We start from the raw sequence: 230686 nt of genomic DNA on the forward strand, positions 1-230686 counted from the left end.
GACGCCGCCGCGCCGCCGCTGCCGAAGTGCAAGGACCGCGACGACCAGAAGTTTCTCGAACTCGCCCGAGCCGCGCAGGCCGAGTGGCTCGTGTCGAAAGACCGTGCGCTGCTGAAGCTCGCGAAGCGCACCGCACGCGACTTCGGTTTCCGGATCGCGCAACCCGCGCCGTTTGCCGAAGCCTGCGCGCTCGACGCCGCATCGACCACTCCTGCCACGCCTGCCTGACGCACGCGGCGGCACCCGATTTCGACCGTATCGATGAACGCTCCTTCAGACATGCCAACGACTCCCATTTTCCCCTCGCGCCTGCCGAATGTCGGCACGACGATCTTCACGGTCATGAGCGCGCTTGCCGCCGAAAAAGGCGCCGTGAACCTCGGCCAGGGCTTCCCGGATTTCGATTGCGATCCGCGCATCGTCGATGCGGTCGCGGCCGCGATGCGCAACGGGCACAACCAGTATCCGCCGATGGCCGGTGTCGCACCGCTGCGCGACGCGATCGCCGACAAGATCGCGCACGTCTACGGCCGGCGCTACGATCCGGCCACCGAGATCACGGTGACGGCAGGCGCGACGCAAGCGCTGCTGACGGCAATCCTGTGCGCGGTGCATCCGGGCGACGAAGTGATCGTCGTCGAACCGACCTATGACAGCTATCTGCCGTCGATCGAACTCGCAGGAGGCAAGCCGGTATTCGTCACGCTGGAAGCGCCCGACTACGCGATCCCGTTCGACCGTCTCGCGGCCGCGATCACGCCGAAAACGCGCATGATCCTGATCAACACGCCGCATAACCCGACGGGCACCGTGTGGCGCGAGGCGGACATGCGCAAGCTCGAGGAGATCGTACGCGGCACCAACGTGCTGATCCTGTCGGACGAGGTCTACGAGCACATGGTCTACGACGGCGCGCGCCACGAGAGCGTCGCGCGCTATCCGGAACTCGCCGCACGCAGCTTCATCGTGTCGAGCTTCGGCAAGACCTATCACGTGACGGGCTGGAAGGTCGGCTATGTCGCGGCGCCTGCCGCGCTGACCGCGGAATTCCGCAAGGTCCACCAGTTCAACGTATTCACGGTGAATACGCCGATGCAGATCGGGCTCGCCGATTACCTGCGCGACCCGGCACCGTACCTGACACTCGCCGGCTTCTACCAGAAGAAACGCGACTTCTTCCGCGCAGGCCTCGAGCGCACGCGCTTCAAGCTGCTGCCATGCACGGGCACGTACTTCCAGTGCGTCGATTACTCGGCGATCAGCGACCTGCCCGAAGCGGAATTCTCGAAGTGGCTCACGTCGGAGATCGGCGTGGCCGCCATTCCGGTGTCGGCGTTCTATCACGAGCCGCACGAATCGGGTGTCGTGCGTTTCTGTTTCGCGAAGCAGGAAAGCACGCTCGCATCCGCACTCGAACGGCTCGCCCGACTGTAAGTCCCGCGCGGGCGGCCGCGCGCCGCCCTGCCGGGAAATCGCGCTTACGAACGCGCACCGCTCGTCGCGTCGACATACGCCTTGCGATCGGCTGCCACGCGCTGCGCGGCGGCACGCTCACCGACCTTCTTCGCATGAGCCTTCCAGTCGATGCCTGCATCGAGCAGGAAGTCGTGTCCGAACACGGCCTTCGTCGCCATCCCGATGACCGGCAGATGGATCGATGCGGCGATGTCCGCGAGGCTGAACGACTCGCCGAGCACGTACGGCGAAAACTGCGTCATCTGCTTGAACGCATCGATCGCGCGCGGCAGGCGCTTCTCGACGTGCGCCTTCATTCCGTCGCTGACCTTGCCGCCGAAAAACGCTTCCGTATAGACCTCGCGCGCCATCCATTCGAGATACAGCTCGAGTGTCTCGACCAGCTCGCGCACCTTCGCCGCCGCGAACGGCCCCGCAGGAAAAATGGCTTTCTCGGGATAGCGCGCCGCCAGGTACTCGATGATCACCTGCGACTCGAACAGCGCGCCCTCTTCGGTCTTCAGGAACGGGATCTTGCCGAGCGGCGAATCGGCGAGCTGGGCCGGATCGCAGATCGGCAAACTGCACACCGACTCCTCGAACGGAATGTCGTGCTCGAGCAGGACGAACTTCACCTTGTTGTAATAGTTGGACAACGGAATACCGCACAGCTGTAGCATCGGAGTCTCCTTCCTTGCGAGAGCGCGGCCGCAACGATGCCGGCCGCACCGGGATTCATCGCGCTGAAAAGCACGTTCGTGCTAGTCTAAAACAGTTTCACGTCCGTCACGACAACATTACATCCGCTGCGGCAGCAGCGCTGCCGGTCCGCGCGACGCGCGCAGCGCCGCAGCCTCGCCATCCGATGGAGACACGCTCGCATGAGTGCTGAACTGCTGGCCTCGCGGCCGCCCGAGAGCGATTCGACGCTCGTCCTCACGCTGTCCAATCCCGGCGCGCGCAACGCGCTGCATCCCGACATGTACGCGGCCGGCGTCGAAGCGCTCGCCACTGCCGAACGCGATCCCGGGGTTCGCGCGGTCGTGCTGACCGGTGCCGACCGCTTCTTCTGTGCAGGCGGCAACCTGAACCGGCTGCTCGACAACCGCTCGAAGGATCCGTCCTGCCAGGGCGACAGCATCGATCAGCTCGGCGCATGGGTGACGGCGATTCGCGAATCGACGAAGCCGGTGATCGCGGCGGTCGAAGGCGCCGCGGCCGGCGCGGGCTTCTCGCTCGCGCTTGCGTGCGATCTGATCGTCGCCGCGCACGACGCGAAGTTCGTGATGTCGTACGCGCGTGTGGGTCTGACGCCCGACGGCGGCGGCTCGTGGTTCCTCGCGCGTGCGCTGCCGCGTGCGATCGCGGCCGAGATCCTGTTCGAAGGCAAGCCGGTCGCGGCCGAACGCCTGCATGCGCTCGGTGTGGTCAACCGGCTCGCCGTGCCCGGCGCAGCGTTGGACGACGCGCTGACATGGGCCGACGCACTCGCCGGCATCTCGCCGAACGCACTCACGCGCATCAAGTCGCTGCTCGACGTTGCGACGACTCAGCCGCTAGAACCGCATCTCGGTACCGAGCGCGATCATTTCGTCGCCTCGCTGCATCACGCGGACGGGCTCGAAGGCATCACCGCCTTTCTCGAGAAACGCCAGCCGCACTACAAGCGCTGATCCGCGTCGGCCGACGACGGCCGTCCGACGACGATCGTGCATGGCGACTACCGGCTCGACAACCGGATCTTCCATCCGCACGAACCGTGCGCGCCCGCCGTGCTCGACCGGGAACTGTCGGCACGTCGGCGATCATCTCCCGTTTGCCTGCGCGTACGCATCGGCGGGCATGTTTCCGTCGCCAGCGGCCCGTGTCGAACCATGCTCTAATGACCGCCTGTCGCGGCGCGCTGCCGGCGCCGTTTTCGCGCATGCAACCAAGGAGTTGACGATGATCGACGTCTACAGCTGGGCGACCCCGAACGGCCACAAGGTACATATCATGCTCGAGGAAACGGGCCTCGCCTACCGTGCACTTCCGGTCGATATCGGCGCAGGCGACCAGTTCAAGCCCGAGTTCCTGAAGATCAGCCCGAACAACAAGATTCCGGCGATCGTCGATCCTGACGGCCCCGGCGGCAAGCCGATCTCTCTGTTCGAATCGGGTGCGATCCTGATCTACCTCGCGGAGAAGACCGGCAAATTCCTGCCGACCGATCCGGCCGCGCGCTATGCGACGCTCGAGTGGCTGATGTTCCAGATGGGCGGTATCGGCCCGATGCTCGGGCAGGCGCACCATTTCCGCCTGTACGCGCCGGAAAAGATCGAATACGCGGTCAACCGCTATACGAACGAAGCGAAGCGCCTGTACAACGTGATGGAAAAGCGCCTCGGCGAATCCGAATATCTCGCGGGCGACGCGTACACGATCGCGGACATTGCGACGTTCCCGTGGACGCGCTCGTGGCAGAACCAGGGCATCGTGCTCGACGAGTTGCCGAACGTGAAGCGCTGGCACGATGCAATCGCCGCGCGACCGGCCGTGCAGCGCGGCGTCGAAGTACTCGCGTCGATGCGCAAGGCGCTGCAGGACGACAAGGCACGCGAGGTGCTGTTCGGCGCGATGCAATACGCGAAGCACTGACCCGTGCGTGACGGGCGGAGCGGCATCCGTGCATGCCGCCCCGCGCGTCAGAAGTAATGCAGCGTGATGAATTCCGCCGCGCAAACAAGCAACGGCGCGTCGGGACGCTCGGCCTGGATCGACACCGACCATGTCACCTGCACGCCGCCCCGCGCGACCTCGGCGGTTTCCTTCACCGCGAACAACGCGCGCACGCGCACACCGACCGGCACCGGCTTCAGGAACCGCACGCGGTTCAGTCCGTAGTTCACGCCCATCTTCTGCTCGAAGCGCATCGCATCGGTCATCAACGCGGGAATCAGCGACAGCGTCAGGAACCCGTGCGCGATCGGCCCGCCGAACGGCGACTCGCGCCGCGCGCGTTCGGGATCGACGTGAATCCATTGATGATCGCCGGTCGCGTCGGCGAAGCCGTCGACGCGATGCTGGTCGATCGCGATCCAGCCGCTCGCGAGCGGCTCCTCGCCGATACGTGCCTGCAACGCCTGCGCCGACGCGATCAACGGCAATGTCACGTCGGTCATGCGTTCGTGCCTCGCGGATCGCGCAGCCCGAAAATCACCTTGGAATGCACGGTGATCACCGTCTCGCCGCTACCGTTGATGCCGATCCACTCCGTCGACACGATGCCGCGATCGGGCTTGCTCTCCGAGACGCGCTTGTCGTGGATCTTCTGGTGCATCGTGATCGTGTCGCCGGCGCGCACCGGCTTGAGCCAGCGGATCGAGTCGATGCCGGGCGAGCCCATGCTGGTCGAGTCCGGCCCGAGCTTCTTGATGAGCAGGCTCATGAACACCGAGCACGTGTGCCAGCCGCTCGCGACCAGTCCGCCGAACGGCGACGCCTTCGCGGCCTCCTCGTCGAGGTGGAACGGCTGCGGGTCGTAGCGCTGCGCGAACGCCTTGATGTCGTCGGGCTCGAACGTGTAGCTGCCCACTTCGATGGTGCTGCCGACCACCAGATCTTCGTAACTGATACCCACTTGTGTGTCCCCTTGTCTGACGCGCTCGCGCGTCGCCGTCATGCCGCGTCGGCCTGCGCGAAATCGGGCAGCGCCGCGATGCGGGCAAGATGATGATCGGTGTCGCCGAGCGTCGTCTCGATGATCGACAGCCGCTTGAACAGGTGCGCGGCGGCAACCTCGTTGGTCACGCCCATGCCGCCGTGCAACTGGACGGCCTGCTGACCGACGAAGCGCGCGGCCGCGCCGACGCGCGCCTTCGCGGCCGACACGGCCTTGCGTCGCGCATCGGCGTCGCCGCCCGCATAGCGCACCGCGGCCAGGTAGGTCAGCGAACGCGCCTGCTCGGCATGGATCAGCATGTCGACCATCCGGTGCTGCAGTGCCTGGAAACGCGCAATCGGCACGCCGAACTGCTCGCGCGTTTTCGTGTATTCGACCGTCGCGCGATTCAGTTCGTCAAGCGCGCCGACCGCTTCCGCGCACAGCAGGAACGTCGCGTAATCGGCAATCTGCTCGAGCGCCGCAGCGTCGCGCGCGCCGCCTGTCAGCAGTCGGGCCGGCGTTTCGTTGAACTCGATCGTCGCCGCACGCTGGCCGTCGATGGTCCGGTAGTCGACCACCTTCGCGTTCGCCGCATCGCGTTCGACGACAAAGAGGCCGATGCCGCCGTCGTCGACACGCGCAGGCACAATCCACGCGTGCGCCTGTGCGCCATGCTGAACGACCGACTTGGTGCCGGTCAGCCGATGCGTGCCGCCCTGCTCGCGTGCGTGCGTATCGAGCTCGAACAGGTCATAACGCGCATGCGGTTCGTGGAATGCGACCGCCAAGCGCTTCTGCCCCTGCGCGACTGCCCCCAGTAATGCGGCATCGTCGCCTGCGCCGGACCCGGCGATGCGCAATGCCTCGACGCCGACCGCCGTTGCCCAGTACGGCTCGATCACGAGCGCGCGGCCGAGCTCCTGCATCGCAACCAGCATGTCGACCGGGCTGCCGCCGAACCCGCCCTGCGTATCCGGCACGGGCAGCGCGGTCAGCCCCAGCTCGGCGAACGCGCTCCATTGCGTATCCGACACGCCCGTGTCGCTGCGCACGATCGCCTGGCGCACATCGAAACCGTATTGCTCGCCGAGATAACGGCGCAGCGCGTCGGCGAACTGCTGCTGCTCATCGGTAAAGCTGAAATCCATGGTTGTCTCCGCTTCCGTACCCTGTTCACAGGCCCAGAATCATCTGCGCGATGATGTTCTTCTGGATCTCGTTCGAACCGCCGTAGATCGACGTCTTCCGATAATTGAAGTAGTACGCGGCGAGCGGCGCCGCATCGTCGTCGCCCGCGATGCTGTGCTCGCGTTCGCCATTGAGGAACGGTACGTCGAACGGTGCGGCGAGCGGGCCGATCGCGTCGAACATCAGCTCGGTGAGCGCCTGCTGCACTTCGGTACCCTTGATCTTCAGCATCGACGCCTCGGGGCCCGGCCCCTTGCCGCTCGTCTCGCGGCTGACGACGCGCAGCACCGTCACCTCGAGCGCCATCAGCTCGACTTCGAGCGCCGCGACCTTCGCGGCGAACACGGGGTCGGCAAGCAACGGCTTGCCGTTCTTGCGCTGGTTCGACGCCACGCGCTTCAGGAACGCGAGTTCGCGCTTCGACGCGCCGACACGCGCGATGCCGGTGCGCTCATGGCCAAGCAGGTATTTCGCGTAGGTCCAGCCGCGGTTCTCGTCGCCGACGAGATTCTCGACCGGCACCTTCACGTCCTCGAAGAACACCTCGTTGACCTCGTGGTCTTCGTCGAGCGTGATGATCGGCCGCACCGTGATGCCGGGCGTCTTCATGTCGATCAGCAGGAACGAGATGCCCTCCTGCTTCTTCGCGGCCGGATCGGTGCGCACGAGGCAGAACATCATGTCCGCGTACTGGCCGAGCGTCGTCCAGGTCTTCTGGCCGTTGACGACGTAGTGGTCGCCCTGGCGCTCGGCGCGCGTGCGCAACGACGCGAGGTCGGACCCGGAACCCGGCTCCGAGTAACCCTGGCACCACCAGTCGGAGCCGTCGAGAATGCGCGGCAGATAGTGGCGTTTCTGCGCTTCGCTGCCGTATTTCATCAGCACCGGCGCAACCATCGACACGCCGAACGGCAGCACGGTCGGCGCGCCGATCCGCGCGCATTCCTCGTCCCAGATGTGCCGTTGCGTCGCGTTCCAGCCCGGGCCGCCGTATTCGGCCGGCCACGCAGGCGCGGACCAGCCGCGCTGGCCGAGAATCCGGTGCCAGCTCGCGAAATCCTCGCGGTCGAGTCGTTTGTGATCGAGTACTTTGGCGCGCAGTGCGTGAGGCAGGTTGGCCTCGAGCCAGGCGCGGACGTCGACGCGGAACGCGTCGTCGGCGGGGGAATAATCCAGATCCATGCGCAGTGTCTCCTGTCGACCAGAGTTAGTGCTTTAGCACTTACTCTGGTCCCATGCTTCGCGGTCGACCGGAGCTAGCGCTTCAGCACCTGCTCAGGTCCCATGCAAGGCTCGCCGCGGCCGTCCGGCCCGGCAAGGACCCACTGCGTACGTCATTGCAGCGGTTCTTTCAGCGCGGCAGGAATCGGCAGCGGCATCACGTCGATGCCTTCTTCGACCAAGGATTGCGCATCTTCCGGTGTCGTGACGCCACGGATGCTGCGTGCCGGCGCCTCGTTGTAATGGATGCGCCGCGCTTCCTCGGCGAAGCGCTCGCCCACGTTCTCGGTCTTCTCCAGCACCTCGCGCAGCGCGCGCAGCACCTGCGCCTGCAGCGCACGCGGATCAGCCGGCTGGGCCTGCGTCGCGCCTGACAGATTCAGGCGCGGCGCCGACGGCAGACGATTGACCTCGGTCGTCCCGCACACCGGACATTCGACCAGCTTGCGGGACAACTGCGCTTCGAATTCATCGGCGGAAGCGAACCAGCCTTCGAACCGATGACCGTGCGGGCACTGTAAATCGAGGACCTTCATGCTGAATCAGGGCGTGTGACGAGTGTAGCGCAAAAAGCGGTTTTGTGAACGATCGTGCTAAACCACGATCGCGCGACGCGAAAGCGCCGTGTCATCGGATTGTAACGCGGCGCCCCACCCACCGCTGACGCCGCGCTCAGGGCGTCAGGACCGGCCCGAGCGGCCAGGTGCCGGACAGCACCTTGTCGAGCCACATCGTGCCGATGATCGTCTTCACGTCGGTGATCTGCCCGGTGCGCACCCATTCCTGCAGGTCGGATTGCGTGGCGGTGAAGGTTTCGAGGAATTCGCCTTCGTCGAGCTTGCGCTCGCCGGCCGTCAGCCCGCGCGCGAGATACAGGTCGATGAATTCGGTCGAATAGGAAATGATCGGGTGAATGCGGGCCAGGAACACGTATTCGCGTGCCGTGTAACCCGTTTCCTCGCGCAATTCGCGCACCGCGCACGCAAGCGCGCCTTCGTCCGGATCGAGCTTGCCGGCCGGGAATTCGGCCATCACCTTGCCGATCGGGTAGCGATACTGGCTTTCCATCAGCACGCGGCCGTCCTCGAACAGCGGGATCACCATCACCGCGCCCGGGTGCTGGACGTATTCGCGCGTGGCCTTCTTGCCGTCCGGCAAACGGACGGTATCGCGCTTGAGCTTGAGGAACGAGCCGTCGAAGATCGCCTCGCTTTCGAGGCAGGTTTCGGTCAGTGCGGCGTCGTGATTGGGTAGTTCGGCCATCGGCGGCTCCAAGATTGAGCACGACTGACGGCCGAAGCCGTCAGCGTCGTTTGACGAGATACTGGAACGTGAAGCCGGGAAACGCGAACACGATGAAAAGACTGAACGTGATCGCGTAAAACTGCCAGCCCTGTTCGAAGCGGTTGCCGGCGCGCGACTCGAGCCAGAAGCCGAGCGCGCCGACCACGAAGTACAGCACGATCAGCTCGCCGATCCGCACCCACGCACTCTTCTTCGCCGCGCCGAACGGCACGACGGCGAAGAGGCGTTGGTTCAGGAACGGCAGGTTGGCGCACACGAGCGCCAACAGCACGATAAACCAGCCGGCTGCCGACATTACAGCGGCAGCGTGTGACGGATCGCCTGCAGGCACGCCGTCAGCAGCGGGCTCGGGATCAGGCCGAGCACGACGACCGCCAGGCCGTTCAGCACGAGGATCGTGCGCTTGCAGATATCGCCCGAGATCGGCGTCGAATCCTGCGGTGCATCGAAGTACATCAGCTTCACGATGCGCAGGTAGTAGAACGCGCCGAACAGCGACGTGATCACGGCCAGCACGGCCAGCCACGTGAGGCCCGCGTTGACGGTTGCCTCGAGCACGGCAAGCTTCGCGTAGAAGCCGACGGTCGGCGGGATGCCTGCCAGCGAGAACATCATGACCATCATCACGAACGCGAACACCGGGCTGCGCTTGTTGAGGCCCTTGAAGTCGTCGATCGTTTCGGCTTCGAAATCGCGGCGCGCGAGCAGCATCACCACGCCGAACGAGCCGAGCGTCGTGATCAGGTAGACGATCGCGTAGAACATCGCCGAGCTGTATGCGTTCGCCGGTGCCGCCGCGTCGCCCTTCACGATGCCCGCGAGCAGGCCGAGCAGCACGAAGCCCATGTTCGAGATCGCCGAGTAGGCGAGCATCCGCTTGATGTTGCGCTGGACGATACCCGTGATGTTGCCGACGATCAGCGACAGTGCGGCGAGGATCACGAGCGCGGTCTGCCAGTTCTGCGCGAGCGGCAGCAGGCCCATCACCAGGAACCGCAGGCCCCACGCGAACGCGGCAACCTTCGGGCCGCCGCCGACGAACAGCGTCATCGCGGTCGGTGCGCCCTGGTAGACGTCCGGCACCCACATGTGGAACGGCACGGCGCCGAGCTTGAACGCGATACCGGCGACGATGAAGACCACGCCGAACATCAGCACGGCTGCGTCGGTGTTGCCGCCGACCGCCTTGTACACCTCGCCCAGCTCGAGCGAGCCGGTCGCACCGTAGAGCATCGAGATGCCGTACAGCACGAAGCCCGACGCAAGCGCGCCCAGCACGTAGTACTTCATCGCGGCTTCGCTCGACTGCGGGGCATCGCGGCGCAGCGCGATGACCGCGTACAGCGACAGCGACATCAGTTCGAGACCGAGGTACAGCGTCAGGAAGTTGTTGCCCGACACCATGACCAGCTGGCCGAGCAGCGAGAACATGCCGAGCAGGAACACGTCGCCGCGGAACATGTCGCGATCTTCGAGGTACTTGCGCGAATAGACGAGCGAGACCGCGAAACCGAACGACACGACGGCCTTCATCGTGCTCGCGAACGAGTCGACGACGACCATCTTCGAGAAGAAGTAGTACTGCTGCGGGTCGAGCGCCTGCACCGCAAACCACACGCCGGCGACGACCGACGATACGACCGCGATCAGATAGGTCAGCCGGCGGCCGGAAGCACCGGTAAAGGTGTCGTTCAGCCATGCGACGACGATGGCGGCCATCACCAGCGCGTCAGGCAACAGGACATTCATAGGAGCGTTTTGCATGATCTTGATTTCCTCCGCTCGCGATTACTGGGCCAGCGGCAGCTTGGACTGCGCGACGTGGGAGAGGAGGTTTTCGACGGAAACGTGCATCACGTCGGTAAAGGGCTTCGGATACAGGCCCATCAGCATCGTGAACGCGGCCAGCACGGCCAGCATCAGGAATTCGCGACGGCCGATGTCCTTCAGCTTGGCGACGTGATCGTTCGCCACCGCGCCGAAGTACACGCGCTTGTACATCCACAGCGTGTATGCGGCACCGAGGATCAGCGTGAATGCCGCGCCGAATGCGATCCAGAAGTTGTACTGGACGGCCGCGAGAATCACCATGAACTCGCCGACGAAACCCGACGTACCCGGCAGGCCGCAGTTGGCCATCGAGAACAGCATCGCGAATGCCGCGAACTTCGGCATCACGTTGACGACGCCGCCGTAGTCGGCGATCTGGCGCGAGTGCAAGCGGTCGTACAGCACGCCGATGCAGAGGAACATCGCGCCCGACACGAAGCCGTGCGAGATCATCTGGACGATCGCGCCTTCGACGCCGAGCTGGTTGAAGATGAAGAAGCCGAGCGTGACGAAGCCCATGTGCGCAATCGACGAATACGCGACCAGCTTCTTCATGTCGGACTGCACCATCGCGACGAGGCCGATGTAGATCACCGCGATCAGCGACAGCGTGATCACGACGGGTGCCAGGAAGTGGCTCGCGTCAGGCGTGATCGGCAGCGAGAAGCGCAGGAAACCGTACGCGCCGAGCTTCAGCATGATCGCAGCCAGCACGACCGAACCGCCCGTCGGCGCTTCCACGTGCGCGTCCGGCAGCCAGGTGTGCACCGGCCACATCGGCACCTTCACCGCGAACGCAAGGAAGAACGCGATGAACAGCAGGATCTGTGGCGTCATCGCGATCTTCGCGTTCTGCCACGTCGCGAGGTCGAACGAGTGCGTTTCCGTGTACAGGTAGATCAGCGCGACCAGCATCAGCAGCGAGCCGGCCAGCGTGTACAGGAAGAACTTGAACGCCGCATACACGCGGTTCGGGCCGCCCCACACGCCGATGATGATGTACATCGGGATCAGGGTCGCCTCGAAGAACACGTAGAACAGCAGGCCGTCGGCCGCCGAGAACACGCCGATCATGATCCCGGACAGGATCAGGAAGGCCGCGAGGTACTGCGCGACGTTCTCGGTGATCACTTCCCACGCGGCGATCACGACGATCACCGTGATCAGCGCGGTCAGTACGACGAACCACATCGAGATACCGTCGACGCCGAGGTGATACGCGATGTCGAAGCGTTCGATCCAGGTCGACTTCTCGACGAACTGCAGCGCAGCCGTGCTCGAGTCGAAGCCCGTGATCAGCGGAATCGTGACCGCGAGGCCGAGCAGCGAGCCGATCAGCGCGACCCAGCGGGCCGTCCCCGGATTTTTGTCGTTACCCACCGCGAGCACGAGGAGGCCGAAAACGATCGGCAGCCAGATCGCGGTACTGAGAATCGGAAAAGCGTGCATTGTTCTTGTCCCCTCGCCTTATTTGCCGCCGAGCGTTACAAACAGGGTCAAGAGCCCCAGCATGCCGATGATCATGGCGAACGCGTAGTGATAGATGTAACCGGATTGGAGGAAGCGGATCACGCCGGCGAACCAGCCGATGAACCGGGCGCTGCCGTTGACGAGACCGTCGATCACGACGACATCGCCCTCTTTCCACAGACCGCGGCCGATCGCGACCGAGCCCTTGGCAAACACCACCTCGTTGATCTTGTCCATGTAGTACTTGTTGTCGAGCAGCGTGTAGATCGGGCCGAACGCGCGGCGGATCACGGCAGGCAGCTCAGGACGCTTCAGGTACAGGAACCACGCGACCACGACGCCGGCGATCGCGAGCCACAACGGCAGCGTCGTCAGCGAGTGCAGGCCCATCGCGGCCCAGCCATGGAATTCCTTGCCCAGCTCTTCGAGGCCCGGGTGGTTTTCGCCGATGAAGATCACCTTGTCGAATGCCACGCCATGTTCGAAGAAGCTGCCGTACAGCATCGGGCCGATCGCGATCGCACCGACGATCACCGACGGAATCGCGAGCAGCACGAGCGGCAGCCACACGACCCACGGGGTCTCGTGCGGTTCGTGTGCGTGGTCGTCGTGACCATGGCCGTGGCCGTGATCGTCGTGACCGTGCGCGGCCGCCATGCCCATCGGCGATTCAGGATGCTTCGGCTTGCGGAAGCGCTCTTCGCCGTGGAACACGAGGAAGTACATGCGGAACGAGTACAGCGCCGTCACGAACACGCTGGCGACCACCGCGAAGTACGCGAAGCCCGAACCCGCGAGATGCGATTCCTTCACGGCCTCGATGATCGAATCCTTCGAGTAGAAGCCGGAGAAGAACGGCGTGCCGATCAGTGCGAGCGAGCCGATCAGCGACGTGATCCACGTGATCGGCATGTACTTGCGCAGGCCGCCCATGTTGCGGATGTCCTGGTCGTGGTGCATGCCGATGATCACCGAGCCCGCGGCGAGGAACAGCAGCGCCTTGAAGAACGCGTGCGTCATCAGGTGGAACAATGCGACCGGGTACGCGGACACGCCGAGCGCGACCGTCATGTAGCCGAGCTGCGACAGCGTCGAATACGCGACCACGCGCTTGATGTCGTTCTGGATGATGCCGAGGAAGCCCATGAACAGCGCCGTGATCGCGCCGATCACCGTGACGAACGACAGCGCGGTGTCCGACAGCTCGAACAGCGGCGACATGCGCGACACCATGAAGATGCCGGCCGTCACCATCGTCGCCGCGTGAATCAGCGCCGAGATCGGGGTCGGGCCTTCCATCGAGTCCGGCAGCCACACGTGCAGCGGGAACTGTGCCGATTTACCCATCGCGCCGATGAACAGGCAGATACAGGCGACGGTCAGCAGGCCCCAGTCGGTGCCCGGGAAGTGCAGGCTCGCGAGCTCCGCGCGCTTCGCGAACACTTCGCCGTAGTTCATCGAGCCGGCGAACGCGAGCAGCAGGCCGATGCCGAGCAGGAAGCCGAAGTCGCCCACGCGGTTCACGAGGAACGCCTTCATGTTCGCGTAGATCGCGCTCTCACGCGTGAAGTAGAAGCCGATCAGCAGGTACGACACCAGACCCACCGCTTCCCAGCCGAAGAACAGCTGCAGGAAGTTGTTGCTCATCACGAGCATCAGCATCGAGAACGTGAACAGCGAGATGTACGAGAAGAAGCGCTGGTAGCCGTCTTCTTCCGACATGTAGCCGATCGTGTAGATGTGCACCATCAGCGACACGAAGGTCACGACGACCATCATCATCGCGGTCATCGAATCGACCAGGAAGCCGACTTCGAGCTTCAGCGAGCCGACCCGCATCCATTCGTAGATGGTCGCGTTGAAGCTCGCGCCGCCCATCACGTCGACGAAGACTTTCGCCGACAGGAGGAACGCGATCATCACGCCGAGGATCGTGATCCGGTGTGCGCCCTTGCGCCCGACTGCGTTCCCGAACAGCCCCGCAATCAGCGAGCCGGCCAGCGGAGCGAGCGGAATCGCCAGCAGCAGGTTTTCATTGAGTGTCGTTGACATAACAGCGTTGCCTGAAATTAACCTTTGAGCTGATCGAGATCCTCGACATTGATCGTGTCGAGCTTACGGAACAGGGTCACCAGAATCGCGAGGCCGATCGCGGCTTCCGCTGCGGCGACCGTCAGCACGAAGAACACGAAGATCTGGCCGTGCACATCGCCGAGGTAGTGCGAGAACGCGACGAAGTTGGTATTCACCGCCAGCAGCATCAGTTCGATCGCCATCAGGATGATGATGATGTTGCGGCGGTTCAGGAAGATCCCGACGATCGCGATCGCAAACAGGATCGCGCCGAGCACGAGGTAGTGAGCAAGAGTCAACATGGTTTTCTTTCCTCCGCTTAGCCGTTGGTGCTCGTACCGGCTTCGCTCTGCGCCGTTTCCGGCTCCGGCTTGTCCGCTTCCATCTTCACGAGGCGCACGCGATCGTTGCGGCGCACCTTGACCTGATCCGACACGCGCTGGCGCTTGCTGTCCTTGCCCTTGCGCTCGGTCAGCCCGATCGCGGCAATGATCGCGACCAGCAGCACGAGGCCGGCGATTTCAAACGCGAAGATGTAGTCGGTGTAGATCACCTTGCCGATCAGTCGCGTGTTCGACCAGTTGGCCATCTCGCCCGTCGCCATCGCGTGCACCGTGTGCGTGTCGCCGTAGCCGCGCCAAAGGATCAGCGCGGTCTCGATCACGATGATCGCGCCGACCACGGTCGCCATCGGTACGAAGCGCTTGAAGTCGCGGCGCAGGTAGTCGATGTTGATGTCCAGCATCATCACGACGAACAGGAACAGCACCATCACGGCGCCCACGTAGACCAGCACCAGCAGGATCGCGAGGAACTCCGCTTCCAGCAGCATCCAGATCGCGGCGGCGTTGAAGAACGCCAGCACAAGGAAAAGCGCAGACGCCACCGGGTTGCGCGAAGTGATCACCTTCAGCCCTGATACCACCAGGAGCAGCGCGAAGATGTAGAACAGTACGGTCGTGAATTCCATGATTACCGGTTCATCGTTAGGCCATAGTCAGGCGCGGCTTGCGGGACGCCCGCACCCGTCGCGGCGGCTCGGCCCATGTTGCGGGCCGGCACTGCAAACACAATCAACGATACGGCGCGTCGGCAGCCTTCGCCGCGGCGATGTCCTTCTCGTAGCGATCGCCCACCGCGAGCAGCATTTCCTTCGTGAAATACAGGTCGCCGCGCTTTTCGCCGTGGTACTCGAGAATCTGCGTCTCGACGATCGAATCGACCGGGCAGCTCTCTTCGCAGAAACCGCAGAAGATGCACTTCGTCAGGTCGATGTCGTAGCGCGTCGTGCGGCGCGTGTTGTCCGCGCGCGTTTCCGATTCGATCGTGATCGCCAATGCGGGACACACGGCCTCGCACAGCTTGCACGCGATGCAGCGCTCTTCGCCGTTCTCGTAGCGGCGCAGTGCGTGCAGCCCCCGAAAACGCGGCGAGATCGGGGTCTTCTCTTCCGGGAACTGCACGGTGAACTTGCGCTTGAACGTGTAACGACCGGTCAGCGCGAGCCCCTTCAGCAGCTCGGTCAGGAAGAAGGTCTTAAAGAAGTGTTGGATTGCCGTCATGATTTCGTCCGATTACTTCACCCAGATGTTGAGCGGCGACATCATCCAGAAGCCGACCACGACCACCCAGATCACCGTGACGGGCAGGAACACCTTCCAGCCCAGACGCATGATCTGGTCGTAACGGTAGCGCGGGAACGTCGCGCGAACCCAGATGAACACCGACAGCAGCGCAAAGACCTTCAGCACCAGCCAGAAGATGCCCGGAATGAACGACAGGAACTCGAACGGTGCATCCCAGCCGCCGAGGAACAGCGTCGCAGCCAGTGCCGAGATCACGATCATGTTGATGTACTCGGCGAGGAAGAACAGCGCGAACGCCATGCCCGAGTAGTCGATCATGTGACCGGCAACGATTTCCGACTCCCCTTCCACCACGTCGAACGGGTGACGGTTCGTTTCGGCGATGCCCGAGATGAAGTAGACGACGAACGCCGGCAGCAGCGGCAGCCAGTTCCACGACAGGAAGTTCACGCCGTGGCCCGCGAAGAAGCCGTGCTGCTGCGAACCGACGATTTCCGACATGTTCAGGCTGCCGGCCGTCATCAGCACCAGCACCAGCGCGAAGCCCATCGAGATTTCGTACGAGACCATCTGCGCCGCGGCGCGCATCGCGCCGAGGAACGCGTACTTCGAGTTCGACGCCCAGCCCGCAAGGATCACCGCGTACACGCCGATCGACGAGATCGCCATCGCGTACAGCAGGCCCGCGTTGATGTTCGCGAGCACGGCCTGAGCCTGGAACGGGATCACGGCCCACACGGCGAATGCCGGCACGACGGTCATGACCGGCGCGATCAGGTACAGCCAGCGGCTGGCGGCGCTCGGCTGAATGACTTCCTTCAGCAGCAGCTTCAGCACGTCGGCGATCGGCTGCAGCAGGCCGCCGGGGCCGACGCGGTTCGGACCGAGACGCACGTGCATCCAGCCGATCAGCTTGCGTTCCCACAGAATCAGGTACGCGACGCACAGCAGGATGACGACGGAGACGACGAGGATGCGCACGACTGCCCACACCGTCGGCCACGCGAAGCCGAGAAGCTGGGCTCCGCCCGCGTTGATCGTATCGAACAAGCTCATTTACGCCTTCTCCACCACCAGTTCACCGGACAGGCTGCCGAGCGCTGCGCCGGCAGGCGTCGCCGCCGACACGCGAACGACCGTCTCCGCAAGATTCGCGTCGCGCACGGCCGGCAACTGCACCGCACGCTCGCCCTGGCGCACGCGCACGGCGTCGCCTTCCTTCAAGCCCAGCTTGTCGAACAGCGCGGCCGGCAGGGCTGCGGCATTCGCCGCCTTCGCGGCGGCCGTCAGGTGCAGTGCACCTGCGCGGCGCACGAGCGCGTCGGCGTGATAGATCGGCACATCGGCCAGGCGCTCGAAGCCGCCGTTCGCGGCATTCGCCGCGACGCGCGCCGGCGCGACCGACGTCTGGTTCGACAGACGGCCCGCGACGCCTTCATCGCCGAGCGCCGCGAGACGCACTTCTTCCGCCGTCTCGTATTCGAAGTTCGGCAGGCCGAGCAGGCTGCCCAGCACGCGCAGCACCTTCCAGGCCGGACGCGTGTCGCCGAGCGGGCGCACGACGCCGTTGAAGCTCTGCACGGTGCCTTCCGCGTTGACGAACGTGCCGGCCGTTTCCGTGAACGGCGCAACCGGCAGCAGCACGTCGGCGTAGTCGAGGCCGTGCTTGAACGGCGACATCACGACGACCATCTCGGCCTGGTTCAGCGCGGCAAGCGCCTGCGCCGGATCGGCAGTGTCGAATTCCGGTTCGACGTTCAGCAGCACGTAGCCCTTGCGCGGCTGCGCGAACGCTTCGCGCGCATTCAGGCCGCCTTCGCCCGGCAGCGCGCCGACGACGTGCGCGCCGACCGTGTTAGCCGCTTCCGTCAGGAAGCCGAACGTGGCGCCGGTGTTGTCGGCGATCCACTGGGCGACCGCGTGCAGCTTCGCGAATTCCGGATGGCGGACCGCGACGTTGCCGAGCAGCACCGCGCGTCGCTCGCCGTTCGCGAGCGACTGCGCGACCGCCTGGGCGGCCGGCGATGCGGTGACGCCGGCGAGCGTGTCGGGCAGCGCGACGCCGCGCAGTTGCGCGACGGCCGCGGCGATGCCGGCCAGCTCGTCGAGCCATGCCGACGGCGCGGCGACGATGCGCTGCGCGGTCGGGATCAGTGCGTCGTCACCGGTCGCGTGCAGGAAGTGCAGCTTCGCGCCGTTCTTCGCGGCCTGACGCAGGCGCGCGGCGAACAGCGGATGGTCGCGGCGCAGGAACGAACCGACGACGAACGCGGCGTCCACGTTCGACAGGTCGGCGATCGGCATGCCGAGCCACGGCGCGCCCTGCACCGGCGCCGAGAAATCCTGCTGACGCAGACGGAAATCGACGTTCGGCGTCTTCAGTTCGTGTGCGAGCTGCTTCACGAGGAACAGCTCTTCAGCGGTGCTGTGCGCGCTCGCGAGCATCGCCAGCGCGTTCGCGCCGTGATCCGCGGCGATGCCCTTCAGGCCCTTCGCGACGTATTCGAGCGCGGTCTGCCAGTCGGTTTCGATCCACTGGCCGCCCTGCTTCAGCATCGGCTTCGTCAGGCGCTCTTCGCTGTTGAGGCCTTCATACGAGAAGCGGTCCTTGTCCGAGATCCAGCATTCGTTGATCGCTTCGTTCTCGAACGGCAGCACGCGCATCACGCGGTTGTTCTTCACCTGCACGACGAGGTTCGCGCCGACGGAATCGTGCGGGCTCACCGACTTGCGGCGCGACAGTTCCCAAGTACGGGCGCTGTAGCGGAACGGCTTGCTGGTCAGCGCGCCGACCGGGCACAGGTCGATCATGTTGCCCGACATCTCGGAATCGACCGTCTTGCCGACGAACGTCGTGATTTCCGAGTGCTCGCCGCGGCCCAGCATGCCGAACTCCATCACGCCGGCGATTTCCTGGCCGAAGCGGACGCAGCGCGTGCAGTGGATGCAGCGCGACATTTCTTCCATCGAGATCAGCGGGCCCACGTTCTTGTGGAACACCACGCGCTTTTCTTCCGAGTAGCGCGACGACGACTTGCCGTAGCCGACCGCCAGATCCTGCAGCTGGCATTCGCCGCCCTGATCGCAGATCGGGCAATCGAGCGGGTGATTGATGAGGAGGAATTCCATCACCGACTGCTGCGCCTTCACGGCCTTGTCGGACTGCGTGTGGACGATCATGCCGGCCGACACGGGAGTCGCGCAGGCAGGCACGGCCTTCGGCATCTTCTCGACTTCGACGAGACACATCCGGCAGTTGGCCGCAACCGACAGTTTCTTGTGATAGCAGAAGTGAGGAATGTACGTATCCGCCTTGTGCGCAGCCTGGATCACCATGCTGCCTTCGGGCACCTCGACCTTCTTGCCGTCTATTTCAAGTTCAACCATGATGGTGAATGGTCCTTAACCTATTTCCGCCCGTTCGCGCCTTCGCCCGACCGTGCGCTCAAATTCCGCAACCGGGTTCGCTTCAGGCCGCAGCCGCGTGCGCGTGGCCGCCGACCATGCAGTGCTTGTGCTCGACGTGGTACGCGAATTCGTCCCAGTAGTGCTTGAGCATCCCGCGTACCGGCATCGCCGCCGCATCGCCGAGCGCACAGATCGTGCGGCCCATGATGTTCTCGGCAACCGAGTTCAGCAGGTCCAGATCCTCCTGGCGGCCTTCGCCGTGCTCGATACGGTTCACGACGCGATACAGCCAGCCGGTGCCTTCGCGGCACGGCGTGCACTGGCCGCACGATTCCTCGTAGTAGAAGTACGACAGACGCAGCAGCGAGCGCACCATGCAGCGCGTCTCGTCCATCACGATCACCGCGCCGGAACCGAGCATCGAGCCCGCCTTCGCGATCGAATCGTAGTCGAGATCGGTCTGCATCATGATGTCGCCCGGGATCACCGGTGCCGACGAACCGCCCGGAATCACGGCCTTGATCTTCTTGCCGCCGCGCATCCCGCCGGCGAGCTCCATCAGCGTCGCGAACGGCGTGCCGAGCGGCACTTCGTAGTTGCCCGGACGCTCGACGTCGCCCGACACCGAGAAAATCTTCGTGCCGCCGTTGTTCGGCTTGCCGATCTCGAGATAATTCTGCGGCCCGATGGACAGCAGGAACGGCACCGCGGCGAACGTCTCGGTGTTGTTGATCGTGGTCGGCTTGCCGTACACGCCGAAGCTCGCCGGGAACGGCGGCTTGAAGCGCGGCTGGCCCTTCTTGCCTTCGAGCGACTCGAGCAGCGCCGTTTCCTCGCCGCAGATGTACGCGCCGTAACCGTGGTGCGCGTGCAGCTGGAACGAGAATTCGGAACCCATGATGTGGTCGCCGAGGAAGCCTGCGGCGCGCGCTTCATCGAGCGCGGCCTCGAAGCGCCGATACACTTCGAAGATTTCGCCGTGGATGTAGTTGTAGCCGACGGTGATGCCCATCGCGTATGCGCCGATGGCCATGCCTTCGATCAGCGCGTGCGGGTTCCAGCGCAGGATGTCGCGATCCTTGAACGTGCCCGGCTCGCCTTCGTCCGAGTTGCAGACGAGGTACTTCTGCCCCGGGAACTGGCGCGGCATGAAGCTCCACTTCAGGCCGGTCGGGAAGCCCGCACCGCCACGGCCGCGCAGGCCCGACGCCTTGACGTCGGCGATCACCTGCTCGGGCGGAATCTTTTCTTCGAGAATGCGGCGCAGCTGCTTGTAGCCGCCGCGCGCGACGTAGTCTTCGAGATGCCAGTTCTCGCCGTTCAGACCAGCGAGGATCAGCGGTTTGATGTGACGGTCGTGGAGGGACGTCATTTCGAGAGCTCCTCAAGCAGCTGGTCGATCTTCTCGCGGCTCATGAAGCTGCACATTCTGTGATTGTTCACCAGCAGCACCGGCGCATCGCCGCACGAGCCCATGCATTCGCCTTCCTTCAGCGTGAACTTGCCGTCGGGCGTGGTTTCGCCGAAGCCGATGCCCAGCTTCTGTTTCAGGTAGTCGGCAGTCGCTTCCGCGCCGCCGTGCGGGCCAAGCTGGCACGGCAGGTTCGTGCAGAGCGTGATCTTGTGCTTGCCGACCGGGTTGAGCTCGTACATCGTGTAGAACGTCGCGACTTCCTGCACGGCGACGGCCGGCATGCCGAGATAGTCCGCAACGAACTGCATCAGTTCGGGCGACAGCCAGCCGTGCTCTTCCTGAGCAACGGCCAACGCCGACATCACGGCGGACTGTTTCTGATCGGCGGGATACTTCGTCAACGCTCGATCGATTTCCTTCAGGCCTTCAGCTGAGATCATTTTCAGACACGACTCTTTCAATTCCTACCGAACGAAGAACCTGCCGCACACTTGGGGTGCATGGACGGCAGACCTGGCGCTCACTCTGTTGACAGCTTGCGAAGTCGCGCCGGTTCAGCGCGCATCGCGTGTGACTTACCGCTCGCCGCCCGGAGCAAACGGGCGGCGCAACCATTAGCGATCGATCTCGCCGAACACGATGTCCTGCGTACCGATGATCGTGACGGCGTCGGCGATCATGTGACCGCGCGCCATTTCGTCGAGCGACGCCAGGTGCGCGAAACCCGGCGCGCGAATCTTGAGGCGATACGGCTTGTTGGCACCGTCCGACACGAGGTAGATGCCGAACTCGCCCTTCGGATGCTCGACCGCCGCGTACGCTTCGCCTTCCGGCACATGGAAACCTTCGGTGAAGAGCTTGAAGTGGTGAATCAAGTCTTCCATGTTGGTCTTCATGCCGACGCGCGACGGCGGTGCAACCTTGTGATTGTCCGTCATCACCGGGCCCGGATTCTTGCGGAGCCACTCAATACACTGTTTCGCGATGCGGATCGACTGGCGCATTTCTTCGACGCGCACCAGATAGCGGTCGTAGCAATCGCCGTTCACGCCGACCGGCACGTCGAAATCCATGCGATCGTACACTTCGTACGGCTGCTTCTTGCGCAGGTCCCACGCGATGCCCGAGCCGCGCAGCATCGGGCCCGTCAGGCCCATCTGCAGCGCACGTTCGGGGCTGACCACGCCGATCCCGACCAGACGCTGCTTCCAGATCCGGTTGTCGGTGAGCAGCGTTTCGTATTCGTCGACGCACTTCGGGAAGCGCGTGAAGAAGTCGTCGATGAAGTCGAGCACCGAGCCGCTGCGCGCTTCGTTCATCTTCGCGAGCGCCTTCTCGTTGCGAATCTTCGACGCCTTGTATTGCGGCATTGCGTCAGGCAGGTCGCGGTAGACGCCGCCCGGACGATAGTACGCCGCGTGCATCCGGGCGCCGGACACCGCTTCGTACACGTCCATCAGGTCTTCGCGTTCGCGGAATGCGTACAGGAACACGGCCATCGCGCCGACGTCGAGTGCGTGCGCGCCGATCCACATCAGGTGGTTCAGCACGCGCGTGATCTCGTCGAACAGCACGCGGATGTACTGCGCGCGCTCCGGCACGTCGATGCCGAGCAGCTTTTCGATCGCGAGCACGTAGCCGTGCTCGTTGACCATCATCGACACGTAGTCGAGACGGTCCATGTACGGCACGGACTGGATGAAGGTCTTGGATTCCGCGAGCTTTTCGGTCGCGCGGTGCAGCAGGCCGATGTGCGGATCGGCACGCTGGATGACTTCGCCGTCGAGCTCGAGCACGAGGCGCAGCACGCCGTGCGCTGCCGGGTGCTGCGGGCCGAAGTTGAGCGTGTAGTTCTTGATTTCTGCCATGACGCCCCCTTAATGTTTCAGACCGCCATAGCGATCCTCGCGGATCACGCGCGGCGTGATTTCGCGCGGCTCGATCGTCACCGGCTGGTACACGACCCGCTTCTCTTCCGGGTCGTAACGCATTTCGACATAACCCGACACCGGGAAGTCCTTGCGGAACGGGTGGCCGATGAAGCCGTAGTCGGTGAGGATGCGGCGCAGGTCGGGGTGGCCCTCGAACACGATGCCGTACAGGTCGAACGCTTCGCGCTCGTACCAGTTCGCGGAGCTCCAGATGTCGACCAGCGATGCCACGATCGGCAGGTCGTCGTCCGGCGCGAACGCACGCAGGCGCAGGCGCCAGTTGTTCGTGACCGACAGCAGGTGCGACACGGCCGCGAAACGCGGGCCGTCGTAGGCGCCGTCGCCGAAGGTCTGGTAGTCGACGCCGCAGAGGTCGATCAGTTGCTCGAAACGCAGCTTCGGATCGTCGCGCAGCGTCTTTGCGACTTCGAGGTAATCGCTCGCCTTCACGACGAGCGTCAGTTCACCGATCGCTTCGGTGAGGCTCACCACGCGCGCGCCGAGCGCGGCTTCGAGGTTTGCCTTGAGGATCTCGATTTTGCTTGCCATATTGAGGGGACGCTCGGGGCTTTATTGACGGGCGATGGTATTGGTGCGGCGGATCTTCGCCTGAAGCTGGATCACGCCGTAGACCAGCGCCTCGGCCGTGGGCGGGCAGCCCGGCACGTAGACGTCGACCGGCACGATCCGGTCGCAGCCGCGGACCACCGAGTACGAGTAGTGGTAGTAACCACCGCCGTTCGCGCACGACCCCATCGAGATCACCCAGCGCGGCTCGGCCATCTGGTCGTACACGCGGCGCAGCGCAGGCGCCATCTTGTTGCAGAGCGTGCCGGCGACGATCATCACGTCCGATTGACGCGGGCTCGGACGAAACACGACGCCGAACCGGTCCAGATCGTAACGGGCCGCGCCCGCATGCATCATCTCGACGGCGCAACACGCGAGCCCGAACGTCATCGGCCACAGCGAGCCGGTACGCGTCCAGTTGATCAGCTTGTCAGCCGTCGTGGTGACAAACCCTTCCTTCAAGACCCCTTCGATACTCATTTGCTTTCCACTCCAGACGAGCGACCGAGCGTGGCCGCCCATGCAAACCGGCGATTAACCCATCACTCCCAGTCGAGCCCGCCTTTCTTCCAGATATAGGCAAAGCCCAGCAGGAATTCGAGCAGAAAAATCATCATTGCGATGAAACCCGGCCAGCCGATGTCCCGGAGCGCGACGCCCCACGGAAACAGGAATGCGGTTTCGAGATCGAAGATGATGAACAGGATGGCGACGAGGTAATACCGGACGTCGAATTTCATCCGGGCGTCTTCAAAGGCTTCGAAGCCGCACTCGTACGGTGCGTTCTTCTCGACGTCCGGCTTGTTGGGACCAAGGAGCTTGCCGATGCTGACCAGCGCTATACCTAAACCAGTGCCCACGAGGAGGAACAACAAAACGGGGTAATAGGCTGCGAGGTTCAAGGCAATCCTCTATCGGTTGGTTCTGAGCGTCCGGAGAATACCACTTCCGGCGGAAGGAATCATTTCGGAGTGCAGGCGATCGCAAGACAACCGCAAGGACACCCCAGAAATGAAAAATGCCAGCCACTGGAAGCGGCTGGCATTGAGTAACTTTGGTGCCGACGGCGAGACTCGAACTCGCACAGCTTTCGCCACTACCCCCTCAAGATAGCGTGTCTACCAATTTCACCACGTCGGCACTGCATGCAACTCGGGTTGTGCTGCTTGTTTCCCGCGAATCGCTTCAAGACTTAAATTCTAACCCGACTTCTAGAATTGTTCAACGCACAAACGCAAAAAATTTAACTTTTTATTTCGGGACGTCCTGGCCCGGCGCGCTTGCAGCCGAACCCGCGGCAGCGGATGCCGCAACGGCCGGCGCCGACGCTGCAGGCGCCGATGCCGGTGCGGTCGCAGCCGCGCCGAGCACGCCCGCCGACGGCGTCGACTTGTACGAACCGAGGTACGTCAGCGCGAGCGTCGCGATAAAAAAGATCGTCGCGAGAATGCCCGTCGTGCGCGACAGGAAGTTCGCCGAGCCCGTCGCACCGAACAGGCTGCCCGACGCGCCGCTGCCGAATGCAGCGCCCATGTCGGCACCCTTGCCGTGCTGCAGCAGCACGAGACCAATCACACCGAGTGCAGACAGTACCTGCACCACAATAATCAGCGTCTTGAATAACAGCATCACACCCACCCGATTGGATCGGGCGACCGGATCGACCGGCCGCCTTCATGGTTCAATTCGATCGCAGACCGCTCAACGCGCGGCCCGGCAGATCGCCAGGAAATCTTCCGCCTTCAGCGACGCGCCGCCGATCAGGCCGCCGTCGATGTCCGGCTGCGCAAACAGCTCTTCCGCGTTGTCCGGCTTCACGCTGCCGCCGTACAGCACGGACACGTCAGCCGCGCCCTTTGCCGCGAGACGCGCACGCAGGAACGCGTGCACGTCCTGTGCCTGCGCCGACGTCGCGCTCTTGCCCGTGCCGATCGCCCAGACCGGCTCGTACGCGACGACGATGCGTGCAGCCTCGTCGGCCGTCAGCACGGCCAGCACCGCGTCGAGCTGCGCACCGACGACCTGCTCGGTCGCGCCCGACTCGCGCTCGTCGAGCGTCTCGCCGACGCACACGACCGGCGTGAGGCCGGCCGCGAGCGCGCGCTGCGTCTTCGCCGCGACCGTCTCGTTGCGCTCGCCGTGATACGCGCGACGCTCCGAGTGGCCGACGATCGCATAGCGCGCGCCGAATTCCGCAACCATCGCGGCCGCCACTTCGCCGGTGAACGCGCCCTGCTCGTGCGCGGACACGTCCTGCGCGCCCCAGGCGACACGACCGCCGTCGAGCTGCGCCTGAACCTGCGCGAGATAGGGGAACGGCACGCACACGCCGACCGACGTTTCGGCCGCCACCGCGCCCGCGCCCTGCACCACTTCGTTCAGCAACGCCTGGTTGCCGGCCAGCCGGCCGTGCATCTTCCAGTTGCCGATCACCCGCTTAGTTCTCTGTTTCGACATCGTGTCTGTCTCGTCACCGCTGTGTCATTAACGCGCCGGAAACCGGCCGTCAGGTTTGATCTGGCGAAGCAAACCCGCGATTTTACTGCGCACGGCTTGAACCGGTCAAACCGCGCATGTCAAGGCCGGCCGCACGGGCCGTCAGGCGTTCGCACCCCAATCGAGCACGATCTTGCCGGTATGCTCGCTGCTTTCCATCAGCGCGTGCGCCTGCGCGGCTTCCGCGGCCGGCAGCACACGATAGATCACCGGCTTGATGCTGCCGTCGGCGATCAGCGGCCACACGCGCGCCTTCAGTTGCGCGGCGATGCGCGCCTTGAACTCGACCGGGCGCGGCCGCAGCGTGGAACCCGTGACCGTCAGCCTGCGCCGCAGGATCTCGCTCAGGTTGACGTCGGCCTTCGCGCCGCCGAGCAGCGCGATCAGCACGAGGCGGCCGCCGTCCGCGAGCGCGGACAGCTCGCGCGGCACGTACGAGCCCGCCACCATGTCAAGGATCACGTCGACGCCGCGATCGTGCGTCAGCGACTTCACGACCTCGACGAAGTCTTCGGTCTTGTAGTTGATTGCGCGCTCCGCGCCGAGCGCCTCGCACGCACGGCACTTGTCGGCGGTGCCGGCCGTCGCGAACACGCGAAAACCGAGCGCATGCGCGATCTGGATCGCCGTCACGCCGATGCCGCTCGAGCCGCCCTGCACGAGCAGCGTTTCCTGCTCGCCGCCCTCGCCCGCGCCGAGCTGCGCACGGTCGAACACGTTGCTCCACACGGTGAAAAACGTTTCTGGCAGCGACGCGGCCTCGATATCGGTGAGCCCGTCGGGCACCGGCAGGCATTGCGGCAGCGGTGCGACCGCATACTCGGCATAACCGCCGCCCGCGAGCAGCGCACACACGCGATCGCCGAGCTTCAGGCCGAACGGGTTCAGCGCGGCATCGGACAGGTCGCCGCCGACGATCTCGCCCGCGACCTCAAGGCCCGGCAGATCCGACGCGCCCGGCGGCGGCGCATAGGCGCCCTTGCGCTGGAATACGTCGGGCCGGTTCACGCCGGAAGCCGCCACCTTGATCAGCACCTCGCCGCGCTTCGGTTCGGGGCGCGGACGCTCCGCAAGCTTCAGCACGTCGGGGGCGCCGAATTCGGTGATTTCGATGGCTTTCATGGTGACGGTGGCTCCAGGATCGGAATCGGATGGCGCCCGTGCGCGCGGCACGGGCGCCTCGCCGGCGCTGCTGCGCCGCACAACGATGCTACAGAAAAAACGGCCGGCGCGCTTTCGCGCTGCCGGCCGTTGGTCCGCCTGCCCGCTTACTGCTGCGGCGGCGCGTCCGACTGCGACGCTGCCGCTGCTTCATTCAGCAGCGCCTTTGCCGACAGACGCACGCGACCCTTCTCGTCCGTCTGGATCACCTTGACCTTGACCTGCTGGCCTTCCTTCAGGTAGTCGTTGATGTCCTTCACACGCTCGTTGACGATTTCCGAGATGTGCAGCAGGCCGTCCTTGCCCGGCAGCAGGTTCACGATCGCGCCGAAATCGAGCAGCTTCAGCACCGTGCCTTCGTACACCTGGCCGACTTCGATCTCGGCCGTGATGTTCTCGATGCGCTTCTTCGCTTCGGCCATGCCGTCGCTGTTCGTGCTCGCGATCGTCACGACGCCGTCGTCCGAGATGTCGATGGTCGTGCCCGTTTCTTCCGTCAGCGCACGGATCACCGAACCGCCCTTGCCGATCACGTCGCGGATCTTTTCCGGGTTGATCTTGATCGTGATCATGCGCGGCGCGAATTCGGACAGCTGCGTGTTCGCACCCGAGACCGCCGACGTCATCTTGCCGAGGATGTGCATGCGGCCTTCCTTCGCCTGCGCGAGCGCGACCTGCATGATTTCCTTCGTGATGCCCTGGATCTTGATGTCCATCTGCAGCGCCGTCACGCCTTGCTCCGTGCCGGCCACCTTGAAGTCCATGTCGCCGAGGTGATCTTCGTCGCCGAGGATGTCGGTCAACACCGCGAACTTGTTGCCTTCGAGGATCAGGCCCATCGCGATGCCAGCAACGTGCGCCTTCATCGGCACGCCGGCGTCCATCAGCGCGAGGCAGCCGCCGCACACCGATGCCATCGACGACGAACCGTTCGACTCGGTGATTTCCGACACGACGCGGATCGAGTAGCCGAATTCGTCGGCGCTCGGCAGGCACTTGACCAGCGCACGCTTCGCGAGGCGGCCGTGACCGATTTCACGGCGCTTCGGCGAGCCGACGCGCCCCGTTTCGCCGGTCGCGAACGGAGGCATGTTGTAGTGGAGCATGAAGCGCTCGCGATACTCGCCTTCGAGCGCGTCGATGATCTGCTCGTCACCCTTCGTGCCGAGCGTCGCGACGACCAGCGCCTGCGTCTCGCCGCGCGTGAACAGCGCCGAGCCGTGGGTGCGCGGCAGCACGCCGGTGCGGATCTCGATCGGGCGCACGGTGCGCGTATCGCGGCCGTCGATGCGCGGCTCGCCGTTCAGGATCTGCGAACGGACGATCTTTGCCTCGATGTCGAACAGGACGTTGCCGACGGTGGCCTTGTCGGCAGCAACCGTGCCGGCCGCCAGCGCGTCTTCCTCGAGCTTCGCCGAAGTCGCCGAATAGACTTCCTTCAGCTTCGCCGAGCGAGCCTGCTTGTCGCGGAGCTGGTAAGCGGCGAGCAGGTCGTTCTGCGCCAGCTCGGTCACGCGTGCGATCAGCGCCTCGTTCTTCGGCGCCGGCTGCCAGTCCCACTCGGGCTTGCCGCCTTCGCGCACCAGTTCGTGGATCGCGTCGATCGCCACTTGCATCTGCTCGTGGCCGAACACCACGGCGCCCAGCATCACGTCTTCCGACAGCTGGTCGGCTTCCGATTCGACCATCAGCACCGCGCGTTCCGTACCCGCGACGACGAGGTCGAGGCTCGACGCCTTGATCTGGTCACGCGTCGGATTCAGCACGTAGGCGTTGTCGATGTACGCGACGCGCGCGGCACCGACCGGGCCGTTGAACGGCAGGCCCGACACGGCGAGCGCAGCCGATGCGCCGATCAGCGCGGGGATGTCCGCCGGGATTTCCGGGTTCACGGACAGCACGTGGATCACGACCTGGACTTCGTTGTAGAAGCCTTCCGGGAACAGCGGGCGCAGCGGACGGTCGATCAGGCGCGACGTCAGCGTCTCGTGCTCCGACGGACGGCCTTCGCGGCGGAAGAAGCCGCCCGGGATCTTGCCGGCCGAGTAGGTCTTTTCGAGGTAGTCGACGGTCAGCGGGAAGAAATCCTGACCCGGCTTCGCCGACTTCGCGCCGACGACGGTTGCCAGCACGACGGTGTCTTCGACGTCGACGATCACGGCGCCGCTTGCCTGGCGAGCGACTTCACCGGTTTCGAGGCGCACCTTGTGCTGGCCCCACTGGAATTCCTTCACGACCTTGTTGAACATGGACATGGTTGCTCCTTTGAATTCATGCATTTCATTCGCCGCACGGGCCATCCCGCACGGCGGCGTCCCGACCGAATCACCCGGAGCAAGGTGTGTTTTTTATGCCATTCCAGCGCGGCGCTCGGGCAGCGACGCGCTGGAATGACACAAATCCCGACCCCGGTATCAGCCGTTCCGGCAATCCGGCACCAACGTGCAGGACAGCCTGCGGTGCGTGTGACGCTACGCACCGCGCAAAAACAAAATGCCTGTATCAGCGGACTGACACAGGCATCTTGCTGGCGGCAATCGCCTCGATTACTTACGCAGACCCAGCTTCTCGATCAGTGCGCGGTAACGGTCGGCATCCTTGCCCTTGAGGTAGTCGAGCAGCTTGCGGCGGCGGCTAACCATGCGCAGCAGGCCGCGGCGGCTGTGGTGATCCTTCGCGTGGGTCTTGAAGTGACCCGTCAGTTCGACGATACGTGCGGTCAGCAGTGCGACCTGGACTTCGGGCGACCCCGTGTCGTTGGTACCGCGGGCGAACTGAGCAACGACTTCCGACTTCTTGATATCTGCAACAGACATGTGATTTCCTTAGTTTCCTACTTACTAACTGAACAGGCGGACACGGAAGAATGGCCGTGCCGTGACTTACAACCGGCGGGCATTGTAACACAACTCCACACCGTTCCTACCGCCCCTGTCACGGGCGCGTCATCGAACAGGCAGACGGATTTTCCGTGCGCTGCGCCGGCACCGCGAGCACCGTCCGGAAACCGTAGCCCGAACCCTCGTTGTCGAAGCGCACGCCCGGCTTGCCGGCCTTGTCCATCTCCATCACGTAAAGGGGCTGGATCAACTGGTGATCCTGCGCGCGCATCCGCGACGCGTGGAAGCCGTCGTCGAACGACAAGCCCTCGAGCGCACGCGCGACCGCGACGGGGTCGGCCGACCCCGCGCGGTTCATCGCGGCGGCCAGCATCTCGATCATCACGCTCATTCGCCGCACCGGATAGTCGTCCTGCGCGGCCGGAAAACGGGCCCGGAACGCGCGGTAGAACGCGTCGGATTTCGCGCCGCCCGCGTTCGGGTGCCAGTCCGCCACGGCGACGACCCGCCCGACGCCCGCATCGCCGAGCGCGGCCGGCGCGCCGAGGCTGTTGCCGTAGAACGTATAGAACTTCGCATTCAGCCCCTGCTCACGCGCCGCCTTCACGAGCAGCGTGAGGTCGTTGCCCCAGTTGCCGGTCACGACGGCGTCCGCGCCGCTCGTACGGATTTTTGCGATATACGGCGAGAAATCCTTGATCCGGCCGATCGGGTGGAATTCGTCGCCGGCGATCGTCACGTCCGGGCGCCGCGCGGCCAGCGCCTGCCGCGCGAGCGTGCTGACGTCGCGGCCGAAACTGTAGTCCTGGTTCAGCAGATAGACCTTGCGCAGCGCGCGGTCGTGCGCCATCACGTCCGCGAGCGCGGCCATCCGCATCCCCGCGTGCGCGTCGAAGCGGAAATGCCAGAAACTGCAGCGCGCGCCGGTCAGTGCCGGATCGTCGGCCGAATAGTTGAGGAACAGCATCCGGTTATCCGGGTCGCGTGCGTTCAGCTTGTCGAGCGCCGCGACGAGCGCGGCCGCGACGGCCGAACTGTTGCCCTGCGCGACGAAACCGATATGCCGGTCCGCAGCCGCGCGCAACTGCACGAGCGCCTCCTCCGGGCTGCCCTTGCTGTCGAGCACGACGAGCTCGAGCGGATGCGCGCCGTCGCGCAGCTTCACGCCGCCCGACGCGTTGACCTGCTCGACGCCGAAGCGCAGGTTGCGCTCGACCGCCGCACCGGCGTTCGCGAACGGGCCCGACATCCCTTCGATCAGCGCGATCCGCACCGGCTCGCCGCCGGCAAACGCGGACGACACCAGCATCCACCCCGCGCTCAACGCGAACGCGCACCGTTTCCACCCCTGCATCGGCTACCTGCCCTTCGATCTGCCCGAGAAGCGCGGATCATAGGCCGGCGCCCCTGCCGGCCGCAAGCGCGACAGCGCCGGCGATCCGTACCGATTTTTTCGATGCGATGTGCCGTCGCGCGCCGTCCGTGATAAAACGGATCCTGTTTCCGTATTCTGGAGAATCCCCATGCGCATACGCATTCCCGCGCGCCTGCCGGCGCTGCTCGCCTGTGCCGCCGCGCTGCTGGCCGGTTGCGCACAACCGTGGCAGCAATACCAGGCGGGCCAGGACGAGTCGGCGATCGTCGCGCGCATGGGCCCGCCGCGCGAGATCTACGACCTGCCCGGCGGCGGCAAGCGGCTGATGTGGCCGACCCAGCCGATGGGCGAGGTCACGGTCGCGGCCGACGTCGACGCGGCCCACAAGATCGTCAACGTACGCCAGGTGCTGCAGCCGAGCGAGTTCTATCGTGCGGAGATCGGCAAGTGGACGAAGACCGATGTCCTCGTCAATTTCGGACGCCCCGTCGAGACGTCCTACTTCCCGCTGATGAAGCGCGAGGTATGGACGTACCGGTATCTCGAGGACAACGTCTGGTACATGATGTACAGCTTCTACTTCGATCCGCAGGGCATCCTGCGCATCACGCAGAAAACGCCGGACCCGCTGCACGACCCCGATCGCCGCAACCTGTTCTGACCGATTACGCATTTACGCGCAATTTTCACAATGGCCATTCACGAATTATTGCGCGAATGGCCACTCCTTTTTTCCGCTATCCAATTAATCCAGGAAATCCGACGGAAATCTTTTCCGATCGATGACATTCCAATGGCAACACGCTGAAATCCCCGTCACGCGGGCCTTTTCGCGAAAACAGGCATGCGCAACGCATGTCATGCGTTGGGTTGGTGCACGCAATGCACTACACCAATCCAATTTGAAACAATTTGTTTCAATGCCCCCGGAATGCTAGGGCATACCCCTAATATCAGTCGAAATTCGAACCTTTCAATCCAGAAAGAATCCTATTACGCCATTTCGGCCGATATTTATTTGCCTTTGTCATAAAGGAGTCCTCATGAATCGCCCCAAGAGCATGCTGGTTGCCAACATCGCCTGGGCCCGCGAGACGCGCGAACACACGCCGGGCTTTTTCGACGCGCTCGCGCGCGGCCAGAATCCGCGCGTGCTGTGGATCGGCTGCTCGGACAGCCGCGTGCCCGCCGAAACCATCACGCACTGCGCACCCGGCGAGTTGTTCGTCCATCGCAACATCGCGAACCTGTTCCATCCCGACGACGATAATTCCGCCAGCGTGCTCGAGTACGCGGTGCGCGTGCTGCAGGTCGACCACGTGATCGTGTGCGGGCACTACGGGTGCGGCGGCGTGCGCGCGTCGTTGCTGCCGCCGCCGTCCGAGCTGCCGCACGTCGCGCGCCGCATCGCACCGCTCTGCGCGCTCGCACGGCGCCATCGCGACACGCTCGACGGGCTCGACGACACGGCCGCCGCCGACCGCCTCGCCGAGCTGAACGTGCTCGAACAGGTACGGTTGCTGCGCGCGTCGCCGATCGTGCGCGGCCGGGAACGACCGCCGCTCGTGCACGGCTGGATCTTTTCGCTCGCCGACGGTCGCCTGCAGGAACTCGATTCCGGCTACGCGACGCCGCCTGCCAATGTCGAGCCCGTGCAGGCCGCTGCGGCCGCCGCGCTCGGCTGATTCCCCCGCCCCCTACGCCAATGAAATCGCCCCAATCATGAAACTGAACGAGCGCCTGTCCACCCTGCCGCGCGACGTCGTCGCCGGCATCGTCGTTTTCCTCGTCGCGCTGCCGCTCTGTCTCGGCATCGCCAATGCGTCCGGCGTCGAGCCATTCGCCGGGCTCGTGTCCGGCATCGTCGGCGGCATCGTCGTCGCGCTGCTGAGCGGCTCGTCGTTGTCCGTCAGCGGGCCGGCCGCCGGCCTCGTCGTGATCGTCGTCGAAGGGATCGCGCAACTCGGCAGCTTCTCCGCATTCCTGCTCGCGGTGCTGCTGTCCGGCGTACTGCAGTTCGGGTTCGGCATGCTGCGCGCCGGCCGCTTCGCCGCCTACGTGCCGTCGCCCGTCATCAAGGGCATGCTTGCCGCAATCGGCCTGCTGCTGATCGTGAAGCAGATTCCGTTCGCATTCGGCATCGGCGGCTCGGGCGCGCAATCGTTTGCGAACTGGCCGGGCCTGCCGGTCGCGTGGGCTGCCACGGCCATCGCGCTCGCATCGCTCGCGCTGCTGGTCGCGTGGGACACGCCCGCGCTGCGCCGCTTCGCGCTGGTGCGTTCGGTGCCCGCACCGCTCGCGGTCGTCGTGCTGGGCATCGGCGCGACGCTCGTGTTGGGCTTCGTCGCGCCGTCGGTCGCGCCGGGCGCCGCCCATCGCGTGACGCTGCCCGAGCTCGGATCGTTCGCGGCTTTCGCGGCATCGCTCAAGCACGCGGAGCTCGGCCCGAATTTCGCGCAGCTCGTCAATCCTGACGTGTGGCGCGTCGCGATCACGCTCGCGGTCGTCGCGAGCCTCGAGACGCTGCTGAGCCTCGAAGCGGTCGAGCAGATCGACCCGAAGCGCCGGCCGACCCAGCCCGACCGCGAACTGAAGGCCCAGGGCGTCGGCAATCTCGTCGCGGGCGCGTTCGGCGGCCTGCCGATCACGTCGGTGATCGTGCGCAGTTCGGTCAACGTCAATGCAGGCGCGCAAAGCCGGATGTCGGCAATCGTCCACGGGATGCTGCTGCTCGCGAGCGTGTTTGCGCTCACCGGCCTGATCAACCTGATCCCGCTCGCGAGCCTCGCCGCGATCCTGATCCACACGGGCTTCAAGCTCGCGAAACCGGCGCTGTTCCGCTCGGTGATGAAGCAGGGGCCGGCCGCGTTCGTGCCGTTCGCCGCGACGATCGCCGGTGTGCTCGCGGTCGACCTGCTGTTCGGCATCGCGCTCGGCCTCGCATGCAGTGTGCTGGCGGTCGCCGTCGCGAACCTGAAGAGCCCCGTCACGCTCGCGCAGCACGACGATCACTACCTGCTGTCGTTCCGCAAGGACGTGTCGTTTCTCGGCAAGGTGCAGGTCAAGCACCACCTGCGGCACATTCCGGACCGGGCGGCGGTCATCATCGACGCAACGCGCGCCGACTACATCGATCACGACGTGCTCGAACTGCTCGACGCGTTCGTCGCCGATGCGCCGCGGCGCGGGATCGCGGTCGAGTTCCGCCGACGCAGCCCGGCGCCCCGCCCGGCCGCGCGCCGCTGGCTGTTCCGCGCACCGGCCGCCGAATAAGCGGCAGATGCAAAAACGCCCCGGCGGCGCAGGGCCGCACGGGGCGTTTCGGTGATGCGCAGCGCGCGGCGCTTACGAGCGCTGCGGGTTGAGCTTGTCGTCCTTCGAATGCAGCTTGTTCAGTGCGGAGATGTACGCCTTGGCGGACGCGGCGACGATGTCCGGATCGGTGCCGACGCCGTTGACGATCCGCCCGCTCTTCGAGAGCCGGACGGTCACTTCGCCCTGCGCCTGCGTGCCGGTCGTGATTGCGTTCACCGAGTACAGCAGCAGTTCGGAACCGCTGCCGACTTCGCCTTCGATCGCGTTGAACGTCGCGTCGACCGGACCGTTGCCGCGCGCCTCGCCGGTCACTTCCTTGCCTTCGACCGCGAACACGATCTTCGCCTGCGGCTGCTCGCCGGTTTCCGAACGCTGCGACAACGACACGAACTTGAAGTGTTCCTGCTCGTGCGCGAATGCCGATTCCTCGGACACGATCGCAATGATGTCCTCGTCGAAGATCTCGGCCTTGCGGTCGGCCAGATCCTTGAAACGCATGAACGCGGCGTTCAGTTCCGCTTCGCTGTCGAGCGACACGCCGAGCTCCTGCAGGCGCTGCTTGAATGCGTTGCGGCCCGACAGCTTGCCGAGCACGATCTTGTTCGCGGACCAGCCCACGTCTTCCGCGCGCATGATCTCGTAGGTGTCGCGCGCCTTCAGCACGCCGTCCTGGTGGATGCCCGACGCGTGCGCGAACGCGTTCGCGCCGACCACCGCCTTGTTCGGCTGCACGACGAAACCGGTGATCTGCGACACGAGCTTCGACGTCGGCACGATCTGCGTGGTGTCGATGCCGACGTCGAGGCCGAAGTAATCCTTGCGCGTCTTCACGGCCATCACGATCTCTTCGAGCGACGTGTTGCCCGCACGCTCGCCGAGACCGTTGATCGTGCACTCGACCTGACGCGCACCGCCGATCTTCACGCCCGCCAGCGAGTTCGCGACGGCCATCCCGAGGTCGTTATGGCAGTGCACCGAGAAAATCGCCTTGTCCGAGTTCGGGATGCGCTCGCGCAGCGTCTTCACGAGGTTGCCGTAGAGCTCCGGCACACCGTAGCCGACCGTGTCGGCGATATTGATCGTCGTCGCGCCTTCGGCGATCACGGCTTCCAGCACGCGGCACAGGAAATCCAGGTCGGAGCGGCTGCCGTCTTCCGGCGAGAATTCGATGTTGTCGGTGAACTTGCGTGCGAAACGCACCGCGAGGCGTGCCTGCTCGAACACCTGGTCGGGCGTCATCCGCAGTTTCTTCTCCATGTGCAGCGGCGACGTCGCGATGAACGTGTGGATCCGGAAGCTGTTGGCCGGCTTCAGCGCATCGGCCGCGCGCTGGATGTCCTTGTCGTTGGCCCGCGCCAGCGAACAGATCGTGCTGTCCTTCACGAGACCGGCGATCGTGTGGATCGCGTCGAAATCGCCGTTCGAGCTGGCCGCGAAGCCGGCCTCGATCACGTCGACCTTCATCCGCTCGAGGTTCTTCGCGATGCGGATTTTCTCTTCCTTCGTCATCGACGCGCCGGGCGATTGCTCGCCGTCACGCAACGTCGTATCGAAAATGATCAGCTTGTCTGTCATGGGGGGCTCCAGGGCTTTTTATACGGAAGTCAAACGTAATGAGATCGCGCCACCGCTGGCGACGCTCAACAACAGACGAGGCTTGACGGAGGGCGAGAACGGTCAGCGCGGCAGGCGCGCCAAAGCTAGCGCGCGTAGCGGCGCACCGGCTAGAAGGAGGGAGAGGCGGGAAAATGCAGTCATGCCGAAGACTATAGCGACATTCCGTTGGGCGCGCAATCGGACGACACCCCGGGAGTCCGGCGGTCCGGCTTGAAAAAGGGGCAAATGAAAACGGCGGCCTCGCGGCCGCCGTTTTCGGGCAGATCGCGCGTCAGTGATCGCGCTGCGACGAGCGCGCCGGATTCGCGCGCCCGCGGATCGCCATGTAGGCCCAGAACACGTAGCCGGACAACCCGTACAGCACGAACAGGCAGAACAGCATCAGCGGCGGGTCGGACGACACGAGCACGAACGCGACGACGACGAGCAGGATCGCCGCGAACGGCACGCGGTGCCGCACGTCGAGCGCCTTGCCGCTGTAGAACGGCGCGTTCGACACCATCGTCACGCCCGCGTAGATCGTCAGCACGAACGCGACCCACGGCAGCCAGCCGAGCTTCATCGGCACGCGGTTGTCGGTCGCGAGCCACACGAAGCCCGCGATCAGCGCGGCGGCGGCCGGGCTCGGCAACCCCTGGAAGAATCGTTTGTCGACGACGCCGATGTTCGTATTGAAGCGGGCAAGGCGCAGCGCGGCGCCCGAGCAGTAGACGAACGCGGCGAGCCAGCCCCAGCGGCCCAGATCCTTCAGCACCCACTCGTACATCACGAGCGCGGGCGCGACGCCGAACGACACCATGTCCGACAGGCTGTCGAACTGCTCGCCGAACGCGCTCTGCGTATGCGTCATGCGCGCGACGCGCCCGTCCATCCCGTCAAGCACCATCGCGACGAAAATCGCGATCGCGGCGATCTCGAAACGCACGTTCATCGCCTGCACGACCGCGAAGAAACCGCAGAACAGCGCGGCGGTCGTGAACGCGTTCGGCAGCAGGTAGATGCCGCGCGTCTTCAGGAACCGCTGGCGCGAAGCGCGGCGGCTCTCGATGGGCACCGGATCGGGCGCCATCCCCTTGTTGCGGCGGAACGGGCGTGGCGTCTGGCTGGTGCCGTTGCGCGACCGGCGCGGTTTGAATGCGGCCATCGTGCGCCCCGCCGCTTACTGTTCGAGCTCGGCGAGGATCGTCGACGACGCGTAGACCTTCTCGCCGATCGACACCTTCGCGCGGCTCCCGATCGGCAGGTACACGTCGACGCGCGAACCGAAGCGGATGAAACCGTAGCGCTGGCCGCGCGACAGCGGTTCGCCGGCACGCACGTAGCAGAGAATCCGGCGGGCGACGAGGCCCGCGATCTGCACGGCGGTGACGGTCTTGCCGCTCGCCGTCTGGATCACGACCGCGTTGCGCTCGTTTTCGGTCGATGCCTTGTCGATCGCCGCGTTCAGGAACGCACCCGGGAAGTACTCGACCTTGGTGATCGCGCCATCGACCGGCGAACGCTGCGAATGGACATTGAAGACATTCATGAACACGCTGATCTTCAGCGCTTCGCGGTTCGCGTACGGATCCTGCGAGGTCTCGACCGCGACGATGCGGCCGTCCGCCGGGCACAGCACCGCGTTCGGCTGCGCCGGGATCGGGCGCTGCGGATCGCGGAAGAACTGGACGACGAAGGCGAGCAGCAGCCAGAACGGCCACGCGAAGCCGAAGCCCCCGACGGCATGGATCAACAGCGCGATGACGGCAGCAATCGCGATGAACGGCCAGCCTTCGCGCGCGATGATCGGATGAGGATAGTTCATGGATTCGTTCTGTGTTCGGTGAATTGCAAAGCCCGTAGCATAACAAAAGCCGCCCGGGGCACTGCTGCCTTCGGACGGCTTTTTGATGCCGACCCTCCACTCGAAGGGCCGGAACAGCACGCGGTGCTTAGTTCTTCGACTGGTCGACGAGCTTGTTCTTCGCGATCCACGGCATCATCGCGCGCAGCTTCGCGCCGACCTGCTCGATCTGGTGCTCGGCCGTCAGGCGGCGGCGCGACTGCAGCGTCGGAGCGCCTGCCTTGTTCTCGAGAATGAAGCTCTTTGCGTACTCGCCCGTCTGGATGTCGGTCAGGCACTGCTTCATCGCCTTCTTCGTCTCTTCCGTGACGACGCGCGGGCCCGTCACGTACTCGCCGTACTCGGCGTTGTTCGAGATCGAGTAGTTCATGTTCGCGATGCCGCCTTCGTAGATCAGGTCGACGATCAGCTTCAGTTCGTGCAGGCACTCGAAGTACGCCATTTCCGGCGCGTAGCCTGCTTCGACCAGCGTCTCGAAGCCGGCCTTGATCAGCTCGACGGTACCGCCGCACAGCACGGCCTGCTCGCCGAACAGGTCGGTTTCGGTTTCTTCACGGAAGTTCGTCTCGATGATGCCCGCACGGCCGCCGCCGTTCGCTGCCGCGTACGACAGCGCGATGTCGCGTGCCGCGCCCGACTTGTTCTGCGCAACCGCGATCAGGTGCGGCACGCCGCCACCTTGCGAGTACGTGCCGCGCACGGTGTGGCCCGGTGCCTTCGGCGCGATCATGATCACGTCGAGGTCGGCGCGCGGGATCACCTGGCCGTAGTGGACGTTGAAGCCGTGTGCGAACGCGAGCGCCGCGCCCTGCTTGATGTTCGCGTGCACTTCCTTCGCGTACACGTCGGCGATCTGCTCGTCCGGCAGCAGCATCATCACGACGTCCGCGCCCTTCACCGCTTCCGCGACTTCCTTGACCGACAGGCCGGCGTTTTCGGCCTTGCTCCACGACGCGCCGCCCTTGCGCAGGCCGACCGTCACGTTCACGCCGCTTTCCTTCAGGTTCAGCGCGTGTGCATGGCCTTGCGAGCCGTAGCCGATGATCGTGACTTGCTTGCCCTTGATGAGGGAGAGGTCGGCGTCTTTGTCGTAGAAAACGTTCATGATGGGTTCCTTCGCTAATTCAAAAATTCAACAATTCGTTCGGATGGAGTACTGCGAGCCGGGACATGACGGCGCACCCGGCGTGCCTCTTCGGCAATTTCGGCATCAAACCTTCAGGATGCGCTCGCCGCGTCCGATGCCGGAGCTGCCGGTGCGCACGGTCTCGAGGATCGCGCTCGCGTCCAGCCCCTGGATGAATGCGTCGAGCTTGTCGCTCGCGCCCGTCAATTCGATCGTGTAGGTCTTTTCGGTCACGTCGATGATGCGGCCGCGGAAAATGTCCGACATCCGCTTCATTTCTTCGCGCTCCTTGCCCACTGCACGTACCTTGATCAGCATCAGCTCGCGTTCGATGTGTGCACCGTCGGTCAGGTCCACCACTTTCACCACCTCGATCAGGCGGTTCAGATGCTTCGTGATCTGTTCGATCACGTCGTCGGAGCCAATGGAAACGATGGTGAGCCGCGACAGCGATTGGTCTTCGGTCGGCGCCACCGTCAAGGTTTCGATGTTGTAGCCGCGTGCGGAAAACAGACCGACCACGCGCGACAGCGCGCCCGGTTCGTTCTCCAGCAGGACGGAAATGATGTGTCTCATGTTCGCTTCTTCCAGAATGTGTCCGTGTCGATTCACTCGCGCCGCGCGCCGCCGCGTGCCGCACCGCCCTTCGTGAAGGCGGCCGCATCGGGCTCAAGCGCGCGTCGCGCCGTTACAGATCTTCCGATCCAAGCAGCATCTCGGTGATGCCCTTGCCGGCCTGTACCATCGGCCAGACGTTTTCGGTCGGATCGGTCTGGAAGTCGAGAAACACGGTGCGATCCTTCAGGCGCAGCGCTTCCTTCAGCGCCGGCTCCACATCCGAGGTCTTTTCGATCCGCATGCCGACATGGCCGTACGCTTCGGCGAGCTTCACGAAATCGGGCAGCGCATCCATGTACGAATGCGAATAGCGCTTGCTGTATTCGATCTGCTGCCACTGGCGAACCATGCCGAGGTAGCGGTTGTTCAGCGAAATGATCTTCACGGGCGTGTCGTACTGCAGGCAGGTCGACAGTTCCTGGATGCACATCTGGATCGAGCCTTCGCCCGTGATGCACAGCACGTCGTCGTCCGGGTGCGCCATCTTGACGCCCATCGCCGCCGGCAGGCCGAAGCCCATCGTGCCGAGGCCGCCGGAGTTGATCCAGCGACGCGGCTTGTTGAAGCGGTAGAACTGCGCGGCCCACATCTGGTGCTGGCCGACGTCCGAGCACACGAACGCATTGCCGTCCGTCAGCTCCCACGCCTTCTCGACCACGTACTGCGGCTTGATGATCTCGCTTTCGCGGTCGAACTTCAGGCAGTCCTTCGAGCGCCAGCCCTCGATGTCCCTCCACCATTGCGCGAGCGCCTCGGTGTCGGGGCCATGCTCGGCCGTCTGCAGTTGCTCGATCAGCTCCTTCAGCACTTCCTTCACGTCGCCGACGATCGGGATATCGACCTTCACGCGCTTCGAGATCGACGACGGGTCGATGTCGATGTGGATGATCTTGCGCGGACGCGACGCGAAGTGCGCCGGATCGCCGATCACGCGGTCGTCGAAGCGGGCACCGATCGCGATCAGCACGTCGCAGTGCTGCATCGCCATGTTCGCTTCGTAGGTGCCGTGCATGCCGAGCATGCCGAGGAATTTCTTGTCCGACGCGCGATAGCCGCCGAGGCCCATCAGCGTGTTCGTGACCGGGTAGCCGAGCAGGTCCGCGAACTGGTTCAGTTCGCGCGACGCGTCGGCGAGGATGATGCCGCCACCCGTATAGATGTAGGGACGCTTCGCCGTCAGCAGCAGCGACACGGCCTTGCGGATCTGGCCCGAATGGCCTTTCGTGACGGGGTTGTACGAACGCAGCGACACGCTCTTGACGGGCTCGTACTGGCACGGCGTCTTCGAGATGTCCTTCGGGATGTCGATCAGCACCGGGCCCGGACGGCCCGTGCGGGCGATATAGAACGCCTTCTTGACGGTTTCCGCGAGGTCGCGCACGTCCTTCACGAGGAAGTTGTGCTTCACGCACGGACGCGTGATGCCGACGGTGTCGCACTCCTGGAATGCGTCCTGGCCGATCGCGGCAGTCGGCACCTGGCCGCTGATCACGACCATCGGGATCGAATCCATGTATGCCGTCGCGATGCCGGTCACCGCGTTGGTGACGCCGGGGCCCGACGTCACGAGGCAGACGCCGACGTTGCCGGTGGAACGCGCATACGCATCGGCTGCGTGCACGGCCGCCTGTTCGTGGCGCACCAGCACGTGCTGAATCTTGTCCTGCTTGTAAAGCTCGTCGTAGATATAGAGAACCGAGCCGCCGGGGTAGCCCCAGATGAATTCGACGTTCTCGTCGGCCAGTGCCTTCATGAGCACGGTGGCGCCGATGGAGTCGCTATCGGGAGGGGAAAGGGGTTCCGACGTGGAGAATTCCGCGCTGGGCATGTTCATTTTGACCTTTCGAATTTTCGGCAAAAAATTGATCGGGTGCTCTCTGCCGGGCTTGTGGCTCGGGTTCAAGCGGCGCGTCCAGTTTGAAGGGCGGGCTTCTTGGGCCAGCCTCAAATGAGACCATCACTTCATGTTGCGAATCGTTGACGATAGCGGGTCGTGATTGGGTCGTCAAGCAAAATATCCCGCACCGCATCATGCGCGCCGCCCGGCACCCCGCCGCCGCGGCTCGCGCGCAACGCGCGGCGCCCAATCCGGTGCCAAGCGGCGCGAAAATTTGTTAGCATCCGCGGGTTTTACGAAATTTTTCGACCTTTTACACCACGCAGCGGTCCGCAGCGCATACCTTCACGGAATGGCATCAGACAAGGAACTCGCCGACTTTCTGGCGGGCGTCGAAAGGCGCGCGTTCAAGCAGGCTGCGTACGCGGTGCGTGACGACGATGCGTCGCTCGACATCGTGCAGGACGCGATGATCAAGCTGGCCGAAAAATACGGCGACCGGCCGGCGGCCGAACTGCCGCTGCTTTTTCAGCGGATCCTGCAGAACGCGATCCACGACTGGTTCCGCCGGCAGAAGGTCCGCAACACCTGGGTCACGCTCTTCTCGTCGCTGAACAACACCGACGACGAAGACTTCGACCCGCTCGAAACGCTCGAATCCGCGGACAATAACGCGGGCGTCGAGAGCAGCGAGCACCGCCTCGAAAGAGAGCAGGTTCTGGCCCTGATCGACGAAGAAATCCAGAAACTTCCGGCGCGTCAACGGGAAGCGTTCCTGATGCGTTATTGGGAAGATATGGATGTCGCCGAGACTGCCGCCGCAATGGGGTGCTCCGAAGGCAGCGTCAAGACGCACTGCTCACGAGCCACCCACACCCTGGCGCAAGCGCTCAAGGCCAAAGGAATCACGCTATGAGCTCCGCTCCCGCAAACCGAGAACACGAATTCGCGCTGAAGGTGCGCCGCGCGCTGGACGAGCGCGCGGCCGCACTGCCTGCCGCGACCACCGATCGGCTGGCCGTCGCCCGCCGGGCTGCGCTCGCGCGCAAGAAGCCCGAGCCCGCGACCGCGCCGGTGTTCGTGCCGGCCTTCGCCGGCGCAGCCGGAGCCTACGGCACGGCGCCCACGAGCCGCCCGCAGACGTCGTTTGCGCGCCGCCTGCTGCGCGCGTGGCCGCTCGCGCTGCTGCTCGCGGGGCTCATCGGCATCGCCTACTGGGAAGACATGCAGCGCACCGCCGAACTCGCCGACATCGACGCGGCGATGCTCAGCGACGACCTGCCGCTCAACGCGTATCTCGATCACGGGTTCAACGCGTATCTTTCGCACGCTCACTAACAGACAATAACGAGGGGATCGCACGGGTGAGTCAGAAGCGCGGCCTGGCCGTATTTTTCGGATGCGTGATCGCGATCGCCGTTTCCTACGTCGCCACGTATTCGCGATTCCACCCGCCCCCCGCGACGACTACCGTCGCGGCCGCCAGCCCTGCCGCGCCCGCATCGGCCGCCGGGCTGACCGCCGACCTCCCGCCGCTGCCACTACCGCTGCCGGCCGCCACCGGCCCGCTGTCATGGGCGCGCCTCACGCCGGCGCAGCACGCGGCACTCGCGCCGTTCGCCGACCAGTGGGATGGCTTCAGCGACGCCCGCAAGCGCAAATGGCTGAAGATCGCATCACGTTTCGCGAAGTTGACGCCCGATGATCAAAAGCGCCTGCAGGACCGGATGTCCGAATGGGCGCGGATGACGCCCGAGCAGCGCCGCGTCGCGCGCGAAAACTACCAGAGCGCGAAGGAGCTTTCCGCGCAGGCGCGCGAGCGCGCGTGGAAGGCCTACCAGCAACTCCCCGAGGAGCAGAAGGAACGTCTCGCGGCCGCCGAGCGCCGCCGCCGGCCGAGCGTCGTCAGCGCGCCGCCGACCGTCGCCGACCGTGACGTCCGCCGCCTCGTCAATTCGCACGAGCACCCAGCAAGCGGGGCAGCCCCCGCACCGGCGCCCGCGTCGGCCAGCGCCTCCGTGCCGCCGGTGCCCGCGTCGTCGACGGCCGGCGCCGCGTCGGTGCCCGCTGCGGCGGCACCGGTGTCGCCCGCCGACGCGCCTTCGCTGTTCAAGGGCTCCTGAGCGGCCGTGGCGAACGCCCGCGCACCCGAGACTCCGGCCGCCGCGCCGTCGGTGCGGCGGCGCCTCGCCGCGCTGCTCTACGAAGGCGTGCTGCTGTTCGGCGTCGTGTTCTTCGCGGGGCTTGCGTTCAGCCTCGCGACGCAGCAGCGCAACGGCCTCGTCCATCACAACCTGCTCGCCGCGTGGATCGCGCTCGTCGTCGGCGCGTACTTCGTCTGGTTCTGGACCCACGGCGGCCAGACGCTGCCGATGAAGACCTGGCGGCTGCGGCTCGAATCGTCGAGCGGCCGGCCGCTGAGCGCCGGCCATGCGCTCGTGCGTTATGCGCTCGGCTGGCTGTGGTTCCTGCCGCCGCTCGCGCTGCATCCGCTCCTCGGCCTGTCGGTGCCCGTCACGCTGGCGCTCACCGCCGCGTGGATCGCCGCGTGGGCCGGCGCCGCCCGGCTGCATGCCGGCCGCCAGTTTCCGCACGACCGGATCGCGCGCACGCGCGTCGTCGCCATGCCGCGCTGACGCGCCGCATTCGCCAGACGAAATCAGTTCGCCCAAGCCTTTCCCGCGTCGCCTGACGCGCATGCCGGACAACCGCCGACCGTTCGGTGCGGCAGATTGCACAACGCCCTTCATTCACTGCTAAACACCCTGCATAGGTCGTAATAAGAACGTCTCGTGACTGTCACGGCACAGTCACGCCCGCATGGCGGAATGCCGGTAATGTCAACCGGCGCGAGTCATGCATGGGCCAGAAACCGTCCGCGACCTCCCTGTTCCGTCACCCGCTCGGCGCTCGCGCCGCCACCGCTTTCCTGTCCGGCTCGGGCGCAACCGATGGCCTGGCGTCGCAAGAACCGCCTGCCGCGCACGCCACGCGGCACGACGACCCCGACTCGTCCGCGCATCGCTACCGCACCATCTGGCTGTCCGACATCCACCTCGGCTCGAGCGGATGCCAGGCGCCGTACCTGCTCGATTTCCTGCGTCACAACGATTCGGAATACCTGTACCTCGTCGGCGACATCATCGACGGCTGGCAGTTGAAGAAAGGCTGGTACTGGCCGCAGGCGCACAACGACGTCGTGCAGAAGATCCTGCGCAAGGCGCGCAAGGGCACGCAGGTCGTCTACATCCCCGGCAACCACGACGAAGGCGCGCGGCAGTTCTGCGACCTCGCGTTCGGCGACATCCAGGTGCGCGGCGAGGCGTTCCACACGACGCTCGCAGGCAAACGTTTGTGGATCGTGCACGGCGACCTGTTCGACGGCGTGATCCAGCACGCGAAATGGCTCGCGTACCTCGGCGACACGCTCTACACGCTGATCCTCGTGCTGAACCGCTGGTTCAACCGGATCCGCAGCCGGCTCGGCTTCCAGTACTGGTCGCTGTCGCAGTACCTGAAGCACCAGGTCAAGAACGCGGTCAACTTCATCTCGCAGTTCGAGACCGTGATGACCGACGAGGCGCGCCGCCGCGGCTGCGACGGCGTCGTGTGCGGCCACATCCACAAGGCAGAGATCCGCGATATCGACGGCGTGCTGTACTGCAACGACGGCGACTGGGTCGAAAGCCTGTCCGCGCTCGTCGAAACGATGGAAGGCGAACTGAAGATCGTCTACTGGACGGTGATGCGCACCGCACCGTCGGAGACCACGTCGCGCAAGGCCAAGGCCACTGCCTGACACAACCCTACTTACAGGACAATGCCGCGATGAAGATCATGATCGTCACCGACGCGTGGGAACCGCAGGTCAACGGCGTCGTGCGCACGCTGAAGAGCACGTCGCGCGAACTCACGGCGCTCGGCCACCGCGTCGAACTGCTGACGCCGCTGGAATTCCGCACGGTGCCCTGCCCGACCTACCCCGAGATCCGCCTGTCGATCCTGCCGTATCGCAAGCTGCGCGCGCGGATCGACGCGTTCGCGCCCGACGCGCTGCACATCGCGACCGAAGGCCCGCTCGGCCTCGCCGCGCGACGCTATGCGCGTACCCACAAGCTGCCGTTCACGACCGCATACCACACGCGCTTTCCGGAATACGTGCAGGCGCGCTTCGGCATTCCGCTGGCCGCGACCTACCGCTTCCTGCACTGGTTCCACGGCCCGTCGCTCGCGGTGATGGCGCCGACGCCGGTCGTCAAGGAAGACCTCGAGAAGTTCGGCTTCACGAACGTCGTGCTGTGGACCCGCGGCGTCGATCTCGACATCTTCCGCCCGATGGAGTCGAAGGTGCTCAACACCGCGCGGCCGATCTTCCTGTACGTGGGCCGTGTTGCGATCGAAAAGAACGTCGAGGCGTTCCTGCGTCTCGACCTGCCCGGCTCGAAGTGGGTCGCGGGCGAAGGCCCCGCGCTCGCGGAGCTGAAGTCGCGCTATCCGGAGGCGAACTATCTCGGCGTGCTGTCACAGGCCGAACTCGCGAAGGTGTATGCTGCGGCCGACGTGTTCGTGTTCCCGAGTCGCACCGACACGTTCGGCCTCGTGCTGCTCGAGGCGCTCGCGTGCGGCACGCCGGTTGCCGCGTATCCCGTCACGGGCCCGATCGACGTGCTCAGCGGCGGCGACGCAGGCTCGATGCACGAGGACCTGCAGGAAGCCTGCCTCGAAGCGCTGAAGATCGAACGCACGACTGCGCGCGCGTGGGCGGAACGCTTCTCGTGGCGCGCGGCATCCGAGCAGTTCGCATCGCATCTGAAGCCGCTGCCGAAAACCGCGTACTCGCCAGCCGAAGGTGCCGCCGTTTGAAACGAGACCTGAACGACAAGACCCCTCCCCCCGCCGCGACACAGCAACGGCACCGCCCGTTCGACGAGGAAGAGCCGCATGGCGACACGGACGCGCACGCGTCCGAGCCGCTCGGCCCCGACGATCAACTGACGCCGCTGCCGCCGAATCCGTACAAGCGCCACCGCGGCATCACGCGCGCATGGTACGCACTCAAGCATTCGCTGAACGGCTTTCGTGTCGCGATCCGCGAGGAGAGCGCGTTTCGCCAGGAGCTCACGCTCGCCGCGCTGATGCTCCCGATCGGCGCGTTCGCGCCGGTGCCGGCCGCATCGCGCGCGCTGCTGATCGCGTCGGTGCTGCTGGTGCTGATCGTCGAACTGCTGAACTCGAGCGTCGAGGCCGCGATCGACCGCATCTCGCTCGAACGCCACGAACTTTCCAAACGCGCGAAGGATCTCGGCAGCGCGGCCGTGACGGTCGCGCTGTTCGCGTGCGTTACGACCTGGGGCTTCGTGCTCGGCCCGGTCGTCGCGCACTGGCTCGGCTTCTAGCCGGCGGCCCGCCGCGCGCGTCGCGCATCGCCCGCGTGCGGCGCTGCACCATCCGTCGCGCGGGGCCGCGATCACGAAATGCGCCCGATGTGGCGAAACCCCGGTTTATAATCGTCCGCCAGACATAGAACAGCAACCCGCGCCGGACGAATCTCGCAGCATCGATTGCAGCGCCCGCCAGTCCGGCACACACAGGGCCGGACGACATGGAAGCGAAACCTCCCCGCCGCACCCGCGAACGGATTCTCGAGTTGTCGTTGAAACTCTTCAACGAGATCGGCGAGCCGAACGTCACGACCACGACGATCGCCGAGGAAATGGAAATCAGTCCAGGCAACCTGTACTACCATTTCCGCAACAAGGACGACATCATCAACAGCATCTTCGCGCAGTTCGAGCAGCAGATCGAACGGCGGCTGCGCTTTCCCGAAGATCATCGTCCGACGATCGACGAAACCTGGTCGTACCTGCAGTACATGGCCGATTTCATGTGGACCTACCGGTTCCTGTATCGCGACCTCAACGACCTGCTCGCCCGCAACCGCACGCTCGAGACGCACTTCAAGCAGATCATCAGCCACAAGGTGCGCTTCGCGCGCGAGATGTGCGAGCTGCTCGTGTCCGACGCCGAGATGGTCGCGACGCCCGCCGAGATCGAAGTCATCGCCACCAACATGGCCGTCATTTCGACGTACTGGCTGTCGTATCAGTACGTGATGCATCCGCGCAAGTACAACGACCAGGACGCGATTCGCGAGGAACTGCACCAGGTCAGCATGCACGTGATCTCCGTGATGGCGCCGTACCTGCGCGGCCGTTCGCGCCAGCTGTTCGACGACCTGGTCTCCGGCAAGCTGCCGAAGCGCCAGTTCACCGACTACCTGCCGCCGCGCGACGGTTCGCCCCGCCCCGCTGACAGCCCGGTCGTCAGTGGGCAGGCCCCCGCCAAGGATTCCAAGCAATGAAGGCAGTCTGCGTTTACTGCGGCTCGTCGTCCGGCGTGCGGCCCGTCTATGCCGACGCCGCGCGCGCATTCGGCCGCGCGCTCGTCGGTGCCGGCCTGACGCTCGTATACGGCGGCGGCCGTGTCGGCCTGATGGGCGTGATCGCCGACGAAGTGATGGCGGCCGGCGGCCGTGCGGTCGGCGTGATCCCCGAACTGCTCGTCGACAAGGAAGTCGGCCATACGGGGCTGTCGGAACTGCACGTCGTGCCCGACATGCACCATCGCAAGAAAATGATGGCCGACCTCTCGGACGCGTTCGTCGCGATGCCCGGCGGCGCCGGCACGCTCGAGGAACTCTTCGAGGTCTACACGTGGGCGCAGCTCGGCTACCACCGCAAGCCCGTCGCGCTCTACAACATCGATTCGTTCTACGACCCGCTGATCGCGCTGCTGCGTCATACGGTCGACGAGGGTTTCATGCGTCCGGCCTATTTCGACGCGCTGTGCGTCGATTCGGAACCGGTCGAACTGATCGAGCGGCTGCGCCGCTATCAACCGCCCGCCCGCGACAAGTGGGCGCCCGACGCAGCGAAGTAACCGCCCCCGGGAGCCGCACGCGATGACCGCACCGTCCGGCCGCAAGGCCGTCCTCGTCACCGGCGCGAGCCGCGGCATCGGCCGCGCGACCGCCGTGCTCGCGGCCGAACGCGGCTGGGACGTCGGCATCAACTACGCGCGCGACGCGGCGGCAGCCGAACGCACCGCGCAGGCCGTCCGCGATGCAGGTGGCCGTGCGTGCGTCGTCGCAGGCGACGTCGCGAACGAAGCCGACGTCGTCGCGATGTTCGACACCGTCGCGGCCGCGTTCGGACGCCTCGACGCGCTCGTCAACAACGCGGGCATCGTCGCGCCGTCGATGCCGCTCGCCGACATGCCGGCCGACCGGCTGCGGCGGATGTTCGACACCAACGTGCTCGGCGCGTACCTGTGCGCGCGCGAAGCCGCGCGCCGGCTGTCCACCGACCGCGGCGGCCAGGGCGGCGCGATCGTCAACGTCTCGTCGATCGCCTCGCGGCTCGGCTCGCCGAACGAATACGTCGACTACGCGGGCTCGAAAGGCGCGGTCGATTCGCTGACGATCGGCCTTGCGAAGGAACTCGGCCCGCACGGCGTGCGCGTCAACGCGGTGCGCCCCGGCCTGATCGAGACCGAAATCCACGCGAGCGGCGGCCAGCCGGGCCGTGCTGCCCGCCTCGGCGCGCAGACGCCGCTCGGCCGCGCGGGCGAAGCGCACGAGATCGCCGAAGCGATCGTCTGGCTGCTCGGCGACGCGGCGTCCTACACGACGGGCGCCCTGCTCGACGTCGGCGGCGGCCGGTAGCCGCACGCGCGGCACGTCAAAACAGCTGCCTCGAACAAGCTGTCGTCACGGCGCCACAAATCTCCACAATTTCGTGACGGTTTCAGTAAACATTCGTAACAGTTCCGTGATTTACTAGCGGCCAGCCCGACAGGCGTCGTAAACGCCTGTTTCTTGCCGCCCTGATGCGGCCCTTATCGGTCCGGCCCATGTCGCCGAACCGGCTCGACTCGACCCGAGATCTTTTCCATGCCTGGAACCGCAGCGCCCGGCCGGCGACGCACGTCCGTGCCGGCTCCGGCCCCGCACACCCGCCCAACCGCCGACGCCGACCTCACCGCGACGCTTGACGCCGCCGGCACGCCTGTCATGGCCGTGACCGCCGCGACCAGCATCACGCGCGACCGCTCGCGCCTGCTCGGCTGGCGCGCGTGGCTGCTCGCCGCCGCGCTGGTCTGCGCGTATGTGCTGCCCGGCGTGCTCGGCCACGATCCGTGGAAACAGGACGAAACCTACACGTTCGGCATCATCCAGCACATGCTCGAGACCGGCGATTTCGTCGTGCCGACCAATGCCGGCCTGCCGTTCATGGAAAAACCGCCGCTTTACGCGTGGGTCGCGACCAGCCTCGCGTGGCTGCTGCAGCGCGTGATGCCGCTGCACGACGCGGCACGGCTCGCGAGCGCGCTGTTCGCCGCACTCGCGTTCGGCTTCATCGCGCGCGCGGCGCGCATCGCCAGCCGCGCGGACAGCTGGTTCGACCTGCGTGTGATCGGCCCCGTCGTGCTGAGCGCGGGCACACTCGTCGTCATCAAGCACATGCACGACATGATGACGGACGTCGCGCTGTTCGCCGGCACGGCAATAGGCTTCTGCGGCCTGCTCGAACTCGTGATGCGGCACGTCGCGCACGCGCAGCAGATGCGGCACGGGCTGCCGGTCCGGCCGTCGGGCCGCTGGGCGGCGCCGATCTTCGGCGCGGGCGTCGGCATCGCGCTGATGGCGAAGGGGCTGTTCGTGCCGCTCGTGTTCGCGGCCACGCTCGTCGGCGCGCTGGTGCTGTACCCGGCCTGCCGCACCCGCTCGTTCGCGCGCGCACTCGGCATCGCCGCGCTCGTGTTCGCGCCGTTCGCGCTGATCTGGCCGACTGCGCTGTTCCTGCGTTCCGAGACACTGTTCATGACGTGGTTCTGGGACAACAACGTCGGCCGCTTCTTCGGCTTCTCCGTCCCTGAACTCGGCGCGGAAAACGACAAGCCGTTCTTCATCCTGCGCGCGTTCCTGCTCGTCGGCTTCCCGGTCGCGCCGCTCGCGATCGTCGCGCTCGCGCGCGGTGCATGGCGCGACTGGCGCACGCCGCGCATCGCGCTGCCCGTGCTGTTCGCCGGCGTGGGGCTCGCGGTGCTGCAGGTGTCCGCAACGTCGCGCCAGCTCTACATCCTGCCGTTCTTCGCGCCGCTCGCGCTGGTCGCCGCGCAGGCGATCGAACGCATTCCGCGCACGCTGCATCTCGCGTGGGATTACTTCAGCCGCGTGCTGTTCGGTACGGCCGCCGCACTCGCCTGGGGCATCTGGGCAGTAATGGCCGATCCGGCCGCGTCGCGCGCGGATCTCGCGCTGCTCGGCCGCTGGCTGCCGCTCGACTGGACGATGCCGATCGAGCCCGCGCTCGTGGTCGGTGCGCTCGCGCTGACGGTCGGCTGGCTGACGCTGCTGCCGAAGCTGCGCACGACGGGCCTTTGGCGCGGCGCGCTGTCGTGGGGCGCCGGCGCGGTCGTCGCGTGGGGGCTCATCTATACGCTGCTGCTGCCGTGGCTCGACGTCGCGAAGAGCTACCGCTCGGTGTTCGACGACCTGAACGCGCATCTCGCGCTCGAATGGAACGACGGCGACTGCATGGCGAGCCTGCACGGGCTCGGCGAATCGGAAGCGCCGATGCTGTACTACTTCTCCGGCATCCAGCACACGCCGATCGACGACGCGAAGACGACGCGCTGCACGTGGATGATCGTCCAGGGTGTGCGGGCCGTCGATCCGGCGCCCGGCAGCGAATGGAAGCTGTTCTGGACGGGCGCGCGCCCGGGCGACAACGACGAACTGCTGCGCGTCTACGTGCGCACGCCCGAACAGCACCTGCAATGACGCGGGACGGCGCGGCGCGCCGTCTTGCCCGACTTCATCTCCGGCAAAAAGGTTGAGACCGGCCGCCTGAGCCGCGCGCAGGCTTCCCCATGCGATACGCCGCGCCGCCAGCCAGTTTCGCCGACCGCCAACGCAACCGCGCGAATCTGCGGGCTTGCCCCTCCCCCTCTTCAGTCACGCAACCGCCCTGAGCGTCAGAACGACGAACCGGGCTCGCGAAGAAACGCCGTCTCCTCATCGGTCGACGCACGGCCGAGAATCGCGTTCCGGTGCGGAAAGCGACCGAAGCGCTCGACGACGGCCGCATGCAGCAACGCGAAGCGGTGATAGCTCTCGCACCCTGCCTCGTCGCGAATGCCCGCGCACAGGCGCACGGCCTCGCGCTGGCTGTCGATCGACTCGTCGTGCTCGAACGGCAGATACGCGAACGCGCGGTGATGGCCGCTCGGCAGTTGCGCATTCCAGCCGGCCGCGACGATGCGGCGTGCGAGCGCGAGCGCCTTCGGATCGGCGGCAAACGCGCGCGGCGTGCCGCGATGAATGTTGCGCGAGAACTGGTCGAGCACGACGATCAACGCAAGCGCACCCGACGGCGAGCCGGCCCAGTGATCGCATGCGCCGTCGCACGCGGCGTCGAGCAGCGCGCCGTAGCGCGTGCGCAGCAAGTCGTCGAACGCCGCGCCGCCGTTGAACCAGACCTTGCGTTCCTGCCCGAATTCGGCCGAGCCCGGTTCGCCGAACCAGAAATCCAGAATCTCGCGCGCTTGCGGATCCAGCGCCGCCGCGCCCGCCACCCCGGTGTCGATCGTCATGCAAACTCCAGTACGAGGCGCCGCGTGCGCGCGCTCTTCTTTTCAAGTTTCGCGACGCGCAGGCTGCCGATTTCCGACGTGTTGCGCACATGCGTGCCGCCGCACGGCTGCAGGTCGACCTGCTCGATGCGCAGCAGCCGCACGCGGCCGAGGCCCATCGGCGGCTTCACGCTCATCGTGCGCACGAGTTCGGGCCGCTCGGCCATCTCGTCGTCGGTGATCCATTCGGTCGTGACCGGATGCGCGCCGGCGACCAGGCCGGCGAGGCGCCGCTCGACGTCGTCGCGGTCGATCGCTTCGGACGTCGCGAAATCGAGCCGCACATAGTCGGCCGTCACGCTGCAGCCGTCGACCGAGTACGGCAACACCGCGCACATCAGGTGCGCGGCCGTATGCAGACGCATATGCCGATAGCGGCGCGCCCAGTCGATCGCCGCGACCACGCGCGTGCCGGGCACGAGCATCGCGACGCGCGCCTCCTGCCCCGGTGCCGGCAGGTGCAACGCGTCGTCGGGCGTTGCGCCGTCGAACTTTGCCTTGCGCGTATCGGCGATTGCGATCGTGCTGCCGTCGGGCAGGGTCAGCGTGCCGGTGTCGCCGGCCTGGCCGCCGCCGAGCGGATAGAACACGGTGCGGTCGAGCCGGATGCCGTCGTCGCCGACGGCCTGAACGATCGCGTCGCACCGCGTGAGGTACGCGTCTTCGCGAAACAGCGCTTGTGTCGTCATCGGGCGAGCCTCGTATCGATTGCGGGAAACCGCCAGTGTCGCGCCGCGGGGCGCGCGCGCCCAGACGCAGATCGTCCCGCGCACGGGCAGCGGCGTACCGGTCGATCAACCGGGCCGGTTGCGCATCCAGTCGGCCGTGTCGTAGAACGAATGCATGAGCCGCTCGCGCAGCGGCTCGGGCAGCCCGACATCCTCCATCGCCCACGCCATGCAGCGCAGCCACTGGTCGCGCTCGACCGACGCGATCGGGAACGGCAGGTGCCGCGCGCGCAGCCGCGGATGGCCGAACCGGTCGATGTAGTGGTCGGGCCCGCCGAGCCAGCCGCACAGGAACCAGAACAGCTTGTCGCGCGAACCGTCGAGCGATGCCGGGTGCAACGCGCGAATCTGCGCGAACTCGGGCTCGAGGTCCATCAGGTCGTAGAAGCGGTCCACCATTTCGCGCACGCGGGCTTCGCCGCCCACGAGCTCGAACGCCGTCGGCTGCGACGGCGCATCGTCATTCACATCGGTCATACGGATAGTCGGAAAACGGGATCTTCGGGGCCGCCGGCGACGCTCATGCGTCGCGCAGCGACTGCAGCGCGGGGCGCCGCAACACATTATGCAGGCTCAGCCAGCCGGCCGCACCGGCGCACGCGACGCCGGCCGCGATACCGGCCGGCACGAGCCACGGATCGACGGCAAGCCGGAAATCGAACACGCGTGACGCGAGCACCCAGCCGACCGCGATCGCGCCCGCCGACGCCAGCGCGCCGGCCAGCGCGCCGACCACGACGAATTCCGCACGCTGCACCGCATTGACCTGCGCGCGCGACGCGCCGAGCGCGCGCAGCAGCGCGGCCTCGCGCACCCGCTCGTCGCGCGAGCCGGCGAGCGCCGTGTACAGCACGAGCACGCCGGCCGCGAGCGTGAACGCGAACAGGAACTGCACCGCGCCGACCACCTGCAGCATCATCCGCTGCAGCTGCGCGAGGATCGGCGCGACGTCGATCGCGGTCAGGTTCGGGTAGCGCGCGATCAGCGGATCGAGCAGCGCGGCGTCGGATGCGGGCAGATGGAAGCTCGTGAGGTAGACGGCCGGGAAATCCTTCAGCATCGGCGGCGGCATCAGCACGAAGAAGTTGACGCGGAACGTGCCCCAGTCGAGCTTGCGCACGCTCGTGATCGGCGCGTCGACCGTCAGCCCCGTCACGTCGAAGCGCAGCGTGTCGCCCGGCTTCACGTTCAGCGTCTTCGCGAGGCCGGCCTCGATCGAAATCTGCGGCGTGGCCGCGGTGCCGAACCAGTCGCCTGCGACGATCCGGTTGTCGGACGGCAGCTCGGTCGTATACGACAGGTTGAACTCGCGGTCGACGAGCCGGCGCGCCTCGTCGGACGGATAGGCGTCCGGATTCACCGGCTTGCCGTTGATCGCGACGAGGCGGCCGCGCACCATCGGCGCGGGCACCGCGTCGCGCACGCCGTGCGCGGCCAGATAGGCCGCGACGTCGTCGCGCTGGTCGGGCTGGATGTCGATCAGGAACTGGTTCGGCGCATCGGGCGGCGTCGATTGCCGCCAGCCCGCGACGAGGTCGTTGCGCGTGATCGCGATCAGCAGCAGGCACATCAGGCCGAGCGCGAGCGCGGTGATCTGCAGCGCGCTGGCCGTGCCGCGCCGATGCAGCGACGCGAGCGCATAGCGCCAGCCGACGCCCGCGGCCACGCGCGCGTTGCGCACCGCGTGCGCGGCCGCGAACAGCACGAGCCGCGCGATCAGCGCGAAACCGACCAGCGCGCCGGCGAAGCCGCCCGCGACGATCAGGCCGAGCTTCAGGTCGCCGGCGGCCGCGATCAGCAGCCCTGCGAACAGCACGACGCCGACCGCATACGCGGCCCACGCGGTGCGCGACGCATCGCCCCACTCGCGGCGCAGCACGCGCACCGGCGGCACGCGCGTGAGCGGCACGAGCGGCGGCAGCGCGAAGCCGAGCAGCAGCACGAGCGCGGCACCCACGCCGATGAGCGCCGGCCACAGCGTGGGCGGCGGCAGCACGACTTCGATCAGGCCGCCGAGCGCGGCCAGCAACGCCCAGTGGCCGCCGTAGCCGAGCACCGCGCCCGCGGCGCCCGACACGATCCCGATGCCGACGAATTCGAGCGCGAACAGCGCGCCGAGCGTGCGGCGGCTCACGCCGAGGCAGCGCATCGTCGCGCAGCCGTCGAGATGGCGCCGCATGTAGCGCTGCGCGGCCATCGCGATCGCGACCGCCGCGAGCAGCGCGGTCAGCAGCGCGACGAGCGTCAGGAAATGGCGCGCGCGATCCAGCGTCTGCCGCACCTGCGGCTGGCCTTCCTGCAACGACTCGAGCCCGACGCCGCGCAGCTTCCCGCCGTCGACGCGCTCGTGCGCATAGGTTTCGAAACGCGCGACGGCCTGCGCGTCGCCGGCGACCAGCAGCCGGTACGTGACGCGGCTGCCGTAGCCGGTGAGCCCCGTCGCGGCGAGTTCGTCCGCGCGCATCATCAGCCGCGGCGAAAAATTGACGAACGAAAAGCCGCGATCGAGTTCGCGGGATATCGATGCGGCGACCGTGAACGTGCGCAGCCCGACGCGCACCGTATCGCCTGCCTTCAGGTGCAGCGCATCGAGCAGCGCGGGATCGGCCCACACGGTGCCGGGCGCGGGAATCGCGGTCGCCTTGTGCGCGGCGGCGGCGCCGGCCGGCAGGATCTCGACCGCGCCGCGCAGCGGATATCCGGGCGACACGGCCTTCACGGCCGCGAGGCGCGCGGGCGCCGCGTCGCTCGCCTGCCCGCCCGCGGTGGACGCGATCATGCTCGGGAAAATCGCGGTCGTCGCGGTACGCAGGCCGAGTGCGCGGGCCTGACGGTCGAACGACGGATCGACGGGACGGTCGGCGCGCACGACGAAATCGGCGCCGAGCATCTGGCGCGCGTCGCGCTCGAGCCCCTGGCGCAGGCGGTCGGCGAGAAAGCCGACGCTCGTCAGTGCCGCGACCGCGAGCACCAGTGCGAGTACGAGCAGCGTCAACTCGCCCGCGCGCCAGTCGCGCGCAGTCATCCGCGCGGCCTGGCGGATCAGGTCGCGCAGACCGAAGCGGCCGGCATGCGCGAGCATGTCATGGCCGGGTTGCCCGGCCGGCGGCTGCGCCGCGTGTTGCCGCCCCTTCAATCGCGCTTACCCCCAATCGAGTTGAGCCGCGACACCATGTGGTTCGCCATCCCGCGAAAACCGCCCGACACGCCGCGCCACAGGCGCGGCAGCGCCCAGGCCGAAGCGGCGATGAAGGCCGCGAGCAGCACGAGGAACGCGAGCGGGACAAAGAATGCGAGCGCGAGCCCGCCGACCACGAGGCCGTCCTCGGTCGACGACGCAACCCAGTTCGAAATCGGTTCGGGAGACAGGTTGATCAGTGCGCGCGTACCGGCCTTCGCCACGTGCGCGGCGCCGGCGAGCGAACCGCCTGCAAGGCCCGCGACCGCGAGCACGGTCGGATCGGCATGGCCGAGCGCGCCGGCTGCGAGCACGGCGCCGGCCGGGATGCGGATGAAGGTATGCACGGCATCCCACAGCGAGTCGAACGCGGGGATCTTGTCGGCAAGGAATTCGGTGACGGTAAGCACGGCGGCGGCGCCGATGACCCACGGCGACATCAGGACGGCCAGCGTGTCGGGCAGATGGAGCCAGCCGACCCGCGCCAGCACGCCGGCGATCAGCACCGTCAGGTACAGGCGCAGCCCGCTCGCCCACGCGAGCCCCGCGCCGAGCGAAATGGCTTCGATCATGGCCCTCTCCTTGCACTTTCCGTGCGCTTTGCCGATCGATCGGGTCGGGTCGGTCAGACCGGCCGCGCGGCGCGTGGCGACCGGCGCCGCAGGCCGCGAACGGCACAACGACATTCAGGCCCGAATGCGTTCCATTATAGACAGGTTAGGACCTGTTCCCGCTAATAACGGGCTTGCGCTGGCCGCCAGAAGGGCCGAGCGCAAGAAATGCGACGAAGCGAATACTCGACGTATTCGCGAGGAGCATGACGCGGCGATCGGCCCTTCTGGGGGCCAGCCCCACGAATGATTTTCTCCAAACAGGGGAACGTGCCTTGCCGGTCGTATTGCGGCGTCGCGCGTCGCTTGTTTGGCTCGGCCAAACGGCGCTCCTTGCTTCTTGCACTCCGACCGGCAAGGCACGTTCGCAAGCCCGTTATTAGCGGGAACAGGTCCTAACGGGCAGCCGGCGCAATTCCGCAGTGCGGTGCCCGGGCGCGGCGGGCCCGGGACTCCGTCGTCCGGGACTCCGTCGTCCGGGACCCCGGCGTCAGGCGGCCGACGACAGCTTGAGGCCGATCAGCCCGGCGACGATCAGCGCAGCGCTCGCGACGCGCGCGACGGTCAGCGCCTCGCCCATCATCACGATGCCGAACACGAACGCGCCGACCGCGCCGATGCCCGTCCACACCGCGTACGCGGTGCCGAGCGGCAACTGGCGCATCGCGACCGCGAGCAGCCCGAAGCTGGCCAGCGCCGTCACGATCGTAAACACCGACGGGCCGAGCTTCGTGAAGCCGTCCGACGATTTCATGCCGGCCGCCCAGGCCACTTCCAGCAAACCGGCAATCAACAACAATACCCACGCCATCGCGACGTACTCCGTATCGGATGGGGCCGTCCCCGTTGAAGCGAATGACCCGGGGTCGTCCCCGGGCGGCGCCGAGTATAACAAGAGGCTTACGGACACGCCGGACGCGGCGCACGGCCGGCGGCCGATCCGGGGCAGGATCGGCCGGGCCCGGTCAGTTCGGCATCAATTCGACACGCGCTTCGGCGCGACGCCGCCGACGCAGCGGTCGTCGCGATACAGCGCCCACTCCTCGCACACGCGGCCATCCTTGAACATGCACATCCCGACCTGCCCGCTCGGCAGGCTGCGGATCACGTGGCGACCGCCGAGCTTCTCGCAGTTGACCGACGCGGGATTGGCGAGCGCGGCCTGCGCGGGCGGCTGTTGCCCCGGCGGCAGCGGTTGGGCGAACGCGCCGGGCGCAGTCAGCGCCAGCGCACAGATGACGACCAGACGGACGGACATTGCACGCTCCTCGTTTTTGTTCGCGGAACGGTCAGCATAACGGGGAATCCGCGGCCGGTGTGCAAGGCCGGCGCCGGCCGCGCGACTGTCGCGCCGGCGCAACCCTGCCCGCGCGCGGCGTCACGCCAGCCCGGGCGGCCGCCGCCGTGCGGTGCCCGTCACGCGGCGCCGACCAGCCGGTAGCCGACGCCCGTCTCGGTGACGATGTACTCGGGCTGTGTCGGGTCGCGCTCGAGCTTCTGGCGCAGGTGCGCCATGTAGATGCGCAGGTAGTGATGGCTCTCGACGTGCGACGGCCCCCACACGTCGCGCAGCAACTGGCGGTGCGTAAGCACGCGCCCCGCGTGCCGCACGAGCGTCGCAAGCAGCCGGTATTCGAGCGGCGTCAGATGCACGATCTCGCCGTCGCGCCACACCTGGCGCAGCGCGAGATCAACGGTCACGGTGCCGAAGCTCACCTTCGGCGTCTCGTTCGCGCCGCCCTGGTTGCGCCGGCGCAATTGCGCGCGGATCCGCGCGCGCAGTTCGGACACGCCGAACGGCTTGGTCAGGTAGTCGTCGGCGCCCGCGTCGAGCGCCGCGACCTTCTCGTCTTCCTGCGTGCGCGCGGACAGCACGATCACCGGCACCTCGGACCAGCCGCGCAGCTCGCGGATCACGTCGAGGCCATCGGTATCGGGCAGGCCGAGGTCGACGATCACGAGATCGGGCTTGCGCGTCGCCGCGTCGATCAGCCCCTGCTTGCCCGTCTCGGCCTCGAACACGGCGATGTCCTCCTCCTCGAGCGCGGCGCGCACGAAGCGGCGGATCTGCTTTTCGTCCTCGATCAGGACAACGGTCAGGCTGGGTTCACTCATGGTCTGGCAATGGCTCGGATGGGGACGATGCGCTCGGCACGTCGGATTCGTCGTCGGGCACGGCGGGCGCGGCCGGCGGCGTCTCGACCGGCAGCGTGAACCAGAAGCGCGCGCCCGTCACGCGGCCGTCGGGCGCGGTGCGGTTGAGCGCGCCGATTCTACCGCCGTGCGCCTCGACGATCGCGCGGCAGATCGCGAGGCCGAGCCCGATGCCCGGCGTCGCCGATTCCTTCTCGCCGCGCGTGAACTTGTCGAAGATCCGCGTTTCCATGCCGGCCGGCAGGCCCGGGCCGTAATCGTCGACGTGCACGCGCACGAACGGCAGCCCGTCGTCGGTCACGCGCTCCGCGCCGATCTCGAGCGGCGTGTCGGGCGGCGTGTACTTCGCCGCGTTCTCGAACAGGTTGGTGAACAGGCGTTCCATCAGCACCGCGTCCATCTGCAGCAGCGGCAGGTCGGCCGGCAGCGACACGCGCGCGGGATGGCGCGCGAGCACGCGCTTGCACGCGGCGAGCGCGGCGCCGACGGTTTCCTCGAGCAGCGACCACTGGCGCTTGAGCTGCAGGCTGCCGGCCTGCAGCCGCGCCATGTCGAGCAGGTTCGTGACGATGCCCGTCATCCGCAGCGCCTCGTCGTGGATCGCGTCGACGAGTTCGCCCTCGCGCTGCGCGAAGCGTTCGGCCGCCGCGGCGTCGCCGCCCTGCGCGGCCGCGCGCCCGTTCGCGAGCATCGACGAGAAGCCGACGATCGTCGTGAGCGGCGTGCGCAGGTCGTGCGAGATCGCCGACAGCAGCGAGTTGCGCAGCCGCTCGGATTCCATGTTCACGAGCGCGTCGCGCGCGATCTCGACGTAGTGCACGCGCTCCAGCGCAAGCGCGATCTGCGCGGCGAATGCGTCGAGCATCCGCTGCTGCTCGGGCACCTCGAGCTCGCGCGGCTCGCGCGACACGACCGCGAGCACGCCGCGCGTGCGCATCGGCGCCTTCAGCGGCAGGTACAGCGCGGCCGTTGCGGGCAGCGTGTCGGTGCCGCGGCCGGCCGGCTTCTGCTGGTCGTACACCCACTGGCCGACGTCGCTGTCGAGATCGGCGCCCGTCAGCGTGACGGCCGCGTCGGGCTCCTCGATCTTCTGGCGCACCTTGTCCGCGCTGTCGGGCAGCAGGAACGCGACACGCGCGCGAAACACCTCGCCCACGTGGCGGCTGCCGATCTCGACGATCTGCTCGGTCGTCAGCGCCGCGCCCAGCTCGCGCGCCATCGCATAGATCGCGCCGGTGCGGCGCTCGCGGCGCTGCGCGATGCTCGCCTGGCGCGTCAGCGTCGACGTCAGGTGACTGATCACGAGCGACGTCAGCAGCATTCCGAAGAAGGTCAGCAGGTATTGCGTGTCGCTGACCGAGAACGACATGCGCGGCGGCACGAAGAAGAAATCGAATGCGGCCACCGACAGGAACGACTGCAGCACGCCCGGGCCGCGCCCGAGCCGCACGGCCGAAAACACGACGCCGAGCAGGTACAGCATCACGAGGTTCGTGAGGTCGAGCCGCTCGGACACGACGTTTGCGACGACGGTGATCGCCGCGCAGATCGCGGCCGCGTACACGTAGTGCCGCGGCGGCGAACGATGCGTGCCGAACTTCGCGAACGCATCGCGCCAGTCGCGCGCACGCGGGTCGAGCGGCGCCGCGCGCGCCTCGTCGCTCGCGGACGCACGGATCAGCATCAGGTCGACGTCGCCCGCGCGTTCGGCAAGCTGCTCGCCGAACGGCCGCGCGAAGCGGCGCATGAGCCCGACCTTCGGCGAGCCGCCCGCGACGATCTTCGACACGTTGCGCACCTTCGCATAGCCGATCAGCGCGGCGACCGCGTCGCCGCCGGCGAGCGTGGCCGTTTCCGCGCCGAGTTCGGCCGCGAGCTTCAGCGCATCGAGCGTGCGCTGCCGCTGCGCGTCGGGCAGCCGCTGCAGGCGCGGCGTCTCGACATACACGGCGATCCAGTCGGCCTTCAGGCTCGCGGCGAGCCTCGCGGCCGCGCGCACGAGCGTCGGCGCTTCGGCGCCCGGACCGACGCACACGAGCAGCCGCTCGCGCGCCTGCCAGATGCGCTGGATCGAACGGTCGGCGCGGTATTCGCGCATCTGCGCATCGACGCGATCGGCCGTGCGCCGCAGCGCCAGCTCGCGCAGCGCGATCAGGTTGCCCTTGCGGAAGAAGTTGCGCACCGCGCGCTCGGCCTGCTGCGCGAGATAGACCTTGCCGTCGCGCATCCGCTCGAGCAGTTCCTCGGCCGGCAGGTCGACGAGCGTGACTTCGTCGGCCGCGTCGAACACGCGATCGGGCACGGTCTCCCACACGCGGATGCCGGTGATCGCACCGACCACGTCGTTCAGGCTTTCGAGGTGCTGGACATTGACGGTCGTATACACGTCGATGCCCGCGTCGAGCAGTTCGTAGACGTCCTGCCAGCGCTTCAGGTGCCGTGCGCCCTGCACGTTCGAATGCGCGAGTTCGTCGACGAGGATCAGTTGCGGCTGGCGCGCGAGCGCGCCATCGAGATCGAATTCGGCGAGCGTGCGGCCGCGATAGTCGATGCGCGCGAGCGGCAGCACGTCGAGGCCGTCGAGCAGCGCGGCGGTTTCGCCGCGGCCGTGGGTTTCGACGATGCCGACGACGACGTCGACGCCGTCCTGCAGGCGCTGGCGCGCGGCCTGCAGCATCGCGTAGGTCTTGCCGACGCCGGCCGATGCGCCGAAGAAGATCTTGAGCTGGCCGCGCCGCTGCTTTTCTTCGTCTCGCTGCAGCTTGTCGAGGAGTTGGTCTGGATCGGGACGGTTCATGCGTCAGGAAAGCGGAGCGCCCGGATGCGCGCGAGTACGAGCATTGTTGTTCCAAATCGCCGCAAAAGGCAAAGACGGCGCATGCGCCGTCGGGAAAATGTGCGTCCGGCGCGGCTCACGCCGCGCCGGGCACCGGTTGCCGGGCCTGGAGCCCGGATGCGCGATCAGTGCGCGGCCTGCGCCGCGTCGAGCGCGAGGTTCAGCTTCAGCACGTTCACGCGCGGCTCGCCGAGCACGCCGAACTGGCGGGCCGTCGTGTTCGCGGCGACGAGTTGCGCGACCGCGTCGGGCGCCAGGTTGCGCGCCTTCGCGACCCGCTCGACCTGGTATGCGGCGGCGGCCGGCGTGATCTCCGGATCGAGGCCGCTCGCCGACGCCGTCACGAGGTCGACCGGCACGGGCTTCGACATGTCGGTGCCGGCATCGCGCAGCGCGGCGATGCGCCCCTTCACCTGGTCGGCGAGCGACGGGTTCAGCGGGCCGAGGTTCGAGCCGCCGGAACCGGTCGCGTTGTACGGCATCGGCGCCGTGGCCGACAGCCGGCCCCAGAAGTACTTCGGCGCATCGAACGGCTGGCCGATCAGCGCGGAGCCGACCGCCTTGCCGTCCTTCTCGATCAGGCTGCCGTTCGCCTGCGACGGGAACACGGCCTGGCCGAACACGGTCATCACGGCCGGATACGCGAGCCCCGTCACCGCGGCAAGCACGACAAAGAGCACGACGAGCGGACGAATCAACGTTTTCATGATGTTTCCTTCAGGACCTCAGGCCCAGCCGAGTGCGGCGAGCGTCATGTCGATCAGCTTGATGAACGGGAACGGCAGCAGCAAGCCGCCGAGGCCGTACACGAGCAGGTTGCGGCGCAGCAGCGACGCGGCGCCGAGCGGCCGGTACGTGACGCCCTTCAGCGCGAGCGGGATCAGCGCGACGATGATCAGCGCGTTGAAGATCACCGCCGACAGGATCGCGGACGCCGGCGACGTCAGGTGCATGATGTCGAGCACGCGCAACTGCGGGTACGTCGTCACGAACGCGGCCGGGATGATCGCGAAGTACTTCGCGATGTCGTTCGCGATCGAGAACGTCGTCAGCGAACCGCGCGTCATCAGCATCTGCTTGCCGATCTCGACGATCTCGATCAGCTTCGTCGGGTTCGAATCGAGGTCGACCATGTTGCCCGCTTCCTTCGCGGCCTGCGTGCCCGTGTTCATCGCGACCGCCACGTCGGCCTGCGCGAGCGCCGGCGCGTCGTTGGTGCCGTCGCCCGTCATCGCGACGAGGCGCCCCGCCGCCTGGTGCTCGCGGATCGTCGCGAGCTTGGTTTCCGGCGTCGCTTCCGCGAGGAAATCGTCGACGCCCGCTTCCGCCGCGATCGCCGCGGCCGTCAGCCGGTTGTCGCCCGTCACCATCACGGTCTTGATGCCCATCTTGCGCAGTTCCGCGAAGCGCTCCTTGATGCCGCCCTTCACGATGTCCTTCAGCTCGATCACGCCGAGCACGCGCGCCGCCCCTTCATGCAGGTCGGCCACGACGAGCGGCGTGCTGCCGCGGCGCGCGACGTCGTCGACCGCGCGGCGCACTTCTTCCGGGAAGCGGCTGCCGTGCGTCTCGACGTAGCGGCGGATCGCGTCGGCCGCGCCCTTGCGGATCTCGCGGCCGGGCAGGTCGACGCCGCTCATCCGGGTCTGCGCGGAGAAGCCGAGGAACGTCGCGTGCAATTGCCCCATGTCGCGCTGGCGAATGTTGAAGCGCTCCTTCGCGAGCACGACGATGCTGCGGCCTTCCGGCGTTTCGTCGGCGAGCGACGACAGTTGCGCGGCGTCGGCCAGCGCTTCCTCGGTCACGCCCGGCGCGGGCACGAACATCGACGCCTGGCGGTTGCCGAGCGTGATCGTGCCGGTCTTGTCGAGCAGCAGCACGTCGACGTCGCCGGCCGCTTCCACCGCGCGGCCCGACGTCGCGATCACGTTCGCCTGCATCATCCGGCTCATCCCCGCCACGCCGATCGCGGACAGCAGGCCGCCGATCGTCGTCGGGATCAGGCACACGAGCAGCGCGACGAGCGCGGTGATCGTCACCACGTGGCCGGCCTTCATCGCGTCGACCGCGAACGTCGAGAACGGCAGCAGCGTCGCGGTCGCGAGCAGCATCACGATCGTCAGCGCGACGAGCAGGATCGTCAGCGCGATCTCGTTCGGCGTCTTCTTGCGCTTCGCGCCTTCGACCATCGCGATCATCCGGTCGAGGAACGCCTCGCCGGGGTTCGCGGTGACCCTGACGACGATCCAGTCGGACAGCACGCGCGTGCCGCCCGTCACCGACGAGAAGTCGCCGCCCGATTCGCGGATCACCGGCGCGGATTCGCCGGTGATCGCCGATTCGTCGACCGACGCAACGCCGTCGACGACCTCGCCGTCGGCCGGGATCACGTCGCCGGTCTCGACGAGCACGATGTCACCCTTGCGCAGGTCGGATGCGGTCGTGACGCGGATCGGCGACTTCGGATGCGGCTCGTTGAGCTTCTTCGCCATCACGTCCTTCTTCGCGCTGCGCAGCGATGCGGCCTGCGCCTTCGAGCGCCCTTCGGCGAGCGCTTCGGCGAAGTTCGCGAACAGCACCGTGAACCACAGCCACAGCGCGATCGCGAGGATGAAGCCCGCGGGCGCCTCGGCCTGGCCGGCAAGCGCCGCGATCCACAGGATTGTGGTCAGGATGCTGCCGACGTACACGCAGAACATCACCGGGTTGCGGAACTGCGTGCGCGGCGTGAGTTTCTTGAACGAATCCACGATCGCCGGGCGCAGCAGCGCCGGATCGAACATGGATCGTGTTGCGGAATGTTGAGTCATTGCGATCTCTTCAATCTCTTCAGTCTTTTCAATGTGTGACCATGCGGGCGCGCGTCACGCGCCCAGCCACATCATCAGGTGCTCGACGCCAGGGCCGAGCGCTAGCGCCGGCACGTAGGTCAGCGCGCCCACCAGCAGCACGGTGCCGAGCAGCAGCACGACGAACAGCGGACCGTGCGTCGGCAGCGTGCCGCTCGTCACCGCGATGCGCTTCTTCGCGGCGAGCGAGCCGGCGATCGCCAGCACCGGCACGATCGTGCCGAAGCGGCCGAACCACATCGCGATCGCGGTCATCCAGTTGTAGAACGGCGTGCCGACCGTCAGGCCCGCGAACGCGCTGCCGTTGTTGTTCGCGGCCGAACTGAACGCGTACAGGATTTCCGAGAAGCCGTGCGGGCCCGGGTTCGCGATGCCGGCCTTGCCCGCATCGGCGAGCACGGCGATCGACGTGCCGACCAGCACCAGCAGCGGCGTGAGCAGCACGACGATCGACACCATCTTCATCTCGTACGACTCGATCTTCTTGCCGACGTACTCCGGCGTGCGGCCGATCATCAGGCCGGCGACGAACACCGCGAGCAGCGCGAACACGAGCATCCCGTAGAGGCCCGAGCCGACCCCGCCATAGACCACCTCGCCGAGCTGCATCAGCAGCATCGGCACGAGGCCGCCGAGCGGCGTCAGCGAATCGTGCATCGTGTCGACCGCGCCGCACGACGCGGCCGTCGTCGCGACCGTGAAGATGCCGGTCTGCGCGATCCCGAAGCGGGTTTCCTTCCCTTCCATGTTGCCGCCCGACTGCAGCGCGTTCGCCGACTGGTCGACGTGCAGCGCGGCGAGCGTCGGGTTGCCGCCCTGCTCGGCGCTCACCTCGACGCCGACCGCGACCGCGAACGCGACCGTCATCGCCGCGAGCACGGCGATACCCTGCCGGCGATCGCCGATCACGCGGCCGAACACGAGGCACAGCGCGGCCGGGATGATCAGGATCGCGAAGATCTGGATGAAGTTCGCGAACGGCGTCGGATTCTCGTACGGATGCGCGGAGTTCGCGTTGAAGAAGCCGCCGCCGTTGGTGCCGAGCATCTTGATCGCTTCCTGCGACGCGACCGGGCCCATCGCGAGCGTCTGCTTCGTGAGCGGGGTCGGCACCGTCACCGGAGCGCCCTTGTCGTCCTTCACCGGGTTGCCCTGCGCATCAAGCTTCGGCGCCGCATAGGTGCTCGCCTGCAGCACCGGCACGTCCTGGTACGCCTTCATGTTCTGGATCACGCCCTGGCTCATCAGCAGCGCGGCGACGATCATCGACATCGGCACGAGCACGTACATCGTCACGCGCGTGAGGTCGACCCAGAAGTTGCCGATGGTCTGCGCGGTGTGGCGCGCGAAGCCGCGGACCAGCGCGATCACGACGACGATGCCGGTCGCCGCCGACAGGAAGTTCTGCACGGTCAGGCCGAGCATCTGCGTCAGGTAGCTGACGGTCTGCTCCGGCGTGTAGTCCTGCCAGTTCGTGTTGGTGACGAAGCTGACGGCCGTGTTGAACGCGCCGTCGACCGTCATCGCGCCGAACTGCTGCGGGTTGCCGGGCAGGAAACCCTGCAGGCGCAGCAGGCCGTAAAGGAACAATGCGCCGAGCGCGTTGAACGCGATCGTCGCGATCGCGTACTGCTTCCAGCTCATCTCGCTGCCGGCGTCGACGCCGGCGATGCGGTACAGCGCGCGTTCGAGCGGCCCGAACACGCGCACGACGCGCGAGCTGCCGTCCATCACCGCCGTCAGGTAGCGCGCGACCGGTACGGCCGCCGCCAGCAGCACGACGATGAACAGCAGCATCTGCAACAGGTTGTTCGCGTTCATTCGATGTCCTCCGCGCGCAGCAGCGCAAAGACGAGATACGCGAACAGCAGGGCTGTCGATGCGCCCGCCAGCCAAAGCATCCAGGTCATGCTCGCCCCCCGCGACCGTATTGCACGAGCTTCTCGCAACCGGCAACCAAACCGAGGATCAGCACGGTGAAAAGCACCAGGGCGCCGATGAATACCCCATCCATTTTTGTGTTCTCCGTCGTCGAAATCAGACGACTAGAACCTTATGGGAACGCACGTAAAGGACGGGTCAAAGGTATCGGGGCGGATGTAAAAAACGTGTAAACGCGAGGCGGGAGGAAAACGGACGCAGGACGGGCGGCGCCGCAGCGCCGCCCGCGAAGGCGCGTGCCGGCATGGCGCCGGCACGAAGGGAACGGTCAGGGAACGAGGATCGTCGAGCCGGTGGTCTTGCGCGCCTCGAGATCTTCATGCGCGCGGCCGACTTCCGCGAGCGGATAGCGCTGGTTGATGCTCGTCTTCACCTTGCCCGACAGGATCACGTCGAACAGCTCGGCGGCCGCGGCTTCGAGATCGGCGCGCTTCGCGATGTACGAGAACAGCGTCGGCCGCGTGAAGAACAGCGAGCCGCGCGACGAGAACTCCTTCGAGTCGATCGGCGGCAGCGGGCCCGACGCGTTGCCGAAGCTGACGAACAGGCCGAGCGGCGCGAGGCTGTCGAGCGAGCCGATGTAGGTGTCCTTGCCGATCGAATCGTAGACGACCGGCACGCCCGCGCCGTTCGTGATCTCCTTCACGCGCTGCGTGAAGTTCTCGCGCGTATAGACGACCGGATAGTCGCAGCCGTGCGCCTTCGCCAGCTCGGCTTTCTCGTCGGAGCCGACCGTGCCGATCACGGTCGCACCGAGCGCCTTCGCCCACTGGCACACGAGCAGGCCGACGCCGCCGGCCGCCGCGTGAATCAGGATCGTGTCGCCGGCCTTTACCGGATACGTGCGGCGCAGCAGGTAGTGCGCGGTCAGGCCTTGCAGCATCACCGACGCCGCGTCGTCGTAGCTGATGCCGTCCGGCAGCTTCACGAGCCGCTCGGCCGGCATCACGCGCTCCTGCGCATACGCGCCCGGCGGCTGCCCGACATAGGCGACGCGGTCGCCGACCTTGAGCGCGGTCACGCCGTCGCCGACGGCCGTCACCTCGCCCGCCGCCTCCATCCCGAGGCCGCCGGGCAGCGGCTGCGGATAGAGGCCCGTGCGGAAATACACGTCGATGTAGTTGAGCCCGACCGCGTGCTGCCGGATGCGGACTTCGCCCGCCTTCGGCGCGCCGACCTCGACATCGACCCACTTCATCACGTCCGGGCCGCCCGGCTGGTCGTATCGGATTGCTTTCGGCATCGTTTCGCTCCTCGTCTGTCTATCCGTCAGAAAAAAATCCGGGTCGCCGATGCGCGGGCCGGCCGATTCATGCGGGAACCGGTCGGCAGGCGCGCGTCGCGACGCACGATTCTCGCGCGCCGCCGCCGTCCGTGCATGGCCCTGCCGCCAGCAGGGGCAATCGGGCCCAGCAAGCGCCTAGCAAACGTCCTGCATGCTCCGCGCCAGATCGTCGAGCAGCATCCGCGCCGTCGCGACGTTGGTCGCGACCGGCACGTCGTGCACGTCGCATGCGCGCACGAGCGCGGTGATGTCGGGGTCGTGCGGCTGCGCGGTCATCGGGTCGCGCAGGAACACGACGATGTCGATGCGGCCGTCGGCCAGCTCGGCGCCGATCTGCAGGTCGCCGCCGAGCGGCCCCGACAGCTTGCGCTCGACCTCCAGCCCGTGCGCGGCCGCGATGCGGCCGCCCGTCGTGCCGGTCGCGACCAGCCGGCATTGCGCGAGCGTCTCGCGAAATTGACCCGCGAGCGCGACGATCTCGTCCTTCTTCGCGTCGTGCGCAATCAGTGCGATGCGGGGTTTGCTCATCTCCGGTTCCTTTGTCGTTCAGTTGTTGTCGTGATCGTGATCTGGCGGGCGCGCGTCAGAACGTGCCCGGATACGCGCCGCCGTCGAGCAGCCAGTTCTGCCCGGTGATGTAGCCGGCATGCACGCTGCACAGGAACGCGCACGCCGCGCCGAATTCCTCGCGCGTGCCGAGGCGGCCGGCCGGGATGTCCTTCGTGCGCCGCGCGCGCATTTCGTCGACCGTCACGCCCTGCGCCTGCGCCGACGCGGCGAGCGTCGTCGCGATCCGGTCGGTGTCGAACAGCCCCGGCAGCAGGCTGTTGATCGTCACGCCCTGGCCGGCGACCTTGCGCGACAGCCCCGCGACGAAGCCGGTCAGCCCCGAGCGCGCGCCGTTCGACAGCGCGAGCACGTCGATCGGCGCCTTGACGGCCGAACTCGTGATGTTGACGATCCGGCCGAAGCCGCGCGCGATCATCCCGTCGATGGTCGCGCGGATCAGCTCGATCGGCGTCAGCATGTTCGACTCGAGCGCGCGGATCCAGTCGTCGTGCGAGAAGTCGCGGAAGTCGCCCGGCGGTGGCCCGCCCGCATTGTTCACAAGAATGTCCGGCTGCGGGCACGCGGCAAGCGCGGCCGCGCGCCCGTCCGGCGTCGTGATGTCGCACGCGACCGCCGTGACCGACACGCCGGACGCCGCGCGGATCGCGTCGGCGGTGGCCTCGAGCGTGTCGCGCGTGCGCGCGACGATCACGAGGTTCACGCCCTCGGCGGCCAGCGCTTCCGCGCAGCCGCGCCCGAGGCCCTTGCTTGCCGCGCACACGAGCGCGGTCTTTCCTGCGATGCCGAGATCCATCGTCGATTCCCTAGTGGCGAAGCGCGCCGATGCGGCCCCGAGTCGCGCCGGCGGGCGGGCGAACGGGCGTGCGCGGCACGCGGATTGTCGTGAGACGTCGATAATATCCGGATCATGTGGCGCGCCTTGGTAAAATTGCGGCCATAAGCGGCGGCCGGCCCGGCGCCGCCGTCGCCCCGATCCCCTTTTGCCGCCAAGGCGCCCCCGTCATGAAACAGGACAGCCGTTTCCCGAATCTCTTCATCCTCGATCACCCGCTGATCCAGCACAAGCTCACCCACATGCGCGACAAGGACACGTCGACGCGCACGTTCCGCGAGCTGCTGCGCGAGATCACGCTGCTGATGGGCTATGAGATCACCCGCAACCTGCCGATCACGACCAGACGGGTCGAAACCCCGCTCGTCGAGGTCGACGCGCCCGTGATCGCGGGCAAGAAGCTCGCGATCGTGCCCGTGCTGCGCGCGGGCATCGGGATGTCGGACGGCCTGCTCGACCTGGTCCCGTCCGCGCGCGTCGGCCACATCGGCGTATACCGCGCCGAAGACCACCGCCCGGTCGAATACCTCGTGCGCCTGCCCGACCTCGAGGACCGCATCTTCATCCTGTGCGACCCGATGGTCGCGACCGGCTATTCGGCCGTGCATGCGGTCGACGTGCTCAAGCGCCGCAACGTGCCGGCCGCGAACATCATGTTCGTCGCGCTCGTCGCCGCGCCCGAGGGCGTGCAGGTGTTCCAGGACGCGCACCCGGACGTGAAGCTGTATGTGGCTTCGCTCGACTCGCATCTGAACGAGCACGCGTACATCGTGCCGGGCCTCGGCGACGCGGGCGACCGCCTGTTCGGCACCAAGAACTGACGTGCCTGCGCGGCCGCGCGGCGCGCCGTCGGGTATCCCGCGGCGGCCTGCCCAGCCGTTCGGCCATGCGCGGCGGCCCCGATCCGACGGTCGCCGCGTGATAAAATCTCGATCCACTCGACACGCGCGGCCCCGCGGCTTCATGCCCGCCGAAACGGCCGCCGACTCAACGACACATTGGCACAATCGCCCGCGCAGCGCGCCCGGGCACGGAGAAAGGTATGGCTGGTCATTCGAAATGGGCCAACATCAAGCATAAGAAGGCAGCGGCCGACGCGAAGCGCGGCAAGATCTGGACCCGCCTGATCAAGGAAATCCAGGTCGCGGCCCGCCTCGGCGGCGGCGACGTCAACTCGAACCCGCGCCTGCGTCTCGCGGTCGACAAGGCGGCCGACGCGAACATGCCGAAGGACAACGTCAAGCGCGCGATCGATCGCGGCGTCGGCGGCGCGGACGGCGCGAACTACGAGGAAATCCGTTACGAAGGCTACGGCATCAGCGGCGCGGCGATCATCGTCGACACGCTGACCGACAACCGCACCCGTACGGTCGCGGAAGTCCGCCACGCGTTCTCGAAGTTCGGCGGCAACATGGGCACCGACGGCTCGGTCGCGTTCATGTTCGATCACGTCGGCCAGTTCCTGTTCGCGCCCGGCACGTCGGAAGACGCGCTGATGGAAGCCGCGCTCGAAGCCGGCGCGAACGACGTGAACACGAACGACGACGGCTCGATCGAAGTGCTGTGCGACTGGCAGGAATTCTCGAAGGTGAAGGACGCGCTCGAAGCCGCCGGCTTCAAGGCCGAACTCGCCGAAGTGACGATGAAGCCGCAGAACGAAGTCGAATTCACCGGCGACGACGCGGCGAAGATGCAGAAGCTCCTGGACGCGCTCGAGAACCTCGACGACGTGCAGGACGTGTATACGAACGCCGTCATCGTCGAGGAATGAGATGCCGGCCGCCGTGCTCCTGTCGCGGCGGCGGCCCGACCGAATCCGCGGCCGGCGCGCCTGAGCGTGCCGGCCGCCCTGTTTTCTAGTCTGCGGGGAATCCCATGAAACTACTCGTCGTCGGTTCCGGCGGCCGCGAACATGCGCTGGCGTGGAAGCTCGCGCAGTCGCCGCGCGTCCAGATGGTCTACGTCGCACCCGGCAATGGCGGTACGGCGCAGGACGAGCGTCTGAAGAACGTCGACATCACGTCGCTCGACGAACTCGCCGATTTCGCGGAAAGCGAAGGCGTCGCGTTCACGCTCGTCGGTCCGGAAGCACCGCTCGCGGCCGGCATCGTCAACCTGTTCCGCACGCGCGGCCTGAAGGTGTTCGGCCCGACCCGCGAAGCCGCGCAGCTCGAAAGCTCGAAGGATTTCGCGAAGGCGTTCATGAAGCGTCACGGCATCCCGACGGCCGACTACGAAACCTTTTCCGATGCTGCCGCGGCCCACGCGTACATCGACGCGAAGGGTGCGCCGATCGTCGTGAAGGCCGACGGCCTCGCGGCCGGCAAGGGCGTCGTCGTCGCGATGACGCTCGAAGAAGCACACGCCGCCGTCGACATGATGCTGTCGGGCAACAAGCTCGGCGATGCCGGCGCGCGCGTCGTGATCGAGGAATTCCTCGATGGCGAGGAAGCGAGCTTCATCGTGATGGTCGACGGCAAGCACGCGCTGGCGCTGGCTTCCAGCCAGGACCACAAGCGCCTGCTCGACGAGGACCGCGGTCCGAACACCGGCGGCATGGGCGCGTATTCGCCCGCGCCGATCGTCACGCCGCAGATGCACGCACGCGTGATGCGCGAAATCATCATGCCGACCGTGCGCGGGATGGAGAAGGACGGCATCCGCTTCACGGGCTTCCTGTATGCGGGCCTGATGATCGACAAGGAAGGCAATCCGCGCACGCTCGAGTTCAACTGCCGGATGGGCGACCCGGAAACGCAGCCGATCATGGCGCGCCTGAAGAGCGATTTCTCGAAGGTCGTCGAGCAGGCGATCGCGGGCACGCTCGATACGGTCGAGCTCGACTGGGACCGCCGCACCGCGCTCGGCGTCGTGCTGGCCGCGCACGGCTACCCGGACGCGCCGCGCAAGGGCGACCGCATCAACGGGATCCCGGCCGAGACCGAACAGGCCGTCACGTTCCATGCGGGCACGACGCTCGGCGACGGCGACAAGCTGGTGACGTCCGGCGGCCGCGTGCTGTGCGTGGTCGGCCTCGCCGATTCGGTGCGCGAAGCGCAGCAGCATGCGTACGACACGATCAACCAGATCAATTTCGAAGGCATGCAGTACCGCCGCGACATCGGTTTCCGCGCGCTCAACCGCAAGAGCGTGTGACGATCGCAACCGCCGCCCCGCCCTCGCGCGGCGGCCTCTCTGCCGGGGTTCGATAGAATGCCCGGCAGATGCCTTTTTTACGGCCCCCGCTTCGGGCGGGGGCACCCAGTCCAGACATGACCGATTCGACCTACGACGTGGCGCGCGTGCGCACGTACCTCCAGGGCCTGCAGGCACGCATCGCCGACGCGCTCGGCGCGCTCGACGGCACGCCGCTCGCGACCGATGCGTGGCAGCGCGGGCCGGCCGAGCGCCTGCGCGGCGGCGGCTGCACGCGGATTCTCGAAGGCGGCCGCGTGTTCGAACGCGCGGGAATCGGCTTTTCCGACGTCGCGGGCGACGCGCTGCCGCCGTCGGCGAGCGCGGCGCGCCCGCAGCTCGCGGGCCGCGGCTTCGAGGCGCTCGGCGTGTCGCTCGTGCTGCACCCGCGCAATCCGTACTGCCCGACCGTGCACATGAACGTGCGGATGCTGATCGCGACGAAACCGGGCGAAGACCCCGTGTTCTGGTTCGGCGGCGGCATGGATCTGACACCGGTTTACGGTTTCGAGGATGACGCGCGCCATTTCCACCAGACCTGCAAGGATGCGCTCGACCCGTTCGGCGCCGAGCTCTACCCGCGCTTCAAGAAATGGTGCGACGAGTATTTCTTCCTGAAGCACCGCAACGAGATGCGCGGCATCGGCGGGATCTTCTTCGACGATTTCTCCGAGCCCGGTTTCGAACGCTCGTTTGACATGATGCAAAGCGTCGGCGATGCGTTCCTGCAGGCCTACCTGCCGATCGTCGAGCGCCGCGCCGACCTGCCGTACGGCGAGCGCGAGCGCGACTTCCAGGCCTACCGCCGCGGCCGTTACGTCGAATTCAACCTCGTGTTCGACCGTGGCACGCTGTTCGGCCTGCAAAGCGGCGGCCGGACCGAGTCGATCCTGATGTCGATGCCGCCGGTCGCGAACTGGCGCTACAACTGGCAACCCGAACCGGGAACGCCGGAAGCGCGCCTGTACAGCGACTTCATCGTGCCGCGCGACTGGGTCTGAGCCCGCGCGCCCCGCTGCCCCAAGAAAAGGACGCGTTTCTGGACACCACCGCCCGCCCCGCCCCGCTGCCGCGTCGTATCGGCTTGCTGGGCGGCACTTTCGACCCGATCCACGACGGCCATCTCGCGCTCGCGCGCCGGTTCGCCGAGCTGCTCGGCCTGACCGAGCTCGTGCTGCTGCCCGCCGGGCAGCCGTACCAGAAGCGCGACGTGTCGGCCGCCGAGCATCGGCTCGCGATGACGCGCGCGGCCGCGGATTCGCTCGTGCTGCCGGGCGTGACCGTGACCGTCGCCACCGACGAGATCGAGCACGCCGGCCCGACCTACACGGTCGACACGCTCGCGCGCTGGCGCGAGCGGATCGGCCCCGACGCGTCGCTGTCGCTGCTGATCGGCGCCGACCAGCTCGTGCGCCTCGACACGTGGCGCGACTGGCGCAAGCTGTTCGACTACGCGCACATCTGCGCGTCGACGCGCCCGGGCTTCGAGCTCGGCGCGGCGCCGCCGGAGGTTGCGCAGGAAATCGCCGCGCGGCAGGCCGGCGCCGACGTGCTGAAGGCCACGCCGGCCGGCCGCCTGCTGATCGACACGACCCTCGCGTTCGACATCGCCGCGACCGACATCCGCGCGCACCTGCGCGAATGCATCGCGCGCCATGCGCAAATGCCCGACGCATCGGCCGAACATGTACCGGCCGCCGTATGGGCCTATATTCTTCAACATCGCCTCTACCACACCTGATTCCATGGATATTCGCAAACTGCAGCGCGTGATCGTCGACGCCCTCGAAGACGTCAAGGCGCAAGACATCAAGGTGTTCAACACCAGCCACCTGACCGAACTGTTCGACCGCGTGGTCGTCGCATCGGGCACCTCCAACCGCCAGACCAAGGCCCTCGCGTCGAGCGTGCGCGACAAGGTCAAGGAAGCCGGCGGCGACATCGTCAGCTCCGAGGGCGAGGAGACCGGCGAATGGGTGCTCGTCGACTGCGGCGACGCCGTCGTGCACATCCTGCAGCCGGCCCTGCGCCAGTACTACAACCTCGAGGAAATCTGGGGCGACAAGCCCGTGCGGATGAAGCTCGGCGGCGGCAAGGGCCAGAATGGCTTCGCGACGGCCAGCGAAGACGACGAAGACGAGGAAGACGAGGAAGAAGCCGCGCCGGCCCGCCCGGCACGCAAGACGGCCGCCCGCCGCCGCTAAGTCGTCACGAATCGTCCCGATGAAGCTTTTCATCCTCGCGGTCGGCCACAAGATGCCGGGCTGGATCGCATCCGGCTTCGACGAATACACGAAGCGGATGCCGCCCGAGCTGCGCATCGAGCTGCGCGAGATCAAGCCCGAACTGCGCTCGGGCGGCCGTAGCGCCGAAAGCGTGATGGCGGCCGAGCGGCAAAAGATCGAGGCCGCGCTGCCGAAGGGCGCGCGCGTCGTCGCGCTCGACGAGCGCGGCCGCGACTGGACCACGATGCAGCTCGCGCAGGCGCTGCCCGGCTGGCAGCAGGACGGCCGCGACGTCGCGTTCGTGATCGGCGGCGCCGACGGGCTCGATCCGGAACTGAAAGCACGCGCCGACGTGCTGCTGCGCATCTCGAGCATGACGCTGCCGCACGGGATGGTGCGCGTGCTGCTCGCCGAACAGCTTTACCGGGCGTGGAGCATCACGCAGAATCACCCCTACCACCGCGCATGACGTGTCGTCCTCGAGACGCGCGCCGCGCGCGCTCACCGAGATAACGACACCATGCCGTCCAGCACGTCCCCCGCGCTTTTCCCGATCCTTTACCTCGCTTCGCAAAGCCCGCGCCGCCAGGAGCTGCTGCAGCAGATCGGCGTACGCTTCGAGTTGCTGCTGCCGCGCCCCGACGAAGACGCCGAGGCGCTCGAAGCCGAACTGCCCGGCGAAGCCGCCGATGCGTACGTGCGGCGCGTGACCGTCGCGAAGGCCGAAGCCGCGCGTGCGCGCCTCGTCGCGAGCGGCAAGCCGGCCGCGCCGGTGCTGGTTGCCGATACGACCGTCACGATCGACGGCGCGATCCTCGGCAAGCCGGCCGACGCCGATGACGCGCTCGCGATGCTGACGCGCCTCGCGGGCCGCGAACACGCGGTGCTGACCGCCGTCGCCGTGATCGACGCGCGCGGCGAACTGCTGCCGCCCGCGCTGTCGCGCTCGTCGGTACGCTTCGCGGCGGCGTCGCGCGACGCATACGCGCGCTACGTCGAAACGGGCGAGCCGTTCGGCAAGGCCGGCGCGTACGCGATCCAGGGGCGCGCGGCCGAATTCATCGAGCGGATCGACGGTTCCCATTCGGGTATCATGGGTCTGCCCCTTTTTGAGACCGCGGCGCTGTTGCGCGCCGCGCGTGTCGCCTTCTGAATCCCACCATGAACGAAGAAATCCTGATCAACCTCACGCCGCAGGAAACGCGGGTCGCACTCGTCCAGCAAGGCGCGGTGCAGGAGCTTCACGTCGAGCGCACGCTGTCGCGCGGGCGGGTCGGCAACATCTATCTCGGCAAGGTCGTGCGCGTGCTGCCCGGCATGCAGTCGGCGTTCATCGACATCGGCCTCGAGCGCGCGGCGTTCCTGCACGTCGCCGACATCTGGCATCCGCGCCTCGCGGGCGAGCCGCAATCGAGCGCGCCGCACCAGCCGATCGAGAAGACCGTGTTCGAAGGCCAGACGCTGATGGTCCAGGTGATCAAGGATCCGATCGGCACGAAGGGCGCGCGGCTGTCGACGCAGGTCAGCATCGCGGGCCGCACGCTCGTCTACCTGCCGCAGGAGCCGCATATCGGCATCTCGCAGAAGATCGAGAGCGAGGCCGAGCGCGAGGCCGTGCGCGCGCGCCTGACGGCCGTGATCCCGCCGGACGAGAAAGGCGGCTATATCGTGCGCACGATCGCCGAGGATGCGACCTCCGACGAGCTGGCCGGCGACGTCGCCTACCTGCGCAAGACGTGGGCGACGATCGTCGCGCAGGCGCAGCGGCTGCCGGCGACGAGCCTGCTGTACCAGGATCTCGATCTCGCGCAGCGAGTGCTGCGCGATTTCGCGAACGACGACACGACGCGCATCCAGGTCGATTCGCGCGAGACGTACCAGCGCCTCTCCGAATTCGCGTCCGAGTTCACGCCGGCCGTGAGCCCGAAGCTGCACCACTACACCGGCGAGCGGCCGCTGTTCGACCTGTACAACATCGAGACGGAGATCCAGCGCGCGCTGTCGCGCCGCGTCGACCTGAAGTCGGGCGGCTACCTGATGATCGACCAGACCGAGGCGATGACGACGATCGACGTGAACACGGGCGGCTATGTCGGCGCGCGCAACTTCGACGACACGATCTTCAAGACCAACCTCGAGGCCGCGCACACGATCGCGCGGCAACTGCGGCTGCGCAACCTCGGCGGGATCATCATCATCGACTTCATCGACATGGAGAACGCCGAGCATCGCGACGCGGTGCTGTCCGAGCTGAAGAAGGCGCTGTCGCGCGACCGCACGCGCGTGACGGTCAACACGTTCTCGCAGCTCGGGCTCGTCGAGATGACGCGCAAGCGCACGCGCGAATCGCTCGCGCACGTGCTGTGCGAGCCCTGCCCGACCTGCCAGGGCAAGGGCCAGGTGAAGACGTCGCGCACCGTGTGCTACGACATCTTGCGCGAGATCCTGCGCGAATCGCGGCAGTTCAACCCGCGCGAATTCCGTGTGATCGCCGCGCAGCAGGTGATCGATCTGTTCCTCGACGAGGAGTCGCAGCATCTCGCGATGCTGATCGACTTCATCGGCAAGCCGGTGTCGCTGCAGGTCGAATCGAACCTGAGCCAGGAGCAGTACGATATCGTGCTGATGTAACGTTCCGCCCATCCGCCGCCGGCATCGCCGCGCGGCGCTTCGATGCGGCGCCCGGGCCGCTCGCGCATCCCGCGCCAGCGCCCGCCGCCGCCCTTTCACTTACCCTTTTCGTATTCATCACGCACCATGAGCCAAGGCCACAACCGCCGCCAGCGCAAGAAACTCCACATCGGCGAATTCCAGGAACTCGCGTTCAACGCGACCGCGCATTACCGCAACGAGATGACCGACCTCGAACGCGGCGAACTGATCGACGCGTTCATCGACTTCGTCGAAGCGAACGGGCTGCTGACCGTCGCGTCCGCGGACGAAGGCATCGGCGCCTACGTGATCTCCGGCGCACCGCGCGGCACGACGACCGACGCCGATCGCGAGATCGTGCGCGGCTGGCTAGCCGCACGGCCGGAACTGACCGACGTCAAGGTCAGCGAATTCACCGACGCGTGGTATCCGGACGCCTGACTTTCCGGTTTCTCCCTGCAGCGGGCAGCGCCCGCGCCTGCCCGCCGTGAAGGCGGGCCAGGCCGGCGCCTGCGTGCACCGCCTCCTCTCCCGCTCCCTCCCTTCCCCGTCGCCCGACACCCGCGCGACCGGCACCGACTCACACGATTCGCGCCGCGTCGACCGTGATTACCCCTGATCAGGCGCCGCAACCTCGACCTCAACCGTCATTCGGCATCCCCCGCCCCGCCTCCGATCCCTTCCTTTTCCCCGACAGTCCGCCTCCAATCGGCCATCGAAATCGGTCCTGAAAGCAAGACACGTTAAACTCTCACCTCGCGTGGTGCGCCGCCCGCACCCGCCATCCATCGCCAGCCGCGTGCCCTCGGGCCGCCCCCGACCCATGGAGTGAGTGTCAATGAGCGGCGGACTTCCGTTTCCCGCATCCCGCAAGTCGTTTCCGTCGTCGACGGTCTTCCTGATTCTCGCCGCCGCCGTGCTGCTGTCCGGCTGCGGGCTGCTGCCGACCCAGAATCCGCCCGCGCCGATCAGCGAGGCGCTCGTCGAGCCCGTCGAGGAAACCGCCGGCGAGCCGCTGACGATGCCGCCCGTACCGGCGCCGACGCAGCCGGAGGAACCGGAAGCGCCGAAGAAGCCGCATCGCGAAGTGACGCGACCGAAGCCCGTGCAGCGCCCCGAAACGCCGACGCCGCCCCCGCCGCCGCCCGCGCCGCTCGTCGCGACGCGCGTGCTCGACCGCACCCAGATCCATGCGCTGCTCGACAGCGAAGTCGCGCGCCGCAACGGCAAGGTGATCGGCCGCGCGATCGACATGGTGACCGACGCGAACGGCAAGCCGCGCGAGATGATCGTCAACCTGCAGGGCTTCATGGGCGTCGGCGACCGCAAGGTCATCTTCCCGTGGAACGTGTTCCGCTTTACGCCGGGCGGCAAACAGGAGCCGATCGTGCTCGACGTGCCGTCGGGCGACCTGCCGCCGGCCGCGCGGCCGAAGGCCGTGCCGCTGTCGGGCTCCGCCGCGGCATCGCCCGCGACGCGGCTGCCGATGCTCGACAGCGACGTCGAGCGCCCGAACGGCACGAAGATCGGCCGCGTCGTCGACGTGCTGATCGACCGCGCCGCGCAACCGCAGGCCGTCGTGCTCGACCTCGGCGGGCTCGTCAATACCGACCGCCGCTCGATCGCCGCGAACTGGGCCGCGCTGCGCTTCGTCACGCGCGACAAGGCGCTGCATCCGCAGCTCGACCTGAACGATGCGCAGATCAAGGCGTCGCCGCCCTACGCGGCCGACAAGCCGATCGTCGCGGTCTCGCCGCCTCCCCCTGCCGCCCCCGCGCCGGCTTCGTCTGCGAGTGCCACCCGATGACGATCAAGCATTCCGTCAGCGTTCGCAGTCTGCGGTCCCTCGACTGGCTCAACTTTTTCGTTGCAAACGTTCAAACCGGGTTCGGTCCGTTCATCGCGTCCTACCTCGCGTCGCACAAGTGGACGCAGGGCGAGATCGGCATGGTGCTGTCGATCGGCACGATCAGCGCGATGGTCAGCCAGGTGCCGGGCGGCGCGGCCGTCGATGCGCTGAAGAACAAGAAAGGCGCGGCCGCGTGGGCGATCGCGGCCATCATCCTGTCCGCGGTGCTGCTCGCGTCGAGCCCGACGATCGTGCCGGTGATCGCCGCCGAGGTGTTCCACGGGTTCGCGAGCTGCATGCTCGTGCCGGCAATGGCCGCGATCTCGTTCTCGCTCGTCGGCCGCGCCGACCTCGGCGACCGGCTCGGCCGCAACGCGCGCTGGGCATCGATCGGCAGCGCGGTCGCGGCGGGCCTGATGGGGCTCACCGGCGAATACTTCTCCGCGCGCGCGGTGTTCTGGCTGACCGCGGTGCTGGCGCTGCCCGCGCTGTTCGCGCTCGCGATGATCCAGCCGACGCACGAGGTGATTCCGCAGTCGTCGAAGCCCGACGACCATGGCGATCACGACGAAGCCGGCGAGCGCGAAACGCTGCTCGAACTGCTGCGCGACCGCCGGATGCTGATCTTCGCGGCGTGCGTCGTGCTGTTCCACCTGTCGAACGCGGCAATGCTGAACCTCGCGGCCGGCGAAGTCACGGCCGGGATGGGCGAGAACGTGCAGCTCGTGATCGCCGCGTGCATCATCGTGCCGCAGGCGATCGTCGCGATGCTGTCGCCGTGGGTCGGCCGCTCCGCGCAACGCTGGGGGCGCAGGCCGATCCTGCTGCTCGGCTTCTCCGCGCTGCCGGTGCGCGCGCTGCTGTTCGCCGGCGTGAGCAGCCCGTACCTGCTCGTGCCCGTGCAGATGCTCGACGGCATCAGCGCGGCCGTGTTCGGCGTGATGCTGCCGCTGATCGCGGCCGACGTCGCGGGCGGCAAGGGCCGCTATAACCTGTGTATCGGGCTGTTCGGGCTCGCGGCCGGGATCGGCGCGACGCTCAGCACGGCCGCGGCCGGCTACGTCGCCGATCACTTCGGCAACGCGGTCAGCTTCTTCGGGCTCGCGGCCGCAGGTGCGCTCGCGGTGCTGCTGGTCTGGCTCGTGATGCCCGAAACGCGCGTCGAGAACGGCGACGCGGCGGCCGACGAGCCGGCCGCCGCATCGCCCGAACAGGCGCACTGAGGCCGGCGCGCCACCGTTACCCGCTTCCTGGCCAACTCATGATGGATACGATCAGGACACTCAACGAAGCCCGCCAGCAGATCCAGCAGTCGGTCTTCGATCTGTTCAAGGGGCTGACCTTCGGCGAGCGTTTCGTGCAAGGCGTGCTGATGGCCATCCAGGCCGTCTGCGGCGCGTGCCTCGCATACACGATCGGACGTGCGCTGCACACCGAGCAGGCCGTGTGGGCGGCGGTCACCGCGATCGCCGTCACGCAGCACAACTACTCCGACACGATGTCGCTGTCGCGCGACCAGTTCGTCGGCGCGATGATCGGCGGCGTGCTCGGCTTCGCGGGCGCCGCGCTCGGCGGCGATCGCCTCGTCGCCTATGCGCTCGCGGTCGCGCTCACGATCGTCTGCTGCTGGTGCCTGAACGTCGGCAGCGCGGCGCGGCTCGGCGGCGTGACCGCGACGATCGTGCTGCTGTTTCCGGGCAACGGCCCGCTGTGGGACATTCCGCTGATGCGGCTCGGTGAGGTGACGCTCGGCACCGTGTGTGCGCTGGGCGTGTGCTGGGGAATGTCGAGAATCGAGCGGCGCTGGTTCCGCCGCACGGCGGCAAAGTGACACGGTTGCCGGGCGCACGCCAGGCAACCGGATAAACGGCGGGAAAGGTTACTGGCCGATCTGCAGCACGATGCCCGAGCCGATCTGCACGAGCAGGTGATCGCCGCCCACGCCGACCCAGTGATAACCGCGCGGCGGCGGGCTCAGGTGGTAGCCGCGCCAGTCGTCGATCACGTACTGGCGGTCGCGGAATTCGTCGGGCAGCCGGTCGCCCTTGTGCCAGTCGCGGCGCGGCTGGTCGGCCCAGCGCGGCGGCACGTCGTCCTCGCGGTGCATCGCCTGGCCGGGCGGCATGTGTTTCGGGCCATGGCCGCGATGCATGCCGTGATTGTCGTGCTTGTCGTAGTTGCCGTGATCCTGCGCCATTGCGGCCGGCGCGGCAAAACCCGCCGCGATCAGCGCGGCCAGCATCATGCAGTGCATCTTCTTCATCGTGCCTTCCCTCCGTGTTGTCACGTCGTAGCAAACGACCGGGCCTGCCCAATGAAGACTAGCACACCGCTCTGACGCGAACGGAACGCGCATCACGCCGCCTGCTGCTGGTACTGGATCCGGTGCAGATGCGCATAGAGGCCGCCGTGGCGCAGCAGTTCGTCGTGGCTGCCCTCTTCGACGATCTTGCCGGCTTCGAGCACGAGGATGCGGTCCGCCCGCTCGATCGTCGACAGCCGGTGCGCGATCACGAGCGTCGTGCGCCCTTCCATCAGCCGTTCGAGCGCGGCCTGCACGTGGCGCTCCGATTCCGAATCGAGCGCCGACGTCGCTTCGTCCAGGATCAGGATCGGCGCGTCCTTATAGATCGCGCGCGCGATCGCGAGCCGCTGGCGCTGGCCGCCGGACAGCCGCATCCCGTTGCCGCCGACGAGCGTATCGAGCCCGTCGGGCATCGCGGCGACCGCGTCGGCGAGGTTCGCGGCCTCGAGCGCGGCCTGCACGCGCACGCGGTCGGGTGTCTGCCCGTATGCGACGTTCGCGGCGATCGTGTCGTTGAACAGCACGACGTCCTGGCTGACCATCGCCATCTGGCTGCGCAGCGCGTGGAGGTCGTAGTCGGCAACCGGCACGCCGTCGACCAGGATCGCGCCGTCCGTCGGATCGAAGAAGCGCGGCAGCAGGTTCACGAGCGTCGTCTTGCCGCTGCCGGACGGGCCCGCGAGCGCGATCATCTCGCCCGGCGCGACCTTGAACGAGATGCGGTCGAGCGTCGGCCGCTCGGCTGCGCCGTAGTCGAACGACACGCCGCGGAACTCGATCTCGCCGCGCGCCTGCGGCAGCGGCCGGCCGCCGCCCTGCGGCTCGGCCGGCTCGTCGATCAGCCCGAAGATCAGCTCGGCGGCCGTCATCCCGCGCTGCAGCGGCTGGTTGACGTCGATCAGGTGCTTGAGCGGAGAAATCACCAGCAGCATCGACGTGACGAACGCGACGAAGCCGCCGACCGTCGTCTGGTCGTTGGTCGACTGCACGACCGCGATCGTGATCACGACCGCGAGCGCGATCGACGCGAGGAACTGCGTGAGCGGCTGCGCGAGACCGCCCGAGATCGTCATGCGCATCGCGTAGCCGCGCAGGCGCTTGCTCATCGACGTGAAGCGGTCCATCTCGTACGCTTCGCCGTTGTGCACCTTGACGACCTTGTAGCCGCCGACCGTCTCCTCGACGATGTACGACAACTCGTTGGTCAGCGTCTGGTGCTCGCGGTTCAGGCGGCGCAGGCGGCGGTTGATCTTGCTGACGAGCCAGCCGATGCCGGGCAGGATCACCGCGACGATCAGCGTGAGCCGCCAGTTCAGGTAGAACAGGTAGCCGAGCAGGAAGATCACCGTCAGCGAATCGCGCACCAGCGTGACCATCACGCCGGTCAGCACCGACAGGATCTGGTTGACCTCGAACACGATCGCGTTGATCACCGTGCTCGCGGTTTCGCGCTGGAAGAACGACGCGCTCGTGTGGAGCATCCGCTGGAACATCTCGAGCCGGAGTTGCAGCAGGATGCGGTTCGATACGTAGTTGAGCAGGTAATTCGATGCGTACTGCGATACGCCGCGCACGAGCGCGAGGCCGATCACCGCGATCGGTACGTACCATTTCGCGTTGTCGCTGCCGTGTGCGCCGAAGCCATGGTCGAGCAGCGGCTTGAGCAGCGCCGGAATGCCGGCTTCGGTGGCCGCGACGACGCCCATCGTCATCACGGCGAGCACCACGATGCCGATGAGCGGCCGGATGTACGGCCACAGGCGCTTCAGGACCGTGACCGGCGAGGTGCCGGTGCCGTCCATCGGTTTGCGAAGAGTGTTCTGGGTTTCCAAGGCAATCCTTCTTGAGCCGCGATGCGGCGCCCGGCGCGTGGCCGCCCGGGATTTCGCCCCTGTCGGGCGGGTGCCGAAAAGGGCTCAACATTATAGCCGCACCGCCCCCGCCGGCACGGTCATGGCCGATGCGGCCGGCGGCCGGGCCGCGGGTATACTGCCGCTCACCGTTTTCTCCGCCTTTCCGACGATTTCATGGCTGAACCCTCCCTCGGCGTCGCCCTCATCGCCCTCAACGCGTCCGCGCGGCTCGCCCAGTGCCTCGATGCGCTGTCGTTCGCCGACGATGTCGTCGTCATCGACGGCGGCAGCACCGACGATACCGTCGCGATCGCGCAGGCGCACGGCGCGCGCGTGATCGTCGAGCGCGACTGGCCGGGCTTCGGCCCGCAGAAGAACCGCGCGCTCGACGCGCTCGGCACCGACTGGATCCTGTCGCTCGATACCGACGAAATCGTCAGCCCGGAGCTCGCGCAGTCGATCCGCGACGCGATCCGCGCGCCGGCCGCGCAGGTCTATGCGCTGGACCGGCTATCGAGCTTCTGCGGCCAGTGGATCCATCACAGCGGCTGGTATCCCGACTGGGTGCCACGCCTGTTCCGGCGCGGCGCCGCGCGTTTCTCGGACGATCTCGTGCACGAGCGCCTCGTGTTCGATACCGCCGCGCAGCGCCTGCCCGGCAAGCTGATGCACTACTCGTACGAGGATTTCGAAACCGTCGTGCGCAAGCTCGACGCGTATTCGACGGCCGGCGCGCGCCAGCGCCGCGCGGCCGGCCAGCGCGGCGGCTTCGGCAAGGCACTCGCGCGCGGCGCCTGGGCGTTCGTGCGCACCTACGTGCTGCGGCGCGGGTTCCTCGACGGCCGCGCGGGCTTCATGATCGCCGTGTTCAACGCGGAGACCGTGTATTACCGCTTCCTGAAGCTCGGCCACGGACCGGCGCGCTGAGCGCCCGCCCCTGCGCGCCGCCAGCAAGCGGCCGGCCCGGCGTTACAATGCCGGGCTGCCCGCGCCGCGCGTGCCCGCCCAAACGGCTGCACCGCGCGCCGCCCGCCACGACGACTACCGAATCCGACCGCCATGTTCTCCATCATCATCCCGACCTGGAACAACCTGCCGTACCTCAAGCTCGTCGTCGACAGCCTGCGCCGCCACTCCGCGTACGACCACCAGATCATCGTGCACGTGAACGACGGCTCGGACGGCACGCTCGACTGGGTGCGCAGCGAAGGGATCGAGCACACCGCGTCGCCGACCAACATCGGCATCTGCCATGCGGTGAACCTGGCCGCCGCGCGCGCGACGCGCGACTACGTCGTCTACATGAACGACGACATGTTCTGCTGCCCCGGCTGGGACGCGGCGCTCGTGCGCCGCATCGAACAGATGCCGACCGACCTTTTCATGCTGTCGGGCACGATGATCGAGCCGGTCGACACGCGCAACCCGTGCGTCGTCGTCAGCAATTTCGGCCGCGATGCCGAGCATTTCGACGCGGCAGGCCTCGTCGAAGCGACCCCGCGGCTCGCGCGCGCGGACTGGCTCGGCTCGACCTGGCCGCCGACGCTCGTGCACCGCGACTGGTGGAACCGCATCGGCGGCTACAGCAGCGAGCTGTCGCCCGGCATGAGCAGCGACAACGACTTCTCGATGAAATTCTGGGACGCCGGCTGCCGGATCTTCCTCGGCGTCGGCGACAGCCTCGTCTACCACTTCCAGCAGAAGAGCACGGGCAAGATCGTCAAGAACGACGGCCGCCGCCAGTTCCTGAACAAATGGGGCATGACCCAGGCGACGTTCGACCGCTACTACCTGCATCGCGGCGAGCCGGCCGGCACGCGCATCGCGCTCGATACGCCGGCAGTCGCCGGGCGCCTGAAGCGCGCGCTGCTGCGCTCGCGGATCAAGCGCGCATTCAGCTGATCGGGCCCCTGAAACGGCACAGAAACGCCGCCTGCTTCGCGTATACTGCGCCGTTCGTCCCGGAGCTCCCGCCGGGACGCGCGGCGCGAGCACGATGTCCGCAAGCCGCATTCGTTCATTCGACAGGTTCCGATGCTTTCGTTTTCCGCTCCCGCCACGCGGCGCCTGACCGCCGCCCGCGCCTTCGCCGTTGCCGCGCTCTGCATGGTGCCCGTCTCGACCGCGCTGACCAACGTCTTCTGCGGGCTGTTCGCCGCCGCGCTCGTGATCTCCCCCGAATTCTGGCGCGACCTGCGCTCGTTCGTGACCGACCCGGCTTCGCTCGCGGCGCTGCTGATCCTCGCCGCGCTGACTGCCAGCGTCGCATATACGGTCGCGCCGCATAACAAGGCGTGGAACTGGGTCGCCAAATACGACAAGCTGCTGCTGCTGCCGTTCGCCGTGCTCGCGTTCCGTCATTCGAACTGGGCGCCGATCGTGCGGCGCTGCTGGTTCGGCACGTTGTGCGTGATCCTGCTGCTGTCGACGACCAACTATCTCGGGCTGACCGCGATCGGGCCCGCGTATGCGACCCAACTGCCGCTGTCGCGTGCGTGGGTGTTCAAGAACCATATCGCCGCCGGCATGTTCGGCGCGCTGCTGTTCTACCAGGCGGCCGATCTCGCGCTTGCCGCCCGCACGGCGCTGTCCCGCGCCGCGTATGCGGGCGTCGCCGCGTGGTCGCTCGTCAACGTGTTCGTGATGCTGCAGGGACGCACGGGGCAGGTCATCGCGCTGCTGCTGATCCTCGTCGTCGCCGTGCGTTTCGTGCTGTTGCTGCGCCGGCAATCGGCGCTGCGCGCGGGGCTCGCCGCCGGCGTGCTCGTCCTGTTCGGCGTCGCGCTCGTGGTCGCCGCGTGCACGGTTCACAACGGCCGGCTCGTGAAGGTCGTGACGGAAGTGCAGCAATACCGGCAGAGCGATGCGGCCACGTCGACCGGGTTGCGCCTCGAGTGGTACAAGAAGGGGCTCGAGCTGTTTCGTCAGCGCCCGGTGATCGGTTACGGCGCGGGCGGCCTCGAGTTTGAATTCGAGAAGCTCACGGCCGGCAAGACGGCCGCCGAAGGCCAGCTCACGTCGAACCCGCACAACGAATACCTGCTGATGGCCGTGCAGCTCGGCTCGCTCGGCCTGTTGTTGTTCGTGAACCTGATCGTGCAGATCGCGCGCGGCAGCCGCACGCTCGATCCGCGCTCGCGACACTTGCTGCTCGCGTGGCTCGCGATCTTCGCGATCGGCAGTCTCGCGAATTCGCTGCTGCTCGATTTCGCCGAAGGGCACCTGATCGTGCTGCTGGCCGGCATCCTGCTCGGTTGCGGCGCGAGCGGCGAGGCGCTGCCGCGCGAGACGTCGGCGATCAGGCGCAGCGCGTAACGCGCAACGGCATCCGCGCTGCCGCCGGCCGGCTTCGGCGGCAGTGGAGGCACGCCGTCAAAGCGAGCGGGCTGTACGGCTCGTCGCAAAACAAGCCGCCTGCAACGCAGCAAAAACGCGCGCCTTCCGCGCGTCAGTCGTCAGTCGGATCCGGCGCGATGCAGTCGCGACGTATCGACGACGGCCCCGGCCGGACTCGGCGGATCCAGCCCGAGCATCTCGGCCGCCGCAGCTTTCACGCGCTGCGCGCCGAGATTGGCGAGGCAATCGCTGCGGCTGTCGACCTTGCGCTCGCAGCCCTCGTGCCGGCACGGCACGCAATCGCCCTCCCCCTGCAGCAGCCACACGTTCCCGTGCCGCCCCGAACCGCGCAGCGGCCACGGATTCTCGGTCGCGGGCCAGTGCTGCGGCCACGGCCCCCAGCGCACCGGGTCGGACGGGCCGAACAGCGCGATCGTGTCGGTGCCTGTCGCAGCCGCGACGTGCGTCGCGCCGGTGTCGGGGCCGATGAAGAGCCGCGCGCGCCGCACGAGTTCCGCGCTCTCGCCGAACGTGAGGCGGCCGACCAGATTCAGCACGTCGCCGCCCGCCTCGGCCGCGACCTGCTCCGCATACTCGCGCTCGCGATCGGCCGGACCGCCCGACAACGCGACCGCAAAGCCGCGCTCGCGCAGCCAGTCGATCATCTCGACCCAGCCTTCGAGCCGCCATTGCTTGTAGCGGAACATCGGATACGGATGCAGGACGACCAGCGGCTTGCCGTCGCGGATCGCCGGCGACTCCGCGAGCCATGCGTCGAAGCGCGCGCGCCGCGCGGGATCGTCGCCGATGCCGGGCGCGACGACCTCGGACACCGGCTCGATGCCGATCACGGGTGCGAGCGCGAGCGTGCTGACGACCGTATGCGCGGATTCATGGTGATTGATCGCGATCCCGTTCAGCATCATCCGCGTGAGCCACGTGACGCGGTCGGGATCGACGAGGCCGACCCGTTTGCGGCCCGCGAACCAGCTATAGAAACGCGGCCGGTCGGAGCTCAGCGCCGCGCACGCGAGATCGTAGCGGCGCCACATCGACAGCGCGTCGCGCAGCCGCTCGCGGAATCCCGCGCGCTGCGCGACGACGATCACGCGCCGCACGTCCGGATTGTGCTCGAGCACGCCCTCGGTGCCGCGAAACACCAGCATGTCGATCTGCGCATCGGGCCAGCGGGCCTTCAGCGAACGCACCAGCGGCGTCGTCAGCAGCACGTCGCCGATACGGCGCGGCGCGGCAACGAGGATGGTTCTGGGCGGGCGGGCGGAGGAAAACAGGGCCACGGCAATCGGTCTGTCTAGCTGGCTGAACAAGGCTGGCAATGTACAGGATTTTGCAGCAGCCGGCGCGGCATCGCGAACCGGCCGTGCAGGACGCGCTGACGTGACCCTGATGCAAGCCCTGCCTGCGGAACGCAGTGCGGCACGCGCCGGCGCTTGCACCACGTGCGGTGCTTCTTCCGGCGCTACGAAGCGATGGTCACGACCGCGGATGTCGCAGCGGCCGCCGGCCGTGCGCGCGCCGCATCCGTCACCTGCTCGTCGCAATGGCCGGCCTGCGGCAGCAGATGACGCACGGCGCGCTCGACCGCGTCGACACCGATCGCGTCGACGGTCGCGCCGGCGCGGAGGATCACGTGCGGCACGCCGAGCGGATGCCAGCGCAGGTATTTCTCGGGACGGTCCTCGAACAGCGCGGCAACCGGCACGCCGAGCGCCGACGCGAGATGCACGGGTGCGCTGTCGGCCGACACGATCGTATCGAGCAGGCTCGCGGCAGCCACCAGATCGGCGACCGACGACGGCGCGACATGGCGCGCGCTCACATCGCGCCACGCCTCGTCCTCGGCGGTTTTGCGGATGGCCGGATCGCGGAACACGATCACGTCGGCGAACGGCGCGAGCCGCTCGCCGAGGTCGCGCCAGCGGTCCGCGGGCCAGCGGCGCTCGGCCGCCTTGTTCGACACGAACAAACCAACGCGCGGCTTCGTGCGCTCCCCGAGCAGGCGATACCACTCGTCCTGCAACGTGCGATCGGGATGAACCGACAGCGCGAGGCGGTCGAGATCGGCACGGCCGAGTTCGGGCACGAGCCGGAACCCCGACAGCGCCTCGTGGCACATCGGCCGCTGCGCGACGTGTTCGGGCTTGCGATCGTCGAATTCGGTGTCGGCATCGTGCCAGCGGCAATCCTTCACGCCGAGCTGGCGCGCGAACTGCATGCTGCTGCGATGCATGCCGCCGTTCGGCACGACCACGAGGTCGAACCGCAAGCGACGCAGGCGGCGCACGAGCCGCAGCCGGTCGAAGAACGCGCGCATCCGCCCGGGACGGTCGTTGCGTTCGCATTGGCGGCTGTACACGTACGTGTGAACCGCGTGCACGTCCGGGTTGCCGGCCAGCGCGGCCGCGTTGTAGCGGTTCGCGACCACATGCAGCTCTGCGCCGGGCCAGCGCTCCTTCAGCGCACCGAGGAACGCGGTCGTGCACAGCATGTCGCCCAGAAAATCAATCCGGATCACGAGGATCCGCCCCGTCGGGTTCCTGTTGGCCATGGTCATGTGGTGGACTGTCAGTTTTTATCGTCGCGACGGGCCGATGCCCCGGCATCCAGTTCCGGGACGGCCCTGTCGCGCGTTGCCGCTCGCCGCATGGATCCGCCCCCGTTTGTGTGCGCGCGTGCGAGCGCGGCTTGCGCCGGATTGTATAGCGTCCGGATGGCCGGCCCAAGCCCCGGGTAACCGAAGATGCAAAAACGGCCCGCCGCACCGCACGATGGCGATGCGACGGGCCGCGTATCGCGACAGCCGTCCGGTGGTCGGGAAGCGGTCAGTACGTGATTTCGACGACACTGCCGTCGAACGCCGCGCGCAGTTCCGCGAGCAGCATGTCGCTCGGCTTCACGCGCCACGCGTCGCCGAGACGCATTTCGCCTTGCGCCCGCGCGTTGCTGTAGTGGATCTGGACCGCGAGGCCGTTCGGCAGCGGCGCCTGCGGGCGACGGCCGCCGTCACGCCCGCCGCCGCGCGGCGCGGGCGCTTCGACCGCGTGCGCGGCGGCCGGATCGTCCTTCGACACGTGCGGCTCGAGCACGCGGCGCAGCGCGGCTGCGTCGGCGTTGCCGTTCATCGTCAGCCGCACGGCCTGCGCGTAGCGGCTGCGCGCGCGTTCGAGATCCATCACGGTATCGGTCGTGAAGCGGATGCCGCCCGTGAATGCGTCGTTGCGCGCCTGCCCCTGCACGATCAGCAGTTCGTCTTCCTTGAACAGCGCCTTGTTCGCCTCGAACTGCTCGTTGAAGATCGTGATCTCGCACTGGCCCGAACCGTCGTCGAGCAGCGCGATCAGCATCTTGCCGCGCTGGGTCATCTGCGTGCGCAGCGATGCGATGATGCCCGCGACGAGCTTGTCACGCCCTTCCTTCAGGTCGCCGACCTTCTGCCGCACGAAGCGGCGCACCTCGTCGCGATACGCGTCGAACAGGTGGCCGGACAGGTAGAAGCCGAGCGCGCCCTTTTCTTCCTGCAGGCGACGCTTGTCGTCCCACGCCGGTTCATCGACGAGCGCATGCGCGTGCGGCGACTCGGCGCCCATGTCGAACAGCCCGGCCTGCATTGCGTTCGCCTCGGCCTGGTCGGCCGCTTCCATCGCGAGCGGCACCGACGCGAGCATCTGCGCGCGGTTCGCGTTCAGCGAATCGAACGCCCCGGCGCGGATCAGCGCCTCGACCGTGCGGCGGTTGACGACGCGCCGGTCGATCCGTTCGCAGAAGTCGAACAGGTCGGTGAACGCCTTTTCCTCGCGAGCGCGCAGGATTTCCTCGATCGCGTTCTGGCCGCTGCCCTTCACCGCGCCGAGGCCGTAGCGGATCGTGCGCGAGCGCTTGCCGTCGGCTTCGGCGACGGGCTCGAACCGGTAATGCGACTGGTTGATGTCGGGCGGCAACACGACGAGGTTGTTCACGACGCAGTCGTCGAACAGGATCTTCACCTTGTCGGTGTCGTCCATCGCGAGCGTCATGTTGGCCGCCATGAATTCGGCCGGATGGTGCGCCTTCAGCCACGCGGTGTAATACGCGAGCAGTGCATACGCGGCCGCGTGCGACTTGTTGAAGCCGTAGCCCGCGAACTTCTCCATCAGGTCGAAGATCTCGTCGGACTTCTCGCGCGTGAGGCCGTTCTTCGCGGCGCCCTCGGCGAAGATCTCGCGGTGCTGGGCCATCTCCTCGGGCTTCTTCTTGCCCATCGCGCGACGCAGCAAGTCCGCGCCGCCGAGCGAGTAGCCGCCGATGATCTGCGCCATCTGCATCACCTGCTCCTGATAGACCATGATGCCGTAGGTCTCTTTCAGGACGGGTTCGACGCGCGGATCCGGATAGTCGACCTTCTCGCGGCCGTGCTTCCGTGCGCAGAAGCTCGGGATCAGGTCCATCGGGCCCGGACGGTACAACGACACCAGCGCGATGATGTCCTCGAAGCGGTCGGGCTGCGCATCCTTCAGCATGCCCTGCATCCCGCGGCTTTCCAGCTGGAACACCGCGACCGTGTTGGCCTTCTTCAGGATCTGGAACGAAGCCGGATCGTCGAGCGGCACCTGCGCGAGCGACCAGTCGGCCTTCGACGGATCGAGGCGGCGGATGTAGCGCTCGGCCCAGTCGAGGATCGTCAGCGTCGTGAGGCCCAGAAAGTCGAACTTCACGAGGCCGACGGCTTCGACGTCGTCCTTGTCGTACTGGCTGACGACGCCGCCGTCGTCGCCCTGCGTGTACAGCGGGCAGAAATCGGTCAGCTTGCCGGGCGCGATCAGCACGCCGCCCGCGTGCATCCCGACGTTACGCGTGAGGCCCTCGACGCGCTGCGCGAGATCGAGCAGCTGGTGGACTTCGTCCTCGTGGTCGTAGCGCTCCTGCAGCTGCGGCTCTTCCTTCATCGCGTCGGCGATCGTCACGTGCTTGCCCGGCTTGAACGGGATCAGCTTCGCCACGCCGTCGGTGAACATGTAGCCGAGGTCGAGCACGCGGCCGATGTCGCGCACGGCCGCCTTCGCTGCCATCGTGCCGAAGGTGGCGATCTGCGACACGGCGTCCGCGCCGTACTTCTCCTTCACGTACTGGATCACGCGGTCGCGGCCGTGCTGGCAGAAGTCGATGTCGAAGTCGGGCATCGACACGCGTTCCGGGTTCAGGAAGCGCTCGAACAGCAGGTTGTAGCGCAGCGGGTCGAGGTCGGTAATGCCGAGCGCGTACGCGACCAGCGAACCGGCGCCGGAGCCGCGGCCCGGGCCGACCGGCACGCCGTTGTTCTTCGCCCAGTTGATGAAGTCCGCGACGATCAGGAAGTAGCCGGGGAAGCCCATCTTCGTGATGGTCCCGCATTCGAATTCGAGGCGCTTGTAGTACGTGTCGCGCTGCGCGTCGCGTTCGGCTTCGGCCGGATAGAGCTGCACGAGTCGCGTCTCGAGCCCTTCCTTCGACAGCTGGACCAGGTAGTCGTCGAGCGACATGCCGTCCGGCGTCGGGAACAGCGGCAGCTTCGGCTTGCCGAGCTCGAGCTTCAGGTTGCAGCGTTTCGCGATCTCGACCGTGTTCGCGACCGCCGACGGCAGGTCGGCGAACAGCGCGACCATGTCGTCCTGCGTGCGGAAATACTGGTCGGTCGTGAAGCGTTTCTGGCGCCGCGGGTTCGCGAGGATGTCGCCTTCCGAGATGCACACGCGCGCCTCGTGCGCGGTGAAATCGTCGTCGGTCATGAACTGCGTCGGGTGCGTCGCGACGACCGGCAGCTTCAGCGACGCGGCGAGCGTCGCGGCCTGCTGGATGTACGCCTCGGCGCCCGGCTGGCCGTATCGCTGCAGTTCGATGTAGAAGCCGCCCGGAAACACCTTCGCCCAGCGCTCGGCGTGACGGCGCGCTGCTTCTTCGTTGCCGGCCGCGAGCGCGAGCCCGATATCGCCCTGCTGCGCGCCCGACAGCGCGAGCAGCCCCTGCGCGAGTTCGCCGTCGAGCCAGCTCGCGTCGAGTTCCGCGCGGCCGCGATACTGGTTCGTGAGCCATGCCTTCGACAGCAGCTCGCAGAGATTCAGGTAGCCGACCTTGTCCTTCACGAGCAGCAGCAGCCGCGACGGCTTGTCGCGATCGTCCGGATTCATGATCCAGACGTCGCAGCCGGCGATCGGCTTGATGCCCTTGCCGCGGGCTTCCTGGTAGAAACGGACGAGGCCGAATGCGTTGCCGAGATCGGTGAGCGCGAGCGCGCCCTGGCCGTCCGCGGCCGCCGCCTTGACGATGTCGTCGAGACGCACGATGCCGTCGGCGATCGAGAATTCGGAGTGAACGCGAAGATGAACGAAGCGGGGATCTGACATGGGCGTTATTGTAGCCGCGTCGCCGCGCAGGCTGCCCAAAAAATCCCCGCACTGGCCGTTCGGCCGATGCGCGCGACACCACGTCGCGCGGCTGGCCAAACGGCTGGATGTCGGTGCGCAAGCGGTTTGCGGGATAATACGGGTTTTCGAATCATCGCCACGGCTTCGCACCCTTTTTTGCGGGCCGCCGTGCGGCCGTTTCCCGTCGGACCATCATGACCATCGTCAACCTCGCCGCCTACCACTTCGTGTCGCTCGACGCGAACGAGCAATGGCGCCCGCTCGTCACCGCCCGCTGCAACGAACTCGACCTGCGCGGCACGATCCTGCTCGCGCCGGAAGGCATCAACCTGTTCATCGCCGGCACGCGCGAAGCGGCCGACGCGTTCATCGCGTACATCCGCCACGATCCGCTGTTCGAAGGCAAGTTCGCGACGCTGCAGTTCAAGGAAAGCCTGTCCGACTCGCAGCCGTTCCGCCGCATGCTCGTGCGCCTGAAGCGCGAGATCATCACGATGAAGAAGCCGGCGATCAAGCCGGAACTCGGTCGCGCGCCGTTCGTCGACGCGCGCACGCTGAAGTCATGGCTCGACCGCGGCCACGACGACACGGGCCGCCCGGTCGTGATGCTCGATACGCGCAATGCGTTCGAGGTCGACGTCGGCACGTTCGACGACGCGCTCGACTACCGGATCGACAAGTTCAGCGAATTCCCGGAAGTGATCGATGCGAACCGCGCCGATCTCGACGGCAAGACGGTCGTGTCGTTCTGCACGGGCGGCATCCGCTGCGAGAAGGCCGCGATCCACATGAAGGAAATCGGCATCGAGAACGTGTACCAGCTCGAAGGCGGGATCCTGAAGTATTTCGAGGAAGTCGGCGGCGCCCATTATCACGGCGACTGCTTCGTGTTCGACTACCGCACCGCGCTGAACCCGCAACTCCAGCCTACCGAGAACGTCACGTGCTTCGCGTGCCGCGCGGTCGTCACGCCGGAAGCGCAACAGTCGCCGAGCTACGTGCCCGGCAAGTCGTGCCCGGCCTGCGCGCAGGCAGCCAGCGCCGCGTAAGCGCGCGACCCGCGCCCCGATGAACGGCTATCGCGGCCGCTTCGCGCCGTCACCCACCGGGCCGCTGCACTTCGGCTCGCTGGTCGGCGCGCTTGCAAGCTGGCTCGACGCGCGCGCGCACGGCGGCGCATGGCTCGTGCGCATCGAGGATCTCGACGGCCCGCGCACGGTACCCGGCGCGGCCGACGACATCCTCGCAACGCTCGCGCATTTCGGCATGACGCCCGACGAGCCGCCCGTATGGCAAAGCACGCGCGATGCCGCGTACACGGCCGCGCTCGAGCAGCTCGTCGCAGCGGGGCTCGTCTATCCGTGCGGCTGCACGCGCAAGGAAATCGCCGACTCGCTGCGCGCCGCGCACGAGCGCCACACGACGCTCGCGTATCCGGGCACCTGCCGCACCGGTCTGCACGGCAAGCCTGCACGCGCATGGCGGCTACGCGTACCGGACGGCGACGCGGCGATCGTCACGTTCGACGACCGCTGGCAGCACACGCAATCGCAAGACCTCGCGACCGAAGTCGGCGATTTCGTGTTGAAGCGCGCGGACGGGCAATGGGCCTATCAGCTCGCGGTCGTCGTCGACGATGCCGATGCGCGCATCACGCACGTCGTGCGCGGCGCCGACCTGCTCGATTCGACCGCGCGCCAGATCCATCTGCAACACTGCCTCGGCGTACCGACGCCGCGGTATCTGCACGTACCCGTCGTCGTCGATGCAAACGGCGAGAAGCTCAGCAAGCAGACGGGCGCGACCGCACTCGAGCGCGACGATCCGCTGCCGGCACTGCAGGCCGCGGCCGCGCATCTGGGCCTCGCGCCCGATGGCGCGCTCGCGGGCACGACGCTGGATGCGTTCTACTCGGCCGCGACGGTCGCGTGGGCGCAACGCTTCGGGCCGCTGGCCGGCTAAAGCGGCCGGCGAGCCGGTTTCGCGCCGATCGAGTGCCGGTTTGGCATCGCGCGCCGCGAAGCCCGCATCCCGCCCGCCCCATCCAACCACAGCCCCAATAAAAAACGGGCACATGCTCATCGCATGCACCCGCTTTTCCGGCAGCGCTCGCGCGCCGCCCCGCCATGTTCGTCCGGCTTAAGCCGACGGCTTGCGCGGCATCCCGAACCCGCCGAGCAGCGCGGCGACCTGGCGCTTCGGCCCTTTCTTCTCGGGCTGCTGCGCGGGCTGTGCGTCGTCCGACTGCTTCGCCGCCGCCGACGGCTCGTACGGCTTCAGGAAGAAATCGTCGACCGGCGCTTCGTGGCGACGGTGATGGCCACTACGCTCGGAACCGGCCGAGCGGCGCGCCGATGCACCGCGATGCTCGTCGCGTTCGCGCCGGCCACCGCGTTCGCCACCGCGCTCGCTGTTGCGGTCGCCGCTACGCTCGCCGCCACGTTCGTCCTGACGATGGCGCGCCGGCTTGTCGATTGCGAGCGTCTGCACTTCGAGCGGGCGCTTGATCAGCTTCTCGATATCGGCGAGCTGCTTGCGCTCGTTCGGGCTGCACAGCGACAGCGCGTCGCCGGTCGCGCCCGCGCGGCCGGTACGGCCGATCCGGTGCACGTAGTCTTCCGCGCTGAACGGCAGGTCGAAGTTGATCACGGCCGGCAGCTCGACGATGTCGAGGCCGCGCGCGGCCACGTCGGTCGCGACCAGCGCCTCGATTTCGCCGCGCTTGAACGCGTCGAGCGCCTGCATCCGCTCGATCTGCGTCTTGTCGCCGTGGATCGCCGACGCGACCACGCCGTCGCGCTCGAGATTGCGCGCGAGCCGGCTCGCGCCGATCTTGCTGTTGCAGAACACGATCACCTGCTTGAGCCCGCGATCGCGCAGCAACTGCACGACGGCCGCCTGCTTGTCGCCTTCGGCGACGTCGTAGACGATCTGCGTGACGTTCGCGTTCGTCGAGTTGCTGCGCGCGACCTCGATCGTCTGCGGGTTGCGCAGGTAGGTCGACGCGAGCTTCTTGATTTCCGGCGAGAAGGTGGCCGAGAACAGCAGCGTCTGGCGCTCCTTCGGCAGCAGGTTCAGGATCCGCTGCAGGTCCGGCAGGAAGCCCATGTCGAGCATCCGGTCGGCCTCGTCGAGCACCAGCATCTGCACCTGCCCGAGGTTCGCGGTCTTCTGCTGCACGTGGTCGAGCAGGCGGCCCGGCGTCGCGATCAGGATCTCGACGCCGCGGCGCAACTCGGCCATCTGCGGGTTCATGTCGACGCCGCCGAACACGACCGCGCTGCGCAGCGGCGTGTGCTTCCCGTACGCATGCACGTTCGCGGCGACCTGGTCGGCCAGTTCGCGGGTCGGCGTGAGGATCAGCGCGCGCACCGGGTGGCGCGCGGGCGATGCGCTCGTGTTGGCCTGCGGCAGCAGGCGCTGGATGATCGGCAGCGAGAAGCTCGCGGTCTTGCCGGTGCCTGTTTGCGCGGCGCCCATGACGTCGCGGCCGGCGAGCACGACCGGAATGGCCTGCGCCTGGATCGGCGTCGGCGTCGTATAGCCCTGCTCCACAATGGCTTTCAGGATATCGGCGGCAAGGCCGAATTGGTCGAAGGTTGCGTCGACGGGCTTGGCGACAGAATCGGACATGGTGGCGTTTCGCTCAAAAGGCGCGGCGGGGACATCGTGCGTCAGGCCAGCCGGGCCTGCGCTCATCACAATTCGGAAATAGACGGAGCCGCGGCGCGCCGCGCGGCGCCGCTCTGGCGCTTGGGACCGGTTCAATGCGAACGCCGGACACCAGGCCGTGCGGACTCCGTTCGGCGCGAATGCCGGCGGAAAGGGCCGTATTGTAGCACTGCGCGGCCATCTGTCCGTGACAACGCCGCGAACGGCCGCAACGGCGGTTCGCGCGGCGGGCCCGGACAGGCCGCACGGCCGGCGCACGGCCCGGACGAGCTATCCCGATCGGTCGTCGAGCGATATCAGGGGCCTGATCAAGAATGGCGTTGCCAGGCGTCCGCGGCGGGCCTGAGCGCCGGACCTTCAGGTCCGGCAGCCGGCTTGCGCTGGCGCCTGGCGGGCACGATCCGCGATCGCGCCCGGTGCTCAGCCCTTCTTCTTTTTCTTCTCGACCTGCACGCAGTCGCCAAGCAGCGGCGGCGACTTCAGGTCGGCGATCTCGTCGCGCAGCGTCGCTTCCTTGCCCTTCGTCCACCATGTATAGCGGCCGGCCTGATAGCGCGCGCCCGAAGCCGACACGGTATCGACGAACAGCAGTTGCCGCCCGTTGACCGGCACGAGCGCGAAGCTCTGGCCGTTGCCCGCGAGCCAGTACGACACGCGCACGGGCTGCTTCTGGTTCGCGCACTGGTAGACGGTCTGCTGGCGCGCATCGGCGTCGATCTCTTCGACGGTCAGTTGCGCGGCATGCGCGACGGAAACGGCGGTGCCGGCGAGCGCGAGTGCGGCGACGGTTTGGCGAATCATGCAGGTCCTCTCACGAGACGGGTGGAAACGCGCCCTCGCGGGGCGCGGTTATTGTTGGTTATCGCACCGCTTATCGTCGTCAGGGATCGATGACGTCGGCGCACGCGTCGGTCGGCGCGGCTGCGACATGGCCGACGAGCGGCACGATCTTGAGCCCGGCCGATGCCACCCGGCACGGCGCGGCCGCGAGGCCGCAGCCCGCGAGACCCGCGGCAAGCGCCAGCGCGGCGCCCAGCTTTCCGATACGCAGCCAGATCGGCGCCATCGCCCTCTCCTCGTTCCGTCAGCCGGCCGACACGGGCCGGACGGCCGCGGCGGCGCGCTTCGCGCGTTCGCGGGCTTCGTCGACGGTCGCGCCGGTCGCCAGCGCGACGCCCATGCGCCGCTTCGCAAAACTTTCCGGCTTGCCAAACAGGCGCAGGTCGGCGCCCGGCACCGCGAGCGCGTCGCGCACACCTTCGAACGCGATCCCGCGCTCGTCGAGCCCGCCGTAGATCACGGCCGACGCGGCCGGCGTACCGAGCGCCGGATCGACCGGCAGCCCGAGAATCGCGCGCGCGTGCAGCTCGAATTCCGACTGGCGCTGCGACGCGAGCGTGACGAGGCCCGTATCGTGCGGCCGCGGGCTCACCTCGGAGAACCACACGTCGTCGCCGCGCACGAACAGCTCGACGCCGAACAGCCCACGCCCGCCGAGCGCCTCGGTAACCTTGTGCGCGATCTCGCGCGACTTCTCGAGCGCCGCCGCGCTCATCGGCTGCGGCTGCCACGATTCGACGTAGTCGCCCGCGACCTGCACGTGGCCGACCGGTTCGCAGAAGTAGGTGCGCGTGCCGAGCGTCGCCGGGTCGATCGCGCGCACGGTCAGTTGCGTGATCTCGTATTCGAAATCGATGAAACCCTCGACGATCACGCGGCCGTGGTTCACGCGCCCGCCCGCCATCGCGTAGTCCCACGCGGGCTTCACGTCGGCTTCGGTCTTCACGACCGACTGGCCCTTGCCCGACGACGACATCACCGGCTTCACGACGCACGGCATGCCGATCTTCGCAACCGCCGCACTGAAGGCCTCGAACGATTCCGCGAACGCATACGGCGACGTCGGCAGCCCGAGTTCCTCGGCCGCGAGCCGGCGGATCCCTTCGCGGTTCATCGTGAGCTGCGTCGCGCGTGCGGTCGGGATCACCTCGGCGAGGCCGTCCGCTTCGATCGCGGCGAGCGCGTCGGTCGCGATCGCCTCGATCTCCGGCACGATCAGGTGCGGGCGCTCGGCCTCGACGATCGCCCGCAGCGCGGCGGCGTCCGTCATGTCGATCACGTGCGCGCGATGCGCGACCTGATGGCCCGGTGCGTCCGGATAGCGGTCGACCGCGATGACTTCTACGCCGAGCCGCTGCAACGCGATGATGACTTCCTTGCCGAGTTCGCCGGCGCCGAGCAGCATGACGCGCGTGGCCGAGGGCGAAAGCGGCGTACCGAGCCGCTGACCGATCTGCATGTGATTTCCCGCTTCTGGTGGAGGACGAAAACGGCTCCGATGTTAACACGCGCCACGTCGCCGGTTTGGCGGTTTCGCCACGCCGCTGCCCGGCCGTGCGCCGCGCGCGGGCAGGCTGCGAACGTTTTCACGCGTGAAGTGTCGGCTCGCCTGCCGCGGGGCGGGTGCGTTACTCTTACGCCTTGATCAGAATCCGATGAGGAACGAGGCTCATGTCCCACCTGTTCGCAGCCGCACGCGCCCGCACCGGCCTGCTTCGTCCGTTGCGCGCGCCGCTCTGCGCGTTGACGCTTGCCACGCTTCTCGCCGCCTGCGCGATGCCGACCCATCCCGACTCCGCCGCCCCCGCCCCCGACCCGTACAACCCGGCCGCCGTCCAGTTGCTCGACGACACGAGCTGGGAACTCACCAGCTGGCTGAACGCCGACGGCACGCCGCGCACGATCCCGCACGGCGACAACGGCGAGCCGATCAAGCTCGCGCTGTCGACCGATTCGGGCATCCGGCGCGCCAGCGGGTTCTCGGGCTGCAACCGCTATATGGGCACCTACGCGATCAAGAACGGCCTGCTGAGCTTCGGGCCGCTCGCCGGCACACGGATGGCCTGCCCGAATACGCTCGGCGGCCAGCTCGAACATGCGTACCTCGACGCGCTTGCCCACATCGAGAAGACCGGCGTGCAGATGCGCGAACCCAAGCAACTGCAGATCGTGACCAATGCCGGCGCAACGCTGACCTTCACGCACCGGAGCCCCTGACGCACCGCGCGCGCGAAGGCCGGCCGACCGCCTTCGCGTTGCGCGTCGCGCGCGTGTGCCGGACGCACGCGCCGCACGGCGTGAAACGAATTCACGCCATCTTAGAATCTTGTTCGCCGGCCGGTTAAACTCGGCGGGTCGCGCCACGCGCGCCCCTCCCCACTCCTGTTTCAAAGCATGCACACGGTTGTCTTCGGCTGGTTCGGCATCTCCGCCGTCTGGTTCCTCCTTCTGTTCTGGCGTCTCGTGCAGGCGATGCTGCCCGGCGGCGGCGGCCTCGCCGGCCGCGGCTCGATCCGCCTGTGGCTCGGCTTCGCCGCGGTGTTCGTCGCAAGCTGCACGCTGACGAGCGCGCTGTCGGGCCCCGACACGAACGCGCTCGGCCACGCGTTCTCCGCCGGCTTCGTCCATGTGCTCGGTCCGATCGGCACGCCGGTCGCGATGGTCGTGCTGTTCTTCGCCGGGCTGCCCTGGCTGACCGGCATCGGCTGGCGCCAGTTCGCCGCATGGGTCGACACGTCGTTCGGCGTCAAGCTGTCGCGCGAGCGCGACGACGACGATGCCCGCGGTATCGCCGACCTGCCGCGCAGCGCACTGCATCGCGACGACGACGTCGTGCAGCCGACCACCGCGCATACCGTCAACTCGATGGCGCCGCGCCAGAACGGCCGGTATTCGCGCCCGACGCTGTGGAAACCCGACCCGCAGGCGCGGCCGAAGCCGCGCAGCAAAACGCCCCCGCGTCCGCACACGGAACCCGTCGCGCCGTCGGGCTGGCTGAAGCCGACCGCGACCGGTCGCAGCATGCCGGCACCGCCCGCACCGATCCCGGCCAGCGCGATGCCGCCCCCGACGACCGGCAGCACCGCCAGCCTCGCGCGTGCGGCGGCAAACTCGCAAGTGCCGCGCCCCGATCCCGCCCCGCTTCCGGTCGGATTCGAACCCGTCCGGCCTCGGCCGACGGCTGCGCGACCGGCCACCGCTGCGCTGAAACAGGCCGCTCCGCACACCACGGTCACGCCGCGGCCGGCCAGCGCGCCGCCGCCGCGCCCGCCCGTGCGACCGGCGGCGGGAATCGGCGCGGCCGGCCTGCCGCCGGACACCGCGCGACGCCGCCCGGCACCGCCAACGCCGGCGCGCGCGCCGCTCTATGCATGGACGGAAAAACCCGCGGCGCCGATTACGCCGGCGCCGAGCGTTCACGACACGCTGCGCTCGATCGAGGCCAGCACCGCACAATGGGCCACGCTCGGCGGTTCGCAGTCGACCGATGCCGCGCACGCGGCGGCAGCCGCCGCAACCGTGGCCGGTATGGCAGCGACAGCCGGCAGCGTTGCCGCGCCGGTGTCGGCTGCCGTGTCGAACGGGTTCGTCTCCGCGACGCACGGCGTCGCGGACCATGACGCCGGCGCCACGGTCGAACACGATGCGGCGCCCGCTTACGACGACAACGCGCCGATCATGCTGGATGCGTTCATGCCGGCAGAACCCGGTATCCACGCGCCGGTTGCCGATTGGGGCACCACTGCGTTCGACGACACCGCACCGCACACGCTGTCGAATACCGGCATCGACGATGCCGCGTTTGCCCGTCACGCCGACAACCCGGTCCAGCACGCCGCCGATGCGCCCGCCGCACCGGCGTCCGGGATCGCGCCCGCGCCATCGTCCGACGCGCCGATCGACCTCGCTCCGTGGGAAGACCTCGCCAGCCAGCCGGTTTCCGCGTTCGACGGATCGGCCGGTAGCCCGATCGCTGCGTCGCCGACCGGCGCGACGGGATCGCAGCCGGCCAATGCGGCCTTTGCGCACCGGCAAGACGAGGCGGTTCACGACATCGCTGCAAACAAACCGGTTGCGTCCGTCGATACCGATGACAAGCGCGCAGCACAACCGGTGCCCGCGATCGATCGCGTTGCACCGGCCCGTGCGCCGCAGGGCGTCGCCGATGCTCACGCCGACGTCAGACCCGCCGGGGAGATCGCGCCGTTTGCGGCCCTCCCCTCTTCGTCGATCGCAGAATCGTCGGCACGCGCCAGTTCCGACGCCGTGCCGCTAGCGGCGGCGTCGGCACTGACTGCATCGCGTACCGCATCGGAAACCGTCGAGCCGAAAGCAGCCGAACGTGCCGCGCCGCTACCAGCAATCGCGCAGGGCGCCACGCCCGCGACAGATTGGACGCGGACACCATCGATTCCGCCGACCGTGCAACCTGCAACGACAGATACGGCCGTTTCCGCGGAATTGCCGCAATCGCAGACAGCTCAACCGTTTGCCGCAGCACCGACGGCTTCGGCCGCCGCTACTTCGCCGCTCGGCGGCGCCGCTCACGGTGCGACCGCGCAGGCACCTGCATCTGCATCGAGCATGGCGCCCGACACAGCTGCAGTTGCACCGGCCGGCGCAACCGGCACGGCATCCGCTTCGCTTTCGCAGCCGGCCGCATCGGCATCGACCGTTGCACCGGTCGCGTCGACTTCACCGGTCGGTGTAACCGGCACGGCATCCGCTTCGCTTTCGCAGCCGGCCGCATCGGCATCGACCGTTGCACCGGTCGCTTCGACTTCACCTGTCGGCGTAACCGGCACGGCATCCGCTTCGCTTTCGCAGTCGACCGCATCGACATCGACCGTTGCACCGGTCGCGTCGACTTCACCGGTCGGCGTAACCGGCACTGCGTCCGCTTCACTTTCGCAGCCGGCTGCCTCGGCACCGACCGTTGCACCGGTCGCTTCGACTTCACCGGTCGGTGCAACCGGCCCGGCATCCGCTCCGCTTTCACAGCCAGCCGCCTCGGCACCGGCCGTTGCATCGGTCGCATCGACGGCGCCGGTCGGCGTCACGGGCGAGACTTACGGTTCACCCGTCCGCGCATCGACCGTCGCGCCCGCCACGGCACCATCGACGGCCGGCGCGTCGGATTCGACATTCAGCTCGACCGCGCAAGCGCCTGCACCAGCGGCAACGCCTACGCCCGCTCCCGCAACACCTGTGAATTTCGCGTCCGGCTCGATCGCCGCGCAGCCTTTCGCGCCCGCATCGACTCTGTCGGCCAACACGGCAGCCTCGTCGACCGGCACGACATTCGGCGGATCCGGCTCAACCGCACCGCAGCCGGCGGCTAGCCTGCCGGTTCCGCCAGCCGCTTCCGTCGTAACGACATCGTCCTCGGGCGCAGTCACCCCGATGACCACGACCGCGGCGGCTCCGGCTCAACCGGTCGCAGCCTCGCATGTCGCCGCGGCCGGATCGCTGGCGTCCATCGCGACAACGACCGCGACGCAGCCGCTGCCGATCGCATCGGCGCCTGCGGCAACCGCAACTACGACGTTCGCTACACCGCCCGCCCCTGCCGCATCGTCGACGAGCTGGTCGGCGCCGAATGTGTCCGCGACACCGACTGCCGCATCGATCGCAGCACCGCAACCGGCAACAACCGTTCCCGGCGCGGGCCTGCCCACGCCGGTGACTGTCGCTGCTGCGTCGACGCTTCCCGTTGCCGCGCCCATCGGCGCCATCGCCACCGTGGCAACCGAACCGGCCGTGCCCGCCGCGGCCGACACAGCCGTCGCCCCCGACACCCCCGCGCGCCAGCCGCGCCCGAACGCGTTCGAATTCCACGCGCCCGCGTCGTTCAACGTCGAACTGCCGACGCTCGACCTGCTCGAGCCCGCGTCCGACGACGTCGAAATGATCACCGAGGAACACCTCGCGCAGACGGCCCAGGTGATCGAACAGCGGCTGCAGGAATTCAAGGTGCCGGTGACGGTCGTCGGCGCGTCGGCCGGCCCCGTGATCACGCGTTTCGAGATCGAGCCCGCGCTCGGCGTGCGCGGCAGCCAGATCGTCGGCCTGATGAAGGATCTGTCGCGCGGCCTCGGCCTCACGTCGATCCGCGTCGTCGAGACGATCCCCGGCAAGACCTGCATGGGCCTCGAACTGCCGAACGCGAAGCGCCAGATGATCCGCCTGTCGGAAATCCTTGCCGCGCGCGAGTACCAGCATTCGCCGTCGCAACTGACGATCGCGATGGGCAAGGACATCACCGGCCACCCGGTCGTGACCGATCTCGCGAAGGCGCCGCACATGCTCGTCGCCGGCACGACGGGCTCGGGCAAGTCGGTCGCGATCAACGCGATGATCCTGTCGCTGCTGTACAAGGCGACGCCCGAGGACGTGCGACTCATCATGATCGACCCGAAGATGCTGGAACTGTCGGTCTACGAAGGCATCCCGCACCTGCTCGCGCCGGTCGTCACCGACATGAAGCTCGCGGCGAACGCGCTGAACTGGTGCGTCGGCGAAATGGAAAAGCGCTACCGGCTGATGTCGGCCGTCGGCGTGCGCAACCTCGCGGGCTTCAACCAGAAGATCCGCGACGCGGAAGCGAAGGAAAAGAAGATCGGCAACCCGTTCTCGCTGACGCCCGAAGATCCCGAGCCGCTGTCGAAGCTGCCGCTGATCGTCGTCGTGATCGACGAGCTGGCCGACCTGATGATGGTCGCCGGCAAGAAGATCGAAGAGCTGATCGCGCGTCTCGCGCAGAAGGCGCGCGCGGCCGGCATCCACCTGATCCTCGCGACGCAGCGTCCGTCCGTCGACGTGATCACCGGCCTGATCAAGGCGAACATCCCGACGCGCGTCGCGTTCCAGGTGTCGTCGAAGATCGACTCGCGCACGATCCTCGACCAGATGGGCGCCGAATCGCTGCTCGGGATGGGCGACATGCTGTTCCTGCCGCCGGGCACCGGTTACCCGCAGCGCGTACACGGCGCGTTCGTCGCCGACGAGGAAGTGCACCGGATCGTCGAGTACCTGAAGCAGTTCGGCGAGCCGCAGTACGAGGAAGGAATTCTCGACGGCCCGGCCGCCGACGGTGCGACGCAGGACCTGTTCGGCGAAGCGCCGGACGCGGAAGCCGATCCGCTGTACGACGAAGCCGTCGCGTTCGTCGTGCGCACGCGGCGCGCGTCGATCTCGTCGGTGCAGCGGCAGTTGCGGATCGGCTACAACCGCGCCGCGCGCCTCGTCGAGCAGATGGAAGCGGCCGGGCTCGTATCGGCGATGGGCATCAACGGCAGCCGCGAGGTGCTCGTGCCGGCCGCGGCCGACTGAGCAAGGCGGCCGCCCGGCCGCGATCGGCCGGCGCGGGCGCACCGCGAAACCGGCCGCCCCGGAACACGAAGGGCGCTGCATCGGCAGCGCCCTTCGTCATTTACAGCGCCGGCACCAGCTTGAAGTCGACCGGCTTGCCGACCGCAACCTTCTGCGGATTCGCGCCGAGCTGCCCCGTTTCGGCATCGCGGCTGAACACGTAGAACGTATCGCTGTCCTGGTTGCCGACGATCAGCCACTTGCCGGTCGGATCGATCAGGAACTCGCGCGGCGTCTTGCCGAGGCTCGACTGGCGGCCGACGTGCTTGAGCCGGCCGTCGGCCTTGTTCACCGCGTAGATCACGATGTCGTTCGCGTCGCCGCGGTTGCTCGCATACAGGAAGCGGCCGTCCGGCGACAGATGAATCGCACCGCCGCCGACCTTGCCCTTGAAGCCCGGCGCCGTCATCGGCACCGTCTCGACCGGCGTCAGCTTGCCGTCGTGGTAGCCGAACACCTCGACCGACGCGTTCAGCTCGCTCGTCACGTACGCGAACCGGCCGTCGGCGCCGAACACCATGTGACGCGGGCCCGAACCGGCCTTCACCGTCGTGTAGCGCGTGTCGGTCGGGCCGATCAGCCCGCGGCTGCCGTCCACCGTGTAGCGGTAGCCGTAGATCTTGTCCGCGCCGAGATCCTGCACGAACAGGTAACGACCGTCCGGCGAAAACACCGTCGAGTGCACGTGCGCGCCGTCCTGGCGGCCCTTCACGGGCCCCGTGCCTTCATGGTGCACGGTCAGCACGGCCTGGCCGACCGCGCCGTCGTCGCGCAGCGGGAACACCGCGAAGCTGCCGCCCGGATCCGCCGCAACCGAATAGTTGGCCGTCACGAGGTACTTGCCGTCCGGCGACAGCGCGAGATAGCAAGGATCGTTCCCCTCCGACGACACGCGGTCGATGAAGGTCAGCGCGCCCGTCTTCGCGTCGAAGCGGAACGCGCTGACGCCGCCGCGCTGCGTCGCCGGCCCGTCGTCGCCGGGCAGTTCGTTGACCGCGTAGACGGTGCGACCGTCGCGGCTCGGCAACAGATAGGACGGATTCACGGTCTTCGCCGACGACACCGGCGCGACGCTGCCGGTTTTCGTATCGAAGCGGTAAACATAGATCCCGTCGCTGCCGCCACCCGTATAGGTGCCGACGAGCAGGTTGTAGACGCCGTCGGCCGGGGCGGGCGATTGCTGCGCAAATGCATGGGTCGCGGACAGTGAAAGCACGATCGCGAAACCTTTCATCCAGTGAGCGAGCCTAAGCGGGAACCCTCGTGTCGAAGCGCGTGCGTCATGCTCGCGTAAACGGTTGGGCATTGAATCCTCCTTGCATCGAGTCGCTTCAAGTGTTGAGATAGGACGAAACGCCGGCCGTTCACGCGCTCCGCCGCCCGGCCGAGTATACGGGGCGCAGCGCCGGCACGTGAAGCCCGGGCGCCGCCGTCCGCATTGTGAACTCGAAACCAAGGATCGCCTGCCCATGCCCGCCCTGATCGAAGACTACGCCCTCGTCGGCGACGGCCACACCGCCGCGCTGATCGCAAAAGACGGCTCCGTCGACTGGCTGTGCTGGCCCCGCTTCGATTCGGGCGCCTGCTTCGCGGCGCTCGTCGGCACGCCCGAGCACGGTCGCTGGCTGCTCGCGCCGGCCGACGCCGCCGCGATCACGCACACGACCCGCCGCTATCGCGGCGACACGCTGATTCTCGAAACCGATTACGAAAGCGCCGACGGCGCCGTCACCGTGATCGACTTCATGCCGCCCGGCAACGGCTGGTCCGAACTCGTGCGGATTGTCGTCGGCCGCCACGGCACGATGAAGATGCGCATGGAGCTCGTGTTGCGCTTCGACTACGGCTTCTCGGTCCCGTGGGTCACGCAACTGACCCGCGAGGACGGCATGAAGGCGATCGCCGGCCCCGACACCGTCGTGCTGCGTACGCCGGTGCCGCTCACCGGCAAGAATCTCCATACGATTGCGGAATTCACGGTGAGCGCCGACGAACGCGTGCCGTTCTCGCTCAGCTACGCGGCATCGCACATGCGGCTGCCGCCCGCGCGCGATCCGCTGTCGATGCTCGCGCGCACCGAGAACTACTGGCTCGAATGGTCGGGCCGCTGCCAGGTGCAGGGCCGCTACGCGGCCGCCGTGCGCCGTTCGCTGATCACGCTGAAGGCACTCGCGTACGAGCCGACCGGCGGCATCGTCGCGGCGCCGACCACGTCGCTGCCCGAGAAGATCGGCGGCAACCGCAACTGGGACTACCGCTACTGCTGGCTGCGCGACGCGACGATCACGCTGCTCGCGCTGATGCGCGGCGGCTACTACGACGAGGCGCGCGCATGGCGCACGTGGCTCGGCCGCGTGATGGCCGGCTCGCCCGAGCAGATCCAGATCATGTACGGGATCGCCGGCGAACGCCGGCTGCCGGAAATGGAACTCGACTGGCTGCCCGGCTATCAGGACTCGAAGCCCGTACGCATCGGCAACGGCGCCGCGAACCAGCTCCAGCTCGACGTGTTCGGCGAGGTGATGGCCGCGCTGCACCTCGCGCGCGTGGGCGGGCTGCAGGCCGACGACACGGTCTGGTCCGTGCAGTGCGCGCTGCTCGACCATCTCGAGAAGATCTGGCAGGAACCCGACGAGGGGGTCTGGGAAACGCGCGGCGGCCGCCGTCATTTCACGTTCTCGAAGGTGATGGCGTGGGTTGCGTTCGACCGCGCGATCAAGTCTGCGGAAATGTTCCGGCTGCCCGGCTCGCTCGACCGCTGGCGCACGCTGCGCGAGCGGATCCATGCCGACGTATGCGACAACGCGTGGCACAAGGACAAGCAGGCGTTCGCGCAGAGCTACGGCAGCGACGAGCTCGACGCGAGCGTGCTGCTGATGCCGCTGCTCGGCTTCCTGCCGCCGGAAGACCCGCGCATCGTCGGCACGGTCGAAGCGATCGAGCGGGAATTGCTGCACGACGGGCTCGTGATGCGCTACCGCACGACCGAATACGACGACGGCCTGCCGCCCGGCGAAGGCACGTTTCTCGCGTGCAGTTTCTGGCTGGTCGACAACTACGCGCTGCTCGGCCGGATCGACGACGCGCACCGCCTGTTCAGCCGGCTGCTCTCGCTGTCGAACGATCTCGGGCTGCTCGCGGAGGAATACGACCCGGTTGCCGGGCGGCTCGTCGGCAACTTCCCGCAGGCGTTCTCGCACGTGGCGCTCGTGCATACCGCGATGAACCTGATGCACCACGAAGACGCAATGGCGCGCGCGGCCGGCCAGCCCGCACCGGCGATGGCCACGGGGCGCTGAACGAGGCGCGGGCAGCTTTTTCAGAGAACGTCAAATCGCAAAATTTTGATGAAAAATCGCGGAAATGTTGCGTTGCAACATTCATCGTTGTCCGATATGATCGACACGATTGACCGGCCGCAGTGCAACATGGCCGGCCGCTGACCCCCACGGCACGCCGCGACGCCCCACGCCGCCCTTGCGCACCGTCCCCCACGCGGGAGTAGTCTGCATGCTTTACCAACTGCACGAATTCCAGCGGGCGATGCTGAGCCCGCTCACGGCCTGGGCCCAGGCCGCCTCCAAGTCGTTCGCCAATCCGTCCAGCCCGTTCTCGCTGATGCCGGGCGCGACGCGGATGGCCGCCGCGTACGAACTGATGTACCGGCTGGGCAAGGATTACGAGAAGCCCGAATTCAACATTCATCAGATCGTCAAGGACGGCCACAACATCCCGATCGTCGAGCAGACGATCGTCGAGAAGCCGTTCTGCCGGCTGCTGCGTTTCAAGCGCTATTCGGACGACGCCGACGCCGTCACGCAGTTGAAGGACGAGCCGGTCGTGCTGGTCTGCGCGCCGCTGTCGGGCCACCACTCGACGCTGCTGCGCGACACGGTGCGCACGCTGCTGCAGGATCACAAGGTCTACATCACCGACTGGATCGACGCGCGGATGGTGCCGGTCGAGACCGGCCCGTTCCACCTGCACGACTACGTCGCGTACATCCAGGAATTCATCCGTCACATCGGCGCGCGCAACCTGCACGTGATCTCGGTGTGCCAGCCGACGGTGCCGGTGCTCGCGGCGATCTCGCTGATGGCGAGCCGCGGCGAGGACACGCCGCTCACGATGACGATGATGGGCGGCCCGATCGACGCGCGCCGCAGCCCGACGTCGGTGAACTCGCTCGCGACGCAGCACTCGACCGCGTGGTTCGAGAACAACGTGATCCACACGGTGCCCGCGAACTATCCGGGCGAAGGCCGCCACGTATATCCGGGCTTCCTGCAGCATACGGGTTTCGTCGCGATGAACCCGGAGCGGCACGCGCAATCGCACTGGGATTTCTACCAGAGCCTGCTGCGCGGCGACGAGGACGACGCCGAGGCGCACCGCCGCTTCTACGACGAATACAACGCGGTGCTCGACATGGCCGCCGAGTATTACCTCGAGACGATCCGTGTCGTGTTCCAGGAATTCCGGCTGGCCGAAGGCACGTGGGATGTCGAAGGCGAGCGCGTGCGTCCGCAGGACATCAGGCACACCGCGCTGATGACGATCGAGGGCGAACTCGACGACATCTCGGGCAGCGGCCAGACGCACGTCGCGCACGAGCTGTGCACGGGCATCCCGCAAGACCAGCGCCGCAGCCTGACCGCCGAGAAGTGCGGTCACTACGGGATCTTCTCGGGCCGCCGCTGGCGCACGATCATCTACCCGCAGCTGCGCGACTTCATCCGCGAGCATGCGCCGGAACCGAAGCACGGCGCGACGAAGGATCGCCCCGAGGCGCCGGCAGCCACGACGCTGACGGCCGTACCGGCCATCGACACGTCGGCTGAAACGACGCGCGCCACCACGGCGAAACGCACGCGCGCGAAGGCACCGGTCGCGGCCGCCGCGCCCGCCAAGGCCGCACCGGCCGCGAAGCGCGCAAGCAGCAGCCCGCGCGCAAAAGCCGTGCGCACGCGCAAGGCCGCTTGACGCACCGCGTTCCGACGAAAAAACGCCGCCGTTGCCTGCGCACGGCGGCGTTTTTGCATCCGGCGGCGAATGATCGCCGCGTCAGCGCCGCAGCAGATACGCGAGCAGCACCTCGGTGTTCATCCGGACCATTTCCGCGCGCTCGTCGGTATCGGTGAAGTCACGGCCGAGCGTCGCGGCGAGCGTGAAGCGGTTCGACACGATGTAGTAGCCGAGCCCCGACAGCGTCACGTAGAAGCGCAGCGGATCGACGTCGCTGCGGAACAGCCCGGCCTTCTGGCCACGCGTCAGCACGTTGCCGAGCTTCGCGACGATCGGCGACATCATCTCGCGGATCCGCGTCGACTTGTGCAGGTAGCGCGCTTCGTGCAGGTTCTCGTTGTTGATGAGCCTGAGCAGCTCCGGGTGGTCGCGGTAGTAATCCCAAACGAAATGCGCGAGCCGCGTGACGGCTTCGACCGGCGCGACGCCGTCGAGATCGAGCACGCGCTCGGCCTCGGTCAGCGCGGAGAACGCGTGTTCGAGCACGGCCGTAAACAGCTGCTCCTTGCTGCCGAAGTAGTAATAGAGCATGCGCTCGTTGGTTTCGGCCCGGCGCGCGATCTGGTCGACGCGTGCGCCGAACAGCCCTCCACTTGCGAACTCTTCGGCTGCCGCCATCAGGATGCGACGGCGCGTACCTTCAGGATCTCTTTTGATTTTTGGCTGATTCATGGTGGCGTTTTGCTATGTGAGCCGCGTGATCCGGACCGGCACCCCCACCGCCTCGGCGCCGGCCGCCGTGGAACGGGCGCGCCGCGTGCGGCCGCCCTCCTGCTGAGCCCCTGCAAAAAAGCGGTTCGATTATGCGCACAGACGGCGTCCAGCGCAATGCGGGAAATCGGCGATAATCAAGCTTTGGCAAACCTTTCCGGCCGCGCCCCGCGCGGCCGAGAGCCATTCGGCGCCGCTGCGCCCGTTGTCACCGTGACCGACTCCAAAACACTCGCAGATCGCATCGAAGATCTGCTTCCCCAGACGCAATGCACGAAGTGCGGCTATAACGGCTGCCGCCCGTATGCCGAGGCAATCGCCGCCGGCGATGCGAACTACAACCAGTGTCCGCCCGGCGGCGCCGAAGGCATCGCACGCCTCGCCGGCCTGCTCGGCAAGCCGGTGATTCCGCTGAACCCCGTCAACGGCAGCGAGCATCCGCGTGCCGTCGCATTCATCGACGAAAGCCTGTGCATCGGCTGCACGCTGTGCATGCAGGCGTGCCCGGTCGACGCGATCGTCGGCGCACCGAAGCTGATGCATACGATCGTCGAGTCGCTCTGCACGGGCTGCGACCTGTGCGTGCCGCCATGCCCCGTCGACTGCATCGCGATGCTGCCCGTGACCGGCGATCGCACGGGCTGGGACGCGTGGTCGCAGGAACAGGCCGATGCCGCGCGCGAACGCCATGACCTCCGGCTCGCCCGCCAGCGCCGCGAACGCGAGGCCGCCGAAGCGCGCGCCGCCGCACGCCGCGCGGCCAGTGCCGGCGCGGCGAAGCCGGCCGCAGAACAACCCGCAGCGCAGCCGGGCACGCCGGCCGCCGCACCGGCCGTCGACGATGCCGACGCGAAGAAACGCGCGATCATCGCCGCCGCGCTCGAACGCGCGCGCAAGAAAAAGGAAGAACTCTCCGGGCAAGGTGCCGGGCCGAAGAACACCGAAGGCGTGAGCGCGGCCGTCCAGGCGCAGATCGACGCGGCCGAGGCCCGCCGCAAACGGCTCGCCGAACAGCAGGCGCAGCGCGACGCCGAAGCCGCCGCGGCGGATGGCGACGACCACGACGCCGGCAACGACGACCCAGGCGGCCCGTCCGCGCCGCCCGACCAGAACGCTCCATGAACGCCAGCAAAAGACACGCGATCTACGAAACGCTGCAGAGCCTCAATCCGCATCCGACCACCGAGCTCGAATACACGACGCCGTTCGAGCTGCTGATCGCCGTGATGCTGTCCGCGCAGGCGACCGACGTGTCGGTCAACAAGGCGATGCGGAAGATGTTTCCGGTCGCGAACACCCCGCGACAAATCGTCGCGCTTGGCGAGGAAGGCGTCACCGAGTACATCAAGACGATCGGTCTTTACCGAACCAAGGCGAAGAACGTGGTCGCGACGAGCCAAATTCTGCTCGACCGCTACGACGGCGAGGTGCCGGCCGATCGCGAAGCGCTCGAAAGCCTGCCGGGCGTCGGCCGCAAGACCGCGAACGTCGTGCTGAACACCGCGTTCGGCCAGCCGACGATCGCGGTCGACACGCACATCTTCCGTGTCGCGAATCGCACGGGGCTCGCGCCGGGCAAGGACGTGCGCGCCGTCGAGGCCGCGCTGGAGAAGTTCACGCCGAAGGAATTCCTGCAGGACGCGCATCACTGGCTGATCCTGCACGGGCGCTATGTGTGCAAGGCCCGCAAGCCCGAATGCTGGCACTGCGCGATCGAGCCGCTGTGCGAATTCAGGCCGAAGACGCCGCCGCCCAACGAGTAAGCGTCAGGCCCGACAGAGGCACATCGCGCCGGCCCGCCACGCAGGCTCCGTCACGACGCGCACGCCCTTCCCCTCCCGACTACGCGTTGGACGTCGCGGTCGCGGTCGCATCGTCGGCCGCCGCGCCGCCCGCGCGCACGAGCGCCAGCACGGCCGCAAGGATCGCGACGCCGCCCGCCCACTGCAGCGGCGACAACGCTTCACCGAACAGCAGCGCCGCGAGCGCGACCGTCACGACCGGCTCGAGCGTCGACAGCATCGACGTGCGCGCGGCCCCGAGCCGCTCGAGCCCGGCGAAGAACGCGAGCATTGCCGCGACCGTCGACACGAGCGCGATCGCGAGCATCGACGCCCAGCCGCCGGCCGTCGCGGGCCAGCGCGGCGGCGCGCCGAACGCCGCGGTCCGCACGACGGCGATCGCCACGAGCGTCGCGGTCGCCGACAGGCAGATGATCGCGGTGGTCGCGAGCGGATCGACGCCGCGCGTCGCCTTCGTGCCGCCGACGATATACAGCGAATAGATCACCGCGGCCGCCAGCGCGAGCGTGATCCCGAGCGGCTCGCCGTGCCCGCCGCCGACCATCAGCGCCGAACCCGCGACGCACAGCACGAGCGCGACGGCCTTCGCGCGCGTGAGGCGCTCGCCGAGCCACCACGCGGCCAGCAGCGTGACGAACGCCGGATACAGGTACAGCAGCAGCGCGACGAGGCTCGCCTGCGCGTGCTGCAGCGCGCTGAAATAGCAGAACGACTGGCCGACGTAGCCGAGCGCGCCCATCGCCACGAGCGGCGCGAGCGCGCGTCCGCGCGGCCATGCGACACGGCGGTGCCGCGCGATCGCGGCGAGCACCGCGCCGCCGATCGCGAAGCGCACGATCAGCAGCCCGAGCACGTCGACGCCGGCCGCGTATGCGTACCGGCCGAAGATCGCCATCGCGCCGAACGCGGCGGCGGACAGCGCGACGTAGAGCGTGCCCTGCAGGGCGGCGGACGATGAGCGGGCGGTGGCGGTCATGACGGAACGGATGAGAACGGCGCGGTGAAGGGAATCGTCGGAGTTTAGCGGCGCGGCGGCGGCAAGCCTAGGGCCTGTTCACGCTTACCCGCCTCGCCGACCCGGTACGGAGCGGCCGCAACCGGCTGCGGATTCCACCGGCCATCGCCGAGCACCCACACCGCCAGGCAGTCCGCCCCGCTGCCGCTTGCCGCGCCAACCGCTCCGGCCCGCCGCCCGGCCGTCTCCAGCGCCTTCCGCCGACCCGGCGTACAATGCGCGACGCGGCACGACGCCGCCCGAATCACGACGTTCCCCCACCATGTTCAATCCAAGCCGCGACGAAGTGCGTCGCTTTTTCACCGAGACCTGGCGCAAGCAGCGCGCGGGCGAGATCCTGACGCCGCTGGAAGCGATGGCGGCCGACTGGATCGTCGAGCATCCCGAATACCACGCCGAACTCGACGATGCCGACGGCGCGGCCGCGCGCAACTACACGCCCGAGGAAGGCCGCACGAACCCGTTCCTGCATCTGTCGATGCATCTCGCGATCAGCGAGCAGTTGTCGATCGACCAGCCGCCCGGCATCCGCGCCGCGCACGACAAGCTGGCGGCGAAACTCGACTCGACCCACGACGCGCAGCACGCGATCATGGAATGCCTCGGCGAGACGATCTGGGAAGCGCAGCGCACCAACACGCCGCCCGACACCGACGCGTACCTGCAGCGCATCCTGCGCCGCGCGTCGCGCGACTGAGCGCCGCGGCGCCGGCACGCAGCCCCCGGGCCGCGGACAAAAAAATACCCCGCCGCGGCGGGGTATTTTTGCTGCGCGAGCCCGACAGGCCCGTCGCGCTTACTTCTTGAACACGAGATCGGTCTCTTTCAGCGATTCGATGTAGGCCGCGATGTCCTTCATGTCGCTGACCGACAGGCTCTGCACCTGCGCCTGCATGATCGCGTTGTTGCGGCCGATCAGCGGGTTCGTCAGGCCCATCTGGTACTGGCGCATCGCCCACACGAGGTAGTCGGCATGCTGGCCGGCGAGGCGCGGATATTCGGCGTTGATCGGCTTGTTCATCTGCGCGCCGTGGCAGGCCGCGCAGTTGTGCGATTCGACCAGTTCCTTGCCCTTCGTGGTGTCCGCTGCGTGCGCGGTACCGATCGCGAGGCCGGCCGCCAGTGCAACCGCCGCCGTCTTGAATGCGTTGTTCATGAATGCTCCTGTCCCGCCGGAGAGATCGGCGGCGCGCGCTTTACTTGTAGGGATTGTCCTTCGTGTCGGCCTTCTGGGCGGCGTAGTAGGCCGCCAGATCCGCGATGTCCTGGTCCGTCAGCGAACCGGCGATCGCGTTCATCGACGGGAAATGACGATCCTTCTTGCGGTAGGCCTTCAGCGCGTTCTCGAGGTATTGCTGGTTCTGGCCGCCGAGGACAGGCACCCGGTAGACCTCCGGGTACGCCGCGCGGTAGTCCTGGATGCCGTGGCAACCGATGCACATGGCGGCCTTGCTCGCCCCGTCCTTCGGGTTGCCGACCACACCGGCCGCCTGCGCGCTGCCCGCGAGCGCCACGAGCGCTGCGACAACGACGTGTTTGCCGACGAATTTGTTCATAGCTCTTGTAACCTAGCTTGAGGGGAAACTGGCGCCTAAGCGGCAACGGCCCGCGCCGTTTTGCTTATCGGATCGCCACGCAGGCCAAAAAAAACGGCCAGATTGTACCGCGTCGGCGGGGAACGCGTCCACCCGGCGCCCCGGTCCGCCCCGCCACAGCCCCGCTACGATACGCGGGCGCGGCCCAACCGCACAGCCCTTCTGACTTATACTGGGTTTTTTTCCCGAGAAAGAAGAGCGCCGCCATGCGTTTCGAAGGGTCCTCGCACTACGTCGCCACCGACGATCTGAAGCTCGCGGTCAATGCCGCGCTGACGCTGCAACGCCCGCTGCTGATCAAGGGCGAGCCCGGCACCGGCAAGACCATGCTCGCCGAGGAAGTGGCTGCCGCGCTCGACATGCCGCTGTTGCAGTGGCACATCAAGTCGACGACGAAGGCGCAGCAGGGCCTGTACGAATACGACGCCGTGTCGCGGCTGCGCGACTCGCAGCTCGGCGACGAGCGCGTGAAGGACATCTCGAACTACATCGTCAAGGGCGTGCTGTGGCAGGCGTTCGACGCAGAGCACCCGAGCGTGCTGCTGATCGACGAGATCGACAAGGCCGACATCGAATTCCCGAACGACCTGCTGCGCGAGCTCGACCGGATGGAATTCCACGTGTACGAGACGCGCGAGACGGTACGCGCGAAGCACCGCCCGCTCGTCATCATCACGTCGAACAACGAGAAGGAGCTGCCCGACGCGTTCCTGCGCCGCTGCTTCTTCCACTACATCCAGTTTCCCGACCCGTCGACGATGCAGAAGATCGTCGCGGTCCACTTCCCCGACATCCGCGAGGAACTGCTGCGCGCGGCGCTCGAGAGTTTCTTCGAATTGCGCGGCGTGTCGGGCCTGAAGAAGAAACCGTCGACGTCCGAGCTGCTCGACTGGCTGAAGCTGCTGCTCGCCGAGAACCTCCCGGCCGACGCGCTGCGCGGCACGGACGCGAAGCAGATCGTGCCGCCGCTCGCGGGCGCGCTGCTGAAGAACGAGCAGGACCTGAGCCTGCTCGAACGGCTCGTCTACATGAACCGGCACAACCGGTAATCCCCCCACCCGCGAAGGCCCGGCCATGCTGCTCAATTTCTTCTACGCGCTGCGCGCAGCCAAGCTGCCCGTCTCGGTGAAGGAATACCTGACGCTGCTCGAATCGCTGAAGGCCGGGCTGATCTCGCCGTCGATCGACGCGTTCTACTTCCTCGCGCGGATGACGCTCGTCAAGGACGAGCAGTACTTCGACAAGTTCGACCAGGCGTTCGGCGCATATTTCCACGGCGTGTCCGCGCTGCCGTCCGAAGCGTTCGACATTCCGCTCGACTGGCTCGAGAAGCGCCTCGAGCGCGAGCTGTCGCCGGAGGAGAAGGCGCAGATCGAAGCGATGGGCGGGCTCGACAAGCTGATGGAGCGCCTGAAGGAACTGCTCGACGAGCAGAAGGAACGCCACGAAGGCGGCAACAAGTGGATCGGCACGGGCGGCACGTCGCCGTTCGGCCACGGCGGCTACAACCCGGAAGGCGTGCGCATCGGCGGCCCGTCGAACGGCAACCGCACCGCGGTGAAGGTGTGGGAAGCGCGCGCATACCGCGATTACGACGATTCCGTCGAGATCGGCACGCGCAACATCAAGGTCGCACTGCGGCGGCTGCGCCGCTTCGCGCGCGAAGGCGCGGCCGAGGAGCTCGACCTGCCCGGCACGATCCGCAGCACGGCCGCGAACGCGGGCTGGCTCGACCTGCGGATGGTGCCCGAGCGCCACAACAACGTGAAGGTGCTGATGCTGCTCGACGTCGGCGGCTCGATGGACGACCACATCAAGCGCACCGAAGAGCTGTTCTCGGCCGCGAAGGCCGAATTCAAGCACCTGGAATTCTTCTACTTCCACAACTGCGTGTACGACCACCTGTGGAAGAACAACCGCCGCCGCCACTCGGAGCGCACCGCGACGTGGGACGTGCTGCACAAGTTCACGCCCGACTACAAGCTGATCTTCGTCGGCGACGCGACGATGAGCCCGTACGAAGTGCTGCAGCCCGGCGGCTCGGTCGAATACAACAACCCGGAAGCCGGCGCCGTATGGCTGCGCCGCCTCGCCGACCAGTTCCCCCATCATGCATGGCTGAACCCCGAGCCCGAGCGGCTATGGGAATACCGGCAGTCGGTCGCGGTCATCCGCGACCTGCTCGGCCATCGCATGTATCCGCTCACGCTCGCGGGCCTCGAAACCGCGATGCGCGCACTCAGCAAGTAACGAATCCAACCAGCAGACACGAAGGCCGCGTCCACGCGGCCTCCTCCCGGAGATAGCATGAACCCCTTGCCCACCGCGAGCGCAGGCCGCGCCGGCGGCCGCCGCTTTTTCGCCGACACGTCCGTCTCGGCGCTCGTCGCCGGCTTCGTCGCGATGATGACGGGCTACACGAGCTCGCTCGTACTGATGTTCCAGGCCGGCCGCGCCGCGCACCTCACCGATGCGCAGATCTCGTCGTGGATCTGGGCGCTGTCGATCGGCATGGCGCTGACGACGATCGGCCTGTCGCTGCGCTTTCGCGCGCCCGTCGTCGTCGCGTGGTCGACGCCCGGCGCCGCGCTCCTGATCGCGTCGCTGCCCGGCGTGCCCTACGCCGAGGCGATCGGCGCATTCGTCGTGTGTGCGCTGCTGCTGACGGCCATCGGCGTGAGCGGCCTGTTCGACACGCTGATGCGCAAGATTCCGGCCGGCATCGCCGCCGCGCTGCTCGCGGGCATCCTGTTCGAGATCGGCATCGAGATCTTCCGCGCCGCGCAGTTCCAGACCGCGCTCGTGCTCGCGATGTTCTTCACGTACCTGATCGTCAAGCGGCTTGCGCCGCGCTATGCGATCGTGACGACGCTGATCGTCGGCACGGCGGTGGCCGGCGGCCTCGGCCTGCTCGACTTCAGCCGCTTCCACATCGCGCTCGCGCAGCCCGTGTTCACGATGCCGGCGTTTTCGATCGCGTCGATCGTCAGCATCGGCATTCCGCTGTTCGTCGTCGCGATGGCGTCGCAGAACGTGCCGGGCATCGCGGTGCTGCGCGCGGACGGCTATCAGACGCCGTCGTCGCCGCTGATCGCGACGACTGGCCTCGCATCGCTGCTGCTCGCGCCGTTCGGCTCGCACGGCGTGAACCTCGCGGCGATCACCGCCGCGATCTGCACGGGCCCCGAAGCGCATGAGGATCGCGCGAAGCGTTACACGGCCGCCGTGTGGTGCGGCACGTTCTACCTGGTCGCCGGGATCTTCGGCGCGACGATCGCCGCGCTGTTCTCGGCGCTGCCGAAGGCGCTCGTCGTGTCGGTCGCCGCGCTCGCGCTGTTCGGCTCGATCATGAGCGGGCTCGCGAACGCGATGCAGGACGTGAAGCAGCGCGAAGCAGCGCTCGTCACGTTCATGGTCACCGCGTCGGGCCTCACGCTGCTGTCGATCGGCTCGGCGTTCTGGGGGCTCGTCGCGGGGATCGTCACGCAGGTGATCCTGAACGCGCGGCGCCCGGCGTGACGCGGCTCGCCGACCGCTGCCGCGGTTGCCGTGCCCGCCCCGGGGCATCCCAAAACGTGCCCGACACGAATCGGGCCTAAAATGATGGGTCGAAAGCGGCGCCCGGCGCCGCTTCGCTTCGCCGCCGCGCTCGCGCGGCCCGTGAGAACCCGGCGCCCCGCGCCCTTCTTCCGAATCGCCATGACTACCGCACTCGACCAGCTGAAGCAGTACACGACCGTCGTCGCCGACACGGGCGACTTCCAGCAGCTTGCGCAATACAAGCCGCAGGACGCGACCACGAACCCGTCGCTGATCCTGAAGGCCGTCCAGAAGGATGCGTACAAGCCGATCCTCGAGAAAACCGTCCGCGATCACCGCAACGAAAGCACCGCCTTCATCATCGACCGCCTGCTGATCGCGTTCGGCACCGAGATCCTGAAGCTGATCCCGGGCCGCGTGTCGACCGAGGTCGACGCGCGCCTGTCGTTCGACGCAAAGCGCTCGATCGACAAGGGCCGCGAGCTCATCAAGCTGTACGAAGCAGCCGGCATCGGCCGCGAGCGCATCCTGATCAAGCTCGCGTCGACGTGGGAAGGCATCCGCGCGGCCGAGGTGCTGCAGAAGGAAGGGATCAAGTGCAACATGACCCTGCTTTTCTCGCTCGTGCAGGCCGCCGCGTGCGCGGAAGCCGGCGCGCAACTGATCTCGCCGTTCGTCGGCCGCATCTACGACTGGTACAAGAAGCAGGCCGGCGCGGAATGGGATGAAGCGAAGGACGGCGGTGCGAACGATCCGGGCGTGCAGTCGGTGCGCCGCATCTACACGTACTACAAGACGTTCGGCTACAACACCGAAGTGATGGGCGCGAGCTTCCGCACGACCAGCCAGATCATCGAACTCGCCGGCTGCGACCTGCTGACGATCAGTCCCGATTTGCTGCAGAAGCTGCAGGACAGCAACGAGACGGTTTCGCGCAAGCTGTCGCCGGAAGCGCTGCAGGACAAGCCGGCCGAACGCGTGGCGATCGACGAGGCATCGTTCCGCTTCCAGCTGAACGACGAAGCGATGGCAACCGAAAAGCTCGCCGAAGGCATCCGCGTGTTCGCCGCCGATGCGGTGAAGCTCGAGAAGCTGATCGACGCGCTGCGCTGAGCCGCGACAGGCGTCAGCGGCTGTCAGCAATACTGACAACAGCCGTCAGCACACGCGCCGCAAACGGCCGCGAACGTGATGTTCGCGGCCGTTTTATTTTTCATCCCATCGTCAAGCACGCGCACTACAATCCCCGTCACGGGTGCGCCGGCCGCCTCTCGACGTGCCCTTTCCCAGTCGATCTTGCACGACGCCGAACCCGCACCGACGCGCGGGCCCGGCCCATTACAGGAGACAACGATGCAAGTCCAACCGTATCTGACGTTCTACGGCCGCGCAGACGAAGCCCTTCGATTCTACGAAAAGGCGCTCGGCGCGAAGACGATGTTCAAGATGCACTTCAAGGATGCGCCGCCGAATCCCGAACACGCGATCACGCCCGAGATGGCCGACAAGGTGATGCATGCGAGCTTCACGATCGGCGACTCGATGATCATGTGCTCGGACGGCGACTGCAGCCAGCCGGCCGGCACGCACGCCGGCTATTCGCTGTCGCTGAACCCGGCGACGGTCGAGGAAGGCAAGAAACTGTTCGATGCGCTCGCCGACGGCGGCGAAGTGACGATGCCGTTCGGCAAGACGTTCTGGGCGCTCGGCTTCGGGATGGCGAAGGACCGTTTCGGCGTGCACTGGATGGTCAACGTCGAGGATCTGTCGCAGCGCGAGGAACTCACGAAACGCGCGCAGGGCTGACGTAAAAAAACGCCCGCCACCTCACGGTGGCGGGCGTTTTCGTTGTTGCGTCAAGTCGCCCGCGTCAGCCTTCGACGACGTCGAGATAATCCTCCGGCCGCGTGCGATCCTCCGCATGCGCCATGCCCATCACGCGCACCAGCACGCTCACCACGATCGACACCACGAGGTTCACGATCAGCGACCACACGGCCGCGTAGCCGGGAATCGCGACGCCGAACAGGTGGATCGTGAAGATCGAGCTCGCGAGCTTCAGCGACACCGCCATCCACGTGCCGCACACGATGCCGGCCGCCCAGCCGATCAGCAGGCCGCGATGGTCGAGCAACCGCGTGTACAGGCCGAGCACGATCGCGGGCAGCGTCTGGATGATCCAGATCCCGCCGAGCAGCTGCAACTGGATCGCGTAGGTCAGCGGCAGCCCGAGGATGAACGCGACCGCACCGACCTTCACGATCAGCGAAGTGAGCTTCGCGACGTGCGTCTCCTGGTCGTGCGTCATGTTGCGGTTGATGAACTCGCGGTGGATGTTGCGCGTGTACAGGTTCGCGGCCGCGATCGACATGATCGCCGCCGGCACCAGCGCGCCGATGCCGATCGCCGCGAACGCGACGCCGACGAACCACGACGGGAAATACTCGAGGAACAGCGCGGGCACCGCGAAGTTCGGGCCGAACGCCTTGAAGTACGGCGCGTACTGCGGCATGTCCTTCACGCCCGCCGCAAGCGCCATGTAGCCGAGCAGCGCGAGCAGGCCGAGCACGAACGAGTAAGCGGGCAGCATCGCCATGTTGCGGCGGATCGAGTTGCCCGACGACGACGACAGGATCGCCGTGACCGAGTGCGGATACAGGAACAGCGCGAGCGCCGAGCCGATCGCGAGCGTTACGTACGCGCTGTAGCCGTTCATGCTCATCGCGTCCGGCGCCTTCAGCAGCAGCTTCGCGGGCGGCACATGAGCGAAGATCTGTCCGAAGCCGCCGAGCTTCGCGGGAATCACGATGACCGCTGCGGCGATCGTCACGTAGATCAGGACGTCCTTCACGATCGCGATCATCGCGGGCGCGCGCAGCCCCGACGTGTACGTGTACGCGGCGAGGATCGCGAACGCGATGATCAGCGGCAGGTCGCCGACGAAGCCGGTCGTGTCGAAACCGAGCGCACCGATCACCACTTCGATGCCGACGAGCTGCAGCGCGATGTACGGCATCGTCGCGAGGATGCCCGTCACCGCGATCGCGAGTGCGAGCATCCGGCTGCCGTAGCGCGCATTGACGAAGTCGGCGGCCGTCACGTAGCCGTGCCGCTTCGCGATGCTCCACAGCTTCGGAAACACGACGAACGCGAACGGATAGATCAGGATCGTGTACGGCAGTGCGAAGAAACCCATCGCGCCGGCGCCGAACACGAGCGCAGGCACCGCGACGAACGTATATGCGGTGTAGAGATCGCCGCCGAGCAGGAACCACGTGACGATCGTGCCGAAGCGGCGTCCGCCGAGGCCCCATTCGTCGAGATGGGCGAGATCGCCGCGCCGCCAGTTCGCGGCCAGGAAACCGATGATCGTGACGCCGATGAACAGCAGGACGAAGACGAAGGTTGCGCCGAGATTCATCGCGCACCTCCCTGCGGGCCGCTCGCCTTCCACGCGTTCTTGGTCTTGAAGTACACGAACGCGGTGATCACCGCGCTAATGAAGACCCACAGCAGCTGGTACCAGTAGAAGAACGGAAAGCCGAGCCATTGCGGATCGACCTTGTTGTACGACGGCACCCAGACCATCGCGATCAGCGGCAGTACCAGCAGCCAGAGCCAGCGCTTGGCGGCCCGGTTGGCGTCGGCATCGTGAGCCATGACGTCTCCTCATCTTTCCCGGTTATCGATCTTGTTGAGCGGGTACGGCGGCGAGAGGAGCGGCAAAACGGGTAGGCTGCGGCTCCGCTGGCTTCGCGCCAGTATAGGAGCCGCGAGCACGCGGTCAAGCGGGGGCGAACCCGAGGTGATCCGCCCCTTGTCGTGCGGTTGCACCGGCATGCCGCCGGTGCATGAAGCGTCAGATCGCGAACGAGGTATCGCGTGCGCCGATCGTTTCTTTCAAAGCTTTCACCCACTTGCGCGCGGGCAGCTTCAGCGTGTCCTCGATCAGCTTCGCGCGTGCGTCGAGCTGCGCGAACGGCACGTCGAGCGCGGGGCCCGAGAACGCGATCGCGATCCGGTTGCCGTCGTGCACTTCGGGCAGCGCGATCACGCGATGATCGAACGCCGCGTTCAGATGCTTCATGTTGCGCACGAAGCTCGGATGATCGCCGAACAGGTTGATCGTCGCGATGCCCGCGTCGGCGAGGCAGCCGCGCACCGCGCGGTAGAACGCGACGCTGTCGAGCACCGGGCCGCGCGCGGTCGCGTCGTACAGGTCGATCTGGATCGCGCCCGTCGTGCCGCGGTTGGCCGGATCGTTGACGAAATCCCAGGCGTCGGCTTCGTGCACGGCGAGGCGCGCGTCGTCGGGCGGCATCGCGAACATCGTGCGCGCGGCGACGATCACGGCCGGGTTCAGCTCGACGGCCTCGACCTTCGCGTGCGGCAGGAAGCGGTGCGAGAACTTGGTCAGCGCGCCGGTGCCGAGCCCGAGCTGGACGATCCGCTCGGGCGTTTCGAGGAACAGCAGCCACGCCATCATCTGCTGCGCGTATTCGAGTTCGATATGCAGCGGCTTCGAAATCCGCATCGCACCCTGCACCCATTCGGTGCCGAAGTGCAGGAAGCGCACGCCGCCCTCTTCGGAGAACGTGACGGGCGCGAAGCGCGGCTTGCGCGGCGCTTCGAGCACGGGCACGTCGTCGTGTTCGTCGATTTCCGGGCGGCGCTTCACACGCGGCGGCTGGAGTTTTTCGGAGCCGTTGTAGGAGGACGGCTTGCCTTGCTTGAACGCACGCGCCTCGGCGGACGCACGCTTGATCAGTCGGGTCATGATTGAATCTCGTTGGGTGACGCTGGATGAGCGGACGAGAGGATAGCATTGGTGCGGGGTGGCGCCTGTTGGAGGCAGATTCACCGCTACGCTCCGTTGATCGGTATGCGTGCACCCATGGTCGGCGTGAACGATAATGCATCGCATCGGCGTTAGAGGAAGTTGCCTGATGGAGACCGCCGCCTTTCCGCCCGTCCACGTCGAGCCGCAACTGCTCGCTGCGATGCGTGATCGCCAGCGGCAAGCTCGCTGGCGGAACGGTCCGCGTCACGACCGTCGAACGACGACGGACCACATGGCCTCGCACGACAGGAAGCGTTGCTGGAATGGCTCATACTGGAAAACCTGGAGGTTTCAATGGCCGATCACGACAGACAACATCCACTACGCCCGTTCCTGAAAAATTGGGTTTGGGAGCACGGCCGAATCGGGACTCGCTATCTGGACTGCGTCGATGGCGAAATCAAGTTCGATGAAGGCAAGAAATCGCATTTCGCTGCCGAGAAAACTATTTACGTGCCGCTGGGCAAGAACGCTGACGACGATGCATCTGCGGATGGTCCTGCGATCCACGAGTCGGGACTCGCCCGCTTCTTGCGGGCTGCGCAGCTGGGCACGCCGGAGGAAGCCGGTTCCGTGGCGGAGGTTCAGCGCGCAGTGCAGGACTGCGTGGAGATCGGCCTGTTCAGCGCGTATCAATCGGAGGCTCGACAGGCATTTGCCCGCTACGCGCAGGAACCCATGTTCGAGGACGAGATCCGCGCGGCGGTTGTCGACGATATCCGGCGAATTTACGTCGGCATGAGAGAGCAGCTGGCGCTGTACGATTTCACTGTGCTCTACGGCTTGCCCACGCCGCTGCTGATCAGCGATACACCCTTCATCGACTGGCGCGTGATCGCCAGTCCGGCACTTCCGTTCGTGTCGCTTCCGCTGGGACCTTACTGCCTGCTGGTAGGCGCGCCGTCGGGCAGGAGTAGCCGAGTCGGCCCGGTGGTCTGGAAGGCCGCTGCCGCGATGGGTCCATTGAAGGACCACAACCGTCGGATCGAGGAGCACGCACGTCTGTGGCTGGTGGCGACCACCGATGACCAACTCGTCGCTGCACAAAGTCGCATTGCCGCGGCCATGGGCGCCAGGCAAGGCGATGCGAAGCCCTGACCCGTGGAGTCGAGTCGCGGCGCGGCAGCATCAGGTTCGGTTTGTCCGTTGCCGCGCCTTTCGATTTCGCAACCGGCCGTTCGGCGCAGAGAAGTCGAACGGCACTGAAGGTTCGCGAGGCACGATCGCGTACTGCTGCATCGCGACGCGCCTCTCCCGGCATCCCTAGTATGTCGATCGGGAGGATCGATGGACCGCCGCCATTTCCTCAAGTCGTCGACCTTTTTCACGATTGCGGCAGCCACCGGTACGCTTGGCGTTCCGCGGTCGGTCCCGTCTGCCACCAGCACAGTGCGCAAAGGCCGCTATCGGTTCCCGCAGGGCGTCGCCAGCGGTGATCCGCGCGATCGCTCCGTCGTGTTCTGGACACGCTGCGTGCCGGTCTTCGAGGACGCGCGGCACCGCGCAAAAGGCGTCGCGCACACGATACCGTTACGGCTCGAAGTATCGACGCGGCCGGATTTCTCGGCTCTCGTCGCCAGCGTACCGCTGAGGGCACGCGCCACCTATGACTTCACCGTGCGCGCGAAGGTAACGGAGCTCTCACCGAATATCACGTACCACTACCGGTTCGTCGCCGGCGACGACGTGAGTGCCAGCGGCGTCGCGCGCACGGCTCCGGATGCCGATGAGGCCAACGACCGCGTTCGCTTCGCATGGCTCACCTGCCAGGACTGGAGCATCAATCACTGGCAAGCCATGAGCCTGCTGGCAGCCGAAAGCGATCTCGATTTCGTCGTGCATGTCGGCGATTACATCTATGAAACGGTCGGGGCCTCGAGACCCGGCGCGGTCGAGGCGGCGCATCCTCCGCTGCGCCTGCCTGACGGAAAGCCTGTCGCCGATGGCCGCGCGTATGCCGATACGCTCGAAGACTATCGGACGCTCTACCGCACCTATCGCACCGACCCGCGCTTGCAGACGCTGCACCGGCGCCTGCCGATGATCGCGATATGGGACGACCACGAATTTTCCGACGACGGCTGGCAGGATCATCAGGTCTACACCAACGAGGAAAGGCAGGAGACGCAGCGCCGCCGCAACGCCAGTCGCGCGTGGGCGGAGTACATGCCGGTGGACTGGAGCGACGTGCGCTTCGAACCGGACAATCCGTCGTACACCAACATTCGTATCTATCGCGAATTTCGCTTCGGCATGCTGATGCATCTCGTGATGACGGATGAGCGGCTGTATCGCGACGACCATGTCGTCAGCGAGGCGGCTGTCGCGCGCGCACACGGACACGACCCGGTCAATGGCGATGACGCAGCCGGCTCGCGCTACTTCGTCAACCAGAACGTGCTGCAGCGCTTCGAGGCGCGGGGTACCGCGCAGCTTGGTCGCGCGCCGTCGATGCTCGGCCCGGAGCAGACGCAATGGTGGAAGGCCACGCTAAAGGGTTCGCCTGCGACCTGGAAGGTGTGGGGCAACGAGGTGATGTTGAACCGTCTGTGGGCCGTGATGCCGGGCGCGCCGAAGACACCGGCAGCACGCCTCGTGGTCGATTGCGACGCATGGGACGGCTATCCGGCGCACAAACACGAACTGCTCTCATACCTGAACGAACAGGGGATCCGCAACGTCGTCGCGATCAGCGGCGACCTGCATGCGTTTCAGTGCGGCGTCGTGCGGGACGACCCCGACCCGGAAAAAGGTACGCCCGTGGCCGTCGATTTCGTCTGCGCAGGCATCAGCAGCGCGTCCTTCTATTCCTACCTGAAAGCCGCATGGGCCGGCACGCCGCTTGTGTCGCTGGCCGCCACCCCGGCCAAACTCGACACCTTCCTGATGACGAACAACCCCGATCTGCGCTACGCCGACCACGACGCACAGGGTTATGCGTCAGCCACCGTCACGCCGGAGCGTTTTTCCGTGGTGTTCAACAAAGTGAGGCCGTTGAACCCGGACGGCACCGCGCCCGCGGATGCCCTGCTCGAGCGCACGCGGCTGACCGTGCCCAAGGACTCGGTCGAGGTACGCGTCGAGCGCTTCTAGCTTCACTCTTCAGCGATGGCGCATGCGCGCGATCAGGATTCGACTTCGCGCCAACGCAGCAGCTTTTGCTCGAACGAAAGCGAAGCATTCGCCGGGCTCGAAGACGGCAGGACGAGCGTTTCGTAACCGGCGGCGCCGATCACTTCGGCAAACCGCCCCGCCGTCTTGCCGTTGAAGCAGACCTTCTTCAGCAACGGCGCATGCTCACGCAACGAGTCGAAGTCGTTCGGCTTCGCATTCCGAATCGCCGAATCGAGACTGCCTTCGCGATGGCACGCGGCGAGCACGTCCCAGATGCCGATGCCGTGCTTCAACACGCGTTCGAGCCGCGCATCGTAATCGAGCGCGTGCAGTTCCGGCTCACGCAGAACCGCCCCCAAAAGCCGCCAGAATTGATTGCGCGGATGCGCGTAGTACTGCGCGGCATCGAGCGACGCCTCGCCCGGAAAGCTGCCGAGGATCATCGTACGCGTATTCGGCCCGACCACCGGCCCGAAGCCCTGCAGCATCACGCGCCTCCGCCCTGGCCGCCCGAGCGCGGCCCGTCGCCATGCGCGTCGAGATGACGCCACAGCGCCGGCAGCATGCACTCGGTGACCATCAACGGTTTGCCGTGACGCTGGAACACCGAGCGCCGCGCCACGAACGCGTGCGGCGCGCGCGCGCCTACGCCGAGCGCATGGCTCGCGAGCGCATACAGCGGATGGCCCGCGATCACGCGCCGGCTGACGAGCGCCGAGCGCTCGACCTGCGGATCGCTGTACAGCAGCTCCGCCAGCGGCCGCGTGCGCAGCCGCCGCATCGCCTGCCACACGCCCTTGCTTGCGGCGAGCGGCGCGATGCTGTGCGCGGCGACGTACGGCGTTCCGTCGACCGACAGGAGCACCTCGCGCACCCACATCGGTGCGCGCGGCGAACTGGCCAGCGCGTCGGGCTCGTCGAACCACGGACAGTCGACGGCCTCGCGCGTCACGCGCACGTTCACGCGGCCGAGCCGCGCGAGATGCGCGGTCAGCGATCCGCCGCGCGTCAGCCAGTCGCGCTGATCGAGCGTGCAGCCAGGCCGCGGCGTCTCGCGCCAGCCGGCCTGACCGCCGTCGAATCGCATGCGTGCGTTCACGCGGCGCGCGACAGCAGCAGCGCGTTGGTCCGCTTCACGAAGCTCGCCGGATCGTCGAGCATGCCGCCTTCGGCCAGCAGCGCCTGATCGAACAGCAGATGGCACCAGTCGCCGAAATCGGCGCTGTCGGCGTTCAGTTGCTTCACGAGCGCATGCTCGGGGTTGATCTCGAGGATCGGCTGCATCGCCGGCGCGTTCTGGCCGGCCGCCTTCAGCATCCGCTGCAGGTAGCCGCTCATGTCGTTGTCGTCCGCGACGAGGCACGACGGCGAATCGGTCAGGCGGAACGTGACGCGTACTTCCTTCACCTTGTCGCCGAGCGCTTCCTTCATCTTCTCGACGACGGGCTTGATCGCCTCGCCCGCTTGTTCCTGCGCCTTCTTCTCTTCGTCGTTCAGTTCGCCGAGATCGAGGTCGCCGCGCGCGACGCTCGCGAGCGGCTTGCCGTCGAACTCGTTGAGGAACGACAGCATCCATTCGTCGACGCGGTCGGTCAGCAGCAGCACCTCGACGCCCTTCTTGCGGAACACTTCGAGATGCGGGCTGTTCTTCGCGGCCTGCCACGTATCGGCCGTCACGTAGTAGATCTTGCTCTGCTCGGGCTTCATGCGCGACACGTAGTCGGCGAGCGACACGTCCTGCGCGTCGGTGTCGCCGTGCGTCGACGCGAAGCGCAGCAGCTTCGCGATGCGCTCGCGGTTCGCGTGATCCTCGCCGAGGCCTTCCTTCAGCACCTGGCCGAACGCGCCCCAGAACGTCTTGTACTTTTCCTTGCCGGCATCCTCTTCCGCGTTCGCGAGCTCTTCGAGCATCGACAGCGCGCGCTTCGTCACGCCTTCGCGGATCGCCTTCACGTCGCGGCTTTCCTGCAGGATCTCGCGCGACACGTTCAGCGGCAGGTCGGCCGAATCGACGACGCCCTTCACGAAGCGCAGGTATTGCGGCAGCAGCTGCTCGGCGTCGTCCATGATGAACACGCGCTTCACGTACAGCTTCAGGCCGCCGCGATAGTCGCGGTTCCACAGGTCGAACGGCGCGTGCGACGGCACGAACAGCAGTTGCGTGTATTCGCTGCGGCCCTCGACGCGGTTGTGCGTCCACGTGAGCGGATCCTGGTGGTCGTGCGCGACGTGCTGGTAGAACTGCGTGTACTGCTCGTCGGTGATGTCGCCCTTCGAACGCGTCCACAGCGCGCTCGCCTGGTTGACGGTCTCGTCGTCGTCCTTCAGGACCATCTCGCCCTTTTCCTGATCCCATTCTTCCTTCTGCATCAGGATCGGCAGCGCGATGTGGTCGGAGTACTTCTGGATGATCGACTTCAGGCGGTGCGACGACAGCAGCTCGTCCTCGCCTTCGCGCAGATGCAGCGTGATCGTCGTGCCGCGCTGCGCGCGCTCGATCGCGTCGATCGTGAAATCGCCCTCGCCCGCGCTTTCCCAGCGCACCGCTTCGTTCGCCGGCAGGCCCGCGCGGCGCGTCTCGACGGTGATCTTGTCCGCGACGATGAAGCCCGAGTAGAAGCCGACGCCGAACTGGCCGATCAGCGCCGCGTCCTTCTGCTGGTCGCCGGACAGTTTCGTGAAGAATTCCTTGGTGCCCGAACGCGCGATCGTGCCGAGGTTCGCGATCGCCTCGTCGCGGCTCATGCCGATACCGTTGTCGTCGATCGTGATCGTGCGCGCGGCCTTGTCGAAGCCGATGCGGATGCGCAGATTCGGATCGTTCTCGTACAGCGCGTTGTCCGCGAGCCCCTCGAAACGCAGCTTGTCGGCCGCGTCGGACGCGTTCGACACCAGTTCGCGCAGGAAGATTTCCTTGTTGCTGTAGAGCGAATGAATCATCAGGTGGAGGAGTTGCTTGACCTCTGCCTGAAAGCTCATCGTTTCGTGTGCCATGGATGCTGTTTCCTCTTACTTGAACTTGAATGGTGTGCCGCAGGCGCCCGGCGCGCGATACCGGCAAGCCCGTGAAGGACGACCGCGCGGCGCCAGCGGTTTGCGCGCGTATCTGGGGACGGGCGACGGGATTTCAAGGGCCGGCGGCCCGCACCGCGTCACGACGCCCGCCGCACCGCCGAATCGATATAGCGCGCGAGAAACCCCGGCAACGCCGGATCGCCACAGTTCGCGACGTTGAAGCGCGTCCACGTCGACGGCGACTGCTGCGGCGAAAACAGGCTGCCGGGCGTCAGCAGGAACCCCTCTTCGTGCGCGGCGGCCGCGAGCGCGTCCGAATCGACGCCCGTGTCGGCCCACAGGAACATCCCGGCCGCCGGCATCGTGAAAAGCCCCAGCCCCGTGCGCTCGAGCATCCGCGCGGTCTTGTCGCGCACGCCGTCGAGCCGCGCGCGCAGCCGCTCGACATGGCGCCGGTAATGCCCCTCGGTCAGGATCTTGTAAAGCACGCGCTCGTTGAGCTCGGGCGTCGTCATCCCGACCAGCATCTTCTGGTCGGTGACCGCCTTCGCGATCTCCGGCGCGCACGCGACATAACCGACCCGCAGGTTCGCCGCGAGCGTCTTCGAATAGCTGCCGAGGTAGATCACGCGCTTCAGCTGGTCGAGGCTCGCGAGGCGCGTGGCCGGATAGCTCGGCGGGCACAGGTCGCCGTACACGTCGTCCTCGACGACGAGGAAGTCGTACGCCTCCGCGAGCTTCAGGATCCGGAATGCCTGCGCGGCCGACAGCGACGTGCCGGTCGGGTTCTGCAGCACCGAGTTGATCACGAGCATCTTCGGCCGCCACATCTGCACGAGCGTCTCGAGCGCGTCGAGATCGGGGCCGTCCGGCGTGTACGGCATCCCGACGAGCTGCGCGCCCTGCGACGCGAAGCGGCCGAACATCTGGAACCACGCGGGATCCCCGACGATCACCGCGTCGCCCGGCCGCACGTAGATCCGCGAAATCAGGTCGATTGCCTGCGTGATCCCCGATACCAGCACGAGCTGGTCGGGGGTCGCGCCGATCTCGACTTCGGCGAGGCGCGTCTGCAGTTGCTGACGCAGCGGCAGGAAACCCTGCGCAGTGCCGAAGCCGAGCATCTGCGCGCCGGACTGGCGCCCGAGCGCGCGCAGCGCGCCGGTGATCAGCTCGCCGTCGAGCCAGCGGCCCGGCAGGTAGCCGAGACCGGGCCCCTTTTCCGGGCTGACGGTGTGCAGCATGTTGCGCAGCAGCCAGACGACGTCGATCGTGTTGTGCACCGGCGCGGCTTCGGATCCGCGCGCCACGTTGTCGACCGGCTGCGGGCCGGCGGTGCGTTCGCGCACGTAGAAGCCGGAGCCGCGCCGCGAGTCGAGGTAGCCCTGCGCGACGAGGCGCTCGTACGCCTCGACGACGGTAAAGCGCGACACGCTCTTGTCGAGCGCGAGCTTGCGGATCGACGGCATCCGCATGCCGGGACGGAACACGCGTTCGTCGATGCGCCGCCGGGCCCACTGGACCAGCTGGTCGACGAGCGTGAGCGTGGCCGTATCGTGCGGCACGGGAATCTGGGCGAGTGGAACGGTGGACATGGGGCGGCAACTCCAACTGTACCGAAGGCTATCGCGCCGATTGTACCGTTACTGTGCCGGTGCCGACGATTACAGTTGACCGCAACGGCGACCGTGCGGCCGCCGTTCCGGCCCCGCCGCACCTGGAGCCGCGCCGGCCGGCCTGATCCGCGGCCCGTGCGCCGGCCGGTCCGGCACCCGCCCGGCGCAACGCCCGCCTACCATGACACTTTCGCTTCCCGACCGACGTTCATGCCAGCCCGCTCCCTGACACTCGACCATCTCGTGATCGCCGCGCGCACGCTCGACGAAGGCGTGCGCCATGTCGCCGACGCGCTCGGCATCGAACCGGCCGGCGGCGGCCGCCACCCGCTGATGCGGACCCACAATGCGCTGTTCGGCGCATGGGGCGGGCTCTACCTCGAAGTGATCGCGATCGACCCCGATGCCCCCGCCCCGGACGACGGTGCAGCGCCGCCGCGCGCACGGCTGTTCGCGCTCGACGATCCGGCGATGCACGCCCGGCTCGCGCAGGGCCCGTTTCTCGCGCACTGGGTCGCGCGCGTCGACCGTCCGCGCCAGCTCGCGCTGTGGCAGAGCCAGTATCCGGCCCGCATCCCGCCCGTCGTCGCGATGCGGCGCGGCGACCTGAGCTGGGGCCTCACGGTGCCCCACGATGGCGCGTTCCCCGCATGGCAGGGTGCGGGCGACGGTCTCGTGCCATCGCTGATCCAATGGGACAGCCCGCACCATCCGGCCGAATCGCTGCCGCAAGACGGCGTCGCGCTGAAGTCGCTCAAGGGCGCCCACCCGCGCGCCGAGGTCATCCGCGAACAGCTCGACTGGCTCGGCGCCACGCACCTGCTCGACCTGGAAACCGGCGACGGCCCGCCCGCGCTGGTCGCCGAATTCGATACGCCGCAGGGCGCACGCACGCTGCGCTGAAAGCCCGTCCATTACAACCACCCTTCAATTCGGAGACACCTTCGACATGAATTCGCGCGAAACCCGGGGCATGCTGCTCGGCCTGATCGGCGTGATGATCTTCAGCCTGACGCTGCCGATGACGCGCATCGTCGTGTCCGAACTCAATCCGCTGCTCAACGGGCTCGGCCGCGCGCTCGCCGCCGCCGTGCCGGCCGGCCTGCTGCTGTGGTGGCGCCGCGAGCCGCTGCCGACCCGCGCGCAGCTGAAAAGCCTCGCGATCACGTCGGCCGGCGTGATCATCGCGTATCCGGTGTTCTCGGCATGGGCGATGAAATCCGTGCCGGCCTCGCACGGCGCGGTCGTCAACGGGCTGCAGCCGCTGTTCGTCGCGCTGTATGCGGCATGGCTGTCGCACGAGCGGCCGTCGAAGGCGTTCTGGGCCAGCGCGGTGGCCGGCAGCGCGCTCGTGATCGCGTTCGCGCTGCGCGACGGCGGCGGCACCGTGCAGGCCGGCGACGCGCTGATGCTCGTCGCGGTCGGCATCGGCGCGCTCGGCTATGCGGAAGGCGCGCGCCTCGCTCGCCAGATCGGCGGCTGGCAGGTGATCTGCTGGGCGCTCGTCGTATCCGCGCCGTTCCTCGTGCTGCCGGTCGGCTGGCTCGCGTGGCTGCAGCATGCCGCGCATCCGGGCCCGCTCGCGCTGCGCACGTGGCTCGCGTTCGGCTACGTGACCCTTTTTTCGCAGTTCATCGGCTTCTTCGCGTGGTACGCGGGGCTCGCGATGGGCGGCATCGCGCGCGTCGGCCAGGTGCAGCTGCTGCAGATTTTCTTCACGATTGCATTTTCCGCGCTGCTGTTCGGCGAAACGGTCACGCCGTCGACGTGGCTGTTCGCGGCCGCCGTGATCGCCACCGTGGTGCTCGGGCGCCGCTCGGCGGTCGCCACCGCCGCGCAACCGGCTCGCGCCGGCTGAACAGGTGCGCCATAATGGCTGTTTTGCCTGATCGGTTTTGCCCACCCGGCCGCGAAGGCTCGACCGCGCTCGCGCATGCCTACCCGGCAGCGTCGAAGCGATCCGCCCGAACGACCTTTCTTGACTGACCACGATATCCGAACGAGGAGACTATGAATCCGAGCGACCTGCATCCGCCGCACTGGCAGCTTTCCGAACGCGCCCGCAAGCTGACGAGCTCTGCGATCCGCGAGATCCTGAAGGTCACGGAACGCCCCGAGGTCATCTCGTTCGCCGGCGGCCTGCCCGCCCCCGCGACGTTCCCGGCCGAGCGCATGCGCGCCGCCGCCGACCGCGTGCTGCGCGACGCGCCGGCCGCCGCGCTCCAGTACAGCGCGACCGAAGGCTACCTGCCGCTGCGCGAGTGGATCGCCGAGCGCTACAGCGTGCGCGTGTCGCAGGTGCTGATCACGACCGGCTCGCAGCAGGCGCTCGACCTGCTCGGCAAGGCACTCATCGATCCGGGCAGCCCGATCCTCGTCGAAACGCCGACCTACCTCGGCGCGCTGCAGTCGTTCTCGCTGTACGAGCCGCGCTACGTGCAGGTGCCGACCGACGAGCAGGGCCTGCTGCCGGAAGGCCTCACGCCCGAGCTCACGCAAGGCGCGCGCCTCCTGTACGCGCAGCCGAACTTCCAGAACCCGACCGGCCGACGCCTGCCCGTCGAGCGCCGCCGCGCGCTCGCCGCGTTCGCGCAGTCGAGCCCGTTCCCGGTGCTGGAAGACGATCCGTACGGCGCGCTGAACTACCGCGGCGAACCGCTGCCGACGATGCTGTCGATGGCGCCCGACCACGTCGTGCACCTCGGCACGTTCTCGAAGGTGCTCGCACCGGGCCTGCGGATCGGCTACATCATTGCCCCCGAGGAACTCCACTTCAAGCTGGTGCAGGCCAAGCAGGCCACCGACCTGCACACGCCGACGCTGACCCAGCGCATCGCGCACGAAGTGATCAAGGACGGCTTCCTCGACGAGCACATCCCGACGATCCGCGAGCTGTACAGCGCGCAATGCGACGCGATGCTCGGCGCGCTCGCGCGCCACATGCCGGAAGGCGTCACGTGGAACCGCCCGGAAGGCGGGATGTTCATCTGGGTGAACCTGCCCGCGCAGATCGACAGCATGAAGCTGCTCGCCGCGGCGGTCGACAATCACGTCGCCTTCGTGCCGGGCGCGCCGTTCTTCGCGGACGACGCGCAGCAGAACACGCTGCGCCTGTCGTTCGTCACGGTGCCGCCCGAGAAGATCGAGGAAGGCGTGGCTCGCCTCGGCAAGCTGCTGCGCGAGCGCCTCTGATCCCACCCTTTTCCTGTCACGACTCTCTACGAGGAATCGAACGCATGGCTAACGTCTACGACAAACTGAAGTCGCTCGGCATCGAGCTCCCGACCGCCGGCGCACCGGCCGCCGCCTACGTGATGAGCGCGCAAAGCGGCAACACGGTCTACCTGTCGGGCCACATCGCGAAGAAGGACGGCAAGGTCTGGGCCGGCAAGCTCGGCGCGGATCTGCAGACGGAAGACGGCAAGGCGGCCGCACGCTCGATCGCGATCGACCTGCTCGCGACGCTGCACGCGCACACCGGCGACCTGAACAAGGTCACGCGCATCGTCAAGCTGATGAGCCTCGTCAACTCGACGCTCGACTTCACCGAACAGCACGTCGTGACGAACGGTGCGTCGGAACTGATCGCGGAAGTGTTCGGCGATGCGGGCAAGCACGCACGCTCGGCCTTCGGCGTCGCGCAGATCCCGCTCGGCGCGTGCGTCGAGATCGAGCTGATCGCCGAAGTCGCGTAACGGGCGGATCGCGATGCCCGGTCATCTGGTCCGCTTCAAGCAGGTCGACGTGTTCACGTCGGTGCCGTTCAAGGGCAACCCGCTCGCCGTGGTGTTCGACGCCGATTCGCTCGGCGACGACGACATGCTCGCGATCGCCCGCTGGACCAACCTGTCGGAAACGACGTTCGTCTGCACGCCGACCGATCCGGAAGCCGACTACCGCGTGCGGATCTTCACGCCGGGCGGCGAACTGCCGTTCGCCGGCCACCCGACGCTCGGCACCGCGCACGCGTTCCTCGAAAGCGGCGCGCGGCCGCGCACGCCGGGCCGGCTGATCCAGCAGTGCGGGGTCGGCCGGGTCGCGCTGCGCGAGCAGGCCGACGGCTGGGCGTTCGCCGCGCCGCCGGCACGCGTCACGCCGCTCGACCGTTCGGACTACGCGGCGCTGGCGGCCGCGTTGCGCAGCGACGCGATCGATCCGGATGCCGAAGCGTGCGCGGTCGACAACGGCGCGCCCTGGCTCGTCGTGCGGCTGACGTCGGCCGACGCATGCATCGGCCTGTCGCCCGATCCGGCCGCGCTGGAGGCGATCACGCACCGCTACGGCACGCACGGCCTCGCGGTCTATGCGCCGCACGCCGACGGCGGCCCCGCCACGTTCGAAATCCGCTGCCTGATGACGGGCGGCGGCTTCGGCGTCGGCGAGGACCCCGTCACCGGCAGCGCCAACGCCGCGCTGGCCGGGCTGCTGACGCGGCAGGAACGCCGTCCCGGCACGTCCTACACGGCCCGCCAGGGCACGGCGATCGGCCGCGACGGCCGCATCTTCGTCAGCTACGACGAGGACGGCACGACGTGGATCGGCGGCCACGTCGTCACGGTCGTCGACGGCACGTTCCGGTCACCTGACTGACATTTCGCGATGTGCGATGGCGCCGGCCCGTCCGGCGCCCCTCCGATTCGCCCAACTATCGCAAAAACGTTCCAGCCAGTAATATCGGGCCTAATCCGTTGTTTCGGAGGTCTGTCCATGGTTGCGCATCCCGCGGACGAACAGACGCCGGAGCGACCCCAACCATAGCCGGCCATCCCGACGGATGGCGCACGCGAGCAGGACGCCACCCTCTTCGATGAGCTCCGCCCGGTCCAACCCTACGCCGCCGACCCGGCCGCTGCGCGCGCCGCGCAAATCGCGCCGGCGCGCGCTATTCGCGATCCCGCTGCTCGGGATGCTGGCGCTTGCGCTGCTGTGGGCCGTGATCGTCGCGCGTCTGTCGGTCGAGAAGGACAGCGCGTACAAGGAAGCGGCGGCGTCCGCGGCGATCCTGTCCTCCGCGCTCGAGCAGCATACGGTCAAGGCGATCCACCAGGTCGACCAGATCACCCGCTTCGTGAAGTTCGAGTTCGAGAAGTCGCCCGCGCGCTTCAATCTCGCGAGCACCGTCGAGAAAGGCGTCGTGCCGAGCGACACGCTGATCCAGGTGTCGCTCGTCAACGCGAAGGGCATCCTGTTCGCGAACACCGCCGAGATCCATCCGCAGCCGATCAACCTGTCCGATCGCGAGCACTTCAAGGTCCACCTCGCGCACAACGACGACCGCCTCTATATCAGCAAGCCCGTGCTCGGTCGCGTGTCGAGCCACTGGACGCTGCAGATGACGCGGCGCCTGAACAACCCGGACGGCAGCTTCGCGGGCATCGTCGTCGTGTCGGAAGACCCGAGCTATTTCACGAACGACTTCTACAACAACGCGGCGATCGGCAAGGAAGGCGTGATCGCGGTCGTGTCCGACACGGGCGGCGTGCTCGCGCGGCGCACGGGCTCGCTCAGCAACGCGCCGGGCGCGTTTTCCGCATCGGGCGTCTACCCGATCGCCGAGCGCGTGACGGGCACGATCATCGACCCGATCGACGGCGTGACGCGCATCGTGTCGTACCGCCACCTCGACGGCTACCCGCTCGCGGTGATGGTCGGGCTGTCGCAGACCGAGGAATTCGCGGATTACTACCACACGCGCAACGTCTACCTGCTGATGACGAGCTTCATCACGCTCGCGATGCTCGCGTTCTTCGGCGTCGCGACGGGCCTGATCGGCAAGCTGCTCGGCCGCGAGCGCGAGATGACGCAGCTCGCGGAATTCGACCTGCTCACCGGCCTCGCGAACCGCTATGCGACGCTGCGCGGGCTGCGCAACGACGTGTCGATGCCGACGAGCCTGTCGCGGCTCGGCCTGCTGTTCATCGATCTCGACAACTTCAAGACCGTCAACGACACGCTCGGCCACAACGCCGGCGACATCGTGCTGCAGATGACCGCGTCGCGCCTGTCCGATGCGGTCGGCGACGAAGGCTCGCTCGCGCGAATCGGCGGCGACGAGTTCGTCGTCGTGATGAAGGGCGACGACGTCGAGCGGCGCGCGGTGCGGCTCGCGGAAGCGATCATCCGGATGTTCGGCGAACCGTTCGACGTGCGCGGCAGTTCGTTCGTGCTGCATGCGAGCATCGGCATCGCGCTGCACTCCGTCGCGAACGAGAGCGAGATCGACCTGCTGAAGAAGGCCGACCTCGCGATGTACAGCGCGAAGGACGCCGGCAAGAACTGCTACCAGTTCTATGCGCCGCACCTGTCGCACCGTGCCGACCACCTGATGCGCTGGGAACAGCAATTGCGCGTCGCGCTCGCCGAGGGGCAGCTGTTCCTCGCGTACCAGCCGAAGATCGACCTCACGCACCGCTACATCACCGGCTTCGAGGCGCTCGCGCGCTGGGACCACCCCGAGCACGGGATCATTTCCGCGAACGAATTCATTTCGATCGCCGAATCGACGGGCCTGATCGTGCCGATCGGCGACTTCGTGATCCGCACCGCGTGCGAGCAGATCGCGCGCTGGCGCGACGAGGGCCACGACACGCTGACGCTCGCGGTCAACATCTCGCCCGTGCAGTTCTGGCGCGGCGACCTGATCGAGACGATCTCGAGCACGCTGCAGGAAACCGGCATCGACGCGAACCGGCTCGAACTCGAGATCACCGAAACCGCGATGATGGAATATCCGGAACTCGTGTCCGAGAAGATCGTCGCGCTGAAGAAGCTCGGCATCCGGATCGCACTCGACGATTTCGGCACCGGCTATTCGTCGCTGTCGTACCTGCACCGCTTCTCCGTCGACACGCTGAAGGTCGACCGCTCGTTCGTGCAGGCGATCCCGAACGATCGCAGCGTGTGCGTGATGGTGTCGTCGATCGTGCATCTCGCGCGCTCGCTCGGCCTGACCGTCGTCGTCGAAGGCACGGAAACCGAGGAGCAGATCACGTGGCTGTCCGCGCTCGGCGAGATCGAGGCGCAGGGCTTCCTGTTCTCTCGCCCGGTGCCGGCCGACGCGATTCCCGCGCTGATCGCGCGCTTCGGCGTGCGCGGCGACCATCCGAACGTCATCGCACATCGCGCGACCGGCAGCACGGGCGCCTGAGCGCACCGCGGCCCGGCTGCGGCACACGTTGCGCGCTGCCGCAATTATTTCGTTTTCCAATCTGATTGTTTAGTTCATTAACTAGCGTTTTCGCGCATGGCGGTGTCACGATGTGCGGCGGACAATTGGGAGGGCCAACGTATCGGCGGGCCGCCGGCACGCTCACACGCGCGAGATCCGGCCCTGCGCCAACACCACAATCATGACAACCGTCGAAGTCGAAGCGACCGCTCGTGTCGAAGAGGCACAGGCATCCCTATGGACCTTGTTCAAGGTCGTCGCCGGCATTTCGGCGATCTCGTGGGGCGGGCTTTCGATGATGGCGCAACTCGAACGCCACTACGTGGAACGGCTGCAGCGCATCGAACCGCACGTATTCGGCGATCTCGTCGCGCTCGCGTGGCTCGTGCCGGGCCCCGTCGGCTGCAATGTTGCGGTGCAGGTCGGCCAGACGCTGCACGGCCGCGCCGGCGCATGGGTCGCCGGCATCGCAAGCGTGCTGCCGTTTTCCATCTTGATGACGCTGTTCGCGATCTTCTATCGCACGCCGCTCGTGCGCTCGCTTGCCGCGCCGATGCTGATCAATCACTTCGGGATGGTGCTCGCCGCGCTGATCGGCGTCACGTGGGTCAAGCAGCTGCGCATGCTCGCGCGCACGCGGCTCGAACAGGCGATCGCCGCGCTGTCGACGATTCTGCTCGCTTTCGCGCATAGTCCGGCCGCTTTCGTCGGGATTCTTTTCGCTGCGTTTGCAGCGGGCTGGCTGACCGGGCCGACGCAACGCGACGCGGTCGATTTCACGCTGTCGAGACGCGACCGCAACCTGCTCGTGCTGCTCGGCGTGCTCGTCGCGCTGTTCGCGGTGCCGCTGCCAGGCGATTACCAGGAGCAGCTGCTGTGGCCGCGCCTCGCGGGCGCCGGCATGACGCTGTTCGGCGGCGGCTTTTCCGCACTGCCGGTGCTCAAGACGCTGTTCGTCTCGCCGGCCACCGGCATCTCCGATCACGACTTCACGCTGGCATTCGCGCTGTCGCCCGTGGCGCCGGGGCCGCTGCTGAACGTCGTGCCGTTTCTCGGCTACCTGACCGACGGCTGGGTCGGCGCGCTGCTCGCCACGGCCGCGCTGTTCATTCCGTCGGGTTGCCTCGTCGTGTTTGCGCAGAACCACCTGTCCCGGCTCAAGCGCCATTCGCGCTTCGAGCACGGGATGCGCCTGCTGCGCGCGGCGACGACGGGCTTTCTCATCGTCGCCGTCGTGAAGATCCTGCATCGCGAGCCGGGCGACCCGATTTACTGGCTGACGGGCGCGTTCGCGACGCTGTGCTTCACGCGCCTCAAGGTGCCCGTCTATGCCGTCTACGGCGCGGTCGCGGTTGTCTGCGGCGTGTGGCTGTGGGCCGCGCACTGACGGGCGGCGGCCGTCACTCTAGCGGACTCAACCGGCACTCACCGGCACCAGGCGACTTCAACCCGCCTGCACCGCGACCCGGCGTGCCATCCAGCGGGCGCGCAGCGCGTCGTACGCGAGGTTGAAGCAGAACGTGTACGGCAGGAAGAACAGCACGATGCCGAGGTCGAGCAGCAGCGCCTCGACGAGGCTCACGTTCAGCCACCACGCGGCAACCGGCACCACCATCGCGACGAGGCCGAGCTCGAAGACGACCGCGTGCGCGATCCGCAAGCCGAGCGTGCGCGACAGCCCCGCGCGCCGTTCGAAGCGGTCGAACAGCGTGTTGAAGGTCATGTTCCACGCCATCGCGATCAACGACACCATCACCGTCAGCACGCCGACGTGCGATACCGGCATGTCGAGCAGCCACGCGCCGATCGGCGCGCACAGCGCGATCGCGACCAGCTCGAACGCCAGCGCATGCAGAAACCGTTCCGTCACCGTTTTATTCATCTGTTTCATGATTCCCTCCGATTCGTTACGTCATTCATGTCGGTCATTTTGATCGGCGAAACCGTATGAATCCAGTTTGATATCATCGGTTTTACCGATATAACAAAGTCTGGAGCGCCACATGCGCCACGCCCCCGAAGCCCTGCTCGCATTCGCCGAAGCCGCGCTGCTCGGCTCGTTCACGGCCGCCGCGCGCAAGCTAGGCAAGCGTCAGTCGACCGTGTCTGAGGCGATCGCGAACCTCGAGATCGATCTCGGCGTGCAGTTGTTCGACCGCTCGACGCGCGCACCGACGCTGACCGACGCCGGGCGCGCGCTGCTGCCGCAGGTGCAGCGCACACTCGAGGCCGGCGCGGCGATCGACCGCACGGCCGCGCGGCTCGCACGCGGCGAGGAAGCACGGCTGACGCTCGTCGTGTCCGATACGTACCAGTCGAAGCGCTACGAGGAAACGTTGATGGCGCTCGAACGGCGCTTTCCGGCGCTCGAGCTCGAATGCCAGATCGCCGAGCACGAAGACGTGCTCGACCTGATCCAGCAGGGTCGCGCGCAGCTCGGGCTGATGGCCGCGCGCGCGGCCTACCCGGCCGATATCGGCGCGGCGACGGTGGCGGAGGAATCGGAGATCGGGCTGTTCGTCGGGCGCACGCATGCGCTTGCGGAATACGGCGATACGGAAGTGCCGCACGCGGCGCTGCGCGACGTGCGCGAACTGCGCCTCAACACCTATGTGAAAACGGAGGGCCGCAGCGCCGACGACCGGATCGTGGTCGGCACGCAGCACTGGCTGGCGCCGAGCTACCTGATGCTGCTGGAGATGGCGGTGCTGGGGTTCGGCTGGGCCGAGCTGCCGCGCTGGATGGTCGACCACTTCGCGCGCGATCGCCTGTGCGAACTGCGCGCACGCGGCTGGCCGCGCCGTGTGCGGGTGGATGCGGTATGGTCGCGCAACCGCCCGCTCGGCCCGGCCGGCTCCTGGCTGCTCGACGCGATGCTGGCCGCGTAGCGGCGCATGCCGGCGCGCCCGCGGTTGGCGCCAGCCGGCACCTGAAGATCAGAAGCCGCGCGACAGCACGGCCGCACCGACCGTGACGACACCGAGCACAAGATTGACGACGACGAGCAGGCGCACCGCGTTCACCGCGCGCGCGCCGTCCGGCCAGTTCTGCGCCTGCACCGCGCGGCGGATGCGCGGGAACAGCGCGAAGCGGATATGCCCGAAGATCAGCATCATCACGACGCCGAGCCCGGCCATCGCGTGCAGCGACCACGTCGCGTGCGCGCCGCCGAACTCCATCAGCAGGAAGCCGCCGGACAGCAGGATCACGATCACGGAGCCCGCCACCCAGTTGAAGAAGCGGCCGAACACGCCTTCGATCAGCGGCAACCGGAGCTGCGGCGACAGGTCGGACAATGCCGGACGCAGGCAGAAGTTCGCGAAGACCATCCCGCCCACCCACACGGCAACGGCCAGCAGATGAAGAAACAGCGCGACGGCAACAGCGTGGGACATGGCGGCAATCCTGTGATGGGGTGGGTGCTGCGAACGGCCGCGTCGTACGCGGCATCGAACGTCGTTCGACCGGCCCGTCGCCGCGCGGTTCAGGCCCCACGCGCGATTTCACAATATTTTGCAAGTTCCGCGTGACAGCGCCACGCTTGCTTACCCGAATCACCCGAATCCGCGGTCCCAAAGAAAAGGCCGCACGTCCGCCGAAGCGGAGGTGCGGCCTTCGATCGCGATCGAACCGGACGATCGCGCGCGGCGTCAGCCGAGCAGCGGACGCAGCTCGTTGACGACCTTGAGCTTCGACTCCGGCGCGCGGCCCTTGCGTGCGCGCTTGCCGATATGCGGCGCGAGCCCCGCATACGACAGCGTGTCGTCCTGCGCCTTGCCGCCGCGGCCGGTGCCGATCAGCACGACGCCCGCCGGATCGATCGCGAGCGCCTGCACGAGCGTTTCCTTGTCGTCGAGCGCCATCAGGATCACGCCGCGGCCGCCGCCGGACAGCGTCTTCATCTCGTCCATCCCGAACACGAGCAGGCGGCCGCCGCTCGACAGGCACGCGACCTGCGTCGCGTTCGGCAGCACGGGCATCGGTGCGAGCGGCACCGCGCCCGTATCGATCGTCATGAACGACTTGCCGGCCTTCACGCGGCTCACCATGTCGCCGACCTTCGCGAGGAAGCCGAAGCCGTTGCTCGATGCGAGCAGCAGTTGCTGATCGGCCGGCGCCGCGTAGTAGTGCATCAGATGCGAGCCCGATTCGAGCTCGATCAGCGACGTGACCGGTACGCCGTCACCGCGCCCGCCCGGCAGCACCGATACGTCGACCGAATACACGCGGCCGCTGCTGCCCCATGCGATCAGGCGATCGGGCGTGCGGCACTGGAACGCCGCATACAGATGATCGCCGGCCTTGAACGTGAAGCCGGCCGGGTCGAGCCCGTGGCCCTTCAGCGCACGCACCCAGCCTTTCTGCGACACGACGACCGTCACCGGCTCGTCGACCACCTTCGCCTCGAACGTCGCGCGCTTTTCCTGCTGGATCAGCGTGCGACGGTCGTCGCCGTACTGCTTCGCGTCGGCCTCGATCTCCTTGATCATCAGCCGCTTCATCGCGCTTTCGTTCGCGAGCAGCTCCTCGAGCTTCGCCTTCTCGTCGCGCAGCGCTTCGAGTTCCTTCTCGATCTTGATCTTCTCGAGCCGCGCGAGCTGGCGCAGCCGGATTTCGAGAATGTCCTCGGCCTGCCGCTCGGAGAGGCCGAACGCGCTCATCAGCGCGGCCTTCGGCTCGTCCGACTCGCGGATGATGCGGATCACCTCGTCGATGTTCAGGAAGACGATCATCCGCCCTTCGAGGATATGGATGCGGTCGTCGACCTTCGCGAGACGATGGCGGCAACGACGCGTCATCGTCAGCTGGCGGAACTTCACCCATTCGTCGAGGATCGTCAGCAGGCCCTTCTGGCCCGGCCGGCCGTCGGCGCCGATCATCACGAGGTTCAGCGTCGCGTTCGATTCGAGGCTCGTGTACGCGAGCAGCGTGTTCACGAATTCCGTCTGGTCGATCGTGCGCGACTTCGGCTCGAACACGAGCCGCACCGCCGCTTCCTTGCCCGACTCGTCGCGCACCGCGTCGAGCAGGTCGAGCATCGCCTTCTTCGTGTTGAGCTGTTCGGGCGTCAGCGTCTTCTTGCCGAGCTTGAGCTTCGGGTTGGTCAGTTCCTCGATTTCCTCGAGCACCTTCTGGCCCGACGTGCTCGGCGGCAGCTCGGTGACGACGAGTTGCCACTGGCCGCGCGCGAGATCCTCGATCTTCCAGCGCGCGCGCACCTTCAGGCTGCCGCGGCCCGTTTCGTACGCCGCCGCGATTTCCGTGTCGCTCGAAATGATCTGGCCGCCGCCCGGGAAATCCGGGCCGGGGATCAAATTCATCAGCTCCGCGTGCGAAAGCTTCGGATTGCGGATCAGTGCAACCGCCGCGGCCGCGACTTCGCGCAGGTTGTGCGACGGGATTTCCGTCGCGAGGCCGACCGCGATGCCCGACGCGCCGTTCAGCAGCACGAACGGCATGCGGCTCGGCAGCGTCTTCGGTTCGTCGAACGAGCCGTCGTAGTTCGGCATGAAGTCGACCGTGCCCTGGTCGATCTCGTCGAGCAGCAGCTTCGCGATCGGCGTGAGCCGCGCTTCGGTGTAACGCATTGCCGCCGCGCCGTCGCCGTCGCGCGAGCCGAAGTTGCCCTGCCCGTCGATCAGCGGGTAGCGCAGCGAGAAATCCTGCGCGAGACGTACGAGCGCGTCGTACGCCGACTGGTCGCCGTGCGGATGGTATTTACCGAGCACGTCGCCGACCACGCGCGCCGACTTCACCGGCTTCGCGTCCGGGCCGAGGCCCATTTCGTTCATCGCGAACAGAATCCGGCGCTGCACCGGCTTCTGGCCGTCGCACACGTCGGGCAGCGCGCGGCTCTTCACGACGCTGACCGCGTAGCTGAGATACGCCTGCTCCGCGTAGTTGCCGAGCGTCAGCGCGTCGCTCTCGGGCGCGTCGGGGCTGGCAAAGAGATCGGAAGTGTTGTCGTCCATCTGAATTCCGTATTCGTAAGTGGCGTGAGGCCGGGCCGGGCGTCATGCCCGGCCGCGCGCGGGGCTTTAGATGTCCGCTTCGACGTCGTTGCCCTTTTCCTCGAGCCAGCCGCGCCGCGCGGCTGCCTCGCCCTTGCCCATCAGCATCGTCATCCGCGCGACGGTCGCGTCGAAGTCGAGCTCGCCGAGCTTGATCGGCATCAGGCGGCGCGTGTCGGGGTTCATCGTCGTGTCCCAAAGCTGCTCGGCGCTCATTTCACCGAGACCCTTGAAGCGGCTGATGCTCCACTGCGTCTCGCGCGCGCCGTCCTTGCGCAGCTTGTCGAGGATCGCTTCCAGCTCGCCGTCGTCAAGCGCATACAGCTTCTGCGCGGGCTTCTTGCCGCGTGCGGGCGCATCGACGCGGAACAGCGGCGGCCGCGCGACATACACGTGGCCGCGCTCGATCAGTTGCGGGAAATGCTTGAAGAACAGCGTGAGCAGCAGCACCTGGATGTGCGAGCCGTCGACGTCCGCGTCCGACAGGATGCAGATCTTGCCGTAGCGCAGATTCGACAGGTCGATGGTGTCGTCCGGGCTGTGCGGATCGACGCCGATCGCAACCGAGATGTCGTGCACTTCGTTGTTCGCGAACAGGCGGTCGCGCTCGGTTTCCCAGGTATTCAGCACCTTGCCGCGCAGCGGCAGGATCGCCTGGTACTCCTTGTCGCGGCCCATCTTCGCGGAGCCGCCCGCCGAATCGCCCTCGACGAGGAACAGCTCGTTGCGCTCGATATCCTCGGTCTCGCAGTCGGTCAGCTTGCCGGGCAGCACCGCGACGCCCGAGCTCTTGCGCTTCTCGACCTTCTGGCCCGCGCGCGTGCGCGCCTGCGCCTGCTTGATCACGAGTTCGGCAAGCTTCTTGCCGTGCTCGACGTGCTGGTTCAGCCACAGTTCGAGCGCGGGACGCGAGAACGACGACACGAGCTTCACCGCGTCGCGGCTGTTCAGGCGTTCCTTGATCTGCCCCTGGAACTGCGGATCGAGCACCTTCGCGGACAGCACGAACGACACACGCGCGAACACGTCTTCGGCGAGCAGCTTCACGCCCTTCGGCTGCAGGTTGTGCAGCTCGACGAAGCTCTTCACCGCCTGATAGAGACCGTCGCGCAGCCCCGATTCGTGGGTGCCGCCTGCCGGCGTCGGGATCAGGTTCACGTACGACTCGCGCACGAGCGAGCCCTCCTCGCTCCATGCGACGACCCACGACGCGCCCTCGCCCTCGGCGAACGTATCGTCGCCCGAACGCGAATCGGCGAAACGCTCGCCTTCGAACAGCGGGATCAGCAGCTCGCTGCCGTTCATCTCGTCGAGCAGGTAGCCGCGCAGGCCGTCCTCGTACTTCCAGGTCTGGCGCTCGCCGGTTTTCTCGTTGACGAGCACGACCTCGACGCCCGGCAGCAGCACGGCCTTCGAGCGCAGCAGGCGCTGCAGTTCGCCGAGCGGCAGGTTCGGCGAATCGAAGTATTTCGGGTTCGGCCACACCTGCACGCGCGTGCCGGACTTCTTCTCGCCGCGGCCCGCACCCTGCGTCGCCAGCGGCTTCACGACGTCGCCGTCGGCGAAGCCGAGCTCGGCAATCTTGCCGTCGCGCCAGACCGTTACGTCGAGGCGCGTCGCGAGCGCATTCGTTACCGACACGCCGACGCCGTGCAAGCCGCCCGAGAACGTATAAGCGCCGCCCGCGGCCTTGTCGAACTTGCCGCCCGCATGCAGGCGCGTGAACACGATCTCGACGACCGGCACGCCTTCTTCGGGGTGCATGCCGAACGGGATGCCGCGGCCGTCGTCCTCGACCGATACCGACTGGTCGGTGTGCAGCGTGACCGTGATCTGCTTGCCGTAGCCGCCGAGTGCCTCGTCGGACGCGTTGTCGATGACTTCCTGGATGATGTGCAGCGGATTCTCGGTACGGGTATACATGCCGGGCCGCTGCTTGACCGGCTCGAGACCCTTGAGCACCTTGATCGATGCTTCGCTATAGGCCGCGCTGGGTTTCTTCGTTGACATAGGCGCTGAATTTCGTCATTCATCGGGACGTTGTCCACACCTCGTGTGGATAACGTCGTGGACAAAACGTTGAGTTCCGTAAAAAAGCGAATCGAAACAACGGTGTGCTTGGACTGCTCTGAAAGCGGGCGCGCGGCGTGCTGCGCTACCCGGGACGCGCGGTATTTTACTGGTTCCGCGTGGCACGCCAATCGCGAGATCGTCGCGCGGCCATCGCCGGCCGCGCGGCGCGTGACGCGTTATGCCGGCTTGCGCTTCGCCTCGAGCGTTTCCCACCGTTCGAGCGCGGCGAGCAATTCGTCGTCGATCGCCGCGAACCGCTCGGTCAGGCGCGTGCCTTCCTGCGGATCCTTCGCGAAAATCGAGCCGTCCTCGAGCTGCGCATTGATCGTCTTCTGCTCCTCTTCGAGCGCGGCGATCTTCTCCGGCAGCGAATCGAGTTCGCGCTGCTCGTTGAACGACAGCTTCACCGTGCGCTGCGCATTGCGGCCCGCGGCGCTCTTCGCCGGCTCTTCCTTGACGGGCGCCGCTTCCTTGACCGCGCGCTTCGCGGCTTCCTGCTGCGCGAGCTGCTCCGAGCGCTCGCTCTGGATCTGCCAGTCGGTGAAGCCGCCGACGTATTCGCGCCACTTGCCGTCGCCTTCGGCCGCGATCACCGACGTCACGACGTTGTCGAGGAACGCACGATCGTGGCTGACGAGCAGCACCGTGCCGTCGTAGTCGGCCAGCAACTCTTCGAGCAGTTCGAGCGTCGGGATGTCGAGGTCGTTGGTCGGTTCGTCGAGCACCAGCACGTTGGCCGGACGCGCGAACAGGCGCGCGAGCAGCAGCCGGTTGCGCTCGCCGCCCGACAGCGACTTCACCGGCGAACGCGCGCGTTCCGGCGCGAACAGGAAGTCGCCGAGATAGCTCATCACGTGCTTGCGCACGCCGCCGATCTCGACCCATTCGCTGCCGGGGCTGATGGTATCCGCGAGGCTCTTCTCCTGGTCGAGCTGCGCGCGCATCTGGTCGAAATACGCGACCTGCAGGTTCGTGCCGGTGCGCACCGTGCCTTCGTCGGGCTTCAGCTCGCCGAGGATCAGCTTGAGCAGCGTGGTCTTGCCCGCGCCGTTCGGGCCGATGAAGCCGATCTTGTCGCCGCGCATGACCGTCGTCGTGAAGCGGTCGACGACCGTGCGGCCGCCGTAGCGCTTCGTCACGTCGGTCAGCTCCGCGACGATCTTGCCGGACTTCTCGCCCTGCGCGACGTCGAGCCTTACGTTGCCCTGCGAATTGCGGCGCTCCGCGCGCTCGTGACGCATCTGCTCGAGCCGCGCGATGCGGCCGACGCTGCGCGTGCGGCGCGCCTCGACGCCCTTGCGGATCCACACTTCTTCCTGCGCGAGCAGCTTGTCGAACTTCTCGTTTTCCACGCGCTCGACTTCGAGCTGTTGCGCCTTGCGGGTCTGGTACGCGGAGAAATTGCCCGGGTACGACAGCAGCCGGCCGCGGTCGAGCTCGACGATGCGCGTCGCGACGCGATCGAGGAACGCGCGATCGTGCGTGATGAACAGCAGGCCCGCGCGCTGCGCGACGAGCAGTTCTTCGAGCCAGCGGATGCCGTCGAAGTCGAGGTGGTTGGTCGGTTCGTCGAGCAACAGCACGTCGGGCTGCAACACCAGCGCGCGCGCCAGCGCGACGCGCTTCTGCATCCCGCCCGACAGCGCGTCGACGCTCGCATCGCCGTCCGGCAGGCCGATCTGCGCGAGCGTCATCGACACGCGCGTGCGCCAGCTCCATGCGTCGTGCGCGTCGAGCGACGACTGCAGCGCGTTCATCCGCGCGAGCAGCGCATCGTGCTCGGCGCCTTCCGGTATGTCCGCGAGGCGGTGCGCGATCGAATCGTATTCTTCGAGCAGTTCGCGCGTGTGCGTGAGCCCTGACGCGACCGCGTCGAACACCGTCGCGCCCGGCTCGAATTCGGGCTCCTGCGGCACGTAGACGGTCACCAGTTCCTGCTGGCGCGTGACCAGCCCGTCGTCGGGCTTCGCGAGGCCGGCGACGATCTTCAGCAGCGACGACTTGCCCGCGCCGTTGCGGCCGATCAGGCCGACGCGCTCGCCGGCTTCCAGCGAGAAATCCGCGTGATCGAGCAACGCGACGTGACCGAACGCGAGCTGCGCGCCGGTAATGGAATAGAGCGACATGGGGAGACGGCGGAGAGAGAGGAATCGGAAGCGCCCATTGTACCGGTCGCGGACGCCGCCACCGGTATGGCCGGACGGACTAGCCCTGCGAGCGGCGCTCGCACCGCGTCGACGCGGTGCGATGGGGCGGTGTCATGTATGGCTTGCGGCCGGTTTCCGGTGCCGGATGCCGGCCGCCGGCTGCGAGTTGCGCGCGACCGGGGAACGGCTGAACAGGCGAATGCCGGCCCGATGCCCGCGGCCGGTCGATCTACCATCCCGCGCGTGGCGCAACGGGCGCCGGCACGGGATGCTGCGGTTACTTCACGTTGACCGTGATCGTCGAACTCATTTCGGGACCGTACGAACGGTGCGCACCGTCGCCGAGTTGCAGCGTCAGCGTGTGCGGGCCGGGCGGCAGCTTCACATCGGTTTCGGTCTGGCCCTTGCCGAAATGCAGCGAATGGTCGGACGCCGGGATCACGTCGCCCTTCGGCACCGACTTGCCGTCGATCAGCAGGTGATGATGGCCCGTATTCGGCGTCATGTCGCCGGCCGGCTTGAGTTCCATGCCTTGGAGACCGAACTTCACGTGCACGGGGCTGGACACCGTCGCGCCGTCCTGCGGCTCGACAAAGAACACGCGCGCTTCGGCGCGCGCGAGCGTCGACACGGCCAGCGCCGCGACACAAACCGCACCCGCGATCCACTTTCTGTTGAGCATCGTTTCCTCCTTCAGATTGACAGGCCCACGAAGCATACACTGCAAGCCCGCCGCACGCGACGACACCCATTGTTCGCGATGCGTACGTTTAAAACGACGTTGCGCAGGCGTTCGGCGAAATTCCGGTAACATTGCGCCTTTCGTCCGCCGGCGAGGCTGCGGACGGCATTACCGAGTTTTCATTATCACGAGCGCTACATGAGCGAAGTAACCGAATACCAGAGCTGGGTCTGCCTGATTTGCGGGTGGGTCTACAACGAAGCGGAAGGGCTGCCCGACGAGGGCATCGCGCCCGGCACCCGTTTTGCCGACATTCCCGCCGACTGGCGGTGCCCGCTGTGCGACGTCGGCAAGGAAGATTTCGTCGTCGTCGATTTCTGATCGCCGCTGACCGCGCGATACGCGCATCGGCGTGCAATCCGCCCGCCGATGCGCCGTGCGTTTGCTATACTCTGCGCGCTGTCCACATCGCCGTCCGGTTCGCGTTTTTCGCGCGATCGTCTGGACATGGCTCTCCCCGTAGTTCAATGGATAGAACAAGCGCCTCCTAAGCGCTAGATACAGGTTCGATTCCTGTCGGGGGGACCAATCTCCCATCTCACGCAATCCCCAGAATTCCCGCAACCCGTGGTAGCATAAGGCTTCACGGGTTTTTCAATTCCGTCTGCGTCCGGTAACGTACTACGGCAGCCGGGGGTATTTGGGGGTATCTCTCGGGGTATCCAAGATACCCCTTGGAGGGATACCCCCATGCCCTTGACCGACAAAGCCGTCAAGAATGCGAAAGCGGACGACAAGCCCGTAAAGTTGTTCGACGGCGGCGGAATGTTCTTGCTCGTTACCCCGGCCGGTCAGCGCTACTGGCGGCTCAAATATCGCGTCAACGGCAAGGAGAAGTTGCTGGCACTCGGCGTGTACCCGGACGTTTCACTAGCAGTCGCACGCAGAAAGCGTGACGAGGCGCGAGAAAAGCTTGCGGCGGGTATCGATCCGAATGAAGCAAAGAGGGAAATCAAACGAACGGCGCGCATCGCAGCCGCTAGTTCGTTCGAAGCGGTCGCGCGCGAGTGGTTCGACAATCAGCGGGCAGGATGGACCGAGACCTACGCTGAGAAAGTCATCCACTCGCTCGAGATCGATGCATTCCCGAAGATCGGCTCACGCCCCATCGCCAGCATCGAAGCGCCAGAAATGCTGGAGATCATCCGCGCAATCGAAGCACGGGGCGTCCGGGAAACCGCCAAGCGACTGTTGCAGCGTTCGCGCGCCGTATTCCAGTATGCCATCATGACTGGCCGTTGCACCCGTAACCCGTCCGCCGACATCGATGCGGAAACGATCTTAAAAAAGGGGCTGGGCGTACAGCACATGGCCAGGGTCAAGCCGTTGGAGATCCCACAGCTCATGCGCGACATCGCCGCGTACCCAGGTGAGCCAGTTACCCGGCTGGCGCTAGAATTGATGGCCCTTACCTTTGTCCGCACGAAGGAAATGATTCGCGCTCAATGGGCCGAGTTCGACGAGACTGCAGCAGAGTGGCGTATCCCGCCCGACAGAACGAAAATGCGGGACCCACATATCGTCCCGCTGTCGCGACAATCGCTGGAGGTGTTGATGCAGCTCCGGCAAATCAATGGTGACCGGCCACACGTGTTCTATAGCGTACATGGTCGAGCACCAATCTCGAATAACACCATGTTGTTCGCGCTTTACCGCATGGGCTACAAGTCGCGAATGACCGGACACGGCTTCCGTGGACTCGCCGCCACGGTGTTACGTGAACTAGGGTACAGCCGAGACGTTGTAGATCGTCAACTCGCGCATGCGGAGCGCAATCAGGTCACGGCAGCCTACGTTCATGCCGAGTACTTGCCTGAACGACGCAGGATGATGCAGCATTGGGCCGACCATCTCGACAATCTCAAAACCCGGTCGTAAGCCCTGAGGGTCTGCGCACTTCTGCGACAGCACATTCAGCGTGAGCCGCGAACTGCTCCCCAAGGATTTGATTGCGAAGCGCGCCAGCGACGGAGTGATGTGTATTAGCCGGGCCTCGATCTGACAGGTACAGCCATGCACGAGAACGAAACCAACGGCTCTGACGTCAAGGAAGAGGTCTTCGCCCTCACCCGGGCCAGCTTCCGCGAGGCGCTGAATCGCGCGCTGCGCGTAAGCGATGAGAGGGACGCGCCACTGATACGCCCGGCTCGCAGGCCAGTTTGGCCAGATGTCGTCGGAATTCGATGGGGTGATTCGGGATGCCTTTGCGTGATGTTCTCTTCGGTGCTTCCGTTGCCACAGTGGTCCCCACTACTTTTGGTGGGGATTACTCTGGCAACTTCCTGTCACATCGTCGAGACGGTGCGGGAGACACGCTTACAGAGCAAGCGCTATCCATGCACATAAGGAACAACGGCACTACGCGCGAAGTCACAGAAAAAGTCGTCGATCATGCGATGGGGCCTTCCTTCGGTCCAGACTGGAATACTCGATCGCGGTGCCACGGCAGGTACGTACGGTGCGCGTCCGCTAGCCCGTGCACGCGAAGCGGTCGATCGAACCCGAGAGTCCGGCGGGCATTAGCATCAAGCAAATCGCTCACGACAATCGTTCCGTCGTTGGCCACGGTGATGAACCCGCGATCGAAAGCAGCGTCGAGGTGCGGCGCGAGCAGGATCCCGTTGTAGACGTCTAGCCGCTCGACATCCGTCTCGCAGTCTGCCCAAGGCTTGATATGGCTCGCGCGTAACAGCGCGGGCACCGCCAACCCAGTCACAGCGCAGCGCTGCTCCCAAAGGTCCAGCAAACCGTCACGGAACAGGTTTTGGCCAATACGCTGGATAACGAGGCGCTCGGCCTCCGTTGTTTGCGGCAACGTGGCGATCTGCTTCTCGAACGTGTGTAGCAGTTCATTCGGCAGTGCCTTCGAGAGCTGGATTGCGCGCCTTAGTAGCCGATGAAGGGCGGATACGTCAGGCACGACGCGCCCGGCGACGGCGGCTGTGGGAATCGGCTCGGACATCGGCGCTCCGTACTCGCCCAGCGCGAGCGCGACATTCTGTTGTGAGAAAGCTGCAAAGAAGACAGTGTCACCGAACGCGCCTAGCCACACGCGGAGTGGGCACTGCGTACTTGCGAAGACAAGCCAGTCGCCCTGACGATCGAGTTCGTGGTCGAACCCGTTGTCCGTGGCCACCTTCTCCAAGCGCGAGACGATGATGGGCGATAGCGCCATTCTCACTCCCCCCCTTCGTCGATCACGTCATGTGAGGACGGTGTCGCCCGGGCGAGGAGGTTTTCAACGCGGCGCTTGAGGAGCAGGTCCAGGTCACTTGCGCGCGACAGTTTCAGAATGCGCGTCGGAGGCTCGCGAAGCAGCCCCGGAGGCGGCGTGGTCGTGGTAAGGATCACCTGAAGGCCCGGCGTCGCATTGCAGGTTTCGTCAACGAGTTTAAGGAACCGGTCATAGAGATGCGGGCTCATCTCGCGCTCTCGCGGGCAATCGAAAATCAGTAGTCCGGGATGAGCACCGCCACCGCTCGCACCATCCGCCGCGCATGCGAGATCGCCAAGCAGAATCTCCAGCACCGTGTAAGCGTCGCCGTCGGCGCCGAGCATCTGGAACGGACGCTTCTCATCCGAGGGCATGAAACGCCCTTTCACACCGAACACCTCGGCGAGCTTGGCGACTCGTGTGGTGATCTGCCGCTCACGCACGGACGCCTGCTGTTGAGCCGAGAGTTTGGCACCCTTGGCCGTCTCGAGCTCCTTCTCGACATCCAAGACGGCAGCACGCGCCCCGCGCAGCTTTCCTGTTTCGGGAGCTTGCTGACTCTCCTGCCATTGCGCGAGTGTCCTGCGAACTGAATCGCCCTCGCCGAGCTGTCGCAATCGGCGTTCGATCGACAAGCTCAGGGTCGCCCTCTGAGTGGTCTTCTTTTGCCCTGCGGCCAAAAGCGCACTGAGCGCCTCAGCTTCTCGCTCGTACTCGGCCTTTTCGGCAGCCTCACGATCGCTTTGTACCTCGATCGTCTTCGTCAGCACATTGATGTCACGCTTTGCCGTCAGCGCAGCCGCGTCGCGTTGTTTCTGGACGTAACTGCATTCCGTATAGGAGACTACGCCGTATTGGCACATGCCTGACAGCGTGAGCAGCTTGTCTCGTCGTTCGCGGATTTCCTTCAACGACTTGTCGTCTTTGCTCCTCAGGGCCACGGTTTCCTCCCACCGCGCCTTCGCCAACTCGACGATCCGTTCTTGTGTCTTGCTGTCAGCAGCAAGCTCAACAAGCTCTCGGTCTAAGGCCGAGATCAGCGCACGATCCTCGTCGTTCTTGGTTTCGAGCCGAGTCGTTTTCGCTTGAATCTCTGTCTCGACCGACTCAGCAAAGAGATCGTCGGCGACCATCTGCAACGCGTTGCTCACGCCCGCCCATACACGGAGCTGCGTTTCGACAATGCCGCGAGTGTTCACACTCCGCTGCTCCTCGCTCCTCACTGTCTCACGAGCCCTCGACAGCTCGCCGGTGAGTGTCGAGATCCGCTTCTCGGCCTTGGCCTCAGCGTCACCGAGAAGACCAAGGACAAGCCGCACGAGAGCCGGTGGATCCATAACCTTGCGGCGCAGCCCGGTTCCGTCATCATTGCGCCACTCGAAGTATTGGCGCAACCCAAGCGCTTGATCACGGGCGATCCAACAGATAATGTGCGACCACTCGACGGCTTGGGCCGTGACAGGAAGCGCACGCGTCGGCATGCGTTGCAGACAAGCCTGTTCACCAAGGTCCGCGACATAAGCCGAGAAGTCCACAGCGTCCGCCCTCGCATTCTCCCCGAAAAGGTCCTCCACAGTTGCATTCTTGAGCGCGAAGCTCTGCTGCCCGAAGGAGCGCAATACCGCGAACCGTTTCTCGCCAGCAACTACTTCTGCGGCAATTCCTCCGCTGCCGTAAAACTCGGCAAGATGGTTGCGCATGGTCTTAACAGCCGCGCCATCGTCGCCCAGCACTGCTCGGAGCATGAGCGAGAACGTGCTCTTACCTACACCATGGCCGGCGCGATCGACCTCTGTCGCGCCCTCGACAAACGTCAGCTCCTCAGCCCAGACGATGTTGAGCCCCGCGTGCAACCGAACGTCGCGAATAAACGTTGCGGGCGAGCGCGACTCGACGATTACGAGACGTTCGACGCGAAGATGCGGAGCCAGATCACTCATGCGCGCTTCGCCTTTTCGATCTGGATCGTCTCGACGGAATGCGTGCCACTAGCTCCCTGCTCAGCACGTTCGAGTCCGCCACGCAGAACGCGTGCGAGCTTTACCAACATAGGCGTCAGCGGGAGCCAGTTCGGAATCGTACCGCCTGGATGTAGTCGAACCATGCCCTTACTATCGCGGGTGACCGCCTTCGCCATTTCGAGCGCATCGAGCAGCTTGAACGCTTGGCTATCAGCGACGCCCTCGGCAAAGAGTGGCTCGGACTCGCGAATGTAGTTGAACTCAATAAGTGCTGGCTCTTCGAGCCACGGGGCTGAGTGTTTCGGGTCCTGAAGCCAAAAGAGAGCTCGACCCAGCGCACTCGAGGAGATGCCCCCTTCGCCGCTACGTCGAATTAGAGTGAAAAACAATCCGGTTCGGAGCGCTTCGGCGTAATCTTTTGGCGTGCCGTCGGGCGCGAACGTACCGTGGCTCGCTCCCGGCGAGGCGGGCAATGGATCTAGCGGCGTTTGGTACGTGTTGCCGTTCTGTACGGCTTCCGCCAGCGCACAGTAGCTCTCAAGAATGACCTTTTTAGTGCGGTACTCGCCGTGGATCTTCTCGTCATTCTTGCGGACAATCGAGAACGTATCCATGACGTAGTCGATATCGTCGCGCGATAAACCATAGAGATGAAAGAACGCCGCATCGAGTTCGCAGCGAAGCTGAAATCTTCGCTCCGTGTCCCAACGAAATGGCGTGCCCACGTAGGCAACGTCTCGCGCAAATTGCTCAAGATCCCACGACGTGTACGTTAGCTCAAGGATTCGCGGAAGCATCCAATCTCCTATCGAGACTCCAGCGCTCGACCACGGGCAATGCTCCAAATACTTCTGGATAGGAATGCTGGGTAGCTGCTTGAAAATCCAGATATTGACGTGCGTCCCACTGATTTTCTGTCGCGCGCAGAAATCAAATACAAACGAGTTTGCGTTCGCAACGAGAAACGCTGCTTCCTGTGCAGAGAGCCCAAGTACCAGATTTATGCTATTGCCCACCGCGGAGTAAGGCAGTACTGCTGCTATCGCCGTCCGCTCATTGGTAGCACTTGCAATATCCCGGAAACCAACCATCCAACGATCTGGAATGCCGCGACGGGCAGTGCGCTGCCTAACGATGGATTCTTCGATAAAGCTCTTAGGAGCAATGCTTACTGACGGAACAAGCTTCTCCGAGAATATCATCTCATTGACTTCCCCGCTTCGCACTGTTGCAAAACGATGGTCGAACTGATGAATGAACTTGGCCTCGTAGAGTGCGATCGAGCCCTCAGATGCGTCCTTCTTGAATGCGCCAGAGTCTCTCGTCATGTTGAAGAGCTCTCCGAGGAAATCAATGCCAGAAAAGCGGCGCACGTCATCAATCATGACGTGCTGCCCGCGACTATAGATTCGTCGACTTATTTCCACGTCACGCGTCGTCGTGAAGACTGGGCAGGTTCGCGAAGAAGGATTGAACAGTTCCAGATCTTCTGCGTTCAGGCGAACCGTACGTCCGGCAGAGCGGAGGTCGTTCAATGTGTGAAGTAGCCAGCCAAATTCAGCCGATCGGTCGACGGACGCACCTGCGGTCCCTCGGAGGGTAATCAGACAGAACCGGAACTGTTGATGAACATCCGGGAAGAAGTTGCCCCGGTTCTCGAAATCAAGAAATCGGCACAAACGCCCGGAGCGCAGGAGAAAGTCAAAAAGTTCTTTCCCTGACTCATCTGTCGCGAGGCCAGTTTGTACAACGATTCCAGCGCGTCCAGTCGGCATTACAACTTGGGCGGCTAGTTCCGTGAAAATTCGGTAGCTGTTGAGGTTCCCATCACCTGTGAATACTAGCCGACCACTAGATCCGAGAAAGTGGCAGGTACCGTCCACGCCCCGCTTATAGAATTCCCACAGGTCATGGGTCGCAGGATCGTCTGTAGGCAACGCGGCAATGAGCCCCTTGCGCAACTTGGCGCTTGGAGCGGTCGCAATATCGGGGCGAATCGCGGCAAAGAATTTTTCTTCCTCCGGCTGAATCTTGTCCCACGGCGGATTGCCCAAGACTACATCGAACCCGCCCCTACCAAATACCTGAGGGAACTGCAGATGCCAATGGAAGAAGCGGTACTGCTCCGCGAGTTCGCTGACGGTCTCCACTGTGAGCGCTGGCGCCTTTTCTTGCGTATCTCGAAGCTGCCTCCACAATTCGTTCGTCGGCGCGGCATCGGCTAGGTCACCCGGCTGCTTGGGCCACACGAAGGCCGCACACCACGCATCGGCTGTGAACTTCTGGTGTCGGTATTCAGGGGAGCCGAGGATGTTTCCCCAGCGAACTTCCTTGCTCGTCAGCTCGTCAAGCTGAGCGTCGCTCGCGGCGTCGAGGTCGACGAATGCGCGGGTGACAGCCCTAGACTCTATCTCACTGTTTTGCGCTCCGCCGAAATCGAGCGTGCGTTGCCCTCCGGCCTCCGCCTTATTCCGCTTTTTCAGCGCACTCGAGGTCTTCTTGTCGTCACCCTCGATAGGGTCCCACGCGGCGTCCGGGATACCCTTGGCCATCAACTCGGGCGTCGTGCCGAGGAGCGCGTTGCCGTGCTGGATGTGAGAGTTAAGAAACGTGAGCGGCATACCCGGCTCGACGGCTTCCATCCAGAGGCCTACCTTGCACAACTCGACAGCCATCGGATTGAGGTCAACGCCGAAAATGCAGTGACCTACCACCTGCCGAAGCGCGTGCTGGTACTCGGATCCTGACGGTGTGCCGTTCGCCTGAAGGCGCGCGACATGCGCGGCGAGTCGGCGAGCGGCGGCGAGGAGGAAGTGCCCTGAGCCGCAGGCCGGGTCAACAATCGAAAGCGCAAGCAACGCATCGACGGGATTGACCGGGTTCTTGGCAATGGTTTCGGCGATTACAGGTTCGAGAGAGCTGTCGAGCAACTCCTGCACGAGACTGTCAGGTGTGTAGTAGCTACCTGTCGTCTTGCGCACATTGCCCTTCTTCTCACCGCCTGTCGCAAAGACGAACTGGCGTCCGTCGCGCGCGATCTGCGGAACAAGCTCGAGGAGGCTCTCATAAACGCTGCCTAGCTCCTCAGGCCCCATGTCTCGCCAATTGACGCGGGAGAGATTGCCATCTTCCCGCAACCACGAGAGCTTGAACATCGCAATAAGGAGCGCGCGGTTCTCGAGCTTCGCCCCGTCAAGCGCGGGACACTGGCTCGTGGCGAAGATGCCAGCGAGCGCCGGCAGGCCGATGCGTGGCTCGCCGGAGGCAAGTCCCCGGAACACGACCTTTGTGCCCTCCCAAAGGTCGGGAAAGCGATCGTGGGCGTTGCGCTTCACCGACCGCTCGCGCAGACGTCGCATGCCGTACCCGTCCGCGTAAAGCGCCTTGACCAAATCGCTCGTGCCGTCGGGATGGAGCAACCCACGCTCTTCCACCGTCAGGAGAAAGATAAGCCGGTAGACCACTCGCAGCAGCTGGTTAAAATAGTCCTTCAGCGGCAGCGTGCCGTTCTGTAGGTCTGCACGTAGCGCCTGGTTCTCGACGTGTGAGAGAAAACCCTGACCGAGCGCGACGAGCGCCTCTTCAACGCCGCGACGCAGGTGCTCGCGAGCACGTGTGCCTTCTTCTCGACCCGCATTACGCCACGCTTCGAGCGCGCACTCGGTAACCGGCTGGCCCTCGCGGCCAAACCGCGTCTCGTGGCAGAGCAGCCAGAGCGCGGCGAAATCAGCATAGCGCTCTTCGACAAAAATGCGTTGGAGATCAGCCTCGATCCATGCGGGACGCGTAAGGCTTGCGTTGTCGCGAATGATGCGCAGTGACGCGCCATCGCTGGCAATGCCCCACAGCGCGCCCTCCTGCGCGTTCAGGAACTCTTGCGCAAGGCCAAAGGCGCTTCGCTTGCGTCCCCCTGCTCCGAACTCCGACGCGAGCGTATCGAGCCCGCTGTCGGCCGCGGCGATGACGACGGGTACGCGCCCCCCTAGTGCCGCATACCCGATCGCGTACGAACGGCCGGCGAGGACGGCTGGTTCCATCGGCGTGACCGACGTGAAACCGAACGCGTCGCGGAGAAGCGCAAGGAGGAAGCGCTCAGAAACGGCCCTCGAATCCGCCTTAGCCTCGTGGCCTGACTTGAAATCAGTCCAATGTGCCTGTGCGATTCGCCAGTAACGGCCAATCTCGTCCCGAAGATTAAGCCCCCTGGGTATGCGATAGTCGGCTTCTGCCTGAAAACCCGCTTGAAGCTGTGCGACCTTTGACAGCCACTCCGGCGAGAGCAGTCCCCCATCGATCGAGAGAGCCTCAAAGGCGAGCTGAGCTTCGCGTGCTTTGGTTTTTCGCTTGGTTACCATATTCAGTCCACCTTCGGCAGGAGGACGAACAGGCCGATGACGTCAGCTGGAAGAAGCGCTTTCACACTGTACCGACCAAGGGCTTCCGCAGCCTCACGTACGCGGCGATGATCGGCGAGTAACGCCTGTGCACGTCGCTCGGCGAACGCGTCCAACTCCAGTACGTGCGTCTCCAACTGGTCTAGTGCCTGCATGACCGCTCGCTCACGCACATGCACCGGTGGATCGGCCACGGGCAACGGCGAGAGCAGCGCGAGTGCTTCTGCGCCCTCCAGTTGCATGCCACCCATCCACGCGATGGCTGTTGCCTCCTCGACAAGGAGTGTCGTCGACTGATGCCCTCGCTGCGACGTGAGTTGATGCCGGAAACGAACAAGCGCGATCAAGGTACGCGACGTAATGCCGTCCGCGATCCAACAGCCAACACGCCCCAGCACACCCGGATCATTCACATCGGCGCTGGCGACGTCGCCGAGCGTGCGCTCAAGCATTGTCTCAGCAAGCACAGAAACGAGCGGATGACTTCTCTGCACCGAGCGGCACCGCGAAGCGGGCGGGTACTTGAAGTCGATGAGAATCGAGCCAGCAAGGCCCTCGACATCCAAACGCTCACGCACGTCCTCGGGAAGCGCACCCAATGGGGCTTTGAAGCCTCTGCGGCCAGAATTGCCTAGTGGCTCAAGTGCTCCGCCCAGTCGCGCTAGCGCGCGCCCGGTAAAGCGCTGCACGTCCTCCGTGCCACCCAGTACGGCAACAGACTTTTTCCACTCCGGAAGCACATCGTCAGGCTTTAGGCGGCGCTGCGCGAAAACGGTCCGATTCTTTTTCGCGTTCTCGGCGGCGTCGAACCATCGCTTCTCGATGGCCTTGGCCTCCTCCATATCGACGAAATCGAACGTCAGCTGACGCTTCCTGTCACGTTCGCGATTGCGCAGCATAACCGCCTTCATAAGCGCTTGGCTGAGTGTGTGCCCGTCGTCAGGCAGCGGCACTGGTACACCGAGCTCTTCCCGAATCTTAGCCGCCTTCCTGATGATGACCTCAAGCACCGCGCCATCAACGGGGTTGTTCGCGCCGTAAAGCAAGGTGGCACGCACGACACTGCTCTCCTGGCCGAACCGATCGACCCGTCCTTCTCGCTGCTCATGACGTGTCGGATTCCACGATAGGTCGTAGTGGACCACCGCGTCGAAGTGCTCTTGCAGGTTCACTCCTTCAGACAGGCAGTCGGTGGCAACAAGGATACGGCGTTCGGCATCGCCCAAAAGCTCGACCTTCTCCTTTCGCTCGTCCGATATCAGCTCGCCCGTAACGACACCGACCGCGACGCCCTTAATCTTGGCGCCGAGGTGTTGACCAAGATAGTGGGCCGTCGCGATGTAGCGGCAGAAGATGACTGGGTTAAAGCCTCCTTTCACCAATTCTGCGACGTGGTCGATGAGCACCTTGAGCTTCGGGTCACCTGCTTGCCCGGCAAGCTCTTCGGCCTGCGAGATAAGGGCTGTGAGTGATTCGTCCGCCGAGCCCAAAGGAGGCTCCACGTCATCTTCGGAGAGAGCGTCGGCGGCCCCATCAAAGACGTGCTCCTCAATGACGTCCTCGGCGACTTCCTCTTCAAGCCCCGCACGAGTACGCAACGCTAGGACCGCAGCCGCAGGGCTCGACGCCACACACCTCATGAGCGCCAATGTGCCCCAGAAGTTAAGCCGCTGCTTCTTTGCATCCTCACCAGCCTGAGCAACGACAGAAGCGCAGTAATCGAGGACGCCATCGAAAAAGCGCTCCCACGCCCCGGTAAGCTCGTAGGTCAGCTCAGTTGTCTCGCGCCGAGGGAAGAGGCTGCCCTCCTTCCATTCGGCGATGTCGGGGCGACGACGCTGAACGAAGTGCGCCGCGAGACGGTCGCGCAGCCGCTTGTGCTCGTCGCCCGTCGCGCTAGAGAGCGCGTCGAACTCCGGGTGGAGTAGCCCAATCAATCGAAAGTATGCGTCCTCGTCACCGCTGTGCGGTGTCGCCGTTAGCATTACGAGGTGGCGAGCGCGGGCGCGCGGGTCACCCGCGCTGTCAGGGGAGTTGCCGACAAGGCTCTTCAATAGCTCGTAGCGCTGGTGCCGGCCCTGGCCGGTTGACGCACAGGTGTGCGCTTCATCGACGATAACCAGCTCCGGGCACGCGCGCAGAAACTCCGCACGCCGTCGCTCGCTCTTGATGTAGTCGAGGCTGACGACTGTGTGCGAATGTGTCGTGAAAATACTCTCACTCGGCGGAAGATTGCGTTCGAGGCGTGCGGCGCTGGCGGCCGTCACCGCAACGGGACGCAGGTGGAAGCGGCCGTCGAGCTCACTGACCCACTGGTCAACGAGGTGCGGCGGGCAGAGCACGGCAAATCGCTCAACGTCGCCACGATCAAGCAACTCGCGCGCGATGAGCGCGGCCTCTATCGTCTTGCCAACGCCCACGTCGTCGGCAATGAGCAGCCGTATCGGGTCAAGCTTGAGTGCCATGAGCAGTGGCACGAGTTGGTAGGCGCGCGGCTCGATCGAGATCTGCCCGAAGCTGCGGAACGGACCGGCGCCCCGACGTAGTGAGAGGACGAGCGCATCACGCAAAAGCAACGCCGCATCGTGGCCTGCAGTCTGCGAGGGATCAGGCCTCGGGAATGAGGCATCTGCGACCGGTGTAGCTTCGAGCCCGAGGTGGATGTACGTCTGGTCCTCTTCGGAACCCGAAATCGGACGAACACGTAGCACTTCAGCGTCACTGCCGGAAAGCACGACCCACTCGCGACCGCGGGCACGCACGAGACTTCCAGGACTCCAGCGCGCTCCAGAAGGCGATATCGACGTCGTTGCAACCGTGCTCACGCCCGCCTCCCGAGAAGCGTTGAGAGCAACATCGTGGGTTCGCCCCAGCCGGTTTCACTCTCGCCGAGTACGACGACCTCAAAGCCCTTGTCTTCGAGCTTCGCAGATAGCGCGCTGTCGTTCGTCAACAGCGCAGCGACGTAATGATTGCGCCAAACCAGCGCGACGGATTGTTCGTTAACCAAGAGAGGCTCTAAATCAGGGGAAGGAATACCACGGCTACTCGCGTAAGCGAGCCAAGCTCCTGCAAGGTCGCCGCATGCGACGGAGTCGGCGGAAGAAGGCTCGCCAGGACGGTCCTGCACGGGCATAAGCCCCGTGAGCGTCCCCCGGGCAAGCCGGAGCAAGAAGGCGCGCGCGCCGTCGTCTCGGCGGTCGAGCAGCTCGTGATCCGGCTGGTTGAAGTAAGACATCAAGCACCGGTAGCAGGCGGCAACGCACGCTGTGTCCGGTGCATCGACGAAGGCCGTCGGTATAGCTGGAAGTCCATTCGATAGGTCGAAATGCATGATCGCGAGTGCCTCGCTGGCCACCTTGGCGAGGCACTCGGGCTCAGCAACAAGGCGTGTGAGAACACCGGCACCGCCTTCAGTCGCCTCATAAAAAAGAAAGCCCGTCCGCGCGTCGCGTTGGGGCATAGGCTCAGCGAGAATCTCACCTTCCTGAAGTTGGAAAACGGCCTCGATACCCCTGAGCAACGCATGCTGCACCGTCGTCAGTGTGACCTGCGAGAGCTCGCTGCCTTGCGGCTGGAGAAGTAGCGCGTTCTTACGGTCCTGCACACTGGGCACAATCCACTGGCGAGGCGATGCACTCGGGTCGGCACCGTCATCCTCCTCATCGTCATTCTTCGCCCAATAGCCCGAAACCGGGTCCATTCTAAAGCCAAGTTTCGTGCGATCCTTCCGCCGACGCAGCCCCTTGTTCAGGCGAGTAATCGCCGCTCCAGGACCGTAGGCAAGTCGCGCAATCTCACCCTCGGAGTCGAGCGCGACGCCTTTTCGCGCGTCGAGCTCGTGGTCGCGTGTAGCCCATTCGAATGTCGTCTGCAACTCAAAACCTTGGCGCTGGCGCTCTTCGTCATTGGCGGTGATGCGCTCGGCCGGCTGAGTCGAGACGTTTTCAATGCGATATGTATGGTTGACGATTTCGGCATCTCCGAGTGACGCGCCGCACGCGTGGCACAACGATGCATCATCGTTCCAGTGCCCGGCACCGCAAGCCTTGCAGATGCGAACCTTCTTCGTCGGCAGATGCACATCCGCCGTAGTGCTCGTTTGATGACTGAGTGAGAGCATCGCGCGCACAACGCGGTAGGCGCGCCCCTCGTGGTAAACGAGGCTGCGCGGCCCGAACTCGGATAGCGCGAGAAAGCGAGGCCGCTGGAGGTACGTCTGCCTACCGCGCCCGTCGCTCGTGGCCGGAATGTAAGCCATCAGCGGAAGGCGTGGGAAGTTGTAACCGGGCAAGAAGCCCTCAGTCGCAAGGTAGCGGTACGTGTTGAAATCGCTTGATGGGCTGTTCGAGTTTCGTGTGTCTGACTGCAACAGGTTGAGCTGATCGATTGCCTGGGCGTGACGACTCTGGGCGGCGCGCTTCTCGTTCTGCGGGGCGGTGTAGTCGTCCATGGTACGGCGGGAAGCATCGCGCTGCTGTTCGGCAGCAAGAAACAGATCGCGCCATCGATTGAAAGCTTGCTCGAAGCGAGTCAACGCGCGCTCGACTACCTCGTCGGCGAACACGTCGCGGTTTCGGTACCAAGGTGCGAGCTCGGGCGACAGATCTTCTTCCAGAAGGTTCAGGACGCGTCGAACGCGACGGCGGGCTTCTTCGGCAACCTTCGGGAGCGCCATCGGTGCCTTGACGTCGTCCTTAAGCGGGCGCCCCCTCTCGGACAGGACGAGCAGTTCACCTATCGACGGATTGAGGGGCAACTCGGTACATGCAAGCCAAACCGCACAAAGATGACTCTCGACGAGATCTCGGTTCGCTAGATCGAGGAGCGGCGGGCGTACCTCGCCATGCACCATGGCCTTCGGGTCGCGGAAGAAATACTGATCGTGTGGGCTTTGCGAGGAAGTATACGTGAGCACAAGTGCGGCCTGCCCACTGCGCCCCGCTCGTCCACTACGCTGCGCGTAGTTCGCCGGCGTCGGAGGAACGTTACGCAAGTAGACGGCGTTGAGCGCGGAGATATCGACGCCGAGCTCCATCGTCGGTGAGCAAAAAAGGACAGGCAGAAAGCGGTCCGTCTCTCCGATCTCGCGCAGGCGCTTCTCGTCTGAGCCAAGCTCTTCACGCTCCTTTATGCCGAAGCGGAAGCGCTTCTCACGCACGGCGCGCCGCTCTCCATCAACCTGAGCGGTGTGCTCGCGCGCCTCGAACCCGAAAAGCGGATGAACAGGCTGGCGCAACGTCGCTGCGAGATTCGCGTAAAAGTCCCGGAAGAAGGCGTTCTCGTTCGGGTGATCTGGATCAATCACCGGCGTTCCCCGCTTGAACAGTATGCACGCATCGTTCAGCCGGAAGCCAGTCTGGTCGCCAAAAGGCGTGACCTCTTCAGACACAAGACCGTGTGTGACGGCAGCCTTTAGCAATACGTCGACAAGCGTATCGAAGTCCTTGGACTTGAGAGCGCGCACTGTCGAGGAATTCTCCCAAAGCCTGCGTCCATCTGGATCTTCTGACGTGCGAGTTCCACGTGACGATTTTAGGAGCTTGCCAAGCGCGCTACGCGAGCCACCGCGCACGATGAGGTCCTCGTCGCGCAAGCTGGTGTCCTTGCGCGGCGGCGGTGCGACGAGCAACCAGCGCGCCATGCGTGGCTTCTCGTCGTTGCCAAATCCCCACGGCGCACGCAAGCGACTGTGAGACTTCTGCAGCATCTGTTCAATAACCGTGGGATCGAGCACCTGACTACGGATCGCCATCCACTTCCGCAGGTGGTCGAACACCTCCGTATACACCGCCTTGCGCACTGCAGGCGACGCGAGCCGGAGGACATCTGGCGCCGTCGCGAACAACCCCTCGTCGGAAGCCAGATCGTCGATACCGAGATACTCGACCTCGACAAGCCCAAGCTGTTCGAGGTTCGGGTTCGTATACCGCCACCCTCGCCGTTGATCGAACCACACGCGATATGAGAGTACCTGCCGGAGCGCGCTTTCGGCCTCCTGCAGGTTGAAGCCCTTAAGCGTCGGCTCAAGGAGCCATTCGCTGCGAAACTCCGGCGCGGGCCGGTCAAAGCCGAGTGAGCGCTGCTGCACAGCACCCAGTTCGTCGCTACGAAGCCCCTTGTCGCCCGCCGCGTCGAGCGCGCCGAGGAACGCAGCGCGGATAAGACTCACAAATAGAAAGTCGTTGAAGTGTCCCGACTGCAGTGCGGCGTCCTGACGATTGTCGGTGAAACCGAGGAGTTTTCTCGTGTGCGTCGGAAGGCCAGAGTCTTTTCCATGCATCCACCGGAGGGCGCTGGATACCAGCACCGTGGTCGCCGAACTCCGGCCTTCAGCCGAAAGCGACGCAAGGCGCGTACGGTCACGCGCCGAAGTGCTGTGTGTAGCTCCACAGCGAAGGCAGAACCGGAAGCGTCCGGGGATAAACCAGGCTTTCGCGCCAGCGCCCACCTTGCCATCGGGCTTGACGAAGACTCCGCGCGCGCGAGCGCGGCGGTAGTGGCTCTTGATGCGCGCGTTTCCCGCGGCGTCAAAATCAAGCCATGCTTCCGGGTAATCTTCGTCGCGGTCGAAAAAAGTAAACTCCGAGTCGTTCGCGTCGAGCGTAAGGAAGCCGAAAAGCTCTTGATCGGGAGAAGATTCGCCCTCGCTCTCCGGTTCATCATCGGCTTTTACCGGGGGCGCGTCGTCAATGTCACGGGCCAAGAATACCCGCTGACCATCATCCGACACTAACCGAACCGGGTGGTACTCGTGCCCGCACTCGCGGCAAAAATGTGTCGAGTAAAGACGCTTTTCGGGGTCACCCGGCAAGTACTGCTGTCCTTCGACGGTGACCGAGCGTTTGCCCGATGGTTCGAGCGTGGCAAAGGCATGGCCAGCGCCCGATACGAACTGGTGCAACTTAAAGGCGAAGAAGCTTCGGTGGGAAGCCGCCTCGTTGCCCGTACGCTCCGCCTCGGGAAGGCTCGACAGGAGCAGCAACGTGCGCAACGCGTCTTTGCACACATCTGCGTCTCGCCCCGCCTCCGAAGCGAGCTCGCTTGCGGCCTCATCGAGAGTGCGCGGATGTGCACGATGCCACGCCGGGTTCGCGTCTGTCGTCGTGATACCAAGGCGCGTCTCTGTCCAGATTGCAAGCGGATGACTGCGAAGCGCATCGTCCGTGATGTTCGACGGGATGCCAGCGTCGATTGCTGGACCAAGCGCGCTGTTCACCGACTCGGCACGCTTCGACTTGTCTGTGACGCGCTCGAGTTCTTCGATAATTACATGGCTCGGATCAATCGAGGCCGCAAAGAGCTTGGATGCGACGCTCGCGACAACCTCCTGCTTGTTCCGAACACTCCCTTCACTGGCCATCGTGGCCGAAGTTCCGATGCATTGGAGCGTATCGGGAGCAAGGCGCTCTCGGACGCGACGCACAAGCAAAGCGACGTCGGCGCCTTGCCGCCCTCGGTATGTATGCAGTTCATCTAGCACCAGGAATCGTAACCCGACACAGTTGCCGATGACCTTGCGATCCAGCTCATCCTGACGGGTCATCAGGAGTTCGAGCATCATAAAATTCGTGAGCAGGATATCCGGGGGGTTATCCGCAATGCGTTGACGCTCCTCATTTTCTTCTTGCCCGGTGTAGCGAGCAAAGGTAATGGGGCGATCGCCCTGGACATTCGCTACGAACTTGTCGAGTTCCTCAAGCTGGCTGTTGGCCAGCGCATTCATCGGATAGATGATGATGGCGCGCGTGCACTTCGCTGCGCTTACTCGCTTTTCGGCAAGGACCGCGCTAACTATCGGAATGAAGAAACAAAGCGATTTGCCGGAGCCGGTGCCTGTAGTAACGACGAAGCTCTCGCCCTGCGCGGCGAGGACAACAGCTTGCTCCTGATGCTTGTAGAGGGACAGCGGCACGCTGTCGGCTTGGAAGATCTCCGCAGTCCGAGGATCCAGTGCACCATTTGCGATAAGCGTGTTGATGTCCAAGCCGCGCTTGTAGCTCGGATTGATCTGAACGAGCGGCTCCGGCCAGAAGCGCCCCTTTGCGTAGATCGCCTGGACCTGTTCCCGGATATCATCCGCGCGGATGGTCGTAAACGACGTGGCGAATTTACGGTACTCACCGACGATCGAGTCGCGCAGCGAGAACACGTCCATGTTTTTGCTGCCCACGAACGCCCCCTCTTGGTCTTGATGACAGTCTTAATTTTTGGCGGCTCACGTAGCAACAATCCGCGCTCTGGCACGGCCACACCCGTCAAACTTAGAGAACCGTTATCTCTCGAGCCGCTCAACCATATGCGCGGCAAACCCGCGCGAAATTACCTCGAATACTAGCAAACTATGGAAGAGTAGTCGCGATCTAGCATCTTGATACGCCGCTGTACAGTGCGGGGCAGGATCCGGAATCTTCGTCCCAGTTAACCGGTTTGACCCCGTATGCCCGCACCCCATAATCTCCCCCTCTGCAGCCGCTACCACCTTCGATTCTTCGCCCCCATACCGTCGAACAAGGAAGACGCCTCGGCGAAAAGGCGACAGCGTTGGTGACCAGAACGAGGTCCCGGATATGCATCTCCAATTTTCTCGAACACGCATCGTGAGGGCACCGCAGGATGCGGTTTAGGGGGCGAGACCAATACGTCAATCGCTGGCTGATCGACCTCGATAGAGTCGAGTGTCTCCCTCCCCGACTTGAGGAAGTCGTGAGGTGGATGTCCGCCGCCGTAGGCGAGCAAATCGTCACTACCCTCACACGAATCCTCCGCAATGAACGCTACATGGTTTCGCGCAGCCGGCCATTCACGACCAGCGACGTTCACCATCAGCAGGGGTCATTCCGGTCCCCAACCACCAGCGTACGCGCTGCTACGCGCGTCCCGATGTCGGAACCGACGAAATCAGCGCGGCGCCACACGATGTCTTGTGACCGTCAAAAGCAACCGCGCGACCATCAATGCGCACGTTTTCGTCACCCTCCACGATTTCGCAGTGATCGTGACCAGATATGGGGCAAGTGCAACGGTCCCCGACACATGCGACGGCTCGTCCCATCACCGTTGAATTCTCGCGGCCAGTTTGAACACGCCCGCCATGCGAAGTCGAGTCACCGACACGTATTACACCCCGCATACACGCCTCCCAAACTGGTTAATGCGGCATCCGATATCGGAACGGATTAGGGCCGCGATGCTCAGAATTCTTGGCCTTGCTTGCCTCGTCCGGGGGACTAACCATCACTATGCTCGCTCGACCATCGTCCATCAGATTGATCGTCGCACTACTTCCGCCTTCCTCATAATTCGCGATAGTCGCGAGCGACAATTGGACGAGCGCCGAGCTAACGCCAGTATTGCCGATGCGCCGACCGACATCGTAGCCCTCCTTGACGTTACCGAGATCGATACCTTCCGTGTTCCCGTGCAACGCTTGCGTGAGTGGGATCGTCCACTCGCGATCTCGAGTTGTGTCATAAAACACTCGAGTGGGCTTTGCGCCATCCGGTAGCGTCGCCACTGCCTGCTTCCAGCCCTCCTGCAACTGCCTCACTTGCTCAGCTCGCTTCAACAGCTTCCCGTTGTCATCGGTCAATTTGATGTCGACAGGACGATGAAGGTAGCCCAACAGAGGCGCCTCATCGAACTCCTCGACTTGCCAGTTGGCCCAGCGAACCGGGAGGTACGGACTTGACTGGAATTCTCCTGGCCCCTTGTTGGTCACCTCTTTCCACAACTCGGGCAATTTCGATATCCACCAGTCGGAGCGCATTGTCGGAGGGCCATAAAAGTGCCCGCCGGCTTCAGCCTCTACCTTGTCGGAAAAAGCACTATCCTCCTTCCAGTAGAAGTTCCACAGCTTGACGACGTCGTATTGAGTCTTTGTGTTGTCGATATCACCTGGCATGTCGACCTGATATGGGCGAACGAGTTTATTAACCCGATCTGTTCTAGCGACAAGCAATGCGCCCATACTATCGACGACAGGTGGAATAAACGCGCCCTGCGGCTCTTTAGGTGCCCCGGGCGTATTTAACCCCCAACGATTAACCATACTATCTTGACTCATCACCAGCGCAGCCGGAACATCAGGATGCTCGTCGAAAAATTTGAAAAGCTTGTCGATAGCAGGTGCTGCGCTGCTGGCATTGGCGTCATCCAACCAAAGAAATTGAGCAACGCCAAGCCCGGCCTTCTGGCGCATATCGGAAATTTCATATGCCGCTCGATAGTGGCTATCAGTCCCTTTGGGCGGCCCATAGATAATCACCGGAATTGGCCAGTGATCAACAGCTTCGCCAGCGGCATATTTAAATGAAGCGCCAGCAGCCACTTCTGCGAAGGTCCTACGCTCATCCGGATTTTCTCCGTAATCCTTCGGATCGGAGGAAAGAACCGTCTCGTAATTATTCGATTTTGCGACAATTTGCTTCCAGATCGTGTCTTGCTGTCGCCCCGTTACTGCCAACCCAACCGCACGAATCTCCAATGCGTATTTGGCCCCCGTTCCTGCCAAAATCTTAGCGTTCTCGGAGTTCGTCTGCGGCGTGGCCACTTCAGCGGCCGTCGCAACAGGCTGCACCGTTGCTGCCCGACCTTCGCCATGCGACGCTCGCCAGATCCACTGCCCAGCATATGCAGCGGCAACCAAGCCCACAATTACCAAAAAACCGTTGCGTATCGTACTGCCCATATGCGGATCCTCGATGCCAGTGTTTTCCCAGTAGTGATATGACCGCACCAGCGTGACAGCCGTCCAAGTCAACGCCAGCGCGAAAAGTATCAACACGTACCCGCGCAACCGGGGGCGCGACAAAGGTGACAAGCTTACATTCATTGGCGTTTCTCGCGTTGAGCAAATGTCTCCCCGTCCACCATCTTTGGTGGCGTTTTGGGAACAATGTCGGACGGAAACTCTCCCCGAGAATAATACTTGGAACTTTTTTCAATTATCCCCTGAGACGAACCAAGCAAATTTCCATAACACTTGTTATTCTGAACTTCTTTAAGTTTTGTTGAATCCAGTTTCCAGTCAGCTATCGCCACCAACAGCTTCCTCATATCCGGATCATCGAGACTACGTGCTTGACCAATCGCAACATCCATCGCCGCAACACGTCGCATGTTATTCGAATCTCGATAAATCGCGGAATGGTATGAATTATCGTCCCATTTACCACTATCCGTTTCCAGTCGCGCTCGCGTCTCGTTGGGCGACTCCTCACGCTCCCAATGTATTCCGTACCCGTCAGCCGCGCGAACGCCATTGGTTTGATCCTCGGGATCCACAATCTTGCTGTTATACCATTTCATGATCGCCGGACTGCCTTGTTTACGTACATCTTCGGGCAAGTCCGCCAAGGGAATAAACTTCACTTTAGCTTTTGGATTACCGAGAAGAGTGTCTCGTGCCACGTAGTCCGGCTTATCCTTACCCGCCTTGCGCTCCGTGCCACGGATTGCTTCATCACCATAGAGATTTGGCTGATACGGGGGAAACAACTCGTCTGCGTTAATCAAGCGCTTCTCAAACTTTCGATCGTCCCCAAGGTATTGACCATCATAGTATTCGGGCTTTTTTCCGACGAAACGGGGTCGACCGTATAAATCGGTAGAAACCTTCGACCAGAGTCGCTGATAGAACCGATGCGTCTTCAGCACGTCCATCGCCTTTAGCGTGGTCGTGGATTTCATCGGCATCCCCAACAACTTGCGTGTTCCTGCCATATTTCGTCGACAGTATCTGGCACACCATGCGTGCCTATACCCTTGACTGTCATGAGATCGACCGTGGCGTCCTCGGTGCAAAAGTACAAGTAAACTTTGCCTCGATTGTCCCGTTCCGTGAACGGATAGACCTTGCCATCCTTGTCTTTTCGGCTTGCCTGCGCGGGACTCCATCCGCGTCCGGTCCGCCCCTGATGATCTGGGTTGTCGTCCTTACAGATGAGTTGCGATAGCGGCGGCTCCGAGTGTGGATGTGCAGTGATTGCCTGGACAATGTTGATGAGAGTATTGAGCTTGCCGCGAAGCGTATAAGGAGTTGCACTCGGCTGAGCAGTCTGCGCGATAGCGGGCTCAGTCAGGCTGTATGGACTGTCAGCCAAAATCACGCAATCAGCACATCGCGAACCGTCCTCTTTACTCTCAGCAAGCATTGCCTGCGCAAGCAGCGTAATAACGGTTCCCTGACTATGGGCCATTACCGTTACCGTTTCGTTCGGATCAACTCTCCGTATCTCGCGGATCAGCATTGCGAGACGTACAGCGGCCAGAACGTAGTAGTGCCGCTTCGGGCTTGTCGAACTGTACTGGTAGTCGCTCATGAACAGACCGGCGCCCCAGTTTGCAGCGTTGTCCATCCAGCCAGCATCGTACATCGCCGGAATATTCGTGGTGGCATTGTTGAACATCCCGCCGCCCTTCGCGAACTTCTTGCCCAGGCGGTTGCCGTTGCCGTCCTGGTACTGACCACGAAACGTCGACGGGTTTTTTTCTCCGCCTTTGATCTCGCCGTCCGACGCTCGATATCCCCAATAAAACGGGATAAACATACTATGAGTCTTGCCCTGACCTTCAGTTACCTCGGCTCGCTGATAAAGATAGGTGTCCGGATCATACTTGATGTCCTTCCACTGATCAAAGTTGGGATTGTCACTCTTATACTTCACGGCCTTGTTAAAGAGCGCACCATACACACCCGGCTTCAGATCGCTGCGACTGAGGCGTTCGTTCAACCCTTCGCATAACCCCTGCTCGATGTGATCATAGTTGGCACCCGGATCATTAACGCCATGCAGGAAAATTACAACGCCTGGCCGATCGGCCGGAATCTGGACGTTTCGCGGGCCGGGACGATTGGACATCGTCACAGCCATGCCCTGCGAAACAACAGTCGGTTGCGAGGTATTGGTCATCGTCGTAGCTAGCTCAAGCGAGCGGATTTTTCAGGATATCGATCTTGACGATCCGCATCGCGTCGTCCGACACGAGATCGGTCAAGCCATCGGGACCACTCTTGCCTTCAACGACGCGCCCATCGTCCAGCGTCATCCGATATGCGCGGTTCGCAGCAACCGGCGTATCGCCATCCTGTCCTGGAAAATGCAATCGGAAGCGCTGATCGGTCGGTTGGTTTGCAAATGCGGCCTTTGAGGCTTGCTGCGTCGATGGTCCACCCCATTGATGCGAAGCTGATAGCAGCTTGATATCGCCGCTCGTGCCAAGCGTCACACCATCGCCAATCTTGATGTAGCTGCCATCCTCAGCGACTAACCGAATTGTTGGCGCGGTAACCAACACTTCGTTTTCGTTGGTCGCGATCTTAACCCCCTTCTGCGCATTCGCCGTTAGCGAATCAGCCTGAGCCTGCAGCAGCATCGGGCCTTCACCAGCTACGGCTTGCATCCCTGTGCCACGCGCAAATAACTGCATCCCCTGACCTGCAGTCGCGTTAAAACGCTGGCCGCTCATCAACTGGAGATGCTGCTGCGCGACCTGATCGATGTTCTCACCCGCGTAGGTAACATGCGTCTTTGGAGTGACATTGACCGACCCTGCCTGCGCACCTAATGCCATCAGGGCCTGCGAAGTTGTTGCCGGCCCAGATCCGGATTCCGACGTACCGCTACGTGGCGCCCAATTCTTGAACGCTTGCGAGACAGCGACCTGACCTGCCGTATCAGCAGCCTGTCCGCCGTGCTGCCCGGCGTAATCACCGAGCGACTTAAATAGCTCGGTACATTCACCGAGCAATTGAAGTAATTCGTCGCGGTCGAGTTGCCCGCCGCTCGCCTGCGACCGCGCATAGGTCGTCAGCAGAATGCCTTGTGCCGCCCGTAAGGCGGCCGCTGCATCAGTGCGCAGCTCCGCGCCTTCGCCACGATCCTGCCCCGCGCCGTTGTCACGTGGCTGGGTTAGGTAGCCAAGGTTCAATTGGCTATGCGCATGCTCACTCGCCAACTGGCTGGAAATTTGCCCCGGCGTGTCGTCCAGCCTGAGTTGGTTATACCGCTTACCCTTAATTTCCTTTGTCTTGATCCCGGACACATAGCGGTTGCCCGGCAATGAGCCGGTATGGGTGAATGTAGCCGGCTGATTCACGCCGTTCCCCAGCACCGAAATGATCACCAACCGGTCAGGATCGCCTCCGATGCTGCCCAGCAAAACCTCCATCCCAGCACGAGGCAGGAACGAAGCCCCGAACTGCGTTCCCGCCAGGCTCGATGCGACACGGATCGGAGCACTATCACCAACGTTGTCGTTGGTGCCGGCGCCTTGCGCGTGGGTATGATCCGCCGGATCGAGCCCTTGGATCCGCACGTAAACTCGGCCGAGTTCGTCGCAGACGACTTCCTCACCATCACGCGTCACGATCACACCTGTCAGCAGGTGCACCGGCGGTAAATCGATTTTCGGATCGTAGGCCGGTGTGAGCGGTACACCACGGCGCACGCAGGTGAATGTATTTTCGTAACGCGTGTCCGCCTCTTCCGCCGACGCAGACGGCCGCGGACGTGATTGGAACGCAAGATTGTGGCTTGCAGCGAACAACGCCTGCACGCGCTCGGTCAATCCCTTCGGAAGATTGTTCCAGACCTCGTGATCGATCGACGTCACAACGAACTGTCTTTTGTCGGTCGACTGCATGTCCCACTCGGGATCGCCCGCCAAGGTGATCCATGTGCCAACGGCAAGATCGCGTACGCCGCTTGCTCCGTCGTACTGCTCGGCCTCGAACTGATGCGCAAGCATCCGCGCGCGCGTGAGCCGTTCATGATCGTCCCACGAGTCACCTGCATGCGGGACGTCGATCGCGACGTCGGTCAAGAGCTTCGCAAGATCATTGCCGGCCTCGCCCTGATCAACGCTGCCCGCAGCAGTCGATTCGTCGATTCGAGCCTTCTTGTAGTCCCACGATGGGCGACTGGTCATGCCCGGCACCAGCCGCGCATGCAGCGCAAACAACGTGACTGTATCGCGCTCCTCCGTGCCGGCGTCACGAGGGTGCAGGCGCACCGTGCCAGCCGGCGCTTCAGGTAACGCCCCGGGATCATCGCAACACACCAGCGTATGTATCGGTGTGTCGTCGTGGGCTGTGCGCTCGCCCTGAGCCGCTCCGGCTTTGGCGAAAATCGTGATCCCTTCGCGACGCAACAGGCGACGTACGAATTTCGCGTCTGATTCGTTTACTTGTCGAGTCAATTCGCGAGCCGGATAGCGATCGCGCCTCAGGCCGGACAGGTCGAACTCGAAAGCACGAGCCAGAGCAGGACTGCGCTGCCGCCATTCGTTGAACAGCGTACCAAGGATGTCCACAACACTCAGCTTGCGAAACACTCGAGAATTGGTGCGCTTGTCCATCAGAGACAGAGCGTCGCAGACTGTGAGCTGGTACACGCAGAGTTCGCCGTCGCTCTGACCAATCTGTACGTCCTGGACGATCGCGTTGATCAAATGAAGCTGACCACGGTCGGTGACAAGCCGCACCGAGATAGGCACACCAATGAACAGCTTCGGTGAAAGATCATGGCGAGCTGACACGCAGGTAAGGTGCCCGTGGATGCCGGCCATTAACCCCTCGCGAACGTTTGCGTGCTGAAGCGCAAGCAAATGCCCCAAGGTGCTTTGCAACCGACCAAAGTTCAGCGCTACAGGACGCCTATTCCAGTCAACCGCCCCCGCGGCAAAGCTACTTATTGTTTCGGATAGTGACACAGCCGCCCTCTCGATTTTTTTCGATTTCGTATTGGTTTAGGCGATCAACCCACATACCGGGACGAGCGAATCACCATTTCGTACATTACAGAATACCAAATCTACAGACGAGAGCAGGAGATTGGTGCGGCGCCTACATGTACATGGGCCTCATTTAACCAAAATTGACAGGCTGGCACGCAAATGCACCAAACCTTTCACATCGGAAAGATTGTCAATTGCTGGGCTAATCGTGCCAGTTGAAAGCTATGCGAAGGAGAGCACCACAAGCGCGTCTTCGCCTGCCATGCCGCGCCTCTATAAGTCTTCGCTATCCGGGCTGATCGGAAATCCGAGGAAGCCCTGAACCCCTTGCCTCGGCTTAGTCGCTTCTCTCATGCTATTCCCTTGAGATCGGGGGCGTTTCGAGTCGATGCTGGTCATACCGCTCTTCGTGTTCAGACCTGGCACCGGTTGACACCGTTCCGCTTCCCGTCCGCTGTGCCGAGTTCGTCCTTTTCCATCCGCACGGCGCATCGCATATCTCAGAGAATTGAGGCTCACACCGATGCCGTCTTGTGCTGCTTGTTCAACCAGTTCCGGCAGCGTGTAACCCTTTTCGCGCGCTGCGCTGAGTTGCTTCCGAATCGACTTGACGCCATCCCCGACCTTGACCGACTGCTCGTCTTTGGGCTTCTCTGGCAGTGCGTCAAGTCTGCGGCCGAACGCTTCCCACTGCGCTCGCGTGAAACGTCTGGATACCGACATGACTCGCTCCGACATATACCGTTGATAGCATCTTGCGCAGGCATCAACTTAACGTCAACACTGGTTGAATGCGGTTTTCAGATGAAAGGAACGCATCAGCAATCAGAGGAATGTCTCGGTATGCAAAATATTTTTTATCTCGTCGTCCATGTCCTATTCGACACGCACGGAAGCACACCTGCCCTCTCATTCGTGCACACGCACGTGAATCTCGGCGACCATCATACGCTTGGCACGTCACGCCCAAGGACACCGAGAACGCATTCGATCGTACCAGCGCGCGGACACAACATGCACCACTAGCTCCCTCCTATTGCGACGCCTTCGCGATACACCTGCCGCTGCCTTGCGTAGATGGTCGCAGCCAAGCGACCTTAGATCGGCTGCGACTCCCAGTCTGACGACACGGTGCGATTCGTCGAGCGCACGGTTCCGACCATGCGATCTAACACGCCACCATTCACCCATCTACAGCTATCGCACTCGGGATCGCTCGCCTATGCATACCGGGCCAACTTTCTTGCGCTGACAGCCTCACACAGCGACACATTGCGATTGCAGAGGACGCGAGTTTTCATTGCACACGATCTGCACATCGCGCGCGTAAAAATCACGTTAGCGCCAAGAAAAATATGAAAATCGAAGTAGTGCAGGATAGGCTTGCGCCGGTTTTGGGCGCCATGCACATGGAACGTTACGCTCACCGTTGAGCGGTCGAAGCAGTGACGCTCAATTGTCGATATGGGCAGCATGTGCGCCGCCGACTCACCATGACGGCAACTGAGAGCGTCTGAGTCCCACGTACATGTTGATTGCACCGGTGTAGCGGTGGCTGCGGCACGAAGTCGCGCCGAATCGGCAGCGAACGGTGTGTGCGGTTCGACCGCCGACAAGTTGCTGTCAGGGAGGTGCCTCCATATTCGCCCGCCTCGGCCAGCTACATCATCACGTTGCGATCAATTGCCCTCGGTGCCGTCCGACTCCCCCGACACGGGTCCGTTAATCGCGTCGACCAGCGCCAGCACACCCCTCTTCTCCCGACTCTTCAATTCTCTGAAGCCTGCGAGAAGTCGCTCCTCCTCATCGGCAAGCCGGAGCGTCGCAGGATTTGACGTTTGACCAGTCAGCAGATACTGAACATCAACCCCGGCCTCTGCAATTCCAACCAGGTAGTTGGCGTCCGGGTACCGCAAACCCTTCTCATAGTTGGACTGCGCCTGTTTTCGAACGCCACCAGAGCTGCCCAATTCGTCCTGCGTCATACGCAGGCGCCGCCGCTCCTGCTTCAGACGCAGCGCAAAGTTACCCAAACGTGGATTCTCGGTTGACATATACGTTTTTGTTGACTAGCGTGATAAGTACACGATCGAGCTTCGACGTTATCGCGTGCAGGAAAATTCGACTGCATACGTCCCGAAAAACAGCAGTCCTTTGCTGGAGTAGATGCTATGTCATTCACCTACGAAATCTGCGGCACCTTGTCCGTTCTCGACAATTTTCGGCACAGTCACGCCCAACAGTTCGCCGAGAGTATCGCGAACCCGGCCGATGTCTATTTCGCGACCGATGCCGTCACGCACTCCTTCATGACCCGTATTCGCGGTGCGCTCACCGACGACGAAGCGGAGTCAGTCGAAGACACACTGGAAGAATTCTCCCAAAAATGGGCGCGGACCGGCGCCATCTTCAAACGCGTGCGGTATGGAGAGCCGTCGTTCGTTCCCGTCGGCCTCGCCGAACACGTCGAGCTGCTTGAGGAACTCGCCTACGAGCACCTGCAACTGGAGGCCTTCCTGCGGCGCCAAGCGCAGATTCTGGACAGGTTCCGGCAGCCAGCGCCCTGACACGCGCGACTTGATACGCCATTACCGACCGCAGACCTAGGATAACCGAATCAGCTGAGGATACGATGGAAGAACCAGCACGCTACGTCTTGTCGGGTGCGCTGCCCGTCCACGACGATTTGGAAGACGAACAGCTTGATCGGGTGTCCCGACATCTAGGCGGCATTGCCTCGGTGTACCTGAGGCACGACGAGGTGGCACACGCCGTCTCGCTGCGCATCTCCGGCACGCTGATGCGTGACGACGTGCGCTACATCGAGCAGCGCATCGAGCGGTTCGCCGAAGAAAACGCCCGCGCCGCTGCGATTCTACTGAGCGAGTGGAACTGCGAAACGAGCGAGCTCGTCGTGGGCATGAACTGGGACGCCCAATGCCTGATTCGGCTCGGCGCAGTACAGGAACAACTCGGGAAGCTCACCGGACGGTACTTCGACTTTCTGCTGCGACTTGAACCACCCGACGCTCCCGCCCACGGCAGTCCACTCCTGTGCGTCTCGGTCGGGACCGGCAATGAATAGCATGTCGACAGATGAGCAGATTTGGGCCGCAATATGCCCGCGGCATCTTGCGTCGCGACGAGGCGGGTTTGGGCCAACGGCAGAATGTGCCGAGCATCGTCCTGCCCGAGCCCTCTACAGATCACCCCCTGGGGGTATTTTTGGGGGTATTTCTTCAAAGGTTGCCGGCTATTCCCATAGCCGGCGGACCAGCATGGATTCTGTCGGGGGACCAGCCAAGCCCCAAACCTCCCCCAAGATTCACAAGAAACTCCCCGTTCAGGCCCGTCTGGCGCCCCTCCAGCTCCCGGCATCACGCACCTGCGGGGTATCGTCGGGATTCGCTTTCGAGCGCCGGGTCGTCCCCGGTCGTTATCCAGAGTTTCTGTATGCCGACGCCGAGCAGCCGGCCATCGTTACCCGCACCACTTTGCTGCGGAGAGCGTGGCAAAACCGGTTGGATCCGGATTGTGCGCGCTGCAGTGGGATTATCAAAGCGCAACGCGAATTCGCGAATCTCGGCACCTGGAATCACGGTTCGGGTCTGTTGACCAACCATGATGCTTGAAGGCTTCCCAATGTTCGGCCCGTATCCCTTCATGCGGACGTGCAGCGTGAATCGTGCTGGAAGCGGCCGAACGAAGCTCAGTTCCACATCGGGGAACACATTGGCATCCGACCAACGCCCCCAGTCTTCTCGTGTCGATAAACCGCGAACATTCTCGAGAAACCTCGGAAGACTTGTTTGGCCAAGGTCAATGCCTTCGCTGAGTGAGTTGTTGTTCCTCGGCCCCAATTTGTCGACCACATAGCCGGCCCGTTCCATGATCTGATGCGCTGTCATTCCGGAAAGATCCACCTGACTCGTTCCAGCCACCCGGCTTGCAAGAGCAAAAAAAACCTGGTCGCCGGTCGGGCTGACAATCGGCGTCACACCGAGGTTCCGGGTAAGCTCGGCTTCGATGGAGGCCCCGTTGTCAGCATAACCGCGCCGGTCGATATAGATACCGTTGAAGCCGATCCGCCTGATCACTTCTATCTGCCGTGCGACGGGTTCGAGCGCGAGGTAGCGAAAGAACAGATCGCCATCGCGCCCCTTCATGCCGCCGAAGCTCCACCTGAGCGCGCTGGTATGCAAAAAGGGGCGTGCCAGATCGTATGGCTCGAGACGGTTGAGCGTGGATCCTTCGGGAAACCCGACGTACGGCAATTGATAGATCGCACTTCCGGCCGGAACTTGCTGTTCGATCGCATGCGCGAAACTCGCATCGCTATTGAATTCAACCTTGTTTTTTGCAAGACGAGTCAGAGACGGTGTCGTTGTCTGATCCCATAGCGCAAATGCGCACAACGCCAAACAGAACGCCGCGATCCGGAGAGAAGCACGTTCGCCGGCGAACAGATATCGCTGGATCAACAGCAACACCGCAGCAATCGACGTAAAGGCAATAAATACGCTGACGCGATTCCAGGCTCGAATCATCGGGCTGACGAGCAGACTGAATATGCCGGAAAATCCACCGATCGTGCAGAACAACACCAGCACGATCGTGAGACTTGCAAGGAATTGCAGGAGCTCTTCGGGAGCGCGCCGCCACGTCGGCGCGACCACAAAAATCACAAGGCTTAGCAAGCCAACGCTGCCGATGATGCCAAGCGATGCAAAGGCGTTTTCGTTGACGAGCGGAAAGGTCGTCGAGTAGTCCGCCGTAAGCCTGGCAAATGGCTTATAGCGATGATCCGGCCGCGGCAGCAGAAGCTGATCGATCTTGAGACCGTATTGTTCCGCTTCGCTGGGCGAGCGCCACGCCGCTTCCTGATTGACGCCGTGCTGCATCCGATAGATCAGGTTCGGACTGACGTTGGCCACAATGCCGAACGAGACGATCGCCACGGCCACGACGGCAGGCAAGATCGCCTTAATCGCCTTCTGCTGAACCGATCGTGCGATGCCGGCCGTCAGCAAGCAAAGAACGCCAAAGAACGCGTAATACACGCCGAAACATGAAAGCACGAGCAGGATCAACGCATCGAACAGCGTTCTCTTCACGGCGCGTCGCTGGAGACTGAAAGACAATTCACCATCCCAGATCCGCTTGGCGAACCAGACGAACATCGGTGCGGCGAAGTACCAGGTATAGAAGAGATGATGGAGTCGAAGAAAATGGAACGGGAGCAGCGTGAAGATGAATCCTCCCGCGAAGCTCAGCACCTTCGAGATCTGAAGCTTCCGCAGCACCCAGTACGCCGCGATCGCATTGAGTGGAAATCCAATCAAATAGTAGAGATCGAGCGCGGTCGCGGGATTGCCGAAAGTCCGTCCAAGAACCTTGAGCACGAGCATACTGCCTGAGTCTGGAATCGGATAGTCATACAGATTAGCGCCGAACGGCGCGCCCAATAGTTCAGTGCTGAAGAACCAGTGACTCCTCACCGCAAGCTCTATCAACGAGAGAGTGAAAATGCCATCGCTTCCATAGATGAGCGGGAGATGAAGACCGAGATAGGCCGCACCCGATAGCTGCCAGGCCGCGACCAGACACACCACCATCAGCGCGCCTGAAAACGTCCATTCGGAAACCAACCGCTTTTCTGACGATTGCATGTGGGAGATTCTGCAGGGAGGTCGATCGTTCATGCCGTTTGCTCAGCAGGTCAACTGGACTGTCGGTCAATTCGGTCTCGAGGCCGCTTGGGCCTCGATGGCAGTCCCGCCCGAATTGATCCGTTCGCGCTCGACCACCAACGGTCTCTTTTGCGCATAGGTAAGAATCGCGCCCACATACTCGCCAAGCAGGCCAATAAAGAACAACTGTACCGACGCGAAGAAAAATAGACCGATCAGCATCGGAGCGCTGCCCATCGAGAAGCTGCTCCAGAACACGAGTTTCAGGACGAAATACATGAACGAGACGAAAAGGCTCAGGCCGGAAAGGACAAACCCGGCGATCGTGGCAAGCCGCAACGGCACCTTCGAATGCGAGGTAATACCCAGCATTGCGATATCGTAGAGCGTGTAGAAGTTGTTCTTCGATATGCCCCGTTTACGGCGCGGCTGGACGTATGGAATCTGTTTGATCTCGAACCCGATCTCGCATACGAGTCCGCGGAAGTACGGGTACGGATCATCGATCTGTCGCAGGATCTCGATAACCTTGCGGTCGTAAAGCCCGAACCCCGTAAAGTTCTGGATCAGCGTGACGTTGGCGATCTGCGTGACCAGACGATAGTACATCCTGCGCAGCGCAAAGAAGAGCGCCGACTCTTTCGATTCAGGCTTTACGCCGACCACGACGGGCGCGCCTGCGAGCCAGCTCTTCACGAACTCACGCATCAGTTCGGGCGGGTCCTGCAGGTCGGCGACCAGCAGAATGACGGCATCGCCCTTTGCTTGCAAAAGACCATACATCGGCGATCGGATGTGTCCAAAGTTCCGTGCATTAACGATCACGCCAACGGCCGGATCGTCCGCGGCGATCGTTCGCAGGATGCTGACCGTCGAATCCGTCGACGCGTTGTCGATGAAGAGATGGTCATAGGTCACCTCCGGAATCGTCGAGAACACGCGACGAGTCTCTTCGTAGACAGCCCGGACGTTTTCCTCTTCATTGAAACAAGGCGTGACAACGGTTATATGCTTCATGACAGGTTGAAGACAAAACGGCGATTCAGGATAAACGCAATGACACTAAGCGGAAGCAGCGTCAGAGCATTCGCAATATAGATGTTTGCGTCAAGGCCGAGCAGCAACCGCACTCCGCCGAGATTCAACAGGTAGATCACACAGTAGACGCCAACGAATCGCCAGAAGCGCGACCGCGGCGCACCGTCGAATACGAGCCGTCCGACGCTCTGGAAGTTGAAGAGCACCCCGCCAATGGTGGCGAGCCCAATAGCGACGGGATAAGCGAGACCCGCGTAAGTCAGAACCGCAAATAACGAGTAGCCAACCAGTGTGTTCAGCCCGCCGACAACCAGAAAACGCAATAGCTGGACAAACGTCTTCGTCAAAGGCTCACGGTCGAAATTAGACGCTTGCATCGAGTGCCTTCTTTATTTGCTCTTTGACGGCATCTGGGGAAAGGCCATGGCTTTCCATCAGATAGGGATAGTTGCCGCAGAACGCGCTGAATCTATCTTGAATGCCTACACGCACGAACGTCCCGACAAAACTGCCCATCAGCGCTTCCGCGACGGCGCCACCCAGTCCACCGTAAATCGAATGCTCTTCAAACGTCACGATCGCTTGCCTGCCCGCTGCAAGCCTGCGAATCGAATCAACAGGAAAGGGTTTGATGCAGGGCACCGAGACGATGTCCGCGCCACCAGCCGCCGCCGCGACCTTCTGAGCCAGCCGCACACCCGAACCTGTCGCAATGAAAAGGCTCGGATGCGCTTCGTTCGTTAATGGGACAGCATCGCCATTGCGCCACGAGTTGAGCGGTGCAGAATGCACATCGCCAAGATCCGCCTTGCCCATCCGCAGATAGGCAGGCGCCTGTCTGTCCGAGATGTCCTGCATGCAGGCAGTCAGCTCGAACCGGTCAGCAGGAGAATATATCGACAGCTGCGGGATCGCGCGAAGCGCAGCAATATCCTCCGTACTTTGGTGGCTCGTACCCAGTTGGGCGTAGACCACCCCGGCGCCATCGCCGATAAAAGTAACCGGCAGATCTTCATAGCAGACATCGATCTTGATCTGCTCCAGAACGCGAATCGGCACGAATGCGGCGAGTCCGTAGACGATGGGTTTGAATCCGGCCTTGGCAAGACCTGCGGCTACCCCCACCATGTTCTGCTCCGCGATACCGCAATTGATGTATTGATCGGGGCATGCTTTGCGAAATGCATCGAAGAGCGCATAGCCGTGATCGCCCGTCAGCAGAAGAACCTTGGGATCTTGCCGCGCCGCGCCGACAATCGCATCAGAAAATGCATCCCTCATTGCTTCTCTCCAAGCTCGGCAATCGCGAGGTCATACGTTTGCGCCGTGAGCCGTGTGTAATGCCAGATATTTTCATGCTCCATGAACGAGATACCCTTGCCTTTGATCGTGCGAGCCACCATCGCTTTCGGGCGCCCGTCTTTTCGGGTCTTCAGTGCCTGATACGCTTGATCGATTGCGATTTCGTCGTGACCATCGACAGAGATGGCATCGAAGCCAAATGCCTCGAACTTGGCCTGGATGTCGCCGAGTCCGATCACCTCGTCTGTCGTGCCCATGGCCTGGAATCCATTTGCGTCGACGATGACGATTAGGTTGTCCAGTTTGAACTGGGCCGCAAAGAGCGCCGCTTCCCAGATCGAGCCTTCATTCAGTTCGCCGTCTCCAACGAGCGCATAGCACTTCTGATCGGTGTCGTTTCGCTTCGCAGCCAACGCAAGACCGACTCCGACGGAAAGGCCATGTCCGAGCGACCCTGCCGTAGCTTCGATACCGGGCACGTGCGCATCGGCGAGTCCCTTGAGGCGCGTGCCATTGCCAAAGTAGCGGGTGATTTCATCGTCGGCGAGCCAGCCTATTTCATTCAGACAAGCATACTGAGCCATCACACCGTGGCCTTTGCTCAGCACCATATAGTCGCGACCGGGAGAACGTGGATCGCTTTGCTCGTAGCGCAGGTGTTTGCGGTACAGCACAGCCAGCAGCTCAACGATGGAAAATGCACAACCGATATGGACGGTCGATCCTGCGAACGCCATATCGAGAATGGTCTTGCGAATCCGGGACGATTCGAATGTCTTCATGCAGTGACCGTGTTTCGGTTCCAGTTGATCGTCTTGGCAAGGGCCGACTCTAAAGACGTGTACTCCTCCACACCAAGCGAATGACGCGCTAGAGAGGTCGAAGGTATATAGCGTGGCGCCGGACCAGACGCAGGCGCCATGTCCGGCACAGCGGCCTCGCGTGCCCTGCATAGCGTCTCCACCATGCGAGCAAGTTCGAGAATCGACACGGCGCGTTCAGAGCCCACGTTATAGGCGCGCCCCATCACGCCTCCGTGCAGCATGCGCAGAAGCCAGATACAGGCATCGGCGATGTACAGATAGCTGCGTAGAGGCCGCCCATCGCCCTTGATGACAATGCGCTGCCCCGCCAGCGCATCGCGGATAAAGTTGCCTGCGGCAAATGGACCGTCCATCGGGATACCTGGGCCGACGAGCGCGTAGATTCGCGCAATAGAAACATTGATGTCATGCTGCTCGCCGTAGGTCGACACGAGCCATTCAGCGGACCTCTTCCCCTGCCCGTACGCTGCTTTTGTGTCGAGCGTGTCAGGCGCGCCGCAATAGCTCTCGGGCGTCCGCTCCAGCGTCGGGGGCTGATGCCCGTAAATGGCGCCGCTCGACGTCAGCAAAAAGTGTGTTGCACCATTCGAGCGCGCGAAATCCAGCACCCGACGTGTACCGGTTACATTCGCATCGAACACCCGCAAACCGTCGCCAGCCTTTGTGATGTCCGCGACGTCGGTCGCTGCATGGATGCAAAGGTCGATCGCACCCATCGTGCCCGTCGTCGTTTCGAAATCGATGACATCGCCTTCGTACAATGCCAGGCCAGGTGCTGCATAAAGATGCGGCGCAAACATGCGCGCTTTCTCTGGATTGCGACTCAGTACGACAACCTCGATCCCGCTACCGAGTGTCCGATTGGCGTGCTGTACTGCTTCCAGCAACCACGATCCGATGAAACCCGTGCCACCCGTGATGAATAGTCGCGCCCCACGGAAAGCCGTCCAGACATCTGCCGTATGCTGAACGACCAGTTCGAGATCTTCGCGTGGGTACGGCTTCCGCATCGATGACAACGCCTAGAAATTGACGCCGACAAACGTCTCGATTTTCTCGACGATGAAGTCAAGCATTTCGTGGCTCAGCCCCGGGTAGACGCCAACCCAGAATGTCTGGTTCATCACGATGTCGGTATTCGTCAAAGCGCCGCTCACACGATATTCCTGGCCAATCATATAAGGCTGACGCGTGAGGTTGCCGGCAAACAGCAGGCGGGTGCCGATCTTGTTCTGGTCGAGGTAAGTCAGCAAGTCGACGCGTGAGAACTCTGCCTCGGGCTTCAGCGTGATTGGAAAGCCGAACCACGACGGATCAGCGTTCGGTGTCGCGTGCGGCAGGAGCAGATGTTCCGTACAAGTCTGCAAACGCTCGTGCAGATACCTAAAGTTCTCGCGGCGCGCCTGGACAAATCCATCCAGACGGTCCATTTGCGCGAGTGCGCACGCCGCCTGCATGTCGGTGATCTTCAGGTTATAGCCAAGGTGAGAATAGGTGTACTTGTGGTCATAGCCTTCCGGGAGCGTGCCGAGCTTCCAGCAAAAGCGCTTTCCGCACGTGTTGTCCTTGCCGGGCGCGCAATAGCAGTCGCGGCCCCAGTCACGGAACGATTCGGCGATGAGTTTCAATTCCGGGTTGTTGGTGAACACCGCGCCGCCCTCGCCCATCGTGATGTGATGGGCCGGATAGAAACTGAGCGTGCCGATATCACCGAAGGTGCCGACCAGTTGGCCATTGTAAGTTGCGCCGAGCGCGTCGCAGCAGTCTTCAATCAACCACAGGTTGTACTTCCTGCACAACGCGGTGATCGCCTCGAGGTTATACGGGTTGCCAAGCGTATGGGCGAGCATGATCGCCTTGGTTTTGGGCGAGATGGCCGCCTCGATCTTCGTCGCGTCGATGTTGTATGTACCCAATTCGACGTCTACGAATACGGGAACCGCACCGAATTGAAGAATCGGGTTGACCGTAGTCGGAAAACCCGCTGCAACGCCGATTACTTCGTCACCCGGACGAATGGCACGGTCACCAAGTTTCGGCGATGTCAAGGTCGAGAATGCCACTAGATTCGCCGACGAGCCGGAGTTCACGGTGATCAGGTATTCGACGCCAAGATACGCCGCGAGCCTTTTTTCGAACGCTTCGTTGAAGCGTCCCGTCGTCAACCAACCATCGAGGGATGCCTCGACCATGAGTTCCATTTCCCGTGCACCAATCACCTTGCCCGACGGAGGCACGGCTGTCTGGCCAGGTTCGAAGGCAGGTCGTCGAGTCGCGAGCTCGCCATACTGTTTGACGAGCTCGATGATCTGCATGCGGATTTGATCTTTGTTCATTGCGGCGATAAATAGCTATGACTGGGTATAGTCGGCGATCTGGGCAAGCGTCAGTGTCCTTACGTCCTTGCACTTGCGCGCCGCCTTGTACCAATCGACGATCTTGTCCAGGGTGAAATCGAGATCCCAACGGGGCCGCCATCCAAGCCGGGCACGTGCTTTTGAACAGTCGAGCTTGAGGTAGGTAGCCTCGTGCGGATGATCACCGCCATCCAGCTGCCAGCGTGCGTTGTCACCCCACCGGGAAGTCAGATGCTCGACAATCGCCTGCACTGGTTGTGCATCGATATCGTCAGGCCCAAAATTCCACGCTCCGGCGTAACGTGCCCCTTCGACGTACAGTTTCTCGGCAAGCAGCAGATAGCCGCCAAGCGGCTCCAGCACGTGCTGCCAGGGGCGAATCGCGTGAGGGTTGCGGATGTTGACGATTTCACCGGCGCCGATCGCCTTGACGATGTCCGGAATGAGGCGGTCCGATGCCCAGTCGCCACCGCCAATCACATTGCCGGCACGTGCACTCGCAATTGCCACACGATGCGTGTCGTAGGCGGCTTCGTTGAAAAACGAATTGCGATACGCGGCGGTAACGAGTTCGGCGCATCCTTTGCTGCTGCTATACGGGTCGTAGCCGCCCATTGCTTCATTCTCACGGTAGCCCCATTCCCATTCGCGGTTTTCGTAGCATTTGTCGGTCGTAACGATCACGACCGATCGGACACTGCGTACCTGGCGGATTGCGTCCAGCACGTGCACGGTGCCCATTACGTTGGTTTCGTATGTTTCCACCGGGCTCGAATACGACGCGCGAACGAGCGATTGTGCTGCCATGTGGATCACGACTTCGGGCTCAGCACGGCGCAGCGCGTTGAGCAACTGTCCGCGATCGCGAATATCACCAATGACGGACTCGATACCCTCGTCCACTCGTGCGAGGGAAAACAGGTTTGGCGTGGTGTCGGGCTCGAGCGCATAACCCGTGACCTCTGCCCCGAGCGAATGGAGCCACAGCGTCAACCAGCTTCCCTTGAAGCCCGTATGACCCGTCAGAAAGACACGCTTTCCGGACCAGAACGATGGGGCGATCATGACCACACCTTCCATGGCGCCTCATTGGTCTGCCAAAGTTTTTCGAGGAGCAATTTGTCCCTCAACGTATCCATCGGCTGCCAAAATCCTTCGTGCTCGTAGGCGGCGAGGTTGCCCTGCTCAGCGAGGTGCTCGAGCGGCTCCTGTTCCCAGACGCACGCATCGTCGGAGATCAGATCGATCACTTTCGGCGACAGTACGAAGAAACCGCCATTGATCATGCCGCCGTCACCCTTGGGCTTTTCCTTGAATGATGTGACCTTATTGTCGTGAATATCCAGCGCGCCAAAGCGCCCAGGCGGAAACGCGGCCACAAGCGTGGCGAGCGCGCTGCTCTTCTGGTGATACTCGACGAGTTGGGTAATGTTAACGTCACTCAGGCCATCGCCATACGTGAAACAGAACGCTGCCTCGTCCTTGACGAAATTCTTCACGCGACGAAGACGCCCCCCCGTCATAGTCGATTCGCCGGTATCAACCAGCGTGACTTTCCAGGGTTCCGAATATCGCTGATGCACCTGCATTTCATTGGTCCGCATATCAAAAGTGACATCGGACGTATGCAGGAAGTAATTCGCGAAATACTCCTTGATCATGTAGCCCTTGTAGCCACAGCAGATCACGAAGTCGTTCACACCGTAAGCGGAATAAATCTTCATGATGTGCCAGAGGATCGGTTTCCCGCCAATTTCGATCATCGGCTTCGGGCGGTTGACCGTATCCTCCGAAATGCGCGTTCCCAGCCCACCCGCAAGAATGACTGCTTTCATCAGAATCCTGTGTTGAACGTCGAGCGGCTAGCTGCCCTGCCCTGAGGGGTGATAACAGCGGATTCCGTGCTCAACCAGCGTGACGAGCCGGATAGTCATCGCGACTCGCGTGCTGATGTCGCGACGGGACAATTTGGAGGAGCTGTTTCACTTCGTTTAACAACCAAAATATTTTCGCCGGGTGCACGGGCTAGCAACCTTACCGGACACGTCGGAGTGCAAGGGTTGTACGAAAACGCAAAGGATCGGACGCCATCAAGGGCGGCAGATGGGAGACATCTCGAGGGCACGAACGCACCTTTCCGAGCCGACGCATCTAGTCGATGGATCGAAATCCCACGCGACAACCATGTACTGAACATGGAATTACAACAGATTCCCGCTTGGAGCGAAAGTAGTCGCAACCCGTATCAGGCATGTGAGCGACTGCAGATTCCGTGGTCTGACGCCATTTCTACATTCGTCTCGCACCCGTTCCATTCCTGATGCATGAATTCTGTCGGGTGCCTTTCCCGAAAATTCGCCACCCGGAGAACGCCGCCGGTTCTGACCTCGCGGGAATTATCCTCATCCCCCACCACCCGCACGCGCCGCCGCGCAATAACCACCTCTCACTGCATCAACCCCGTCCTGACCTGCGGCATCAAACTCGCATTCGCGCCCGTCACGGCAATCGCCCCCATCAACGATGCCCCCGCCGGCAACGCCAGCAAACTGCCGTCCCCGAGCCGATTCGCATCGACGACGACCTGGTTCGCCGAGCAACCATTGGTCAACAGCGAAACCGGCGAGCCGGCGATCGACGAGAACGTATTGCCCGTCACGCTGAACGAACACACGTTTCCATACGCCCGGAAACCCGCATAACCGGCCCCCGATACACGGTTGCCGGTCACCGCGACGTCCGTGACCATTCCCGTCCACGTGTCGAGTTCGATCGCCGCCTGCTGCGTCGGCTGCAACCCGTTGTTCACATTCGAATTCTGGATATTGGCCACGACATTGCCGGTGATCACGACGTTCGACACGCCGTAGGTCTTCCAGCTGTCCTCCTGTGCAACCAGGATGCCGGCCGCCTTCTGCACGCCGTCGACAGTATTGTTCGAGATCGTCACGGCCTGGCCGCCGACCACCGAAATGCCGCGCCCCCATGCGTTGCCGGACACCGCGTTATGGTCGATCAGCACATTGCTGTTGACGCGGCCGTCGCCGACATAGCTGACGACGGCGATCAGGTCGTCGCCGGTGCCCGTCACCGTATTGTTTTGCACGAGCACGTTGGTCGAACCGTAGGTCGTATGGATGCCGTCGGCCAGCGTCGCACGAACCGTATTGCCGACGATCGCAACGCCGCTGCCGCCGAACACGAAGATTCCGCCACTGGCGCCGCCGTCGATCGTCACGCGAAGCACCTGGACGCCCGCCCCCGTCACCTCGACCTTGGTCGAAGCCGGCGTCGTGAGCCGCGTCGTGCCGGTGCCGGCCAGCGTCACGCCCACGAGCGTCGAACCGGCGCCGCTCATCACGATCGTCTGGTCGGCCGGATTCGTGGCGGCCAGCGTCGCGCCGTATCCGGAAATCACCACCCGGGGCACGGTCACCGCGAGCGAATGCCCGACGACGTAGCGGCCCGGCGCGATAACCAGGCGCTGGCCGGCCTTCAGGCTGTCGAATGCGTTTTGCAGCGCGTCGGCCTGATCGCTGCCGTCGGCGGCCGGAAAGACCGTCACGTCGGCGACGAGAACAGGATTTGCGCCAGGGGTGGGTGAAAGCGTCGTGCCGGCCGGACTGGCCGCCGGCGCCGGACTGGCGGGATTCGTCGACGAGGGTGTCGTACCGGATGCCGCGCTGGCAGGCTCAGCGGCGGATGTAGGTGTACTCGCAACCGTCTGCGTTGCCGGCGCAGCATTGTCGCCGCCGCCGCACGCAGTGACGCCAAGGCAAAGCGCGGCAAGCATCACTCGATCGACTGTACGCATACGATTTCTTGCGAGCCCGAGGTGGCCTCATCGTAAGTACGCCCGGCGTTTTTGTAAATGAACTCCTTCGCCCGACCCGCCGCGCTGTGCGCCTCACGCACAAACCGTCGGCGATCCTCTCCGATTCATTTCGATGACATGCGACATGCGATCGCACTTTGCCCGATCGCCACGGACACGCACCGGGCATTGCGTAGAATCCCGAACCTTTGCATGTACAACGGACCCAAGGACCCGACCATGATTCGAACGATCGCGGCACTGGCCGCGCTTTCGACCCTGACCGGCACGGCGAACGCCGCCGATACCGGCACCGCATCCGGCACCGCGCACGCGAAGCAGCGCTATGTCAGCCCGGGCATCGCCAACATCACCGGCGCGGCAGCGCCGCGCCCGGAAAGCGCGTCCCCCGACGCACGCTGCAGGGAACTGGCCGCCGGCATCGACGCTGTAACGCATGCACCCGACCGCGGCCAGAAAATCGTGCGCGGAATCGGCCCGGACGGCAAGCCGCGCAACGAACTGCGCGCTTACGACAAGCGGGCCGACCTGGAAACCGAGCATCAACGGCTCGGCTGCCGATAACGAACGCAACGCTGCCCGGCCAAATCACGCCGGGCATCGGCATTTACGCGTTCGCGCCGCCATCGATCGTCAACCCGGTCCCGTTGATCGACCGCCCTTCCGGCCCGACGACGAACGCAACGAGCGCCGCCACGTCATCGGCCTTGCCGTACTGAGGAATCGCCATCCGCGAACGCTGCGCACCGGCATGTTCGCCGTCGGCCGGATTCATGTCGGTATCCGTCGACCCCGGATGCACGATGTTGACCGTGATGCCGCGCGGCCCGAGATCGCGCGCGAGCCCCTGCGTCCAGCCGATCAGCGCGGCCTTGCTCGCCGCATAGAGGCTCATCCCCGCATCGGGCACGCGCGTCGCGAGGCAACTGCCGGTCGACACGATGCGCCCACCCTCCCCGAGATGCCGCGCCGCCGCCTGCGACGCGACGATCACCGCGCGCACGTTCACGTTCAGCGTCGCGTCGATATCGTCGAGCGTGAGGTCGTCCAGCGCGCCTGCGCGGAAGATCCCCGCGTTGTTCACGAGGATGTCGAGACCGCCGAACGCCTCCGCGGCACGATCGACCGCGTTGCGCACCGCCACCGGATCGGCACTGTCAGCCTGGATCGCGACGGCGCGCCGACCCAGCGCCTCGATACCGGCGACGACGGCCTGCGCCCGCTCGGCCGATTTTTCGTAAGTGATCGCGACGTCCGCGCCATCGGCCGCCAGCCGTTTCGCGATGGCCGCACCAATGCCGCGGCTGCCGCCCGTGATCAGTGCACGCTTGCCCTGAAGTCGATTCATGTTCGTTCCTTTCCTTATTTATGTAACGGTCGACACAGAATGTGGCACGTTGCGCGGCGCTGTCAATTGAATTATTTTATCGATCGATACAGATATCGACGAAGGGATGGATGCAATGGCTGAACGGGGCCGACCGAGAAGCTTCGACAAGGAAGCGGCGCTGGATCGCGCAATGGAGGTGTTCTGGCGGCTCGGCTACGAGGGTGCGTCGATGGCGGACCTGACGGCCGCGATGGGCATTGCGTCACCGAGCCTGTATGCGGCGTTCGGCAGCAAGGAAGCGTTGTTCCGGCAGGCGCTCGAGCACTACCGCGCAACGGAGGGACGGGAAATCTGGGACGGCGTCGAACAGGCCGGCAGCGCGCACGACGCCATGCGGAACTACCTGATGGATACCGCGCGCGTGTTCACGCGGCGCTCGAAGCCGGCCGGCTGCCTGATCGTGCTGTCGGCGCTGCACCCGGCCGAGCGTTCCGACACCGTCCGGCAAACGCTGATCGCGATGCGCGAAAGCACGGTCGATGCGTTGCGCGAGCGCCTCAGGCAAGGTGTCGCGACCGGCGAGATCGCGGCACACGCGAACCTCGATGCAATCGCTCGGTACTACGTGACGGTTCAACAGGGGATGTCGATCCAGGCGCGCGACGGCGCGAGCCGTCGCGATCTGGAGGCGATCGCGCAGGCCGCGCTGGCCGCGTGGCCGACGCTCGTCGGCGCGAGCGGCGTCTAGCCGCAGGACGCCGAAGCCGCGCGAGCCGCTACGTTACTGCTTCGCCGCGTGCTGCACATCCTTCGACGCATGCCACACGCGATAGCGCACCTCGAAGCCGTCCGGCACATACACGACGAGCGGCAGGCGGCTGTTGTAGCGCAGCAGTTGGCCGTCGCCGCGCACCTGCACGAACCGTTGCTGCGGCGCCTGGCCCGGGCACGCCATCAGCGTCGACGCCGGCCCCTTCACGTCGGTGAGCCGGTAGTACGTATAACCCCAGCCCTTCACGTCCTCGGCGGTCAGCTCGCCGCCGAACCACTGCTGGTTGCAGTCGGTCTGCAGCGTCTTGCCGATCATCAGCTCGACGCGCGCATCGCCCTCGTTCTCGAGCGCGGGCAGCGCGATCACGGCGCGCTGCTGGCCGGCCGCTGCTTGCGGAAACATCTTGATCGACTCGGCCGGCACGGCGGCCGTCGATGCGGGGCCAGCCACGCACGCGGCGGCAGTCGTAACGCAGAAAGCGGCCAGCGCGGCCCGGATCGCGAATTTCATCGATGTGCTCCTGAAAAACAAATGAGCTCCGGATGCTAACACTTTCGTCGCAAGACCTTACGGCGCTGTAATTTCACGACACAATTGCAAACAGCCGGCAATCCCCGTGCGCGGTACTTATACGGAAACCAACGGAGATCATCATGCTGAAGCTCATTGCTGCCGCCGGCGTCACCGCCCTGCTGGCCGGCTGCGTCGTCGGGCCGGACGCCGGATACGGCTACGGATCGACCTACTATTCCGATCCGGGCTACGCGTACGGCCCGGCCTACGCGCCGTCGCCCGTGTACGGCACGGTCAACATCTGGGGCGGTGGCGGCGGGCGCGACTGGGACCGCGGACGCCGCGACTGGGATCGCGACCGCCGAGGCTGGGATCACGACCGCGGCGAGCGCGCCCGTCACGGCGGCTGGGGCCGCGGCGACGGACGCCGCGCCGACTGGAACGACGGCGGCGGCGGGCGCGGCCAGGGCAACGGCGGCGGTCATCGCCACTGACGCAATTGCAACCGTTTGTATCCATGCACGGCCCGCCCGTGGTTGCTACAAGCCGATAGACGGCCGTAAAAAAACCAAGGCCCTCGCATCACCGCGAGGGCCTTTTGTCGTCAGGCGTACCGGAAGTCAGGCGATATCAGCGATCCCGCGCCGCCCTGCCCGCACGCCACATGCGTGCCCGCTTACCACCCGGCCGGCTGCGCATAGCCGCGCGACACCGGCGCACCGCACACGTACGCGCGCTGGTAGCGGTCGTAGCAATAGTTCGGGCCGTCGTCCTGATACTCCGCCTGCTGGTAGGTCGGATAGGCAGGCTGCTGGTACGCAGGCGCCTGATAGTACGTCGGCGGCTGATAGGCCGGTGCCTGGTAGACGGGCGCCTGGTACGCGACGGGCGGATTCATCGCGGACGTCACGATCGCGCCCAGCACCGCGCCGCCGATCAACGCGCCGATGACGGCGCCGCCGTCGCGGCCATGCGCTGACGCCGGGCCCGCCACGGCGAGCGAACCGGCGAGGACACACACTGCGGCAATCTTTTTCATGATGGACTCCCACGCGAAGTGGTACTGGATGCGATGCATTGTGGCGGCACGCGGCCGTAATAGATGCAGCAAGTGGTAACGCGCCATTACGCGTATCACGCACACCGAATCGCATCGCCGCCGTGCTACGATTTTCGGCACACAGGAGACGCCTTCATGCAGCCCGAAACCGCCCGCCGTTTCGATACCGAATTCGCGCCGCGCATCGCGCAGGCAATCGCCGCCTTCTTCACCGATCACGTGCTGACCGACGTCGTCCCGTACGGCGGGCACGGGCACCCGACGCGCGTACAGATCCGCAGCGCGCCGCACGAGCATGTGAGCGGCTTCGTGCATCCGCTGAATCTCGAGCTGACCTGGGACACCGATGAAATCGAGCGGCTGATGGAGCCGGACGGCCCGCAGCGCTTCGAGCACTACCTGGCCGCGCTGCCGAAAAAGCTGGGCGCGTGGCAGGGCGCGCGCGACATCGATCTCGCGTCGCGCACGCAGGCCGACCCGCTCGTGCGGCTCGGCGGCCTCGACTTCGAAGGCTGAGTGCCCGCGCCGGCCGGCAGCCGCGCGCGCCGGCGTCGCGCAATGCGGCCCGGTGATACACTCGACCGGCCCCGGTCCGGCGCAGCCGCGCGGGCCGGGCCGTTCATCGCCGCCCCCGCCCTTTCGCATGGTTGCGCACGCAACCGGCAACCGGGCGCGCGGACAACCACGCTTTCGCTCCCGCCATGAACGCCGATACCGGCCTGCCGCTTCCGCAACGCTACTGGGCGATCGTCTGCGTCGCACTGGGCATCACGCTCGCCGTGCTCGACGGCGCGATCGCGAACGTCGCACTGCCGACCATCGCGCGCGACCTGCACGCATCCGACGCCGCGTCGATCTGGATCGTCAACGCGTACCAGCTCGCGGTCACGATCACGCTGCTGCCGCTCGCGTCGCTCGGCGAGCGCATCGGCTATCGCCGCATCTACATCGCCGGGCTCGCGCTGTTCACCGCGGCGTCGCTCGGCTGCGCGCTCGCCGGCTCGCTGCCGATGCTGGCCGTGATGCGCGTGATCCAGGGCTTCGGTGCGGCCGGCATCATGAGCGTCAACGCGGCGCTCGTGCGGATGATCTACCCTTCGTCGATGCTCGGGCGCGGCCTGTCGATCAATGCGATGGTGGTCGCGCTGTCGTCGGCGATCGGGCCGACGGTCGCGTCCGCGATCCTGTCGTTCGCGTCGTGGCCGTGGCTGTTCGCGGTCAACGTGCCGATCGGCATCGCCGCGGTACTCGGCAGCCTGCGCGCGCTGCCGGCCAACCCGCTGCACGACGCGCCGTACGATTTTCCGAGCGCGCTGATGAACGCGTGCGTGTTCGGCCTGCTGATCACGGCCGTCGACGGGCTCGGCCACGGCGAACGTCATGTGTACGTCGCGGCCGAGCTGATCGTCGCGTTCGTCGTCGGCTACTTCTTCGTGAAACGCCAACTGTCGCAGCCGGCGCCGCTTTTGCCCGTCGACCTGATGCGCATCCCGATGTTCGCGCTGTCGGTCTATACGTCGACGGCGTCGTTCACGTCGCAGATGCTCGCGTTCGTCGCGCTGCCGTTCTGGCTGCAGAATTCGCTCGGCTTCTCGCAGGTCGAGACCGGCCTGTACATGACGCCGTGGCCGCTCGTGATCGTGTTCGCCGCGCCGCTCGCGGGCGTGCTGTCGGACCGCTATTCGGCCGGCATCCTCGGCGGGATCGGGCTCGCGCTGTTCGCGGCCGGGCTGCTGTCGCTCGCGACGATCGGCGCGCACCCGGGCACCGTCGACATCGTGTGGCGGATGGCGCTGTGCGGCGCAGGCTTCGGATTGTTCCAGTCGCCGAACAACCGCGCGATGCTGTCGTCGGCGCCGCGCGAGCGCAGCGGCGGCGCCGGCGGCATGCTGAGCACCGCGCGACTGACGGGCCAGACGCTCGGCGCCGCGCTCGTCGCGCTGATTTTCGGGCTCGCGCCCGATCGCGGGCCGACGGTCGCGCTCTATGTCGCTACGGCCTTCGCGGCGGTGGCCGCGGTCGTGAGCATGCTGCGCATCGCGTCGCCGCGGCCGGACGCGGCGGCCTGACACCAACGCGCGCCGCCCCCACAGGCGCCCCCGCGCGTCAGGCGGCGTCGAGCGCGTCCATCACGAAGCGCACGCGCGCCTTCACGCTCACGCGCGGCAACTCGATCAGCCGGTACCCGTACGACGTATAGCAATCGACCATCGCGTCGTAGGTGCGCACGGCTTCCGCGAAATCCTGCCGGCGCTCGGTGTCCTGCGCATAGATGTCCGGCCAGGGCGGCGCGATGAACACGCGCCGGTGATAACGGAAACGGCGCGCCGCGGCTTCCGCGTGCGCGGGCACGGCCAGCCCCGTCAGCCGCAAATAGCCGACCACGTCCGGCACGCCGCGGTCGAAGAACACGGGCCCGCGCGCATGCCGCGCGAGATGGTACGAGCGCATCTCCCAGCTCAGCATCAGCTCGGCGAACGCGGCCGGGTCGCGCCACGGCAGCGCGTGGCCGTCGACGGCCACCTGGTCGCGGATCACGCCTCGCCCGGCCTCCTGCGAGCGCGCGAAACCGGCGCGCTCGAGCGCGTCGAGCAACGTGCTCTTGCCCGAGCCCGGGCCGCCCGTCACAACGAAGAAACGGCCGGTGGCGTCGTCGGTAGCGTCTTCGCGCTCGGCCCCGGCTCCCTGCGCGAACTCACGCATGCGCGACCCGCCGGCCCGCGCGCTGCGTGACCGATACGGCCGCCGCGACACTGCGCAAGTCGGCGACGAACGTATCGCGCCAGACCGACAGGTCGTTCTCCCGCAGCCGCGCGAGGTTCTCCTCGTGACGCGCCTGGCGCTCCGCGAGCGGCATCGACAGCGCGCGCTCGAGCGCCTCGGCCATCTGCGACAGGTCGTACGGATTGACGAGAAGCGCGCCGGTCAGCTCGGCCGCCGCACCCGCGAACTCCGACAGCACGAGCACGCCCGGATCGGCCGGATCCTGCGACGCGACGTACTCCTTCGCGACGAGATTCATCCCGTCGCGCAGCGGCGTCACGTAGCCGACTTGCGACATCCGGAAGAACGCCATCAGCAGGTTGCGCTCGTACTTGCGGTTCAGGTACTGGATCGGCGTCCAGTCGAGCTGCGAAAAACGGCCGTTGATGCGTCCGGCTTCGCCTTCGAGCGTTTCGCGGATGTCCTGGTAGGTCTGCACGTCGGAACGCGTCGGTGGAGCGATCTGCACGAGCGACACGCGCCCCTGCCAGCCCGGAGCGTTCGCGAGCATTCGTTCGAACGACTGGAAGCGCTCGACGAGCCCCTTCGAATAATCGAGGCGGTCGACGCTCATCACGAGCTTGCGGCCGTCGAGCGCCTCGCGCAGCATCTTCACCGGCTTGCGCGCGCCGTACTGGACGGCCGCCTGCGCAATCGCGTCCGGATGCACGCCGATCGGATAGGCGGCGACCTTCACGACGCGGCCGTGCGCGTGCAGCATCCCGTCGTCGCTCGCCGCGCCTATGCCGCGCCGCTCGATGTAATCGGTGAACGCCTGCTTGTCGGCATCGGTCTGGAAGCCCGCGACGTCGTACGCGCACATGAACTTCACGAGTTCCTCGTGCGGCGGCACGAGGCGCAGCATGTCGGGCGACGGAAACGGGATGTGCAGGAAGAAGCCGATCGGGTTCTTCACGCCGAGCTCGCGCAGGAAATGCGCGAACGGCAGCAGATGGTAGTCGTGTACCCAGATCAGGTCGTCGGGCCGCAGCAGCGCGGCGAGCTGCTTCGCGAGCATCGCGTTCACGCGCAGATACCCTGCGTACTCCTGCCGGTCGAAGCGCGCAAGATCGCCGCGGTAATGGAACACCGGCCACAGCGTCGCGTTCGAGAAGCCGCGGTAGTACTGGTCGTAGTCACGCCGGGTCAGCCCGACCGTCGCGTAGGTCACGTTGCCGTCCCGCTGGATCGCGGGCTCGGCGTCCGGTGCACCGACGATCTCGCCGTTCCAGCCGAACCAGACGCCGCCCGTTTCCTTCAGCGCGTCCATCACGCCGACGGCGAGGCCGCCCGCGCTCGGGCGCGTGTCCTCGCCGGCGGCGACACGGTTCGATACCACGATCAATCTGCTCATGCGGCTTCCCCTCCTCGATTCGATTGGCTGGCGCGGCGCGCGCGCCAAGGCGGACGCGGCTGCCCGAAGGCGGCCGCGCGGCGATTCAGTTCCGAGAAATGCAATGAAATGCGGCAGCGGAATGCGACGACGGGATCAAGCGTCCTGCTCCTGGCCGAGGTCGCGTTGATAGTCGAGCCCTTCCGGGCGGGCGCCGCCCTGGTTGTGATCGCCGTCGGACGGCGTCTCGCCGGGCGCGCCGGCAGGCGGTGCGGATGGTGCGTCGGTGTGCGGACGCGGTTGGTCTGCTCCCGCGTCGGGTGGCCGGTGCGAAAACCGTTTCGAACGGCGCATGGCTGGGTGTCTCATATGCGGTGCGGCTCGAAGCCGTCGTAGAAACATTCCATAACAAAACAGTCTAGGTCGGTTCTTTGCGCGCCAAGGTAACAATTACCTTCAATTTGTAACGTTTCGACCCCTCGTCAGCCACCTGTCCGAAAATAGCGCCGCGCGCACGCGCGGCATGCCGTCCGGCGATTTGTCAAAGCTTTGCATTTTTCCCATGACAATTGCGAAACAATGACGCGGCATGGGGCGCGCATGCGTCGCCGCTCACCCAGACAGGACTTGCATTCAGGGATGAACACTCGTTTCGAATTGTCGCGCCGGGCCATGCCGGCGCGCGTCGTGCTGGCCGCACTCGCCACGGCTGCACTGCTGTCCGGCTGCAACTCGCTGTACAGCGAAGGCGCGACAGCCGGTGCCGGTATCGCGGGCGCCGCGATCGCTTCCAAGGTCACCAACAACGCCGCCGTCGCGACGGGCATCGGCCTCGGCGCCGTGGCCGGCGCGCGTGCGGGTGTCCAGTACTCGCAGCGCGTCGCGCACCGCTATACGCAGGAACAGATCGCGAAGGCGGCCGGCCCGCTCGACGTGGGCGGCGTCGCGCCGTGGTCGACGCACCACTCGTTCCCCATCGAGGACGACGAGCAGGGCCGCGTGACGGTCAGCCGGACGATCAGCGTCGGTCCGCTCGACTGCAAGGAAATCGTGTTCGCGGTCGACACGCCCGCGAAGGCCGACAAGGCTGCGCAATCGGCGTTCTACGTCGCCACCATCTGCCGCGACGGCCCCGTATGGAAATGGGCGTCGGCCGAACCGGCAACCGAACGCTGGGGCGCGCTGCAATGAGCGTCGCGATCCGTATCGCGGCGATCGGCGCGCTTTGCGCGGCGGCGGCCACGCTGTCGGGCTGCGGGTCGGTCGGCGCGGCGAGCGGCGCGCTCGCCGGCGCGGCAACGGGCCTCGTCACCGCGAACCCGGCGGTCGGCGTCGGCGTCGGGATTGCCGTGCAGGCCGCGACCGACGAGGCCGTCAACCGCACGATGAAGCAGCTCCATCAGAACCAGCAGGACGCGATCGCGAAGGCAGCCGGCAGCCTGGCCGTCGGCGAAGTGAAACCGTGGAAGGTGAAGAACACGCTGCCGCTGGAAAACGGCGAAGGCGAAGTGCGCGTCACGCGCGCGTACTCGTCGGCGCTCGCGCTGTGCAAGGAATTCGCGTTCTCGGTGAAGGACGGCGACAAGGCCGACTGGTATTTCGCGAATGCGTGCCAGCAAGGCACGCACTGGAAGTGGGCGTCGGCCGAACCGGCCGTCGACCGCTGGGGCAATTTGCAGTAACTGGGCGATGCGCCGCGCGTGATGCGTGCGGCGCGGCGCACGCGGCTGCCGGGCCGCACGGCCCGGCACGATCGATCAGGACTCGACGTCCTCGAGGCTGAAGATCTCGGTCTGATCGTTGTACGAGAAGATCTCGCCGTAACGGCCCCAGTCGATCACCGCGTCGAGCGTTTCCTCGGCCGCGCCGTCCGACAGGGAATCCTCGAGCTCCTGCTCGAAGCGCACACGCGGCGCACGATGGCCCGGGCGCTCGTTCAGCACCTTCTTGATCCGTGCGGCCAGCGGCACGTGCTTCAGCAGGTGATCCGCGAACATCAGCTTGCGCTCCTGCGTGCCGAATTCCGCGAACACGCGCCCCGGCGGCGTCAGGAACACGTCGCCTTCCCGCACGTCCGCGAAACCGAGGTACTGCAGCACTTCGGCGATCGGAAACAGATCGTCGACTTCCAGATGCAGCGTGCGCGCGATTTCCGGCATGTCCGCGCGGCCGTGGTACGGCGCCATCGCGAGCGTTTCGATCAGGCCGGCCATCAGGTTGGTCGACACCTGCGGCAGCCAGCTGCCGAGCTCGAGCCCCTTCTTCGTCGCCTCGCCGGTCTGGCGGGCCGTCATCTTCGCGTAGATATCGTCGACGAGCTTGCGGAACGCCGGATCGAGCCGGTTGCGCGGGTGCTTGAACGGCACCTTGATCTCGGCGATCACGCGGCCCGGATTCGACGACAGCACGAGAATCCGGTCGCACATGAACACGGCTTCCTCGATGTTGTGCGTGACGATCAGCACCGACTTGATCGGCATCCGGCCCTGCGTCCACAGGTCGAGCAGGTCGGTACGCAGCGTTTCGGCGGTCAGCACGTCGAGCGCCGAGAACGGTTCGTCCATCAGCAGGATCGTCGGATCGACGACGAGTGCGCGCGCAAAACCGACGCGCTGGCGCATGCCGCCCGACAGCTCGCGCGGGTACGCGTTCTCGAAACCGTCGAGACCGATCAGGTCGATCGCGGCCAGCGCGCGCTCGCGCCGCTCGCGCGCGCCGACGCCGAGCGCCTCGAGGCCGGCCTCCACGTTCTGCAGCACGGTCAGCCACGGGAACAGCGCGAAGGTCTGGAACACCATCGCGACGCCTTCGGCCGGGCCGCGCAGCGGCTGGCCGAGGTAGGTCACTTCACCGCCGGTCGGCTCGATCAGCCCGGCGATGATTCGCAGCAGCGTCGACTTGCCCGAGCCCGAACGGCCGAGCAGCCCGACGATCTCGCCTTCGCGCAGCGACAGGTTCGCGTCGTCGAGCACGAGCAGCTCGCCCTGCGTCTTGTTGAAACCGCGGCAGACGTGATCGACGCGCAGGATTTCCTCGCCGAGGCGCGGCGGCTGGGACGTCTGGACGGGGGCGTTTACAGCATTCGGATTGTGCATCGCGTTTCGCTCTCAATCGGTCTCAGTCGAGCCGCAGCTTCGCTTCGGCGAAGGCATACAGCGGACGCCACAGCAGACGGTTGAACAGGGTGACGAACAGGGACATCACGGCGATGCCCAGGATGATCTTCGGAAAGTCGCCGGCGGCGGTCGTTTGCGCGATGTACGCGCCGAGGCCGTGCGCCTCGATCTTGGTGTTGCCCCACTGCACGGCTTCCGACACGATGCTCGCGTTCCACGCGCCGCCCGATGCGGTGATCGCGCCGGTCACGTAGTACGGGAAGATGCCGGGCAGAATCGCCTGCCGCCACCACTGCCAGCCGCGGATGCGGAAGTTCGTCGCCGCTTCGCGATAGTCGTTCGGGTAGGACGTTGCGCCGGCGATCACGTTGAACAGGATATACCACTGCGTGCCGAGCACGATCAGCGGCGACAGCCAGATGTCGGGGTTCAGGTGGAAGCGCGCGATCACGATCACGAACACCGGGAACAGCAGGTTGGCCGGGAACGCGGCAAGGAACTGCGCGAGCGGCTGCAGCTTCTCGGCCAGCCTCGGGCGCAGCCCGACCCACACGCCGATCGGCACCCAGATCACGGACGCGACCGCGATCAGCACGACCACGCGCAGCAGCGTGATGAGCCCGAGCATGAGCACGTGACCGACCTCGGCCATCGTCACGCCGGTCGAAACGAAACTGACGACCCGCCACACGATATAGGCCGTGCCGATCAGCACGAGGGTCGCCCATGCGATGTCGACCGTGCGCGACGCCTTCTTCTCGACGCGCGGCAGCGTGAAGCGCATCGCGCCCGACAGCGGCAGGCGCAGCGGAATCCGCGCCGCCTTGGCGAAGAACCAGCCGGCCGGCACGAGCAGTTGATGGATCAGGCGCGTGCGGCGCACGAGGTCGAGCAGCCAGGACTCCGGCGCATTGCCCGAGCTCGTGTTCTCCATCCGGAACTTGTCGGCCCACGCGACGAGCGGGCGGAACAGGAACTGGTCATAGGCGAGGATCACGACCGTCATCGTGAGGATCACCCAGCCGATCGCGCCGAAGTTCTTGTCCGAGATGGCCTGCGCGAGATACGCACCGATCCCCGGCAGCGTGATCGTCTGGTTGCCGACGGTGATCGCCTCCGACGCGACGACGAAGAACCAGCCGCCCGACATCGACATCATCATGTTCCAGATCAGGCCCGGCATCGAGAACGGCACCTCGAGCTTCCAGAAGCGCTGCCAGGAAGTCAGGTGGAAGCCCCGCGACACTTCGTCGAGATCGCGCGGCACCGTGCGCAGCGACTGGTAGAAGCTGAACGTCATGTTCCACGCCTGGCTCGTGAAGATCGCGAAGATCGCCGCAAGCTCCGCGCCGAGCACCCGGCTCGGGAACAGCGCGAGGAAGAACGTGACCGTAAACGAGATGAACCCGAGCACCGGCACCGACTGCAGGATGTCGAGGATCGGGATCAGCACCATGCCCGCGCGGCGGCTCTTGGCCGCGAGCGTACCGTAGACGAGCGTAAACACGAGCGCCGCGACCATCGCGGCCAGCATCCGCAGCGTGGTGCGCAACGCGTATTCGGGCAGGTTCGACGGATCGAGCGAGATCTTCTGCGTCTGCAGCACGCCGATCGGCGCCATCGTTTCGTGGAAGCCGACGACCGCCATTGCGATCAGGCAGATGATCAGCGGAAACGCGATGAAGTCCCACCGGTTCGGCAGAACGCGCCACGCGGACGCGTTGGCGGTCCGGTTCGGATTGAAGAATCCGACGTCCATCAGGCGCCCTCCCCGGTAAGGCCGAACGAAGCCGGCAGTCGATGTTGATTCATGGCAAAGCGCACGGGCGCGGTAATTCGATTGACTGACGATCTCGCGCGGGCGCAATGCGCCGTGCGTGCAAGCTGCGCCCCGCGCGGTCGCGGTCGAGTCGGCCCGCGACGGCACGACACTACACCAACCTGTATTTCAGGTACAACCGTCCGGGGACGGCGCGCAGGCGGCGCACGGATCGTGCCCGGCGCGCGGGCGGACGGCGGGTGCACGGTACGGAGCAGCCCGGCCGCAGTCCTTCGGCCGGCATGCAGGCCCGAATTATGCCGTGATCCGGGCCGGCCGTGAACCCGCCAGCGGCACGCGGGTGCAAACCGTGCCGGGCATCAACAGCCGGACGAGGCGAAGCGGGTATGATCGGGGCTAGCCCCCGGGGTCTGTTGCGGCCGTTCTCGTGGCAACGCATGCGCGCTCCATAGGTAAACAGACCCCGGGGATCGATCGACGAGCGGGAGGAAGGGAATGGCAGGAAACTTGGTGATCGTCTGCCGCGATCAGGATGCCGACGCGTTCTACGAACTGATGCAGGAGTATGGGTCGTTCCAGACGCGGCTGTCGTCGACGGCGTGGTACCTGAACATGAACGTCGTGCCGGAATCGCTGCAGGAGGAAATCCTGGAGCGCCTCGGCCGCTATACGACCGTCTACATCTTCGAGGCCACCACCGTGACCTACAACACGATCGACAGCAACGCGGCCGAGACGCTCGGCACGCTGTTCGGCGAATGATGCCGCGCGGCGCTTGCCGGCCCGGGCAGGCGCCGCAGCCGCTTATGCGGCCTGTGCGTGGGGTTCGTCCTTCGGCACGACCTCGAACGGGAACGTCATCGCGACGCGCAGGCCGCCTTCGGGGCGGTTGCCGATGTCGCACGCCCCGCCCAGCCTGAGCACGAGCCGCTCGACGATCGCGAGCCCGAGCCCGCTGTGGCCGTTGCCGCCGCGCGCGGGGTCGAGCCGCACGAACGGCCGCGTCGCGACCGCGAGGTCGCGCGGCGCAATCCCGCCGCCGCTGTCGCTGACCGCCAGCACGTAGCCGGTCGGCGTGCGCGCCGTCTCGACGAATACGGGCGGTGCGCCGTACGCATGCGCGTTGTCCAGCAGGTTCGACAGGATCCGGTCGAGCGTCGCCGTCGGCAGCCGGAAGCCCGGATCGGCGTCGAGCCGCGTCTGGACCGTCGGCGCGTTCGGCGCGACCGCGCGATAGCTGCGTGCGATCCGCTCGCACGCCTGGTCGACCGGCACCGGCTCGCTGCGATCGGACCCGCCGTGCGCAAACACCAGAAACTGGTCGACGATGTGCGACATCGAGTCGACGTCGCGCACGACGCCGTCGCGCAAGCGCGCGTCGTCCATCATTTCCGCGCGCAGGCGCATCCGCGCAAGCGGCGTGCGCAGGTCGTGCGCGACGCCCGCCAGCATCACCGCGCGGTCGTTGTCGGCCTGCGACACCTGCTCGACCATCTGGTTGAAGCCATGCGTGAGCTGGCGCAGCTCGCGCGGGCCGCGCTCGCGCAGCGGCGGCACCGGCTGCCCGCGGCCGAAGCGCGCGACCGCGCGCGCGAGCGAGCGCAGCGGCTGCTGCAGCTGCCAGGCCGCGAACAGCGCGGCGATCACGCCGGCCGAGAAGATCGTGCCGAGCCATAGCAGCATCCGGTCCAGCGAGCGCGGCGGACGCAGCGGCTGCACGGGCACCACGATCCAGTTGCGGTCGGTCGGCTCCTTGACCCACAGCACCGGCGGATGGCCCGGCGCGCCGATCTCGACGCGCGTACCGGGCGGCATCCGCTCGCTGACATCGTCGCGGAACCGCTTGAGCGCCGCCGGCAGGTTCGACAGATCGCCGTTCGGCACGTCGGCGCTGTCCGGCGTCACGAGCCGCACGCGCGACGGCAACGGCTGGTCGGGCGTGCGCTCGACGTGCTGGCGCACCGCGTCGACCAGGAACGCGGCCTCCTCGACCGCGTAGCGCGTCTGCATCTGGTTGCGCTCGAGCCGCATCGCGAAAAACCACGCGAAGTGCGACAGGAGCAGGACGCCAACGACGAGCAGCGCGAGCCGCCCGAACAGCGAATCAATGGGTTTGCGCATGGGCCTCGCCGTCGGGCACGAACACGTAGCCGCGCCCGCGGACCGTCTGGATGAAGCGCGGCGTCGACGGATCAGTTTCGAGGATGCGGCGCAGGCGCCACACCTGGACGTCGATGCCGCGGTCGGTGCCGTCGTACTCGGGCCCGTGCAGCAGCTCGAGCAGCCGCTCGCGCGTGAGCGTGCGCAGCGCATGGTTCACGAAGATCTTCAGCAGCGCGAATTCACTGCTCGACAGCGTCGCCGGCTTGCCGTCGACCGACAGCGTGCGCGCCTGGAAGTCGAGCACGAAGCGGCCGAACGCGAACGGCTCGCGCTGTTCGGGCGCGGCCGCCGACGGCGTCGCGCGGCGGCGGCGCAGCACGGCCTGCACGCGCGCGAGCAGCTCGCGCGGGTTGAACGGCTTGCCGAGGTAGTCGTCGGCGCCGAGTTCGAGCCCGACGATGCGGTCGACGTCGTCCGCACGCGCGGTCAGCATGATCACGGGAATGTCGTCGCCGGCCGCGCGCAACTGGCGCAGCGCGGTCAGGCCGTCCACGCCCGGCATCATCAGGTCCAGCACGATCAGGTCGGGCCGCTCGCGCTCGAGACGCTTCTCGAGCGTCGCCGCGTCGTGCAGCACGGACACTTCCATCCCCTGGCGCACGAGATAGTCGCGCAGCAGGTCTCGGAGTTCTTGGTCGTCGTCGACGATGAGGATCTGGGTAGTCATGGCTCGAAGTTTACCGCGCGAGGGCGGAGTCGAAGAACGAAACAAAGGGATGAAAGGGTTACTGCGGGTTACGGCGCAAGGGAACTGTAATGCGCGGTAACCGGGCCGCCGCCCCACGTAACACCGGCCGGGGCCGGCATCGCTAACCTGCGTCTTACCGGATGCGTTACGCGGCTTTCCCCGTATCGCATCGCCGGACCCTCTGGATACAAGGAGTTTCTGAAATGTATAAGAAGACTTCCCGCGTGGCCATCGCGGCCGCCACCGTGCTCGCCCTCGCATTCGGCACCGCGCATGCCGCGCCGCCCACCGACATGCCGCCGCCGGGCGGCCCCGGCATGCACCAGATGCACGGGCACGACGGCGGCCCGTTCGGCGCGATCATGAAACTGCACGACCAGCTGAAGCTCAACGCGTCGCAGGAACAGCAATGGCAGACGGCCGTCAACACGATGAAGCAGAACCGTGATGCGATGCGCAAGAGCCACGAGCAGATGCGCGAGCAGTTCAAGGCGCAGCAGAACCAGCCGATCCTCGACCTGAACGCGATGCACGCCGCGCGCCAGCAGGCCGAACAGCAGAACGCGCAACTGCGCGAACAGACGTCCGCCGCGTGGCTCGCGTTCTACAACGGGCTGAACGACCAGCAGAAGACCACGGTCAGCACGGCGCTCAAGCAGCAGTACGCGCAGATGCAGCAGCGCCACGAGAAGATGAAGGAGCGCTGGGAACAGCATCGTGCGGCCAAGGGCGCATCGGCGCCGGCGCAGTAAGCCGGCAAGCCGCTCCGCGGAGCGGCGCCGAAGGGGACGCGGGCACCAGCCCGCGTCCCCTTTTTTCGTTTCACGCAACGTCGAACAGCAGCACCTCGGCCGCCCGGCCGCGCGCGAACGTGACCGCGTCCACGCCGCCGATGCCCGCGCCATCGCCCGCCGCCAGCGCGCGGCCGTTGATCTCCACCTCGCCGCGCGCCACATGCGCATAAACGCGGCGGCCGGCCGGCACGTCGAACGCCGCCCGCTCGTCCCCGTCGATCCATCCCGCGAAGATTCGCGCATCCGCGCGCACCGGCAGCGAGCCGTCGTCGCCGTCCGGCGACGCGACGAGCCGCAGCCGGCCGCGTTTCTCGTCGTCGGCGAAGCGCGCGTGCGCATAGCCGGGCCGGCCGCCCGGCCCGGCTGGCGCGAGCCGGATCCGCAGCAGGCGCAGCGGCTGGTCGCGCGACGCATTGGTTTCGCTCAGCAGGATGCCCGTGCCGGCGCTCGTGCGCTGCACGCCGCCCGCGCGGACGATCGCGCCGCTGCCCATGCTGTCGCGGTACGCGAGCGCGCCGTCGAGCACGTAGGTGACGATTTCCGCATCGCGGTACGGACGCATGCCGAAGCCGCGGGTCGGCGCGATGCACTCCTCGCTCAGTTCGCGCAGCGCGCCGAACGCCGGCGCGGCGCCACGACCGGCGGCGGGAAAGCTGTGATGGGATTCGTGCCAGCCGTGGCTGCGCTGGTCGCGATCGGCGGCGCGACGGATCTCGAACATGGGGCGGGCACTCCGGGAGGCGGGGTCTCTTTGCGGGTTTACCTCCACTGTAGGGGCGCGCCGATGGCGCCACAATCCGCCGCCCGCGCACCGCATCGTTGCACCCGCACATTCAATTGCCGAAATATTCGTTGCGAATACCGCGATTGCCGCAACAGCCGAATCGCAGAATCGAAGAATCGATCTATCGCGCCGGATTGCCGTTTTCCGGGTATCGCGTTCGGGTAAAATACCGCCCTTTTGGCGTTCGCCCGTCCGGCGGCCGCCATCGCCAGAACGCCGATCGGCGAATTTTGGCCGTCTAGAATACGCCGCGGCGCCCGGTCCGACCGGCCGCGAGCGCCCCGGAAAGTCAGCAACAGAAGGATGGAAATGAAGAAGGCCGCCCTGTGCGCCGCCCTCGCCCTCGTGGCGGGCAGCGCCTTCGCGAAGGAGTGGAAGACCGTGCGGATCGGCGTCGATGCCAGCTACCCGCCGTTCGAGTCGACCGCTCCGAGCGGCGAGATCGTCGGTTTCGACGTCGATCTCACCAAGGAGATCTGCAAGCGGATCAACGTGAAATGCGTGTGGGTGGCGCAGGACCTCGACGGGATCATCCCGGCGCTGAAGGCGAAGAAGTACGACGTCATCGTGTCGTCGCTGACCGTCACGGACAAGCGCCGCGAACAGATCGACTTCTCCGACAAGGTGTACGACGCACCGGCGCGGATGATCGCAAAGACCGGCTCGCCGCTGCTGCCGACGGTCGCGTCGCTGAAAGGCAAGCGCGTCGGCGTCGAGCAGGGCTCGACGCAGGAAACCTACGCGAAGGCGTACTGGGAACCGCAGGGCGTGACGGTCATTCCTTACCAGAATCAGGACCAGGTCTATACCGATCTCGGCTCGGGCCGCCTCGACGCGACGCTGCAGGACGAACTGCAGGCCGACTACGGCTTCCTGCGCACGCCGCGCGGCAAGGGCTTCGCATTCGCCGGACCGGAAGTGAAGGATCCGAAAACGATCGGCGACGGCACCGCGATCGGCCTGCGCAAGGAAGATACGGACCTGAAGCTCAAGATCAACACCGCGCTGGCCGACATGCACAAGGACGGCACGTACGACCGGCTGTCGCACAAGTACTTCTCGTTCAGCGTCTATTCGGCTTCGGCACGCTGAGCGCGGACAAAAAGAAGCAACGGATGCGGGGGCGGCCCTGCATCCGGGCAGTACAGGCAGTCAACCACGCGCCGCCCGCCCCCTTGCCCGCCGCTAGCGCGACGGGCTGGCCCGGCACCGTTGCCGGGGCGGACGGTCATGATACGCACGGGGCGTTCCGCGCAGCTTGGCGGGCGCGTCTTTCGCGGCGCACCGCGTGCGCCCTCAGGGACCACACCAGGGACCACATATGTTTCTACAAGGTTACGGCCCGCTGATCCTCGCAGGCACCTGGCAAACCGTCAAACTGGCGGTGCTTTCGCTTGCGCTGTCGTTCCTGCTGGGTCTGCTCGGCGCGGGCGCGAAGCTGTCGCGCAACCGCGTGACGCACGGCATCGGCACCGTCTACACGACGCTGATCCGCGGCGTGCCCGACCTCGTGCTGATGCTGCTGCTGTTCTACAGCCTGCAGATCTGGCTGAACATCGCGACCGACGCGCTCGGCTGGGACCAGATCGACATCGACCCGTTCCTCGCCGGCGTGCTCGTGCTCGGCTTCATCTACGGCGCGTACTTCACCGAGACGTTCCGCGGCGCGTTCCTGTCGGTGCCGCGCGGCCAGCTCGAGGCCGGCAGCGCGTACGGGATGACGAACTGGCAGGTGTTCACGCGGATCATGTTCCCGCAGATGATGCGCTTCGCGCTGCCGGGCATCGGCAACAACTGGCAGGTGCTCGTGAAGTCGACCGCGCTCGTGTCGATCATCGGCCTGGCCGACGTCGTGAAGGCGTCGCAGGACGCCGGCAAGGGCACGCTGCGGTTCTTCTTCTTCACGCTGATCGCGGGAGCGGTCTACCTCGCCATCACGACGATCTCGAACTTCGTGCTGATGTGGCTCGAAAAGCGCTACTCGACCGGTGTCCGCAAGGCTGACCTATGATCGAACTCATCCAAGAATACTGGCGCAACTATCTGTACACCGACGGCTATCGCATCACCGGCGTCGCGATCACGCTGTGGCTGCTGGTCGTGTCGATCGGCCTCGGCTTCTGCCTGTCGGTGCCGCTCGCGGTCGCGCGCGTGTCGAAGAGGAAGTGGCTGTCGAGCGCCGTGTGGCTCTACACGTACGTGTTCCGCGGCACGCCGCTCTACGTGCAGCTGCTGCTCTGCTACACGGGCCTCTACAGCCTGCAGGCCGTGCGCGGCACGCCGATGCTCGACGCGTTCTTCCGCGACGGGATGCACTGCACGCTGCTCGCGTTCACGCTGAACACCTGCGCATACACCACCGAGATCTTCGCGGGCGCGATCAAGGCGACGTCGTACGGCGAGATCGAAGCCGCGCGCGCGTACGGGATGACGCCGTTCACGATGTATCGCCGCGTGATCCTGCCGTCGGCGCTGCGCCGCGCGCTGCCGCTGTACAGCAACGAAGTGATCCTGATGCTGCACGCGACGACGGTGGCGTTCACCGCGACCGTGCCGGACATCCTGAAGATCGCCCGCGACGTGAACTCGGCTACCTACATGTCGTTCCACGCGTTCGGCATCGCCGCCCTGCTCTACCTCGTGATCTCGTTCGCGCTCGTGTGGCTGTTCCGCCAGGCCGAGCGCCGCTGGCTCGCGTATCTGCGCCCGCAAGGCAAGTAAGTTTCCGCAGGACTATTGATGAATTCCCAGACCCAGAAGCTTTTCGTCGACGATCTCCACAAACGCTACGGCAGCAACGAGGTGCTCAAGGGCGTGTCGCTGAAGGCGAACGCCGGCGACGTGATCAGCGTGATCGGCTCGTCCGGCTCCGGCAAGAGCACGATGCTCCGCTGCATCAACTTCCTCGAACAGCCGAACGCCGGCCGCATCTTCGTCGACGGCGAGGAAGTGCGCACCGCCCTCGACAAGGCCGGCGCGCTGCGCGCAGCCGATCCGAAGCAGTTGCAGCGCGTGCGTACCAAGCTGTCGATGGTGTTCCAGCACTTCAATCTCTGGTCGCACATGAACGTGCTCGAGAACGTGATGGAAGCGCCCGTGAACGTGCTCGGCATCCCGAAGAAGGAAGCCGAGGATCGTGCGCGCGCGTATCTCGAGAAGGTCGGCCTCGCGCCGCGCGTCGAGAAGCAGTATCCGTCGCACCTGTCGGGCGGCCAGCAGCAGCGCGTCGCGATCGCGCGCGCGCTGGCGATGCATCCGGACGTGATGCTGTTCGACGAGCCGACGTCGGCGCTCGACCCGGAGCTGGTGGGCGAAGTGCTGAAGGTGATGCAGAAGCTCGCCGAGGAAGGCCGCACGATGATCGTCGTCACGCACGAGATGGGCTTTGCGCGCAACGTGTCGAACCACGTGATGTTCCTGCACCAGGGCCGCGTCGAGGAAGAAGGCGTGCCGGCCGAGGTGTTTGCCAACCCGAAGAGCGAACGCCTGCGCGGGTTCCTGTCGGGCAGCCTCAAGTAACGTACGCAACGCACGACGTGCGAACGGGCGCCTCGCGGGGCGCCCGTTTTGCGTTTACGCGGCGCTCACCGGCGCGCCGTCGGCGAACGCGCGCAGTTCGTCGCCCGCGAGCCGGTAACGCACCCATTCGCTCTGCGGCGCGGCGCCGACGCTCTCGTAGAAACGGATCGCCGGCTCGTTCCAGTCGAGCACGCTCCATTCGAACCGCCCGCAGCCCGATTCGACCGCGATCCGCGCGAGCGCCTTCAGCAGCCGCAACCCGGCGCCCGCGCCGCGAAAACGCGGCGACACGTACAGATCCTCGAGATACAGCCCCTGCCGGGCAAGCCGTCGAGTACGAGAAGAAATACACGGCGAAGCCGGCCGGCTCGCCGTCGACCTCGCACATCAGCGCGCGCGCCGGCGATCCTTCGCCGAACAGGCTGCGCTCGAGCGACGCGGGCGTCGCGATCACTTCGTGCTCCGCCTTCTCGTAGACGGCCAGCTCGGTAATGAAGCGCAGGATCAGCGGCACGTCGGCGACGGTGGCGGTACGGATGTCGATTTGCACGGGTTGAGCCCTCCTCCGGCCCGGACTTGAAACGGAAAGCGACGCCGCGCAAGCGCGCTGGCGCCGATCAGACCGTCATGCTACGTTCGCGCCGTGCCTGCAGGAAGTGCAGTTTCTTCATCCGGACCTGAACATGATGCATCCCGACCTGCGTCGTCTCGACCTGAACCTGCTGCTCGCGTTCGACGCGCTGTACCGCCACCGATCGGTCGCCGCGGCCGCGCACGAGCTTGCAATGAGCCCGTCCGCGCTGAGCCACGCGCTCGCGCGGTTGCGCGACGCGATCGGCGACGCGCTGTTCGTGCGACTCGGCAACGAGATGCAGCCGACCGTGCGCGCCGACGACATCGCCACGTGGGCCGGCGACGCGCTCGACGCGATGTCGAAGGGGCTCGCCCGCGCGCGCCGCTTCGATCCCGCGCAAAGCGACCGCACGTTCGTGTTCGCCGCGACCGACTACACGGCGTTCGCGGTGCTGCCGGCGTTCCTCGCGCGCATCCAGCACGTCGCGCCGCGGCTGCGGATCCGCGTCGTGCATTCCGACCGGAAGATTTCCGTCGACGAGCTGGCGGCCGGCCGCATCGATTTCGCGCTCGGCTACCACGAGGAATCGACGGCCGACGCGCCGGGCATCGAGGATTTCGACTGGTTCTCCGACGACTACGTCGTGATCGCAAGCGCTGCGCATCCGGACATCCGCCGGCGGCTGACGCTCGACCAGTACCTGGCGGCCCGCCACGTGGTCGTCACGCCATGGAACGAAGCGCGCGGCGTCGTCGACTACGTGCTCGATCGGCTCGGCCTCGCGCGGCAGGTCGCCGTGCAGTTGCCGACCGTGCTCGCCGCGCCGTTCGTGATCGCGGAATCCGCACTCCTGATGACCGTGCCGAACCGCGCCGCGCAGGCGCTGCGGCACGCGGCGCCGATCCGCATCTTCCCCGCGCCGTTCGAGATCCCGCGCTACACGGTGAAGGTCTACTCGCACGCGAAGCATGCGCGCACCGATGCGCACCGCTGGATTCGCGCGCAGCTGCTCGACGCACGGCCGGGCCCCGGCTGAACTCGATACGCCGCAGCCGCACGCCTTATGCGGCGGGCGTTGCAGGCATGGGACAGCGGCATCCGGCGGCCGCCGATTCATTACGAAATACTTACCAATTTCACGTCTTTCGCGCTTACGCCCGCGCCCCTGCAACGTCAATAGTGGCAATCCTTGACCCATGTACGCGGAATTCATGTCTCCCTTGCGGGACAAGGGTTTTCCGGTAATTGCGAACCCTTATGGCACCTGTTGCGCACTGTGTTGCATGGCAAATTGGCGACAGGTGTTAGTCAAACAACGATTTCCATCGCCACAAAATTGTATTTTTGCTAAATTAGTAACCAAAGTAGCAAAACGAAGTTCGTGAAATGTAGTTTAGCTTCACGACAATACAAGGAGACCCCGCAGGCCGACCCGGCTGCGCGGGACCGCTCAACGGTTTTCCGTCTGCTTGCCCGCGTGCCGTGCTTACCGGCCCTGCACGAGGTCTCCCTGGTTATCCCGCTTTTGCCCGGCGCTCGCGCTCCGGGCATCTCGTGCAGTCTGGGTTGACTTTTTGACAGGGTATGGAGGAGATGATGAAGAAAGCTTTGGTCGCGGCCGCGCTGATGGCTGCTGGGGTGGTGACGGCGCACGCGCAGAGCAGCGTCACGCTGTATGGCCGTCTGGATGCCGGCATCGAGTACTTGAACGGCCTGCAAAACGGCCACCAAGTGCGCGCGGAAAGCGGCGACTGGGGCACGAGCCTGTGGGGCTTGAAGGGTAGCGAGGACATCGGCGGCGGCAACAAGGTCCTGTTCCACCTCGAAGGCGCGTTCAACACGATGAACGGCGGTCTCGGCACGTCCGGCTCGATCTGGGATCGTTTCGCGACGGTCGGCATCTCGAACGACCGCTACGGTACGCTGCTGTTCGGTCGTGAACTCGCGATCGCGAACGGCGTGTGGGACTTCGATCCGCTGGGCCAGTCGAGCTGGTCGTCGGCATCGCTCGTGCGCGGCCGCAACTGGAACAAGACCAGCAACAACGTGTCGTACCAGTCGCCGCAGTTCTACGGCTTCGACTTCTACGGCCAGTTCGCGTTCTCGAACTCGACCAGCTTCAACGGCAACACGACGGCCGGCCAGCCGGGCCGTGCAGCCGGCGCGCAGATCACCTACACGAACTCGCTGTTCCAGTTGCGCGGCATCTACGACGAAACGCGCGACAGCAACGGCCGCTTCTCGGACGTGTTCAACTACTCGCGTGAATACTTCGCGGGCGCGAACGTGTTCCTCGGCCAGTTCAAGCTGCAGGCCGCCTACCAGTCGTCGCACGCGGACGGCAGCGGCGGCCCGGCCGTCAACAACGGTATCACCGGCACCCAGCAGATCTGGGGCGGCGTGACGTGGCAGGCCACGCCGGCAGCGGCGTTGATCGCGGCCGTGTATCACGTGAACGCGAACCACGGCGGCGGCAACGCGAACATCTACACGGTCGGCGGTTCGTACAACATCTCGAAGCGCACGCTGTTCGACGTGCAGGTCGCGACGGTGCGCAACAGCTCGACGGCCAACTTCGGCCTGAACGCGAACGGCGCGGGCACGGCCGTGTCGACCGGCAACCCGCATCCGGGCGGCAGCCAGACCGGCGTCTACGCCGGCATCCAGCACCTGTTCTGATCAGGCGCCGTCCAAAGAACGATTCGACAACACTTTCCACGCTGCTGCGAGAGGCGCGTATCGGTGCGGTACCCAACCGGGTATCGCACCGTTTTTTATTGGCGGGCCGGTTTCGCACGGCCCACTGACCACTGACGAATGCGGCGCTCAGACGGCCGCTTCGTTCTCTTCGCCGGTACGGATGCGGATCACGCGTTCGACGTCCGACACGAAGATCTTGCCGTCGCCGATCTTGCCGGTGCGCGCCGCGCCGATCACCGCGTCGATCACCTGGTCGACCTGCGCTTCCGCGACGACCACCTCGATCTTCATCTTCGGCAGGAAGTCGACCACATATTCGGCGCCGCGATACAGCTCGGTATGCCCCTTCTGGCGGCCAAAGCCCTTCACTTCCGTCACGGTCAAGCCCGTGAGACCCACTTCGGCGAGCGCTTCGCGGACTTCGTCCAGCTTGAACGGCTTGATGATGGCTGTAATGCGTTTCATGATGGTTGTCCCTCAATGCTCGTTTGGATGAAAAAGCGCGATCCCGATTGTAAGCCGTGCGGTAAGCCGCGCACGGGTCAGTCGAGACGCTCGGTAAAGCGTGACGTGATCGGGTAGCGCCAGTCGCGCCCGAATGCGCGATGCGTGACGCGGATGCCGATCGGCGCCTGGCGGCGCTTGTATTCGTTGATCTTGATGAGCCGCGTCACGCGTTCGACGTCGGCCTGCGCATAACCGGCCGCGACGATCTCGGCGAGCGGCCGGTCTTCTTCCATGTACATCCGCATGATCGCGTCGAGTACGTCGTACGGCGGCAGGCTGTCCTGGTCGGTCTGGTTCTCGCGCAGCTCGGCCGACGGCGCGCGCGTCAGGATCCGCTCGGGGATCACGTTGCGCAGCACGTAGTCGGCCGTTTCGTTGCGATAGCGGCAGAGCCGGTACACGAGCGTCTTCGCGATATCCTTGATCACCGCGAAACCGCCGGCCATGTCGCCGTACAGCGTGCAGTAGCCGACCGCCATCTCGCTCTTGTTGCCGGTCGTCAGCACGATCGAGCCGAACTTGTTCGACAGCGCCATCAGCAGCGTGCCGCGAATGCGCGCCTGGATGTTCTCCTCGGTCGCATCTTCCGCGCGGCCCGCGAACTCGCCAGCGAGCGACGCGCGGAATGCGTCGAACATCGGCGCGATCGCGATCTCGTCGTAGCGCACGCCGACGCGCCGCGCCATCTCCGCCGCATCGGTGGTCGAGATGTCGGCCGTAAAACGCGACGGCATCATCACCGCGCGCACGCGCTCGGGACCGAGCGCATCGCATGCGACGGCCAGCACCAGCGCGGAATCGACGCCGCCCGACAGCCCGACGAGCACGCCGGGAAACCCGTTCTTGCCGATGTAGTCGCGCACGCCGGTCACGAGCGCGCGGTACACCTGCGCGTCCGTCGATAGCTCGGGCGCGATCGCGCCGGGCAGCGGCTGCGCGCCGTCGAATTCGACGATCGCGTGCCCTTCGTCGAACTGCGGCATCTTCGCGACGAGCGCGCCCTGCGCGTCGAGCACGAACGAGCCGCCGTCGAACACGAGCTCGTCCTGGCCGCCGACGAGGTTCACGTACACCATCGGCAGCCCGGTCTCGCGAATCCGCGCGCGCAGGATCTCGATGCGCACCGCTTCCTTGTTCATGTGGTACGGCGAGCCGTTCGGGATCAGCAGCACCTGCGCGCCGGCCGCCTTCGCGATCTGCGCGGCCGACGCGTGCCACGCGTCCTCGCAGATGATCACGCCGTATTTCACGCCGTTCAGCTCGAACACGAGCGGCTCGGCGTCCGTCGCGAAATAGCGCTTCTCGTCGAACACCTCGGCGTTGGGCAGATCCTGCTTGCGGTAGGTGCCGACGATCTCGCCGCCGACGATCAGCGACGCCGCGTTGAAGGTGTCGGTAGGCGGCACGCCGCGCTCGATCGGGCGGTTTGCATTACCATCGACGGCTGGCGCGATCGGATCGCCGCCCACGCCGCGCATCGGATGGCCGACCAGCACCGCAAGCCCGTCGAACGGCTTCAGCGCGTCGGCGAGCGAGTCGAGCGCGGCGGCGGCCGCCGCGTAGAACGCGGGCCGCAGCAGCAGGTCTTCCGGCGGATAGCCGGACAGCGCGAGTTCGGGCGCGACCATCAGGTGCGCACCATCGTTGTGCGCGGCGCGCGCGGCTGCGACGATGCGCGCGACGTTGCCGGCGAAATCGCCGACGGTGACGTTGATCTGGGCGAGAGCGAGTCGGGTCTTCATGACGGGATCGGCGCAGCCCGGCGGCGCGCCCTGAACGGCTGACGAAATCGTCCCGGACGCGGGCCACGACGGCACGCATCCGGCAACATCCAACGGTACGGATTCACGCTTGAAACACGAACGCATCGATTATCGCACGGGCATCCTGTCGTCCCCCGCGGAGGTGCCGGCCGAAGAGTGGAACGCGCTGCTCGCGCGCGACGCGCAGCCGACGCCGTTCCTGCGCCACGAATTCCTCGACGCGCTGCACGTCGCGCGCTGCGCGGTCGACGATACCGGCTGGTCGCCGCACTTCGTCACGCTGACCGATGCGGGCACCGGCCGCCTCGTTGCCGCCGCGCCCGTCTACGCGAAGCAGCATTCGTACGGCGAATACGTGTTCGACTGGGCGTGGGCCGACGCGTACCAGCGCAACGACCTGCCCTACTACCCGAAACTGCTGTGCGCGGTGCCGTTCACGCCCGTGCAGGGCACGCGCCTGCTCGCGGCCGACGACGATGCGCGCCGCCGCCTCGCGGCCACGCTGCTCGCATTCGCCGAGCAGAGCGACGTGTCGTCGCTGCACGTGCTGTTCCCGACCGGCGACGAAGCGCGGCTCCTCGAATCGATGGGGATGATGCTGCGCGAAGGCGTGCAGTTCCATTGGATCAACGACGGCTACCGCCACTTCGACGATTTCCTCGCCACGCTCGAGCAGAAGAAGCGCAAGAACATCCGCGCGGAACGGCGCAAGGTGCACGATGCGGGCGTGACGTTCCGGCGGCTGACCGGCGACCGGATCAGCGATGCCGACTGGCGCTTCTTCTCGCGCTGCTACCGGCAGACCTACCGCGAACACTATTCGAGCCCGTACCTGAACCTCGACTTCTTCCGCACGATCGGCGCGACAATGCCCGAGAACCTGCTGCTCGTGATCGCGGAAGCCGACGGCCAGCCGATCGCGAGCGCGCTCGCCATCTACCGGCGCGGCGAGCACGGCGGCGGCACGCTGTACGGCCGCTACTGGGGCGCGCTCGAGCACGTGCCCTGCCTGCATTTCGAAACGGCCTACTACCAGCTGCTCGAATTCTGCATCGAGGCCGGGCTCGATACGTTCGAAGGCGGTGCGCAAGGCGAGCACAAGCTCGCGCGCGGTTTCCTGCCGACCGTCACGCACTCCGCGCACTGGCTCGCGCACCCGGCGTTCTCGGATGCGGTCGCGCGCTTTCTCGAACGCGAGACCGAGCAGATTCACGCGTACGTCGACGAGCTGCGCGAGCACGATCCGTTCCGGCGCGGCGCCGAGTAGCGCGAGTCGGCGCGTGCGCCGCCGGTCTGCATCGGGCACATTCGGCGCGAGGCCGGCCGGAGCGATGCTCCGGGTCTGCCCCGCGCATGACGCGGCCGGTCAGCGCGCCGCGAGCGACACCGCCTGCGACAGCGCCTGCGGATCGCGCGACGACGCGGCGGCCGTGAGCGTATAGCTGCCCGCGCTTACCCGCCATGCATGCGTGTTCACGTCCCAGGTCGCGAAACGCTGCGACGGAACCGCAATGCTGAGCGCGCGCGACTCGCCCGGCTGCAGCGCGACCTTGGTCCAGCCGACGAGCCGCTTCGGCGGTTCGCCAAGCGATGCGGGCAACGCCGCGTAGATCTGCACCGTTTGCGTACCGGCCCGCGCGCCCGTGTTCGTCACCGTCACGCCAACCGTCACGTTGCCCGATGCATCGGCCTGCGCGGTCATCCCGGCAAGGGCATACGTCGTGTACGACAGCCCATAGCCGAACGGGAACAGCGGCTCGATCGCCTTCGCGTCGAACCAGCGGTAGCCGTACGCGAGCCCTTCCGCATAGACCGATTGCCGGCCCGACGGGTCGATCGTCGGCTGAGGCAGGTCGGCCTCCTGCTTCGGGAACGTCAGCGGCAGCCGGCCCGACGGGTTCGCATCGCCGAACAGCAGGTCCGCGATCGCCTGGCCGCCCTGCACGCCCGGATACCATGCGTCGAGCACGCCGTGTACGTTCGCGAGCCACGGCATCAGCACGGGGCTGCCGTTCTCGAGCACGACGATCGTGCGCTTCGCCTTCGCCGCGACCGCGGCGATCAGCGCGTTCTGGTCGTACTGCTGGTTGTACGGATCGGCCTTCGCATCGGGCAGCGACAGGCTCGCCAGGTCGAGCCCTTCCGTCTGCCATTGCGTCGCGAACACGATCGCGACATCGGCCTGCGCGGCGGCGCTCGCGGCGGCGTTCGCATCGGTCCCGTCGAGATAGCTGACCGACGCGTTCGGCGCCTTCGCGCGGATCGCCGCGAGCGGCGCGGACTTGTACCAGGTCGCACAGCCTCCGAACAGCGTGTCGGCCGGCTGCTGGCAGGTCGTCACCGCATTGCCGTCGATCGCCGGCACCGCGCCCGAGCCGCCGCCCGACAGCACGCCCGCGTCCGCATGGCCGCCGATCACGACGACCGACTTGAGCACGCCGGCCGCCAGCGGCAGCACGGGCTGCGCATCGCCGGGCGCGGCCGCGTTCTTCAGCAGCACCGCGGACTGTCGCGCGATCGCGAGCGCATCGGCGTTGCCGGCGGCTTCGTCGATCGCACCGCCCGGCTTCGGCGGCGCGTCCATCACGCCGATGCGGATCAGCGTGCGCAGCTTGCGCTGCACCATGTCGTTCAGGCGCGCGACCGATACGCTGCCGGCCTGCAGCGCCGCACGCAGCTTCGTGTTGAAGAACGAGCCGAGCGGCGCGTTGTTGTCGTCGGCCGCGCCCGGCTGTTCCTCGTCGAGCCCCGCCTGGACGGCCGCGACCGTCGAATGCGTCGCGCCCCAGTCCGACTGTACGACGCCCTTGAAGCCCCACTCGTTCTTCAGCACCGTCGTCAGCAGATACGGGTTCTCGCACGCATAGACGCCGTTCAGCTTGTTGTACGAGCACATCACGTTGCCCGGCTGGCCGTCCTTCACGCCGATCTCGAACGCGAGTAGCTCGGCCTCGCGCATGGTCCGCTCGTCGACGACCGAATCGATCGTCATCCGGTTGGTTTCCTGGTCGTTGAACGCGAAGTGCTTGATCGTCGCGATCACCTTCTGCGCCTGCGTCGCGTTCGTGCGCGCGGCGCTCAGCGTGCCCGCGAGCACCGGATCCTCGCCCATGTATTCGAACGTGCGGCCGTTGCGCGGCTCGCGCGCGAGGTTCACGCCGCCGCCGAGCCCTTCCGCGAAACCGAGCGCGCGCAGTTCGAGCGCGATGCGCGTGCCGTAGGTGCCCGCGAGCGCCGGATCCCATGTCGCCGCGAGCGCGACCGGCGCGGGCAGCGCGGTCACGCGCGCATTCTTCACGTTCACGCCGCCCGCCGAATCGGCGCTGCTGACGCCCGGGATGCCGAGCCGCGGCACGCCCGGGATGTAGCTCGCGCCGTTCAGCGCGTCGGCCGGAAACGGCCCGCCCAGGTCGAGTGCGGGCAGGCCCGTGCCGTGCACGAGCTGCAGCTTCTCGTCGGCCGTCAGTTGCGCGACGAGCGAGGCCGCGCGCTGGTCGGCAGCGGCATCGGGGTCGGCCGGCGCGACGGGGCCCGGCTGAATGTCGTCGCCGCCGCACGACGCGAGCAGCACCGTGAGCGCGCACGCGGACGCGATCGTCGAACACCGGAACAGCGAAGTTTTCATTGATCCTCCTGAATCGATCTGTTGTACTTGTCGCCACACTCCAGCGTCCGAGTCTAAAAATCGACCGGTCACCACGCTTGACCGGCAGGAGCATGCGTTGACCTCTCGCAGCGGGGACAAACCCGAACGGCATGACGACAGGGAGACAGACATGGAGTTGCGACAGAAATCGGTATCCATCCGGATCTACCGCTGGCTGTGCGAAGACGCGCGCGCGAACGGCATCGACGTTGCTCCGCTTTACGAGGCGCTCGGCATCGGGCCGGCCGAACTCGCCGACGACACGCGCCGCATCGCGGGCGACCGGCACGTCGCCGCGATGCGGCTGACGAGCGGATGGCCGCTGTCCTGGCACCGCTCGCCGCCTCAGGCCGTGCCGTGGCTCGTGCCGTTCCCGGAGCTCGCGGGCGTCACGTGCAACGCGGCGACGCTGCGCGACGCGCTGCACGGTTACCTGCACTATCGCGAGCTGATCGGCAACGTCGACTGGGTCTTCGCGCACGAGAACGGCGATGCGATCGCGCTCGAATACGTGAACGAAGGAGACGGCCGGCACGCGGGCAGCGCGCTCGCGAACCTCGCGATCCTCGCGGCGCTCGCGCGCCTGTACGATCCGCACGCGCGCGTCGACGACGCGGAATTCGCCGGCCGTGCGTTCGCGCCCGCGGCCGCGCTGCGCGACATGCTCGGCGCGCCGGTGTCGTTCGACGCCGCGCACAACCGCATCGTGCTGCGCTCTGCGCACTTCGACACGCCGTTCGAGCGCTACAATGCGCCGCTCGCCGGCATCCAGCGTCATGCGGCCGACGCCGCGCGCGACCGGGTTCGCGTGCGCTCGACGTTCGGCTCGTCCGTCGAGCAATGCGTGCGCGACTGGCTGCGTACCTCCGACGACGCCGACGTGCCGGCCGACACGCTGATGCAGCACGTGTGCACGCGCTTCGCGATGTCGCGCTGGACGCTGCGCCGGCGGCTGCATCGCGAAGCCGTCGGCTTCCACGCGCTCGTCGCGCAGGCACGGCTCGGCGAGGCGCGCGACCTGCTGCTGAATACGCAATTGCCGATCGGCGAGATCGGCGTGCGCGTCGGCTTCCGTTCGACGAGCGCGTTCACGCGCTTCTTCACGCGCGAACTCGGCGCGGCGCCGAGCCGCTTTCGCGACGGGCACGGCGACGGACTGCGATGACGCGCAACTTTTCTGAGACACTGGCGGCTTCGCATCCCGCCGCCCCGCCATGTCCTGGTTTCTGTATCTGATCGAATGCGCCGACGACAGCGTCTACACGGGCATCACGACCGACGTCGCCGCGCGCTTCGACGAGCATGCCGCCGGCAAGGGCGCGCGCTACACGCGCTCGCGCAAGCCGCGCGCGGTGCTCGCGTCGTTTCCGCTGCCCGACCGGTCGAGCGCGTCGCGCGCCGAATACTGGGTGAAGCGGCTCACGCCCACGCAGAAGCGCGAGCTGGCGGCCGGGTTGCGGACGCTGGAATCGGTGCTGCCGGTTGGTGTGACGGTCGACGGAAATGGTGAGGCTGCCGGGTTGAAGGCGGGTGCGCGCGGGCGGAAGAAGGTGAAGGCAAAAGCGGAGAACGTCGATAGCGCGACGAAGACGGCTGAAATTGAGCGGCCTGCCGCGAAGACCGGAAAAAACGGAAAAGCCGAGAAAGCCGAGAAAGCCGAGAAAGCCGAGAAAGCCGAGAAAGCCGAGAAAGCCATCAAGTCTGCGAAAACCGCGAAGACCCGACAAGCCGCCAATGCTCCAAAGGCGGCAAAAGCCGCGCCGGTCGCGAAGAACGCGAAGACCGACGGCGATGCGGTCGTGAAAAAGACCTCGTCGCGCGGCACGCCGTCGAAAAAAGGCCAACAGGCCGCGTCCTCATCGTCGAAAAGAAAAGCTCCGGCAGCCAACGGCAAGCCCGTCACGAACGGACGCGACACCACCGGCCCCGCACCGGTTCGCCGCCGTCCGTCGGCCACGAAATCCGCCGAAGCCACCGTGGTCTCCGTTGCGCCTCGACGCGCCAAACACACGACGGGCGCGAAGGACGCGTTGACCACCGCCCCGCCCGCCTCCCCTTCCGCACGCAAGAAAACCGCGCGCGCAAAACAAAACCGCGCGGCCTCCTGAGGAGACACGCGCGGTTTTGCGTTTCACACGAACCGGCCGTCGGCCGGCGCGCCGCTTACTTCTTGTAGTTCGCGGCGCCGTCGGTGATTTCCTTGTGCGCGGCTTCGATGCCGGCCCAGCCTTCGACCTTCACCCACTTGCCCTTCTCGAGCGCCTTGTATTGCTCGAAGAAGTGCTTGATCTGGTCCTTCAGGTACTCGGGCACGTCGTCGATCGACTTCAGGTTCGCCGTCATCGGGCAGATCTTGTCGTGCGGCACCGCGACCAGCTTCGCGTCGACGCCCGACTCGTCGGTCATCTGCAGCATGCCGAGCACGCGCGAACGCACGATCGAGCCGGCCAGCAGCGGGAACGGCGTGATCACCAGCACGTCGACCGGATCGCCGTCGCCCGACAGCGTCTGCGGGATGTAGCCGTAGTTCACCGGATAGCGCATGCCCGTGCCGATGAAGCGGTCGACGACGAGGAGGCCCAGCTCCTTGTCCGCCTCGTACTTCACCGGATCGCTTTGCGCGGGAATCTCGATGATCACGTTGAAATCTTGCGGCAGGTCCTTGCCGGCCGGAACATGATTGAAGCTCATGAGCGCTCTCTGTAGGTCGATGGGAATTCGGGACAGGGCGCCGCGGCCGATGCACCGCCGCAGGCGTCCCTCAACGGAATGCGCCATTATAGCCAATCGACCGGTGGCGTCCGGATGACGATCGGCGCGATAATCGTTCCGGATGTCCGGCCGTCGAACCACAAGCGGCGTTGGACGGGATCGGCGTCGGCGCTGAAGCGCCGGCGCCGGTCGACCGCGAAGCATGGGACCAGAGTAAGCGCTGAAGCGCTAACGCTGTTCGACAGGAGCAGGCATGGAAGAGGCGAAGCACTTCATCGCGGGTGAATGGACGTTGCCCGCGCAACTGGAAACGATCGCGGTCGTCGACCCATCCGACGGCCAGCCGTTCGCGACGATCGCGCGCGGCACCGCGCCCGACATCGAGCGCGCGGTCGCCGCAGCCCGCGACGCATTCGTGGGCGCATGGGGCGCCGCGAGCGCCGCCGAGCGCGGCCGCGTGCTGATGCGGCTGTCGGCGCGCGTGGCCGATTCCATCGAGGAACTCGCGGCGATCGAGGCGCGCGACACCGGCAAGCCGCTGAAGCAGGCGCGCGCCGATGCGGCCGCGCTCGCGCGCTACTTCGAGTTCTATGCAGGCGCCGCCGACAAGCTGCACGGCGAAACCCTCCCCTATCAGGCCGGCTATACGGTGCTGACGGTGCGCGAACCGCACGGCGTCACGGGCCACATCGTGCCGTGGAACTACCCGATGCAGATCTTCGGGCGCAGCGTCGGCGCGGCGCTCGCGGCCGGCAACGCGTGCGTCGTCAAGCCGGCCGAGGATGCGTGCCTGTCGGTGCTGCGCGTCGCCGAACTGGCCGCCGAGGCCGGGCTGCCGGCCGGTGCGCTCAACATCGTCACCGGCTACGGCCATGAAGCCGGCGCCGCGCTCGCGCGCCATCCGGGCATCGACCACATCTCGTTTACGGGTTCGCCGGCCACCGGCAAGCTGGTCACGCAGATGGCGGCCGAGAACCACGTGCCGGTCACGCTCGAACTCGGCGGCAAGTCGCCGCAGATCGTGTTCGCCGATGCCGATCTCGAAGCGGCGCTGCCCGTGCTCGTGTCGGCGATCGTGCAGAACGGCGGCCAGACCTGCTCGGCCGGCAGCCGCGTGCTGATCGAGCGTGCGGTCTACGAGCCGCTCCTCGAGCGCCTCGCTACCGCGTTCAACGGGCTGCGCGTCGGCCCGAGCCGCGCCGACCTCGACTGCGGCCCGCTGATCAACGCGAAGCAGCAGCAGCGCGTGTGGGATTTCCTGTCCGACGCGCAGCACGACGGCATTCCGATGGCCGCGCACGGGCAGGTCGTCGCCGACGCGCCCGAAAGCGGCTTCTACCAGGCACCCGCGCTGTTGCGCGACGTGCCGCCGTCGCACCGGCTTGCGCAGGAGGAAGTGTTCGGCCCCGTGCTCGCCGCGATGCGCTTCGTCGACGAAGACGAAGCCGTCGCGCTCGCGAACGGCACGCCGTACGGCCTCGTCGCGGGCATCTGGACGCGCGACGGCGCGCGCCAGATGCGCGTCGCGCGGCGCCTGCGTGCGGGCCAGGTGTTCATCAACAACTATGGCGCGGGCGGCGGCGTCGAACTGCCGTTCGGCGGCGTCGGCCACTCGGGTCACGGCCGCGAAAAAGGCTTCGAGGCGCTGTACGGCTTTACCGCACTGAAGACGATCGCGATCCGGCACGGCTGAACGCGCGGCACGCGAAACGCGGCCGGCAGCGGCCGGCCGCATTGCGCAGCACGACGACTCTCATAACCAGCACAGGAGACACACCATGCGGTTGAGCGGCAAGACGGCCATCGTCACGGGCGGCGGCTCGGGGTTCGGCGAAGGCATCGCGAAGACGTATGCGCGCGAAGGCGCGAACGTCGTCGTCAACGACCTGAACGGCGCGGCGGCCGAGCGCGTCGCGAGCGAGATCGCGCTCGCGGGCGGCAAGGCGATCGCGGTGGCGGGCGACGTGTCGAAGCAGGACGACTGGCACGCGCTGCTGCAGGCCGCGCTCGACGATTTCCATTCGGTGCAGATCGTCGTGAACAACGCAGGCACCACGCACCGCAACAAGCCGGTGCTCGACGTGACGGAAGCCGAGTTCGACCGCGTGTACGCGGTCAACATGAAGAGCCTGTTCTGGTGCGTGCAGACCTTCGTTCCGTACTTCCGCGAACGGGGCGGCGGCGTGTTCGTGAACGTCGCGTCGACGGCCGGCGTGCGGCCGCGCCCGGGCCTCGTCTGGTACAACAGCACGAAGGGCGCGATGATCACCGCGAGCAAGTCGCTCGCGGCCGAACTCGGCGCCGACCGCATCCGCGTGAACTGCATCAATCCCGTGCTCGGCGAGACGGCCCTGATGACCGAATTCATGGGCTGCGAGGACACGCCCGACAACCGCAGCCGCTTCCTCGCGACGATCCCGCTCGGCCGCTTCTCGACACCGCAGGACATCGCGAACGCGGCGCTTTACCTCGCGTCCGACGAGGCCGAATTCATCACGGGCGTCTGTCTCGAAGTCGACGGCGGACGCTGCATCTAGCCGCACCTGGCTGTTCGCGTGCCGCGTCGGGATTCACCGGCCGGCACGGCATTCATGTATTGCTTCGCACGAAACCGGATCGGGTGCCGATGTGTCGGCTCCGGTCAACCATAAAAACCGCAAAGCATGGGATCCAGGCAGGCGCTGAAGCGCCGACTTGGGTCGACCGCATAGCATGGGACCCAAGTAAGCGCTAAAGCGCCAACTTGGGTCGACAGGAGACAAAATGGCAACATCGACGCAGTCGCTGCCGGGTTCGTCCGGCGCATTCGAGGAAGCAACCTACCGCAAGGTGTCGTGGCGGCTCACGCCGCTCCTGCTGCTGTGCTACGTGGTCGCGTATCTCGACCGCGTGAACGTCGGGTTCGCGAAGCTGCAGATGGCGAGCGACCTGAACCTGAGCGACACCGTCTACGGGCTCGGCGCCGGGATCTTCTTCTTCGGCTATTTCCTGTTCGAGGTGCCGAGCAACATCATCCTGCACAAGGTCGGCGCGCGCGTGTGGATCGCACGCATCATGGCGACCTGGGGCGTGATCTCGATCCTGACGATGTTCGTCACGACGCCCGCGATGTTCTACGTGATGCGCTTCCTGCTCGGCGTCGCCGAAGCGGGCTTCTTCCCCGGCGTGATCCTCTACCTCACCTACTGGTATCCCGCGCACCGGCGCGGCCGGATGACGACGTTCTTCATGACGGCCGTCGCCTTGTCCGGCGTGATCGGCGGGCCGCTCTCGGGCTTCATCCTGAAGGCGTTCGACGGCATCAGCGGGTGGCACGGCTGGCAATGGCTGTTCCTGCTCGAAGGCATCCCGTCGGTGCTGGTCGGCGTGCTCGTGTTCTTCAAGCTCGACGACCGGATCGCGAAGGCGAACTGGCTGACCGACGACGAAAAGGCGCTGCTCACGCGCAACGTCGACGCGGAGGAAGCGACCAAGGAAGATCCACCGCTCGGCGCCGTGCTGGCAAGCCCGCGCGTGTTGCTGATGGCGCTCATCTACTTCTCGTTCGTGATGGGGCTCTACGGCGTCGGCTTCTGGCTGCCGACGATCATCAAGGCGACGGGCGTCACCGACACGTTCGCGATCGGCCTGCTGTCGGCGATTCCGTATGCGGCCGCGGTGGTCGCGATGATCCTGATCGCGCGCAGCGCGGACAAGCGCCGCGAACGCCGCTGGCACCTCGCGATTCCGGCCGCGATCGGCGCGCTGGGGCTCGTGCTGTCGGTGATCTGGGCGCACCAGACCGCGCTCGCGATGCTCGGCCTCACGCTCGCGACGATCGGCATCCTGACGACGCTGCCGCTGTTCTGGAGCCTGCCGACCGCGTTCCTCGGCGGTGCGGCCGCCGCGGCCGGCATCGCGATGATCAACTCGATCGGCAATCTCGCAGGCTTCCTGAGCCCCTACCTGATGGGCTGGCTCAAGCAGGTGACGGGCGCCAACGACGCGGGCATGTACATGCTCGCGGGGTTCCTCGTGCTCGGCGGGCTGCTCGCACTGTCGGTGCCGAAGCGGCTGGTCGACAAGTGATGCGCGGGGCATGACGATCATGTCGACGGAGCCAACCCTCATGCCCCACCGCATCGTTCAGGCGGCCGGCAGCCGCGTACTGGTCCTGGATCCTTCCGCCGGCCGCGTGCAGCGGGAAAGCGATGCGCTCGACCTCGTCGCGCTCGCGCACGAGCATGAAGCCGACTGGGTCGCAGTCCCCGCCGACGCGCTGCACGACGACTTCTACCGGCTCGACAGCGGACTGGCCGGCGCGGTGCTGCAGAAACTCGTCAACTACGGCGTGCGGCTCGGCGTGGTCGGCGACATCGACCGCTGGCTCGCGCGCAGCGAAGCGCTACGCGCGCTCGTTCGCGAGTCCAATCGCGGGAAATCGGTGTGGTTCGTCGCGAACGAGGACGACCTGCTGCGCAGGTTCGGCGCGTAGCGGATAACGCGTCCGGCGCCGGCGCGCAGCGGACAAGAAAATGCCCCGAAGGCCATCCGGCGTTCGGGGCATGTTGCGCAGCTCAGCGGGCCGCCGGCAGCAGGCGGCCGCGGCTTGCGTCAGACCACGGTAATCGCGAGCGCGCTTTCGCGGTAGTGCTTCGCGGCCTTGTCGGTTTCGCCGAGTTGCTCGAACAGACGCGCGAGCGCGCGATGCGCACGCACCTTCAGCGCCTCGTTGTCGGCCAGCTTCAGCGCCGCTTCGAGGAACGCTTGCGCCTTGCCCCACAGTTGCTGCTGCTGGCAGAGACGGCCGAGCGCGAACAGCAGGTCGGCATCCTCCGGGTGATCCTTCTTCCACCCTTCCGCCTTCTGGATCAGCGGCAGCGCATCGGCGCCGGCCGTGTCCGGGTAACGGCGCAGCAGGCGTGCATCCCAGTTGTGCGCGAGCGCTTCCTCGACGATGCGGCGCGCTTCGTTGCGACGCTCGAGCGGCACGAGCAGGTCGGCCGCGAGATCGGCAAGACGCGGCGACTGGCGCTCGACCGGCGACAGCGACTGCCACACCTCGAGCAGCGCGTCCGGATCGTGCCGGCGTTCGCGCAGCAGGTTTTCCGCGGCCTGCTGGCGCAGCCGCACGGCCGCGGCCGGATGCAGCGCCTCGCGCTTCTCGAGCGCCTTCGCGAGCTTCAGCACCTCGGCCCAGTTCTTCAACTGCTGCTGCGCGCGCAGCGCAACCTGCTGCGCATGGATGCGCTTGCCGCCCGCCTGCATGTCGGCCAGCGCGGCAAGCGCGCCGTCGGCATCGCGCGCGTCCGCGCGCATGTCGGCCGCGGCGAGCAGCCGTGCGTCCTGCCATTCGGGCGCGTCGACCTTCGACAGCCAGTCGTCGCGGCGCGTGTACTCGTGCATCCGGTGCGCGGCAGTGGCCGCGACGAGACTCGCGGCACCCAGGTTCGCGTCGACCGACAGCGCGTCACGCGCGGCCTTCTCCGCGCGCGAGAACCGGCCCGCGTACAGGTTCGAGATGGCATCGCGCAGCGACGCCTGTGCCTTCTCGTTGCGCGAACGCGCACGATACGCGGCGACCCGCTGCGGCATGCGCCAGATGTTGCGCACGATGCGCAGCAGCGCATACACGACGATGAACAGCACGACGATGGCGATCACGAACAGGTTCAGCGACACGTCGATCCGGTACGGCGGATAGACGAGCAGCACCTGCCCCGCGTCGAAACGGCCGAAGGTGGCGAGCGCCGCGGCGATCGCGAACAGGACCGCGAGCCAGACGATTCCTCGAAGCGTCATCGTTACCCCCGGCTCTTGAACTGCTGAACGGCGTTCAGGCTGGTGTTCAGGTTCGGCACCGCGACCGTCAGCGATGCGCCGTCAACCTGCTTGAGCAGATCCTCGACGGTCTGCGTGTCCTTCGACGCCTGATCGAAATACTTCCCGAGCGACGCCTGCGCGGCGTGCAGGTCGGCCTTCATCGCGCTGTCGTTGCGCGCGAGCAGCGACAGCCGTGCGGTGAGCAGGCGCAGCTTCACGTTCTCGCGCACGAAGTAGCCCTGGTCGGGCGACGCGAGCATCGCGTCCGCGTTGTCGATCCGGCGCACCTGCACGAGGCCCTTCAACTGCTGACCGAGGCCGGCCGAGAAGTCGTGCCACCAGACCTTCCAGCGCGGCGCGCCGGCCACGGCCGTCGATGCGGCGTCGGCCGGCGCGGCCTTCGGCGCCGCATGCGGCACGATCGCCTCGCCGGACAGCGGCAGCGCGTCGATCTTGGCGATCGCGTCGTCGAGCTTGATCGCGAGGCCCGTGAGATCGGCCGCCGGCGCGGCCTTCAGCTTCTCGATGTCCAGCGCGAGCGCCTTGCGCACCGTGACGGCCTGCGCGCTCTGCGACGTCGCGAGACGCGCGTCGGCGTTCTGCAGCGCGATCAGCGCGAGCTGCGTGTTGCCCGTCAGCTGAAGCTGCTGGCTCGCGCTCGACAGCATCTGGTCGACTTCCTCGAGCATCCACGCATCGCGGTTGCGCGACAGGTCCTGATATTGCTGCTGCAATGCCTGCTGCGCGCTCTGCGCGTCGGCGAGCTTGCCGTCGAGCTGCGCGAGCTGCGTGTCCACCTGGTGCGTGCTCGCGAGCGCCTGCTCGGTCTTCATGCGCGTCTCGGCCGTCTGCGCGTCGAGCGCCTTCTGGCGCGCGACGAACGTGCCGTCGAGCCGGTCGATCTTGCGGTTCAGCGCATAGCCGCCGACGCCCGCCGCGCAGCCGACCACGACGACGACGAACCACAGCAGCGCACTGCCGCCGCGGCGCGCGCGCGGCTCGGGCGCAAGATAAGGAGGACTGGACGGCGGTGCGGATGCAGCGGCCGGCTGGGAAGCGACGCTTTTGGAATCGTTGGTATCTGTCATGCGTTTAGTCACCGGTGCGGCTGTCGCCGGTTGGACGGCCTCGTCGGCCATCGTTCGAAACGCGCGGACGATGCGCTCATCGCCCGCGCCGGTCAGCGTAATCCTATCAAAACCCAATGCGCGCGCGGTCTGCTCGATCCGCGGGTGCGGCGTCACGAGCGGCGCATGCTTCAGCGCGTCGATTTCGGCATCGTTCAGGTGCGCCCGCGCGAGTTCGTGCAGGTTGCGCACGCCTTCCGAGCTCGTGACGAGCCACGCATGCGGTGCGCCGTCGAGCAGCGCATGCACGCGCTCCCATGCGCCGACGCGCGGCTCGGGCACGACGCGCCGGTACGCGGCGACGAGCGTGACGTCCGCGCCGGCCTCGCGCAGCCGGTCTGCAAGCCATTCGCGCCCGCCGTCGCCGCGCACGATCAGCACGCGCTTGCCCGCCAGCGCCTGCGCGCCGCCGAACGCGGCCTCGATGCACGCGAACAGGCTTTCCGAATCGTAACGGGGCACGCCGCCGTCGGCCGGCGCGTGCGGCGCGATCACGCGATGCGCGGGCGCGGCGATGCCGTGCCGCTCCAGCGCCGCGACGCTGCCGGGCCCGACCACGCCGACCGGCAGCGCGTTCGGCCAGATCGCGCCGTACTGCGCGAGCGCGCGGTCGATCGCGTTCGGCGACACGAAAATCACGAGCGCGTAGTCGGCAAGCGCCGCGAACGCGGCGTCGAGCGGCGCCGGATCGTCGACCGGCGCGATGTCGATCAGCGGGAATTCGAGCACGTCGCAGCCGGCATCGGCCAGTTGCGACGCAAGCGCGTCCGACTGGCCGTCCGGGCGCGTCAGGACAGCGGTGAACGCGCGCGCGCCGCCCGCCATCAGGCGTCGCCCTTGCCGGCCTGCGAGCCGGCGAGCAGCGCCTTGACGATGTCGAGCGCGCCTTGCGCCTCGAGCTCGTCGGACACCGCGCGGCCGAGCGCGAGCGCATCGGCGACGGTCATGACGGCTCCGCACTCCTCGGCCGTCAGCACACGCTTGCCGTCGGTCGTCGACACGCGGCCCGTCAGATACAGTTCGCCCGCGCGCCACACCGCGTGCGCGGCAAGCGGCACCTCGCAGCTGCCGCCGAGCGCGCGCGACACCATCCGCTCGGCTTCGACCGCGAGCGCGGTCCGCGGATCGTGCAGCGGCGCGAGCCATGCGGCGACGTCGTCGCGGTGCGCGGCGATCTCGATGCCGAGCGCACCCTGCCCGGCCGCGGGCGGGCTGGTCTCGACGTCGAGCAGTGTGCGGATCCGCGCTTCGAGGCCGAGGCGCTTCAGGCCGGCGGCCGCGAGAATGATCGCCGCGTAGTCGCCGCGGTCGAGCTTCGCGAGGCGCGTATCGAGATTGCCGCGCAGCGGCAGCACGTCGAGGTGCGGATAGCGCGCGCGCAGCATCGCTTCGCGGCGCAGGCTCGACGTGCCGACGACCGCGCCGGCCGGCAGCGCGTCGAGCGACGCGTAGTCGTTCGACACGAACGCGTCGCGCGGGTCCTCGCGCTCCATGATCGCGGCAAGCGAGAAGCCGTCGGGCAGCGCCATCGGCACGTCCTTCAGCGAATGCACGGCGAGATCGGCGCGGCCGTCGGCCAGCGCGCTCTCCAGTTCCTTCACGAACAGGCCCTTGCCGCCGACCTTCGACAGCGTGCGATCGAGAATCTGGTCGCCGCGAGTCGTCATCCCGAGGATTTTCACGTCACAAGCTGGATATAATTTGCGCAGCGCATCACGTACATGTTCGGCTTGCCACATCGCCAGGCGGCTCTCGCGCGAAGCAATCGTCAACGTC

201 protein-coding genes, 2 tRNA genes and 3 pseudogenes (2 of these 206 running past the window's edge) are annotated in these 230686 nt (G+C 65.8%); 86 read left to right on the forward strand and 120 right to left on the reverse strand.

The window, feature by feature from the left end; all coding sequences use genetic code 11:
- Nucleotides 1–228: the final stretch of a putative toxin-antitoxin system toxin component, PIN family gene (locus tag MRS60_RS11920; RefSeq protein ID WP_243564741.1), read on the forward strand. The gene continues 270 nt to the left of window position 1, outside the view; only the last 228 of its 498 coding nucleotides appear in the window; the start codon falls outside the window, past its left edge; it ends in the stop codon at nt 226–228.
- 33 nt (nt 229–261) lie between these two features.
- Nucleotides 262–1434, forward strand: coding sequence for a pyridoxal phosphate-dependent aminotransferase (locus MRS60_RS11925; protein WP_243564742.1), 1173 nt, complete (start codon nt 262–264; stop codon nt 1432–1434).
- Nucleotides 1435–1478: 44 nt separating this feature from the next.
- Here MRS60_RS11925 and MRS60_RS11930 read toward each other — a convergent pair whose 3' ends face one another.
- On the reverse strand, nt 1479–2135 hold the full coding sequence (locus MRS60_RS11930; RefSeq protein ID WP_034184903.1) for a glutathione S-transferase: 657 nt from the start codon (nt 2133–2135) through the stop codon (nt 1479–1481).
- A gap of 201 nt (nt 2136–2336) precedes the next feature.
- On the opposite strand from MRS60_RS11930, the gene MRS60_RS11935 reads away from it, so the two are divergent.
- The 3 genes and pseudogenes from MRS60_RS11935 (at nt 2337) to MRS60_RS11940 (ending at nt 4092) form a co-directional block, all read left to right on the forward strand.
- Nucleotides 2337–3128 (forward strand): oxepin-CoA hydrolase, alternative type, encoded by a 792-nt coding sequence (locus tag MRS60_RS11935; protein ID WP_243564743.1) that lies wholly within the window; start codon nt 2337–2339, stop codon nt 3126–3128.
- A 6-nt stretch (nt 3129–3134) separates the two neighbouring features.
- Nucleotides 3135–3248: pseudogene (locus MRS60_RS35165) on the forward strand (phosphotransferase family protein); the annotation flags it as partial.
- A gap of 151 nt (nt 3249–3399) precedes the next feature.
- Nucleotides 3400–4092 carry a glutathione binding-like protein gene (locus tag MRS60_RS11940; protein ID WP_034184921.1) on the forward strand — a complete coding sequence of 231 codons (693 nt, stop codon included), beginning with the start codon at nt 3400–3402 and terminating at the stop codon, nt 4090–4092.
- Between the two features lie 47 nt (nt 4093–4139).
- Here MRS60_RS11940 and MRS60_RS11945 read toward each other — a convergent pair whose 3' ends face one another.
- The 28 genes from MRS60_RS11945 to MRS60_RS12080 form a co-directional block, all read right to left on the reverse strand.
- A complete protein-coding gene (locus tag MRS60_RS11945) occupies nt 4140–4616 on the reverse strand; it encodes a MaoC family dehydratase (protein WP_131947263.1) in 477 nt (158 codons plus the stop codon).
- On the reverse strand, nt 4613–5074 hold the full coding sequence (locus MRS60_RS11950; protein ID WP_034184920.1) for a MaoC family dehydratase: 462 nt from the start codon (nt 5072–5074) through the stop codon (nt 4613–4615). The genes MRS60_RS11945 and MRS60_RS11950 overlap by 4 nt, the downstream gene beginning before the upstream one ends.
- 38 nt (nt 5075–5112) lie before the next feature.
- The gene (locus tag MRS60_RS11955) at nt 5113–6246 is read right to left on the reverse strand and encodes an acyl-CoA dehydrogenase family protein (protein ID WP_243564744.1); all 1134 of its coding nucleotides are present in this window, start codon (nt 6244–6246) and stop codon (nt 5113–5115) included.
- A 25-nt stretch (nt 6247–6271) separates the two neighbouring features.
- Entirely contained in the window at nt 6272–7468 is a 1197-nt protein-coding gene (locus MRS60_RS11960) for an acyl-CoA dehydrogenase family protein (protein WP_034184899.1), read from the reverse strand.
- Nucleotides 7469–7620: 152 nt separating this feature from the next.
- On the reverse strand, nt 7621–8043 hold the full coding sequence (locus MRS60_RS11965; protein WP_131947260.1) for a DUF1178 family protein: 423 nt from the start codon (nt 8041–8043) through the stop codon (nt 7621–7623).
- 136 nt (nt 8044–8179) lie between these two features.
- Nucleotides 8180–8770, reverse strand: coding sequence for an NUDIX domain-containing protein (locus MRS60_RS11970; RefSeq protein WP_243564745.1), 591 nt, complete (start codon nt 8768–8770; stop codon nt 8180–8182).
- Nucleotides 8771–8810: 40 nt separating this feature from the next.
- The gene (locus MRS60_RS11975) at nt 8811–9107 is read right to left on the reverse strand and encodes a DUF2818 family protein (protein WP_034184896.1); all 297 of its coding nucleotides are present in this window, start codon (nt 9105–9107) and stop codon (nt 8811–8813) included.
- Nucleotides 9107–10561, reverse strand: a complete 1455-nt coding sequence (nuoN, locus tag MRS60_RS11980) for an NADH-quinone oxidoreductase subunit NuoN (protein ID WP_034184895.1) — start codon at nt 10559–10561, stop codon at nt 9107–9109. The genes MRS60_RS11975 and nuoN overlap by 1 nt, the downstream gene beginning before the upstream one ends.
- Before the next feature lie 39 nt (nt 10562–10600).
- Nucleotides 10601–12091 carry an NADH-quinone oxidoreductase subunit M gene (locus MRS60_RS11985; RefSeq protein WP_034184894.1) on the reverse strand — a complete coding sequence of 497 codons (1491 nt, stop codon included), beginning with the start codon at nt 12089–12091 and terminating at the stop codon, nt 10601–10603.
- Between the two features lie 18 nt (nt 12092–12109).
- Nucleotides 12110–14164 carry an NADH-quinone oxidoreductase subunit L gene (gene nuoL, locus MRS60_RS11990; protein WP_034184893.1) on the reverse strand — a complete coding sequence of 685 codons (2055 nt, stop codon included), beginning with the start codon at nt 14162–14164 and terminating at the stop codon, nt 12110–12112.
- A gap of 17 nt (nt 14165–14181) precedes the next feature.
- Complete coding sequence (gene nuoK / locus MRS60_RS11995) at nt 14182–14487, reverse strand: NADH-quinone oxidoreductase subunit NuoK (RefSeq protein ID WP_004185739.1); 306 nt, start codon at nt 14485–14487, stop codon at nt 14182–14184.
- A gap of 17 nt (nt 14488–14504) precedes the next feature.
- On the reverse strand, nt 14505–15155 hold the full coding sequence (locus MRS60_RS12000) for an NADH-quinone oxidoreductase subunit J (RefSeq protein WP_034184892.1): 651 nt from the start codon (nt 15153–15155) through the stop codon (nt 14505–14507).
- Nucleotides 15156–15258: 103 nt separating this feature from the next.
- Complete coding sequence (nuoI, locus tag MRS60_RS12005; protein WP_006478270.1) at nt 15259–15747, reverse strand: NADH-quinone oxidoreductase subunit NuoI; 489 nt, start codon at nt 15745–15747, stop codon at nt 15259–15261.
- A 12-nt stretch (nt 15748–15759) separates the two neighbouring features.
- Nucleotides 15760–16827, reverse strand: a complete 1068-nt coding sequence (gene nuoH / locus MRS60_RS12010) for an NADH-quinone oxidoreductase subunit NuoH (protein WP_034184891.1) — start codon at nt 16825–16827, stop codon at nt 15760–15762.
- Nucleotides 16828–19158, reverse strand: coding sequence for an NADH-quinone oxidoreductase subunit NuoG (nuoG, locus tag MRS60_RS12015; RefSeq protein WP_034184890.1), 2331 nt, complete (start codon nt 19156–19158; stop codon nt 16828–16830). It abuts the gene before it with no gap.
- A gap of 82 nt (nt 19159–19240) precedes the next feature.
- The gene (gene nuoF, locus MRS60_RS12020; protein ID WP_034184889.1) at nt 19241–20551 is read right to left on the reverse strand and encodes an NADH-quinone oxidoreductase subunit NuoF; all 1311 of its coding nucleotides are present in this window, start codon (nt 20549–20551) and stop codon (nt 19241–19243) included.
- Complete coding sequence (nuoE, locus tag MRS60_RS12025) at nt 20548–21033, reverse strand: NADH-quinone oxidoreductase subunit NuoE (RefSeq protein WP_006756903.1); 486 nt, start codon at nt 21031–21033, stop codon at nt 20548–20550. The genes nuoF and nuoE overlap by 4 nt, the downstream gene beginning before the upstream one ends.
- Nucleotides 21034–21207: 174 nt before the next feature.
- Complete coding sequence (locus MRS60_RS12030; RefSeq protein ID WP_034184888.1) at nt 21208–22461, reverse strand: NADH-quinone oxidoreductase subunit D; 1254 nt, start codon at nt 22459–22461, stop codon at nt 21208–21210.
- Nucleotides 22462–22470: 9 nt separating this feature from the next.
- Nucleotides 22471–23073, reverse strand: a complete 603-nt coding sequence (locus tag MRS60_RS12035; RefSeq protein WP_034184887.1) for an NADH-quinone oxidoreductase subunit C — start codon at nt 23071–23073, stop codon at nt 22471–22473.
- 21 nt (nt 23074–23094) lie between these two features.
- Nucleotides 23095–23574, reverse strand: a complete 480-nt coding sequence (locus MRS60_RS12040) for a NuoB/complex I 20 kDa subunit family protein (RefSeq protein ID WP_006398799.1) — start codon at nt 23572–23574, stop codon at nt 23095–23097.
- 62 nt (nt 23575–23636) lie between these two features.
- On the reverse strand, nt 23637–23996 hold the full coding sequence (locus tag MRS60_RS12045) for an NADH-quinone oxidoreductase subunit A (protein WP_006398798.1): 360 nt from the start codon (nt 23994–23996) through the stop codon (nt 23637–23639).
- A 153-nt stretch (nt 23997–24149) separates the two neighbouring features.
- A tRNA-Leu gene (locus MRS60_RS12050) sits at nt 24150–24234 on the reverse strand.
- Nucleotides 24235–24345: 111 nt separating this feature from the next.
- A complete protein-coding gene (gene secG, locus MRS60_RS12055) occupies nt 24346–24723 on the reverse strand; it encodes a preprotein translocase subunit SecG (RefSeq protein ID WP_034184886.1) in 378 nt (125 codons plus the stop codon).
- A 72-nt stretch (nt 24724–24795) separates the two neighbouring features.
- Nucleotides 24796–25551, reverse strand: a complete 756-nt coding sequence (tpiA, locus tag MRS60_RS12060) for a triose-phosphate isomerase (RefSeq protein ID WP_034184885.1) — start codon at nt 25549–25551, stop codon at nt 24796–24798.
- 141 nt (nt 25552–25692) lie between these two features.
- Nucleotides 25693–26712 (reverse strand): NAD(P)H-quinone oxidoreductase, encoded by a 1020-nt coding sequence (locus MRS60_RS12065; RefSeq protein WP_105390972.1) that lies wholly within the window; start codon nt 26710–26712, stop codon nt 25693–25695.
- A gap of 146 nt (nt 26713–26858) precedes the next feature.
- Nucleotides 26859–29006, reverse strand: a complete 2148-nt coding sequence (gene pnp / locus MRS60_RS12070; protein WP_105390973.1) for a polyribonucleotide nucleotidyltransferase — start codon at nt 29004–29006, stop codon at nt 26859–26861.
- Between the two features lie 291 nt (nt 29007–29297).
- Nucleotides 29298–29567 (reverse strand): 30S ribosomal protein S15, encoded by a 270-nt coding sequence (gene rpsO / locus MRS60_RS12075; protein WP_006398792.1) that lies wholly within the window; start codon nt 29565–29567, stop codon nt 29298–29300.
- 118 nt (nt 29568–29685) lie between these two features.
- Complete coding sequence (locus MRS60_RS12080; RefSeq protein WP_243564746.1) at nt 29686–30945, reverse strand: branched-chain amino acid ABC transporter substrate-binding protein; 1260 nt, start codon at nt 30943–30945, stop codon at nt 29686–29688.
- Nucleotides 30946–31114: 169 nt separating this feature from the next.
- On the opposite strand from MRS60_RS12080, the gene MRS60_RS12085 reads away from it, so the two are divergent.
- The 3 genes from MRS60_RS12085 (at nt 31115) to MRS60_RS12095 (ending at nt 34239) form a co-directional block, all read left to right on the forward strand.
- Nucleotides 31115–31627, forward strand: a complete 513-nt coding sequence (locus tag MRS60_RS12085) for a hypothetical protein (RefSeq protein WP_243564747.1) — start codon at nt 31115–31117, stop codon at nt 31625–31627.
- A 382-nt stretch (nt 31628–32009) separates the two neighbouring features.
- Nucleotides 32010–32651 carry a carbonic anhydrase gene (locus MRS60_RS12090; protein ID WP_034184880.1) on the forward strand — a complete coding sequence of 214 codons (642 nt, stop codon included), beginning with the start codon at nt 32010–32012 and terminating at the stop codon, nt 32649–32651.
- 37 nt (nt 32652–32688) lie between these two features.
- A complete protein-coding gene (locus MRS60_RS12095) occupies nt 32689–34239 on the forward strand; it encodes a SulP family inorganic anion transporter (protein ID WP_034184879.1) in 1551 nt (516 codons plus the stop codon).
- A 72-nt stretch (nt 34240–34311) separates the two neighbouring features.
- Here MRS60_RS12095 and MRS60_RS12100 read toward each other — a convergent pair whose 3' ends face one another.
- The 6 genes from MRS60_RS12100 to MRS60_RS12125 all read right to left on the reverse strand — a co-directional run bounded on the left by MRS60_RS12100 (nt 34312) and on the right by MRS60_RS12125 (nt 41319).
- Nucleotides 34312–35856, reverse strand: a complete 1545-nt coding sequence (locus tag MRS60_RS12100) for a 2-isopropylmalate synthase (RefSeq protein ID WP_034184878.1) — start codon at nt 35854–35856, stop codon at nt 34312–34314.
- Nucleotides 35857–36169: 313 nt separating this feature from the next.
- Nucleotides 36170–37042, reverse strand: coding sequence for a CDP-diacylglycerol--serine O-phosphatidyltransferase (gene pssA, locus MRS60_RS12105; RefSeq protein WP_034184877.1), 873 nt, complete (start codon nt 37040–37042; stop codon nt 36170–36172).
- 15 nt (nt 37043–37057) lie between these two features.
- Nucleotides 37058–37702, reverse strand: coding sequence for a phosphatidylserine decarboxylase (locus tag MRS60_RS12110; protein ID WP_034184876.1), 645 nt, complete (start codon nt 37700–37702; stop codon nt 37058–37060).
- A 127-nt stretch (nt 37703–37829) separates the two neighbouring features.
- Nucleotides 37830–38846, reverse strand: a complete 1017-nt coding sequence (ilvC, locus tag MRS60_RS12115; protein ID WP_034184875.1) for a ketol-acid reductoisomerase — start codon at nt 38844–38846, stop codon at nt 37830–37832.
- Nucleotides 38847–38951: 105 nt separating this feature from the next.
- Complete coding sequence (ilvN, locus tag MRS60_RS12120) at nt 38952–39443, reverse strand: acetolactate synthase small subunit (RefSeq protein WP_006750445.1); 492 nt, start codon at nt 39441–39443, stop codon at nt 38952–38954.
- Between the two features lie 112 nt (nt 39444–39555).
- Nucleotides 39556–41319, reverse strand: a complete 1764-nt coding sequence (locus MRS60_RS12125; protein WP_243564748.1) for an acetolactate synthase 3 catalytic subunit — start codon at nt 41317–41319, stop codon at nt 39556–39558.
- Nucleotides 41320–41674: 355 nt separating this feature from the next.
- On the opposite strand from MRS60_RS12125, the gene MRS60_RS12130 reads away from it, so the two are divergent.
- The 11 genes from MRS60_RS12130 (at nt 41675) to MRS60_RS12180 (ending at nt 51166) form a co-directional block, all read left to right on the forward strand.
- Nucleotides 41675–42238: an RNA polymerase sigma factor gene (locus MRS60_RS12130; RefSeq protein WP_034184873.1), complete on the forward strand. Its 564-nt coding sequence runs from the start codon at nt 41675–41677 to the stop codon at nt 42236–42238.
- A complete protein-coding gene (locus tag MRS60_RS12135; RefSeq protein WP_243564749.1) occupies nt 42235–42660 on the forward strand; it encodes a DUF3619 family protein in 426 nt (141 codons plus the stop codon). Before MRS60_RS12130 ends, MRS60_RS12135 begins: the two co-directional genes overlap by 4 nt.
- Nucleotides 42661–42686: 26 nt before the next feature.
- Nucleotides 42687–43445, forward strand: a complete 759-nt coding sequence (locus MRS60_RS12140) for a DUF3106 domain-containing protein (protein ID WP_034184871.1) — start codon at nt 42687–42689, stop codon at nt 43443–43445.
- Nucleotides 43446–43451: 6 nt separating this feature from the next.
- Complete coding sequence (locus MRS60_RS12145) at nt 43452–43958, forward strand: RDD family protein (protein ID WP_175749721.1); 507 nt, start codon at nt 43452–43454, stop codon at nt 43956–43958.
- A gap of 224 nt (nt 43959–44182) precedes the next feature.
- Nucleotides 44183–45121 carry a UDP-2,3-diacylglucosamine diphosphatase gene (locus tag MRS60_RS12150; RefSeq protein ID WP_034184869.1) on the forward strand — a complete coding sequence of 313 codons (939 nt, stop codon included), beginning with the start codon at nt 44183–44185 and terminating at the stop codon, nt 45119–45121.
- A 29-nt stretch (nt 45122–45150) separates the two neighbouring features.
- Nucleotides 45151–46185: a glycosyltransferase family 4 protein gene (locus MRS60_RS12155; protein WP_243564750.1), complete on the forward strand. Its 1035-nt coding sequence runs from the start codon at nt 45151–45153 to the stop codon at nt 46183–46185.
- On the forward strand, nt 46182–46718 hold the full coding sequence (locus tag MRS60_RS12160) for a diacylglycerol kinase (protein ID WP_034184867.1): 537 nt from the start codon (nt 46182–46184) through the stop codon (nt 46716–46718). The genes MRS60_RS12155 and MRS60_RS12160 overlap by 4 nt, the downstream gene beginning before the upstream one ends.
- Before the next feature lie 206 nt (nt 46719–46924).
- On the forward strand, nt 46925–47683 hold the full coding sequence (locus tag MRS60_RS12165; RefSeq protein ID WP_034184866.1) for a TetR/AcrR family transcriptional regulator: 759 nt from the start codon (nt 46925–46927) through the stop codon (nt 47681–47683).
- The gene (locus MRS60_RS12170) at nt 47680–48261 is read left to right on the forward strand and encodes a TIGR00730 family Rossman fold protein (RefSeq protein ID WP_034184865.1); all 582 of its coding nucleotides are present in this window, start codon (nt 47680–47682) and stop codon (nt 48259–48261) included. The genes MRS60_RS12165 and MRS60_RS12170 overlap by 4 nt, the downstream gene beginning before the upstream one ends.
- A 22-nt stretch (nt 48262–48283) precedes the next feature.
- A complete protein-coding gene (locus MRS60_RS12175; protein WP_034184864.1) occupies nt 48284–49045 on the forward strand; it encodes an SDR family oxidoreductase in 762 nt (253 codons plus the stop codon).
- A gap of 228 nt (nt 49046–49273) precedes the next feature.
- On the forward strand, nt 49274–51166 hold the full coding sequence (locus MRS60_RS12180; protein ID WP_034184863.1) for an ArnT family glycosyltransferase: 1893 nt from the start codon (nt 49274–49276) through the stop codon (nt 51164–51166).
- A gap of 194 nt (nt 51167–51360) precedes the next feature.
- On the opposite strand, the gene MRS60_RS12185 is transcribed toward MRS60_RS12180, so the two are convergent.
- The 16 genes from MRS60_RS12185 to MRS60_RS12260 form a co-directional block, all read right to left on the reverse strand.
- On the reverse strand, nt 51361–51978 hold the full coding sequence (locus MRS60_RS12185) for a DUF924 family protein (RefSeq protein WP_243564751.1): 618 nt from the start codon (nt 51976–51978) through the stop codon (nt 51361–51363).
- Nucleotides 51975–52706, reverse strand: coding sequence for an alanyl-tRNA editing protein (locus MRS60_RS12190; protein ID WP_243564752.1), 732 nt, complete (start codon nt 52704–52706; stop codon nt 51975–51977). Before MRS60_RS12190 ends, MRS60_RS12185 begins: the two co-directional genes overlap by 4 nt.
- Nucleotides 52707–52811: 105 nt before the next feature.
- Entirely contained in the window at nt 52812–53222 is a 411-nt protein-coding gene (locus MRS60_RS12195) for a group II truncated hemoglobin (protein WP_017331548.1), read from the reverse strand.
- Nucleotides 53223–53265: 43 nt separating this feature from the next.
- Nucleotides 53266–55827, reverse strand: a complete 2562-nt coding sequence (locus MRS60_RS12200; protein ID WP_243564753.1) for an ABC transporter permease — start codon at nt 55825–55827, stop codon at nt 53266–53268.
- A 50-nt stretch (nt 55828–55877) separates the two neighbouring features.
- Nucleotides 55878–56495, reverse strand: coding sequence for a DUF4126 domain-containing protein (locus MRS60_RS12205; protein WP_034184919.1), 618 nt, complete (start codon nt 56493–56495; stop codon nt 55878–55880).
- Between the two features lie 529 nt (nt 56496–57024).
- On the reverse strand, nt 57025–57345 hold the full coding sequence (gene sugE, locus MRS60_RS12210) for a quaternary ammonium compound efflux SMR transporter SugE (RefSeq protein ID WP_034184858.1): 321 nt from the start codon (nt 57343–57345) through the stop codon (nt 57025–57027).
- Between the two features lie 165 nt (nt 57346–57510).
- Complete coding sequence (locus MRS60_RS12215; RefSeq protein WP_034184857.1) at nt 57511–57792, reverse strand: DUF333 domain-containing protein; 282 nt, start codon at nt 57790–57792, stop codon at nt 57511–57513.
- A 158-nt stretch (nt 57793–57950) separates the two neighbouring features.
- Nucleotides 57951–58649: a two-component system response regulator KdpE gene (gene kdpE, locus MRS60_RS12220; protein WP_243564754.1), complete on the reverse strand. Its 699-nt coding sequence runs from the start codon at nt 58647–58649 to the stop codon at nt 57951–57953.
- Nucleotides 58642–61485 carry a DUF4118 domain-containing protein gene (locus MRS60_RS12225; RefSeq protein ID WP_243564755.1) on the reverse strand — a complete coding sequence of 948 codons (2844 nt, stop codon included), beginning with the start codon at nt 61483–61485 and terminating at the stop codon, nt 58642–58644. Before MRS60_RS12225 ends, kdpE begins: the two co-directional genes overlap by 8 nt.
- 164 nt (nt 61486–61649) lie before the next feature.
- A complete protein-coding gene (kdpC, locus tag MRS60_RS12230) occupies nt 61650–62231 on the reverse strand; it encodes a potassium-transporting ATPase subunit KdpC (protein WP_217590898.1) in 582 nt (193 codons plus the stop codon).
- 18 nt (nt 62232–62249) lie between these two features.
- The gene (kdpB, locus tag MRS60_RS12235; RefSeq protein ID WP_243564756.1) at nt 62250–64334 is read right to left on the reverse strand and encodes a potassium-transporting ATPase subunit KdpB; all 2085 of its coding nucleotides are present in this window, start codon (nt 64332–64334) and stop codon (nt 62250–62252) included.
- 54 nt (nt 64335–64388) lie between these two features.
- A complete protein-coding gene (gene kdpA, locus MRS60_RS12240) occupies nt 64389–66194 on the reverse strand; it encodes a potassium-transporting ATPase subunit KdpA (protein ID WP_175749727.1) in 1806 nt (601 codons plus the stop codon).
- Nucleotides 66191–66283: a K(+)-transporting ATPase subunit F gene (gene kdpF / locus MRS60_RS12245; protein WP_006752209.1), complete on the reverse strand. Its 93-nt coding sequence runs from the start codon at nt 66281–66283 to the stop codon at nt 66191–66193. The genes kdpA and kdpF overlap by 4 nt, the downstream gene beginning before the upstream one ends.
- A 299-nt stretch (nt 66284–66582) precedes the next feature.
- The gene (locus MRS60_RS12250) at nt 66583–67557 is read right to left on the reverse strand and encodes a quinone oxidoreductase family protein (protein ID WP_243564757.1); all 975 of its coding nucleotides are present in this window, start codon (nt 67555–67557) and stop codon (nt 66583–66585) included.
- Between the two features lie 177 nt (nt 67558–67734).
- Nucleotides 67735–68127 carry a methylglyoxal synthase gene (locus MRS60_RS12255; protein WP_034184850.1) on the reverse strand — a complete coding sequence of 131 codons (393 nt, stop codon included), beginning with the start codon at nt 68125–68127 and terminating at the stop codon, nt 67735–67737.
- 55 nt (nt 68128–68182) lie between these two features.
- Nucleotides 68183–68962, reverse strand: coding sequence for an SDR family oxidoreductase (locus MRS60_RS12260; protein WP_034184849.1), 780 nt, complete (start codon nt 68960–68962; stop codon nt 68183–68185).
- Nucleotides 68963–69171: 209 nt separating this feature from the next.
- Between MRS60_RS12260 and upp the strand changes: the two genes are divergently transcribed.
- The 13 genes from upp to MRS60_RS12325 all read left to right on the forward strand — a co-directional run bounded on the left by upp (nt 69172) and on the right by MRS60_RS12325 (nt 80753).
- The gene (gene upp / locus MRS60_RS12265) at nt 69172–69822 is read left to right on the forward strand and encodes a uracil phosphoribosyltransferase (protein ID WP_034184848.1); all 651 of its coding nucleotides are present in this window, start codon (nt 69172–69174) and stop codon (nt 69820–69822) included.
- A gap of 221 nt (nt 69823–70043) precedes the next feature.
- Nucleotides 70044–70772 carry a YebC/PmpR family DNA-binding transcriptional regulator gene (locus MRS60_RS12270; RefSeq protein ID WP_034184847.1) on the forward strand — a complete coding sequence of 243 codons (729 nt, stop codon included), beginning with the start codon at nt 70044–70046 and terminating at the stop codon, nt 70770–70772.
- A gap of 104 nt (nt 70773–70876) precedes the next feature.
- Complete coding sequence (gene purD / locus MRS60_RS12275) at nt 70877–72157, forward strand: phosphoribosylamine--glycine ligase (protein ID WP_243564758.1); 1281 nt, start codon at nt 70877–70879, stop codon at nt 72155–72157.
- A gap of 116 nt (nt 72158–72273) precedes the next feature.
- Nucleotides 72274–73197: an oxygen-dependent coproporphyrinogen oxidase gene (gene hemF, locus MRS60_RS12280; protein ID WP_034184845.1), complete on the forward strand. Its 924-nt coding sequence runs from the start codon at nt 72274–72276 to the stop codon at nt 73195–73197.
- Nucleotides 73198–73211: 14 nt separating this feature from the next.
- Nucleotides 73212–73937 carry a nicotinate-nucleotide adenylyltransferase gene (locus MRS60_RS12285; protein WP_175749849.1) on the forward strand — a complete coding sequence of 242 codons (726 nt, stop codon included), beginning with the start codon at nt 73212–73214 and terminating at the stop codon, nt 73935–73937.
- Nucleotides 73938–73941: 4 nt separating this feature from the next.
- A complete protein-coding gene (gene rsfS, locus MRS60_RS12290) occupies nt 73942–74400 on the forward strand; it encodes a ribosome silencing factor (protein ID WP_243564759.1) in 459 nt (152 codons plus the stop codon).
- 19 nt (nt 74401–74419) lie between these two features.
- A complete protein-coding gene (gene rlmH / locus MRS60_RS12295; RefSeq protein WP_034184842.1) occupies nt 74420–74890 on the forward strand; it encodes a 23S rRNA (pseudouridine(1915)-N(3))-methyltransferase RlmH in 471 nt (156 codons plus the stop codon).
- A gap of 51 nt (nt 74891–74941) precedes the next feature.
- The gene (locus MRS60_RS12300) at nt 74942–75574 is read left to right on the forward strand and encodes a Maf family protein (RefSeq protein WP_034184841.1); all 633 of its coding nucleotides are present in this window, start codon (nt 74942–74944) and stop codon (nt 75572–75574) included.
- Nucleotides 75575–75582: 8 nt separating this feature from the next.
- Entirely contained in the window at nt 75583–77052 is a 1470-nt protein-coding gene (rng, locus tag MRS60_RS12305; protein WP_034184840.1) for a ribonuclease G, read from the forward strand.
- A gap of 126 nt (nt 77053–77178) precedes the next feature.
- Nucleotides 77179–77514, forward strand: a complete 336-nt coding sequence (locus tag MRS60_RS12310) for a YggL family protein (protein ID WP_034184839.1) — start codon at nt 77179–77181, stop codon at nt 77512–77514.
- Between the two features lie 397 nt (nt 77515–77911).
- Nucleotides 77912–78880 (forward strand): PRC-barrel domain-containing protein, encoded by a 969-nt coding sequence (locus MRS60_RS12315; RefSeq protein WP_034184838.1) that lies wholly within the window; start codon nt 77912–77914, stop codon nt 78878–78880.
- A complete protein-coding gene (locus MRS60_RS12320) occupies nt 78877–80145 on the forward strand; it encodes an MFS transporter (RefSeq protein WP_034184837.1) in 1269 nt (422 codons plus the stop codon). Before MRS60_RS12315 ends, MRS60_RS12320 begins: the two co-directional genes overlap by 4 nt.
- 41 nt (nt 80146–80186) lie before the next feature.
- A complete protein-coding gene (locus MRS60_RS12325) occupies nt 80187–80753 on the forward strand; it encodes an FUSC family protein (protein ID WP_243565621.1) in 567 nt (188 codons plus the stop codon).
- Between the two features lie 48 nt (nt 80754–80801).
- Here MRS60_RS12325 and MRS60_RS12330 read toward each other — a convergent pair whose 3' ends face one another.
- The gene (locus tag MRS60_RS12330; protein WP_034184835.1) at nt 80802–81185 is read right to left on the reverse strand and encodes an RcnB family protein; all 384 of its coding nucleotides are present in this window, start codon (nt 81183–81185) and stop codon (nt 80802–80804) included.
- A 92-nt stretch (nt 81186–81277) separates the two neighbouring features.
- On the reverse strand, nt 81278–83029 hold the full coding sequence (msbA, locus tag MRS60_RS12335) for a lipid A export permease/ATP-binding protein MsbA (protein ID WP_243564760.1): 1752 nt from the start codon (nt 83027–83029) through the stop codon (nt 81278–81280).
- A gap of 225 nt (nt 83030–83254) precedes the next feature.
- On the opposite strand from msbA, the gene MRS60_RS12340 reads away from it, so the two are divergent.
- From MRS60_RS12340 to MRS60_RS12350, 3 genes are all read left to right on the forward strand, one after another.
- Nucleotides 83255–84007: a glycosyltransferase family 2 protein gene (locus MRS60_RS12340; RefSeq protein WP_034184833.1), complete on the forward strand. Its 753-nt coding sequence runs from the start codon at nt 83255–83257 to the stop codon at nt 84005–84007.
- A gap of 132 nt (nt 84008–84139) precedes the next feature.
- A complete protein-coding gene (locus tag MRS60_RS12345; RefSeq protein ID WP_105390997.1) occupies nt 84140–84982 on the forward strand; it encodes a glycosyltransferase family 2 protein in 843 nt (280 codons plus the stop codon).
- Nucleotides 84983–85114: 132 nt separating this feature from the next.
- Nucleotides 85115–86395 carry an O-antigen ligase family protein gene (locus MRS60_RS12350; RefSeq protein ID WP_034184831.1) on the forward strand — a complete coding sequence of 427 codons (1281 nt, stop codon included), beginning with the start codon at nt 85115–85117 and terminating at the stop codon, nt 86393–86395.
- A 140-nt stretch (nt 86396–86535) separates the two neighbouring features.
- Here the strand turns inward: MRS60_RS12350 and MRS60_RS12355 are convergent, their stop codons facing one another.
- The 3 genes from MRS60_RS12355 to dnaE all read right to left on the reverse strand — a co-directional run bounded on the left by MRS60_RS12355 (nt 86536) and on the right by dnaE (nt 92793).
- Nucleotides 86536–87714, reverse strand: a complete 1179-nt coding sequence (locus tag MRS60_RS12355; RefSeq protein ID WP_243564761.1) for a glycosyltransferase family 9 protein — start codon at nt 87712–87714, stop codon at nt 86536–86538.
- Nucleotides 87715–87896: 182 nt separating this feature from the next.
- Nucleotides 87897–88985 carry a glycosyltransferase family 9 protein gene (locus tag MRS60_RS12360; protein ID WP_034184918.1) on the reverse strand — a complete coding sequence of 363 codons (1089 nt, stop codon included), beginning with the start codon at nt 88983–88985 and terminating at the stop codon, nt 87897–87899.
- Nucleotides 88986–89259: 274 nt separating this feature from the next.
- Nucleotides 89260–92793, reverse strand: coding sequence for a DNA polymerase III subunit alpha (gene dnaE / locus MRS60_RS12365; protein ID WP_243564762.1), 3534 nt, complete (start codon nt 92791–92793; stop codon nt 89260–89262).
- Between the two features lie 215 nt (nt 92794–93008).
- Here dnaE and MRS60_RS12370 point away from each other — a divergent pair, with 215 nt between their 5' ends.
- Nucleotides 93009–93863 (forward strand): sulfurtransferase, encoded by an 855-nt coding sequence (locus tag MRS60_RS12370; protein ID WP_034184828.1) that lies wholly within the window; start codon nt 93009–93011, stop codon nt 93861–93863.
- A gap of 19 nt (nt 93864–93882) precedes the next feature.
- Nucleotides 93883–94776, forward strand: coding sequence for a tRNA glutamyl-Q(34) synthetase GluQRS (gluQRS, locus tag MRS60_RS12375; RefSeq protein ID WP_131946549.1), 894 nt, complete (start codon nt 93883–93885; stop codon nt 94774–94776).
- A gap of 177 nt (nt 94777–94953) precedes the next feature.
- Here the strand turns inward: gluQRS and MRS60_RS12380 are convergent, their stop codons facing one another.
- The 4 genes from MRS60_RS12380 to purT form a co-directional block, all read right to left on the reverse strand.
- Complete coding sequence (locus MRS60_RS12380) at nt 94954–96513, reverse strand: DEAD/DEAH box helicase (protein ID WP_034184826.1); 1560 nt, start codon at nt 96511–96513, stop codon at nt 94954–94956.
- Between the two features lie 393 nt (nt 96514–96906).
- Nucleotides 96907–97287, reverse strand: a complete 381-nt coding sequence (locus MRS60_RS12385; RefSeq protein ID WP_243564763.1) for an MliC family protein — start codon at nt 97285–97287, stop codon at nt 96907–96909.
- Nucleotides 97288–97366: 79 nt separating this feature from the next.
- Nucleotides 97367–97552 carry a DUF6726 family protein gene (locus MRS60_RS12390; protein ID WP_034184824.1) on the reverse strand — a complete coding sequence of 62 codons (186 nt, stop codon included), beginning with the start codon at nt 97550–97552 and terminating at the stop codon, nt 97367–97369.
- A gap of 18 nt (nt 97553–97570) precedes the next feature.
- Nucleotides 97571–98785 carry a formate-dependent phosphoribosylglycinamide formyltransferase gene (gene purT, locus MRS60_RS12395; protein ID WP_034184823.1) on the reverse strand — a complete coding sequence of 405 codons (1215 nt, stop codon included), beginning with the start codon at nt 98783–98785 and terminating at the stop codon, nt 97571–97573.
- A gap of 212 nt (nt 98786–98997) precedes the next feature.
- On the opposite strand from purT, the gene MRS60_RS12400 reads away from it, so the two are divergent.
- Both MRS60_RS12400 and MRS60_RS12405 read left to right on the forward strand, forming a co-directional pair.
- Nucleotides 98998–99543 (forward strand): META domain-containing protein, encoded by a 546-nt coding sequence (locus MRS60_RS12400; protein WP_105391001.1) that lies wholly within the window; start codon nt 98998–99000, stop codon nt 99541–99543.
- Nucleotides 99544–99720: 177 nt separating this feature from the next.
- Complete coding sequence (locus tag MRS60_RS12405; RefSeq protein WP_243564764.1) at nt 99721–104658, forward strand: FtsK/SpoIIIE family DNA translocase; 4938 nt, start codon at nt 99721–99723, stop codon at nt 104656–104658.
- A gap of 100 nt (nt 104659–104758) precedes the next feature.
- Here MRS60_RS12405 and MRS60_RS12410 read toward each other — a convergent pair whose 3' ends face one another.
- Complete coding sequence (locus MRS60_RS12410; RefSeq protein ID WP_217590902.1) at nt 104759–106003, reverse strand: lactonase family protein; 1245 nt, start codon at nt 106001–106003, stop codon at nt 104759–104761.
- A gap of 163 nt (nt 106004–106166) precedes the next feature.
- Between MRS60_RS12410 and MRS60_RS12415 the strand changes: the two genes are divergently transcribed.
- Complete coding sequence (locus MRS60_RS12415) at nt 106167–107996, forward strand: glycoside hydrolase family 15 protein (RefSeq protein ID WP_175749733.1); 1830 nt, start codon at nt 106167–106169, stop codon at nt 107994–107996.
- A 211-nt stretch (nt 107997–108207) separates the two neighbouring features.
- Nucleotides 108208–109680, forward strand: coding sequence for a polyhydroxyalkanoate depolymerase (locus MRS60_RS12420; RefSeq protein WP_243564765.1), 1473 nt, complete (start codon nt 108208–108210; stop codon nt 109678–109680).
- 81 nt (nt 109681–109761) lie between these two features.
- Here MRS60_RS12420 and MRS60_RS12425 read toward each other — a convergent pair whose 3' ends face one another.
- Complete coding sequence (locus MRS60_RS12425) at nt 109762–110394, reverse strand: TetR family transcriptional regulator (protein WP_034184817.1); 633 nt, start codon at nt 110392–110394, stop codon at nt 109762–109764.
- A gap of 156 nt (nt 110395–110550) precedes the next feature.
- Here MRS60_RS12425 and rsxB point away from each other — a divergent pair, with 156 nt between their 5' ends.
- Nucleotides 110551–111555: an electron transport complex subunit RsxB gene (gene rsxB, locus MRS60_RS12430; RefSeq protein ID WP_175749735.1), complete on the forward strand. Its 1005-nt coding sequence runs from the start codon at nt 110551–110553 to the stop codon at nt 111553–111555.
- A complete protein-coding gene (gene nth / locus MRS60_RS12435; protein ID WP_034184815.1) occupies nt 111552–112196 on the forward strand; it encodes an endonuclease III in 645 nt (214 codons plus the stop codon). The genes rsxB and nth overlap by 4 nt, the downstream gene beginning before the upstream one ends.
- 79 nt (nt 112197–112275) lie before the next feature.
- Here the strand turns inward: nth and MRS60_RS12440 are convergent, their stop codons facing one another.
- Nucleotides 112276–113211 carry a DMT family transporter gene (locus MRS60_RS12440; protein ID WP_243564766.1) on the reverse strand — a complete coding sequence of 312 codons (936 nt, stop codon included), beginning with the start codon at nt 113209–113211 and terminating at the stop codon, nt 112276–112278.
- A gap of 301 nt (nt 113212–113512) precedes the next feature.
- Here MRS60_RS12440 and MRS60_RS12445 point away from each other — a divergent pair, with 301 nt between their 5' ends.
- Complete coding sequence (locus MRS60_RS12445) at nt 113513–113947, forward strand: DUF1841 family protein (protein WP_034184813.1); 435 nt, start codon at nt 113513–113515, stop codon at nt 113945–113947.
- Between the two features lie 99 nt (nt 113948–114046).
- Here MRS60_RS12445 and MRS60_RS12450 read toward each other — a convergent pair whose 3' ends face one another.
- Nucleotides 114047–114406, reverse strand: a complete 360-nt coding sequence (locus tag MRS60_RS12450; RefSeq protein WP_034184812.1) for a c-type cytochrome — start codon at nt 114404–114406, stop codon at nt 114047–114049.
- 40 nt (nt 114407–114446) lie between these two features.
- Nucleotides 114447–114806 carry a c-type cytochrome gene (locus MRS60_RS12455; RefSeq protein WP_011885616.1) on the reverse strand — a complete coding sequence of 120 codons (360 nt, stop codon included), beginning with the start codon at nt 114804–114806 and terminating at the stop codon, nt 114447–114449.
- 245 nt (nt 114807–115051) lie between these two features.
- Here MRS60_RS12455 and MRS60_RS12460 point away from each other — a divergent pair, with 245 nt between their 5' ends.
- From MRS60_RS12460 to MRS60_RS12480, 5 genes are all read left to right on the forward strand, one after another.
- Nucleotides 115052–115894 (forward strand): AAA family ATPase, encoded by an 843-nt coding sequence (locus MRS60_RS12460; RefSeq protein ID WP_034184811.1) that lies wholly within the window; start codon nt 115052–115054, stop codon nt 115892–115894.
- A gap of 25 nt (nt 115895–115919) precedes the next feature.
- Entirely contained in the window at nt 115920–117095 is a 1176-nt protein-coding gene (locus MRS60_RS12465; protein WP_034184810.1) for a vWA domain-containing protein, read from the forward strand.
- Between the two features lie 57 nt (nt 117096–117152).
- Complete coding sequence (locus tag MRS60_RS12470; RefSeq protein ID WP_243564767.1) at nt 117153–118364, forward strand: benzoate/H(+) symporter BenE family transporter; 1212 nt, start codon at nt 117153–117155, stop codon at nt 118362–118364.
- Between the two features lie 180 nt (nt 118365–118544).
- Complete coding sequence (tal, locus tag MRS60_RS12475) at nt 118545–119498, forward strand: transaldolase (protein WP_034184808.1); 954 nt, start codon at nt 118545–118547, stop codon at nt 119496–119498.
- A 240-nt stretch (nt 119499–119738) separates the two neighbouring features.
- On the forward strand, nt 119739–120191 hold the full coding sequence (locus MRS60_RS12480) for a VOC family protein (protein ID WP_034184807.1): 453 nt from the start codon (nt 119739–119741) through the stop codon (nt 120189–120191).
- A gap of 64 nt (nt 120192–120255) precedes the next feature.
- On the opposite strand, the gene mctP is transcribed toward MRS60_RS12480, so the two are convergent.
- The 3 genes from mctP to MRS60_RS12495 form a co-directional block, all read right to left on the reverse strand.
- A complete protein-coding gene (mctP, locus tag MRS60_RS12485; protein ID WP_243564768.1) occupies nt 120256–121806 on the reverse strand; it encodes a monocarboxylate uptake permease MctP in 1551 nt (516 codons plus the stop codon).
- The gene (locus tag MRS60_RS12490) at nt 121803–122045 is read right to left on the reverse strand and encodes a DUF3311 domain-containing protein (protein WP_034184805.1); all 243 of its coding nucleotides are present in this window, start codon (nt 122043–122045) and stop codon (nt 121803–121805) included. Before MRS60_RS12490 ends, mctP begins: the two co-directional genes overlap by 4 nt.
- A 199-nt stretch (nt 122046–122244) precedes the next feature.
- Complete coding sequence (locus MRS60_RS12495) at nt 122245–123162, reverse strand: spermidine synthase (RefSeq protein WP_034184804.1); 918 nt, start codon at nt 123160–123162, stop codon at nt 122245–122247.
- Between the two features lie 357 nt (nt 123163–123519).
- Here MRS60_RS12495 and MRS60_RS12500 point away from each other — a divergent pair, with 357 nt between their 5' ends.
- Nucleotides 123520–124323: a hypothetical protein gene (locus tag MRS60_RS12500; protein WP_105391019.1), complete on the forward strand. Its 804-nt coding sequence runs from the start codon at nt 123520–123522 to the stop codon at nt 124321–124323.
- 189 nt (nt 124324–124512) lie between these two features.
- The gene (locus tag MRS60_RS12505) at nt 124513–126318 is read left to right on the forward strand and encodes an alkaline phosphatase D family protein (protein WP_243564769.1); all 1806 of its coding nucleotides are present in this window, start codon (nt 124513–124515) and stop codon (nt 126316–126318) included.
- Between the two features lie 32 nt (nt 126319–126350).
- Here MRS60_RS12505 and MRS60_RS12510 read toward each other — a convergent pair whose 3' ends face one another.
- From MRS60_RS12510 to MRS60_RS12525, 4 genes are all read right to left on the reverse strand, one after another.
- The gene (locus MRS60_RS12510) at nt 126351–126827 is read right to left on the reverse strand and encodes a DNA-deoxyinosine glycosylase (protein ID WP_243564770.1); all 477 of its coding nucleotides are present in this window, start codon (nt 126825–126827) and stop codon (nt 126351–126353) included.
- Nucleotides 126827–127426, reverse strand: coding sequence for a chorismate--pyruvate lyase family protein (locus MRS60_RS12515; protein ID WP_105391020.1), 600 nt, complete (start codon nt 127424–127426; stop codon nt 126827–126829). Before MRS60_RS12515 ends, MRS60_RS12510 begins: the two co-directional genes overlap by 1 nt.
- 8 nt (nt 127427–127434) lie before the next feature.
- Complete coding sequence (htpG, locus tag MRS60_RS12520; protein WP_243564771.1) at nt 127435–129333, reverse strand: molecular chaperone HtpG; 1899 nt, start codon at nt 129331–129333, stop codon at nt 127435–127437.
- A gap of 158 nt (nt 129334–129491) precedes the next feature.
- Entirely contained in the window at nt 129492–130949 is a 1458-nt protein-coding gene (locus tag MRS60_RS12525) for a PLP-dependent aminotransferase family protein (protein ID WP_034184798.1), read from the reverse strand.
- A gap of 231 nt (nt 130950–131180) precedes the next feature.
- Between MRS60_RS12525 and MRS60_RS12530 the strand changes: the two genes are divergently transcribed.
- The 7 genes from MRS60_RS12530 to MRS60_RS12560 all read left to right on the forward strand — a co-directional run bounded on the left by MRS60_RS12530 (nt 131181) and on the right by MRS60_RS12560 (nt 139525).
- Nucleotides 131181–131873 (forward strand): VOC family protein, encoded by a 693-nt coding sequence (locus MRS60_RS12530; RefSeq protein ID WP_243564772.1) that lies wholly within the window; start codon nt 131181–131183, stop codon nt 131871–131873.
- A gap of 46 nt (nt 131874–131919) precedes the next feature.
- Complete coding sequence (locus MRS60_RS12535; protein WP_034184796.1) at nt 131920–132828, forward strand: DMT family transporter; 909 nt, start codon at nt 131920–131922, stop codon at nt 132826–132828.
- 152 nt (nt 132829–132980) lie between these two features.
- The gene (locus MRS60_RS12540) at nt 132981–134162 is read left to right on the forward strand and encodes a PLP-dependent aminotransferase family protein (RefSeq protein WP_034184795.1); all 1182 of its coding nucleotides are present in this window, start codon (nt 132981–132983) and stop codon (nt 134160–134162) included.
- Between the two features lie 44 nt (nt 134163–134206).
- Complete coding sequence (locus MRS60_RS12545; RefSeq protein ID WP_006478174.1) at nt 134207–134665, forward strand: RidA family protein; 459 nt, start codon at nt 134207–134209, stop codon at nt 134663–134665.
- A 13-nt stretch (nt 134666–134678) separates the two neighbouring features.
- The gene (locus tag MRS60_RS12550; protein WP_175749742.1) at nt 134679–135560 is read left to right on the forward strand and encodes a PhzF family phenazine biosynthesis protein; all 882 of its coding nucleotides are present in this window, start codon (nt 134679–134681) and stop codon (nt 135558–135560) included.
- A gap of 217 nt (nt 135561–135777) precedes the next feature.
- Nucleotides 135778–138117 (forward strand): bifunctional diguanylate cyclase/phosphodiesterase, encoded by a 2340-nt coding sequence (locus MRS60_RS12555; protein ID WP_034184793.1) that lies wholly within the window; start codon nt 135778–135780, stop codon nt 138115–138117.
- Between the two features lie 202 nt (nt 138118–138319).
- The gene (locus MRS60_RS12560) at nt 138320–139525 is read left to right on the forward strand and encodes a chromate transporter (RefSeq protein WP_081938627.1); all 1206 of its coding nucleotides are present in this window, start codon (nt 138320–138322) and stop codon (nt 139523–139525) included.
- A gap of 57 nt (nt 139526–139582) precedes the next feature.
- Here the strand turns inward: MRS60_RS12560 and MRS60_RS12565 are convergent, their stop codons facing one another.
- A complete protein-coding gene (locus tag MRS60_RS12565) occupies nt 139583–140029 on the reverse strand; it encodes a multidrug/biocide efflux PACE transporter (protein WP_217591076.1) in 447 nt (148 codons plus the stop codon).
- A gap of 112 nt (nt 140030–140141) precedes the next feature.
- On the opposite strand from MRS60_RS12565, the gene MRS60_RS12570 reads away from it, so the two are divergent.
- Entirely contained in the window at nt 140142–141026 is an 885-nt protein-coding gene (locus tag MRS60_RS12570; protein WP_034184790.1) for a LysR family transcriptional regulator, read from the forward strand.
- Between the two features lie 48 nt (nt 141027–141074).
- Here the strand turns inward: MRS60_RS12570 and MRS60_RS12575 are convergent, their stop codons facing one another.
- From MRS60_RS12575 to MRS60_RS12595, 5 genes are all read right to left on the reverse strand, one after another.
- On the reverse strand, nt 141075–141533 hold the full coding sequence (locus MRS60_RS12575; RefSeq protein ID WP_034184789.1) for a CopD family protein: 459 nt from the start codon (nt 141531–141533) through the stop codon (nt 141075–141077).
- Between the two features lie 255 nt (nt 141534–141788).
- Nucleotides 141789–144110 (reverse strand): DNA topoisomerase IV subunit A, encoded by a 2322-nt coding sequence (gene parC, locus MRS60_RS12580; protein ID WP_034184788.1) that lies wholly within the window; start codon nt 144108–144110, stop codon nt 141789–141791.
- A gap of 66 nt (nt 144111–144176) precedes the next feature.
- On the reverse strand, nt 144177–146159 hold the full coding sequence (gene parE / locus MRS60_RS12585; protein ID WP_034184787.1) for a DNA topoisomerase IV subunit B: 1983 nt from the start codon (nt 146157–146159) through the stop codon (nt 144177–144179).
- A gap of 239 nt (nt 146160–146398) precedes the next feature.
- Nucleotides 146399–148348, reverse strand: coding sequence for an ATP-binding cassette domain-containing protein (locus MRS60_RS12590; protein ID WP_105391017.1), 1950 nt, complete (start codon nt 148346–148348; stop codon nt 146399–146401).
- 298 nt (nt 148349–148646) lie between these two features.
- Nucleotides 148647–149051 carry a DUF4399 domain-containing protein gene (locus tag MRS60_RS12595; RefSeq protein WP_034184785.1) on the reverse strand — a complete coding sequence of 135 codons (405 nt, stop codon included), beginning with the start codon at nt 149049–149051 and terminating at the stop codon, nt 148647–148649.
- A gap of 198 nt (nt 149052–149249) precedes the next feature.
- Here MRS60_RS12595 and MRS60_RS12600 point away from each other — a divergent pair, with 198 nt between their 5' ends.
- The 3 genes from MRS60_RS12600 to MRS60_RS12610 all read left to right on the forward strand — a co-directional run bounded on the left by MRS60_RS12600 (nt 149250) and on the right by MRS60_RS12610 (nt 150989).
- Nucleotides 149250–149432, forward strand: coding sequence for a rubredoxin (locus MRS60_RS12600; RefSeq protein ID WP_006398668.1), 183 nt, complete (start codon nt 149250–149252; stop codon nt 149430–149432).
- Between the two features lie 132 nt (nt 149433–149564).
- Nucleotides 149565–149639: transfer RNA gene (locus MRS60_RS12605), tRNA-Arg, on the forward strand.
- 162 nt (nt 149640–149801) lie between these two features.
- On the forward strand, nt 149802–150989 hold the full coding sequence (locus MRS60_RS12610; RefSeq protein WP_243564773.1) for a tyrosine-type recombinase/integrase: 1188 nt from the start codon (nt 149802–149804) through the stop codon (nt 150987–150989).
- Between the two features lie 247 nt (nt 150990–151236).
- Here MRS60_RS12610 and MRS60_RS12615 read toward each other — a convergent pair.
- The 13 genes and pseudogenes from MRS60_RS12615 to MRS60_RS12675 all read right to left on the reverse strand — a co-directional run.
- Nucleotides 151237–151362, reverse strand: a pseudogene (locus MRS60_RS12615) (IS66-like element accessory protein TnpA); the annotation flags it as partial.
- Between the two features lie 138 nt (nt 151363–151500).
- Entirely contained in the window at nt 151501–152286 is a 786-nt protein-coding gene (locus MRS60_RS12620; protein ID WP_243564774.1) for an HNH endonuclease, read from the reverse strand.
- Between the two features lie 2 nt (nt 152287–152288).
- Complete coding sequence (locus MRS60_RS12625) at nt 152289–154265, reverse strand: hypothetical protein (RefSeq protein WP_243564775.1); 1977 nt, start codon at nt 154263–154265, stop codon at nt 152289–152291.
- Nucleotides 154262–158641: an Eco57I restriction-modification methylase domain-containing protein gene (locus MRS60_RS12630; RefSeq protein WP_243564776.1), complete on the reverse strand. Its 4380-nt coding sequence runs from the start codon at nt 158639–158641 to the stop codon at nt 154262–154264. The genes MRS60_RS12625 and MRS60_RS12630 overlap by 4 nt, the downstream gene beginning before the upstream one ends.
- A 2-nt stretch (nt 158642–158643) precedes the next feature.
- Nucleotides 158644–161415: a helicase-related protein gene (locus MRS60_RS12635; RefSeq protein WP_243564777.1), complete on the reverse strand. Its 2772-nt coding sequence runs from the start codon at nt 161413–161415 to the stop codon at nt 158644–158646.
- Between the two features lie 86 nt (nt 161416–161501).
- Nucleotides 161502–166838 (reverse strand): DEAD/DEAH box helicase, encoded by a 5337-nt coding sequence (locus MRS60_RS12640; RefSeq protein ID WP_243564778.1) that lies wholly within the window; start codon nt 166836–166838, stop codon nt 161502–161504.
- Nucleotides 166839–167549: 711 nt separating this feature from the next.
- Entirely contained in the window at nt 167550–167813 is a 264-nt protein-coding gene (locus tag MRS60_RS12645) for a PAAR domain-containing protein (protein ID WP_243564779.1), read from the reverse strand.
- 18 nt (nt 167814–167831) lie between these two features.
- Nucleotides 167832–169466, reverse strand: coding sequence for a type VI lipase adapter Tla3 domain-containing protein (locus MRS60_RS12650; RefSeq protein WP_243564780.1), 1635 nt, complete (start codon nt 169464–169466; stop codon nt 167832–167834).
- 44 nt (nt 169467–169510) lie between these two features.
- A complete protein-coding gene (locus tag MRS60_RS12655; RefSeq protein WP_243564781.1) occupies nt 169511–170371 on the reverse strand; it encodes an effector protein Tle3 domain-containing protein in 861 nt (286 codons plus the stop codon).
- Nucleotides 170368–171594, reverse strand: a complete 1227-nt coding sequence (locus MRS60_RS12660; RefSeq protein WP_243564782.1) for a T6SS effector phospholipase Tle3 domain-containing protein — start codon at nt 171592–171594, stop codon at nt 170368–170370. Before MRS60_RS12660 ends, MRS60_RS12655 begins: the two co-directional genes overlap by 4 nt.
- A 13-nt stretch (nt 171595–171607) precedes the next feature.
- Nucleotides 171608–174394: a type VI secretion system Vgr family protein gene (locus tag MRS60_RS12665; protein WP_243564783.1), complete on the reverse strand. Its 2787-nt coding sequence runs from the start codon at nt 174392–174394 to the stop codon at nt 171608–171610.
- 297 nt (nt 174395–174691) lie between these two features.
- Entirely contained in the window at nt 174692–175141 is a 450-nt protein-coding gene (locus tag MRS60_RS12670) for a hypothetical protein (RefSeq protein WP_243564784.1), read from the reverse strand.
- Nucleotides 175142–176097: 956 nt separating this feature from the next.
- Entirely contained in the window at nt 176098–176472 is a 375-nt protein-coding gene (locus MRS60_RS12675; RefSeq protein WP_243564785.1) for a helix-turn-helix domain-containing protein, read from the reverse strand.
- A 117-nt stretch (nt 176473–176589) separates the two neighbouring features.
- Between MRS60_RS12675 and MRS60_RS12680 the strand changes: the two genes are divergently transcribed.
- Both MRS60_RS12680 and MRS60_RS12685 read left to right on the forward strand, forming a co-directional pair.
- Nucleotides 176590–176985 (forward strand): hypothetical protein, encoded by a 396-nt coding sequence (locus tag MRS60_RS12680; RefSeq protein WP_124827707.1) that lies wholly within the window; start codon nt 176590–176592, stop codon nt 176983–176985.
- Nucleotides 176986–177050: 65 nt separating this feature from the next.
- Complete coding sequence (locus tag MRS60_RS12685) at nt 177051–177503, forward strand: hypothetical protein (protein ID WP_243564786.1); 453 nt, start codon at nt 177051–177053, stop codon at nt 177501–177503.
- A 292-nt stretch (nt 177504–177795) separates the two neighbouring features.
- On the opposite strand, the gene MRS60_RS12690 is transcribed toward MRS60_RS12685, so the two are convergent.
- From MRS60_RS12690 to MRS60_RS12735, 10 genes are all read right to left on the reverse strand, one after another.
- Nucleotides 177796–180087 carry a DUF7024 domain-containing protein gene (locus MRS60_RS12690; RefSeq protein WP_243564787.1) on the reverse strand — a complete coding sequence of 764 codons (2292 nt, stop codon included), beginning with the start codon at nt 180085–180087 and terminating at the stop codon, nt 177796–177798.
- 66 nt (nt 180088–180153) lie between these two features.
- Nucleotides 180154–181125 carry a glycosyltransferase family 2 protein gene (locus MRS60_RS12695; protein WP_105393840.1) on the reverse strand — a complete coding sequence of 324 codons (972 nt, stop codon included), beginning with the start codon at nt 181123–181125 and terminating at the stop codon, nt 180154–180156.
- On the reverse strand, nt 181122–181523 hold the full coding sequence (locus MRS60_RS12700; protein WP_105393839.1) for a GtrA family protein: 402 nt from the start codon (nt 181521–181523) through the stop codon (nt 181122–181124). The genes MRS60_RS12695 and MRS60_RS12700 overlap by 4 nt, the downstream gene beginning before the upstream one ends.
- A complete protein-coding gene (locus tag MRS60_RS12705; RefSeq protein WP_243564788.1) occupies nt 181510–182427 on the reverse strand; it encodes a transketolase family protein in 918 nt (305 codons plus the stop codon). Before MRS60_RS12705 ends, MRS60_RS12700 begins: the two co-directional genes overlap by 14 nt.
- Nucleotides 182424–183230 (reverse strand): transketolase, encoded by an 807-nt coding sequence (locus MRS60_RS12710; RefSeq protein ID WP_105393837.1) that lies wholly within the window; start codon nt 183228–183230, stop codon nt 182424–182426. Before MRS60_RS12710 ends, MRS60_RS12705 begins: the two co-directional genes overlap by 4 nt.
- On the reverse strand, nt 183227–184282 hold the full coding sequence (locus tag MRS60_RS12715) for an NAD-dependent epimerase/dehydratase family protein (RefSeq protein WP_243564789.1): 1056 nt from the start codon (nt 184280–184282) through the stop codon (nt 183227–183229). Before MRS60_RS12715 ends, MRS60_RS12710 begins: the two co-directional genes overlap by 4 nt.
- 12 nt (nt 184283–184294) lie before the next feature.
- Nucleotides 184295–185608: a lipopolysaccharide biosynthesis protein RfbH gene (gene rfbH, locus MRS60_RS12720; protein ID WP_105393836.1), complete on the reverse strand. Its 1314-nt coding sequence runs from the start codon at nt 185606–185608 to the stop codon at nt 184295–184297.
- A gap of 15 nt (nt 185609–185623) precedes the next feature.
- Nucleotides 185624–186709 (reverse strand): CDP-glucose 4,6-dehydratase, encoded by a 1086-nt coding sequence (gene rfbG / locus MRS60_RS12725; protein WP_243564790.1) that lies wholly within the window; start codon nt 186707–186709, stop codon nt 185624–185626.
- A complete protein-coding gene (rfbF, locus tag MRS60_RS12730) occupies nt 186691–187464 on the reverse strand; it encodes a glucose-1-phosphate cytidylyltransferase (RefSeq protein WP_243564791.1) in 774 nt (257 codons plus the stop codon). Before rfbF ends, rfbG begins: the two co-directional genes overlap by 19 nt.
- A gap of 611 nt (nt 187465–188075) precedes the next feature.
- The gene (locus MRS60_RS12735; RefSeq protein WP_432207822.1) at nt 188076–189443 is read right to left on the reverse strand and encodes a right-handed parallel beta-helix repeat-containing protein; all 1368 of its coding nucleotides are present in this window, start codon (nt 189441–189443) and stop codon (nt 188076–188078) included.
- A 57-nt stretch (nt 189444–189500) separates the two neighbouring features.
- On the opposite strand from MRS60_RS12735, the gene MRS60_RS12740 reads away from it, so the two are divergent.
- Nucleotides 189501–190028 carry a hypothetical protein gene (locus tag MRS60_RS12740; RefSeq protein WP_243564793.1) on the forward strand — a complete coding sequence of 176 codons (528 nt, stop codon included), beginning with the start codon at nt 189501–189503 and terminating at the stop codon, nt 190026–190028.
- Nucleotides 190029–190071: 43 nt separating this feature from the next.
- On the opposite strand, the gene MRS60_RS12745 is transcribed toward MRS60_RS12740, so the two are convergent.
- Complete coding sequence (locus tag MRS60_RS12745) at nt 190072–190812, reverse strand: SDR family NAD(P)-dependent oxidoreductase (RefSeq protein ID WP_034184783.1); 741 nt, start codon at nt 190810–190812, stop codon at nt 190072–190074.
- A 115-nt stretch (nt 190813–190927) separates the two neighbouring features.
- Here MRS60_RS12745 and MRS60_RS12750 point away from each other — a divergent pair, with 115 nt between their 5' ends.
- Nucleotides 190928–191542 (forward strand): TetR/AcrR family transcriptional regulator, encoded by a 615-nt coding sequence (locus MRS60_RS12750; RefSeq protein WP_105393778.1) that lies wholly within the window; start codon nt 190928–190930, stop codon nt 191540–191542.
- Between the two features lie 33 nt (nt 191543–191575).
- On the opposite strand, the gene eco is transcribed toward MRS60_RS12750, so the two are convergent.
- The gene (gene eco, locus MRS60_RS12755; protein ID WP_034184781.1) at nt 191576–192076 is read right to left on the reverse strand and encodes a serine protease inhibitor ecotin; all 501 of its coding nucleotides are present in this window, start codon (nt 192074–192076) and stop codon (nt 191576–191578) included.
- A 143-nt stretch (nt 192077–192219) separates the two neighbouring features.
- On the opposite strand from eco, the gene MRS60_RS12760 reads away from it, so the two are divergent.
- Complete coding sequence (locus MRS60_RS12760; protein WP_243564794.1) at nt 192220–192573, forward strand: hypothetical protein; 354 nt, start codon at nt 192220–192222, stop codon at nt 192571–192573.
- A gap of 182 nt (nt 192574–192755) precedes the next feature.
- On the opposite strand, the gene MRS60_RS12765 is transcribed toward MRS60_RS12760, so the two are convergent.
- Nucleotides 192756–193157, reverse strand: a complete 402-nt coding sequence (locus tag MRS60_RS12765) for a hypothetical protein (protein ID WP_034184779.1) — start codon at nt 193155–193157, stop codon at nt 192756–192758.
- 117 nt (nt 193158–193274) lie between these two features.
- Here MRS60_RS12765 and MRS60_RS12770 point away from each other — a divergent pair, with 117 nt between their 5' ends.
- Together MRS60_RS12770 and MRS60_RS12775 are read left to right on the forward strand one after the other, a co-directional pair.
- The gene (locus MRS60_RS12770) at nt 193275–193655 is read left to right on the forward strand and encodes a DUF5594 family protein (protein WP_034184778.1); all 381 of its coding nucleotides are present in this window, start codon (nt 193275–193277) and stop codon (nt 193653–193655) included.
- A 185-nt stretch (nt 193656–193840) separates the two neighbouring features.
- Entirely contained in the window at nt 193841–195208 is a 1368-nt protein-coding gene (locus tag MRS60_RS12775) for an MFS transporter (protein ID WP_034184777.1), read from the forward strand.
- Nucleotides 195209–195245: 37 nt separating this feature from the next.
- Here MRS60_RS12775 and MRS60_RS12780 read toward each other — a convergent pair whose 3' ends face one another.
- The 3 genes from MRS60_RS12780 to MRS60_RS12790 form a co-directional block, all read right to left on the reverse strand.
- Nucleotides 195246–195842, reverse strand: coding sequence for an AAA family ATPase (locus MRS60_RS12780; protein WP_034184776.1), 597 nt, complete (start codon nt 195840–195842; stop codon nt 195246–195248).
- A complete protein-coding gene (gene otsA / locus MRS60_RS12785) occupies nt 195835–197256 on the reverse strand; it encodes an alpha,alpha-trehalose-phosphate synthase (UDP-forming) (protein WP_175749797.1) in 1422 nt (473 codons plus the stop codon). The genes MRS60_RS12780 and otsA overlap by 8 nt, the downstream gene beginning before the upstream one ends.
- A 135-nt stretch (nt 197257–197391) precedes the next feature.
- Nucleotides 197392–197589, reverse strand: coding sequence for a hypothetical protein (locus MRS60_RS12790; protein WP_105393780.1), 198 nt, complete (start codon nt 197587–197589; stop codon nt 197392–197394).
- Between the two features lie 285 nt (nt 197590–197874).
- Between MRS60_RS12790 and MRS60_RS12795 the strand changes: the two genes are divergently transcribed.
- Nucleotides 197875–198426 (forward strand): hypothetical protein, encoded by a 552-nt coding sequence (locus tag MRS60_RS12795; RefSeq protein WP_051983857.1) that lies wholly within the window; start codon nt 197875–197877, stop codon nt 198424–198426.
- Nucleotides 198423–198917 carry a hypothetical protein gene (locus MRS60_RS12800; RefSeq protein WP_175749798.1) on the forward strand — a complete coding sequence of 165 codons (495 nt, stop codon included), beginning with the start codon at nt 198423–198425 and terminating at the stop codon, nt 198915–198917. The genes MRS60_RS12795 and MRS60_RS12800 overlap by 4 nt, the downstream gene beginning before the upstream one ends.
- Nucleotides 198918–198992: 75 nt before the next feature.
- Here the strand turns inward: MRS60_RS12800 and MRS60_RS12805 are convergent, their stop codons facing one another.
- A complete protein-coding gene (locus MRS60_RS12805; protein ID WP_034184771.1) occupies nt 198993–200330 on the reverse strand; it encodes an ABC transporter ATP-binding protein in 1338 nt (445 codons plus the stop codon).
- A 22-nt stretch (nt 200331–200352) separates the two neighbouring features.
- Complete coding sequence (locus MRS60_RS12810) at nt 200353–202110, reverse strand: ABC transporter permease (RefSeq protein WP_034184770.1); 1758 nt, start codon at nt 202108–202110, stop codon at nt 200353–200355.
- Nucleotides 202111–202626: 516 nt separating this feature from the next.
- Here MRS60_RS12810 and MRS60_RS12815 point away from each other — a divergent pair.
- Complete coding sequence (locus tag MRS60_RS12815) at nt 202627–202893, forward strand: hypothetical protein (RefSeq protein ID WP_011545926.1); 267 nt, start codon at nt 202627–202629, stop codon at nt 202891–202893.
- 42 nt (nt 202894–202935) lie between these two features.
- On the opposite strand, the gene MRS60_RS12820 is transcribed toward MRS60_RS12815, so the two are convergent.
- Entirely contained in the window at nt 202936–204252 is a 1317-nt protein-coding gene (locus tag MRS60_RS12820) for an ATP-binding protein (protein WP_105392925.1), read from the reverse strand.
- A complete protein-coding gene (locus MRS60_RS12825; protein WP_009693256.1) occupies nt 204236–204961 on the reverse strand; it encodes a response regulator in 726 nt (241 codons plus the stop codon). The genes MRS60_RS12820 and MRS60_RS12825 overlap by 17 nt, the downstream gene beginning before the upstream one ends.
- A 224-nt stretch (nt 204962–205185) precedes the next feature.
- Between MRS60_RS12825 and MRS60_RS12830 the strand changes: the two genes are divergently transcribed.
- Nucleotides 205186–205734 carry a Spy/CpxP family protein refolding chaperone gene (locus MRS60_RS12830; protein WP_034184768.1) on the forward strand — a complete coding sequence of 183 codons (549 nt, stop codon included), beginning with the start codon at nt 205186–205188 and terminating at the stop codon, nt 205732–205734.
- A gap of 70 nt (nt 205735–205804) precedes the next feature.
- On the opposite strand, the gene MRS60_RS12835 is transcribed toward MRS60_RS12830, so the two are convergent.
- The gene (locus tag MRS60_RS12835) at nt 205805–206497 is read right to left on the reverse strand and encodes a pirin family protein (RefSeq protein ID WP_243564795.1); all 693 of its coding nucleotides are present in this window, start codon (nt 206495–206497) and stop codon (nt 205805–205807) included.
- A gap of 372 nt (nt 206498–206869) precedes the next feature.
- On the opposite strand from MRS60_RS12835, the gene MRS60_RS12840 reads away from it, so the two are divergent.
- The 4 genes from MRS60_RS12840 to MRS60_RS12855 all read left to right on the forward strand — a co-directional run bounded on the left by MRS60_RS12840 (nt 206870) and on the right by MRS60_RS12855 (nt 210079).
- On the forward strand, nt 206870–207652 hold the full coding sequence (locus tag MRS60_RS12840; protein WP_034184916.1) for an ABC transporter substrate-binding protein: 783 nt from the start codon (nt 206870–206872) through the stop codon (nt 207650–207652).
- A gap of 229 nt (nt 207653–207881) precedes the next feature.
- Nucleotides 207882–208571, forward strand: coding sequence for an ABC transporter permease (locus tag MRS60_RS12845; protein WP_034184766.1), 690 nt, complete (start codon nt 207882–207884; stop codon nt 208569–208571).
- Nucleotides 208568–209281 (forward strand): ABC transporter permease, encoded by a 714-nt coding sequence (locus MRS60_RS12850; protein WP_034184765.1) that lies wholly within the window; start codon nt 208568–208570, stop codon nt 209279–209281. Before MRS60_RS12845 ends, MRS60_RS12850 begins: the two co-directional genes overlap by 4 nt.
- Nucleotides 209282–209299: 18 nt before the next feature.
- Nucleotides 209300–210079: an ABC transporter ATP-binding protein gene (locus tag MRS60_RS12855; protein ID WP_034184764.1), complete on the forward strand. Its 780-nt coding sequence runs from the start codon at nt 209300–209302 to the stop codon at nt 210077–210079.
- 54 nt (nt 210080–210133) lie between these two features.
- On the opposite strand, the pseudogene MRS60_RS12860 reads toward MRS60_RS12855, so the two are convergent.
- Nucleotides 210134–210629 (reverse strand): annotated as a pseudogene (locus tag MRS60_RS12860) (N-acetyltransferase family protein).
- A 133-nt stretch (nt 210630–210762) separates the two neighbouring features.
- On the opposite strand from MRS60_RS12860, the gene MRS60_RS12865 reads away from it, so the two are divergent.
- Together MRS60_RS12865 and MRS60_RS12870 are read left to right on the forward strand one after the other, a co-directional pair.
- A complete protein-coding gene (locus MRS60_RS12865) occupies nt 210763–211689 on the forward strand; it encodes a LysR family transcriptional regulator (protein WP_034184915.1) in 927 nt (308 codons plus the stop codon).
- A gap of 557 nt (nt 211690–212246) precedes the next feature.
- Nucleotides 212247–213332 (forward strand): porin, encoded by a 1086-nt coding sequence (locus MRS60_RS12870; protein ID WP_105392929.1) that lies wholly within the window; start codon nt 212247–212249, stop codon nt 213330–213332.
- Nucleotides 213333–213479: 147 nt separating this feature from the next.
- Here the strand turns inward: MRS60_RS12870 and MRS60_RS12875 are convergent, their stop codons facing one another.
- On the reverse strand, nt 213480–213818 hold the full coding sequence (locus MRS60_RS12875) for a P-II family nitrogen regulator (protein WP_006398637.1): 339 nt from the start codon (nt 213816–213818) through the stop codon (nt 213480–213482).
- A gap of 77 nt (nt 213819–213895) precedes the next feature.
- Nucleotides 213896–215602, reverse strand: coding sequence for an NAD+ synthase (locus MRS60_RS12880; protein WP_243564796.1), 1707 nt, complete (start codon nt 215600–215602; stop codon nt 213896–213898).
- A gap of 109 nt (nt 215603–215711) precedes the next feature.
- Here MRS60_RS12880 and MRS60_RS12885 point away from each other — a divergent pair, with 109 nt between their 5' ends.
- On the forward strand, nt 215712–216890 hold the full coding sequence (locus MRS60_RS12885) for a GNAT family N-acetyltransferase (protein WP_034184762.1): 1179 nt from the start codon (nt 215712–215714) through the stop codon (nt 216888–216890).
- A gap of 99 nt (nt 216891–216989) precedes the next feature.
- Here MRS60_RS12885 and MRS60_RS12890 read toward each other — a convergent pair whose 3' ends face one another.
- Nucleotides 216990–219248 carry a glycoside hydrolase family 3 C-terminal domain-containing protein gene (locus MRS60_RS12890; RefSeq protein ID WP_243564797.1) on the reverse strand — a complete coding sequence of 753 codons (2259 nt, stop codon included), beginning with the start codon at nt 219246–219248 and terminating at the stop codon, nt 216990–216992.
- A 151-nt stretch (nt 219249–219399) separates the two neighbouring features.
- On the opposite strand from MRS60_RS12890, the gene MRS60_RS12895 reads away from it, so the two are divergent.
- Complete coding sequence (locus MRS60_RS12895) at nt 219400–220434, forward strand: helix-turn-helix transcriptional regulator (protein WP_243564798.1); 1035 nt, start codon at nt 219400–219402, stop codon at nt 220432–220434.
- Nucleotides 220435–220483: 49 nt separating this feature from the next.
- On the forward strand, nt 220484–221377 hold the full coding sequence (locus tag MRS60_RS12900) for a GIY-YIG nuclease family protein (RefSeq protein ID WP_243564799.1): 894 nt from the start codon (nt 220484–220486) through the stop codon (nt 221375–221377).
- Between the two features lie 55 nt (nt 221378–221432).
- On the opposite strand, the gene ppa is transcribed toward MRS60_RS12900, so the two are convergent.
- Nucleotides 221433–221960, reverse strand: coding sequence for an inorganic diphosphatase (gene ppa / locus MRS60_RS12905; RefSeq protein ID WP_034178734.1), 528 nt, complete (start codon nt 221958–221960; stop codon nt 221433–221435).
- Nucleotides 221961–222234: 274 nt separating this feature from the next.
- Between ppa and MRS60_RS12910 the strand changes: the two genes are divergently transcribed.
- The 4 genes from MRS60_RS12910 to MRS60_RS12925 all read left to right on the forward strand — a co-directional run bounded on the left by MRS60_RS12910 (nt 222235) and on the right by MRS60_RS12925 (nt 226455).
- Entirely contained in the window at nt 222235–223674 is a 1440-nt protein-coding gene (locus tag MRS60_RS12910; RefSeq protein ID WP_034178735.1) for an aldehyde dehydrogenase family protein, read from the forward strand.
- A gap of 85 nt (nt 223675–223759) precedes the next feature.
- Nucleotides 223760–224518, forward strand: a complete 759-nt coding sequence (locus tag MRS60_RS12915) for an SDR family oxidoreductase (RefSeq protein ID WP_034178736.1) — start codon at nt 223760–223762, stop codon at nt 224516–224518.
- A gap of 226 nt (nt 224519–224744) precedes the next feature.
- A complete protein-coding gene (locus MRS60_RS12920) occupies nt 224745–226049 on the forward strand; it encodes an MFS transporter (RefSeq protein WP_034178737.1) in 1305 nt (434 codons plus the stop codon).
- 40 nt (nt 226050–226089) lie between these two features.
- The gene (locus MRS60_RS12925; protein ID WP_131946339.1) at nt 226090–226455 is read left to right on the forward strand and encodes a DUF4180 domain-containing protein; all 366 of its coding nucleotides are present in this window, start codon (nt 226090–226092) and stop codon (nt 226453–226455) included.
- A gap of 119 nt (nt 226456–226574) precedes the next feature.
- Here MRS60_RS12925 and MRS60_RS12930 read toward each other — a convergent pair whose 3' ends face one another.
- The 3 genes in view from MRS60_RS12930 to hemC are tightly spaced (at most 2 nt apart) and all read right to left on the reverse strand, a layout consistent with a single transcriptional unit that may run on beyond the window.
- Entirely contained in the window at nt 226575–227762 is a 1188-nt protein-coding gene (locus MRS60_RS12930) for a heme biosynthesis protein HemY (protein ID WP_034178739.1), read from the reverse strand.
- Nucleotides 227763–227764: 2 nt separating this feature from the next.
- Complete coding sequence (gene hemDX, locus MRS60_RS12935; RefSeq protein WP_034178740.1) at nt 227765–229735, reverse strand: fused uroporphyrinogen-III synthase HemD/membrane protein HemX; 1971 nt, start codon at nt 229733–229735, stop codon at nt 227765–227767.
- A protein-coding gene (gene hemC / locus MRS60_RS12940; protein ID WP_034178741.1) for a hydroxymethylbilane synthase crosses the window boundary here: on the reverse strand, nt 229735–230686 show its 3' portion. It continues 50 nt past the right edge of the window; the window shows 952 of its 1002 coding nt (coding positions 51–1002); the start codon falls outside the window, past its right edge; it ends in the stop codon at nt 229735–229737. Before hemC ends, hemDX begins: the two co-directional genes overlap by 1 nt.

Source organism: Burkholderia pyrrocinia, from assembly GCF_022809715.1.
GTDB lineage: Bacteria > Pseudomonadota > Gammaproteobacteria > Burkholderiales > Burkholderiaceae > Burkholderia > Burkholderia pyrrocinia_C.

Bases quoted from the DNA above. Each gene is read 5' to 3' on its own strand.
- MRS60_RS12750 (WP_105393778.1), top strand. From the start codon at position 190,928: ATGGCTGAACGGGGCCGACCGAGAAGCTTCGACAAGGAAGCGGCGCTG.
- htpG (WP_243564771.1), bottom strand. From the start codon at position 129,333: ATGGCACACGAAACGATGAGCTTTCAGGCAGAGGTCAAGCAACTCCTC.
- MRS60_RS12420 (WP_243564765.1), top strand. From the start codon at position 108,208: ATGCTTTACCAACTGCACGAATTCCAGCGGGCGATGCTGAGCCCGCTC.
- MRS60_RS12175 (WP_034184864.1), top strand. From the start codon at position 48,284: ATGACCGCACCGTCCGGCCGCAAGGCCGTCCTCGTCACCGGCGCGAGC.
- MRS60_RS12835 (WP_243564795.1), bottom strand. From the start codon at position 206,497: ATGTTCGAGATCCGTCGCGCCGCCGATCGCGACCAGCGCAGCCACGGC.
- MRS60_RS12830 (WP_034184768.1), top strand. From the start codon at position 205,186: ATGTATAAGAAGACTTCCCGCGTGGCCATCGCGGCCGCCACCGTGCTC.
- MRS60_RS12850 (WP_034184765.1), top strand. From the start codon at position 208,568: ATGATCGAACTCATCCAAGAATACTGGCGCAACTATCTGTACACCGAC.
- MRS60_RS12805 (WP_034184771.1), bottom strand. From the start codon at position 200,330: ATGCACAATCCGAATGCTGTAAACGCCCCCGTCCAGACGTCCCAGCCG.
- MRS60_RS12815 (WP_011545926.1), top strand. From the start codon at position 202,627: ATGGCAGGAAACTTGGTGATCGTCTGCCGCGATCAGGATGCCGACGCG.
- MRS60_RS12610 (WP_243564773.1), top strand. From the start codon at position 149,802: ATGCCCTTGACCGACAAAGCCGTCAAGAATGCGAAAGCGGACGACAAG.
- MRS60_RS12185 (WP_243564751.1), bottom strand. From the start codon at position 51,978: ATGACGATCGACACCGGGGTGGCGGGCGCGGCGGCGCTGGATCCGCAA.
- MRS60_RS12765 (WP_034184779.1), bottom strand. From the start codon at position 193,157: ATGCATCGCATCCAGTACCACTTCGCGTGGGAGTCCATCATGAAAAAG.
- MRS60_RS12215 (WP_034184857.1), bottom strand. From the start codon at position 57,792: ATGTCCGTCCGTCTGGTCGTCATCTGTGCGCTGGCGCTGACTGCGCCC.
- rsfS (WP_243564759.1), top strand. From the start codon at position 73,942: ATGGATATTCGCAAACTGCAGCGCGTGATCGTCGACGCCCTCGAAGAC.
- MRS60_RS12895 (WP_243564798.1), top strand. From the start codon at position 219,400: ATGGAGTTGCGACAGAAATCGGTATCCATCCGGATCTACCGCTGGCTG.
- MRS60_RS12480 (WP_034184807.1), top strand. From the start codon at position 119,739: ATGCAAGTCCAACCGTATCTGACGTTCTACGGCCGCGCAGACGAAGCC.
- rlmH (WP_034184842.1), top strand. From the start codon at position 74,420: ATGAAGCTTTTCATCCTCGCGGTCGGCCACAAGATGCCGGGCTGGATC.
- MRS60_RS12455 (WP_011885616.1), bottom strand. From the start codon at position 114,806: ATGAACAAATTCGTCGGCAAACACGTCGTTGTCGCAGCGCTCGTGGCG.
- MRS60_RS11965 (WP_131947260.1), bottom strand. From the start codon at position 8,043: ATGAAGGTCCTCGATTTACAGTGCCCGCACGGTCATCGGTTCGAAGGC.
- MRS60_RS12350 (WP_034184831.1), top strand. From the start codon at position 85,115: ATGCTTTCGTTTTCCGCTCCCGCCACGCGGCGCCTGACCGCCGCCCGC.
- MRS60_RS12795 (WP_051983857.1), top strand. From the start codon at position 197,875: ATGAACACTCGTTTCGAATTGTCGCGCCGGGCCATGCCGGCGCGCGTC.
- MRS60_RS12920 (WP_034178737.1), top strand. From the start codon at position 224,745: ATGGCAACATCGACGCAGTCGCTGCCGGGTTCGTCCGGCGCATTCGAG.
- msbA (WP_243564760.1), bottom strand. From the start codon at position 83,029: ATGGACGGCACCGGCACCTCGCCGGTCACGGTCCTGAAGCGCCTGTGG.
- MRS60_RS12930 (WP_034178739.1), bottom strand. From the start codon at position 227,762: ATGACGCTTCGAGGAATCGTCTGGCTCGCGGTCCTGTTCGCGATCGCC.
- rsxB (WP_175749735.1), top strand. From the start codon at position 110,551: ATGCGGGAAATCGGCGATAATCAAGCTTTGGCAAACCTTTCCGGCCGC.
- MRS60_RS12600 (WP_006398668.1), top strand. From the start codon at position 149,250: ATGAGCGAAGTAACCGAATACCAGAGCTGGGTCTGCCTGATTTGCGGG.
- MRS60_RS12505 (WP_243564769.1), top strand. From the start codon at position 124,513: ATGGACCGCCGCCATTTCCTCAAGTCGTCGACCTTTTTCACGATTGCG.
- MRS60_RS12035 (WP_034184887.1), bottom strand. From the start codon at position 23,073: ATGGCAAGCAAAATCGAGATCCTCAAGGCAAACCTCGAAGCCGCGCTC.
- sugE (WP_034184858.1), bottom strand. From the start codon at position 57,345: ATGGCGTGGGTATTGTTGTTGATTGCCGGTTTGCTGGAAGTGGCCTGG.
- MRS60_RS12125 (WP_243564748.1), bottom strand. From the start codon at position 41,319: ATGAACATGCCCAGCGCGGAATTCTCCACGTCGGAACCCCTTTCCCCT.
- MRS60_RS12880 (WP_243564796.1), bottom strand. From the start codon at position 215,602: ATGAAGACCCGACTCGCTCTCGCCCAGATCAACGTCACCGTCGGCGAT.
- MRS60_RS12655 (WP_243564781.1), bottom strand. From the start codon at position 170,371: ATGAAATCCACGACCACGCTAAAGGCGATGGACGTGCTGAAGACGCAT.
- MRS60_RS12545 (WP_006478174.1), top strand. From the start codon at position 134,207: ATGGCTAACGTCTACGACAAACTGAAGTCGCTCGGCATCGAGCTCCCG.
- MRS60_RS12000 (WP_034184892.1), bottom strand. From the start codon at position 15,155: ATGGAATTCACGACCGTACTGTTCTACATCTTCGCGCTGCTCCTGGTG.
- MRS60_RS12030 (WP_034184888.1), bottom strand. From the start codon at position 22,461: ATGGCAGAAATCAAGAACTACACGCTCAACTTCGGCCCGCAGCACCCG.
- ppa (WP_034178734.1), bottom strand. From the start codon at position 221,960: ATGAGCTTCAATCATGTTCCGGCCGGCAAGGACCTGCCGCAAGATTTC.
- MRS60_RS11960 (WP_034184899.1), bottom strand. From the start codon at position 7,468: ATGGATCTGGATTATTCCCCCGCCGACGACGCGTTCCGCGTCGACGTC.
- MRS60_RS12695 (WP_105393840.1), bottom strand. From the start codon at position 181,125: ATGAAGCATATAACCGTTGTCACGCCTTGTTTCAATGAAGAGGAAAAC.
- kdpA (WP_175749727.1), bottom strand. From the start codon at position 66,194: ATGAACGCGAACAACCTGTTGCAGATGCTGCTGTTCATCGTCGTGCTG.
- eco (WP_034184781.1), bottom strand. From the start codon at position 192,076: ATGAAATTCGCGATCCGGGCCGCGCTGGCCGCTTTCTGCGTTACGACT.
- MRS60_RS12735 (WP_432207822.1), bottom strand. From the start codon at position 189,443: ATGCGTACAGTCGATCGAGTGATGCTTGCCGCGCTTTGCCTTGGCGTC.
- nuoK (WP_004185739.1), bottom strand. From the start codon at position 14,487: ATGTTGACTCTTGCTCACTACCTCGTGCTCGGCGCGATCCTGTTTGCG.
- MRS60_RS12865 (WP_034184915.1), top strand. From the start codon at position 210,763: ATGATGCATCCCGACCTGCGTCGTCTCGACCTGAACCTGCTGCTCGCG.
- MRS60_RS12925 (WP_131946339.1), top strand. From the start codon at position 226,090: ATGCCCCACCGCATCGTTCAGGCGGCCGGCAGCCGCGTACTGGTCCTG.
- nuoF (WP_034184889.1), bottom strand. From the start codon at position 20,551: ATGACGTCCCTCCACGACCGTCACATCAAACCGCTGATCCTCGCTGGT.
- MRS60_RS12370 (WP_034184828.1), top strand. From the start codon at position 93,009: ATGACCATCGTCAACCTCGCCGCCTACCACTTCGTGTCGCTCGACGCG.
- MRS60_RS12340 (WP_034184833.1), top strand. From the start codon at position 83,255: ATGGCTGAACCCTCCCTCGGCGTCGCCCTCATCGCCCTCAACGCGTCC.
- MRS60_RS12460 (WP_034184811.1), top strand. From the start codon at position 115,052: ATGCGTTTCGAAGGGTCCTCGCACTACGTCGCCACCGACGATCTGAAG.
- MRS60_RS12315 (WP_034184838.1), top strand. From the start codon at position 77,912: ATGAGCGGCGGACTTCCGTTTCCCGCATCCCGCAAGTCGTTTCCGTCG.
- MRS60_RS12540 (WP_034184795.1), top strand. From the start codon at position 132,981: ATGAATCCGAGCGACCTGCATCCGCCGCACTGGCAGCTTTCCGAACGC.
- MRS60_RS12445 (WP_034184813.1), top strand. From the start codon at position 113,513: ATGTTCAATCCAAGCCGCGACGAAGTGCGTCGCTTTTTCACCGAGACC.
- parC (WP_034184788.1), bottom strand. From the start codon at position 144,110: ATGGACGACAACACTTCCGATCTCTTTGCCAGCCCCGACGCGCCCGAG.
- MRS60_RS12825 (WP_009693256.1), bottom strand. From the start codon at position 204,961: ATGACTACCCAGATCCTCATCGTCGACGACGACCAAGAACTCCGAGAC.
- MRS60_RS12085 (WP_243564747.1), top strand. From the start codon at position 31,115: ATGCGCATACGCATTCCCGCGCGCCTGCCGGCGCTGCTCGCCTGTGCC.
- MRS60_RS12190 (WP_243564752.1), bottom strand. From the start codon at position 52,706: ATGACGACACAAGCGCTGTTTCGCGAAGACGCGTACCTCACGCGGTGC.
- MRS60_RS12675 (WP_243564785.1), bottom strand. From the start codon at position 176,472: ATGTCAACCGAGAATCCACGTTTGGGTAACTTTGCGCTGCGTCTGAAG.
- kdpC (WP_217590898.1), bottom strand. From the start codon at position 62,231: ATGAAAACGTTGATTCGTCCGCTCGTCGTGCTCTTTGTCGTGCTTGCC.
- MRS60_RS12320 (WP_034184837.1), top strand. From the start codon at position 78,877: ATGACGATCAAGCATTCCGTCAGCGTTCGCAGTCTGCGGTCCCTCGAC.
- MRS60_RS11955 (WP_243564744.1), bottom strand. From the start codon at position 6,246: ATGGATTTCAGCTTTACCGATGAGCAGCAGCAGTTCGCCGACGCGCTG.
- MRS60_RS11930 (WP_034184903.1), bottom strand. From the start codon at position 2,135: ATGCTACAGCTGTGCGGTATTCCGTTGTCCAACTATTACAACAAGGTG.
- MRS60_RS11945 (WP_131947263.1), bottom strand. From the start codon at position 4,616: ATGACCGACGTGACATTGCCGTTGATCGCGTCGGCGCAGGCGTTGCAG.
- MRS60_RS12660 (WP_243564782.1), bottom strand. From the start codon at position 171,594: ATGACCAATACCTCGCAACCGACTGTTGTTTCGCAGGGCATGGCTGTG.
- MRS60_RS12090 (WP_034184880.1), top strand. From the start codon at position 32,010: ATGAATCGCCCCAAGAGCATGCTGGTTGCCAACATCGCCTGGGCCCGC.
- MRS60_RS12065 (WP_105390972.1), bottom strand. From the start codon at position 26,712: ATGAAAGCCATCGAAATCACCGAATTCGGCGCCCCCGACGTGCTGAAG.
- MRS60_RS12800 (WP_175749798.1), top strand. From the start codon at position 198,423: ATGAGCGTCGCGATCCGTATCGCGGCGATCGGCGCGCTTTGCGCGGCG.
- MRS60_RS12310 (WP_034184839.1), top strand. From the start codon at position 77,179: ATGAGCCAAGGCCACAACCGCCGCCAGCGCAAGAAACTCCACATCGGC.
- MRS60_RS12195 (WP_017331548.1), bottom strand. From the start codon at position 53,222: ATGACCGATGTGAATGACGATGCGCCGTCGCAGCCGACGGCGTTCGAG.
- MRS60_RS12500 (WP_105391019.1), top strand. From the start codon at position 123,520: ATGGCCGATCACGACAGACAACATCCACTACGCCCGTTCCTGAAAAAT.
- MRS60_RS12915 (WP_034178736.1), top strand. From the start codon at position 223,760: ATGCGGTTGAGCGGCAAGACGGCCATCGTCACGGGCGGCGGCTCGGGG.
- MRS60_RS12390 (WP_034184824.1), bottom strand. From the start codon at position 97,552: ATGGCGCCGATCTGGCTGCGTATCGGAAAGCTGGGCGCCGCGCTGGCG.
- MRS60_RS12415 (WP_175749733.1), top strand. From the start codon at position 106,167: ATGCCCGCCCTGATCGAAGACTACGCCCTCGTCGGCGACGGCCACACC.
- tpiA (WP_034184885.1), bottom strand. From the start codon at position 25,551: ATGTCGAAACAGAGAACTAAGCGGGTGATCGGCAACTGGAAGATGCAC.
- MRS60_RS12110 (WP_034184876.1), bottom strand. From the start codon at position 37,702: ATGAACTATCCTCATCCGATCATCGCGCGCGAAGGCTGGCCGTTCATC.
- hemDX (WP_034178740.1), bottom strand. From the start codon at position 229,735: ATGGCGGGCGGCGCGCGCGCGTTCACCGCTGTCCTGACGCGCCCGGAC.
- MRS60_RS12870 (WP_105392929.1), top strand. From the start codon at position 212,247: ATGATGAAGAAAGCTTTGGTCGCGGCCGCGCTGATGGCTGCTGGGGTG.
- MRS60_RS12535 (WP_034184796.1), top strand. From the start codon at position 131,920: ATGAATTCGCGCGAAACCCGGGGCATGCTGCTCGGCCTGATCGGCGTG.
- MRS60_RS12620 (WP_243564774.1), bottom strand. From the start codon at position 152,286: ATGGCGCTATCGCCCATCATCGTCTCGCGCTTGGAGAAGGTGGCCACG.
- MRS60_RS12130 (WP_034184873.1), top strand. From the start codon at position 41,675: ATGGCATCAGACAAGGAACTCGCCGACTTTCTGGCGGGCGTCGAAAGG.
- MRS60_RS12300 (WP_034184841.1), top strand. From the start codon at position 74,942: ATGCCGTCCAGCACGTCCCCCGCGCTTTTCCCGATCCTTTACCTCGCT.
- MRS60_RS12450 (WP_034184812.1), bottom strand. From the start codon at position 114,406: ATGAACAACGCATTCAAGACGGCGGCGGTTGCACTGGCGGCCGGCCTC.
- MRS60_RS12255 (WP_034184850.1), bottom strand. From the start codon at position 68,127: ATGAGCAAACCCCGCATCGCACTGATTGCGCACGACGCGAAGAAGGAC.
- MRS60_RS12550 (WP_175749742.1), top strand. From the start codon at position 134,679: ATGCCCGGTCATCTGGTCCGCTTCAAGCAGGTCGACGTGTTCACGTCG.
- MRS60_RS12135 (WP_243564749.1), top strand. From the start codon at position 42,235: ATGAGCTCCGCTCCCGCAAACCGAGAACACGAATTCGCGCTGAAGGTG.
- MRS60_RS12890 (WP_243564797.1), bottom strand. From the start codon at position 219,248: ATGAAAACTTCGCTGTTCCGGTGTTCGACGATCGCGTCCGCGTGCGCG.
- hemF (WP_034184845.1), top strand. From the start codon at position 72,274: ATGACCGATTCGACCTACGACGTGGCGCGCGTGCGCACGTACCTCCAG.
- MRS60_RS11940 (WP_034184921.1), top strand. From the start codon at position 3,400: ATGATCGACGTCTACAGCTGGGCGACCCCGAACGGCCACAAGGTACAT.
- rpsO (WP_006398792.1), bottom strand. From the start codon at position 29,567: ATGTCTGTTGCAGATATCAAGAAGTCGGAAGTCGTTGCTCAGTTCGCC.
- MRS60_RS12465 (WP_034184810.1), top strand. From the start codon at position 115,920: ATGCTGCTCAATTTCTTCTACGCGCTGCGCGCAGCCAAGCTGCCCGTC.
- MRS60_RS12225 (WP_243564755.1), bottom strand. From the start codon at position 61,485: ATGAACCGTCCCGATCCAGACCAACTCCTCGACAAGCTGCAGCGAGAC.
- nuoL (WP_034184893.1), bottom strand. From the start codon at position 14,164: ATGTCAACGACACTCAATGAAAACCTGCTGCTGGCGATTCCGCTCGCT.
- kdpB (WP_243564756.1), bottom strand. From the start codon at position 64,334: ATGACTCAACATTCCGCAACACGATCCATGTTCGATCCGGCGCTGCTG.
- MRS60_RS12670 (WP_243564784.1), bottom strand. From the start codon at position 175,141: ATGTCGGTATCCAGACGTTTCACGCGAGCGCAGTGGGAAGCGTTCGGC.
- MRS60_RS12510 (WP_243564770.1), bottom strand. From the start codon at position 126,827: ATGCTGCAGGGCTTCGGGCCGGTGGTCGGGCCGAATACGCGTACGATG.
- ilvC (WP_034184875.1), bottom strand. From the start codon at position 38,846: ATGAACGTTTTCTACGACAAAGACGCCGACCTCTCCCTCATCAAGGGC.
- MRS60_RS12910 (WP_034178735.1), top strand. From the start codon at position 222,235: ATGGAAGAGGCGAAGCACTTCATCGCGGGTGAATGGACGTTGCCCGCG.
- MRS60_RS12685 (WP_243564786.1), top strand. From the start codon at position 177,051: ATGGAAGAACCAGCACGCTACGTCTTGTCGGGTGCGCTGCCCGTCCAC.
- MRS60_RS12400 (WP_105391001.1), top strand. From the start codon at position 98,998: ATGTCCCACCTGTTCGCAGCCGCACGCGCCCGCACCGGCCTGCTTCGT.
- MRS60_RS11970 (WP_243564745.1), bottom strand. From the start codon at position 8,770: ATGGCCGAACTACCCAATCACGACGCCGCACTGACCGAAACCTGCCTC.
- purT (WP_034184823.1), bottom strand. From the start codon at position 98,785: ATGCAGATCGGTCAGCGGCTCGGTACGCCGCTTTCGCCCTCGGCCACG.
- nth (WP_034184815.1), top strand. From the start codon at position 111,552: ATGAACGCCAGCAAAAGACACGCGATCTACGAAACGCTGCAGAGCCTC.
- MRS60_RS12575 (WP_034184789.1), bottom strand. From the start codon at position 141,533: ATGTCCCACGCTGTTGCCGTCGCGCTGTTTCTTCATCTGCTGGCCGTT.
- nuoH (WP_034184891.1), bottom strand. From the start codon at position 16,827: ATGAGCTTGTTCGATACGATCAACGCGGGCGGAGCCCAGCTTCTCGGC.
- MRS60_RS12625 (WP_243564775.1), bottom strand. From the start codon at position 154,265: ATGAGTGATCTGGCTCCGCATCTTCGCGTCGAACGTCTCGTAATCGTC.
- MRS60_RS12270 (WP_034184847.1), top strand. From the start codon at position 70,044: ATGGCTGGTCATTCGAAATGGGCCAACATCAAGCATAAGAAGGCAGCG.
- parE (WP_034184787.1), bottom strand. From the start codon at position 146,159: ATGTCAACGAAGAAACCCAGCGCGGCCTATAGCGAAGCATCGATCAAG.
- MRS60_RS12775 (WP_034184777.1), top strand. From the start codon at position 193,841: ATGAACGCCGATACCGGCCTGCCGCTTCCGCAACGCTACTGGGCGATC.
- MRS60_RS12425 (WP_034184817.1), bottom strand. From the start codon at position 110,394: ATGAATCAGCCAAAAATCAAAAGAGATCCTGAAGGTACGCGCCGTCGC.
- upp (WP_034184848.1), top strand. From the start codon at position 69,172: ATGAAACAGGACAGCCGTTTCCCGAATCTCTTCATCCTCGATCACCCG.
- MRS60_RS12490 (WP_034184805.1), bottom strand. From the start codon at position 122,045: ATGGCTCACGATGCCGACGCCAACCGGGCCGCCAAGCGCTGGCTCTGG.
- MRS60_RS12855 (WP_034184764.1), top strand. From the start codon at position 209,300: ATGAATTCCCAGACCCAGAAGCTTTTCGTCGACGATCTCCACAAACGC.
- MRS60_RS12845 (WP_034184766.1), top strand. From the start codon at position 207,882: ATGTTTCTACAAGGTTACGGCCCGCTGATCCTCGCAGGCACCTGGCAA.
- MRS60_RS12900 (WP_243564799.1), top strand. From the start codon at position 220,484: ATGTCCTGGTTTCTGTATCTGATCGAATGCGCCGACGACAGCGTCTAC.
- MRS60_RS12810 (WP_034184770.1), bottom strand. From the start codon at position 202,110: ATGGACGTCGGATTCTTCAATCCGAACCGGACCGCCAACGCGTCCGCG.
- MRS60_RS12260 (WP_034184849.1), bottom strand. From the start codon at position 68,962: ATGGATCTCGGCATCGCAGGAAAGACCGCGCTCGTGTGCGCGGCAAGC.
- secG (WP_034184886.1), bottom strand. From the start codon at position 24,723: ATGCTGTTATTCAAGACGCTGATTATTGTGGTGCAGGTACTGTCTGCA.
- MRS60_RS12200 (WP_243564753.1), bottom strand. From the start codon at position 55,827: ATGCTCGCGCATGCCGGCCGCTTCGGTCTGCGCGACCTGATCCGCCAG.
- mctP (WP_243564768.1), bottom strand. From the start codon at position 121,806: ATGAATCTCGGCGCAACCTTCGTCTTCGTCCTGCTGTTCATCGGCGTC.
- MRS60_RS12385 (WP_243564763.1), bottom strand. From the start codon at position 97,287: ATGATTCGCCAAACCGTCGCCGCACTCGCGCTCGCCGGCACCGCCGTT.
- MRS60_RS12630 (WP_243564776.1), bottom strand. From the start codon at position 158,641: ATGGTAACCAAGCGAAAAACCAAAGCACGCGAAGCTCAGCTCGCCTTT.
- MRS60_RS12780 (WP_034184776.1), bottom strand. From the start codon at position 195,842: ATGCGTGAGTTCGCGCAGGGAGCCGGGGCCGAGCGCGAAGACGCTACC.
- MRS60_RS12330 (WP_034184835.1), bottom strand. From the start codon at position 81,185: ATGAAGAAGATGCACTGCATGATGCTGGCCGCGCTGATCGCGGCGGGT.
- MRS60_RS12745 (WP_034184783.1), bottom strand. From the start codon at position 190,812: ATGAATCGACTTCAGGGCAAGCGTGCACTGATCACGGGCGGCAGCCGC.
- MRS60_RS12590 (WP_105391017.1), bottom strand. From the start codon at position 148,348: ATGTCGCTCTATTCCATTACCGGCGCGCAGCTCGCGTTCGGTCACGTC.
- MRS60_RS12380 (WP_034184826.1), bottom strand. From the start codon at position 96,513: ATGAGCGCAGGCCCGGCTGGCCTGACGCACGATGTCCCCGCCGCGCCT.
- purD (WP_243564758.1), top strand. From the start codon at position 70,877: ATGAAACTACTCGTCGTCGGTTCCGGCGGCCGCGAACATGCGCTGGCG.
- MRS60_RS12705 (WP_243564788.1), bottom strand. From the start codon at position 182,427: ATGAGGGATGCATTTTCTGATGCGATTGTCGGCGCGGCGCGGCAAGAT.
- MRS60_RS12150 (WP_034184869.1), top strand. From the start codon at position 44,183: ATGGGCCAGAAACCGTCCGCGACCTCCCTGTTCCGTCACCCGCTCGGC.
- MRS60_RS12515 (WP_105391020.1), bottom strand. From the start codon at position 127,426: ATGCGATTCGACGGCGGTCAGGCCGGCTGGCGCGAGACGCCGCGGCCT.
- MRS60_RS12155 (WP_243564750.1), top strand. From the start codon at position 45,151: ATGAAGATCATGATCGTCACCGACGCGTGGGAACCGCAGGTCAACGGC.
- nuoE (WP_006756903.1), bottom strand. From the start codon at position 21,033: ATGATCTCAGCTGAAGGCCTGAAGGAAATCGATCGAGCGTTGACGAAG.
- MRS60_RS12700 (WP_105393839.1), bottom strand. From the start codon at position 181,523: ATGCAAGCGTCTAATTTCGACCGTGAGCCTTTGACGAAGACGTTTGTC.
- MRS60_RS12820 (WP_105392925.1), bottom strand. From the start codon at position 204,252: ATGCGCAAACCCATTGATTCGCTGTTCGGGCGGCTCGCGCTGCTCGTC.
- MRS60_RS12470 (WP_243564767.1), top strand. From the start codon at position 117,153: ATGAACCCCTTGCCCACCGCGAGCGCAGGCCGCGCCGGCGGCCGCCGC.
- MRS60_RS11935 (WP_243564743.1), top strand. From the start codon at position 2,337: ATGAGTGCTGAACTGCTGGCCTCGCGGCCGCCCGAGAGCGATTCGACG.
- MRS60_RS12080 (WP_243564746.1), bottom strand. From the start codon at position 30,945: ATGCAGGGGTGGAAACGGTGCGCGTTCGCGTTGAGCGCGGGGTGGATG.
- MRS60_RS12170 (WP_034184865.1), top strand. From the start codon at position 47,680: ATGAAGGCAGTCTGCGTTTACTGCGGCTCGTCGTCCGGCGTGCGGCCC.
- MRS60_RS12760 (WP_243564794.1), top strand. From the start codon at position 192,220: ATGCTGAAGCTCATTGCTGCCGCCGGCGTCACCGCCCTGCTGGCCGGC.
- MRS60_RS11925 (WP_243564742.1), top strand. From the start codon at position 262: ATGAACGCTCCTTCAGACATGCCAACGACTCCCATTTTCCCCTCGCGC.
- MRS60_RS12360 (WP_034184918.1), bottom strand. From the start codon at position 88,985: ATGGCCAACAGGAACCCGACGGGGCGGATCCTCGTGATCCGGATTGAT.
- rng (WP_034184840.1), top strand. From the start codon at position 75,583: ATGAACGAAGAAATCCTGATCAACCTCACGCCGCAGGAAACGCGGGTC.
- MRS60_RS12640 (WP_243564778.1), bottom strand. From the start codon at position 166,838: ATGGACGTGTTCTCGCTGCGCGACTCGATCGTCGGTGAGTACCGTAAA.
- MRS60_RS12710 (WP_105393837.1), bottom strand. From the start codon at position 183,230: ATGAAGACATTCGAATCGTCCCGGATTCGCAAGACCATTCTCGATATG.
- kdpE (WP_243564754.1), bottom strand. From the start codon at position 58,649: ATGAGTGAACCCAGCCTGACCGTTGTCCTGATCGAGGACGAAAAGCAG.
- MRS60_RS12205 (WP_034184919.1), bottom strand. From the start codon at position 56,495: ATGATCGAAGCCATTTCGCTCGGCGCGGGGCTCGCGTGGGCGAGCGGG.
- MRS60_RS12645 (WP_243564779.1), bottom strand. From the start codon at position 167,813: ATGCGGGGTGTAATACGTGTCGGTGACTCGACTTCGCATGGCGGGCGT.
- MRS60_RS12530 (WP_243564772.1), top strand. From the start codon at position 131,181: ATGCCAGCCCGCTCCCTGACACTCGACCATCTCGTGATCGCCGCGCGC.
- MRS60_RS12440 (WP_243564766.1), bottom strand. From the start codon at position 113,211: ATGACCGCCACCGCCCGCTCATCGTCCGCCGCCCTGCAGGGCACGCTC.
- nuoI (WP_006478270.1), bottom strand. From the start codon at position 15,747: ATGACGGCAATCCAACACTTCTTTAAGACCTTCTTCCTGACCGAGCTG.
- MRS60_RS12250 (WP_243564757.1), bottom strand. From the start codon at position 67,557: ATGCCGAAAGCAATCCGATACGACCAGCCGGGCGGCCCGGACGTGATG.
- MRS60_RS12345 (WP_105390997.1), top strand. From the start codon at position 84,140: ATGTTCTCCATCATCATCCCGACCTGGAACAACCTGCCGTACCTCAAG.
- MRS60_RS12840 (WP_034184916.1), top strand. From the start codon at position 206,870: ATGAAGAAGGCCGCCCTGTGCGCCGCCCTCGCCCTCGTGGCGGGCAGC.
- MRS60_RS12740 (WP_243564793.1), top strand. From the start codon at position 189,501: ATGAACTCCTTCGCCCGACCCGCCGCGCTGTGCGCCTCACGCACAAAC.
- MRS60_RS12040 (WP_006398799.1), bottom strand. From the start codon at position 23,574: ATGAGTATCGAAGGGGTCTTGAAGGAAGGGTTTGTCACCACGACGGCT.
- kdpF (WP_006752209.1), bottom strand. From the start codon at position 66,283: ATGACCTGGATGCTTTGGCTGGCGGGCGCATCGACAGCCCTGCTGTTC.
- nuoN (WP_034184895.1), bottom strand. From the start codon at position 10,561: ATGAATGTCCTGTTGCCTGACGCGCTGGTGATGGCCGCCATCGTCGTC.
- MRS60_RS12790 (WP_105393780.1), bottom strand. From the start codon at position 197,589: ATGCGCCGTTCGAAACGGTTTTCGCACCGGCCACCCGACGCGGGAGCA.
- tal (WP_034184808.1), top strand. From the start codon at position 118,545: ATGACTACCGCACTCGACCAGCTGAAGCAGTACACGACCGTCGTCGCC.
- otsA (WP_175749797.1), bottom strand. From the start codon at position 197,256: ATGAGCAGATTGATCGTGGTATCGAACCGTGTCGCCGCCGGCGAGGAC.
- MRS60_RS12680 (WP_124827707.1), top strand. From the start codon at position 176,590: ATGTCATTCACCTACGAAATCTGCGGCACCTTGTCCGTTCTCGACAAT.
- MRS60_RS12405 (WP_243564764.1), top strand. From the start codon at position 99,721: ATGCACACGGTTGTCTTCGGCTGGTTCGGCATCTCCGCCGTCTGGTTC.
- MRS60_RS11975 (WP_034184896.1), bottom strand. From the start codon at position 9,107: ATGTCGGCAGCCGGCTGGTTTATCGTGCTGTTGGCGCTCGTGTGCGCC.
- MRS60_RS12165 (WP_034184866.1), top strand. From the start codon at position 46,925: ATGGAAGCGAAACCTCCCCGCCGCACCCGCGAACGGATTCTCGAGTTG.
- MRS60_RS12525 (WP_034184798.1), bottom strand. From the start codon at position 130,949: ATGTCCACCGTTCCACTCGCCCAGATTCCCGTGCCGCACGATACGGCC.
- MRS60_RS12570 (WP_034184790.1), top strand. From the start codon at position 140,142: ATGCGCCACGCCCCCGAAGCCCTGCTCGCATTCGCCGAAGCCGCGCTG.
- pssA (WP_034184877.1), bottom strand. From the start codon at position 37,042: ATGGCCGCATTCAAACCGCGCCGGTCGCGCAACGGCACCAGCCAGACG.
- rfbF (WP_243564791.1), bottom strand. From the start codon at position 187,464: ATGAAAGCAGTCATTCTTGCGGGTGGGCTGGGAACGCGCATTTCGGAG.
- pnp (WP_105390973.1), bottom strand. From the start codon at position 29,006: ATGTCCATGTTCAACAAGGTCGTGAAGGAATTCCAGTGGGGCCAGCAC.
- MRS60_RS11985 (WP_034184894.1), bottom strand. From the start codon at position 12,091: ATGCACGCTTTTCCGATTCTCAGTACCGCGATCTGGCTGCCGATCGTT.
- MRS60_RS12100 (WP_034184878.1), bottom strand. From the start codon at position 35,856: ATGACAGACAAGCTGATCATTTTCGATACGACGTTGCGTGACGGCGAG.
- MRS60_RS12095 (WP_034184879.1), top strand. From the start codon at position 32,689: ATGAAACTGAACGAGCGCCTGTCCACCCTGCCGCGCGACGTCGTCGCC.
- ilvN (WP_006750445.1), bottom strand. From the start codon at position 39,443: ATGAGACACATCATTTCCGTCCTGCTGGAGAACGAACCGGGCGCGCTG.
- MRS60_RS12560 (WP_081938627.1), top strand. From the start codon at position 138,320: ATGACAACCGTCGAAGTCGAAGCGACCGCTCGTGTCGAAGAGGCACAG.
- MRS60_RS12715 (WP_243564789.1), bottom strand. From the start codon at position 184,282: ATGCGGAAGCCGTACCCACGCGAAGATCTCGAACTGGTCGTTCAGCAT.
- nuoG (WP_034184890.1), bottom strand. From the start codon at position 19,158: ATGGTTGAACTTGAAATAGACGGCAAGAAGGTCGAGGTGCCCGAAGGC.
- MRS60_RS12410 (WP_217590902.1), bottom strand. From the start codon at position 106,003: ATGCCCAACCGTTTACGCGAGCATGACGCACGCGCTTCGACACGAGGG.
- MRS60_RS12690 (WP_243564787.1), bottom strand. From the start codon at position 180,087: ATGCAATCGTCAGAAAAGCGGTTGGTTTCCGAATGGACGTTTTCAGGC.
- MRS60_RS12770 (WP_034184778.1), top strand. From the start codon at position 193,275: ATGCAGCCCGAAACCGCCCGCCGTTTCGATACCGAATTCGCGCCGCGC.
- MRS60_RS12180 (WP_034184863.1), top strand. From the start codon at position 49,274: ATGCCTGGAACCGCAGCGCCCGGCCGGCGACGCACGTCCGTGCCGGCT.
- MRS60_RS12875 (WP_006398637.1), bottom strand. From the start codon at position 213,818: ATGAAACGCATTACAGCCATCATCAAGCCGTTCAAGCTGGACGAAGTC.
- dnaE (WP_243564762.1), bottom strand. From the start codon at position 92,793: ATGTCAGATCCCCGCTTCGTTCATCTTCGCGTTCACTCCGAATTCTCG.
- MRS60_RS12555 (WP_034184793.1), top strand. From the start codon at position 135,778: ATGAGCTCCGCCCGGTCCAACCCTACGCCGCCGACCCGGCCGCTGCGC.
- MRS60_RS12495 (WP_034184804.1), bottom strand. From the start codon at position 123,162: ATGACCCGACTGATCAAGCGTGCGTCCGCCGAGGCGCGTGCGTTCAAG.
- MRS60_RS12565 (WP_217591076.1), bottom strand. From the start codon at position 140,029: ATGAAACAGATGAATAAAACGGTGACGGAACGGTTTCTGCATGCGCTG.
- gluQRS (WP_131946549.1), top strand. From the start codon at position 93,883: ATGAACGGCTATCGCGGCCGCTTCGCGCCGTCACCCACCGGGCCGCTG.
- MRS60_RS12325 (WP_243565621.1), top strand. From the start codon at position 80,187: ATGGATACGATCAGGACACTCAACGAAGCCCGCCAGCAGATCCAGCAG.
- rfbH (WP_105393836.1), bottom strand. From the start codon at position 185,608: ATGAACAAAGATCAAATCCGCATGCAGATCATCGAGCTCGTCAAACAG.
- rfbG (WP_243564790.1), bottom strand. From the start codon at position 186,709: ATGGAAGGTGTGGTCATGATCGCCCCATCGTTCTGGTCCGGAAAGCGT.
- MRS60_RS12595 (WP_034184785.1), bottom strand. From the start codon at position 149,051: ATGCTCAACAGAAAGTGGATCGCGGGTGCGGTTTGTGTCGCGGCGCTG.